The organism is Lysobacter korlensis (assembly GCF_042434515.1).
This window is the reverse complement of sequence record NZ_JBHLTG010000002.1, coordinates 1-227,045: the sequence shown is the minus strand read 5'-3', so window position 1 is coordinate 227,045 and position 227,045 is coordinate 1. Positions and strand designations below refer to the sequence as shown.

The 227,045-nt window shown below is 70.2% G+C and carries 212 protein-coding genes, 7 tRNA genes, 1 other RNA gene and 2 riboswitches (1 of these 222 running past the window's edge); of the genes, 143 read left to right on the top strand and 77 right to left on the bottom strand.

Annotation, left to right across the window (positions count from 1 at the left end; translation table 11 throughout):
- The 3 genes from ACFFGH_RS10260 to leuA form a co-directional block, all read left to right on the top strand.
- Window positions 1-596 carry the 3' portion of an ABC transporter ATP-binding protein gene (locus ACFFGH_RS10260; RefSeq protein ID WP_386667883.1) on the top strand. The gene continues 166 nt to the left of window position 1, outside the view, so the window shows 596 of its 762 coding nt (coding positions 167-762); its start codon lies off the left edge, out of view; it ends in the stop codon at window positions 594-596.
- Entirely contained in the window at window positions 593-1,990 is a 1,398-nt protein-coding gene (locus ACFFGH_RS10255) for an ABC transporter permease (protein WP_386667881.1), read from the top strand. Before ACFFGH_RS10260 ends, ACFFGH_RS10255 begins: the two co-directional genes overlap by 4 nt.
- 252 nt (window positions 1,991-2,242) lie before the next feature.
- The gene (leuA, locus tag ACFFGH_RS10250; RefSeq protein WP_386667879.1) at window positions 2,243-4,003 is read left to right on the top strand and encodes a 2-isopropylmalate synthase; all 1,761 of its coding nucleotides are present in this window, start codon (window positions 2,243-2,245) and stop codon (window positions 4,001-4,003) included.
- Between the two features lie 9 nt (window positions 4,004-4,012).
- Here leuA and ACFFGH_RS10245 read toward each other — a convergent pair whose 3' ends face one another.
- Window positions 4,013-4,669 (bottom strand): trimeric intracellular cation channel family protein, encoded by a 657-nt coding sequence (locus tag ACFFGH_RS10245; RefSeq protein WP_386667877.1) that lies wholly within the window; start codon window positions 4,667-4,669, stop codon window positions 4,013-4,015.
- Window positions 4,669-5,421 (bottom strand): SDR family oxidoreductase, encoded by a 753-nt coding sequence (locus tag ACFFGH_RS10240; RefSeq protein WP_386667875.1) that lies wholly within the window; start codon window positions 5,419-5,421, stop codon window positions 4,669-4,671. Before ACFFGH_RS10240 ends, ACFFGH_RS10245 begins: the two co-directional genes overlap by 1 nt.
- A gap of 87 nt (window positions 5,422-5,508) precedes the next feature.
- Between ACFFGH_RS10240 and recO the strand changes: the two genes are divergently transcribed.
- The 8 genes from recO (at window position 5,509) to ACFFGH_RS10200 (ending at window position 13,873) form a co-directional block, all read left to right on the top strand.
- Window positions 5,509-6,252, top strand: a complete 744-nt coding sequence (gene recO, locus ACFFGH_RS10235; protein WP_386667873.1) for a DNA repair protein RecO — start codon at window positions 5,509-5,511, stop codon at window positions 6,250-6,252.
- Complete coding sequence (locus tag ACFFGH_RS10230) at window positions 6,249-7,052, top strand: isoprenyl transferase (protein WP_386667871.1); 804 nt, start codon at window positions 6,249-6,251, stop codon at window positions 7,050-7,052. The genes recO and ACFFGH_RS10230 overlap by 4 nt, the downstream gene beginning before the upstream one ends.
- Window positions 7,053-7,241: 189 nt before the next feature.
- Window positions 7,242-7,946, top strand: coding sequence for an NUDIX hydrolase (locus ACFFGH_RS10225; protein WP_386667870.1), 705 nt, complete (start codon window positions 7,242-7,244; stop codon window positions 7,944-7,946).
- Window positions 7,947-7,956: 10 nt separating this feature from the next.
- Entirely contained in the window at window positions 7,957-9,234 is a 1,278-nt protein-coding gene (nadA, locus tag ACFFGH_RS10220; RefSeq protein ID WP_386667868.1) for a quinolinate synthase NadA, read from the top strand.
- Window positions 9,231-10,739 carry an L-aspartate oxidase gene (gene nadB / locus ACFFGH_RS10215; RefSeq protein WP_386667866.1) on the top strand — a complete coding sequence of 503 codons (1,509 nt, stop codon included), beginning with the start codon at window positions 9,231-9,233 and terminating at the stop codon, window positions 10,737-10,739. The genes nadA and nadB overlap by 4 nt, the downstream gene beginning before the upstream one ends.
- On the top strand, window positions 10,733-11,590 hold the full coding sequence (gene nadC, locus ACFFGH_RS10210; RefSeq protein WP_386667864.1) for a carboxylating nicotinate-nucleotide diphosphorylase: 858 nt from the start codon (window positions 10,733-10,735) through the stop codon (window positions 11,588-11,590). The genes nadB and nadC overlap by 7 nt, the downstream gene beginning before the upstream one ends.
- Window positions 11,587-12,714 (top strand): cysteine desulfurase family protein, encoded by a 1,128-nt coding sequence (locus ACFFGH_RS10205; protein ID WP_386667862.1) that lies wholly within the window; start codon window positions 11,587-11,589, stop codon window positions 12,712-12,714. Before nadC ends, ACFFGH_RS10205 begins: the two co-directional genes overlap by 4 nt.
- Before the next feature lie 85 nt (window positions 12,715-12,799).
- Entirely contained in the window at window positions 12,800-13,873 is a 1,074-nt protein-coding gene (locus ACFFGH_RS10200; RefSeq protein ID WP_386667860.1) for an aminotransferase class V-fold PLP-dependent enzyme, read from the top strand.
- A 21-nt stretch (window positions 13,874-13,894) separates the two neighbouring features.
- Here the strand turns inward: ACFFGH_RS10200 and ACFFGH_RS10195 are convergent, their stop codons facing one another.
- On the bottom strand, window positions 13,895-14,458 hold the full coding sequence (locus ACFFGH_RS10195; protein ID WP_386667858.1) for a hypothetical protein: 564 nt from the start codon (window positions 14,456-14,458) through the stop codon (window positions 13,895-13,897).
- Between the two features lie 116 nt (window positions 14,459-14,574).
- On the opposite strand from ACFFGH_RS10195, the gene ACFFGH_RS10190 reads away from it, so the two are divergent.
- The 3 genes from ACFFGH_RS10190 to ACFFGH_RS10180 all read left to right on the top strand — a co-directional run bounded on the left by ACFFGH_RS10190 (window position 14,575) and on the right by ACFFGH_RS10180 (window position 16,861).
- The gene (locus ACFFGH_RS10190) at window positions 14,575-15,960 is read left to right on the top strand and encodes a glycine--tRNA ligase (RefSeq protein WP_386667856.1); all 1,386 of its coding nucleotides are present in this window, start codon (window positions 14,575-14,577) and stop codon (window positions 15,958-15,960) included.
- Window positions 15,961-16,058: 98 nt separating this feature from the next.
- Entirely contained in the window at window positions 16,059-16,709 is a 651-nt protein-coding gene (locus tag ACFFGH_RS10185) for a DsbA family oxidoreductase (RefSeq protein ID WP_386667854.1), read from the top strand.
- Entirely contained in the window at window positions 16,706-16,861 is a 156-nt protein-coding gene (locus tag ACFFGH_RS10180) for a hypothetical protein (RefSeq protein WP_386667852.1), read from the top strand. Before ACFFGH_RS10185 ends, ACFFGH_RS10180 begins: the two co-directional genes overlap by 4 nt.
- A gap of 81 nt (window positions 16,862-16,942) precedes the next feature.
- Here the strand turns inward: ACFFGH_RS10180 and ACFFGH_RS10175 are convergent, their stop codons facing one another.
- Window positions 16,943-17,401, bottom strand: a complete 459-nt coding sequence (locus tag ACFFGH_RS10175; RefSeq protein ID WP_386667850.1) for an aminoacyl-tRNA deacylase — start codon at window positions 17,399-17,401, stop codon at window positions 16,943-16,945.
- Window positions 17,402-17,429: 28 nt separating this feature from the next.
- Between ACFFGH_RS10175 and dusB the strand changes: the two genes are divergently transcribed.
- The 9 genes from dusB (at window position 17,430) to ACFFGH_RS10130 (ending at window position 25,652) form a co-directional block, all read left to right on the top strand.
- Window positions 17,430-18,638: a tRNA dihydrouridine synthase DusB gene (gene dusB, locus ACFFGH_RS10170; protein WP_386667848.1), complete on the top strand. Its 1,209-nt coding sequence runs from the start codon at window positions 17,430-17,432 to the stop codon at window positions 18,636-18,638.
- Window positions 18,628-19,977, top strand: a complete 1,350-nt coding sequence (locus tag ACFFGH_RS10165; protein ID WP_386667846.1) for a deoxyguanosinetriphosphate triphosphohydrolase — start codon at window positions 18,628-18,630, stop codon at window positions 19,975-19,977. Before dusB ends, ACFFGH_RS10165 begins: the two co-directional genes overlap by 11 nt.
- 27 nt (window positions 19,978-20,004) lie before the next feature.
- Window positions 20,005-22,146 (top strand): DNA primase, encoded by a 2,142-nt coding sequence (gene dnaG / locus ACFFGH_RS10160; RefSeq protein WP_386667844.1) that lies wholly within the window; start codon window positions 20,005-20,007, stop codon window positions 22,144-22,146.
- Between the two features lie 116 nt (window positions 22,147-22,262).
- Window positions 22,263-23,132 carry an ATP-binding cassette domain-containing protein gene (locus ACFFGH_RS10155; RefSeq protein WP_386667842.1) on the top strand — a complete coding sequence of 290 codons (870 nt, stop codon included), beginning with the start codon at window positions 22,263-22,265 and terminating at the stop codon, window positions 23,130-23,132.
- 18 nt (window positions 23,133-23,150) lie between these two features.
- A tRNA-Asn gene (locus ACFFGH_RS10150) sits at window positions 23,151-23,223 on the top strand.
- Window positions 23,224-23,337: 114 nt separating this feature from the next.
- Complete coding sequence (locus tag ACFFGH_RS10145; RefSeq protein WP_386667840.1) at window positions 23,338-24,246, top strand: sensor histidine kinase; 909 nt, start codon at window positions 23,338-23,340, stop codon at window positions 24,244-24,246.
- Window positions 24,243-24,665: a response regulator gene (locus tag ACFFGH_RS10140; RefSeq protein WP_386667838.1), complete on the top strand. Its 423-nt coding sequence runs from the start codon at window positions 24,243-24,245 to the stop codon at window positions 24,663-24,665. Before ACFFGH_RS10145 ends, ACFFGH_RS10140 begins: the two co-directional genes overlap by 4 nt.
- Complete coding sequence (locus ACFFGH_RS10135; RefSeq protein ID WP_386667836.1) at window positions 24,652-25,341, top strand: AzlC family ABC transporter permease; 690 nt, start codon at window positions 24,652-24,654, stop codon at window positions 25,339-25,341. Before ACFFGH_RS10140 ends, ACFFGH_RS10135 begins: the two co-directional genes overlap by 14 nt.
- On the top strand, window positions 25,338-25,652 hold the full coding sequence (locus tag ACFFGH_RS10130) for an AzlD domain-containing protein (protein WP_386667834.1): 315 nt from the start codon (window positions 25,338-25,340) through the stop codon (window positions 25,650-25,652). Before ACFFGH_RS10135 ends, ACFFGH_RS10130 begins: the two co-directional genes overlap by 4 nt.
- Window positions 25,653-25,680: 28 nt before the next feature.
- On the opposite strand, the gene def is transcribed toward ACFFGH_RS10130, so the two are convergent.
- Window positions 25,681-26,247: a peptide deformylase gene (gene def, locus ACFFGH_RS10125; RefSeq protein ID WP_386667832.1), complete on the bottom strand. Its 567-nt coding sequence runs from the start codon at window positions 26,245-26,247 to the stop codon at window positions 25,681-25,683.
- 40 nt (window positions 26,248-26,287) lie between these two features.
- On the opposite strand from def, the gene ACFFGH_RS10120 reads away from it, so the two are divergent.
- From ACFFGH_RS10120 to ACFFGH_RS10100, 5 genes are all read left to right on the top strand, one after another.
- Window positions 26,288-27,205, top strand: a complete 918-nt coding sequence (locus ACFFGH_RS10120) for a DMT family transporter (RefSeq protein ID WP_386667829.1) — start codon at window positions 26,288-26,290, stop codon at window positions 27,203-27,205.
- A 73-nt stretch (window positions 27,206-27,278) separates the two neighbouring features.
- Window positions 27,279-28,571: a glycosyltransferase gene (locus ACFFGH_RS10115; protein WP_386667827.1), complete on the top strand. Its 1,293-nt coding sequence runs from the start codon at window positions 27,279-27,281 to the stop codon at window positions 28,569-28,571.
- Between the two features lie 19 nt (window positions 28,572-28,590).
- A complete protein-coding gene (locus ACFFGH_RS10110) occupies window positions 28,591-29,658 on the top strand; it encodes a metallophosphoesterase (protein WP_386667825.1) in 1,068 nt (355 codons plus the stop codon).
- Between the two features lie 59 nt (window positions 29,659-29,717).
- Window positions 29,718-29,791 (top strand) — tRNA-Ile (locus ACFFGH_RS10105).
- A 126-nt stretch (window positions 29,792-29,917) separates the two neighbouring features.
- Window positions 29,918-30,067 (top strand): hypothetical protein, encoded by a 150-nt coding sequence (locus ACFFGH_RS10100; protein WP_386667823.1) that lies wholly within the window; start codon window positions 29,918-29,920, stop codon window positions 30,065-30,067.
- Window positions 30,068-30,126: 59 nt separating this feature from the next.
- On the opposite strand, the gene ACFFGH_RS10095 is transcribed toward ACFFGH_RS10100, so the two are convergent.
- Window positions 30,127-30,771: a ScbR family autoregulator-binding transcription factor gene (locus tag ACFFGH_RS10095; RefSeq protein WP_386667821.1), complete on the bottom strand. Its 645-nt coding sequence runs from the start codon at window positions 30,769-30,771 to the stop codon at window positions 30,127-30,129.
- 192 nt (window positions 30,772-30,963) lie between these two features.
- On the opposite strand from ACFFGH_RS10095, the gene ACFFGH_RS10090 reads away from it, so the two are divergent.
- The 4 genes from ACFFGH_RS10090 to ACFFGH_RS10075 all read left to right on the top strand — a co-directional run bounded on the left by ACFFGH_RS10090 (window position 30,964) and on the right by ACFFGH_RS10075 (window position 34,461).
- Entirely contained in the window at window positions 30,964-31,323 is a 360-nt protein-coding gene (locus ACFFGH_RS10090; RefSeq protein WP_386667819.1) for a hypothetical protein, read from the top strand.
- Entirely contained in the window at window positions 31,308-31,484 is a 177-nt protein-coding gene (locus ACFFGH_RS10085; protein WP_386667817.1) for a hypothetical protein, read from the top strand. Before ACFFGH_RS10090 ends, ACFFGH_RS10085 begins: the two co-directional genes overlap by 16 nt.
- Window positions 31,485-31,618: 134 nt before the next feature.
- Entirely contained in the window at window positions 31,619-33,979 is a 2,361-nt protein-coding gene (locus ACFFGH_RS10080) for a glycoside hydrolase family 65 protein (RefSeq protein WP_386667815.1), read from the top strand.
- Between the two features lie 35 nt (window positions 33,980-34,014).
- Window positions 34,015-34,461 carry a GNAT family N-acetyltransferase gene (locus ACFFGH_RS10075; RefSeq protein ID WP_386667813.1) on the top strand — a complete coding sequence of 149 codons (447 nt, stop codon included), beginning with the start codon at window positions 34,015-34,017 and terminating at the stop codon, window positions 34,459-34,461.
- Between the two features lie 18 nt (window positions 34,462-34,479).
- Here the strand turns inward: ACFFGH_RS10075 and ACFFGH_RS10070 are convergent, their stop codons facing one another.
- The 5 genes from ACFFGH_RS10070 to ACFFGH_RS10050 form a co-directional block, all read right to left on the bottom strand.
- A complete protein-coding gene (locus ACFFGH_RS10070; RefSeq protein WP_386667811.1) occupies window positions 34,480-35,850 on the bottom strand; it encodes a hypothetical protein in 1,371 nt (456 codons plus the stop codon).
- A gap of 13 nt (window positions 35,851-35,863) precedes the next feature.
- A complete protein-coding gene (locus ACFFGH_RS10065; protein WP_386667809.1) occupies window positions 35,864-37,546 on the bottom strand; it encodes a S8 family peptidase in 1,683 nt (560 codons plus the stop codon).
- Window positions 37,539-38,570 (bottom strand): hypothetical protein, encoded by a 1,032-nt coding sequence (locus tag ACFFGH_RS10060; RefSeq protein WP_386667807.1) that lies wholly within the window; start codon window positions 38,568-38,570, stop codon window positions 37,539-37,541. Before ACFFGH_RS10060 ends, ACFFGH_RS10065 begins: the two co-directional genes overlap by 8 nt.
- 6 nt (window positions 38,571-38,576) lie before the next feature.
- Window positions 38,577-39,512 (bottom strand): hypothetical protein, encoded by a 936-nt coding sequence (locus ACFFGH_RS10055; protein WP_386667806.1) that lies wholly within the window; start codon window positions 39,510-39,512, stop codon window positions 38,577-38,579.
- A gap of 101 nt (window positions 39,513-39,613) precedes the next feature.
- Entirely contained in the window at window positions 39,614-40,354 is a 741-nt protein-coding gene (locus ACFFGH_RS10050; protein ID WP_386667804.1) for an alpha/beta hydrolase, read from the bottom strand.
- 339 nt (window positions 40,355-40,693) lie between these two features.
- Between ACFFGH_RS10050 and ACFFGH_RS10045 the strand changes: the two genes are divergently transcribed.
- From ACFFGH_RS10045 to ACFFGH_RS10035, 3 genes are all read left to right on the top strand, one after another.
- A complete protein-coding gene (locus ACFFGH_RS10045) occupies window positions 40,694-42,022 on the top strand; it encodes an ABC transporter substrate-binding protein (protein ID WP_386667803.1) in 1,329 nt (442 codons plus the stop codon).
- Window positions 42,023-42,168: 146 nt separating this feature from the next.
- Window positions 42,169-43,158: a carbohydrate ABC transporter permease gene (locus ACFFGH_RS10040; protein ID WP_386667801.1), complete on the top strand. Its 990-nt coding sequence runs from the start codon at window positions 42,169-42,171 to the stop codon at window positions 43,156-43,158.
- Window positions 43,155-44,030 (top strand): carbohydrate ABC transporter permease, encoded by an 876-nt coding sequence (locus tag ACFFGH_RS10035; RefSeq protein WP_386667800.1) that lies wholly within the window; start codon window positions 43,155-43,157, stop codon window positions 44,028-44,030. Before ACFFGH_RS10040 ends, ACFFGH_RS10035 begins: the two co-directional genes overlap by 4 nt.
- Window positions 44,031-44,143: 113 nt before the next feature.
- Here the strand turns inward: ACFFGH_RS10035 and ACFFGH_RS10030 are convergent, their stop codons facing one another.
- The 3 genes from ACFFGH_RS10030 to ACFFGH_RS10020 all read right to left on the bottom strand — a co-directional run bounded on the left by ACFFGH_RS10030 (window position 44,144) and on the right by ACFFGH_RS10020 (window position 46,360).
- Window positions 44,144-44,347 carry a hypothetical protein gene (locus ACFFGH_RS10030; RefSeq protein ID WP_386667798.1) on the bottom strand — a complete coding sequence of 68 codons (204 nt, stop codon included), beginning with the start codon at window positions 44,345-44,347 and terminating at the stop codon, window positions 44,144-44,146.
- A gap of 142 nt (window positions 44,348-44,489) precedes the next feature.
- Window positions 44,490-45,293: a hypothetical protein gene (locus tag ACFFGH_RS10025; protein ID WP_386667796.1), complete on the bottom strand. Its 804-nt coding sequence runs from the start codon at window positions 45,291-45,293 to the stop codon at window positions 44,490-44,492.
- A complete protein-coding gene (locus ACFFGH_RS10020) occupies window positions 45,290-46,360 on the bottom strand; it encodes a Gfo/Idh/MocA family protein (RefSeq protein ID WP_386667795.1) in 1,071 nt (356 codons plus the stop codon). Before ACFFGH_RS10020 ends, ACFFGH_RS10025 begins: the two co-directional genes overlap by 4 nt.
- A gap of 207 nt (window positions 46,361-46,567) precedes the next feature.
- Between ACFFGH_RS10020 and ACFFGH_RS10015 the strand changes: the two genes are divergently transcribed.
- The 3 genes from ACFFGH_RS10015 to ACFFGH_RS10005 are packed head-to-tail and all read left to right on the top strand — an operon-like array spanning window position 46,568 to window position 49,226.
- The gene (locus tag ACFFGH_RS10015; protein ID WP_386667793.1) at window positions 46,568-47,590 is read left to right on the top strand and encodes a zinc-dependent alcohol dehydrogenase; all 1,023 of its coding nucleotides are present in this window, start codon (window positions 46,568-46,570) and stop codon (window positions 47,588-47,590) included.
- A gap of 38 nt (window positions 47,591-47,628) precedes the next feature.
- Window positions 47,629-48,438, top strand: coding sequence for a sugar phosphate isomerase/epimerase family protein (locus tag ACFFGH_RS10010; protein ID WP_386667791.1), 810 nt, complete (start codon window positions 47,629-47,631; stop codon window positions 48,436-48,438).
- Window positions 48,439-48,440: 2 nt separating this feature from the next.
- On the top strand, window positions 48,441-49,226 hold the full coding sequence (locus ACFFGH_RS10005) for an SDR family NAD(P)-dependent oxidoreductase (RefSeq protein WP_386667789.1): 786 nt from the start codon (window positions 48,441-48,443) through the stop codon (window positions 49,224-49,226).
- Here the strand turns inward: ACFFGH_RS10005 and ACFFGH_RS10000 are convergent.
- Window positions 49,214-50,197 carry a sugar phosphate isomerase/epimerase family protein gene (locus tag ACFFGH_RS10000; RefSeq protein ID WP_386667787.1) on the bottom strand — a complete coding sequence of 328 codons (984 nt, stop codon included), beginning with the start codon at window positions 50,195-50,197 and terminating at the stop codon, window positions 49,214-49,216. The two genes, ACFFGH_RS10005 and ACFFGH_RS10000, sit on opposite strands and share 13 nt — an antisense overlap.
- 160 nt (window positions 50,198-50,357) lie before the next feature.
- Between ACFFGH_RS10000 and ACFFGH_RS09995 the strand changes: the two genes are divergently transcribed.
- From ACFFGH_RS09995 to ACFFGH_RS09970, 6 genes are all read left to right on the top strand, one after another.
- The gene (locus tag ACFFGH_RS09995; protein WP_386667785.1) at window positions 50,358-51,086 is read left to right on the top strand and encodes a ThuA domain-containing protein; all 729 of its coding nucleotides are present in this window, start codon (window positions 50,358-50,360) and stop codon (window positions 51,084-51,086) included.
- Between the two features lie 67 nt (window positions 51,087-51,153).
- On the top strand, window positions 51,154-52,323 hold the full coding sequence (locus tag ACFFGH_RS09990) for a Gfo/Idh/MocA family protein (protein ID WP_386667783.1): 1,170 nt from the start codon (window positions 51,154-51,156) through the stop codon (window positions 52,321-52,323).
- Between the two features lie 23 nt (window positions 52,324-52,346).
- Window positions 52,347-53,351, top strand: a complete 1,005-nt coding sequence (locus ACFFGH_RS09985; RefSeq protein ID WP_386667782.1) for a sugar phosphate isomerase/epimerase family protein — start codon at window positions 52,347-52,349, stop codon at window positions 53,349-53,351.
- A 101-nt stretch (window positions 53,352-53,452) separates the two neighbouring features.
- Complete coding sequence (locus ACFFGH_RS09980) at window positions 53,453-54,394, top strand: zinc-binding dehydrogenase (protein WP_386667780.1); 942 nt, start codon at window positions 53,453-53,455, stop codon at window positions 54,392-54,394.
- A gap of 26 nt (window positions 54,395-54,420) precedes the next feature.
- Window positions 54,421-55,164 (top strand): ThuA domain-containing protein, encoded by a 744-nt coding sequence (locus tag ACFFGH_RS09975; RefSeq protein WP_386667778.1) that lies wholly within the window; start codon window positions 54,421-54,423, stop codon window positions 55,162-55,164.
- A gap of 13 nt (window positions 55,165-55,177) precedes the next feature.
- Window positions 55,178-55,837, top strand: coding sequence for a hypothetical protein (locus ACFFGH_RS09970; RefSeq protein WP_386667776.1), 660 nt, complete (start codon window positions 55,178-55,180; stop codon window positions 55,835-55,837).
- Between the two features lie 149 nt (window positions 55,838-55,986).
- A riboswitch (cyclic di-GMP riboswitch) is annotated at window positions 55,987-56,064 on the bottom strand.
- Between the two features lie 13 nt (window positions 56,065-56,077).
- Here the strand turns inward: ACFFGH_RS09970 and ACFFGH_RS09965 are convergent.
- From ACFFGH_RS09965 to ACFFGH_RS09945, 5 genes are all read right to left on the bottom strand, one after another.
- Entirely contained in the window at window positions 56,078-58,897 is a 2,820-nt protein-coding gene (locus tag ACFFGH_RS09965; protein ID WP_386667774.1) for a bifunctional diguanylate cyclase/phosphodiesterase, read from the bottom strand.
- 81 nt (window positions 58,898-58,978) lie between these two features.
- Window positions 58,979-59,164, bottom strand: coding sequence for a hypothetical protein (locus ACFFGH_RS09960; protein WP_386667772.1), 186 nt, complete (start codon window positions 59,162-59,164; stop codon window positions 58,979-58,981).
- Window positions 59,165-59,299: 135 nt separating this feature from the next.
- On the bottom strand, window positions 59,300-59,653 hold the full coding sequence (locus ACFFGH_RS09955; RefSeq protein WP_386667770.1) for a hypothetical protein: 354 nt from the start codon (window positions 59,651-59,653) through the stop codon (window positions 59,300-59,302).
- Window positions 59,654-59,699: 46 nt separating this feature from the next.
- Complete coding sequence (locus tag ACFFGH_RS09950; RefSeq protein ID WP_386667769.1) at window positions 59,700-60,371, bottom strand: hypothetical protein; 672 nt, start codon at window positions 60,369-60,371, stop codon at window positions 59,700-59,702.
- A gap of 104 nt (window positions 60,372-60,475) precedes the next feature.
- Entirely contained in the window at window positions 60,476-61,492 is a 1,017-nt protein-coding gene (locus ACFFGH_RS09945) for a magnesium and cobalt transport protein CorA (RefSeq protein ID WP_386667768.1), read from the bottom strand.
- 138 nt (window positions 61,493-61,630) lie between these two features.
- Between ACFFGH_RS09945 and ACFFGH_RS09940 the strand changes: the two genes are divergently transcribed.
- Both ACFFGH_RS09940 and ACFFGH_RS09935 read left to right on the top strand, forming a co-directional pair.
- Window positions 61,631-62,473, top strand: a complete 843-nt coding sequence (locus tag ACFFGH_RS09940) for a DUF1684 domain-containing protein (RefSeq protein ID WP_386667766.1) — start codon at window positions 61,631-61,633, stop codon at window positions 62,471-62,473.
- A gap of 8 nt (window positions 62,474-62,481) precedes the next feature.
- Complete coding sequence (locus ACFFGH_RS09935; protein ID WP_386667764.1) at window positions 62,482-64,128, top strand: bifunctional 3'-5' exonuclease/DNA polymerase; 1,647 nt, start codon at window positions 62,482-62,484, stop codon at window positions 64,126-64,128.
- Between the two features lie 106 nt (window positions 64,129-64,234).
- Here ACFFGH_RS09935 and ACFFGH_RS09930 read toward each other — a convergent pair whose 3' ends face one another.
- Window positions 64,235-64,768 (bottom strand): PadR family transcriptional regulator, encoded by a 534-nt coding sequence (locus tag ACFFGH_RS09930; protein ID WP_386667762.1) that lies wholly within the window; start codon window positions 64,766-64,768, stop codon window positions 64,235-64,237.
- 152 nt (window positions 64,769-64,920) lie between these two features.
- Here ACFFGH_RS09930 and ACFFGH_RS09925 point away from each other — a divergent pair, with 152 nt between their 5' ends.
- Window positions 64,921-65,424, top strand: a complete 504-nt coding sequence (locus ACFFGH_RS09925; RefSeq protein ID WP_386667760.1) for a DUF3145 domain-containing protein — start codon at window positions 64,921-64,923, stop codon at window positions 65,422-65,424.
- Window positions 65,425-65,509: 85 nt separating this feature from the next.
- Here the strand turns inward: ACFFGH_RS09925 and ACFFGH_RS09920 are convergent, their stop codons facing one another.
- From ACFFGH_RS09920 to aceE, 6 genes are all read right to left on the bottom strand, one after another.
- Window positions 65,510-66,751: a beta-ketoacyl-[acyl-carrier-protein] synthase family protein gene (locus ACFFGH_RS09920; RefSeq protein ID WP_386667759.1), complete on the bottom strand. Its 1,242-nt coding sequence runs from the start codon at window positions 66,749-66,751 to the stop codon at window positions 65,510-65,512.
- A gap of 64 nt (window positions 66,752-66,815) precedes the next feature.
- A complete protein-coding gene (locus ACFFGH_RS09915; protein ID WP_386667757.1) occupies window positions 66,816-67,064 on the bottom strand; it encodes an acyl carrier protein in 249 nt (82 codons plus the stop codon).
- A 67-nt stretch (window positions 67,065-67,131) separates the two neighbouring features.
- The gene (locus tag ACFFGH_RS09910; RefSeq protein ID WP_386667755.1) at window positions 67,132-68,190 is read right to left on the bottom strand and encodes a beta-ketoacyl-ACP synthase III; all 1,059 of its coding nucleotides are present in this window, start codon (window positions 68,188-68,190) and stop codon (window positions 67,132-67,134) included.
- On the bottom strand, window positions 68,187-69,119 hold the full coding sequence (locus tag ACFFGH_RS09905; protein ID WP_386667753.1) for an ACP S-malonyltransferase: 933 nt from the start codon (window positions 69,117-69,119) through the stop codon (window positions 68,187-68,189). The genes ACFFGH_RS09910 and ACFFGH_RS09905 overlap by 4 nt, the downstream gene beginning before the upstream one ends.
- Before the next feature lie 82 nt (window positions 69,120-69,201).
- Window positions 69,202-70,383, bottom strand: coding sequence for a PucR family transcriptional regulator (locus ACFFGH_RS09900; protein WP_386667751.1), 1,182 nt, complete (start codon window positions 70,381-70,383; stop codon window positions 69,202-69,204).
- A gap of 8 nt (window positions 70,384-70,391) precedes the next feature.
- Window positions 70,392-73,124 carry a pyruvate dehydrogenase (acetyl-transferring), homodimeric type gene (aceE, locus tag ACFFGH_RS09895; protein WP_446686151.1) on the bottom strand — a complete coding sequence of 911 codons (2,733 nt, stop codon included), beginning with the start codon at window positions 73,122-73,124 and terminating at the stop codon, window positions 70,392-70,394.
- Between the two features lie 195 nt (window positions 73,125-73,319).
- Here aceE and ACFFGH_RS09890 point away from each other — a divergent pair, with 195 nt between their 5' ends.
- Entirely contained in the window at window positions 73,320-73,778 is a 459-nt protein-coding gene (locus ACFFGH_RS09890) for a peroxiredoxin (RefSeq protein WP_386667747.1), read from the top strand.
- A gap of 125 nt (window positions 73,779-73,903) precedes the next feature.
- Window positions 73,904-73,978, top strand: a riboswitch (cyclic di-GMP riboswitch).
- A gap of 15 nt (window positions 73,979-73,993) precedes the next feature.
- Window positions 73,994-74,701, top strand: a complete 708-nt coding sequence (locus ACFFGH_RS09885; protein ID WP_386667746.1) for a TetR/AcrR family transcriptional regulator — start codon at window positions 73,994-73,996, stop codon at window positions 74,699-74,701.
- A 26-nt stretch (window positions 74,702-74,727) separates the two neighbouring features.
- On the opposite strand, the gene ACFFGH_RS09880 is transcribed toward ACFFGH_RS09885, so the two are convergent.
- Entirely contained in the window at window positions 74,728-75,144 is a 417-nt protein-coding gene (locus ACFFGH_RS09880; RefSeq protein WP_386667744.1) for a DUF1810 domain-containing protein, read from the bottom strand.
- A 52-nt stretch (window positions 75,145-75,196) separates the two neighbouring features.
- Here ACFFGH_RS09880 and ACFFGH_RS09875 point away from each other — a divergent pair.
- A tRNA-Val gene (locus tag ACFFGH_RS09875) sits at window positions 75,197-75,270 on the top strand.
- Window positions 75,271-75,326: 56 nt separating this feature from the next.
- Here ACFFGH_RS09875 and ACFFGH_RS09870 read toward each other — a convergent pair.
- Genes ACFFGH_RS09870 through ACFFGH_RS09860 form a run of 3 tightly spaced genes read right to left on the bottom strand, consistent with a single transcriptional unit; the run spans window position 75,327 to window position 77,460 of the window.
- The gene (locus tag ACFFGH_RS09870; RefSeq protein ID WP_386667742.1) at window positions 75,327-75,551 is read right to left on the bottom strand and encodes a superinfection immunity protein; all 225 of its coding nucleotides are present in this window, start codon (window positions 75,549-75,551) and stop codon (window positions 75,327-75,329) included.
- Window positions 75,548-75,703: a hypothetical protein gene (locus ACFFGH_RS09865; protein WP_386667741.1), complete on the bottom strand. Its 156-nt coding sequence runs from the start codon at window positions 75,701-75,703 to the stop codon at window positions 75,548-75,550. Before ACFFGH_RS09865 ends, ACFFGH_RS09870 begins: the two co-directional genes overlap by 4 nt.
- Entirely contained in the window at window positions 75,700-77,460 is a 1,761-nt protein-coding gene (locus ACFFGH_RS09860) for a hypothetical protein (protein WP_386667739.1), read from the bottom strand. Before ACFFGH_RS09860 ends, ACFFGH_RS09865 begins: the two co-directional genes overlap by 4 nt.
- Window positions 77,461-77,738: 278 nt before the next feature.
- Here ACFFGH_RS09860 and ACFFGH_RS09855 point away from each other — a divergent pair, with 278 nt between their 5' ends.
- The 3 genes from ACFFGH_RS09855 (at window position 77,739) to ACFFGH_RS09845 (ending at window position 80,107) form a co-directional block, all read left to right on the top strand.
- Entirely contained in the window at window positions 77,739-79,295 is a 1,557-nt protein-coding gene (locus ACFFGH_RS09855) for a glycoside hydrolase family 16 protein (RefSeq protein WP_386667737.1), read from the top strand.
- A gap of 17 nt (window positions 79,296-79,312) precedes the next feature.
- A complete protein-coding gene (locus ACFFGH_RS09850) occupies window positions 79,313-79,702 on the top strand; it encodes a UBP-type zinc finger domain-containing protein (protein WP_386667735.1) in 390 nt (129 codons plus the stop codon).
- Window positions 79,703-79,822: 120 nt separating this feature from the next.
- Window positions 79,823-80,107 carry a hypothetical protein gene (locus tag ACFFGH_RS09845; protein WP_386667733.1) on the top strand — a complete coding sequence of 95 codons (285 nt, stop codon included), beginning with the start codon at window positions 79,823-79,825 and terminating at the stop codon, window positions 80,105-80,107.
- 24 nt (window positions 80,108-80,131) lie between these two features.
- Here the strand turns inward: ACFFGH_RS09845 and ACFFGH_RS09840 are convergent, their stop codons facing one another.
- Complete coding sequence (locus ACFFGH_RS09840) at window positions 80,132-81,022, bottom strand: CPBP family intramembrane glutamic endopeptidase (RefSeq protein WP_386667731.1); 891 nt, start codon at window positions 81,020-81,022, stop codon at window positions 80,132-80,134.
- Window positions 81,023-81,178: 156 nt separating this feature from the next.
- Here ACFFGH_RS09840 and ACFFGH_RS09835 point away from each other — a divergent pair, with 156 nt between their 5' ends.
- Together ACFFGH_RS09835 and ACFFGH_RS09830 are read left to right on the top strand one after the other, a co-directional pair.
- Entirely contained in the window at window positions 81,179-83,137 is a 1,959-nt protein-coding gene (locus tag ACFFGH_RS09835) for a sensor histidine kinase (RefSeq protein ID WP_386667729.1), read from the top strand.
- Complete coding sequence (locus ACFFGH_RS09830) at window positions 83,134-83,814, top strand: response regulator (RefSeq protein WP_386667727.1); 681 nt, start codon at window positions 83,134-83,136, stop codon at window positions 83,812-83,814. Before ACFFGH_RS09835 ends, ACFFGH_RS09830 begins: the two co-directional genes overlap by 4 nt.
- A gap of 3 nt (window positions 83,815-83,817) precedes the next feature.
- Here ACFFGH_RS09830 and ACFFGH_RS09825 read toward each other — a convergent pair whose 3' ends face one another.
- The 4 genes from ACFFGH_RS09825 to ACFFGH_RS09810 form a co-directional block, all read right to left on the bottom strand.
- Entirely contained in the window at window positions 83,818-84,720 is a 903-nt protein-coding gene (locus ACFFGH_RS09825) for a hypothetical protein (RefSeq protein ID WP_386667725.1), read from the bottom strand.
- Between the two features lie 38 nt (window positions 84,721-84,758).
- Window positions 84,759-85,043, bottom strand: coding sequence for a hypothetical protein (locus ACFFGH_RS09820; RefSeq protein ID WP_386667723.1), 285 nt, complete (start codon window positions 85,041-85,043; stop codon window positions 84,759-84,761).
- Between the two features lie 68 nt (window positions 85,044-85,111).
- Entirely contained in the window at window positions 85,112-85,330 is a 219-nt protein-coding gene (locus ACFFGH_RS09815; RefSeq protein WP_386667721.1) for a hypothetical protein, read from the bottom strand.
- 122 nt (window positions 85,331-85,452) lie between these two features.
- Window positions 85,453-85,746 (bottom strand): DUF503 domain-containing protein, encoded by a 294-nt coding sequence (locus ACFFGH_RS09810; protein WP_386667719.1) that lies wholly within the window; start codon window positions 85,744-85,746, stop codon window positions 85,453-85,455.
- 81 nt (window positions 85,747-85,827) lie between these two features.
- Here ACFFGH_RS09810 and ACFFGH_RS09805 point away from each other — a divergent pair, with 81 nt between their 5' ends.
- The 7 genes from ACFFGH_RS09805 to ACFFGH_RS09775 all read left to right on the top strand — a co-directional run bounded on the left by ACFFGH_RS09805 (window position 85,828) and on the right by ACFFGH_RS09775 (window position 92,565).
- Window positions 85,828-86,778, top strand: a complete 951-nt coding sequence (locus ACFFGH_RS09805; protein ID WP_386667717.1) for a DMT family transporter — start codon at window positions 85,828-85,830, stop codon at window positions 86,776-86,778.
- The gene (locus ACFFGH_RS09800; RefSeq protein WP_386667715.1) at window positions 86,771-89,224 is read left to right on the top strand and encodes a purine-cytosine permease family protein; all 2,454 of its coding nucleotides are present in this window, start codon (window positions 86,771-86,773) and stop codon (window positions 89,222-89,224) included. The genes ACFFGH_RS09805 and ACFFGH_RS09800 overlap by 8 nt, the downstream gene beginning before the upstream one ends.
- 12 nt (window positions 89,225-89,236) lie before the next feature.
- Window positions 89,237-90,055, top strand: coding sequence for a Nif3-like dinuclear metal center hexameric protein (locus ACFFGH_RS09795; protein ID WP_386667713.1), 819 nt, complete (start codon window positions 89,237-89,239; stop codon window positions 90,053-90,055).
- A 43-nt stretch (window positions 90,056-90,098) separates the two neighbouring features.
- Window positions 90,099-90,845, top strand: a complete 747-nt coding sequence (locus ACFFGH_RS09790) for a zinc ribbon domain-containing protein (protein WP_386667711.1) — start codon at window positions 90,099-90,101, stop codon at window positions 90,843-90,845.
- Complete coding sequence (locus ACFFGH_RS09785) at window positions 90,845-91,267, top strand: reverse transcriptase-like protein (RefSeq protein ID WP_386667709.1); 423 nt, start codon at window positions 90,845-90,847, stop codon at window positions 91,265-91,267. Before ACFFGH_RS09790 ends, ACFFGH_RS09785 begins: the two co-directional genes overlap by 1 nt.
- A gap of 52 nt (window positions 91,268-91,319) precedes the next feature.
- An RNA gene (gene rnpB / locus ACFFGH_RS09780) (RNase P RNA component class A) lies at window positions 91,320-91,690 on the top strand.
- Window positions 91,691-91,725: 35 nt separating this feature from the next.
- Window positions 91,726-92,565, top strand: coding sequence for a hypothetical protein (locus tag ACFFGH_RS09775; RefSeq protein WP_386667707.1), 840 nt, complete (start codon window positions 91,726-91,728; stop codon window positions 92,563-92,565).
- A 105-nt stretch (window positions 92,566-92,670) separates the two neighbouring features.
- Here ACFFGH_RS09775 and ppgK read toward each other — a convergent pair whose 3' ends face one another.
- Together ppgK and map are read right to left on the bottom strand one after the other, a co-directional pair.
- A complete protein-coding gene (gene ppgK, locus ACFFGH_RS09770; RefSeq protein ID WP_386667705.1) occupies window positions 92,671-93,432 on the bottom strand; it encodes a polyphosphate--glucose phosphotransferase in 762 nt (253 codons plus the stop codon).
- Between the two features lie 25 nt (window positions 93,433-93,457).
- On the bottom strand, window positions 93,458-94,327 hold the full coding sequence (map, locus tag ACFFGH_RS09765) for a type I methionyl aminopeptidase (RefSeq protein ID WP_386667704.1): 870 nt from the start codon (window positions 94,325-94,327) through the stop codon (window positions 93,458-93,460).
- A 33-nt stretch (window positions 94,328-94,360) separates the two neighbouring features.
- On the opposite strand from map, the gene ACFFGH_RS09760 reads away from it, so the two are divergent.
- Both ACFFGH_RS09760 and ACFFGH_RS09755 read left to right on the top strand, forming a co-directional pair.
- Window positions 94,361-95,353 carry a phosphotransferase enzyme family protein gene (locus tag ACFFGH_RS09760; RefSeq protein ID WP_386667702.1) on the top strand — a complete coding sequence of 331 codons (993 nt, stop codon included), beginning with the start codon at window positions 94,361-94,363 and terminating at the stop codon, window positions 95,351-95,353.
- 102 nt (window positions 95,354-95,455) lie between these two features.
- Entirely contained in the window at window positions 95,456-95,626 is a 171-nt protein-coding gene (locus tag ACFFGH_RS09755; RefSeq protein WP_386667700.1) for a hypothetical protein, read from the top strand.
- A 17-nt stretch (window positions 95,627-95,643) separates the two neighbouring features.
- Here ACFFGH_RS09755 and ACFFGH_RS09750 read toward each other — a convergent pair whose 3' ends face one another.
- Together ACFFGH_RS09750 and ACFFGH_RS09745 are read right to left on the bottom strand one after the other, a co-directional pair.
- Complete coding sequence (locus ACFFGH_RS09750) at window positions 95,644-97,431, bottom strand: DUF4012 domain-containing protein (protein ID WP_386667698.1); 1,788 nt, start codon at window positions 97,429-97,431, stop codon at window positions 95,644-95,646.
- Window positions 97,432-97,693: 262 nt separating this feature from the next.
- Window positions 97,694-98,329: an SGNH/GDSL hydrolase family protein gene (locus ACFFGH_RS09745; protein WP_386667696.1), complete on the bottom strand. Its 636-nt coding sequence runs from the start codon at window positions 98,327-98,329 to the stop codon at window positions 97,694-97,696.
- Window positions 98,330-98,444: 115 nt separating this feature from the next.
- On the opposite strand from ACFFGH_RS09745, the gene ACFFGH_RS09740 reads away from it, so the two are divergent.
- A complete protein-coding gene (locus tag ACFFGH_RS09740) occupies window positions 98,445-98,717 on the top strand; it encodes a hypothetical protein (protein ID WP_386667694.1) in 273 nt (90 codons plus the stop codon).
- 38 nt (window positions 98,718-98,755) lie between these two features.
- Window positions 98,756-99,796, top strand: a complete 1,041-nt coding sequence (locus tag ACFFGH_RS09735; protein WP_386667693.1) for a S1C family serine protease — start codon at window positions 98,756-98,758, stop codon at window positions 99,794-99,796.
- Window positions 99,797-99,807: 11 nt separating this feature from the next.
- Here ACFFGH_RS09735 and ACFFGH_RS09730 read toward each other — a convergent pair whose 3' ends face one another.
- The 3 genes from ACFFGH_RS09730 to ACFFGH_RS09720 form a co-directional block, all read right to left on the bottom strand.
- The gene (locus tag ACFFGH_RS09730) at window positions 99,808-100,083 is read right to left on the bottom strand and encodes a DUF1905 domain-containing protein (protein ID WP_386667692.1); all 276 of its coding nucleotides are present in this window, start codon (window positions 100,081-100,083) and stop codon (window positions 99,808-99,810) included.
- Window positions 100,084-100,091: 8 nt separating this feature from the next.
- A complete protein-coding gene (gene panB, locus ACFFGH_RS09725) occupies window positions 100,092-100,910 on the bottom strand; it encodes a 3-methyl-2-oxobutanoate hydroxymethyltransferase (RefSeq protein ID WP_386667690.1) in 819 nt (272 codons plus the stop codon).
- Window positions 100,911-101,030: 120 nt separating this feature from the next.
- On the bottom strand, window positions 101,031-102,773 hold the full coding sequence (locus ACFFGH_RS09720; protein ID WP_386667688.1) for an NAD+ synthase: 1,743 nt from the start codon (window positions 102,771-102,773) through the stop codon (window positions 101,031-101,033).
- 58 nt (window positions 102,774-102,831) lie between these two features.
- Here ACFFGH_RS09720 and ACFFGH_RS09715 point away from each other — a divergent pair, with 58 nt between their 5' ends.
- From ACFFGH_RS09715 to ACFFGH_RS09700, 4 genes are read left to right on the top strand one after another with little or no spacing between them, the layout of a single operon-like run.
- Window positions 102,832-104,169, top strand: coding sequence for a glutamine synthetase family protein (locus ACFFGH_RS09715; protein ID WP_386667686.1), 1,338 nt, complete (start codon window positions 102,832-102,834; stop codon window positions 104,167-104,169).
- A 31-nt stretch (window positions 104,170-104,200) separates the two neighbouring features.
- Window positions 104,201-107,128 carry a bifunctional [glutamine synthetase] adenylyltransferase/[glutamine synthetase]-adenylyl-L-tyrosine phosphorylase gene (locus ACFFGH_RS09710; RefSeq protein ID WP_386667684.1) on the top strand — a complete coding sequence of 976 codons (2,928 nt, stop codon included), beginning with the start codon at window positions 104,201-104,203 and terminating at the stop codon, window positions 107,126-107,128.
- Window positions 107,129-107,138: 10 nt separating this feature from the next.
- A complete protein-coding gene (gene betC, locus ACFFGH_RS09705) occupies window positions 107,139-108,659 on the top strand; it encodes a choline-sulfatase (RefSeq protein WP_386667683.1) in 1,521 nt (506 codons plus the stop codon).
- A gap of 5 nt (window positions 108,660-108,664) precedes the next feature.
- Window positions 108,665-109,282, top strand: a complete 618-nt coding sequence (locus ACFFGH_RS09700) for a nucleotidyltransferase domain-containing protein (protein WP_386667682.1) — start codon at window positions 108,665-108,667, stop codon at window positions 109,280-109,282.
- A 164-nt stretch (window positions 109,283-109,446) separates the two neighbouring features.
- Here the strand turns inward: ACFFGH_RS09700 and glnA are convergent, their stop codons facing one another.
- Window positions 109,447-110,871, bottom strand: a complete 1,425-nt coding sequence (gene glnA / locus ACFFGH_RS09695) for a type I glutamate--ammonia ligase (protein WP_386667680.1) — start codon at window positions 110,869-110,871, stop codon at window positions 109,447-109,449.
- Window positions 110,872-111,013: 142 nt separating this feature from the next.
- On the opposite strand from glnA, the gene ACFFGH_RS09690 reads away from it, so the two are divergent.
- The gene (locus tag ACFFGH_RS09690; RefSeq protein WP_386667678.1) at window positions 111,014-111,430 is read left to right on the top strand and encodes an RDD family protein; all 417 of its coding nucleotides are present in this window, start codon (window positions 111,014-111,016) and stop codon (window positions 111,428-111,430) included.
- Here ACFFGH_RS09690 and ACFFGH_RS09685 read toward each other — a convergent pair.
- On the bottom strand, window positions 111,427-112,149 hold the full coding sequence (locus tag ACFFGH_RS09685) for a DUF4191 domain-containing protein (protein ID WP_386667677.1): 723 nt from the start codon (window positions 112,147-112,149) through the stop codon (window positions 111,427-111,429). The two genes, ACFFGH_RS09690 and ACFFGH_RS09685, sit on opposite strands and share 4 nt — an antisense overlap.
- Before the next feature lie 131 nt (window positions 112,150-112,280).
- On the opposite strand from ACFFGH_RS09685, the gene ACFFGH_RS09680 reads away from it, so the two are divergent.
- Window positions 112,281-113,684 (top strand): protein kinase domain-containing protein, encoded by a 1,404-nt coding sequence (locus tag ACFFGH_RS09680; protein ID WP_386667675.1) that lies wholly within the window; start codon window positions 112,281-112,283, stop codon window positions 113,682-113,684.
- Here the strand turns inward: ACFFGH_RS09680 and sucB are convergent.
- The 3 genes from sucB to ACFFGH_RS09665 all read right to left on the bottom strand — a co-directional run bounded on the left by sucB (window position 113,681) and on the right by ACFFGH_RS09665 (window position 118,375).
- Complete coding sequence (sucB, locus tag ACFFGH_RS09675) at window positions 113,681-115,339, bottom strand: 2-oxoglutarate dehydrogenase, E2 component, dihydrolipoamide succinyltransferase (protein WP_386667673.1); 1,659 nt, start codon at window positions 115,337-115,339, stop codon at window positions 113,681-113,683. The two genes, ACFFGH_RS09680 and sucB, sit on opposite strands and share 4 nt — an antisense overlap.
- 57 nt (window positions 115,340-115,396) lie before the next feature.
- Window positions 115,397-116,770, bottom strand: a complete 1,374-nt coding sequence (lpdA, locus tag ACFFGH_RS09670) for a dihydrolipoyl dehydrogenase (RefSeq protein ID WP_386667671.1) — start codon at window positions 116,768-116,770, stop codon at window positions 115,397-115,399.
- Window positions 116,771-116,863: 93 nt separating this feature from the next.
- The gene (locus tag ACFFGH_RS09665; protein ID WP_386667669.1) at window positions 116,864-118,375 is read right to left on the bottom strand and encodes a leucyl aminopeptidase; all 1,512 of its coding nucleotides are present in this window, start codon (window positions 118,373-118,375) and stop codon (window positions 116,864-116,866) included.
- 108 nt (window positions 118,376-118,483) lie between these two features.
- Between ACFFGH_RS09665 and ACFFGH_RS09660 the strand changes: the two genes are divergently transcribed.
- The 5 genes from ACFFGH_RS09660 (at window position 118,484) to ACFFGH_RS09640 (ending at window position 124,251) form a co-directional block, all read left to right on the top strand.
- On the top strand, window positions 118,484-119,410 hold the full coding sequence (locus ACFFGH_RS09660; protein ID WP_386667667.1) for a proteasome assembly chaperone family protein: 927 nt from the start codon (window positions 118,484-118,486) through the stop codon (window positions 119,408-119,410).
- 38 nt (window positions 119,411-119,448) lie between these two features.
- Window positions 119,449-120,747: an MFS transporter gene (locus tag ACFFGH_RS09655; RefSeq protein WP_386667665.1), complete on the top strand. Its 1,299-nt coding sequence runs from the start codon at window positions 119,449-119,451 to the stop codon at window positions 120,745-120,747.
- A 195-nt stretch (window positions 120,748-120,942) separates the two neighbouring features.
- A complete protein-coding gene (locus ACFFGH_RS09650; protein WP_386667663.1) occupies window positions 120,943-122,292 on the top strand; it encodes an RNA polymerase sigma factor in 1,350 nt (449 codons plus the stop codon).
- Window positions 122,293-122,299: 7 nt separating this feature from the next.
- On the top strand, window positions 122,300-123,544 hold the full coding sequence (locus ACFFGH_RS09645) for a Mur ligase family protein (protein WP_386667661.1): 1,245 nt from the start codon (window positions 122,300-122,302) through the stop codon (window positions 123,542-123,544).
- Window positions 123,541-124,251 (top strand): type 1 glutamine amidotransferase, encoded by a 711-nt coding sequence (locus ACFFGH_RS09640; protein WP_386667659.1) that lies wholly within the window; start codon window positions 123,541-123,543, stop codon window positions 124,249-124,251. The genes ACFFGH_RS09645 and ACFFGH_RS09640 overlap by 4 nt, the downstream gene beginning before the upstream one ends.
- 71 nt (window positions 124,252-124,322) lie before the next feature.
- Here the strand turns inward: ACFFGH_RS09640 and ACFFGH_RS09635 are convergent, their stop codons facing one another.
- Window positions 124,323-124,556, bottom strand: a complete 234-nt coding sequence (locus ACFFGH_RS09635) for a DUF7455 domain-containing protein (RefSeq protein WP_386667658.1) — start codon at window positions 124,554-124,556, stop codon at window positions 124,323-124,325.
- Window positions 124,557-124,767: 211 nt separating this feature from the next.
- Between ACFFGH_RS09635 and ACFFGH_RS09630 the strand changes: the two genes are divergently transcribed.
- Window positions 124,768-126,846, top strand: a complete 2,079-nt coding sequence (locus ACFFGH_RS09630; protein ID WP_386667656.1) for a DNA gyrase/topoisomerase IV subunit B — start codon at window positions 124,768-124,770, stop codon at window positions 126,844-126,846.
- Between the two features lie 82 nt (window positions 126,847-126,928).
- Here ACFFGH_RS09630 and ACFFGH_RS09625 read toward each other — a convergent pair whose 3' ends face one another.
- Window positions 126,929-129,379, bottom strand: a complete 2,451-nt coding sequence (locus ACFFGH_RS09625; protein ID WP_386667655.1) for a DNA gyrase/topoisomerase IV subunit A — start codon at window positions 129,377-129,379, stop codon at window positions 126,929-126,931.
- A gap of 12 nt (window positions 129,380-129,391) precedes the next feature.
- Between ACFFGH_RS09625 and ACFFGH_RS09620 the strand changes: the two genes are divergently transcribed.
- Complete coding sequence (locus tag ACFFGH_RS09620) at window positions 129,392-130,522, top strand: alkaline phosphatase family protein (protein ID WP_386667653.1); 1,131 nt, start codon at window positions 129,392-129,394, stop codon at window positions 130,520-130,522.
- Window position 130,523: 1 nt separating this feature from the next.
- On the opposite strand, the gene sepH is transcribed toward ACFFGH_RS09620, so the two are convergent.
- Entirely contained in the window at window positions 130,524-131,588 is a 1,065-nt protein-coding gene (gene sepH / locus ACFFGH_RS09615) for a septation protein SepH (RefSeq protein WP_386667651.1), read from the bottom strand.
- Window positions 131,589-131,804: 216 nt separating this feature from the next.
- Here sepH and ACFFGH_RS09610 point away from each other — a divergent pair, with 216 nt between their 5' ends.
- The gene (locus ACFFGH_RS09610) at window positions 131,805-132,098 is read left to right on the top strand and encodes a DUF4193 domain-containing protein (protein ID WP_386667650.1); all 294 of its coding nucleotides are present in this window, start codon (window positions 131,805-131,807) and stop codon (window positions 132,096-132,098) included.
- Here the strand turns inward: ACFFGH_RS09610 and ACFFGH_RS09605 are convergent.
- On the bottom strand, window positions 132,073-132,552 hold the full coding sequence (locus tag ACFFGH_RS09605; protein WP_386667648.1) for a DUF3093 domain-containing protein: 480 nt from the start codon (window positions 132,550-132,552) through the stop codon (window positions 132,073-132,075). The two genes, ACFFGH_RS09610 and ACFFGH_RS09605, sit on opposite strands and share 26 nt — an antisense overlap.
- 32 nt (window positions 132,553-132,584) lie before the next feature.
- Between ACFFGH_RS09605 and dut the strand changes: the two genes are divergently transcribed.
- From dut to dxs, 5 genes are all read left to right on the top strand, one after another.
- Window positions 132,585-133,046, top strand: a complete 462-nt coding sequence (gene dut / locus ACFFGH_RS09600) for a dUTP diphosphatase (protein ID WP_386667646.1) — start codon at window positions 132,585-132,587, stop codon at window positions 133,044-133,046.
- Window positions 133,043-133,687, top strand: a complete 645-nt coding sequence (locus ACFFGH_RS09595; protein WP_386667644.1) for a DUF3710 domain-containing protein — start codon at window positions 133,043-133,045, stop codon at window positions 133,685-133,687. The genes dut and ACFFGH_RS09595 overlap by 4 nt, the downstream gene beginning before the upstream one ends.
- Before the next feature lie 2 nt (window positions 133,688-133,689).
- Entirely contained in the window at window positions 133,690-134,424 is a 735-nt protein-coding gene (locus ACFFGH_RS09590) for a DUF3159 domain-containing protein (protein WP_386667642.1), read from the top strand.
- Between the two features lie 205 nt (window positions 134,425-134,629).
- Window positions 134,630-137,476, top strand: coding sequence for an aconitate hydratase (locus ACFFGH_RS09585; protein ID WP_386667641.1), 2,847 nt, complete (start codon window positions 134,630-134,632; stop codon window positions 137,474-137,476).
- A gap of 74 nt (window positions 137,477-137,550) precedes the next feature.
- Complete coding sequence (dxs, locus tag ACFFGH_RS09580) at window positions 137,551-139,482, top strand: 1-deoxy-D-xylulose-5-phosphate synthase (protein WP_386667640.1); 1,932 nt, start codon at window positions 137,551-137,553, stop codon at window positions 139,480-139,482.
- Window positions 139,483-139,565: 83 nt separating this feature from the next.
- Here dxs and ACFFGH_RS09575 read toward each other — a convergent pair whose 3' ends face one another.
- From ACFFGH_RS09575 to ACFFGH_RS09560, 4 genes are all read right to left on the bottom strand, one after another.
- Window positions 139,566-141,698, bottom strand: a complete 2,133-nt coding sequence (locus ACFFGH_RS09575) for a 3-hydroxyacyl-CoA dehydrogenase NAD-binding domain-containing protein (RefSeq protein WP_386667638.1) — start codon at window positions 141,696-141,698, stop codon at window positions 139,566-139,568.
- Entirely contained in the window at window positions 141,698-142,900 is a 1,203-nt protein-coding gene (locus ACFFGH_RS09570; protein ID WP_386667636.1) for a thiolase family protein, read from the bottom strand. Before ACFFGH_RS09570 ends, ACFFGH_RS09575 begins: the two co-directional genes overlap by 1 nt.
- Window positions 142,901-142,972: 72 nt before the next feature.
- The gene (locus ACFFGH_RS09565) at window positions 142,973-144,214 is read right to left on the bottom strand and encodes a ribonuclease D (protein ID WP_386667635.1); all 1,242 of its coding nucleotides are present in this window, start codon (window positions 144,212-144,214) and stop codon (window positions 142,973-142,975) included.
- Window positions 144,207-144,803, bottom strand: coding sequence for a DUF3000 domain-containing protein (locus tag ACFFGH_RS09560; RefSeq protein ID WP_386667633.1), 597 nt, complete (start codon window positions 144,801-144,803; stop codon window positions 144,207-144,209). The genes ACFFGH_RS09565 and ACFFGH_RS09560 overlap by 8 nt, the downstream gene beginning before the upstream one ends.
- Window positions 144,804-144,885: 82 nt before the next feature.
- On the opposite strand from ACFFGH_RS09560, the gene ACFFGH_RS09555 reads away from it, so the two are divergent.
- Entirely contained in the window at window positions 144,886-146,145 is a 1,260-nt protein-coding gene (locus ACFFGH_RS09555) for an alpha/beta hydrolase (RefSeq protein ID WP_386667631.1), read from the top strand.
- Here the strand turns inward: ACFFGH_RS09555 and ACFFGH_RS09550 are convergent.
- The 3 genes from ACFFGH_RS09550 to ACFFGH_RS09540 are packed head-to-tail and all read right to left on the bottom strand — an operon-like array spanning window position 146,090 to window position 148,169.
- Window positions 146,090-146,830: a dihydrofolate reductase family protein gene (locus tag ACFFGH_RS09550; RefSeq protein ID WP_386667629.1), complete on the bottom strand. Its 741-nt coding sequence runs from the start codon at window positions 146,828-146,830 to the stop codon at window positions 146,090-146,092. The genes ACFFGH_RS09555 and ACFFGH_RS09550 overlap by 56 nt on opposite strands.
- Complete coding sequence (locus ACFFGH_RS09545; RefSeq protein WP_386667627.1) at window positions 146,827-147,261, bottom strand: SufE family protein; 435 nt, start codon at window positions 147,259-147,261, stop codon at window positions 146,827-146,829. Before ACFFGH_RS09545 ends, ACFFGH_RS09550 begins: the two co-directional genes overlap by 4 nt.
- Window positions 147,262-147,269: 8 nt before the next feature.
- Window positions 147,270-148,169 carry a sulfurtransferase gene (locus ACFFGH_RS09540; RefSeq protein ID WP_386667625.1) on the bottom strand — a complete coding sequence of 300 codons (900 nt, stop codon included), beginning with the start codon at window positions 148,167-148,169 and terminating at the stop codon, window positions 147,270-147,272.
- A 144-nt stretch (window positions 148,170-148,313) separates the two neighbouring features.
- Here ACFFGH_RS09540 and zapE point away from each other — a divergent pair, with 144 nt between their 5' ends.
- A complete protein-coding gene (gene zapE / locus ACFFGH_RS09535; RefSeq protein WP_386667623.1) occupies window positions 148,314-149,324 on the top strand; it encodes a cell division protein ZapE in 1,011 nt (336 codons plus the stop codon).
- Here the strand turns inward: zapE and nhaA are convergent.
- A complete protein-coding gene (gene nhaA, locus ACFFGH_RS09530; RefSeq protein ID WP_386667621.1) occupies window positions 149,293-150,462 on the bottom strand; it encodes a Na+/H+ antiporter NhaA in 1,170 nt (389 codons plus the stop codon). The genes zapE and nhaA overlap by 32 nt on opposite strands.
- Before the next feature lie 201 nt (window positions 150,463-150,663).
- On the opposite strand from nhaA, the gene ACFFGH_RS09525 reads away from it, so the two are divergent.
- On the top strand, window positions 150,664-152,019 hold the full coding sequence (locus ACFFGH_RS09525; RefSeq protein WP_386667619.1) for an ammonium transporter: 1,356 nt from the start codon (window positions 150,664-150,666) through the stop codon (window positions 152,017-152,019).
- 86 nt (window positions 152,020-152,105) lie between these two features.
- Window positions 152,106-153,164 carry an ammonium transporter family protein gene (locus ACFFGH_RS09520; RefSeq protein ID WP_386667617.1) on the top strand — a complete coding sequence of 353 codons (1,059 nt, stop codon included), beginning with the start codon at window positions 152,106-152,108 and terminating at the stop codon, window positions 153,162-153,164.
- Window positions 153,165-153,168: 4 nt separating this feature from the next.
- On the opposite strand, the gene ACFFGH_RS09515 is transcribed toward ACFFGH_RS09520, so the two are convergent.
- Window positions 153,169-153,444: a zinc ribbon domain-containing protein gene (locus ACFFGH_RS09515; protein WP_386667616.1), complete on the bottom strand. Its 276-nt coding sequence runs from the start codon at window positions 153,442-153,444 to the stop codon at window positions 153,169-153,171.
- Between the two features lie 398 nt (window positions 153,445-153,842).
- Between ACFFGH_RS09515 and ACFFGH_RS09510 the strand changes: the two genes are divergently transcribed.
- On the top strand, window positions 153,843-154,418 hold the full coding sequence (locus ACFFGH_RS09510; RefSeq protein ID WP_386667614.1) for a transglycosylase family protein: 576 nt from the start codon (window positions 153,843-153,845) through the stop codon (window positions 154,416-154,418).
- Window positions 154,419-154,514: 96 nt separating this feature from the next.
- Here ACFFGH_RS09510 and ACFFGH_RS09505 read toward each other — a convergent pair.
- Window positions 154,515-154,587 (bottom strand) — tRNA-Val (locus ACFFGH_RS09505).
- A 125-nt stretch (window positions 154,588-154,712) separates the two neighbouring features.
- On the opposite strand from ACFFGH_RS09505, the gene ACFFGH_RS09500 reads away from it, so the two are divergent.
- The 3 genes from ACFFGH_RS09500 to ACFFGH_RS09490 all read left to right on the top strand — a co-directional run bounded on the left by ACFFGH_RS09500 (window position 154,713) and on the right by ACFFGH_RS09490 (window position 155,015).
- Window positions 154,713-154,784 (top strand) — tRNA-Gly (locus ACFFGH_RS09500).
- Between the two features lie 42 nt (window positions 154,785-154,826).
- Window positions 154,827-154,897: transfer RNA gene (locus ACFFGH_RS09495), tRNA-Cys, on the top strand.
- 43 nt (window positions 154,898-154,940) lie between these two features.
- A tRNA-Val gene (locus tag ACFFGH_RS09490) sits at window positions 154,941-155,015 on the top strand.
- A gap of 306 nt (window positions 155,016-155,321) precedes the next feature.
- Here the strand turns inward: ACFFGH_RS09490 and ACFFGH_RS09485 are convergent.
- The gene (locus tag ACFFGH_RS09485) at window positions 155,322-156,011 is read right to left on the bottom strand and encodes a hypothetical protein (RefSeq protein ID WP_386667612.1); all 690 of its coding nucleotides are present in this window, start codon (window positions 156,009-156,011) and stop codon (window positions 155,322-155,324) included.
- Window positions 156,012-156,218: 207 nt separating this feature from the next.
- Here ACFFGH_RS09485 and ACFFGH_RS09480 point away from each other — a divergent pair, with 207 nt between their 5' ends.
- On the top strand, window positions 156,219-159,614 hold the full coding sequence (locus ACFFGH_RS09480; RefSeq protein ID WP_386667610.1) for an nSTAND1 domain-containing NTPase: 3,396 nt from the start codon (window positions 156,219-156,221) through the stop codon (window positions 159,612-159,614).
- 169 nt (window positions 159,615-159,783) lie between these two features.
- Here ACFFGH_RS09480 and ACFFGH_RS09475 read toward each other — a convergent pair whose 3' ends face one another.
- Together ACFFGH_RS09475 and ACFFGH_RS09470 are read right to left on the bottom strand one after the other, a co-directional pair.
- The gene (locus ACFFGH_RS09475) at window positions 159,784-160,368 is read right to left on the bottom strand and encodes a GNAT family N-acetyltransferase (protein WP_386667608.1); all 585 of its coding nucleotides are present in this window, start codon (window positions 160,366-160,368) and stop codon (window positions 159,784-159,786) included.
- A gap of 7 nt (window positions 160,369-160,375) precedes the next feature.
- On the bottom strand, window positions 160,376-161,038 hold the full coding sequence (locus ACFFGH_RS09470) for a VOC family protein (protein ID WP_386667607.1): 663 nt from the start codon (window positions 161,036-161,038) through the stop codon (window positions 160,376-160,378).
- Between the two features lie 141 nt (window positions 161,039-161,179).
- On the opposite strand from ACFFGH_RS09470, the gene ACFFGH_RS09465 reads away from it, so the two are divergent.
- Complete coding sequence (locus ACFFGH_RS09465) at window positions 161,180-162,850, top strand: alkaline phosphatase D family protein (protein WP_386667605.1); 1,671 nt, start codon at window positions 161,180-161,182, stop codon at window positions 162,848-162,850.
- 83 nt (window positions 162,851-162,933) lie between these two features.
- On the opposite strand, the gene ACFFGH_RS09460 is transcribed toward ACFFGH_RS09465, so the two are convergent.
- Window positions 162,934-163,929, bottom strand: coding sequence for a hypothetical protein (locus ACFFGH_RS09460; protein WP_386667603.1), 996 nt, complete (start codon window positions 163,927-163,929; stop codon window positions 162,934-162,936).
- A 433-nt stretch (window positions 163,930-164,362) separates the two neighbouring features.
- Here ACFFGH_RS09460 and ACFFGH_RS09455 point away from each other — a divergent pair, with 433 nt between their 5' ends.
- The 7 genes from ACFFGH_RS09455 to ACFFGH_RS09425 all read left to right on the top strand — a co-directional run bounded on the left by ACFFGH_RS09455 (window position 164,363) and on the right by ACFFGH_RS09425 (window position 179,785).
- Window positions 164,363-165,574, top strand: a complete 1,212-nt coding sequence (locus ACFFGH_RS09455; protein ID WP_386667601.1) for an epoxide hydrolase family protein — start codon at window positions 164,363-164,365, stop codon at window positions 165,572-165,574.
- A gap of 271 nt (window positions 165,575-165,845) precedes the next feature.
- On the top strand, window positions 165,846-167,270 hold the full coding sequence (locus tag ACFFGH_RS09450; RefSeq protein ID WP_386667599.1) for a hypothetical protein: 1,425 nt from the start codon (window positions 165,846-165,848) through the stop codon (window positions 167,268-167,270).
- Window positions 167,267-170,572: a DUF6603 domain-containing protein gene (locus ACFFGH_RS09445; RefSeq protein ID WP_386667597.1), complete on the top strand. Its 3,306-nt coding sequence runs from the start codon at window positions 167,267-167,269 to the stop codon at window positions 170,570-170,572. Before ACFFGH_RS09450 ends, ACFFGH_RS09445 begins: the two co-directional genes overlap by 4 nt.
- A 14-nt stretch (window positions 170,573-170,586) precedes the next feature.
- Window positions 170,587-173,223, top strand: coding sequence for a hypothetical protein (locus tag ACFFGH_RS09440; protein WP_386667595.1), 2,637 nt, complete (start codon window positions 170,587-170,589; stop codon window positions 173,221-173,223).
- A complete protein-coding gene (locus ACFFGH_RS09435; RefSeq protein WP_386667593.1) occupies window positions 173,220-177,161 on the top strand; it encodes a hypothetical protein in 3,942 nt (1,313 codons plus the stop codon). The genes ACFFGH_RS09440 and ACFFGH_RS09435 overlap by 4 nt, the downstream gene beginning before the upstream one ends.
- Before the next feature lie 3 nt (window positions 177,162-177,164).
- The gene (locus ACFFGH_RS09430; RefSeq protein WP_386667591.1) at window positions 177,165-178,679 is read left to right on the top strand and encodes a hypothetical protein; all 1,515 of its coding nucleotides are present in this window, start codon (window positions 177,165-177,167) and stop codon (window positions 178,677-178,679) included.
- 71 nt (window positions 178,680-178,750) lie between these two features.
- Window positions 178,751-179,785: a phosphotransferase gene (locus ACFFGH_RS09425; RefSeq protein WP_386667589.1), complete on the top strand. Its 1,035-nt coding sequence runs from the start codon at window positions 178,751-178,753 to the stop codon at window positions 179,783-179,785.
- Here the strand turns inward: ACFFGH_RS09425 and ACFFGH_RS09420 are convergent.
- Entirely contained in the window at window positions 179,767-180,519 is a 753-nt protein-coding gene (locus ACFFGH_RS09420) for a Mut7-C RNAse domain-containing protein (RefSeq protein WP_386667587.1), read from the bottom strand. The two genes, ACFFGH_RS09425 and ACFFGH_RS09420, sit on opposite strands and share 19 nt — an antisense overlap.
- Window positions 180,520-180,609: 90 nt before the next feature.
- On the opposite strand from ACFFGH_RS09420, the gene mmuM reads away from it, so the two are divergent.
- The 4 genes from mmuM to ACFFGH_RS09400 all read left to right on the top strand — a co-directional run bounded on the left by mmuM (window position 180,610) and on the right by ACFFGH_RS09400 (window position 183,676).
- Window positions 180,610-181,545 (top strand): homocysteine S-methyltransferase, encoded by a 936-nt coding sequence (gene mmuM / locus ACFFGH_RS09415; RefSeq protein WP_386667585.1) that lies wholly within the window; start codon window positions 180,610-180,612, stop codon window positions 181,543-181,545.
- On the top strand, window positions 181,542-181,724 hold the full coding sequence (locus ACFFGH_RS09410; RefSeq protein WP_386667583.1) for a hypothetical protein: 183 nt from the start codon (window positions 181,542-181,544) through the stop codon (window positions 181,722-181,724). The genes mmuM and ACFFGH_RS09410 overlap by 4 nt, the downstream gene beginning before the upstream one ends.
- A 107-nt stretch (window positions 181,725-181,831) precedes the next feature.
- Entirely contained in the window at window positions 181,832-182,878 is a 1,047-nt protein-coding gene (locus ACFFGH_RS09405) for an MSCRAMM family adhesin (RefSeq protein WP_386667581.1), read from the top strand.
- 87 nt (window positions 182,879-182,965) lie between these two features.
- Window positions 182,966-183,676, top strand: a complete 711-nt coding sequence (locus ACFFGH_RS09400) for an SGNH/GDSL hydrolase family protein (RefSeq protein WP_386667579.1) — start codon at window positions 182,966-182,968, stop codon at window positions 183,674-183,676.
- Between the two features lie 57 nt (window positions 183,677-183,733).
- Here the strand turns inward: ACFFGH_RS09400 and ACFFGH_RS09395 are convergent, their stop codons facing one another.
- From ACFFGH_RS09395 to ACFFGH_RS09375, 5 genes are all read right to left on the bottom strand, one after another.
- The gene (locus ACFFGH_RS09395) at window positions 183,734-183,883 is read right to left on the bottom strand and encodes a hypothetical protein (protein ID WP_386667577.1); all 150 of its coding nucleotides are present in this window, start codon (window positions 183,881-183,883) and stop codon (window positions 183,734-183,736) included.
- Window positions 183,884-184,029: 146 nt separating this feature from the next.
- Window positions 184,030-185,067 (bottom strand): glycosyltransferase family 2 protein, encoded by a 1,038-nt coding sequence (locus tag ACFFGH_RS09390; protein ID WP_386667575.1) that lies wholly within the window; start codon window positions 185,065-185,067, stop codon window positions 184,030-184,032.
- A 131-nt stretch (window positions 185,068-185,198) separates the two neighbouring features.
- Window positions 185,199-185,447, bottom strand: a complete 249-nt coding sequence (locus ACFFGH_RS09385; RefSeq protein WP_386667574.1) for a hypothetical protein — start codon at window positions 185,445-185,447, stop codon at window positions 185,199-185,201.
- A gap of 123 nt (window positions 185,448-185,570) precedes the next feature.
- Window positions 185,571-185,732: a hypothetical protein gene (locus tag ACFFGH_RS09380; RefSeq protein ID WP_386667572.1), complete on the bottom strand. Its 162-nt coding sequence runs from the start codon at window positions 185,730-185,732 to the stop codon at window positions 185,571-185,573.
- A gap of 75 nt (window positions 185,733-185,807) precedes the next feature.
- A complete protein-coding gene (locus ACFFGH_RS09375; RefSeq protein ID WP_386667570.1) occupies window positions 185,808-186,488 on the bottom strand; it encodes an SOS response-associated peptidase in 681 nt (226 codons plus the stop codon).
- A gap of 131 nt (window positions 186,489-186,619) precedes the next feature.
- On the opposite strand from ACFFGH_RS09375, the gene ACFFGH_RS09370 reads away from it, so the two are divergent.
- The 6 genes from ACFFGH_RS09370 (at window position 186,620) to ACFFGH_RS09345 (ending at window position 192,669) form a co-directional block, all read left to right on the top strand.
- The gene (locus ACFFGH_RS09370) at window positions 186,620-187,993 is read left to right on the top strand and encodes a protein kinase domain-containing protein (RefSeq protein ID WP_386667568.1); all 1,374 of its coding nucleotides are present in this window, start codon (window positions 186,620-186,622) and stop codon (window positions 187,991-187,993) included.
- 36 nt (window positions 187,994-188,029) lie between these two features.
- Window positions 188,030-189,991: a threonine--tRNA ligase gene (thrS, locus tag ACFFGH_RS09365; RefSeq protein WP_386667566.1), complete on the top strand. Its 1,962-nt coding sequence runs from the start codon at window positions 188,030-188,032 to the stop codon at window positions 189,989-189,991.
- The gene (locus ACFFGH_RS09360; RefSeq protein WP_386667564.1) at window positions 189,991-190,569 is read left to right on the top strand and encodes an HIT family protein; all 579 of its coding nucleotides are present in this window, start codon (window positions 189,991-189,993) and stop codon (window positions 190,567-190,569) included. The genes thrS and ACFFGH_RS09360 overlap by 1 nt, the downstream gene beginning before the upstream one ends.
- 75 nt (window positions 190,570-190,644) lie before the next feature.
- A complete protein-coding gene (pdxS, locus tag ACFFGH_RS09355) occupies window positions 190,645-191,550 on the top strand; it encodes a pyridoxal 5'-phosphate synthase lyase subunit PdxS (protein WP_386667562.1) in 906 nt (301 codons plus the stop codon).
- Window positions 191,540-192,175: a pyridoxal 5'-phosphate synthase glutaminase subunit PdxT gene (gene pdxT / locus ACFFGH_RS09350; RefSeq protein WP_386667560.1), complete on the top strand. Its 636-nt coding sequence runs from the start codon at window positions 191,540-191,542 to the stop codon at window positions 192,173-192,175. The genes pdxS and pdxT overlap by 11 nt, the downstream gene beginning before the upstream one ends.
- Before the next feature lie 14 nt (window positions 192,176-192,189).
- Window positions 192,190-192,669, top strand: coding sequence for a nucleotidyltransferase domain-containing protein (locus ACFFGH_RS09345; RefSeq protein ID WP_386667558.1), 480 nt, complete (start codon window positions 192,190-192,192; stop codon window positions 192,667-192,669).
- A 123-nt stretch (window positions 192,670-192,792) separates the two neighbouring features.
- Here ACFFGH_RS09345 and ACFFGH_RS09340 read toward each other — a convergent pair whose 3' ends face one another.
- On the bottom strand, window positions 192,793-193,749 hold the full coding sequence (locus tag ACFFGH_RS09340; protein ID WP_386667556.1) for a phosphotransferase family protein: 957 nt from the start codon (window positions 193,747-193,749) through the stop codon (window positions 192,793-192,795).
- Between the two features lie 57 nt (window positions 193,750-193,806).
- On the opposite strand from ACFFGH_RS09340, the gene ACFFGH_RS09335 reads away from it, so the two are divergent.
- From ACFFGH_RS09335 to ACFFGH_RS09295, 9 genes are all read left to right on the top strand, one after another.
- Complete coding sequence (locus tag ACFFGH_RS09335) at window positions 193,807-194,565, top strand: YebC/PmpR family DNA-binding transcriptional regulator (RefSeq protein WP_386667554.1); 759 nt, start codon at window positions 193,807-193,809, stop codon at window positions 194,563-194,565.
- Window positions 194,566-194,580: 15 nt separating this feature from the next.
- Window positions 194,581-195,165: a crossover junction endodeoxyribonuclease RuvC gene (gene ruvC / locus ACFFGH_RS09330; protein ID WP_386667552.1), complete on the top strand. Its 585-nt coding sequence runs from the start codon at window positions 194,581-194,583 to the stop codon at window positions 195,163-195,165.
- Window positions 195,162-195,791 carry a Holliday junction branch migration protein RuvA gene (gene ruvA / locus ACFFGH_RS09325; RefSeq protein ID WP_386667550.1) on the top strand — a complete coding sequence of 210 codons (630 nt, stop codon included), beginning with the start codon at window positions 195,162-195,164 and terminating at the stop codon, window positions 195,789-195,791. Before ruvC ends, ruvA begins: the two co-directional genes overlap by 4 nt.
- Window positions 195,788-196,870, top strand: coding sequence for a Holliday junction branch migration DNA helicase RuvB (gene ruvB, locus ACFFGH_RS09320; protein ID WP_386667548.1), 1,083 nt, complete (start codon window positions 195,788-195,790; stop codon window positions 196,868-196,870). Before ruvA ends, ruvB begins: the two co-directional genes overlap by 4 nt.
- A gap of 67 nt (window positions 196,871-196,937) precedes the next feature.
- Complete coding sequence (locus ACFFGH_RS09315) at window positions 196,938-197,312, top strand: preprotein translocase subunit YajC (RefSeq protein ID WP_386667546.1); 375 nt, start codon at window positions 196,938-196,940, stop codon at window positions 197,310-197,312.
- 75 nt (window positions 197,313-197,387) lie between these two features.
- Window positions 197,388-199,097: a protein translocase subunit SecD gene (secD, locus tag ACFFGH_RS09310; protein WP_386667544.1), complete on the top strand. Its 1,710-nt coding sequence runs from the start codon at window positions 197,388-197,390 to the stop codon at window positions 199,095-199,097.
- Window positions 199,097-200,101 (top strand): protein translocase subunit SecF, encoded by a 1,005-nt coding sequence (secF, locus tag ACFFGH_RS09305; protein WP_386667542.1) that lies wholly within the window; start codon window positions 199,097-199,099, stop codon window positions 200,099-200,101. Before secD ends, secF begins: the two co-directional genes overlap by 1 nt.
- Window positions 200,102-200,103: 2 nt before the next feature.
- On the top strand, window positions 200,104-200,442 hold the full coding sequence (locus ACFFGH_RS09300; protein WP_386667540.1) for a rhodanese-like domain-containing protein: 339 nt from the start codon (window positions 200,104-200,106) through the stop codon (window positions 200,440-200,442).
- Window positions 200,443-200,485: 43 nt separating this feature from the next.
- On the top strand, window positions 200,486-202,744 hold the full coding sequence (locus ACFFGH_RS09295; RefSeq protein WP_386667538.1) for a RelA/SpoT family protein: 2,259 nt from the start codon (window positions 200,486-200,488) through the stop codon (window positions 202,742-202,744).
- Window positions 202,745-202,782: 38 nt separating this feature from the next.
- On the opposite strand, the gene ACFFGH_RS09290 is transcribed toward ACFFGH_RS09295, so the two are convergent.
- The 3 genes from ACFFGH_RS09290 to ACFFGH_RS09280 form a co-directional block, all read right to left on the bottom strand.
- A complete protein-coding gene (locus ACFFGH_RS09290; RefSeq protein ID WP_386667536.1) occupies window positions 202,783-203,316 on the bottom strand; it encodes a type IV toxin-antitoxin system AbiEi family antitoxin in 534 nt (177 codons plus the stop codon).
- 77 nt (window positions 203,317-203,393) lie between these two features.
- Complete coding sequence (locus ACFFGH_RS09285) at window positions 203,394-204,626, bottom strand: DUF349 domain-containing protein (protein ID WP_386667534.1); 1,233 nt, start codon at window positions 204,624-204,626, stop codon at window positions 203,394-203,396.
- Window positions 204,627-204,701: 75 nt separating this feature from the next.
- On the bottom strand, window positions 204,702-205,499 hold the full coding sequence (locus tag ACFFGH_RS09280; protein WP_386667532.1) for a peptidylprolyl isomerase: 798 nt from the start codon (window positions 205,497-205,499) through the stop codon (window positions 204,702-204,704).
- A gap of 116 nt (window positions 205,500-205,615) precedes the next feature.
- Here ACFFGH_RS09280 and ACFFGH_RS09275 point away from each other — a divergent pair, with 116 nt between their 5' ends.
- The 21 genes from ACFFGH_RS09275 (at window position 205,616) to ACFFGH_RS09175 (ending at window position 225,447) form a co-directional block, all read left to right on the top strand.
- Window positions 205,616-207,007, top strand: a complete 1,392-nt coding sequence (locus ACFFGH_RS09275) for a replication-associated recombination protein A (RefSeq protein ID WP_386667530.1) — start codon at window positions 205,616-205,618, stop codon at window positions 207,005-207,007.
- 235 nt (window positions 207,008-207,242) lie between these two features.
- Entirely contained in the window at window positions 207,243-207,872 is a 630-nt protein-coding gene (gene rpsD / locus ACFFGH_RS09270; RefSeq protein WP_386667528.1) for a 30S ribosomal protein S4, read from the top strand.
- Between the two features lie 146 nt (window positions 207,873-208,018).
- Window positions 208,019-208,243 carry a hypothetical protein gene (locus tag ACFFGH_RS09265; RefSeq protein WP_386667526.1) on the top strand — a complete coding sequence of 75 codons (225 nt, stop codon included), beginning with the start codon at window positions 208,019-208,021 and terminating at the stop codon, window positions 208,241-208,243.
- A gap of 2 nt (window positions 208,244-208,245) precedes the next feature.
- Window positions 208,246-210,903, top strand: coding sequence for an alanine--tRNA ligase (alaS, locus tag ACFFGH_RS09260; protein ID WP_386667524.1), 2,658 nt, complete (start codon window positions 208,246-208,248; stop codon window positions 210,901-210,903).
- Window positions 210,904-210,918: 15 nt separating this feature from the next.
- Window positions 210,919-211,392: a Holliday junction resolvase RuvX gene (gene ruvX / locus ACFFGH_RS09255; RefSeq protein ID WP_386667522.1), complete on the top strand. Its 474-nt coding sequence runs from the start codon at window positions 210,919-210,921 to the stop codon at window positions 211,390-211,392.
- A complete protein-coding gene (gene mltG, locus ACFFGH_RS09250; protein ID WP_386667520.1) occupies window positions 211,385-212,644 on the top strand; it encodes an endolytic transglycosylase MltG in 1,260 nt (419 codons plus the stop codon). The genes ruvX and mltG overlap by 8 nt, the downstream gene beginning before the upstream one ends.
- A complete protein-coding gene (locus ACFFGH_RS09245) occupies window positions 212,637-213,488 on the top strand; it encodes a shikimate dehydrogenase family protein (RefSeq protein WP_386667518.1) in 852 nt (283 codons plus the stop codon). Before mltG ends, ACFFGH_RS09245 begins: the two co-directional genes overlap by 8 nt.
- Window positions 213,489-213,545: 57 nt before the next feature.
- Complete coding sequence (gene aroC, locus ACFFGH_RS09240) at window positions 213,546-214,775, top strand: chorismate synthase (RefSeq protein ID WP_386667517.1); 1,230 nt, start codon at window positions 213,546-213,548, stop codon at window positions 214,773-214,775.
- The gene (locus ACFFGH_RS09235) at window positions 214,772-215,308 is read left to right on the top strand and encodes a shikimate kinase (RefSeq protein WP_386667515.1); all 537 of its coding nucleotides are present in this window, start codon (window positions 214,772-214,774) and stop codon (window positions 215,306-215,308) included. Before aroC ends, ACFFGH_RS09235 begins: the two co-directional genes overlap by 4 nt.
- Complete coding sequence (aroB, locus tag ACFFGH_RS09230; RefSeq protein ID WP_386667513.1) at window positions 215,305-216,381, top strand: 3-dehydroquinate synthase; 1,077 nt, start codon at window positions 215,305-215,307, stop codon at window positions 216,379-216,381. Before ACFFGH_RS09235 ends, aroB begins: the two co-directional genes overlap by 4 nt.
- A 104-nt stretch (window positions 216,382-216,485) precedes the next feature.
- Window positions 216,486-216,923: a type II 3-dehydroquinate dehydratase gene (locus tag ACFFGH_RS09225; RefSeq protein ID WP_386667511.1), complete on the top strand. Its 438-nt coding sequence runs from the start codon at window positions 216,486-216,488 to the stop codon at window positions 216,921-216,923.
- Window positions 216,924-217,062: 139 nt separating this feature from the next.
- Complete coding sequence (gene efp / locus ACFFGH_RS09220; RefSeq protein ID WP_386667509.1) at window positions 217,063-217,626, top strand: elongation factor P; 564 nt, start codon at window positions 217,063-217,065, stop codon at window positions 217,624-217,626.
- Window positions 217,626-218,039, top strand: coding sequence for a transcription antitermination factor NusB (gene nusB, locus ACFFGH_RS09215; RefSeq protein WP_386667507.1), 414 nt, complete (start codon window positions 217,626-217,628; stop codon window positions 218,037-218,039). The genes efp and nusB overlap by 1 nt, the downstream gene beginning before the upstream one ends.
- Before the next feature lie 14 nt (window positions 218,040-218,053).
- Window positions 218,054-218,767: an HAD family hydrolase gene (locus tag ACFFGH_RS09210; RefSeq protein ID WP_386667505.1), complete on the top strand. Its 714-nt coding sequence runs from the start codon at window positions 218,054-218,056 to the stop codon at window positions 218,765-218,767.
- 150 nt (window positions 218,768-218,917) lie between these two features.
- Window positions 218,918-219,928, top strand: a complete 1,011-nt coding sequence (phnD, locus tag ACFFGH_RS09205; protein WP_386667503.1) for a phosphate/phosphite/phosphonate ABC transporter substrate-binding protein — start codon at window positions 218,918-218,920, stop codon at window positions 219,926-219,928.
- 73 nt (window positions 219,929-220,001) lie between these two features.
- Window positions 220,002-220,811, top strand: a complete 810-nt coding sequence (phnC, locus tag ACFFGH_RS09200) for a phosphonate ABC transporter ATP-binding protein (protein ID WP_386667501.1) — start codon at window positions 220,002-220,004, stop codon at window positions 220,809-220,811.
- Window positions 220,808-221,620: a phosphonate ABC transporter, permease protein PhnE gene (gene phnE, locus ACFFGH_RS09195; protein WP_386667499.1), complete on the top strand. Its 813-nt coding sequence runs from the start codon at window positions 220,808-220,810 to the stop codon at window positions 221,618-221,620. Before phnC ends, phnE (ACFFGH_RS09195) begins: the two co-directional genes overlap by 4 nt.
- A complete protein-coding gene (gene phnE / locus ACFFGH_RS09190; RefSeq protein ID WP_386667497.1) occupies window positions 221,617-222,498 on the top strand; it encodes a phosphonate ABC transporter, permease protein PhnE in 882 nt (293 codons plus the stop codon). Before phnE (ACFFGH_RS09195) ends, phnE (ACFFGH_RS09190) begins: the two co-directional genes overlap by 4 nt.
- A 76-nt stretch (window positions 222,499-222,574) precedes the next feature.
- Window positions 222,575-223,390: an ABC transporter ATP-binding protein gene (locus ACFFGH_RS09185; RefSeq protein ID WP_386667495.1), complete on the top strand. Its 816-nt coding sequence runs from the start codon at window positions 222,575-222,577 to the stop codon at window positions 223,388-223,390.
- A 73-nt stretch (window positions 223,391-223,463) separates the two neighbouring features.
- Window positions 223,464-224,492, top strand: a complete 1,029-nt coding sequence (locus tag ACFFGH_RS09180) for an aliphatic sulfonate ABC transporter substrate-binding protein (RefSeq protein WP_386667493.1) — start codon at window positions 223,464-223,466, stop codon at window positions 224,490-224,492.
- Between the two features lie 43 nt (window positions 224,493-224,535).
- Window positions 224,536-225,447, top strand: a complete 912-nt coding sequence (locus ACFFGH_RS09175; protein WP_386667491.1) for an ABC transporter permease — start codon at window positions 224,536-224,538, stop codon at window positions 225,445-225,447.
- A 67-nt stretch (window positions 225,448-225,514) separates the two neighbouring features.
- On the opposite strand, the gene ACFFGH_RS09170 is transcribed toward ACFFGH_RS09175, so the two are convergent.
- Entirely contained in the window at window positions 225,515-226,069 is a 555-nt protein-coding gene (locus ACFFGH_RS09170; protein WP_386667489.1) for a DoxX family protein, read from the bottom strand.
- 302 nt (window positions 226,070-226,371) lie between these two features.
- On the opposite strand from ACFFGH_RS09170, the gene ACFFGH_RS09165 reads away from it, so the two are divergent.
- A partial coding sequence (locus ACFFGH_RS09165) for a DUF222 domain-containing protein (protein ID WP_386667487.1) occupies window positions 226,372-227,045 on the top strand: 674 nt, incomplete at its 3' end.

Sequence of the window (227,045 nt, the reverse complement as noted above, 5' to 3'; positions counted from 1 at the left end):
CACTCATGCACATCATGGCGGGCCTCGACTCGGCGACCTCGGGTCGTGCCTTCCTCGGCGGCACCGAGATCACCTCCCTCGGCGACGCGGAGCTCACGGTGCTCCGCCGCCGGCGGGTCGGCTTCGTCTTCCAGTCCTTCAACCTCGTGCCGACCCTCGACATCCTCGGCAACCTGATGCTGCCGTTCGAGCTGGACGGGCGGCGTCCGACGACGCAGGAGCAGGACTGGATCGACGCTCTGGTGGCGACCCTGGGGCTTGCCGACCGGCTGCGGCACCGGCCGCACGAGCTCTCGGGAGGACAGCAGCAGCGGGTCGCCATCGCACGTGCACTCGCCACCCGGCCGGATCTCGTCTTCGCCGACGAGCCCACCGGCAACCTCGATTCGCGCACCGGGCGTGAAGTGCTCTCGCTGCTCGCCGCCGCGAGCACCCAGTACGGACAGAGCATCGCCATGGTCACCCACGACCCGATCGCCGCGAGCTACGCCGACCGGATCCTGTTCCTCGCGGACGGCCGCGTCGTCGAGGAGAAGACGCGCTCGAGCGCAGAGGAGATCTCGGCGTTCATGCTCGGGATGGAGCGTGCGGCGTGATTCCGCTCCAGAAGAGGGAGCACGCCCCGAGCGTGCTGGTCGCGGCGCTCTCCGCGGCGTTCGGAGTGAGCCTGCTGCAGCTCACCGGGGTGCTCGGCACCGCGATCGCCGCGGACGACGTCACCGGGTCGAGCCGGACCGTCGGGCTGATGCTCGGCATCGTTGCGGTCATCTTCATCGGGATCGCGGTCTATGTCGGCGCGATCGTGACCGCGAACACCTTCGCCACGATCATCGCGGGGCGCACCCGCACCATCGCGCTGCTGCGCCTGATCGGATCGAGCGCCAAGACACAGCGGCGCGCCGTCGCCCGTGAGGGGCTCGGCGTCGGCGTGGTCGGAGCGGTGCTCGGGGCGATCGTCGGCACGCTGGCGACGATCGCGATGACCTGGATCGCGATCGGGTCCGGCTGGCTTCCGGAGCTCGCTTACTCGTACCTGTCGCCGGTGCTCGCGCTGCCCGTGGTGGCGGTCGTGCTGACCACGTGGGCCGCGTCGTGGGTCGGCTCACGGCGTGTGCTCGTCGTCACGCCGATGCAGGCGATCGGCGGGTCACAGGAGCGGGCGCCGGAGGAGCTCACCGGGCGGGCCCGCACGGCGACCGCAGTCTCGCTGTCCGTCACCGGCGGGGTGCTGCTCGTGCTCGGGATCGCGCTCGGTCTCGTCAGCCCGTTCGGGGTGCTCGTGGCGTTCGCCGGAGGGATCGTCTCGTTCAGCGGTCTCATCGCCGCCGCGCCGATGATCATGCCGCCCGCCCTCCGCTTCGTCGCCCGGGCCTTCGGCGGCAGCGCCACCGGCCGGCTGGCCGGCGAGAACGCCATGCGGTATCCGGAGCGAAGCGCCCGCACCACGATCGGCCTGGTCATCGGCGTCACCCTGATCACGATGTTCGGAGTCGCCGTGGCGAGCTACTCCCGGATCATCGCGCTGGCGCAGCAGGCGCAGCCCGAGGTCTACCTGGGCATCGACGAGATGATGAACGCCACCGTCGCGGTGTTCTCCGTGCTGATCGGGTTCAGCGCGCTGATCGCCGCCGTCGGCATGGCGAACAACCTCTCGCTCAGTGTGCTGCAGCGCACCCGCGAGCTCGGGTTGCTTCGGGCGCTCGGGTTCACGGCGCGGCAGATCCGCGGGATGATCCTGGCAGAGAGCGCGCAGCTGACGCTTGCCGCGGTGCTGGTCGGCCTGATCCTCGGCGCGTTCTATGGCTGGGCGGGTGCGCAGTCGCTGCTCGGCGCGATCGACGGCAGTCCCGGGCTCGTCGTCCCCGGTGTGCCGTGGGTGCTGCTCGGCGTGATCGCGGTCGCCGCCGCGCTCCTCACCTGGGGCGCCTCGCTCGCCCCGAGCCGCCGCGCGACCAGGGTGACCCCGGTCGCGGCGCTCGCGGTGGACTGAGCCTGCGACGGGCCGCTTCGGCGGAGACGGGCCGGCGGGCGAGCCCGGATCCGCCGAAGTGGCACGTCTCCGCCGTGCATCCGTAGGACCAATGGCCCACTTCGCCGAGGATTCCCGGTGAGGAACGGTGGTACCCTCGGTTCGTGCAGTTCGGCCTCCTTCTTCTTAGCCGCCGCGACGAGTCCTAGCCCAGGCCCCCTCGTCGCGGAGTTCGCCGTCGGCCGACACCCACGAGGACCAGGAGCTGAAGAAGTGAAGAACACACAAGCCGCGTCGGCCATGCCGACCCACAAGTACCGCCCGTATTCGGAGACCTTCCACGTCGACCTGCCCGATCGCACGTGGCCGACGAAGACCATCGCGACGGCGCCGATCTGGTGCGCCGTCGATCTCCGCGACGGCAACCAGGCGCTCATCGACCCGATGAGCCCGGAGCGCAAGCGCATCATGTTCGACTTGCTGGTGAAGATGGGCTACAAGCAGATCGAGGTCGGCTTCCCATCGGCCAGCCAGACGGACTTCGACTTCGTCCGCTCGCTGATCGAAGAGAACCTGATTCCCGACGACGTCACCATCCAGGTGCTGACCCAGTCGCGGGACCACCTGATCGAACGCACCTACGAGTCGCTGCGCGGCGCCAAGCAGGCGATCGTGCATCTCTACAACTCCACCAGCGTGCTGCAGCGGGACGTGGTGTTCCGCACCGGCAAGCAGGGGATCATCGACATCGCGCTGCACGGCGCGCGCCTCTGCAAGGCGTACGAGTCGAGCGTGCCCGGCACCGACATCTACTACGAGTACTCGCCGGAGAGCTACACCGGCACGGAGCTCGAGTTCGCCCTGGACATCTGCAACCAGGTGCTCGAGGTGCTGGAGCCGACGCCGGAGCGGAAGGTCATCATCAACCTGCCCGCGACGGTCGAGATGGCGACGCCGAACGTCTACGCCGACTCGATCGAATGGATGTCGCGCAACCTCAACTCCCGCGAGAACGTCCTCCTGTCCCTGCACCCGCACAACGACCGCGGCACCGCCGTCGCGGCCGCGGAGCTCGGCTACCTGGCCGGCGCCGACCGGATCGAGGGGTGCCTGTTCGGAAACGGGGAGCGCACCGGCAACGTCGACCTGGTTGCGCTGGGCCTGAACCTCTTCACGCAGGGCATCGACCCGCAGATCGACTTCAGCGACCTGGACCAGATCCGCCGCACCGCGGAGTACTGCAACCAGCTGAAGGTGCACGAGCGGAGCCCCTGGGCAGGCGACCTGGTCTACACCGCGTTCAGCGGCTCGCACCAGGACGCCATCAAGAAGGGCTTCGAGGCGATGGCCGCGGACGCCGAGCGTCAGGGCAAGCACGTGAACGACCTCGTCTGGGCGGTGCCGTACCTGCCGATCGACCCGAAGGATGTCGGCCGCGGCTACGAGGCGGTCGTGCGGGTCAACTCGCAGTCCGGCAAGGGCGGCGTCGCGTACCTGCTCAAGACCGACCACGCGCTCGACCTGCCGCGCCGGCTGCAGATCGAGTTCAGCCAGGTCGTGCAGGCGAAGACCGACGCCGAGGGCGGCGAGGTGACGAGCGATGAGATCTGGCGGATCTTCCAGGACGAGTACCTGCCCGCACGCGACCCCGACGAGAAGTGGGGCCGGTTCGAGCTGCTCTCGACCCGCACCGCCAGCGACATGACGGGCGAGACGCAGCTGCAGGTGCAGCTGCGGGTCAACGACGAGGTGGAGCCGGCCAGCGCGAAGGGGAACGGTCCGATCGACGCCTTCCTGCGCGTCATGGCGGAGCAGGGCATCGAGGTGCGACTGTTCGACTACGTCGAACACGCGCTCAGTGCCGGCGGCGACGCGCAGGCGGCGTCGTACATCGACCTCGAGGTCAACGGCAAGCGGCTGTGGGGGGTCGGGATCGATGCCGACATCTCCACCGCATCGCTGAAGGCCATCGTGTCGGCGGTGAACCGCGCCGTGCGTGCGGAGGCGGCGGAGCCGCAGCTCGCCGCGGTGTAGGCGGCGTTCTCATCCGCGGGTGTAGCGGAGGCGGCTGAGGGCGCGCTGCTCCGGCAGGCTCCAATCGAAGAGCACCGCAAGCACCCGGATGCCGAAGGTCACCGCGACGCACACGATGGCCGCGGTCAGCACCTCGACGCCGAAACGGTCGAGCACCACCAGGGTGGCGGCCCCGCCGACGGCGGCGAGCGCGTACAGCGACCCCACGTGCATCAGCGCGATCGGCAGGTTGAGCAGCAGGTCGCGAAGGATCGAGCCGCCAACGGCCGCGAGCACGCCGACGAACACCGCTGGCACCTCCGGGAGCCCGAAGGCGAGGGCCTTCGTCGTGCCGATCGCACAGAACAGGCCGATCGTCAGCGCGTCGAGCACGGTGATCACGGCGTTCACCCGCGAGAACAGCCGCTCCAGCAGCATCCCGAGGAGCGCCGCCGCGGTGGCGACGACCAGATACCAGTTGCTGCGAAGCGCGGCGATGTCGGTGTTGAGCATGAGGTCGCGCAGGAGACCGCCGCCGAACCCCGTGGCGATCCCCACGATGGCGACGCCGAGCAGGTCCAGTCGGCGGTCGCGGAACTGCGCGGCGAACAGCGCTCCCTGCACCGCGCCGATGCCGACCGCCAGGAGGTCGGCCCACAGCGGGATGACGAAGGTCCCCGGAGGCATCAGCCGCCGCCGTTTCCCGAACCGGTCCCCAGGAACTCCTCGAACGTGATCCTGCCCACTGCGCGGTCCGGCACCGTGTGCGCCCCTGAGCGATATCCGGCGAAGATCTTCCCCGGAAGGCGCAGCGGGACGATTCGCCGGCCGCTTCCCCGGGCGGACCGCCACACGTCGGCGAGCTCCCTGAACTGGCGGACCGCTGGGCCGCCCAGATCGGGCGCGCGGCCGCCGGGCGGATCGGACGCGAGGGCGGCGAGCTGCGCCGCGACGTCGCGCACGTCGATCGGCTGCACGGCGAAGTCGGGGGCCAGCAGCACCGGCAGCCGGCGCTGAAGGGCGAAGATCCGTGCCACCAGGTCGTGGAACTGGGTGGAGCGCTGGAGAGTCCACGGGTTCGCGGAGGACCGGATGAGCTCCTCGACCTCCAGCTTCGCCCGATAGTAGGGCAGGGGGATGCGGTCGATCCCGACGATCGAGACGGCCAGCAGATGCTGATGCGGTCGCATCGCGGCGAGCAGGTTCCGCGCCTGGCGGACGTCCTCACGCCCGTTCGCGGTCGCCGCATGCACGACGAGGTCCACATCGTCGAGCGCGCGATCGAGCCCCGCTCCGCTGGAGAGATCGCCGACGATCCGGCCGGCCTCGCTCCCGGCACGCCGGCTGAGCACCCGCACGTCGTGGCCGCGCGCCCGGAGCGCCGGCACAACGGCTCGTCCCAGCGTTCCGGTTCCTCCGGTGACCAGCACCACGCTCATGGCAGTCCCATCCCTTCCGCCGTCGCAGGCACCGTCGACCGGCAGGCCGGTCCGGAATCATCCTGGCAGAGGGCGATAATCGTAAGCGTGCCGCTCTACCGGGATGAGGTCGTCGTGCTGCGCACCCACAAGCTGGGTGAGGCGGACCGCATCGTCACGATGCTGAGCCGGCAGCACGGCAAGATCCGCGCGGTCGCGAAGGGCGTGCGGCGCACCTCGTCGAAGTTCGGCGCCCGGCTCGAGCCCTTCATGGTCGCCGACGTGCAGCTCTACGAGGGCCGCAGCCTCGACATCATCCAGCAGGCGGAGTCGCTCGGCTCGTACGGCGCCGAGATCGCCGGCGACTACGGGAGCTTCACCGCCGCGAACGCGATGGTGGAGACGGCGGACAAGCTGACGGAGAACGACGGCAGCCTCCAGCAGTACCTGCTGCTCGTCGGTGCCCTGCGCTCGCTCGCCCGCCGGGAGCACGGGGCCGGGCTGACGCTCGACTCCTACCTCCTGCGCGCCCTGTCGATCGCCGGATGGGCCCCGAGCTTCGTGGACTGCGCCGTCACCGGCGTGCCGGGCCCGCACTCCGCGTTCGTCGCTCAGCTCGGCGGGGTCGTCGCCGACGCGGTCGCGCCGCCGGGTGCGCCGCGCCTGGATCAGCAGACCCTGGATCTGCTGGCCGCCCTGCTCACCGGCGACTGGCCGCACGCCGAGGCGGCTGGGGAGCGCACCCGCAGCCAGGCGAGCGGCGTCGTCGCCGCATACACCCAGTTCCATCTCGAGCGCGGACTGCGCTCTCTGCAGCACGTCGACCGCAGCACCCCGGCGGCAGCCGGATGAGTCCGGTCAGGAAGACGCACCGGGACGCCGTCGCCTTCGTGTCGCTCGACTGGACCGGCGAATTGCCGCCCGAGCTGCCCCGCGGCGCGGTGCCGGAGCACGTCGCGATCGTCATGGACGGGAACGGTCGCTGGGCGAACGCGAGGGGGCTGCCGCGGATCGAGGGCCACCGCGCCGGGGAGGCGTCGCTGCTCGACGTCGTCGCGGGCGCGATCCAGATCGGCGTCAAGCACCTGACCGTGTACGCGTTCTCGACGGAGAACTGGGCGCGCTCTCCGGAGGAGGTGCGGTTCCTGATGGGCTTCAACCGGGACGTGCTGCACCGGCGCCGCGACCAGCTCAACGAGTGGGGCGTGCGCATCCGCTGGTCCGGCCGGAGGCCCCGACTGTGGTCGTCGGTGATCAAGGAGCTCCAGTTCGCCGAGCGCCTCACCGCGCACAACGACGTGCTCACCCTCACCATGTGCGTCAACTACGGCGGGCGGAACGAGCTGACCGACGCCGTCCGCGCCATCGCGGAGGAGGTCGCCGCCGGGCGGCTGAAGCCGTCGGGCGTCAGCGAGAAGGTGATCCAGCGGCACCTGTACGCACCGGATCTGCCGGACGTGGACCTGTTCGTGCGCAGCTCAGGGGAGCAGCGCACGAGCAACTTCCAGCTGTGGCAGAGCGCGTACGCCGAGATGGTCTTCCTCGACACGCTCTGGCCGGACTTCCGCCGCGCGAACCTGTGGCACGCCGTCGAGCTCTACGCCTCGCGGAATCGGCGCTTCGGCGGCGCGGTCGACACCCCGAAGGCCTGACACCCGGCCTGGCCACATCCTCCCGGACGAGGCGGATCCGTCGAGTGCTGCCGTTCGGCGCGAATGCGCCCGTGTGTACGCACGCACTCGTGCCGAAGCACCGCATTCGAGCCATACGGTTTGGGTCATCGTGACCAAAACTGCTAGAGTGTGTTCTGGTCACAGTGACCTTTAGTCGGGGAGGCGAACATGGCGGCATCGCAACGACGCTCGTCCGGCATCGACCTCGCCGTGTCGACGGTCATCTTCGCGCTGCGGCCGGAGCCCGAACGCGACTCGAGCCGGCTGTGGCTGCCGCTCGTGCGCCGCACCCGAGACCCGTTCCAGGGCAAATGGGCGCTGCCCGGCGGGTGGGCCGCGAAGGACGAGAGCCTCGTCGCGACGGCGAGCCGCCATCTGCGCGACACCACCGGCCTCGAGCCGACCTACCTCGAGCAGCTCTACGCCTTCGGCGACGCCGACCGCTCACCCACCGGACGCGTCGTGTCCGTCGTCTACTGGGCGCTGGTGCGCCCCGAGCAGGCGGAGCGGGCGGAGGAGACCGAGAACGTCCGCTGGTTCCCGGCCGACGCCCTCCCGCAGCTCGCCTTCGACCACAATCTGATCGTCGAATACGCCCTGTGGCGGCTCCGAACGAAGATGGAGTACTCACGGATCGCGCACGCCTTCCTCGGCGAGACCTTCACCCTCACAGAGCTCCGCCACGTGCACGAGGCGGTGCTGCAGAAACCCCTCGACCCTGCGAACTTCCGGCGGCAGGTGGAGACCTCCGACGCCATCGTCCGCACCGAGGAGCGGGTCACGGGTGGCCGCCACCGCCCGCCGCGCCTGTACCGCTACAACACCGCCGTCGAGCTCAGCGACAACGGCCCGCTCTCGCACACCCAGATCTAGGAGCTCCGAAATGGCCTCGGTCGCCACCACAATCGAACGAATCCGCACATCGGCGGACGGCGCAACGTGCGCCCCGGAGCTCGCGGCACCGCCGTGGACGCTCGACCCCGTGCCCGGCTACGGCCCAGGCGCATCCATGGGCGACGTGATCCCGGTCGGGGCGCCGCGGCAGGGCGGGCTTCCCGAGGAATACCGGCAGGCGTCCTCCGACGAGCTGCACGAGCGCATCGTCGCCGCGCGCGCCGCCCTCGGGGAGCGCGTGGTGATCCTCGGTCACTTCTACCAGCGGGACGAGGTCGTGCAGCACGCGGACTTCGTCGGCGACTCGTTCCAGCTCGCCAACGCCGCGAAGACGCGCCCGGGCGCCGAAGCGATCATCTTCTGCGGCGTGCACTTCATGGCGGAGACGGCGGACATCCTCACCCGCCCGGACCAGGCCGTCATCCTGCCCAATCTCGCGGCCGGCTGCTCGATGGCCGACATGGCGGACATCGACTCGGTCACCGAGTGCTGGGAGGACCTGGCCGACCTGTACGGAACAGAGCCGGACGCGGACGGCCGTGTGCCGGTTGTCCCGGTCACCTACATGAACTCCTCCGCCGCGTTGAAGGCGTTCTGCGGCGAGCACGGCGGCATCGTCTGCACCTCCTCGAATGCCGAGTCGGTGCTGGAGTGGGCGTTCGAACGCGGCCAGCGGGTGCTGTTCTTCCCCGACCAGCACCTCGGCCGCAACACCGCGAAGGCGATGGGCGTGCCGCTGGAGCGGATGCCGATGTGGAACCCGCGCCGCCCGCTCGGCGGCAACGACGAGCAGACCCTGCTCGACGCGCAGGTGCTGCTCTGGCACGGGTTCTGCTCGGTGCACCGGCGGTTCACGGTCGACCAGATCGACCGGGCCCGTGCCGATCACCCGGGCGCGCGGGTGATCGTGCATCCGGAATGCCCGATGGCGGTGGTCGACGCGGCCGACGAGGCCGGCTCGACCGACTACATCCGGAAGGCCATCGCGGCGGCCACGGAGCCGACCACGTTCGCCATCGGCACGGAGGTCAACATGGTCAACCGGCTGGCCGCCGAGTTCCCGCAGCACACCATCTTCTGCCTCGACCCGGTGATCTGTCCCTGCTCGACCATGTACCGCATCCACCCCGGCTACCTCGCGTGGGTGCTCGAGGGACTGGTGCGCGGCGAGCTGCTCAACCGCATCACCGTGCCGGACGACGTGGCTGAGAACGCGCGAGTCGCGCTCGAGCGGATGCTCGCCATGAAGCCGAAGGGTTCGTCATGAGCGACCTCGTGATCGTCGGCTCCGGAATCGCCGGGCTCACCGCCGCGCTGCGGGCCGGCCGCCGGCATCGGGTGACCCTCGTGACGAAGGGCCCGCTGCTCGACGGTTCCACGCGCTACGCGCAGGGCGGCATCGCGGCGGCGATGTCCCCCGACGACAGCGTGGAGGCGCACATCCGGGACACCCTCCGCGCCGGCGCCGGGCTCGGCGACCCGGCCGCGGTGGCAGCGCTCTGCGCCGAGGGGCCGTCCCTGGTGGGGGAGCTGGTGGAGCTCGGCGTGCCCTTCGACCGGGAAGACGGCGAGCTCGCCCGGGGTCACGAGGCGGCGCACTCGGTGCGTCGGGTGATCCACGCCGGCGGGGATGCCACCGGTCTGGCGATCCACACCACCCTGATCACTGCGCTGCGGGCGGCGCCCGTGCGGATCCTCGAGCATGCCTTCCTCGACGACCTGGTGGCCGACGGCGGGGGCGTCCGCGGCGTGCGGCTGCTCGGTCCGAACGGAGCCGAAGTCCTGTCAGCGGACGCGGTTCTGCTTGCGACCGGCGGTGCGGGCCAGCTGTACCGGCACACCACCAATCCCCCCTGCGCGACCGGCGACGGGATGGCGGCCGCCGCCCGCGCCGGTGCCCGGCTCCGCGACCTGGAGTTCATCCAGTTCCATCCGACCGCCCTCGCCGCCCCAGGGTCCCCGCTGATCTCCGAGGCGGTCCGCGGCGACGGAGCCCGGCTGCTCGACGCCGACGGGCGCCGCTTCATGCCGGACGCGCATCCGGATGCCGAGCTGGCGCCCCGGGATGTGGTCGCACGGGCGATCGCCGCAGTCATGGCGCGCCAGGACGGCGCACCCGTCTACCTCGACGCCCGGCCCATCGGCGCGGACCGGCTCGTCCGCCGGTTCCCCAGCATCACCCGCATGCTGCTCGCGCACGGCATCGACTGGACCGCCGAGCCCGTCCCCGTCACGCCCGCCGCACACTACGTCATGGGCGGCGTCGCGACCGATGTGCGCGGCCGGACCGGCATCCGCGGCCTGTACGCCGTCGGTGAGGTGGCCTGCACCCGCGTGCACGGCGCCAACCGGCTCGCATCCAACTCGCTGCTCGAGGCTCTGGTGTTCTCCGCCCGGGCGGCGGACGACCTCGACACCGCGGTCGGCTGGCGGGCGCGGCCCGCGGGCCGGCTGCCGGAAGCGGCGGCCGACGGAGGAGAGCGAGTCGCTCGGGAGCAGATCCAGAAGGTGATGTGGAACGGAGTCGGCCTGTACCGGGACCGGGAGGGCCTCGAGCGGGCGCAGGAGCTGCTCACCGGATGGCGCGCCGGGGGAGCGAGCGTGGCGGATCGGGAGACCGCGAATCTGCTCCAGCTCGCGCGGCTCGTCACCGCGGCGGCGCTCGCCCGGAGAACCTCGCGCGGCGCCCACTTCCGGGTCGACGCTGGGAATGCCGAAGGCTTCGGCCGGGTCCTCACCGGCGCGGCGCGAACGGCGGTGCCCGCATGCTGACCCGAAGCCAGATCGATCGTGTCGTCGAGCTTGCCCTCGCCGAGGATGCGCCATGGGGCGACATCACGAGTGACGCGCTCATTCCGGAGGGGGCGACGGCGACCGCGGCGCTGGTCGCCAGGGAGCCGGGCGTCCTCAGCGGGATCGACGTGTTCACCGCGGCCATGACGGCGACCGGCGGCCAGGTCACGGTCACGCAGCACCTGGGCGATGGGGAGCGGTTCCCCGCCGGCGCCACGCTCGCGGAGGTGACCGGCAACGCCCGCGCCGTGCTCGGTGCGGAGCGGGTGGCGCTCAACCTGGTGCAGCGGATGTCCGGCATCGCGACGCAGACCTGGGCGTTCGTGGACGCGGTCGCCGGAACCGGAGCCCGCATCGTCGACACCCGCAAGACGACCCCCGGCCTCCGCGCGCTGGAGCGGCATGCGGTCCGGTGCGGCGGCGGGCACAATCACCGCTTCTCGCTGTCCGACGCGGTGATGGCCAAGGACAACCACCTCGCCGTGCTCATCGCCGGCGGCCGTGACCTCACCGAGGCGCTGCGCGACGCACGCTCGCGGCTGTCGCACATCACACATCTCGAGGTGGAAGTCGACCGGCTCGATCAGATCGCGCCGGTGCTCGCCGCCGGAGTGGACACGATCATGCTCGACAACTTCACGGTCGACCAGCTGCGGCGGGGCGTGGAGCTCATCGCCGGCCGGGCCATCGTCGAGGCCAGCGGCACCGTGTCACTCGACACCGTCCGCGCGATCGCGGAGACAGGCGTCGACGTCATCTCGATCGGTGCGCTCACCCACAGTGTGCGTGCACTCGATCTGGGGCTCGACCTGGCGGTGGCGACGGCATGATCTACCTCGACGCCGCCGCCACCACGCCGGTTCGGGCCGACGTGCTGCAGGCGATGTGGCCGTATCTGTCCGGCGAGTTCGGCAACCCGTCGAGCGCGCACGAGCTCGGCGCGCTTGCGGACCGCGCACTCCGCGGTGCCCGCTCGGACGTCGCCGCCTGGCTCGGCGCCCGTCCGTCGGAGATCGTGTTCACCGCGAGCGGCACCGAGGCCGACAATCTCGGCATCCAGGGGATCGCGCTCGCCGCCCCGCGCGGACGGCACGTCGTCACCTCGGCGATCGAGCATCCGGCGGTGGCCGAGACGTGCGAGTTCCTCGCCCGCGTGCACGGATTCGAGGTGACCGTCGTCGCGGTGGACCGGGACGGACGGGTGGACCCCGGCCGGTTCCGCGCCGCGCTCCGCCCCGACACGACGCTCGCCACCGTGATGCTCGCCAGCAACGAGATCGGCACGGTGCAGCCGGTCGCCGAGCTGGCGGCCGCCGCGCACGAGCACGGCATCCCGTTCCACACCGACGCGGTGCAGGCGGCCGGCAGCCTCGGACTGGACGTGCGGGAGCTCGGCGTCGATGCGCTGTCGCTCTCCGGCCACAAGCTGGGCGCGCCGAAGGGCGTCGGCGCGCTGTTCGTCCGCGGCCGACTGTCGCTCGAACCGGTGATTCACGGCGGCGGGCAGGAGCGGGGCAGGCGCTCCGGCACAGAGAATGTCGCGTTCGCCGTCGCCCTCGCCGCTGCGGTGCGTGGCCGCCGCGCCGCCGGACCCGAACTCTCCCGGCGGCGGGACGGGTTCGTCGACGAGGTGCTGCGGACGGTGCCCGGTGCTGTGCTCACCGGGTCGCCCGCCGACCGGCTGCCCGGGCATGCCTCGTTCTGCTTCCCCGGCACGGGCGGCGAGATCGTGCTGCTCGAGCTCGAGCGGCAGGGCATCCTCTGCTCGAGCGGATCCGCCTGCGCCGCGGGCCGGACCGAGCCGAGCCCGGTCCTCCTCGCGATCGGCCTCGAGCCGGACGTGGCGACGACCGCCGTCCGATTCACCTTCGGCGACGATGTCTCCGACGACGACCTGCGCACGACCGCGGCGGCGCTTCGATCGGTGATGGGGTCCATCACGGCGCTCGCCTGAGAACCGGCGGCCCGTCGACAGCCTCAGGACCGAGGGTGCCGGATCGGCACTGTCGCCGGACGCCGATCCGCGGCATCATGGCGGCATGACTCGGACCGATCCACAGATCTCGGCGCCGGTGTCCGAAGGCCTCACGAGGGCCCGGGCAAGCTTCGACGCCGGCCGCGGCTTCCTCGCCGTGGCCTCCATCGGAATCCCCACACGGGAGACCGTCGCCGCGTTGCGGAAGGACCTCGACCTCTGGGCGGCCGCACGCCGGGATCCGCAGCACTACGACCCCGTGATCGAGCGGACGCGCGGATCGTTCGCGCGGCTCGTGGGGGTCGCCCCCGACCGTGTCGCCATCGGCTCGCAGACGTCCGTGCAGACCAGCGTCGTGGCGGCCGCGGTGCCGTCGGGCGCGAACGTGCTCATCGCGCACGGCGACTTCAGCTCGATCGTCTACCCGTTCCTCCAGCGCGACGACATCTCGGTCCGCTCGGTGCCGATCTCCGAGCTGGCGGATGCGATCGACGACCACACCTGGATGGCGGTCTTCTCGCACGTGCAGTCGGCGACCGGCGAAGTGGCCGACGTCGACGCCATCACCGCGGCCGCCGCACGGCACGGTGCGCTCACTTTCTGCGACGTCACCCAGTCCGCCGGCGTGCACCCCGTCGATGCGGGGATGTTCGACGTCACCGTGTGCCACGCGTACAAGTGGCTCTGCTCCCCACGCGGTGTGGCGTTCCTCTGCCTGTCGGAACGCGCGGCCGTGCAGCTGCGCCCCATCCAGGCGGGCTGGTACGCCGGCGAGGACGTCTGGCACTCCTGCTACGGGCCCACCATGAAGCTCGCGTCCGACGCCCGCCGATTCGACGTCTCGCCCGCCTGGCCGGCGTGGGTCGGCGCCGATCCCGCCATCCGGATGTTCGCAGACCTCGACATGGATGAGGTGTGGGCCTACACCTCCGGGCTCGGCGACGCCCTGTGCGACGAGCTCGGCATCGAGCGCGAGGGGCAGGCGATCGTGACCTGGCCGGACCCGGAGGGCGCCGACCTGCAGAAGCTGATCGCCGCCGGCATCCGGGCGTCCGGACGCGCCGGACGCCTGCGCGCCGCCTTCCACATCTGGAACGACCTCGACGACGTCGAGCTGGTGGTCCGGGCGCTGCGCTGACTCCGGGACCCGTTCCGGAGGTCACCGCACGGCGCGGGTGAGCGGTCCCGCCAGCCAGCGGCGAACCTCCCGCCGAGAGCGCAGCCGGACCAGGACCGGCGCGTCGGGCTGCCGCTCGAGGTCGGCGATCAGCGTCCGGTACTTGTGCCGGGTGCGGATCGCCCAGCGGACGATGTGGTCACGGTCGGTGAAGAAGGTCCGCAGTGGCGGTTCCGTGTTGGTGTTCCAGAGCACCTCGCGCCGCATCCTCCGCCGCAACGTCCGCCGGACCACCTGCCGCAGGGTGGTCCGGAACGGCAGATCCAGCCACACCAGCAGATCGGCACGCTCGAGGAGCATCGGCCTGACCGAACGGTACTGCCACTCCGCCACCCAGTCCGGCCGGGCGGTGATCCGCTCCACGGTCTGCGCGAAGTCCGGCTGCGGCGTCCACCCGGGGCCGTGATAGAGCCCGTCCAACTCCGTGTACGGGATGCCGGTCGCGGCGGTGATCCGTCGGCAGAGCGTGCTCTTGCCCGCGCCGGAGACCCCGGCGACCAGGATGCGGTGCGGGCGGGAGGGCAGCTCATCGTCCGCGGAGAGCACGCCATCATCGTAGAGGGGATGCCCGCGCGTTCGGGGGTCTCCCAGGCGCTCGGTAAGCTTGTGGATCGTCCGCTCGACCGGGCACCCAGCTCGGGAAAGACAACTGGAGATCATCCGTGGCAAGCGCCTCATCGCTCGATTCCGTCATCTCACTCGCCAAGCGTCGCGGCTTCGTCTTCCAGGCGGGGGAGATCTACGGGGGCTCGCGGTCCGCGTGGGACTACGGCCCCCTCGGCGTTGAGCTGAAGGAGAACATCAAGCGCCAGTGGTGGCGCTTCATGGTGCAGAGCCGCGACGACGTCGTCGGTCTCGACTCGTCGGTCATCCTGCCGAAGCGGGTCTGGGAGGCCTCGGGACATGTCGAGGTGTTCACCGACCCGCTCGTGGAGTGCCTGAACTGCCACAAGCGCTTCCGCGCAGATCACCTGCTGGAGGAGCACGAGCACAAGAAGGGACGGGCCCCGGAGAACGGCCTCGCCGACATCGCATGCTCGAACTGCGGGACGCGGGGTCAGTGGACGGAGCCGCGCGCCTTCAGCGGTCTGCTGAAGACCTTCCTCGGCCCGGTCGACGATGAAGCCGGCCTGCACTACCTCCGGCCGGAGACCGCGCAGGGCATCTTCGTGAACTTCGCCAACGTGCTGTCCGCCTCGCGGCTGAAGCCGCCGTTCGGCATCGGCCAGATCGGCAAGAGCTTCCGCAACGAGATCACCCCCGGCAACTTCATCTTCCGCACCCGCGAGTTCGAGCAGATGGAGATGGAGTACTTCGTCGAGCCCGGCACCGACGAGGAATGGCACCAGTACTGGATCGACCAGCGGCTCGGCTGGTACACCGGCCTGGGGATCCAGCCGGAGAACCTTCGCCTCTTCGAGCACCCCAAGGAGAAGCTCAGCCACTACTCCAAGCGGACGGTCGACATCGAGTACCGCTTCGGCTTCACCGGCGGTGAATGGGGCGAGCTCGAAGGCATCGCGAACCGCACCGACTTCGACCTGTCGACGCACAGCGCGGCATCCGGGAACGACCTGTCGTACTTCGATCAGACGAAGAACGAGCGCTGGACCCCGTACGTGATCGAGCCAGCCGCCGGACTCACCCGCTCCCTGATGGCGTTCCTGGTGGACGCGTACTCGGAGGACGAGGCGCCGAACACCAAGGGCGGAGTGGACAAGCGGACCGTGCTGCGGCTCGACCGGCGCCTTGCGCCGGTCAAGGTCGCGGTGCTGCCGCTGTCGCGGAACGAGCAGCTGTCCCCGATCGCCAAGGATCTGGCGGCCCGCCTCCGCGGCAGCTGGAACGTCGACTTCGACGACGCCGGCGCCATCGGCCGCCGCTACCGCAGGCAGGACGAGATCGGCACCCCGTTCTGCGTGACCGTCGACTTCGACTCGCTCGAGGACCAGGCCGTCACCGTGCGGGAGCGCGACTCGATGAGCCAGGAGCGCATCCCGCTCGAGAAGCTCCAGGGGTTCCTCGCGGAGCAGCTCGCCGGCGCGTGAGCGCCTGACTGCTCCCATTCCGGCTCGATGTGCCCGCCGCGGCGGCAACATCGAGCCGGAACGGGAACAATCCCGGAACTCGGGAGTTGAACCCCAGAGTGAGCGAACCCATCAAGGTCGACATCTGGTCCGACATCGCCTGTCCATGGTGCTACATCGGCAAACGCAAGTTCGAGCGCGGCGCGGAGCTGTTCGAGGGCGACGTGGAGGTCGAGTACCACTCGTTCGAGCTGTCACCGGACACGCCCGTCGACTTCGAGGGCTCCGAGGTGGAGTTCCTCGCCGGGCACAAGCGGATCCCCGAGCATGTGGCCCGGCAGATGATCGACCGGGTCACCGGCATCGCGGAGCAGGTGGGGCTGCACTACGACTACGAAGCGCTCCAGCACACCAACACGGTGAAGGCGCACGAGCTGCTGCAGTTCGCGAAGGCGAGGGGGCTGCAGCTCGAGCTGAAGGAGCGGCTGCTGAGGGCCTACTTCGTCGAGGGCAGGCACGTGGGCAGGGATGAGGACCTCGCGGACCTCGCCGCCGACGTGGGGCTCGACCGCGACGAGGCGCTCGCGGCGCTCCGGCAGAACAGCTACCTGCGCGCCGTGCAGGCCGATCAGGACCTGGCGCGCGAGTACGGGATCCAGGGCGTTCCGTTCTTCGTGTTCGACGGCAAGTACGGAGTGTCCGGGGCGCAGGAGGCGGAGACCTTCGCTAACGTGCTCCAACAGGCCCGAATCGAGAAGGACGCGTCATGACGGATGCAGCACGGGTGCCGGCACAGACTGTTCCGCTGCTGAAGATCGTCGACACGCCGGTCGCGCCGTCGTGCGACGGGGACTTCTGCGCCGTCCCGGAGCACCACACGCAGGCGGCCGTGAACCGCCGCGTCGACTCCGACGACATCTGATCCCTGATTGTTCCCGTTCCGGCTCGATGTTCCTGCCGCGGCGGACACATCGAGCCGAAATGGGAACAGTAGCGAGGCCGACTACTGGGAGATGTCGGCGACCGTCGCGCCGAAGGCGCGGATGAGGTCTCCGGAGTCGACCAGCAGGCTGTAGCCGTGCTCGCCCGCCCCCATCGCGATCCGCCCGGCGATGGACTCGTCCGCGTACACCGGCCACTCCGTCGTGCTGCCGAGCGGGGTGATCGTGCCCCGCTCGTACCCTGTGGCCTCCAGCGCGACGGCCGGATCCGGCAGTTGCAGCTTGTTCACCCCGACGAGCGCCCGCAGCTTCGGCCAGGAGATCTGCTTGTCACCCGGGATGAGCGCGAACAGGAACGTGCCGTCCGAGCGCTTGACGACGAGCGTCTTCACGATCTCGCGCGGCTCCACGCCGATCAGGGCAGCCGCCTCCTCGAGCGACTTCGCTGCCGGCCGCGACACGAACTCGATCGCGACCCCGCGGGCCGCCGCATCCGCAGAAACCCGCTCACGTCCGGACATCTGGCGCCTTTCTGGGAGAATCGAAGGGATGTCCACACTAATCGCCGCCCCAGCGCAGCGGACCACTGACCAGGGAACTGGCCAGCGGCTCGCCGGCCCCGCCCCCGCACTGCGGATCGGGCCGCTGGCGCTCGATGTGCCGGTGGTGCTGGCACCGATGGCGGGCATCACCAACACCGCGTTCCGGCGGCTGTGCCGCGAGTACGGTGCCGGCCTCTACGTCAGCGAGATGATCACCAGCCGGGCGCTCGTCGAGCGCACACCCGAGAGCATGCGACTGATCCGGCACCACGAGTCCGAGACGCCGCGAAGCATCCAGCTCTACGGCGTCGACCCGGGAACCGTCGCCGAGGCGGTCACGATGCTCGTCGCCGAGGATCGCGCCGACCACATCGACCTCAATTTCGGCTGCCCGGTGCCCAAGGTGACCCGCAAGGGCGGGGGAGCGGCGCTGCCCTGGAAGCTGGGCCTGTTCCGCGACATCGTCGAGCGTGCGGTGAAGGCAGCCGGCGACATCCCCCTCACCGTGAAGATGCGTAAGGGCATCGACGCTGACCACCTCACCTACCTGGAGGCCGGACGTGCGGCGGAGGGCGCGGGCGTCGCCAGCATCGCGCTGCACGCCCGCACCGCGGCCGAGTTCTACTCCGGCACCGCCGACTGGTCCGCGATCGAGCGGCTCAAGAGCGCGATCACCGGCACCCCGGTGCTCGGCAACGGCGACATCTGGAGCGCCGACGACGCCATCCGGATGGTGGAGCAGACCGGGTGCGACGGAGTCGTCGTCGGGCGCGGGTGCCTCGGCCGGCCGTGGCTGTTCGGTGACCTCGCGGCGGCCTTCCGTGGCGCTGACTCCAAGGTGGAGCCGAGTCTCGGCGAGGTGGCCACGGCGTTCAAGCGGCACGCGGAGCTGCTGGTCGAGTTCTTCCTCGGCGACGAGAGTCGCGCGTGCCGCGACATCCGCAAGCACGTCGCCTGGTACTTCAAGGGCTACGCCGTCGGCGGCGAGCTCCGGGCCCGGCTCGCGACGGTGGAGAGCCTCGGCCGGCTCGACGACCTGCTGGCCGAGCTCGACTGGTCGCAGCCGTATCCGGGCGAGGCGGCCGAGGGGCAGCGCGGCCGGGCCGGCACCCCCAAGAACCCGGCACTGCCCGACCGCTGGCTCTCCAGCCGTGAGCTCGGGGACGTCCATCGCGCTGAGCTCACCGAGGCGGAGCTGAACACCAGTGGCGGCTGACGGGGCGCCGGAGACCGCCGAGGCCGAGGGGATCGCGGATCCGACCGCCGACTCGACGCTCGGAGCACCCCCGACCGCGCCTGAGTTCGGAAACTCCGTGCCACCCGGCTACACCGACGTCGACGTCGAACGCTGGCACCCCGAGGACCACTCCAGCCGCCGCAGCGACTTCGCCCGGGACCGCGCCCGGCTGCTGCACTCGAGCGCCCTGCGGCGTCTCGCGGCGAAGACGCAGGTGCTGAGCCCGACAAGCGGCCTCGACTTCGCGCGCAACCGGCTGACCCATTCGCTCGAGGTGGCGCAGGTCGGCCGGGAGCTCGCGTCCAGCCTCGGCCTCGACCCGGACGTCGTCGACACCGCCTGCCTCGCCCACGACCTCGGGCATCCGCCGTTCGGTCACAACGGGGAGAAGGCGCTCAACGAGTGGGCCGCCGACATCGGCGGGTTCGAGGGCAATGCGCAGACGCTGCGCCTGCTGACCCGGATCGAGCCGAAGGTGTTCGGTGCCGACGGCCGTCCGTACGGGCTGAACCTCACCCGGGCGAGCCTCGACGCCAGCTGCAAGTACCCCTGGCCATCGAGCCGCGGCGTGCCGGATCCCAGCGGGCGCAGCAAGTTCGGCTACTACGACGACGACAAGCCGGTGTTCGACTGGATGCGGCAGGGCGCCCCGGAGCGTCGCCGCTGCATCGAGGCGGAGGTGATGGACCTCAGCGACGACATCGCCTACTCCGTGCACGACTTCGAGGATGCGATCGTCAACGGGTTCGTCGACGTGCGGCGGCTGAGCGCCGCCTCCCATCCGGACGACCTGGTCGACGCGATGTTCGTCTGGATCGGCGGTGAGATCGACCACGATGAGCTGCTGGCGGCGTTCGCCCGGCTGAAGGCGCTCGACGCCTGGCTGACCGAGTGGAATGGCAGCAGGCCGGCGCAGGGACGGCTGAAGAACCTCACCAGCCAGCTGATCGGCCGGTTCGTGATCGCGGCGACGCGCGCGACCCGTGCGGCGTACCCCGGCGTTTCCTTGGCCCGGTTCGCCGGCAGCGTGGTCGTGCCTCGCGAGATCCAGGCCGAGATCGCCGTGCTGAAGGGCATCGTCGCCGCGTTCGTGATGAGCACGAACGCCCGCCAGCCGATCTACCGCCGGCAGCGCACCATCCTCACCGACCTCGCGTCGGCGCTGCAGAACAACGCCCCGAAGCACCTCGACCCCGGCTTCGCGGCCGACTGGCACGCGGCCGACAGCGACGCGGCACGCAAGCGGGTCATCGTCGACCAGGTCGCATCGCTCACAGATCAGTCGGCGATGAGCTGGCACAGTCGCGTCCGGTCGTAGCGGCCCCGGCTCCGTACAATCGGAGGCGTGCCAGGCCTCATTCGCAGAAGCGACATCGATGAGGTCCGGGCGCGCACCAACATCGCCGACGTCGTGGGCGAGTACGTGACCCTGAAGCGCGCCGGCGTCGACTCCATGAAGGGCCTGTGCCCCTTCCACGACGAACGCAGCCCCAGCTTCCACGTGCGCCCGCAGGCTGGCCGGTACCACTGCTTCGGCTGCGGCGAGGGCGGTGACGTGTTCAGCTTCCTGGAGAAGATGGACTCGGTCAGCTTCACGGAGGCGGTCGAGCGACTCGCAGGCCGGATCGGCTTCGAGCTCCGCTACGAGGACGGCGGGACGGCGAACCGGGACTCGGGCAGTCGTGCCCGCATCCTCGCCGCGAACCGCGCCGCGGAGGAGTACTTCCAACAGCAGCTCCTCGCGCCGGAGGCCGAGCCGGGGCGGAAGTTCCTCGGCGATCGGGGCTTCGACCAGGCTGCGGCGCAGCGATTCGGCGTCGGTTTCGCGCCGAAGTCGTACGACGCGCTCGGCAAGCACCTGAAGTCCAAGGGCTTCACGGAGCAGGAGCTGGTCGCGGCGGGGCTGCTGGGCATGGGCGACCGCGGCGCCTACGACCGCTTCCGCGGCCGGCTGGTGTGGCCGATCCGCGACACCACCGGGCAGACGCTCGGCTTCGGAGCCCGCAGGCTGCTCGACGACGACTCCGGCCCCAAGTACCTGAACACGCCCGAGACGGCGGTCTACCACAAGAGCCAGGTGCTCTACGGGCTCGACCTCGCGAAGCGCGATATCGCCCGCGGCAAGCAGGTGGTGGTGGTCGAGGGCTACACCGACGTGATGGCCTGCCACCTCGCCGGCGTGACCACCGCGATCGCCACCTGCGGCACGTCCTTCGGGGTCGACCACATCAAGGTGGTGCGGCGGGTGCTCGGCGACGTCGAGAACGCGGATGCGCGGGGCCTCGGCGAGGTGATCTTCACCTTCGACCCGGACGAGGCCGGTCAGAAGGCCGCGAGCCGCGCCTTCGCCGAGGAGCAGCGGTTCGCCGCGCAGACCTTCGTCGCGGTGGCGCCGGAGGGGCTCGACCCGTGCGACCTGCGGCTCGCCCGCGGCGACGATGCGGTGCGGCTGCTCATCGCCCAGCGCCGGCCGATGTTCGAGTTCATGGTGCGGCGGGTGCTCGCGGCCCACGACCTCGACACCGTCGAGGGCCGGGTCGGAGCGCTGCGCGCCAGCGCGCCCATCGTCGCCGGCATTCGCGATCAGTCGCTGAGCAGCGGCTACGTGCGGAACCTCGCGGGCTGGCTCGGCATGGACCTCGGCGAGGTCGGCCGTGCGGTGAACGCCGCACGACCGAAAGGTGCCCCGGCGCCGTTCCAGCCGCCGCCCGCGCGGCAAGGCGAGTTCACCCGGGGCGGTGGCACCTCCGGACGGCCCGGGCAGCCCTCCGGCTCAGGACGGACGGGCGGCTCCGGACAGTGGAACCGCGAGGGGAGCGGGCGCGGGTCCTGGAACCGCGACGCGCAGGGCAACCGTCAAGGGCAGCGATCCTGGGACTCCGAGCGGAGCCGGCAACCCGATGAACGGCGGCGGGTCCAGGGCGGCCATGACGCTCCGCCTCCGGATTACTATGACGCCCCACCGCCAGAGCCCGACGAGTTCGCACCACCCGCCGCGCCCAGCCAGGAGCGGCCGCCGTCGATCTTCGATCTTCCGGCGGACCCGGTGACCCGGCAGGAGCGGGATGCCCTCATGGCGCTGCTCCAGCACCCGGCCGCCGTCGGCCACGACCTCGCGCAGCGTGCCGCGCACGTCGGATTCCGCAACCGCGCGCTCGCGGTCGTCCGCGATGCGATCGCCGCCTGCATGCCGCACTTCGAGGCGCCGGACTGGGTTGCCCGGGTGCTGGAGGAGACCCCGAAGCAGTTCACCCGGATGGTGGAGGAGCTCACGGTCGCTCCGATCCCGCAGCGGCCGGAGCAGATCGCTCCCTACTGCCGTGACATCGTCACGGGGCTCATCGACCGTGACATGCTGCGCCGGAAGGCAGACCTGCTGGGTGCCCTCCAGCGCACCGACGCCAGGGCGGAGCCGGACCGCTACCGCACGCTGCAGCTCGATCTCGTCACCCTCGAGGCCGACCGGCGTGCGCTCCGGGCGGAGTGAGCAGGTCCGCACCGGAACAGATCGCGTGTCTGGCGGAGCCGCGTGCGCTCAGGGCCGCGGCGCTCGGACTCGGCTAGCCTGGAAACGGCGTTTGCGGCGGAGTGTGGGGTGACTGGATGACGGACCAGGAGTTGGCCATCCTCGCCGACGACCTCTGCGCCCACTATCCCGGTGAGCGCCGAGGCGCGCGCGGCCTCGCCCTCAACGGTGTGAGCTTCCGCCTGCGGCCGGGCGAGATCCTCGGGGTGGTCGGTGAGGCCGGCTCCGGCAAGAGCACCCTGGCCCGCACCATCGCGGGGCTCAGCGGACTTCCCATCCACGGCTCACCGCGGATCTCCGGCGGCAGTCTGCAAGTGCTCGGCCTCGAGGTGCGCGGCATGCGATCGAAGGCGCGTGACCGGCTGGCCCTCCGGGTCGGGTACCTGCCGCAGGACGCCGGCGCGCTGCTCGACCCGCACCTCACGGTGGGTGAGAACGTGTCAGCGCCGATCTTCGCTCGGGACAAGCACTTCAGCTCTCGCGACGCCGGCGAACTCGTCGCCACGCTGATCGACGCGGTCCACCTGCCGCTCGGGATCCTCACCAAGTACCCGCACGAGCTGAGCCGCGGCCAGCGGCAGCGTGTCGCGCTCGCTCGTGCGCTCATCCTGGAGCCCGCGCTCCTGATCGCCGACGACCCCACCATGGGCGTGGACCTGCTGGTGCGCGGCGCGATCCTCGACGTGATCGGAGAGCTGCGCTCGACCCGTGAGTTCAGCGCGTTGATCATCGCGCACGAGGTGGGGGAGCTGCGCCGCATCACGGACCGGGTGATGGTGATGCACCAGGGGATGACGGTGGCGCTCGGAACGATCGACGGGGTGCTCGCCGACCCGCGGCACCCGTACGTCCAGCGGCTCGCGGTCGAGTACCGCATCGAGCATCCGCAGCAGCGACTCGCGGGACGCGCGCGCGATTTGGCGCTCCGGGCGCGGCTGGTAGAGTAGCTCCGCTGATCCCAGCGATCCTCGATAGCTCAATTGGCAGAGCAGCCGGCTGTTAACCGGCAGGTTGATGGTTCGAGTCCATCTCGGGGAGCAGTGAAGGCCTCCGCTTCGGCGGGGGCCTTCTGTGTTGTGCCCTTCGGGGTGACGGGAGCGCCGTGTGCAACGCGGATAGTCTCTTCTCGGACGTCTGGAGGGGATGGGGCGAGTGATCGAGCAGCTGTCTGAGCGACTCGGCGACCCGGCGATCGCGATCGCCGCCGGTGCTCTCGTGCTGCTGGCGCTCGTGCTGCTGGTGCTCTGGCTCCTCGCCCTTCGCGGCCGGCGCCGCGAGGCGGCCAAGCGGGTCGCGCTCGAGCGGGAGCGCATCGACCTGCAGCTGTCGCTGGCGGAGCAGACCGGCCGGCTCCGCATCATCCGGGAGCTGCACGAGGTGGCGGTGCACTCGATGTCGGTGATGATCGGACAGGCGGACGGGATCCGGTTCGCCGCACAGTCGGATCCCGAGGTCGCGGTGCGGGGCGCCACCGTGCTCGCGGACACCGCCCGGGTGACGATCGCGGATCTCCGCCGCGTGATGCGCGTGGTGCGGGAGGGGGAGGCAAGCGCGCGCACGCAGCCGCGGCTCAAGTCCCTCCGTGAGCTCTTCACGGTGATGCGCGACGCGGGGCTCGTCGTCGTGTTCGAGGAGACCGGCGACCGATTCGACCTGGTTCCCGGGGCGGAGCTCGCGATCTACCGGATCCTGCAGGAGGCGCTCGCGAACTCGCTCCGTCACGGCGGCGAGGGCACCGAGGCGAAGGTGAGCCTCACCTGGACCACCGACGGGCTGCAGGTGCGGGTTGACGACGACGGCGAGCGGACGCGGGTGCGACGGTCGGGGCTCGACCCGAACGAGGCGTCGCAGCAGCGCGGCTACTCGATCGACGACGACCTGCACGCGCTCACCGACGTGGTGTCGGGACGCGGGATGACCGAGATGCGGCAGCGCGCCGAGCTGTTCGGCGGCGTCTTCCAGGCGAACGCCCTGCCTGGTGTCGGCTTCTCCGTCGGAGCGGTGTTCCCGGCCCTGAAGTACCACAACGGCGTGCACGGCGTGAACCTGGAGCGCGCGTGATCAGGGTCGCGATCGCGGACGACAGCCCGCTCCAGCGCGCCGGATACCGAATGGTTCTGGAATCGCAGCCGGACATCGAGGTGGTCGGCGACGCGTCGGATGGAATCTCGTTCATGCGCCTGGCGCACCGGAAGCGGATCGACGTCGCCCTGCTGGACGTGCAGATGCCCCGGATGAACGGCATCCGCACGGCCGAGCGGGTGCTCGAGGACAAGCGCATCCTCGACCTGGGTCCGCGTCCTCGCGTGATCCTGCTCGCCTCCGTCGACATCGAGGACCACATGGCCGCCGCCGCGGCGGCGAACGCCGCCGCACTGCTGTACAAGGACGTGCGCCCCGAGGTGCTGCTCGAGGCGATCCGGCTCGCGGCATCCTCCGCCGAGTCCGCCCCGACGCCGCGAAGCCGTGGCCAGGAGTAGCGAGGAGCGCGCCGCGATCCGTTCCAGCTTCGCGGTGGGGCTGGCCGTCGCGGCGTACGGCGTCTCCTTCGGCGCACTGTCGGTCGCTGCCGGACTCGATGTCTGGCAGACGTGCGTGCTCAGCCTGTTCATGTTCTCGGGAGGGTCGCAGTTCGCGGTGATCGGCCTGATCGCCTCAGGAGGCACCTCCGCCGGGGTGGCGGCCGTCACCAGCGCGGCGCTGCTCGGTGTGCGGAACGGCCTCTACGCCATCCGGCTGAGCCCGATCATCCGTGGGCCATGGTGGCGGCGCCTGCTCGCCGGCCAGTTCACCATCGACGAGACGACCGCCGTTGCGACCGCCCAGCCGACTCCCGAGGCACAGCGCGCCGGCTTCTGGTGGACAGGACTGATCATCTACATCGGCTGGAACCTCACCACCCTCGCGGGCGCACTGCTCGGCGATCTGCTGGGCGACGTTCGCGCATTCGGACTCGACGCGGCGGCGGCCGCCGCGTTCCTCGGACTGCTCTGGCCGCGCCTCACCCGGCTGCAGCCGATCGTCGTCGCGGTCGCGGCGGCCGTCTTGGCGGCGGCGCTGACCCCCGCGCTGCCGCCCGGCGTGCCGGTGCTCATCGCGGCGGCCGTCGCGGTGGTCGTCGGCGTCTTCAACTGGTTCGAGCGGCGGCCGGCATGACGGTGTGGAACGTGGTGCTCCTGGCGTCGGTGGTGGTGCTGGCGTTGAAGCTCTCCGGATACCTGGTGCCCCGCGAGTTCGTCGAGCGGCCGGGCCCGTCGCGGGTGGTCAACCTGCTGACCGTCGCCCTCCTGGCCGCACTGGTCGCGGTGCAGACGCTCGGCAGCGGCGCCGGGATCGCGGTGGATGCGAGGGTGCCGGCGCTCGGCGTCGCCGGGGTGCTGTTCGCCTTGCGTGTGCCGTTCATCCTGGTGATCGTCGCCGCCGCGGCGACCGCGGCACTGCTTCGGCTGGCCTTCGGCGCAGCCTGACCGCTCGGTCGCTGAGCCTGTCGAAGCGTCAGTCGTCCAGGTGGTCGCGCCCCGGCAGCCAGCTCTGCCCCGGCACACCCCAGCTGCGCTTGCGGATGGCTTTCCCCACCGCTTTGCTGTGCGGATGCGCGAGCCGGTCCGCGTACAGGATGCCGTCGAGGTGGTCGTACTCGTGCTGGAAGATGCGCGCGAGCCAGCCCTCAGCCTCGGTCTCGAACGGCCTGCCATCGGCGTCGAGCGCGCGCAGCAGCGCCTTGTCGGCGCGGCGCAGCGGGAACCGCTCACCGGGGATCGACAGACATCCCTCCGACTCGCTCTCCTCGTCCGCTTCACCGATCCGGGGCGGGCTGAGCCACAGCTCGGGGTTCACCGCGACGCCGCTGTGTTCCACGCCATCCGAGCCGGTCCACGCATACACGAACACCCGCAGCGGCACGCCGACTTGCGGGGCGGCGAGACCCACCCCTGGTGCGGCGTGCATCGTCTCCATCATGTCCGCGACGAGGCCCCGCAGGTCGGCGCCGAAATCGGTCACCGCCGCGGCGGGCTCATGGAGCACCGGATCGCCGGTGATTCGTATGGGGAGCGCGGCCATTCGCCAAGGATATCGGCCGGTGACCCGGTAGATTCGTCGCGTGCCGCCCGAGTTGACCGACCTCGCCGAGCGCATCAGCCTGACGCCGTATCAGGCCGCGGGGATCCCGATCGCGCTCCTCGGTGCGGTTTTCCTGTCGCTCGGTGCACAGTTCCAGCACAGCGGCGTGTCGAGCGTCGAGCGCACCCACGGCAGTGGGAACAAAGCCGGGTTGAGCATCCGGCAGCTGATGCGTCTGCTCGGGCGACCAGCCTGGGTGGTGGGGACCGTGATGCTCGGGCTCGCCATCCTGCTGCAGCTGATCAGCCTCGGTCTCGCCCCCCTGATCGTCGTGCAGCCGCTCGGCGCCATCGCCCTCGTGATCACCGCGATCCTGAACTCACGCAAGTATCAGGTGAAGCTCGATCACAAGTCCATCCGCGCCATCGTGATGTGCGTCGGGGGAGTGGGGCTCTTCGTCACCATCGCGGCGTTCACCGCGACGGAGCGTCCGATCACCGAGCGGCAGCTGGTGATCATCCTCGTGACGCTCGCCGTGATCGTGGTGCTGCTCGCCGTGGCGTTCGCGCTGCTCCGCAAGCGGTTCGGCGCGATCTTCTACATCCTGGCCGCCGGTGTGCTCTACGGATTCGTCGCGACGCTCGCGAAGGTGGTGCTCAACCGCATCCAGACCGGCAACTTCGAGGCGCTCACGATGGTCTGCATCGCCGCGCTGCTCGCCGCCACGGTGCTGGGCGCGTACTTCGTGCAGACGGCGTACTCGGTGGGCTCGCCCGACCTCGTGATCGCGGGACTGACGGTGGTGGACCCGCTCGTCGCGGTGGCTGTCGGGATCCTGGTACTCGGCGAGGCGTCCCAGGCGCCGCTGTGGGCTGTGATTGCGTTCGTGCTCAGCGGGATCATCGCGGTCGTCGGCGTGTTCCAGCTGGCGAAACACCATCCGCAGACTCACCGCTAGGGTACGGTGGAAAACGACCCGGCAGCCGGCCGTGACAAAGCGGCATGCTCCCGAAACAAGGAAGAAGACAGCTGTGGCTGATTCCTCGGACACACCGGCGAAGGCCCCGTTGCGGGTCTTGATCGGCTGTGACACCTTCGCCCCCGACGTCAACGGCGCCGCCAAGTTCGCCGAGCGCCTCGCCGCCGGCCTCGTCGCTCGAGGGCACGACGTGCATGTCGTCGCGCCCGCAGCCAGCCGCAAGCACGGCTCCTGGATGGAGGTCCACGAGGGCCAGCCGATGATGCTGCACCGGCTGAAGAGCTGGCGCTGGTACCCGCATCCGTGGCTGCGGTTCGCCCTGCCGTGGCGGATCGAGGCGAACGGCCGCAAGCTGGTCGAGCAGATCAAGCCGGATGTGGTGCACTTCCAGTCGCACATCGTCGTGGGCCGGGGACTGTCGAAGGCCGCGATCGAGCACGGCATCCGGCTCATCGGCACCAACCACTTCATGCCGGACAACGCGGTGCAGTTCACGCTCATCCCGAAGTGGTTCGTCCCGACCGCGATCAAGATGCTGTGGGCCGCCGCCGACCGGTCGTTCCGCCGTGCCGAGGCGGTCACCACGCCTACCCGCCGCGCCGCCGCGTTCCTCGAGGCGCACACCTCGCTGAACCAGGTGCACGCCATCTCGTGCGGCATCGACATGCACAACTACACGCCCAACTTCGCTCCGCGCACCGAGAACCGTGTGGTCTTCGTCGGTCGCGTCGAGGAGGAGAAGAAGCTCGACGTGCTGCTGCGCGCGGTCGCGCTGATGGACCCGAAGCTCGACGTGAAGGTCGAGATCGTCGGCGACGGCGAGCATCGCCGGACGCTCGAGAACCTGACCGTCGAGCTCGGCATCCGCAGCAACGTGCACTTCGCGGGTCGCGTCAGCGACGAGGACCTGCGCGCCGCCCTCACCCGTGCCAGCGTCTTCGCGATCGCCTCGATCGCGGAGCTGCAGAGCATCGCCACGATGGAGGCGATGGCCTCCGGGTTGCCGGTCGTCGCCGCCGACGCGATGGCGTTGCCGCACCTCGTGCATCACGGTGAGAACGGCTTCCTGTTCTCGCCGGGGAACGCGGCGGAGCTCGCCGCCCGGCTCACCGAGGTGCTCACCCTCCCCGAAGACGAGTACCTGGCCATGAAGAACGAGAGCCTGCGGATCGTCGAGGCGCACGACATCGAGCGCACCCTCGCCACCTTCGAGGCCCTCTACCGCGGCGAGATCGTCACCGACCCGGTGACCGAGGTGCCACGGCGGAGCGCCGCCGCGCGGCTGAAGGCGATTCGCGGACAGGCGACGGACCTCTCCCGCCGGATCCGGGCCGGCCGCTCCTAGGAAGCCGGTCGAGGGGCGGATGTTCTTCGCTCAGATCGGCAGCGCCGCGGTCGTCGTCATGACTTCAGCGCTGCTGGCCGGGTGCACCGCCCCGGAACCGGATGCCGGCAACCGCTCCGGGACGACGGGACCTCGTGCGACGTGCTCACCCGCCCCTCCCTCGGCGGCACTTCGGTTCACTGCGGCCGGCGACTACTCGTTCAGCCCCGAGGCGGAGGCGGTTCTCGGGTGTATCGGCCAGTCGCAGCCGGATCTGCATCTCGCCGTCGGAGACCTCTCCTATGGCGAAGCGGGGGAGGAGCACCTCTGGTGCGACTTTGTGACGCAGCACGTCGGTGAGGACCTCCCCTTCGAGCTGCTCGCCGGCAATCATGAGGGTGACGGGCGCAACGGGTTGATCGACGAGTTCGCCGACTGCCTGCCGAACCGGCTGCCGGGGCTCCAGGGCGAGTATGGCGGGCAGTACTTCGTCGACGTGCCGGAGAACGATCCGCTGGTGCGGTTCGTGCTGATCTCGCCGGCGATCGCCTTCGCCGACGGAGTGTGGGACTACGGTGCGGACACCGAGCGCTTCGAGTGGACCCAGGCGGCGATCACCGGCGCCCGGGACGTCGGCATCCCCTGGGTGGTCGCGGGGATGCACAAGCCCTGCCACTCGATCGGAGACCACCCCTGCGAGCCTGGTGCGGCGATCACGAACCTCCTCGTGGACTCCGGCGTCGACCTCGTGCTGAGCGCCCACGAGCACATCTATCAGCGCACTCACCAGCTGCAGACGGGGGAGCGATGCCCGCACCTCCCGGCCGACGCGTTCGAGCCCGGGTGCCTCGCCGATGACGACGCGGAGATGCTGGCGGGCAAGGGGACGGTGTTCGTGACCGTCGGCACGGGCGGCGCGCCGTTGCACGATGTGAACCCCTCCGACCCGGACGCCGGGTACTTCGCGGTTGCGTCCGGCGCCAACCGGGATCCGGCGTGGGGCTTCGTCGAGGTGGACGCGGACGAGACCGGACTGTCGGTCTCGTTCCGCCCGGTGATCGGCTCCTTCGAGGACGCCTTCGCCATCACGTCCGGGGGCGGAAGGTAGGCGGTATCGTTGGGACGCGGCCGAACGGCCGCGGTCGCGCGTGCTCCGGCACCGCGCCCGGGGCGGTAGCTCAGCCGGTTAGAGCAGCGGACTCATAATCCGTCGGTCACGGGTTCAAGTCCCGTCCGCCCTACTCAGAGAGTCCCCGGGGGCGCCCGACTCGCCACGCAAGCCGCCACACCGATCCGTTCACATACCTTCTCCTCGTGTTCACCCGCATGGTGCAAGCTCTCCTGCACGGAGAAGTGAGGAGAACTCGATGAGCTCGCAGCATGCCGCCCGGGTTGGAGCACCCAGGCTCGTCCGCTCGGCGCACGAGCCGTGGTTGATGCGCGTAGCGTTCGCCACCGCCGGTGCCGCGGTCACCGCCGGTCTCACCGGGGTGTTCGCGCTCGTCAGCTGGCACTGACGGAGGCCACCGGTCCCCGATCGATCAGGTGCGGACCGGCGGCGATATCGTGATCGCGATCAGCGCGCCTCCGGTGCATCGATGAGCGTCGGGAGGGCGCGCAACTGGCCCCACCGGCTCTCGTTCGCGACCGAGGGCAGCAGGATCTCCCACATCTCCCGGATGCGGGTGAGCAGGTCCTGCCTGGCGGTGAAGACCGCGGCCACCAGCTGCACCCCGGTGAAGGCCGGGATGACGAACCTCGCCAGCGCGTCGGGCGCGATGTCCACCCGGATATCGCCTTCGTCGATGGCGCGGTGGATCAGATCCTCGAAGACCAGCAGCCAGTCGCGGTAGGGCTCGAGCACGGTCGGCGGGAACGACGCCGCCTCGGTGGTGAGCCGGATCCCCGCCTGAACCACCGGGTCGTGCATCAGCTGCCTGCCAAGATCTGCACACAGCAGGATCATGGTCTCGAGCGCCGGCCTGCCGAGCGCGACGATCGCCTTCCCGGAGAGCTGAGAGATGCGATTCTGCTCGGCGATCACCGCGTAAGCGAGCTCTTCCTTGCTGCCGAAGTGAAAGTACAGGGCGCCCTTCGTGACGTCGGCTTCCCTGACCACGTCGGCGAGCGACGCGTTCCCGTAGCCGAGACGCTCGAAGACGACCGCAGCACCTCGGACGATCGCATCCCGGGTCGCCATGGCTCGCGCTTGGGGTGACATCGTGTCTCCTCACGGGAGCGACGGAGCGGGCGTGCGCCCGGGATTCGGGGGAAGCCTATTCGGACGCGATGCCGCCCACCCTGAAGCGGGGCACCGACACGCCGTTGAAACAAAACCAACCGGCCGGTATGGTCGGAACTCGGCGCATGCTGTCGATCGGACAAAACCCCGAGGCCGGTAGGGAGAAACTGGATGAAGGTGATCGTCCGGGGCGTCGTGCTCGGGTCGCTGGCACTCGTGATGACGGGGTGCAGCCCATTCCCGCAGGGGCTCGCCGGCGATCCGCTGCCGCCCGCAGTGGACCTGCCGTCACTTCCCGAGGGAGCGCGGGTCGACTACGTCACCGAGCTCGACGGCGTCGACTACTACGTCGTGGAGGGAAGCGAGTCGAGCAGGTGCATCGTCCACTACGCCTCCGAGACCGACTGGAGTGCGGGATGCGGCCCGTCGATCCGCATGACGAACCGCGGAACGACCGTCGCCTGGTTCGAGGACGGCGCCCCCACCGACGATTGGTCGGAGCTGGGCGGCGGCCTGTGGATCACGACCTGAAGCCGGGTCGCGCGGCGCGCATCGCCCTCGGCTGCGGCATCGCCGCGATCGTCGTGGGTCTCGGGCTCGTGCTCGCCACCGTGCACCCGGCGATCCCGCTCATCGCCGGAGGGACGATTCTGTTCGGGGTCGGCGTGTTCACCTGGCGGCGCCGGTCCTGACCCCTGCGGCTCGGGGGTCCGCCCGGTCCCAGGCTTCCATCCCGCACCGTCTGCTATGCCTGGAGGATGCAGGTGTCCCTCCGCCTCGGCGGCCGTCCGAACCTCCGGTCGCTCGTTCCGGCGAAGGCCACCGCATGACGGACGGACTCCGCTTCGATCTCGACCCGTGGAGCGTCGGGCTGCATGACGTCGACCTCGACCACCTGGGGCACGTCGAGTCGGTGTTCGCGCTCTCGAACGGGAATGTCGGGTGGCGGGGGAACCTCGACGAGGGCGAGCCCCGCGGGGTCCCCGGCAGCTACCTCAACGGTGTGTTCGAGCGCCATCCGATGCCATACGCGGAGGGCGGCTATGGGTACCCGAGCTCAGGCCAGAGCGCGATCGACGTTCCCGACGGCAAGATCCTCCGCCTGCTGGTCGATGACGAGCCGCTGGACCTGCGGACGGGGCGTCTCGGCTCCCACGAGCGGCGTCTGGACTTCCGCAGCGGCACGCTCCGGCGGGAGCTCGAATGGACGTCGCCCGCCGGCCGCACGGTGCGGGTCACCTCCGAGCGGCTCGTCTCGCTCACCCACCGTTCCGTCGCCGCGCTCCGCTACCAGGTCGAGCCGGTCGACGGACCCGCGCTGGTCACCCTGCAGTCGGAGCTGATCGCGGGGGAGCAGCCACCCACCGACTATCCCGATCCCCGCGTGCAGGAGGCGCTGTCCGCCCCGTTGCGGCCGGTCGCCCAGCACGCGGTCGACGGTCGTGTGACCCTTCTCCACCGCACCCGGCGAAGTGACATCGGCGTCGCGGTGGCGATGGAGCATCTGATCACGGCGCCGCGCACCGCGGTGACGGAGTCCGAGGCGTCGCCCGATCTGGGGCGCACCACGATCGCCGTGGGGCTTGAGCCGGGCGAGCGGCTGCTCGTCGTGAAGATCGTGGCGCACGAATGGTCGGCGGAGCTGTCGCCGTCTGCGCTTCGTGATCGCGCTGAGGCCGGGCTGCGGGAGGGGCTCCGTGCGGGCTGGGAAGGGCTCGCCACGCTCCAGCGGGAACGGCTCGACGACTACTGGGCGTGCGCCGCCGTGGAGATCGACGGCGACCCACGACTCCAGCAGGCGGTGCGGTTCGGCCTGTTCCACGTGTTCCAGTCGGCTGCGCGGGCGGATCTGCGTCCCGTGCCCGGGAAGGGGCTGACCGGGCCGGGGTACGACGGGCACACCTTCTGGGACTCGGAGGGGTTCGTCCTGCCCGTGCTCACCTACACGGCGCCCGAGGTCGCGGCGAACGCCCTGCGATGGCGGCACGCCACACTCGGGCACGCCCGAGACCGGGCCAGGCAGCTCCATTTCGACGGCGCCGCATTCCCCTGGCGCACCATCGACGGCCAGGAGGCGTCCGGATACTGGCCGGCCGGCACGATCGCGTTCCACATCAACGCCGACATCGCCGCAGCCGTGCTGCGGCACGTCCAGGCCACCGGTGATGCAGAGTTCGAGCGGGAGGTGGGGGTGGAGCTGGTTGTCGAGACGGCGCGACTGTGGATGTCCATCGGCCGGTGGGACGACTCCGGCCGCTTCCACATCGACGGGGTCACCGGTCCGGACGAGTACACGGCCATGGTCGACGACAACGTCTTCACCAACCTGATGGCGCAGCAGAACCTCAGCGCCGCTGCCGATCTCATCCGCCGGTACCCGGAGAACGCTCTGGCGCTGAAGGTCGACGACGCCGAGGTCGCCCGGTGGACGGGCGCCTCAGCCGCGATGACGGTGCTCTACGACGAGCGCCGCGGCGTCCATCCTCAGTCCGCGGGCTTCACCGACCATGAACGGTGGGACTTCGATTCGACCCCGCCAGGGCGGTATCCGCTCCAGGACCACTACCCCTACTTCGATCTCTATCGCAAGCAGGTGGTCAAGCAGGCGGACCTGGTGCTGGCGATGCACTTCCGGCACGACGCCTTCACGCCGGAGCAGAAGGCCAGGAACTTCGCCTACTACGAGGCCCTCACGGTGCGCGACTCGTCGCTCTCCGCGGCGTCCCAGGCCGTGATCGCCGCCGAGGTGGGACACCTCGAGCTCGCCGCCGACTATCTCGCCGAGGCGGCCCTGCTCGACCTCGATGACATCCACCGCAACACCGACGACGGTCTGCACATCGCTTCCCTCGCGGGCATGTGGGTCGCGCTGACCGCGGGGTTCGGTGGCATGCGGCACGGGTCCGACGGCCTCCGGTTCGAGCCTCGGCTGCCTCCGTCTCTCGCCCGCATCGCGTTCGGGCTCCGCATCGGGAGCGGCACGCTGCGCGTCGAGGTGCGGCCGGATTCGAGCGCCTATTCCCTCGTCGGCGGCACCCGGTGCGCGCTGCGGCACTTCGGCGAGCCGGTGACGCTCGACCCGGGCGAGAGCGTCACCCTTCCCACCCCGCCCCTCGGCGATGTCGGTCCGGCCCCGGAGCAGCCGCCGGGACGGTCGCCCCGGGAGATGCTCGCCTCCCGGGACTGAGCGGCAACGCCGGACCGGTGTGCGAGGCTGATCCGGTGCCTGCCCCGAATCTCCACATCCGCGTCGCTCCCGTCGCCGACATCCCGTCCGTGCTGCTCTACGAGATCCTCCGACTGCGCGTCGAGGTCTTCGTGGTCGAGCAGCGCGCGGCGTATCCGGAGATCGACGGCCGCGACATCGAGCCCGGCGCGCTGCTGCTGTGGGCGAGCGACGACGACGGTGTGCTGGGCACCGCGCGGCTGCTTCACGACCAGGATGGTGTCGCCCGCATCGGCAGGGTGGCCACCGCCCCGCGGGGTCGTGGTGCCGGCATCGGCGCGGCGCTCATGCGGCGAGCACTGGAGCTGCGCGGCGAGGGCCCGACCGTGCTCGATGCGCAGGAACACCTCGCCGGCTGGTACGGACGATTCGGCTTCACCGTCAGCGGCCCGGCATTCGTGGAGGACGACATCCCGCACGTGCCCATGCGCCGGGAGCGCTGAGCCGGCACGCCCGGTGGATCATGAGGCGGCCATGGCGGCGAGCACCACGTGGGCGACCTCGGGCTTCACGATGTCGCTGTGGCTGGAGATGACCGAATCGGCGCGGAGGTTGTAGACGCGGCCACGCTGGAAGTCGTAGCTCTCCGACACGGGGGCGAGTCTGCCCTTCACGGCCTCCGGGGTGAACTGCGCCCCGTTGCTCCCGAGCCCGCCGAAACGGTCCCGCGCGTCGCCCAGCCCGGCGGAGTCGCTGCCGGAGATCTTGGATGCCAGCGGGTAGGCGAGTCCGACGGCCTTGTCGTTCCGGGTGTGGCTGACCACGATCGGACCGGAGATCAGCCGGCGCGCGACGATGCGGCGGAAGTCGCCGTTGCCGCCCTTGCCGTCGAAGTTCTCCGCGAATCCGTTGTGCGAGAACGCCGCCTGCAGCAGGACCAGCGAGCTGGGGGAGAAGCCCGCTCGTTCGTCCGGGCCCGCCGTGGCCGCCGTGACCAGCCTCGCCCCGAAGCTGTGGCCGAGCAGGTGGACGCGGAGGTCGGGATGCTGCCCTGCGATCTCGCGGAGGAGCGTGTTGACGCCGCGCTGGCCGACCGTCCCGGCGCGCTGCTTCATCGAGAAGAAGGTGGCGTAGTTGAGCAGGTTGCCCGCGGCCGCCTTCATCCCGCTGAGGAACTCGCCGAGGCCCGCGGCGCCCCCCGCGTCGTCCACGCCGACCCTGGCGGCTCCGCCCAGGTCGTCGAACGGCTCGTCCCCGGACTCGTCCGCCGGGAACTCAGCCTCGAGGTCGATCGGCTTGGCGAGCCGCTCCATCAAGTCGGAGCCGGGCAGGGCGAAGAACGTGTCCGACGCGTCCTCGTCCGCAGCCTCCCTCGCGTCGTCGGGAAGCGGCTCGTGGGAGACGGCGGAGCGGACCAGGTCGGCGAACTCGCGCTGCGCCCGAGGGCTGTCCTCCAGCTTGGGAAGCAGCGCCTTCGCCGACTCCAGGGCCGCGACCTGTTCCGGCTCGTCGAAGACCTCCTGCAGCTGGTCGATCTGCCGCAGGATCGCATCGTCCGTCACGGCGCTCCCGAGGCCCGCGGCGCCGCTCGCGGTGATCTCCATGTCGGCGAACTTCTTCGACGGCCAGAGCACCCCGAGCACGGTGATGCGCCGTGGTGCGCCCGCGATCCGTCTGGCGCTCACCGCGGCCCTGAGCTCGCGGAGCAGGCCGTCGTAGAGCCCGCGCGCGTCGCGCATGTCGTTGTTCCAGCCGTGGGCCAGGACCAGGAGGTCCTCGCCGTCGGACGTCGCCAGATGCCGCTGCAGCGCCTCGGCCTCCTCGCGGTCGTGGACGTCGCCGGTCTTCGTGAACTGCACTTCGAAATACGGGAACCCCGACTTCTCGGCCATCGCTCTTCTCCTCTCAGACGGATTGGATCGCACGCATCAGGTCCACGAGCCCATAGCCCTGGAAGTTCCGGTCCCGTTTCAGGTCGGTCGCCGTGGACAGGAAGATGTGCTTCACCTCGTCGGTCTTGCCCACGAACTCGTGCCGGACAGAGAGGAACGCGGCGATGACGCCGGAGACGTGCGGCGCCGCCATGCTCGTGCCGCTGTCCTCGACGTACTCGCACTCCTCGACGTGGGCGGAGGTCATCGCCGCCGCCTTCGGCGCGCCGGCGGCGCAGGACATGATCTTCTCGCCCGGCGCGACGAGGTCGGGCTTCATGCGCCCGTCGCCCGTCGGTCCCTTCGACGAGAAGTAGGAGACGCCGTAGACATGGGGCATCTCCCGGTGCGTCGAACCGACCGTGATCGCCCGGTCGGCGTTCCCCGGGTCGTTGATGGTGAGATCCAGTCCGGCGGCGACCGCACCCTTCGACTGGTCCCGGTTGTAGCCATAGCCAGTGTTGCCCGCCGCGACCACGACGATCACCCCCGACCGGACGAGCAGATCGACCTCCACGCACAGCGGACTCTGCCCGCAGGCGAACCATTCCGGCTGGAACTCGTATCCGACACTGAGGTTCACTCCGTGGATCTGGATGTTGCGGCCGTACGCGTTCACGCGCTGCACCTCCTGCAGCGCCGCGACGATGCGGCTGACCCGCCCGACCCCCTTCTCGTCGAGCACCTTCAGACTGACCAGCTTGCACTTCGGAGCCATCCCCGTGATGGAGGTGAGCTCCAGCGGGACGTACGTGGTCTCGCCATCTTCGTCCCGGCGCTTCGCCATCGCGTGGATGTGCTCCACGGTCGGGATCGACGAGCCCGTGGACGCGCCCCCGCTCCCCGCGGCCGGTGCCGAGCCCTCGGTGTAGGTGGCGCCCGCGATGATGCCGGCGACGTGGGTGCCGTGCCCGAAATCGTCGGTCAGCGCCGTTCCCTCGTCGCCGGTTTCCCCTGTGTCCGCCCGCCCCGTGAAGTCGTGGTGACGAAGGGGCTGCTTGAGCTTCAGATTCTCATAGGTCGCGAAGTGCGGGTGCGTCGCATCGATCCCGGAATCGACGACCGCCCAGACGATGCCCTCCCCGAACGCGGAGAAGGAGACCCGTGCGGCGTCCGCCTTGACCGTGCTGACCGACTTGTCGGTGAGCTTCCGCACCTCGAAGTCCGGCCAGATCCGGAAGATCGCGCCCCGCTTGACGCGCCTCGGCCCCTCCCGGTGATGCTCCCGATCGAACCGCGCCAGGGTGCTGATCACGTGCGGCTCGAGCTGCGCCACCACGTACTGGTTGCCGACCGGACTGACCCGGTCGATGCCTTGCGCTTCCTTGTCGACGCCGTCCTTCGCGATCGCCTCCTCGATCAGCCGGACGACCTGCTCACGGGCCTCCTCACGCCCATCCGGATACTCCAGGTTCAGGTCGATCATCACGTCGAGGATCGGCGGGGTGTAGTCCTCCTGGGTGCGCGCGGCCTCCGCTTCGTGCTTGATCACCTGGAGCAGGGGGATGGCGATCGTCGTGCTGTCCAGCACTTCTGGGGTGAACCGATCACCCCTCGTCGCGTCGGAGTCGGGCAGCGGGCTCACGGACTCGCGATCCGGCGCCGTGCCGGCAGGATCCGGATCCCGCGATGGGCCGGCCGGGGGCAGCTCAGTCATGTGTCGCTCCGCGCATGAGAGAACGACCGGCGGCGGGCGATACCGAGCGCCGGTCGCGGATGAAGTCGTAGCGGACGCCCGACTCGTCGTCGTTCAGGACGAGGACCACGCCGAATCGACGCGTCCAATCTTCGGTGATCAGGAAGTACCGGCCTCCGGACCGCTCCAGCAGGCGCAGGCCGCTGTACCGGAACCGGTAGCCCGTCTCGCCTTCGGCCTCCGCCGTCTCGACCCCGGGGGCGTCGAGGTTCAGCGGCTCCACGCTGTGGATCACGACCCCGGGCAGCGTCCGCACCCTGGACTCAAGGCCACGCGCGAGCTGCGTCCCTTCCACCATCGCGTAGTTCGTGGCTGCGGTGAACAGCGCCACGGCGATGAGCGCGGCCGTGGAGACCCGGAGGATGGACTCCGTTCCGGCCGCCAGCGGAATGGCGCCGGGGAGCGCACCACGCAGATGGAACGCGTAGAGCATGAGCAGGAGGCCGGCCGCCGCGAGCAGCGGGAAGCCGATGTAGGCGGCGGTCGGCCACCACCAGCGCGCCAGCCATCCGAGCACCGGGAGCAGAACGACGCTGAGGGGGAGCAGCCGGGTGAACCAGCGATAGACCGGGTCCTTCACCCCGCGCCGTCGGAGCCGCACTGAGAGCCAGCGATCGAGCGCCACCCAGAGCACCCCGAACACCGCCATGACGATCAGGAGCACCAGCACCGCCCGGACACTCCGCAGCACGTACTCCTGCGTCGTCATGCCGAGGAGGCTTTCATCGATGCCCAGCTCTCGCGCCTGCACCTCACTGCGCACCCAGCCGAAGTAGACCAGCAGGGCGGTCAGGACACCGACGTTCCCGACCGCGACCACGATGCTCCGGAGCAGGTCGCCGCGATCCTTCTCGCCGGACTCCGGCGTTCGCGCGCTCCCGGGGAGCTCGGTGCCCGGGGCGTGGGCGACGGTGTCCTTGGCAGGCGGCTCCGGCGGCTCGACGGGCCGTCGCCGTGCGTCGGGAGCCTTTCGCCGCCAGAACATGGGTGGTCAGGACACCGATTGTGTCTCGGTGTCGGGAACGATGTCGCCGCCGCCGCCGCCGTCGGTGTCGGCGCCATCGTTCTCTCCGTCCTCGCCCTCGGTGCCCTGCTCGCCCTCGGTGTCTTGCTCGCCTTCGGTGCCCTCCTCGCCTTCGGTGCCCTGGTCGCCCTCCGGACTGCCGTCCGGATCCGGGTCGGTCTCACCGTCGGGCCCGGGCACCGGCTCCGGCGGGACACTCTCGTCCACGTGCAGGGTGAGGGGATCGTCGATGAAGGTCTCGCCTGTCTCGCTCTCACCCTCGCGGAACGGTGGAGCGGTGCCCTCGCCGCACTGGAAGTCCTCCGGCGGGCGCTGCTCGAGAACGCTTTGCACCACTTTGTGAAGCACGCAGAACGCCCAGTCGTCTGGCGTGAGGCCCGCCGTCCCGAGCGCCTCCGCGTGTCCGGATAACTCTCTGGCGGAATCGATGTCGCCTTCGCAGAGCCGGACGCCAGCGGCGAACAGCAGCACGTTCCGGGGGCTCTCGAAGTTGTACGTCGGTGCGTAGTCGGGGGAGACGAACTCTGCGCCTTCCGCACAGCTGCTGGACAGGGCGATGTAGGCGGACCCCTCCGCGCCCTGGTGCTGCTCACCCACGCTGGTATCGCTCGCCGGAAGGCCCCACTCGTACTCGACCTGCCCGTTCCCGCCGGACCCGTCGTCGTCCGGGCCGTCGGAGCCGCCGGAGTCGTCGGTTCCGCCGGAGTCGTCGTCCGGACCGTTCTCGCCGTCGGATCCGCCGCCGGTCTGGGATCCGTCGGTCTGGGATCCGTCGGTCTGGGCGTCGTCCTCGCCGAACGGGCTTCCGGGATTCCCGCAGCCGGTCAGGATCAGGGCGAGCGCGAGTGCCGTCCCGGGCAGCCACCCGGCGACGTGTCGGAACGCCGTCTCGGAAGTACGCATTCTTGCCCCCTGGTGGATCTCGGTTCCACCTGGTATTGCAAACGATCCTCCCCGGGAACCCGGGTGTCAACCTCCGGTTGAACCCGCCGCGGAGGCACGACTCAGCCGGTCCCTGGGAACCGGGCGACCCACCCGATCGCCGCCTTGGCGAGCTCCGGCGGCACGACGTGCCCGCCGTCGAACTCCCGGTAGTCGACCGTATGGCCCTCCTGGCGGAGCGCCGGCACGATGAGCCGGCTGCAGCGCTCGATCGGCAGCACCGGGTCGGCGATGCCGTGCGACACGAAGAACCGCGGTGCGCCGTTCGGTGGCCCGGGCACCACGAACCCGGGGGAGAACGCGAGGACCGAGCCGAAGAGGTCGCCGTTCACGCGGCCGATCGAGAGCGCGTACGAGGCCCCGTCGGAGAAGCCCCCGACGGCCATCCGCCGACGATCCACCGGAACGAGTTCGAAGACGCTGCGGAGGAGCCGGTCGAGCTCTGCCACGTCGGGCCCGAAGCCCCCGAGCACGGCGTCCCACGTGTACCCCGATGACTTCGGCAGCAGCACGGCGGCTCCGGCCTCGTCCGCCTGGTCCTCGACGATCCGCAGCGTGCGAACCGGGTCGGATCCGGAGCCGTGGAGCATCACGATCAGCGGCAGGTCTCGCTCCGCCGGCACACTCTGCGCGGTCGCCTCGACGCTGTTTCCGGCCGCCGGCGGAGTGGACGGGAGAACCAGCAGATGCCGCCGTCCTGTGGACCCCTCGAGAGCGTGGACGCCGGCCGCCCATCGGTGGGCCGGGCGGCGGCTCGCCGGTGACGTCAGGCGCCCGAGGCGGTGGTCCGGCCGGTGCTGCATCTCCTGCTCCTTCCGGCGATCCGGACGCCTCGCCCGACGCCGATGGAGCCGGCGCGCATACCGGCTCCTGGCACGCGTCGGACTCGCCGCAAGCATGTCCTAGCCGTTTGCTCGACGCCGTGTCGCCGTTTCGCAGCAGTTCACCCAGTTCCGCCTGAACAAAGGGCACCACGGCAAACAAGTGAACGACGGGTCACTTTTCAGGTAAACATTCGATTACATTTCAACCCTCGTTGTCAATGGGTTTGATTCGTTCGTTCGCGAAACCTACACTGACCCGTGGCAGCGCTAGCAGCACTGCTTCCTCCAATCAACGAAGAATGGGTTCACAACGTGGTTATGACACTCTCACCCCGGCGGAAGCGGCTGCTTTCGCTCACAGCAACGGCCTCGGGAGCCGCCCTCCTGCTCAGTGGGTGCGGCGCCCTCAACCAGGGTGGCAACAGCAGCAACAAGCTCTCGGTGTGGCACCAGTTCACGGAGTCGACCGATGGCGACATCGACGGCATGAGCTGGACCATCAAGGAGTTCAACGAGGCGCACCCGGACATGAAGTTCGAGAACCGCACCATCGCGAACGACGAGGCCAACACCGTCATCCGCACCGGGCTGTCCGGCGACAACCCGCCCACGGTTCTGCAGTACGAGGGGTACAAGCAGACCGAGGACTACGCCGAGTCGGGCGCCCTGCTCGACATCACCGACTGGTGGGAAGAGAACAAGCAGCACTTCGCCGCCGGGGAGAGTCAGGCCGCGAAGGACGCCTGCGAGTGGGACGGCAAGATGTGGTGCATCCCGTGGAATGTGGACACCAGCCAGCAGCTGTACGTGAACCCCGCGCTCGTCGAGGAGCACGACCTCGTGATGCCGGAGACCATCGACCAGCTGAAGGAGAACGCCGCGAAGCTGGAGGGCACCGGCGTCGCCCCGGTGTCGCTCTACGCGGGCGACGGCTGGCCCGCTGCTCACTGGTGGTTCCTGCTGACGATCCAGCGCTGTGGCATCGACACCATCCTCGCCGCCGCCGCGCAGGATGGCGCCGCTTGGGATGACGAGTGCTTCCTGCAGTCGGCGACCGACCTCTACGAGCTCGGCGAGGCCGGCGTCTTCCCTGAAGGCGTCGCGGGATCCGACTACAACTCCATGATGCAGCTGTACCTGTCCGGCGACGCCGCCTTCATGAACACCGGCTCCTGGTTCAACTCGACGCTCACGGACACCCCTCCCGGGGACTTCGAGCCGGAGGCCATGCCGTTCCCGCAGGTCGACCCGGAGAACCCCTCCAACCAGATCCTCGGCGGATTCACCAACGTCTTCGCGGTTCCCGCCAACAGCGGAAACACCGAGGCCGGTCTCGAGTTCCTGACCTGGATGAGCAACCCCGAGAACGGCGCCGGCAAGGCGTTCGCCCGCGGCGGCCTCATCAACATGCTGAACGGATCCGACGAGGAGATGGAGCAGCCCGTCAAGGCCGCGTACGAGACCGTCGCGGCCGCCGTCGGCGAGGCCGGCAACAACGTGATCGCGTACTTCGAGAACCTCGTTCCGCCGGCAGTCGGCGAGGACCAGATGTACAACGGATCCGCATCGCTCGCCGCCAACACGATGCAGCCGGAGGAGTTCGTCAAGAACCTTCAGACCGCGGCCGCTGCGGCGGTCGGCCAGTAGTACCAGCGTCGGCCCACCGGGCCGGCCAGTAACACCGCACGTTCACGGTGGGCGCGAGTCGCAGTCCGGCTCGCGCCCACCCTCGGCCGCTATCCGCGCCGCCTTCCATTTCCGATTCGTCACCCTCAGAGCAGAGAGCGTGAGGCATGTCCACCACTGTTACGTCCACCGAAACGCGAGAGGATACGTCGCCACTGTCCGGGCACGTTCCGACCGCCCGGGAGGTGAAGAAGGCGAAGAAGCTCCAGGCCGGTGGGTCACGGCTCGGCGCGACCGCCTTCATCCTTCCCGCCTACTTCTTCTACGCAGGCTTCCTCCTGGTGCCGCTGCTGCTCACCTTCCTGCTCAGCTTCACCAGCTGGAACGGCGTCGGCTACAACAACATCCCGCTCGCCGGATGGGCCAACTACATGCGTTTGGCCATCGACCCGGTCTTCATGACCTCGCTGTGGAACAACGGGGTGTTCCTTGCCACCTCGATGGTCCTCAAGATCGGGCTCGCGTTCGCGCTTGCGCTGATGCTCCGGCGTGAATTCCCTCTTGCCGGCTTCTTCCGTGCCACCTTCATCATCCCGTCGATCCTCTCGATGATCGTCGTCGGCGTCATCCTCAAGTTCCTGTTCCACCCCAGCAACGGCATCATCAACCCGCTGCTGCAGTCGGTCGGACTTGGTCAGTTCGTCGGTGCGTGGCTCGGGGACCCGAGCCGGGCGCTGCCCATCCTGATCGGCCTCGAGCTCTGGCTCGGCTTCGGGCTGTCGCTCTTCGTCTTCCTCGCCGCGATGTCCTCCCTTCCGCAGGACGTGTTCGAGGCTGCGAGGGTCGACGGCGCGAAGCCGTGGCAGGAGACCTGGTACGTGACGATCCCGCTGCTCGCACCCACCTTCCGGCTGGTTGCGCTGCTGGTCGCCATCGACAGCCTGAAGGTGTTCGGCACGGTCTACGTCGCCACATCGGGCGGGCCGAACCATGCCACCGAGGTGGTCGCGACATGGGCGTTCTTCCAGGCGTTCACCGCCAACCAGGTCGGCTACGGAAGCGCCATCATGTCGGTGTTGATCGTCGCCACACTCATTCTCGCCGTGTTCTACGCGCGATCCATTCACAAGCACCAGAAGGAGGCTGAGCGGCGATGACCGCAGAAGCCGTGCAACCGAAGGTCCACGCCGTGGACCGCAGGAACCTGATCGGCGTCGTGCTCCGCAGGACGGTGCTCTACCTGTTCCTCGGGTTCCTGACCCTCACGATCATCCTGCCGGTGAGCTGGATGATCATCACGTCGCTGCGGGACAACACGTCGGCGCTCGTCGACCCGTTCGGGTTCGGCGGCACCTACGGCATCCAGAACTACATCGCCCTGTTCGAGCGCGGCGACGTGTTCAACTGGCTCCGCAGCAGCGTGGTCGTGAACATCCTCAGTGTCGCGCTCATCGGCGTGCTGTCGGCGCTCGGCGGGTACGGGTTCTCCGCGTACAACTTCCGCGGCAAGAGCTTCCTGTTCGGCCTCCTCATCATCGGCCTCACCATCCCGGCACAGGCTCTCGTCGTCGCGGGGTACCGCTGGGTGTCGCTCCTCGACATCGACAACACCTACCTGGCGCTGGTGTGCACCTACGGCGGGTGGGTGTCGTTCGGGATCCTGATCATGCGCAACTTCTTCGACTCCATACCGAAGGAGCTGCGTGAGGCGGCGATCATGGACGGCGCATCCCAGTGGCGCATCTTCCGTCAGATCTACCTGCCGCTCGGGCAGGCGCCGATGGCGACGGTGCTCATCTTCAGCGCGGTGTGGGTCTGGAACGACTTCATCTACCCGCTGGTGTACCTGCAGGACCAGGAGAACTACACGCTGCCGATCGGTGTGCTGCAGTTCACCGGTCGCACGGTCAACGAGATCGCGACGCAGATGGGCGTGCTCACCTTCGCCACCGCGCTGCCGCTGATCCTCTACCTGGCCTTCCGCAAGCAGTTCATGCGGGGCCTCATGGACGGCGCCGTCAAGGGCTGATCCGAGGGGCGAACGCAGGGCGCCACCGAGCCACGCGAAGTCGCGGCCGGTGGGCGCTTCGTCGCGCTGCGACCGTGCCAGGGAGCGCGGGAGCCGGCCGGGTGGACGCGGCGTTATGAACGCGGCCCGACGGCGAGCGCGGCGCTGCCGTCGCCGGGGTTCCGGCCGTCGTCGTCGCCGCGGTCGCTCGCGCTCTTCAGGTCGCTGTCGGCGGTGCCGTCGGAGTCGCCTTCGAGCCCGACCACCAGGCCGTTGGTCTGGTCGAACGGTTCGGCGATCGCGTCGTCGCCGGAGTCGCGGGAATCGTCGTTGATCATGCTTCCAAGCTAGCGTCGCCGAAGCCGGACGACGCCGGTCATCAGCGAACTCGCGGTCCGCATCCAGCCGGCTGCGCCAGGCCGCAACCAAGAAGAACCCGACCGGGAACAAATCCCGGCCGGGTTCTTCCGCGGGGTCCGCTCAGCCGGCGAGGAGGGCGACGTCGTCGCTGAAATCAGCCAGGTCCGACGATGTCAGTCCGGAGGTTGCGAGGCCGTGGAGGTGCCGCCAGGCGGCTCTGTGAGCGGTCTCCCACTTGGTCTCCAGCAGGTTCGACCCGTCGGGGCCGGAAACGTGCACACGGCCCGGGATCGCGGTCTCGGGTGCCGGCACACCCAGCTCGACCACGTGCTGCGCCTTCACGCAGCGCAGGCTCGCCGACTCCGGCACGGAGTCGGTCCGCACGGCAGTGAGGCTGGCGCGGGCGCCGTTCCCGAACTCCGCGAGCGCGGCGTACCCGTGCTCGCTCGTGCGGACGAACCGGAAGCGCCGCACCGGTGCGACGGCCGCCCGGATCAGCGACAGCTGATCGAGCAGCACTCGGTCCCAGTCCGAGCCGGTGGCCGCGTAGGTTCGCGCCTCCAGGAGCATGCGGTCATCGAAGACCGCGGCGAACGCGCTTGCGCTGTTCTGCACGGCCGGGTTGTACGTCCACATCGCGTCGATCACGACCGGGACGTTCCGGGCGCTGGAGATCTCGAGGAGTGACTGCACGTCGGCGGGGACGGGGCGCACGACGAGCACACCCCGGGCGCCGCCGTCGATCGCCTGCGCTGCCTCAGTCGGCCAGCCGGCGGCCCCGTCGATCGCGACGAGGTCGGCGGTGTCGCGCTCACCGGAATCCGCGGCGGGGTGCAGGGAGACGGGCAGCGCGGCGATCACCTGGGCGACGCGGCCCGAACGATTCGCGGCGTCGGACGCCGTGACACTGAGCTGGGTGGTCATGCGATGACCTCTGCTTCCTTCTCCTTGATGGCGGTCTGGCGCGCTGCCTCGGCGGCCTTGTCGGCGATCTCCAGGGCGAACGTGAGGTCGTGGATCAGTTCCGTCACATCGAGCGGCTCCACCCTTCCGGCGGCGAGGTCGGCGAGGAAGCGCCACTCGCCCTCGTAGCCGTTTCTCGGCGTCGGCCCGAACACCCGGGTCTCGCCGTTGCGGCGGATCGTCGCCGTGCCCGAGCCGGCTTGCACGTACGACGGCATGAAGTCGATCCGCACCGACACGTCGTCGGCGATGGCCTCGACGTACCACTCGGGGATCCAGCTCTGGTTCGAGGTGGCGACGACCTCCACGTTGCGGTCGCCGATCCGGAGGTTCACGAAGTAGCCGGACGGGTCGGGCACGATCGAGGAGAGCAGCTCGACGTCCCGGAAATCCGGGCAGAACGTCCGCACCAGGGGCAGGTCATGGATGGCGAGCCCCATGATGCTGCCGAAGACCATGCCATGCGCGGTGTCCGGATCGCGGCGGTCAGCCGACCCGCGAGCCGGACGATTGACGACCTCGGTGGCGAAGTCCTCGAAGCGGGGGTTCGGCGGCAGGATGATCGAGTAGCGGACGGTGTGCACCTTCTCGAGCAGGTCGCCCCAGTTCTCCCTGGCGGCGATCCAGGCCGGGTCGAACGTGTGCATGGCGCCGACGATGATCGGCACCCCGGTCTCCTGTGAGACGGCCGCGATCTGCTCAGCCTCCTCCTGGCTCATGGCGAACGGCTTCTCGCAGAGGATGGCCTTCTTGCCGGCGCGGCAGGCGGCGATGACCTGCTCGGCGTGGAAGTGGTGCGGGCTGCAGATGGCGACGATCTGCACCTCCTCGTCTGCGAGGAGCTCCTCGACGCTCGTCGTCCACGCCGCGCCGACGCGGCCGGCGACGGAGCTGGCGACGTCGGCGTCGACGTCCATCACCCGGGCAACGGAGAATACGTCCTCCAGGCGGGCGAGCGTCGGGAGGTGGATGGCTTGGGTCACCGGCCCAGCGCCGAGAATTCCCACCCCCAGGGTCTTGGTGCTCATTCGTACTCCTTCATTGGAAACGCGCCGGAACGTGCCGAGGCCGTGGCGAAAACCTACCCGATCTTGGCCGGAATTGGAAACGGGTATGTACTATTGGAGCATCCACTCCGGGAAGTCTGCAATCATGGCTGGCCGGATCCCGGGAAGGGCGGCGCCGCCTGGCGCTTCGCCCCGAGAATGCCCATTCGAAGAAGAAAGAGCAAAGCGTTGAGAGCAGCCGCAATCACAGCTCCCGGGAGGATCGAAGTCCTCGATCAGCCTCGACCCGTCGCCAGCGGCGACCTGGTCGTCGTGGAGGTTCTGATCGCCCCAATGTGCACCGAGTTCAAGAACCGCAAGGCCGGTCAGGTGTCCGACGTCGTCGGGCATGAGGCAACCGGCATCGTGGTCGACGCGGGCAGCTCGCGCCTGGTCTCGGAAGGCGACCGGGTGGTGGTCATGCCGCACCACGGGTGCGGGAAGTGCGTGTACTGCACCTCCGGAGATCACATGCACTGCATGGATCAGCGCGACGTCCTGGCCGAGACGGGCCAGGAGTATGGCACCGCCACCTATGCGCAGTACCTGCTGAAGCCGGACTGGCTGCTGGCGAAGATCCCGGACGACATCTCCCTGGAGCACGCCGCCATGGCGACCTGCGGCTTCGGGCCGACCTTCGCCTCGCTGCAGCGGATGAACGTCGATGCCCTCGACACCCTGATCGTGTCGGGTCTCGGACCCGTCGGCCAGGGCGCAGTGATCCAGGGCGCCGTCCGCGGAGCGCGGGTGTTCGGCATCGAGACCCACCCGTACCGCACCGAGCTCGCCTACAAGCTCGGCGCGGAGCGCGTCTTCAACCCGATGACGGAGGACGTCGTCGAGGAGATCCGGGCGCTCACCGGGGGGATGGGGGCCGACGCCACCATCGAGACGAGCGGAGCGCCGGGTGCGCCCCGCGCAGCGGCGCTCGCGACCCGCCGCCGGGGCCAGGTGTGCTTCATCACCTGGAACGACATCGAACTGCCGAACCTGGTGCCGCTCGGCCTCACCATCCACGGCATCTGGCACTGGAACCACCTCACCATGGCGGCGAAGATGTGGGAATCGATCCGCAAGGCCGGCGACCGAATCGACACCCTCATCACCCATTCCATGCCGCTCGAGGACGTTTCTGACGCCATGGACATCCAGGACACCGGTGCCTGCGGCAAGATCTACCTCCTCCCGCACACCGGCCAGACCGCCGAGTAGCCCTCGCGCAATACGACAGAGATCGGAAACAGACACGTATGACCTTCAAACTCTCCTTCATGGGCGCGAATCTCGTGGCCCAGCAGCTCGACTGGAACATGACCGAGGGCTGGAATCAGGGCGACACCGCCGCCAATGAGCACTACCGCCCGATCGAGACGTTCGAGGAGCGCTTCGACGCCTTCGTCGCGTCCGCGGTCGAACTCGGCTTCGACACCGTCGACGTGTGGCACCCGCAGCTGAACTACGCATGGGCGACCGACGAGCACATCGAGGCGGCGCAGCGCGTCCTCGCGAAGCACGGCGTGACCGTCGCGAGCTACGGCAGCTACTACGGCGACACCCCGGACGAGGTCCGCTCCGCCGCCCGGGTGGCGAAAGCGCTCGGCACCCGGATCCTCGGCGGCCAGACCAAGGTGCTCTCCACCGACCGTGCGGCCCTGCTCGACGTGCTCGAGGAGACCGACACCGTGCTGGCGTTCGAGAACCACCCGCAGAAGAGCGCCCAGGAGCTGCTCGACCAGATCGGCGCCGACTCCGGTGGGCGGATCGGTGCTGCGGTCGACACCGGCTGGTTCGGCACGCAGGGCTTCGACGCCGCGCAAGCCATCCGCGAGCTCGGGTCGCGCGTCCTCTACGTGCACCTGAAGGACATCCGCGCGGCCGGCGCGCACGATACCTGCGCCCTCGGCGACGGCATCGTGCCGGTGCGCGAGTGCCTCACGGCGCTGGAGGAGATCGGCTACACCGGCACCATCAGCATCGAGCACGAGCCGGAGCACTACAACCCCTACCCGGAGGTCGAGCTCAGCCGCCGCCGCGTGCTCGAGTGGATGGGTCAGGCGTAGCCATGGCGGAGCCATCGCCGGCCGCGGAGTTCCCGGCCCAGCCGACCGCCATCGTCACCGGTGCGGCGTCTCCGCGCGGCATCGGCCGGGCCACCGCCCACCGCCTCGCCCGCGACGGGTGGGCGGTGGCCGTGGTCGACCTCGGCCAGGACGCATCCGAGGCCGTCGCCCGCGAGGTCGCCGAGCAGCACGGCGTGCCGACCCTCGGGCTCGGCGTCGACATCACCGACCGTGATGCGGCGTTCGCCGCGGTCGAGCGGGTCGACCGCGAGCTCCCGCAGCTCGTCGGCCTGGTCAACAACGCCGGCGTCAGCTCGCCGGTGCCGTTCCTCGAGGTGACGCCGGAGGAGTGGCGGCGGGTGTTCGAGGTGAATGTGCACGGCACCTTCCACATGACGCAGGCCGCTGCCGCCGTCATGGCGAGTCACCACCTGGGCCGGATCGTCAACGTCTCCTCCGTCTCGGCGGAGCGCGGCGGTGGCGTCTACGGACGCGCGGCGTACTCCGGCGCGAAGGCGGCCCTGCTCGGCATCGCGCGGACGCTCGCCCGCGAGCTGGGTCCGCACGGCATCACGGCCAACTCGGTGGCGCCGGGCTCGATCGACACCGACATCATGGGCGGCACGCTGAGCGAGGCGCGCAAAGCGGAGCTGGTGAGCGACCTCCTGGTCGGACGGATCGGAACGGTCGACGACGTCGCCGCGGTGATCAACTTCCTCCTCAGCCGGGAGGGCGGGTACGTGACGGGAGCCACCTACGACGTCAACGGCGGCCTTCACATCGCATGATGCTGCAGCTGGTCGACGCGACTCCGGCCGAGCGCGTAGCCGTCGCGCTTCGGCAGTGCGTGGCGCCGCAGGTAGTCGCGGTTCGTCGCGCAGACGCTGAGCCCATCGCCGCCGTAGTGCTCCGTCGAGAGAAGGCCCTGGAAGCCGACGGACACCGCGAATCGGACCGCGGCGCGGTAGTCGATGACGCCGAGCTCGAGCGGGGCCGGCACGGCGGTGTAGAAACCGGTGGCGACGTCCTCGTCCCGGAAGTAGTTCTTCACATGCCAGAAGTTGGCATAGGGGAGCGTCTTCTCGACGAGCTCGCGCCACGGCTCGACAGGACGGTGCAGGCGCACCAGATTGCCGATGTCCGGATTCAGTCCGACGTTCGGCAGGCCGATCTGCTCGACCAGCCGCACCGACGAGTCGGCGGTGCCGAGATAGGTGTCCTCGTACATCTCCAGCGACAGCAGCAGGCCGAGCTCCGCCGCATGCCTGCCGAGCTCGCGGAGCCTCGTCGCCGCCAGGTCCCACGACTCGGCGTCCTCGGGAAGATCGCGGTGACCCTCGACGGTCCAGAACCACAGCTGCCGCTGCTGCGCCTCGGTGAGCGGCTGGTGCAGCCCGACGGAGACGAGCGAGCAGCCGAGCTCCGCGGCGGCCTCGAGGGTACGGTGGCTGTACGCGAGATTCGCCTCGCCGCGCTCACGGTCGATGACGCTGTGACGGACCGCGGAGATCGCCGAAATACGCACACCGGCATCGCCGGCCGCGACGGCGAGCTCCCTCAGGCGGGACGGTCCGAGGTCCCCCGGCTGAAGCCAGGTGTCCGTCAAATCGATCCCGTCGAATCCGGCGTCCGCGACCTCGAGCAGCGATGCCGCCCACGTCTCCGCCGGCGCGTCCTGGGCGCGGACGCCCCTCGCGTCGGCGCCCGGCAGCGGCAGGGTCGCCGCCACGATCGGCCAGGTCTCGGCGGTCAAGGCCATCGTCGTCTCCTCGCGGTGCCGGTAGCGATACCATCTGCGCTGCCCAGCGACTGTAGCGCACCCTCCGAACTCCGCCGTCCGGGTTGCCCGGGCCGATCGGCGGCAATAGCCTCGGCCATTGGGCCGATTCCACCTCGCAGAGAACCCTCGAAAGGCCAGCATGAGCTCTCCCGATAGTCCCTCCAGCCGCCGCGCCCTCGTCGTCCGGGGAGGCTGGGAGGGACACCAGCCGGTCGAGACGACAGAGGCGTTTCTTCCGTTCCTCGAGTCCAACGGGTTCGAGGTCCGGGTGGAGGACGTGCCCCCGGGGGAGACGCCGGCCGTCTACGCCGACGCCGACTATCTGCCGAGCGTCGACCTCATCGTCCAGACGAACACGATGAACGCCATCGAGCCGGATCAGCTGAAGGGGCTGGTGGGTGCGGTCGAGGCCGGCGCCGGCCTCGCCGGCTGGCACGGCGGCATCGCGGACTCGTATCGCAACAGCTCGGACTACCTGCACTTCATCGGAGGGCAATTCGCCTCGCATCCGGGCAAGGCGCCGGAGGAGCGGACGGGCGAGCAGGCGGACAACTACATGCCGCACACGATCAACATCACCGAGGCGGGCCGGAAGCACCCGATCACCTCCGGGCTCGACGACTTCGAGCTGGTCACCGAGCAGTACTGGGTGCTGCACGACGACTACCTCGACGTGCTGGCCACCACCACGCAGGCGGTTCGTCCCTGGGACCCGTGGAAGCGTCCGGTCACCTCGCCCGCCATCTGGACGCGCCAGTGGGGCAAGGGGCGTATCTTCGTGTCGACGCCCGGCCACCGGGTCGAGATCGTCGAGGACCCGAACGTGCGGACGGTCATCGAACGCGGCCTGCTCTGGGCCGCCCGCTGAGCGGTCCGCCTGGAACACCACCACCCGGCGGCCGACGCCAGGCCGCATCTGAACGAAGGAGTATGAGATGCCCAATCGGGAGCTGAACGTCGCCATGGTCGGCTACGGGTTCATGGGCGCGGCCCACTCACAGGGCTGGCGCACCGCCCCGCGGTTCTTCGAGCTGCCGATCACCCCGCGGATGAAGACGATCGTCGGCCGCGACGCGGCCAAGGTCGAGGCCGCCCGGCAGCAGTTCGGCTGGGAGGAGTCCGAGACGGACTGGACCAAGCTGATCGAGCGCGACGACATCCACCTCATCGACGTCTGCACCCCCGGAGACACCCACGCGGACATCGCCATCGCCGCGCTGCAGGCGGGGAAGCACGTGATCTGCGAGAAGCCGCTGGCGAACACCGTCGAGGAGGCGGAGCGCATGGCGACCGCGGCCGAGGAGGCCGCCCGGAACGGCGTGTACGCGATGGTCGGCTTCAGCTACCGCCGGGTCCCGGCGCTGATCTTCGCCCGGCAGCTGGTGCGCGAGGGCCGGATCGGCGATCTCCGGCAGGTGCGCGCGGCGTACCTCCAGGACTGGCTGTCCGACGCAGAAGGCCCGATGACCTGGCGCCTCGACAAGTCGAAGGCGGGCTCCGGTTCGCTCGGCGACATCGGCGCCCACGCGGTCGACGCCGTGCAGTTCATCACCGGACAGACGGTGGAGTCCGTGAGCGGTGTGCTCGAGACCCTGGTCAAGCAGCGCCCGCTGCTCGGCGAGCAGGTGGGTCTCGGCGGCACGGCGTCGGACGAGCGCGGCGAGGTGACCGTCGACGACGTCGCGCTCTTCCTCGGGCGGCTGAGCGGCGGAGCACTGGGCACGTTCGAGGCCACTCGCTACGCGTTGGGCCGCAAGAACGCGCTGCGCCTCGAGTTCAACGGGTCCAAGGGGTCGATCGCCTTCGACCTGGAGCGCATGAACGAGCTCGAGTTCTACGACGGCACCGACGCCGCGGGGGAGCAGGGCTTCCGCCGCATCCTGGTCACCGAGCCGGAGCACCCCTTCGTGGCGAAGTGGTGGCCCACCGGGCACGGACTCGGCTGGGAGCACTCGTTCACTCATCAGGTCGTCGACTTCATGAACGGCGTCGACTCGGGCACCCAGCCGGAGCCGTCGTTCGCCGAAGGTGCGCAGGTGCAGCGGGTGCTCGGTGCGGTGGAGCGCAGCTCCGAGTCCGGCAGCACCTGGGTTTCGACGAAGTAGCAGAAAGGTAAGGGATAAGGAACATGGCACGACCCATCACACTGTTCACCGGCCAGTGGGCCGACCTGCCGTTCGAGGAGGTGGCCCGCCTCGCAGGCGAGTGGGGCTACGACGGCCTGGAGATCGCCAGCTGGGGCGACCACCTCGACCCGAACCGGGCCGCCACCGACGACGACTACGTCGCCGACCGGCTCGCGATCCTCGAGAAGAACAACCTCAAGGTGTTCGCCATCTCGAATCACCTCAAGGGCCAGGCGGTCTGCGATGACCCGATCGACCAGCGCCACCGCGACATCCTGCCGGACAGCGTGTGGGGTGACGGCGACCCTGAGGGCGTGCGTCAGCGCGCGGCCGAGGAGATGAAGAACACGGCCCGCGCGGCCGCGCGGCTCGGGGCCAAGACGGTGACCGGATTCACGGGGTCGTCGATCTGGAAGTACGTCGCCATGTTCCCGCCGGTCTCCGCCGAGCTGGTCGACGCCGGATATCAGGACTTCGCGGACCGGTGGAACCCGATCCTCGACGTCTTCGAGGAGGTCGGCGTGCGCTTCGCGCTGGAACCGCACCCAAGCGAGATCGCCTACGACTACTGGACCACCAAGCGCACCCTCGAGGCGATCGGGCACCGCGCGTCGTTCGGCATCAACTGGGACCCGAGCCACATGGTCTGGCAGGACCTCGACCCGGTCGGGTTCCTCTGGGACTTCCAGGACCACATCTTCCACGTGCACTGCAAGGACACGAAGAAGCGTCTCAACGGCAGGAACGGCCGGCTGTCCTCGCACCTGGCCTGGGCCGACCCGCGGCGGGGCTGGGACTTCATCAGCACCGGTCACGGCGACGTGCCATGGGAGGACGCGTTCCGGATGCTGAACGCCATCGGCTACGACGGCCCGCTGTCGGTCGAGTGGGAGGACGCGGGAATGGACCGCCTCGTCGGCGCGCCCGAGGCGCTCGGATTCGTGCGGAAGTTCGCCTTCGACGCACCGACCGCAGCCTTCGACGCGGCCTTCGCCGTCGACCGCTAGCCGTCGAGTCCACTCGCCGGGGCTGGTCCGCCGGACCGCCCCGGCCGATGACCCACGCCGGTCGCACCGGCAGACCCCTGAACCAGAAGGAACGACACAGCATGAGATACCTCGCCGAAGTGGCCCCGCAGACCGTCAGGGTGGCGCAGTCGGCGGCGCCCGCGCTCCCCGATGGGCACGTTCGCGTGCAGGTCGCCTTCGCCGGCGTCTGCCACTCCGACACCGCCAGGGTGAAGCAGGGGCGCGGGCCCTTCCCGGCGCGCATCGGCCATGAGGTGTCCGGGACGGTGACGGAGAGCACGGATCCGGCCGTGCCGGCGGGCGCACGCGTGGTCGCATACGTCGAGGACGGGTACGCGACCGAGCTGATCGTGCCGGCTTGGCGGACGGTTCCCCTGCACCCGGACTGCTCGTTCGAGGACGCCGCGCTGGCGGAGCCGCTGGCCTGTGTCATCGGCGGCATCGAGATGCTCGACCTGGCGCACGAGCCGGAGGTCGTGATCGTCGGCGCAGGCTTCATGGGGCTGATGGCGCTGCGCCTGCTCGTGGCGGGCGGTCACCGCGTCGTGGTGATCGAACCACGGGAGGTCGCGCGGGAGCTGGCGGTCAAATGGGGCGCGGAGCGGGTGCTCGCCCCCGACGACGTGACGCCGGACATGATGCAGGCGTCGTCGGTCGTGGTCGAGGCCACCGGGGCGGCAGGCGGTCTGCAGCTCGCAAGCGACCTCACCAAGATCGCCGGCACCCTCGGCGTCATGGGCTACCACCAGTCGAACGGCGGCAAGCGCACCATCGACATGGAGAGCTGGAACTACCGCGCGCTCAAAGTGCTGAGCCTGCATCACCGCGACCCGCACGACGTGCTGCGCTGGATCGACCGTGCGCAGCGGCTGAGCGCCCACGGGTTCCTGCGCCCGTCGGAGCTCGTCGACACCACCGTGACGCTGGACGAGCTGCCGGCCGTCTTCGCCGGTGAGACCAGCTACAGCGCCATCAAGACGCTGCTGGATGTGACCGGCGAACCCGCAGAGCGCGGCGCGTAGGCTCGAAGCTTCAGGAAGGATCCACAATGCCGACAACCCCGCTGAGCCTGCTGGTCTGGAACGAGAACGTGCACGAGTCGCGCGGCGACGAGACCGTCACCCGCATCTATCCGGACGGCATCCACGGCGCGATCGCAGCCGGCCTGCGCGAGCACTTCCCGCAGGCGGACGTGAGCACGGCGACCCTCGCAGAGGAGGAGCACGGGCTGAGCGAGGAGGTGCTCGCCGGAACCGACGTGCTGCTGTGGTGGGGTCACGTCGCCCACGCCGACGTGAGCGACGAGGTCGTGGAGCGGGTGAAGCGACACGTGCTCGGCGGGATGGGGCTCCTGGTGCTGCACTCCGGTCACTTCTCGAAGATCTTCAAGAGCCTTCTCGGCACGACGTGCTCGCTGCTCTGGAGGAACGAGGGGGAGCGGGAGCTCGTGTGGAACGTGAACCCCGGCCACCCGATCGCGGAGGGGATCCCGCATCCGATCGTCATCCCGGAGCAGGAGATGTATGGCGAACTGTTCGACATCCCCGCCCCGGACGATCTCGTCTTCATCAGCTCCTTCACCGGCGGCGAGGTGTTCCGCTCCGGCGTCACGTTCACCCGTGGTCGTGGCCGGATCTTCTACTTCAGCCCGGGCGACCAGGAGTACCCCGTCTACCACCAGGCCGAGATCCGGAAGGTGCTGGCCAACGGTGTGAAGTGGGCGGCGCCGGCGACCCGTGACCGGGCCGTCCCCGGCGTCGGCAATCCCGCACGGGAGTGGTTCGCGAGCTGATCCGGAGGTCGCCGTGGAGCGGGTGCCTAGCCGCCGACGCCGCCTGCTGTCCTGGCTGCCGAGCATTCTCCTCGTCACCCTGATGGCCGTGGCGGGATTCGTGACCGTCGCGATCAACAACTCGTGGTGGGTGGACCCGAATCCCGTCGCCGGCGCGGACCAGACCGCGCCCGGCGGCTCGAGCATCTTCACCGGCGCCGGGGTGGACTACCTCAGCCGGACGGGTCTCGTGGTGATCCGTATGGACTCGGGCGCCGCGCTGCCCGCAGAGCAATTGGGACTCGAGCCTGACGGCGAGCGATCGATCGCCAGCGAACGGCCGTTGCGCGTGCAGGTGTTCGGGCCCGACGGCGCGCTCGTGGTGCAGGATGCGAGACAGGTGACGCTCTCCACCGAGGCAGGCGAGCTGATCCGGGTCGATGTGGTCGTCCCGGTGGGCGGGAACTTCACCTCCGCCCATGCCCAGCTCACCCAGGTCGCCGACCTGTACGGGTGGAGCGCCGAGGAGCTCGAGACGATGCTCGATGAGATCGGCGCGGCGAAGCGCGACGATCCGGACAGTCCCGCGACGGCCAGCGTCGGCCCGGGCGGCGAGGTGGGGCTCGCGGTCACCGCGACCCTGCTCGCCGACCGCGGTGCGGAGATCACCTACACGGCCGAGCGTCTGCCCTGAGGATCACGCGGTGAGGGTGAGCACCGCGTGGGCGCCGAGGACGACCGCGGTGGCCGTCGCGCCGAGGGCGAAGAGCGAAATGATGGTGTCGATGCGACGGGCCATTGGGAACTCCTGAAAACGTCGAGAGATGAGTGATCTTCTCTGAGTCCGGTAGCCCGGCTGACCCGCGCGTGGGTCCCGTGGCTTTGCGTCCCCGGCTCACGCCGGGTTTGCCGTTTTCGGTGAGCGGTCCCCAGACTACGGCATCCGTTCGCCTGGTCGGAATGTGGTCCCGAGGTCGGTATACTGCGCTCCTGCAGCGGGACGCCCCATCAGGAAGCCCTGCGCGAAGTCGCACCCGAGGATCCGCAGGCGCTCCAGGACCGCCTGCTCCTCGACGCCCTCGGCCACACACGTCATGCCGAACCGGTGCGCCAGATTCACCGTCGCCGCCACGAGCGCCTCGTCGCGGGAGGACTGCAGCATGCCCGCGACGAACTGCGGAACGATCTTCAGCTGCGAGGCGGGCAGGTACCGCAGGTACGACAGCGAGGAATAGCCGGTGCCGAAGTCGTCGATGCAGATTCCCACACCGATCTCGTGGAGCAGGCGCACCGTCTCGGCGAGCGCCGTCGACTCGGCGATCATGCTGGATTCCGTCATCTCGAGCAGCAGCCGCCTCGGCTCCAGGCGATGCTTGGCGAGGAGGCCGGAGACCGAGTCGGGCAGGAGCGAGCTCTGCAGCTGGACGGGGGAGACGTTCACCGAGACGGTGAAGTCCTCGCGGACCCGGCCTTCGGCGATCCACACAGCCGCCTGACGGAGGGCGTCGTCGAGCACCCGAAGGCCGAGGGGCTCGATCAGCCCGTTCGCCTCGGCCGCCGGGATGAACCGGTTCGGCGGGATCCTGCCGTGCCCCGGCCGGTCCCAGCGCACCAGCGCCTCCACCCCGGCGAGCGATGCATCCGCCACCCGATGGATCGGTTGATAGTGCACGACGAACTCGCCGCGCTCGAGGCCGAGCCGCATCGGCTGCTCGAGGTCGATCCTCGGCTCCGGCAGCAGGGCAGAGGCGGGACCGCTGCCGTCCCTGGCGCGCTGCTTCGCCGCGTACATGGCAGCGTCGGCCTCGCGGAGCAGGTCGTGCGCACCCCCGCCGGCGCGGGGTGTCGCGATCCCGATCGACGCGCCGACGTCGACAGTCCGGCCGTCAAGCTGGATCTCCGTCCCGATGGACGCCGCGATGCGATCGGCGATCAGCTCGGCCTCCGCAGAACCGGCGTTCTCGCAGAGCACCACGAACTCGTCGCCGCCGATGCGGGCGACCGTGTCCTGAGCTCGGGTCTGGCCGAGGATCCGCTCCGCCGTGGTGACGAGGAGGGTGTCGCCGGCGTCATGGCCGAGCGTGTCGTTCACCTGCTTGAAGCCGTCGAGGTCGATGAACAGCAGCGCGAGCGGCTGCCCGCGGTGATGCCGCTTGATCGCCTGGTCCAGCCGGTCCATCAGCAACCGGCGGTTCGGCAGCCCGGTGAGCGCGTCGCGCAGTGCGAGCTCGGCCAGCTTCGTCTCCGCCCGGCGCAGGAGCGATCCCTCCAGGTCTCTGGCCAGCTCCTCGGCGTCGCGCTCCCGGCCGTCCCACGGCAGCGACTGGCCCGTGACGCTCTGTGTCCACTGCGAAAAAGAGTTGCGGGGAGAGAACGGCGTGAGCCGGTTCGCCGGCGTCTGGTCCCCGAGCCAGTTGACCGTGCGGACCACCTCCGGGCGGTACCAGGCGAGGAAATCGCCGCCGGAGCTGAGGGGTGTGACGACGAGTCCGGCGACTCCCGGCAGCAGGTCGGCGACCTCCGGGAGATCGGTGACGAGCTGCGCCGTGACGATGGGTCGGCCGGCAGTGAGGGCGCGGAGCCGGCGGGCGAAGTTCGACCGGGTCACGGCGACCGGCACGTCCCCCACGGACACGCACCGGCCATCGACGCACACCGTGGCGCCGTCGGCCGGGAGCACGTCGAGCACGGTGGCGGGCCCGTCCGTGAGCGCCTGCGCCAGATCGTCACGCCGGCCGGCGTGCTCGAGCAGCCGTGCACGAACCGACCTGGCGGCATCGCGGCGGCCGAGCCGGCCGATCTCGGCCATGGCGCCGAGCTGCAGCGACACCTGGCCGGCGAGGATCTCGTAGCCCTGCCGCGCTGCGTAGCCGATCCGCTTCGGAGTGCGGTGCGCGCAGGTGACCATGCCGACGAGTTCACCGGCGACGATCAGGGAGAGCGAGAACGTCGCTCCCTGGCCCATGTTGCGCATGAACTGCAGGTGGTGGCGGGAGACGCTCCGGAGCTCGGCAAGGCCCAGGTCGAGCGGCTGCCCGGTCCGCGGGTTCACCTCCGGCACGAGCTCCGCTGTTCCGGAGTCCGTCGACACGATCACCCGGGAGAGCTTGCCCAGGTACAGCTGCCGTGCCTGCGCCGGGATGTCGCTGGCCGGGAAGTGCAGGCCGAGATAGGGCTCCATCTCCTCGGCGCGCTCCTCGGCGACCACCTCGCCGTGGCCGTCCGGGTGGAAGGCGTACACCATCACCCGGTCGAAGCCGGTCAGCATGCGGAGCTCGCGCGCGGTCTCCTCCCGAAGCCGGTCGATGCTGTCCGCGGCGGAGAGCCGCTGGATGGCGCCGTAGATCGCTGCCGTCGACGGGTCGGCGCCCAGCGGCAGCACCGGCTCGAACTCGACCGCCACGGTTCCGTCGACGGGGTGCACGATCACGTCGAACGGCCGGCCGTGCATCTGCACGGTCAGCGGATTCGCGATGGCCCGGTCGCCGTCACGCAGCGACTCGAATCGCTGGTGCGCCTCCGGCTCGAGGAGGTCCGCCAGCGGACGGCCGATCAACGCTGCCGCCTCGACGCCCAGCACCTCTGCGGAGCTGCTGCTCGCCTGGAGGATCTCCGCGCCGTCAGGGTCGACGGTCAGCAGGACCCCGTGCGGCTGGATGCTGCCGGGCGTCCGAATCGGCTCGCGCGAGCACTCCTCGAGACGTTCCCGCTCCCCGGCGGGCAGGTCGGACTGAGGCGGGGTAGTCGGGCGCACCCGTTCACCTTGCCACGATCCCGCTGACCGTGCGCCGGGCGTGCGCCGGGCAGCCGCCCCTGGTTCCGCCAGGCGCGCGGCCTACCGCAGCGAGCGCTGCTGAAGCTTCTTGCCGGCCAGGACGAGGATCACGCCGCCGAAGGTGAGCAAGGCATACAGGACGAACAGGCCGATCGACGACGTGCCGACCGCCAGGAGGATCGCACCGGCGGCGAACAGGGCGAGCCCAGCCACCTGCATCACCCTGGTTCCCGGAATCGCCGTCATCGTTCGCCCCTCCGGCCGCTCGTCGGGTGAGCGTCGAGGCGAGTCTGGGGCATCCTGCGGCGCATCCGGGCGCACGAAACGCCGCGGATTCCGCGACCTGCGGAATCCGCGGCGTGACCGCTCGGCGTCGGCGGTCTAGTCCCGCGCGTCCCAGTCGGTGAGCGCGAACACCGCGACGAGCGCAACGAGCGTCCCGATCCAGAGTGCGCGGGCCTTCGGCTCCCGCGCCACGCCGGTGGCGAGCGGCACGGCGAGCTGCGCCGGCACCGCCGCCGCGTCGATGGTGCGGTGCACATGCCAGGGGATGAGCTGCTTGGCCGCGAGCGGCTGATTGCTGAGCGCGGTGACGCCGGCCTGCGCCGCGGCGAACCCGTTGAACGTGATCGCCGACTTCCGGCTCAGCTTGAGCGCCCATGGCGCGGCGAGCAGAAGGGCCGACATGCCGTAGTCGATCGCCCCGTGCATCGCGGGCGTGATGGGCTTTCTCACTGCGGTTCCTCTCAGGTCGTCAAGGGCGGGGTCGTGAACAGCCGGCTCAGGCGCCGAGGCCGGCCTTGTCCACCTTGCGGTGGTAGCGGACCCCCACGATTCCGCCGAGAATCGCTCCGCCGAGACTCGCGAGCGCGATCACCACCGCGGTGATGATGCCGGCGACCCCCAGGTCACCCTCGTTCACCGGAATCCGCGGGAAGGCGTTGAGCTGCTGGAGCACGTTGAACTGAGCGCCGAGCACCCCGCCGATCACGGCCACCACGATGGCGATGATCAGCGCCCAGAGCCACACGGCGAGGCCCTGCTTCGCGCCGCTGAATCGCGCCATCCGGCCGGCGACGTAGCCTCCGCAGTAGTACGCCACCACCACGATGAGGAGGGCCAGGATGATCCCCGCGATGCCGATCGCGCCGGCCGCCTGCGGGTCCACGTCGTCCGGCTCGGTGACGCCGGTTCCGAGGCCGACGGCTGCACCGGTGCCGGCCACGAATGCCGTGAGCAGCACGGCCATGCCGACCGCCGTGAGCCAGCCGAAGAAGGCTGCCCCGATCTTCACGCCTCCGTAGGCTTCCTTCTCGCGGGCCACCACCTCACGCCGCACGTTCGGATCCGCGTCGTGCACGCCGTCGACCGGAGCCGCATGGCGGCCCTCGTCGATGCGCTCTGTGGGTGCCGCGTCGCGCGCGTCGTTCCTGTCGCCGCTTGCTGTCGACATGACTTCCTCCTTCGCTGAGCAGCCCCGTTGCTGGGAGCCCTCATCCGAGATTCCTCGCGTCAGCCGAACGTTTGCTGAAAGCGGGGCGTATTCTCAGAGGCAGTTCACAGCCAGCCGCGGCGTTTGAACGCGACGAAGAGGCCGACCCCCATCGCGACCATCAGCCCGAGCGCGAACGGGTAGCCCAGCGGCCAGTCGAGTTCCGGCATGACCTCGAAGTTCATGCCGTACACCGTGCCGACGAGCGTCGGTGCGAACAGGATCGCTGCCCACGCGGAGATCTTCTTCACCTCGTCGTTCTGCTTCAGGCTCGACTCGGAGAGGCGGCGCATCTCGTCGTTCTGAGCCTGCGCCACCACGGTGGCGTGCAGGCTCAGCGCGTTCTGAAGCAGGATCCGGAAGGCGTCTGCCCGCTCCACCACCCGCTGCACGTGGTCGGCCACGTCGCGGAGGTTCCGCTGGAGCTCGACGTCGACCGCGTACTTCTGGAAGCCGGCCTCCAGCCCCGCGACCACGTCGACGAGCGGCCGCGTGGCGCGCTGGAACTCGATCACCTCGCGCAGCAGCTCGTAGATCCGCCGGGAGACGGCCGGATCCCCGCCGAAGAGCTGATCCTCGATCTCGTCGATGTCGTTCTGCAGGCCGTTCACCACCGGCACGTACTCGTCCACCACCTGGTCGATCACCGCATAGAGGATCGACTCCGTGCCGAGGGCGAGCAGCGCCGGGTGCTGCTCCAGGCGCTTGCGCACCCGGCCGAGGTCGGGCGACTCGGCGTGCCGGATCGTCACGGCGAAGTTCCGGCCGACGAAGAGGTGCACCTCGCCGAACTCCACCTCCTCCGGCGCGTCGAGGTAGCGGGCTGGACGCAGCACCACGAACAGGGTGTCGCCGTACCGCTCGAGCTTCGGCCGCTGATGGCCGTGCAGCGCGTCCTCCACCGCGAGATGGTGCAGCTCGAACTCCTCTGCGACGGCGCGGATCTCGTCGGGTGTGGGCCGGTACAGCCCGATCCACGCCAGGCCGCCGCGTTCGTGCAGCGCCTCGAACGTCTCCTCGAGACTGTGCTGCGTCGCGCCGCGCACGCCCGCGACGTAGATGGCGTTGTCGACGATCGGCATCGCGGTCCTCCTTCTGCGCACGGCCTGGACCGGCCTTGCCACGATAGCGGCGGGAAACCTTCGGGCGACGTGCCGACGGACCGAAATAAACCCGTGTCCGGTGCGGTTGGGGTTCGCGAGTCGACAAGGATGGAACGCATGACCGACACCGCCACCGCCAAGGCCCAGCCCACGACGCCCGAGGCGCAGCTCGCGCTCTTCCGGTCCCGACGCGAGGAGGCGGTGGTGCAGCCGAGTGGCAGCCTCGCGCTCGTCAACACCCAGTGGATCGACTCCGAGCAGCCCGTCTGGGGCGTCCCCGGCCTGTGGGCGCCGCTGCCCGACGGCGAATCCGGCCTGCAGGTGACCGCGACCGCCGACGATGGCATCGTCGTGGATGGGCAGTTGGTCGACGGGACCGCCGTGGTGCGCGGCAAGGACGCCGAGTCGCCCAGCACGATCGTGTTCAGCGAAACCGTCAGCGGCTTCGTCATCGCGGGGGAGGAGGGCGGCTACGCGCTGCGGGTCTGGGATGCGAACTCCGAGGCCATCCAGAATTTCGGGGGCATCGACGCCTTCGACTACAACCCGGACTGGGTGATCACCGGCAGCTTCGTCGAGAACCCAGCGGGCACGACCGTCGGCTTCGAGCATCTCAAGGACAACGGCGCGACCCGCGAGAAGGTCGTCCCCGGCCTCATCGACTTCGAGAAGGACGGCCAGTCGTATTCGCTCGCCGCGTTCAAGGCCGGCCGGGCGCTGCAGCTGGTCTTCGCCGACGCGACCAACGGCGACTCGACTTACAGCGTCGGCCGGTTCCTGTTCGTGGCTCCGAACCCGGACGGCAGCATCACCCTCGACTTCAACCGCGCGATCCTGCCGCCCTGCGCGTTCAGCTACAGCTTCAACTGCCCGCTCCCTCCGAAGCAGAACCGCTTCCCGGTGCCCATCGAGGCGGGCGAGAAGAACGTGCTGGCGAAGGACGGCTCGCTGCTGCACTGAGCGCACCCGTGCACATCGTGCTCGAGGCCGCCGGGGACGGCGGCGTGCGGGCGACCGGGCTCGACGAGTCCGACGAGCCGCGCTTCACCGAGGAATTCCCCCGCGGCCGGCTTCCGGAGTGGGTCGCCGCGCACGCGGACGGGCCACGCTGGGTGTGGGACGACACCGCCCGCTGGTATCCCCGGCTGCTGGATGCCGGCGTCCGGGTCGAGCGCTGCACCGACCTGCGCCTGTGCCATGCCGTGCTGCGGCGTGCACTGGCGACGGCGCGCTCGCGTCTGGCGACCGCCGAGCCGAACGGGTGGGACCGGCTGGAGACGCAGGGCCCGGACGACGGCGGCCTGTTCCGCATCGGCGACGAGACCGCGCAGCTCGACGCGGTCGCCGAATTCCGGCTGCAGCGCGAGGCCGTCGCGCAGGCGGACGGGGGCAGGCTCGGGCTCCTGCTCGCCGCGGAGTCCGCTGGGGCGCTGATCGCGGCCGAGCTGACCTTCGCCGGCGTGCCGTGGCGGGCGGACGTGCACGATCGCATCCTCACCGGAATGCTGGGGCCGCGCCCTGCTCCGGGCATGCGCCCTGCACGCCTCGCCGAGCTGCTCGGGGAGCTGCGCGAGCGTTTCGGCTCGCCGGACCTGAACCCGGACTCGCCTCCGGAGCTTCTCCGCGGCCTCCGTCGCGCCGGGATCTCCGTCTCGTCGACCCGGTCATGGGAGCTGAAGCGGGTGGAGCACCCGGGCATTCCGGCGCTGCTGGAGTACAAGAAGCTCTCGCGGCTCGCCAGCGCCAACGGCTGGCAGTGGCTGGACTCCTGGGTGCGCGACGGCCGGTTCACGCCGGTCTACGTGCCCGGCGGTGTGGTGACCGGCCGCTGGGCGTCGAACGGCGGCGGTGCGCTGCAGCTGCCCGCGCAGGTGCGTGACGCGGTGCGCGCCGACGACGGCTGGAAGCTGATCGTCGCCGACGCGGCGCAGCTCGAGCCGCGCGTGCTTGCCGGGCTCTCCGGCGACCTCGCCATGGCGCGCGCCGCCCAGGGGGCCGACCTCTACTCGGGCATGGTGGAGTCCGGCGCCGTGCAGACCCGCGAACAGGCGAAGTACGGGATGCTCGGCGCGATGTACGGCGGAACCCGCGGCGAGAGCGGCCGGATGGTGCCGAGGCTCGGGAAGGCGTATCCCCGCGCGCTCGGGCTGGTCGAGGCGGCGGCGCGGGCGGGGGAGCGTGGCGAGTCCGTCTCGTCGCTGCTCGGGCGAAGCTCCCCGCGGCCGGGCACGACCTGGCCGGCGCTGGGCGACGTCGACGACCAGGCGGAGGCAGACGAGCGCGAGCGCCGGGCGCGGAGCGACAACCGCGCCTGGGGACGGTTCACCCGCAACTTCGTGGTGCAGTCCACTGCAGCGGAGTGGGCGCTGTGCTGGATGGCGGCGCTGCGGAACCGGCTCTGGACGCTCGGGTCCGGGACGCTCCGCGAGCGGCCGCACCTGGCCTTCTTCCTGCACGATGAGGTGCTGGTGCACTCCCCGGCCGGGCTGGCGGACGAGGTGGCCGAGCACGTGCGCCAGACCGCCGCGGAGGCCGGCAGGCTGCTCTTCGGCGCCTTCCCGATCGAGTTCCCGGTGACGGTGAGCGTGGTGGACAGCTACGCGGACGCCAAGTAGCCGCTGCCGCAGGGCCGCTCCCCTTCGCCAGGCTCGGGACGAGCGACACGCTCAGGGACGAGCGACACGCTCAGGGACGAGCGAAACGCTCAGCGACCCAGCGGGGTCAGCGCGGCTCCTCAGCCTGTCGAAGGCCGCGGCCGCGGCGCGGGCGGTCGGCGCGCGGCGCCCATGGCTGCACTCGGGGCAGCGCATCGAGCCACCGGTGCGCCGCCTTGGCGAGCTCGTCCTGCGCCCGCCGTGCCGCCAGCCGGTGCGGCTCCGTCGGCGCAGCACCTGCGGGCTTCCGCCAGACGGTGCGGTACGCGGCGATCAGCCCGGCGACGTCCGCGCCCGGGACCGACTGCGCCAGCAGCACGTGATCGACCATCGCCGCGAAGTCCGGCCCGCGCGGTGTCGCGAGCGCGTTCGCGGCCGCCCCGTGTCCCGCATCGGTGAGCGCATAAAGCGGAAGTCCGTCGTGGGTCGTGCCCGCCGGGCGCAGCAGCTCGTCCCGTGCCAGGCGGTCCAGTGTCGAGTACACCTGCCCCGGGTTCAGCGCCGCGCTGCGCCGGGTGCGCTCCACCACCTCCGCGTGGAGCTGGTAGCCGTAGGCCGGTCCGAGGGTGAGCACGACGAGCAGGGAATCGCGAAGCGACATGTCCCGAATGTATACGGCGTATGCACCCGGATCCGGGAGGCGAATCACAGCCTTGTGATTTCCCGCCGTTGCCGGAATAATGCTCCTGAGCACCGCAGTATCCGTTCACCAGGTCGATGGGGAAGTCGCACCTAACCGAACGGAGAACAGCAGTGGTCAACACGATTGCGCGCGGAGTGCTCTATGTGCACTCCGCACCCCGCGCGTTGTGCCCCCACGTGGAGTGGGCGGCAGGACGCGCCCTCAACCGTGCCGTGAACTTCCAGTGGGCGCCTCAGCCCGTGCTGAAGGGCGCACAGCGCACGGAGTTCTATTGGGAGGGCGAGCGGGGAACCGGAGCGCGCCTGGCGTCCGCCCTGCGCGGCTGGGAGCATCTGCGCTTCGAAGTGACCGAGGATGCCGGCCTCGGCACCGACGGGGGCCGCTGGCTGCACACTCCGGATCTCGGCATCTTCTACGCCCAGACCGACACCGCCGGCAACCTCGTCATCCCCGAGGACCGAGTGCGCTACGCGATGGAGATCGCCGGCTCGAACGCGCTGGAGCTCCATCGCGAGCTGCGACTCGCCCTCGGGCAGGCCTGGGACGACGAGCTCGAGGTCTTCCGTCACGCGAGCGACGAGAACCCGGTCGTCTGGCTCCACAAGGTCGGTTGACGCCCACCCCCAACTTCGAGTCGCGGTCTTCGGACGCGACTCGGCGGCGTTTCGCGTCCGAAGACCGCGACTCGCGGGTGTGCTTCTACTCGTAGGAGCGGAAGGCCGCCACGGCGTTGTGGCCGCCGAATCCGAACGAGTTGCTGATCGCCAGCAGCGGGCCGTCGCCGAGGGGCCGGGGGCTCGTCACCACGTCGAGCGGGATCTCCGGGTCCTGGTTGTCGAGGTTGATCGTCGGCGGCGCGGTGCGCTCGGCGAGGGCCAGCACCGTGAACACCGCTTCCAAGGCGCCCGTGCCGCCCAGCAGGTGGCCGGTTGCCGCCTTCGTCGCCGAAACCGCGATGCCGTCCAGCGCGTCGCCGAAGATCCGCAGCATCGCCTTGTACTCGGCGATGTCGCCCACCGGTGTGCTCGTCGCGTGGGCGTTGACGTGCGTGACGTCTTCCGGCTTCGCACCCGCCTGCTCCAGGGCCGCGCGCATGGCGCGGGCGGCCGCGGAGCCCTCGGGGTCCGGGGCGGTGATGTGGTACGAGTCGCTGGTGACCGCGCCACCGGCGAGCTCCGCATAGATCCGGGCGCCCCGGGCGAGGGCATGCTCCTCCGTCTCGAGGACCAGCGCCGCCGCACCCTCGCTCAGCACGAATCCGTCGCGGTCGACGTCGTACGGACGGGACGCGCGGGCCGGGTCGTCGTTCCGGCGGGAGAGCGCCTGCATCGACGCGAACGCGGCGATCGGCAGCGCATGCGTGACGGCCTCCGTCCCGCCGGCGATCACGACGTCGGCCAGCCCCGCCTGGAGGTGGTCATAGGCGTTCGCGACCGACTCGGTGCTGGAGGCGCAGGCGGAGACCACGGTGCGGGCGCCGCCGCGGGCGGAGAGCGCCATGCTGACGGCGGCCGCCGCGGCGTTCGGCATGATCATGGGGATCGTCATGGGGAGGACCCGGCGTGGGCCCTTCTCGCGGAGGGTGTCCCAGGCGTCGAGCAGGGTCCACAGCCCGCCGATTCCGGTCGCGAAGTCGACGAGGATTCGAACCGGGTCGGTCTCCGGCGATCCGGCGTCCGCCCACGCCTCGCGGGCGGCGATGAGCGCGAACTGGCTGGACGGGTCGAGGCGCTTCACCTCGACGCGCTCGAGCACGTCGGCTGCCGGGACGCGGGCCTGGCCGGCGAAGGTGACGGGAAGCTCATGCTGGGCGACCCAGTCGTGCTCCAGCGTGGAGATGCCGGACTCCCCGGCGAGCAGGGCCTTCCAGCTGTCCGGTGCGGTGCCGCCGAGCGGACTCGTTGCGCCGATTCCGGTGACGACGATCTTCTTGCGTTCCATGGTTCCCTGCCCTCTGCTGCTGCTCCGCGGCTCGGCTTTCTCGGGCCGAGCCGCGGGGCCGGGACTAGCCCTGTGCGTTGACGATGAAGTGAACGGCGTCGCCGACGGTCTTCAGGTTCTTCACCTCGTCGTCGGGGATCTTGACGTCGAACTTCTCCTCGGCGTTCACCACGATGGTCATCATCGAGATGGAGTCGATGTCCAGGTCGTCGGTGAAGGACTTGTCCATCTCGACCGTGTCGGTCGCGATGCCCGTCTCATCGTTGATGAGTTCGGCGAGACCTGCCAGTACTTCCTCGGTGGACAGTGCCATTCTTCTTCTTCTCCTCGGTGGGGGTGGGGTCGTGAACAAAGGGGTGGGTTGGGAACCGCGTTCCAGCTTAGGGGAGGCGGACTACCTGGGCCCCGAAGACGAGCCCCGCTCCGAAGCCGATCTGCAGGGCGAGACCACCGCTGAGCTCGGGCTGCTCCTCCAGCAGGCGGTGGGTGGCGAGGGGGATCGACGCGGCCGAGGTGTTGCCTGTGGTGGCGATGTCCCGCGCGATCGCCACGGCGGGAGGCAGGCCCAGCTGCTTCGCGAACTCGTCGATGATGCGCATGTTCGCCTGGTGCGGGATGAACGCCGCGAGCTGGTCGGCCGTCACGCCGGCCTGCTCGAGTGCGAGCTTCGCCGCCTTCGCCATCTCCCACACGGCCCAGCGGAAGACGGTCTGCCCCTCCTGGCGGAGGGTGGGCCACTCGACGCTGCCGGCGCCGTCGCGGTAGGCCTCGAGCGTGGAGTCCATGCCCACGGCATCCCACTTGCTGCCGTCGGAACCCCACACCGTCTTCGAGATGCCCGGGGTGTCGCTCGGGCCGACGACGGCGGCGCCCGCCCCGTCGCCGAGCAGGAAGGAGATGGTGCGATCAGTGGATTTCGCGAAGTTGCTGAGCTTCTCAGCGCCGACGACCAGCACGTAGTCGGCGAGTCCGGCCCGGATGAAGGCGTCCGCCTGCGCGATGCCGTAGGTGTAGCCGGCGCAGGCGGCGGAGATGTCGTACGCGGGGGCGGGCGTCGCGCCGATGCGGTCGGTGAGGAGCGCCGCCATCGACGGCGTCTGCACCGTGTTGCTCACCGTGGCCACGAGCACGGCGCCGAGCTGCTCCGGGCGGATCCCCGCCCGCTCCAGCGCCTCCCGCGACGCCGTCTCCGCAAGATCGACCGCCTGGACGTCTTTGCCGGCGCGGGTGCGGGTGATCACGCCGGTGCGCTGCCGGATCCACTCGTCGGAGGAGTCGATCGGCCCGACGATGTCCTCGTTCGGTACGACGAGCTCACCGCGCGCGGCGCCGACCGCCAGGATTCGGCTGTGCTGGCTGCCGACCGGCTGCGTGAGGCCCGGAGCCTTGGCGATGGCGGTCTGGTCGACCTCGGTCTCGGCCGCTGGAGTGGATGTCACGCGTTGTCCTCGATCAGCTTCAGGGCGGCGGGGAGGTCGTCGGGCGTCTTCACCGCAACGGCCGGCACGCCCTTGAGCGCACGCTTCGCGAGCCCCACCAGGGCGCCGGCGGGCGCCAGCTCGATGATGCCGGTGACACCCTCGCTCGCGAACGACTCCATGCAGCGATCCCAGCGCACCGGCGATGACACCTGGCCGACGAGCAGCTCGAGGAACTGCGCGCCGTCGGCCACCGCGGATCCGTCCCGGTTCGTCCAAAGCTCGATCCTCGGGTTCGCGACGGTGAGACCCGACGCGACCTCGCGCAGCCGCTCGACTGCGGGTTCCATGTACCGGGTGTGGAATGCGCCGGCCACCTGCAGCGGGATCACCCGGGCCCCCGCGGGCGGCGCCGCCTTCAGTCTGTCGAGCGCCTCGAGCTCCCCGGCGACGACGATCTGCCCGCCGCCGTTGAAGTTGGCGGGGGACAGGCCGAGCGCGTCGAGGGTCGGGAGCAGCTCCTCCTCGTCTGCGCCGAGGACCGCGCTCATGCCGGTGCGGACGGCCGAGGCGGCCGCAGCCATCGCCTTGCCCCGCTCCCGCACCAGCACCATCGCGTCGTGCTCGGTGAGCACCCTGGCGCCGACGGCCGCGGTGATCTCGCCGACGGAATGCCCGGCTATTCCGGCGACGTCGACATGCCCGTCGTGCTCCCGGTCGCCCTCGAGGATGGCTCCGAGGGTGAGCAGTCCCGCGGCCACGATGAGCGGTTGGGCGACGCTGGTGTCGCGGATGGTGTCCGCGTCGGACTCGGTGCCATGCGCGACGAGGTCGAGCTGAGCGGCGTCCGACAGCCGTTCGAGGTGCGAGCGGAAGCGTGGCTCGGCCACCCAGGGCCCGAGGAAGCCGGGGGTCTGCGACCCCTGCCCCGGGGCGACGATCACAATCACGTTCCTAGTCTCCCTGTCCGTACGTGGCGGGCTGTGTGCATCCCGCCAAAGATATCTCCCGCATCGTTGTGGATCGCCACAGTCAGCGGCGGATCCGCGGAGTATCGGGCTCCGCGATAGAACCGAGGATGAGCGCCGTCTGCAGGATCAGCGCCTCCCGGGAGCCGGTGGCGTCCCAGCCGATCACCTCGCTGATCCGCTTCAGGCGGTACCGGACGGTGTTCGGGTGCACGAACATCTCCCGTGCGGTCGCCTCGAGCGAGCGGCCGTTGTCGAGGTAGCACCAGAGGGTCGAGAGCAGCTCCGTCGAGTGAGCCTGAAGCGGCCGGTAGATGCGGCTCACCAGGGTGGACCGGGCAAGCGGATCGCCGGCCAGCGCCCGCTCGGGGAGGAGGTCGTCGGCGAGGGCCGGCCGCGGGGCGTTCCGCCAAGAGCGCGCCACGGCGAACCCGGCCAGGGCCGCCTTCGCGCTCTTCGCCGCATCCACGAGGCTCGGAACCTCATGCCCGAGCACCAGGTGGCCGGGGCCGAAGCTCGGCTCCAGGCGGGTCGCGATCTCGAGGAAGGGCAGCACCGGCTCCTCCCGCTCCTCGCCGGGCGGTGTCGACCGGCCGAGGACGAGCACCAGGCGGTTGCCCTGCACGCCGATGAGCACGTCGGCGTCCAGGTGCCGGGCGGTGCGGCGGATCTGGTCGACGTCGAGCATCCGGGGCGACGTGCCGACCAGGACGCTGACCTCGCCGTGCCCGTTCCAGCCGAGCGCCGCGATGCGGCTCGGCAGCTCGTTGTCGTACTCGCCGGAGAGGATCGAGTCGACCACGAGGGCCTCTAGCCGGGCATCCCAGAGGCCGCGCTGCTCGGCGGCGCGCGCGTACACGTCCGCCGCGGCGAATGCGATCTCACGCGAGTACAGCAGGATCGCCTCGCGCAGGTCGTCGTCGCTGTCCTTGACCCGCTCTTCGACGACTTCGACGGTCACCCGGATGAGCTGCAGCGTCTGCTGCAGGGTCACCGAGCGGAGCAGCTCCCGCGGGGCGGCGCCGAAGACGTCTGCGGCGATCCAGGGCGTCGATTTCGGGTCGTCGAACCAGGAGATGAACGAGCTGATGCCGGCTTGGGCGACGAGCCCGACGGCGCTGCGCCGGCCCGGCGGCATGTCGCCGTACCAGGGCAGCGTCTCGTCGAGTCGCCGGATCGTCGCGGTGGCGAGCTCACCGGCGATGGCACGGAGCCATGCGAGGGTCTGCTCCTTCGTCTTCCTCACCCGTGCGGTCAGCTTTCGCCGCCCGCCGAGCCCGTGGTACCCGCCGTCACGTCGTGCAGGCGGTAGCGCTCGATCGCCTGGGCCGGCACGCTCGGGTCCATCTGCCCGCGCTGCACCAGCTGCTCCAGCGCACGCACGGCGATCGACGGCCCGTCGATCTTGAAGTAGCGGCGCGCGGCGGGGCGGGTGTCGGAGAACCCGAAGCCGTCCGCGCCGAGCGTCGCGAAGTCGCCGGGCACGAAGGGACGGATCTGGTCCGGGACGGCGTGCATGAAGTCCGTGACCCCGAGGAACGGCCCCTCCGTCTCCGACAATTTGCGAGTGACGTACGGCACCGCGCGCTCGTCGTTCGGGTTCAGGAAGTTCCGCTGCTCGACGGCGAGGCCGTCGCGCCGCAGCTCGTTCCAGCTGGTGACGCTCCAGACGTCCGCCCGGACGTTCCAGTCGTTCGCCAGCAGCTCCTGCGCCTCGAGCGCCCACGGCACGGCGACGCCGGAGGCGAGCAGCTGCACGCGGGAGCGGTTGTCCCCCTCGCCGGTCGGAGCATCCTTCAGCTTGTAGATGCCCCGCAGCAGCCCGTCGACGTCGAGCTGCTCCGGCTCCGCGGGCTGCACCATCGGCTCGTTGTAGACGGTCAGGTAGTACATGACGTTCGGGTCGGGGTGCGAGCCGCCGTACATGCGCTCGATGCCGTCCCGCATGATGTGGCCGAGCTCGTAGCCGTAGGCCGGGTCGTAGGTCACGACCGCGGGGTTCGTCTGCGCCAGGATCGGGGAGTGGCCGTCCCCGTGCTGGAGGCCCTCGCCGGTGAGCGTGGTGCGCCCTGCGGTGGCGCCGATGATGAACCCGCGGGTCATCTGGTCGCCCGCCGCCCAGAACGCGTCACCGGTGCGCTGGAATCCGAACATCGAGTAGAAGACGTACACGGGCAGCAGCGGCTCGCCGTGCGTCGAGTAGGACGTTCCTGCCGCGGTGAACGCGGCGGTCGCGCCGGCCTCGTTGATGCCGACGTGCAGGATCTGGCCCTGCACGCTCTCCTTGTAGGCCAGCAGCAGCTCGCGGTCGACGCTCGTGTAGTGCTGCCCATGGGGGTTGTAGATCTTCGCACTCGGGAAGTACGCGTCCATGCCGAAGGTGCGCGCCTCATCCGGGATGATCGGCACGATGCGGTGGCCGAAGCCCTTTGCGCGGAGCAGATCCTTCAGCAGGCGCGCGAACGCCATGGTGGTGGCGACCTCCTGCTTGCCGGAGCCCTTCTTCACGATGTCGTAGGTGGTCGGCTCGGGCAGGTCGATCTGCGTGTACTTGGAGCGGCGCTCCGGCACGAAGCCGCCGAGCTCCCGCCGGCGCTCCCGCAGGTACTGGATCGCCTCGTCATCCTCGCCCGGGTGGTAGTAGGGGGGCAGGTAGGGGTTCTCCTCGAGCTGCGCGTCGGAGATGGGGATTCGCATCTCGTCGCGGAACTGCTTCAGGTTGTCGAGGGTGAGCTTCTTCATCTGGTGGGTCGCGTTGCGGCCCTCGAAGGACGGTCCCAAGCCGTAGCCCTTGACCGTCTTCGCCAGGATCACCGTCGGCTGGCCCGTGTGCTCGGTGGCCGCCTTGAACGCCGCGTACACCTTGCGGTAGTCGTGGCCGCCGCGCTTGAGGTTCCAGATCTGCTCGTCGGAGTAGTCCTTCACGAGCTCGAGCGCACGCGGGTCCCTGGCGAAGAAGTTGTCCCGCACGAAGGCTCCGGATTCGGCCTTGTAGGTCTGGTAGTCGCCATCCGGGGTGGCGTTCATCAGGTTCACGAGGGCGCCCTCGGTGTCGCGGGCGAGCAGGTCGTCCCATTCCCGGCCCCAGACGACCTTGATGACGTTCCAGCCCGCGCCGCGGAAGAAGCTCTCCAGCTCCTGGATGATCTTCCCGTTGCCGCGGACGGGGCCGTCGAGGCGCTGCAGGTTGCAGTTGATGACGAAGTTGAGGTTGTCGAGACCGTCGTTCGCGGCCAGCTGCAGCGCGCCGCGGCTCTCGACCTCATCCATCTCGCCGTCGCCGAGGAACGCCCAGACCTGCGATTCGGAGACATCCTTGATGCCCCGGTTGGTGAGGTACTTGTTGGACTGCGCCTGGTAGATGGCATTGATGGGACCGAGCCCCATCGACACCGTCGGGAACTGCCAGAAGTCCGGCATGAGCCGCGGGTGCGGGTAGGAGCTGAGGCCTCCGCCGTCGTGCGAGTGCTCCTGCCGGAAGCCGTCGAGCTTGTCGGTGCCGATGCGCCCCTCGAGGAACGCGCGGGCGTACATGCCGGGGGAGGCGTGGCCCTGGTAGAAGATCTGGTCGCCGCCGGTGGGGGAGTCCTGGCCGCGGAAGAACCAGTTGTGGCCCACCTCATAGAGTGCGGCGGACGAGGCGTAGGTGGAGATGTGACCGCCCACCGCGATGCCGGGGCGCTGCGCCCGGTGCACCGTGATGGCGGCGTTCCAGCGGATCCAGGCGCGGTAGCGGCGCTCGATCTCCTCGTTGCCCGGGAACTGCGGCTCGTTCTCCGGCGCGATGGTGTTGATGTAGTCCGTCGTGGGCACCATCGGCACGCCGAGCTGGAGCTCCTTCGAGCGCTTCAGCAGGCTCAGCATGATCTCGCGAGCGCGACCCCTGCCCTGAGCCTCCACCAGCGCATCGAGCGATTCCTGCCACTCGGCAGTCTCTTCAGGGTCCGGGTCGGCCTTGGTCACCGAGTAGGGGTCCTGATCGTTCACCGTCACCGTCGACCTCTTCCTGGTTGGTTCGATCTCGAGGAATCTCGGGGTGGTCGGGTCGCGATGCACCGCCGATCTTTCGCGCATCCGAGTCTAGTCATCGGCGCAGGACGTCCCTTGAGCACCCGGACGGGCGCCTGCATAGGATGGCGCTTCGCCCCGCCAGGACCGGCGGGGATGCAGGAGGAGCTCAGCATGCACCCGCCGATCGGCACCCGGGCGCCCGACTTCGACTTGTCCAGCCAGTACGGCGAGACGATCCAGCTTTCCGGGTATCGCGGCCGGGCCGTGGCGCTCGTCTTCTTCCCGCTCGCCTTCTCCGGGGCCTGCACCACCGAGCTCCGCGAGCTGCGAGACAACCTCGGCCTCTTCGCGGTGGCCGGAGTGGAGCTCGTCGGGATATCCGTCGACTCGAAGGCCTCGCTTCGCGCCTGGGGCGAGCAGGAGCGCTTCGGGGTCCGCTTGCTCGCGGACTTCTGGCCGCACGGCGCTGTCGCGCGCCGGTACGGCGTGTTCCTCGAGGACCGCGGGTACGCGGCCCGCGGAACCTTCCTGATCGACGGCTCCGGGATCGTCCGCGACAGCTTCGTATTCCCGCCCGGCGAAGGCCGGCCGCTGAGCCGCTACCGGGCCGCGCTGGACGGTCTTCGGTAACCGCCTGGGTGCCGGCTGGGGGACACGCCGGTGCGGTTGCCGTGTTCGCTGACCCGGCGTAGCGTGTGCCTTCTGCTCCCGGAGCCCTGCGGTTCGGACCCGCTGACCGGCCGCTGGAGCCGACCAACCGACAACGGCAAACCCGGTGCGAGCCGGGGACGCAACGCCACGGGACCCACGCGGTTCGCCGGGCTACCGAAGTGAGAGCAAGTTCCTTGACCGACGTACGCGAACGAATCGTCTCCTCTGCGTACCCGCTGTTCGTCAACCGCGGCATCCGGGATGTGAGCGTCGGCGAGATCGAGCGCGTGGCACGTGTCTCGCATGCCGACTTCGAGCGCGAGTTCCCCACCCGCGATGACCTCGCGGCCGAGTGCCTCGAGCGCCGGGAGCGCGAGTGGACATTCGGTGTCGTCGAGGCCGGAGCCCGCGCGCGCGGCACGACGCCGGAGGAGCGCCTGCTCGCGATCTTCGATGTGTTCGACGAATGGTTCCGGCGCGACGACTACGAGGCGTGCACATTCATCAACGTGCTGCTCGAGATGGGCCGCGAGCACCCGCTCGGCCGGGCGAGCGCCGAGTACCTCGTGCACATCCGCCGTATCGTCGGCACGCTGGCGACGGAGGCGGGGCTCCGCGACCCGGACGAGCTGGCACTCTCGTGGCACATCCTGATGAAGGGCTCGATCATCAACGCCGTGGAGGGTGACGCCAAGGCGGCCCTCCGGGCGAAGGAGATGGCCCGGGACCTCATCGCCCGCCACCGGCTCGTGACGGCCCCTCAGCCGGCGTCGCCCCAGCTCGGCGCGATCCGCCGCTGGTGGGACGACCTCACCGCGTCGACACGGGTGCTGGTCGTCGTGAACGGTGTCGTGATCACCGGCATCGGCGCGCTCGGGCTCGTGCTCCCCATGGTGCCCTAGGCGCGGTCGTCACAGCCGTTCCAGGGTCACCGGTCGCCCGAACCGTCGAAGAACCGGTCGAGCACCCGCTGGAAGGTCTCCGCGTCGGTGCCCGCCTCCGCGAACAGCGTCATCGACGACCGGAGCTTCACCGCGTCGACGGGTCCGAAGATCGCGTCGGCGCTCCCGCCATCCGAGCTCGCCACGATCTCGGCGCACTCGAGCAACCGCGGCCCGAGCACTGGATGCGCCAGATATGCGCGCGCCTCGTCGAGCGACGCGATTCCGTACCGCACAGCCATCGAGCTGGATCCGAGGCCGCGCAGCTGCGGGAACACGAACCACATCCAGTGACTCTGCTTGCGACCGCGACGAAGCTCCTGAACCGCGTTCTCGTACACGCCGCCCTGGTCTTGCGCCTCGACGAAGCGGCGCAAGTCGTGCGGATCCGGGATGTCTGCCATGTCGCCTCCAGCGGCACGATAGCGCGCGGAGCCGTCGGTACGATGAAGGTCCGGGCTCTTAGCTCAGTTGGTTAGAGCGCCACGCTTACACCGTGGATGTCGGGGGTTCGAGTCCCTCAGGGCCCACCGGAGGATGCCCGGCCCGGAGTTTGTCGCGAGGAGTGCCGGCGGCGACCCACCGGCTACAAGCGGCTCTTGTGCGCGCTGAACGCCATGACGAGGGCGACGATCCACAGGATCACCGTCCAGCCGCCCAGCAGGTTGATCCAGAAGATCGTCCAGTGGTTCGACTTCCCGCGCAGTGCGGCGACCGCCCAAGGCAGCATGTAGCCCGCGGTGAGAAGCGCCACGACGACGGCAACGAACGCGCTCACGGGGCGATCGCGCTGATCGGTCAGGTAGGTCACGCTTCTAGCGTACGGGGGTGCCCTGGCGACGCTCGCGCAGCGGCGACGAGATCCGCTTCATGCTCGCCGGCCCACTCACTCTCGGCGAGGAACTGGAGTGTTTCGAAGCCGACGATGCGCCGCTCCCGGTCGTCGGACAGCGTCAGGTTCAACGCCCACTCGGCACGCTTCCAGGACGGCGCGCCGAACCCGGTTCCGCGATCACCGCCGTTCCAGCGCCGCCCCCTCCCTCCGCGTCGCGCGACGGCGCGCGGCGAGAAAGGCAGAGCGCGGCCGCGAGGGGGACCACGAGCCAGAGGATGGCGACCGGATCGGTCTGCGACACGAATTCGGGATCCGCCAGGGAGAACGCGAACACCGTCAGCGTGAACACCGCCGCGGTGGTCGCGCCAAGCACGTTCCCGCTCTGCGCCCACCGGTCGGCGGCGACCGGACGGCGGAAGACCAGGAGCGCGAGAACCGCCCCGACCGCCGCGACGACCGGCGCCAGCTCGAGCTCCAACGCTGCCGGAAGCAGGACCAGCGCGTGCACCGCGACGAAGGGCAGCACGAGCAGCCGGATCAGCGCCGGTATCGGAATGGCGGATCCCGGCCTCAGCGTCTTGATCACGAGCAGCGCGGCCACGATCAGGACGCTCGCCGCCAGCACCATCGTCGCCGGAGCGAACCAGCGCTCGAGAAGCGGTGACGAGAGGGAGGGGTCCCACGGTTCCGAGATCGCGAGCGGCAGGAGGTGGACGACCGCCACGAGCGAGACCATGCGCCCCATCGAATGGCGGCAGGCCGGCAGCACGACGAAGACGAGCGCCCCGGCGACGGCAGGGAGCACCACCGGTGTGCCGAGCACCGCGAGAACGCCGTCGATGGTGCCGAAGCCGCCGGGGAAGACGAGGTCGACGAGCACCACGAGTCCTCCCCACACGGATGCGACGCTCACCCCGAGGGAGACGGCGGTGATCAAAACGAGGAAGACGCTGATCCGGCCTCGCGGCCGGACCGGCGCCGCCTCCGAGCGGACGACCACCGCCACCAGGACGCCGGCCACGAGGAGCGCGTGCGGCCACGTCTCCGGCCCCGCCCAGCGCCAGATCATGGCGTCCCCCGCGAAGAATCCGGACAGCCACACGAACCGGACGGCATAGAGCAGTGCAACCACGCCGAGCACGACCCAGGCGACCCGGAGGGAGCCGTCGCGCCGCCCGCGCAGCGTCGTCACGCGATCGGACCGGGACTCCGCCGCCCGGACCAGCCCGTACAGGGCAAGTGCGAGCGTGAGTCCGCTGCCCATCAGGGTGAGGCTCAGCCACAGCAGGTCCCGATCGGTGCTCCCGACGGCCACCGCGTGCGCGGCGGCCAGTATCCACGGCAGCCCCGCGCAGACGCCGGCCGCCATCACCCATGCGGCCTGCCGGGTCTGCTGCCGAGGGGGCAGCACCGCAGCGATGGCGGAGGTGGCGGAGGCCCCGGCCGACACGAGGCAGATCGCGGCGAGGAGGAGGCCGTTACGGTTGCCGGCCATCCAGAGCGCGGGCATCGCGACGGCCAGGACGGGGATCGCCGCGAGGACCAGCCGCGACCCCCGGACCCGGTGCGGTCCTGGGGTCGCGCGAACGAGGGCTGCCGCGAGGGCCAGCGCTGAGAGCGCGCCACAGGCAGAGAATGCGACGATCCGCACCCACTGCGGCGCAACCGAGCCCAGCCCGGCTGCCGAGACGGCGGCCCGCCAGGCTGGGACGATCACGACCAGGGCCAGAGCGAGCGACACCGCGAGCCCGACGATCACGATCACCCGGAGCGGCGGTGCCACGCCGCGCAGTCGGAGCCTCCCCGTGTCCCGCGGACGCACGGGTGCCGTGGGCTCGTCGGCCTCCGGCGACGACGCCGTCGTGCCCTGCTCCGTCGTGCTCACACCGCCGCAACCGTCCCGTGCAGCACCGGCCGATCCGGGCCGAGCGGGCGCGAGCTCGGCGTGGAACCGGGCGTCCCAGCCCAGGTCGGCGCCGACCGCCGCGTGATGGGGTGCTCTTGCATCGTCGCTCCACTCAGGCTGCGAGGAATCGCGTTCCCCTGTCTAGTCGGCGTGGCGTCGACGGGCAAGGGAAGGGCCCGCCCCGCACACAGGGGGTCCACGTTCTGGGGGAGGCGGAACTCTCGACGGCGGCCGACCTCGTGCCGACAGTCCTCGTCATGGACAGGCCATTGCCGCGCCCCTCGCGCACCTTCCGGATGCTGGCCGGCGCGCTGCTCACCGGGGTCCTCGTCACCGGGTTCGCGGTCCCCGCCGCTCCCGCCGCTGCCGCGCCCACCACCATCGTCGCCTTCGGCAGCACCGGCTGGTCCTACTACCGGGGCTCGGCTGAGCCGCCGAAGAGCTGGCGTACCGCGACCGTCCCCTGGAAGCGTGGGAAGGCGCCGCTCGGGTTCGGCACCGGCACCGGTGCCCTCGGCACGAAGCTGCCCAACTCGTTCAAGACGAAGCCGCTGGCGACCTTCTTCCAGCGCACCTTCACCCTGAAGAGCGTGCCGGCCGGCGGCGTCACGCTCACCACGTGGGCCGACGACGGCGTCATCGTCTATGTCAACGGCACCGAGGTGCTTCGGCGCAACCTCCCCGGCGGCCCCATCACCACCAAGAGCTATGCGGTCACGGCGCCGCAGACGGCGAAGGCGAAGGCGTCGCCCGGGAAGGCGACCATCCCCGCGTCCGTCCTCCGCGCCGGCAGGAATGTGATCGCTGCGCAGGTGCAGTCCAACTGGCGGGCCACGCACAACGTCACCTTCGACGCGCGGCTCGTCGCGGCTCCGCTCCCGCCGAAGCCCCCGGTGGTGGAGCAGCCGACCGCACCGCCCGCCGCGCCCGACCCGGCTCCCGTGCCGGCTCCGGATGCTCCGCAGCAGCTCCCGCCCTCCGCCGCAGCGTGGGGTGAGCCGACGTGGCGCGACGAGTTCGACTACGTCGACCCCGGCACCGGCCGGCCCGCGATCGACCCCGCCAAGTGGAACGTGCGCGGCCGCAGCGACCTCGGGCTCCTGTTCGACGCGGCGGTGCCGGACCGGGGCCAGGTCTCCGTCGACGCCGCGGGCATCGCGCACATCCGGGGAGACTGGCTCGACACTCCGACCATCCGGACGGCCGGCGCAGGCCCGACCGAGCTGTGGCACACGACCGGCTATCTGGATCAGCGCTCCCTGAAGTCAGGCGACGTCTCCCGCGGTCAGCGCTGGGGGCGCTGGGAGATCCGGGCGAAGGTGCCGACGGGACCGAAGACGTATGGTGCGCTGGCGGCCTTCTGGCTGCGGAACTCGCAGCTCGGCGAGATCGACATCCTGGAGGCGTGGGGCTACAACGAGCACGCCGCCCCGGGCGGTCAGCGCATCGACACGTCCACGACCACTGTGCACACCAACACGCTGAACGTGAACAACGAGAAGTACATCTGGCACCACGCCGACTCCGGCGCGCCGACGCCGGTCTGGGACGACTTCCACACGTATGCGTTCGAACTTCTGCCCGACTACGCGGCGATCTACGTCGATGACGTGCGGGTGGCGCGCGTGACGCCGCTGACCCACCCGAACCTCTGGAATGAGGCCTACTTCGGCTCTCCGCTGCATATGCGCCTCAACCTGCACGTCGGACCCTCGTCGAAGTACTGGGGTCTGCCGGATCCGGCACACCGCGACTGGACTCAGCCGCTGGACTTCCAGGTGGATCACGTGCGCACCTGGGAGCGCCACGGCTAGCGACGTACGCTGTCTTCGTGGATGTCGGGAAGCCGGATCCTGATGCCGGCGCCGCGATCGATGTGACCGTCCCGCCGAGCGGAACCGGCTGCGTCGAGTGCGAGGCAGCGGGCGGCTGGTGGCTGCACCTTCGCCGCTGCGCCGCCTGCGGGCACATCGGCTGCTGCGAGACGTCGCCGTCCCAGCACGCCCGCGCGCATGCCGCCCAGACGGGACACCCGATCGTCCGCTCCTACGAGCCGGGAGAGAGCTGGTTCTGGGACTACCGGGAGGGCCGGTACGTCTTCGGGCGTGAGCTCGCGCCGCCGCTCAGTCGTCCCCGAAGTCAGCCGTCGCCGGGCCCAGCTGGGCGCGTCCCGCCGGACTGGCGCGACCACCTGCATCCGTTACCGAACGCCGAACGCTAGCCGAACGTTGTCTGAACCGGCTGGCCGCGCGGGTGCATTGTCTGACAGACATAAGGTGTGTCAATCCCCCCTCAGCTGACGTACGGTGGTTCTACTCTCAAAGCAGAGAGAAGGCCGATGATGACCAGCACCGTGCACCCACCTGCGAACCCGCGGCTCGAGGTGGTGGCCCTCAGTGACCACGAGTGGCGCGTGTGCGACCGGGTGCTCGACAAGGCGGATCCCCGCCGCGTGCTCGGCTACATCGAGCGCAGCGGCGAGGGATTCGAAGTGCTGGCGCTGCTCCCGGCGCCGACTCCCTGCGGCAGGTTCGCGGGCTGGAATGCCGCACTCTCCGTCATCAGCGCGCTGGCGCTGCGCGACGGGCTCGTCGCGCCTGGTTTCGCAGGCGGTGCCGCCGGCTGAGCGGGGGACCGCCGCCGGCGCCCGTCAGGAGCGGCGCCAGAGCCGTGCGGTTGCGACCACCGCGACGAGCAGCCCCGCCGCCGTGAGCACGCCTCCCTCGCCGACGAACCACCCCGCGGTACCGGCCGGATCGGTCGCGGGTTCCGCGATCCAGTAGAGGACCGCGTTGAGGGTCGCGTGCATCACGAGCACGGGCCAGATGCTCCGCGTGCGCAACCGGAGCCAGACCATCGGGAAGGCGAGCACGACACACTGCAGCACGAACATCGCGACAGCCCACGGGACCGGGAGGCCGGCCGGGACCGCTCCGTTCACGAACAGCATCATCGGCACGTGGAAGGCGGCCCAGGACAGTCCGACCAGCACCGCCGTGGAGTCGGCACCGCGGCTCTCGCCCAGCCGGGCGGTGAGCAGGGAGCTCCAGCCGAGCTGTTCCGTTAGCGCCAGCAGAAGGTACGGGACGAGGCCGGGGATGAGCCCGAGCAGCAGCACCACCAGGAACGGCATGCCGCTCGAATCCGCGAGCGCCGCCGGCCGGAACCCCGCGAGGCCGGTGAGCCAGGCCGTGCCGTAGGCGAGGCCGAGCCCGAGCACCGGAAGCAGCCACGCGGTGCCGATCGCGCCCCAGCCGACACGGCGGAACCCCCAGTCGGGAGCGCGCCTGCCGACGGCCCAGGCGGCCAGGGTGGCGAGCGCAGGCGCGAGCGCCTGGCCGTAGAGGGCGAGCTGGGCGGGCAGCGGCGCCTTGTCGAGGTGCTCGAGATGCACGCCGTGCGCGACCGCGACCGCGACCGAAGGCAGCACCAGTCCGGCAAGCACCGCCCAGAAGGCGACGAGCTGCCGGCGCGTCGCCGGATGCCGGCCTCCGGGGGTTGGGGGCGTGGAATGGACGGGGGATGAGGTGGTGGTTGTCATGCACCGATGTCACCGCAGCGGCGGGTCCGGAAGCATGAGTCCAGGGTCCTGACCCGCTCCCGGTTTCCGGCATGGGACCCGACGCGGATCGGGTCCCACGACATCGGGACCGGGGTCCTATTCCGCAGCGGGAAGCGCGACCGGCAGGATGGCGGGATGCAGAACACCGTCTCCCGCTGGCCGTGGGCGATCCCGGCAGCCTCACTGGCCGCGGTGCTGGCGGGGGTGATCCTCACGGTGCGGGCGGACCCCGCCGACATCGGATACCTCCTCGTCGATGTGGTGGTGGGCACGACCTACCCCGTCGTCGGCGCCCTCATCGTCACACGGCGGCGCCGGCACCCCGTGGGCTGGCTCTTCCTCGCCGGGGGCAGCGGGCTGGCGCTGCAGGCGCTGACCGGGGGCTACGCGGCATCCGGCCTCGTCGACGGGTGGCCGCTGGCGGGTGTCGCCGCGTGGGTCACCAACTGGATCTTCTTCGCCGGGTTCGCGCCGCTGCTGTTCCTGCCGTTGTTCGTGCCGGACGGCCGCCTCCCGTCGCACCGCTGGCGCCCGGTGTTCGCCGCGCTGGTCACGGCCGCTGCGGGGCTTCTCGTACTGCTGATGTTCCGCGACTCGATCTGGCTCTGGGGGGTGGACCGTCCGAACCCGGTCGGGTTCGTCCCGACCGACACGGTGCTCGCGCCCGCGTTCGGGGTGCTGATGGTCGCGCTTGCCGCATCCGGTGTGACCGCCCTCGCCGTGCGGATGCGGCGGAGGGACGAGGTGCTGCGCCGGCAGCTGACACCGGTGCTCGCCGCCGCAGCGCTGCTGGCGGCCGCCCTCATCACCGACTCGCTGCTGGAGCAGAACTCGCCGCTCGGCATCTTCCTGCTGGCCGTCACCCTGCCGCTCGTCCCGATCGCGACGGCGGTCTCGATCTTCCGTTCGCGCCTGTTCGAGGTGGAGGTGTATCTGCGCCGCACGGTCGTCTACGGCGCGGTCACGGTGCTTCTGCTCGGCCTGTACCTGGCCGTCGTCGGCACGTTCTCCACGCTGCTCGGCACGGACGACGGCGTGCTGGTGCCGCTGCTCGGCACCGCGGCGGTCGCCATCGCCTTCGCGCCGGTACGTGACCTGCTGCAGCGGACCGCCGGGCGACTGCTGTTCGGTGACCGCGGCGACCCGTCCGCGGCACTGCTGCGGCTAGGGTCGCGTCTCGAGGCATCCGCCGACGCCGGGCGTCTGCTCGACGGGGCAGCGGAGACGCTCTCCGCGACCCTCCGGCTCCCGGCGGTGCGCATCCTCGACCGGGACGGCAGGGTGGTCTCGTCGGTCGGTGAGCCGGGCGAGGATGCCCTGCGGCTGCCGCTCCGGGCCGGTGGAGAGCAGGAGGGCGAGCTGATCGTGGCGCAGCGCTCACGGGGTGAGCGGCTGTCCAGCGCCGACACGACGGTGCTCGTGGAGCTGGGCAGGCAGGTGGCCGTGGCGCTCGCCGCATCCCGGCTGTTCCGGGAGGTGCAGGCCTCGCGTGCCCGGCTCGTGGTGGCGCGGGAGGAAGAGCGGAAGTACCTCCGCCGGGAGCTGCACGACGGGCTCGGTCCCGGACTCGCCGCGATCGGGCTGCGGCTCGACGTGCTTCGCGCGAAGGCACCCGCAGAGCTCACCCCGGCGATCGCCGCCGTGCGGTCGCTCACCGACTCCCTTGTCGCGGATGTCCGGCGCATGGTGCATGACCTCCGTCCCGCCGCGCTCGACGAGCTGGGCCTCGTCCGAGCGCTGGAGGATCTGGCGCTTCGCGGCGATGGGGGACCCGAGGTGACGGTGACCACGCCGGGGAAGGAGCTGCCGCCGCTGTCGGCAGCGGTGGAGGTGGCGGCATACCGGATCGTGCAGGAGGCGCTCACCAACGCGCTCAAGCACTCCGGCGCCGAGCAGGTGTCGATCCGCGCCACGGCCGAGCCGAATCGGCTGGTGCTGCAGGTGGCTGACGACGGCCGTGGGCTTCCCGATCAGGTCGTCGAGGGCGTCGGCAGCGGCAGCATGCGGGACCGGGCCGCGGAGCTCGGCGGCGTGCTGCGCCGGGTTCCGCGCCCTGGAGGCGGCACGATGGTCGAAGCGGAGCTCCCGCTGTGACGTCGACGGAGGATTCGATGGGTGAGGCGCCGCTGCGTGTGCTGCTGGTCGATGACCACCCGCTGCTGCGCCACGGGCTGCGGGCCCTGCTCGAGGACGTCGGCGAGGCGGAGGTCGTCGGCGAGGCGAGCGACGGGGCAGAGGCGATCGAGCTGGCGCTCGCCCTGGACCCCGATGTCGTCGTGATGGACCTCGCCATGCCCGGCGTGTCGGGGCTCGACGCGACCCGGCAGCTGATCGACGAGCGACCAGAGCTCGGGGTCCTTGTGCTCACCATGAGCGACGACGACGCGTCGGTGTTCGCCGCCCTCCGCGCGGGTGCCCGCGGTTACGTGCTGAAGGGCAGCGGCGGCGGCGAGTTCCTCTCCGCGGTCCGGGCGGTCGCGCGAGGGGAGGCGGTCTACGGCGCGGCCGTCGCCGGGAGGATCCGGCGCTTCCTGACGGGCGGGCAGCCTCAGTCTGGAAGCAGCACGCCACCCTTCCCGGAGCTGACGCCGCGGGAGCGGGAGATCCTGGACCTCCTCGCCGACGGCCGCACCAACGCCGAGATCGCCGGCTCCCTCTTCCTCAGCCTGAAGACCGTCAAGAACCACCTGACGAGCATCTTCGCGAAGCTGCAGGTCGCCGATCGTGCGCAGGCCGCAGTGCGGGCCAGGCAGGCGGGGCTGGGGGAGTAGCCCTCAGCTCTTCTCGGCTTCCGTGAGCCGGCGCTCCGCCCGTTCCGCGTCACGCTCCGCCGCCTCACGGGCGTCTTCGGCCTCATCCCGAGCTCGGGACAGCTCTCGGAGGCGCTTCGTGGCGCCGGCGATGTCGCTCCCGAGCTGCTCCAGCCGCTCCTCGAGCTCCTCGCGCTCGCGCACCAGCCGGTCCCGCTCCGCTGTGGCATCGTCGAGACGCTCACCGGCGGCTGTGACCGCACTCTCAGACTTCTCGACACTCCGGCGGGCGTCGTCGAGCTCCCGCTGCGCCTCCGCGATGCGGCGCTTCCGTCGCGCGTCATCGAGGCGAGCCGGGGGCCGCGTGCCCGTCGGCGGAGCCTCCGCGCCTGCCCGCTCGCCGGGGATGGCGACGGCGTCGGAGAGGTCGACGGGTTCGAATCCGACCGTGGTCAGCGGGCGCACCAGCCGGCCGCTGCGGACCGCTTCGGCCGCTCGCGCGTCAGCCATGGCCGCCTGCAGCGTCTGCTCGATCTCCTCGACCGCAGGTTCCCCGAGGCTCTGGCCCAGCTCCCGAGCGAGGCCCCTGGCCTGCTTCGCGACCGCGCCGATGACCGCGCGCCGCTGGGTGCCGAGCGAGCGGAGCGTGTCGCTGTCGAGCTCATCCTGCGCAGCGCGCATCGTGCGGCCGAGCTCGAGCAGCTGGTCGATCTCCGTCGTCCGGTGGCGCACCAGCATATTGACGCCCCACGCGGCGGCGGACGGCTTCGGCAGCCGGGCGAGGTCCGCTCCCAACGCCTTGTCGCCGGCGGCCTTTGCCGCCTTGGACCGGGCGTTGCGGGCCGCGGTGAACTCGCCCGGCACCAGTCCGTACAGCTCATCGGCCGCAGCCGTCAGAGCGTCGACGGGATCCGCTGCCGCTGCCACGGGCTCATCCTCTCGCGGAGGGCGCCTGCTCCGCGAGCTCAGCCTCGTCCGAGTCCGGGATAGCCCGTGTGCGGCCTCGTGTGGGAATCCTGCCGAGGCTGCCGCCAGATCGCCTCGGCGGCGGCCTCCGCGGTGCGGGCGTAGCCGATCACCTCCGGGCCGCCGTCCCCGGTCACGGTCGCGCGGAACCAGACCTCACGGAACAGCCCGAACTCGATGCGGTGCACCCTGCCGAGGCTGGTGTCCATCGAGCGGGTGCTGCGCATCGTCCACTCGTTCGGGCCGGTCTGCTGCAGCAGCGAAACGGGGTGCCACTCGGGCACGCATGCTCCCTTCCTGGAAGCAGCCGGCCCTGCGCAACATCGATCCTAGACGCGCCGCCCGAGGGGCGTCACGCGGCGCCGGCGAGCTCCCGGAAGGCGAGCGCGGCGACCTGCGACTCCGAGCGGACGATGGCCGTGCCGCTCCCGTCTTCGATCACCCAGGCGCCACAGGGGCAGGTGACCTCGACGGCTCCCGACCCGAAATCGGCGGAGACGTCGGTCACGTGCAGAGTCCCGAAACGGTCGTCGGTCAGGGAACAGGGATCGTTGCGGTGCGGGTGTGCCACGGGGTGCCTCCTCGGGTGGTTCGTGTCGAGTATCAGCCGGGCCTCCGACATCGCCCGGCAGGCACCCCGCGATCCGGGGAAATTCCAGGAACGCGCAACCGCCGCTCGTGCGCGCCCGGCGTTCAGTCGTCCGAGGTCCGCAGCGCGCGGCGGGCTGAGAGCACCTGCACCTCCGGCCGTTCGTCGACGAGTCGCTCCACCTCGTCGAGCATGCGGGTGGCGTGCGCCGCGTCAGGTGCGACCACGGCGACCCCGATCCCCGCCCTGCGGTGCAGTTCGAGGGAGCCGACCTCGGCGGCGCTCAGCTGGAACCGGCGGCGCAGCTCCGCCACGATCGGGCGCACGAGGGAGCGCTTCTCCTTCAGCGAATGCACGTCGCCGAGCAGGAGGTCGAACTCGATCCAGCCGATCCACATGGAAACAGGATCGTACGCCGTGGGCGGACCGACGCGGCCGGCGTTCGATAATCTTGCGACGAGCAGGCGGGAGGAGCCGGAATGCCAGCTGCCGTCTGGGCGATCGTCGCCGCCTGCGTGCTGTGGGGCACCACCGGCACGGCAGCCTCGATCGCTCCGGAGACGGTGAGCCCCCTCGCCATCGGCGCCGCCACGATGGGGATCGGCGGCCTGCTGCTGTTCGCGGTCAACGGGCCGGTCGCGCTGCGAGCGCTGCGAGACCCTGCCGCTCGGCGCTGGCTGGCGGCCGGATCGCTCGGGGTGTTCGTCTACCCCCTGGCGTTCTACAGCTCCATGGATGCCGCGGGCGTCGCGATCGGCAACGTCGTCTCGCTCGGCACCGGGCCGCTCTTCGCGGCGCTCTGGGAATGGCTGTTCGAGCGTCGTGGCCTGTCACGGCGGTGGGCGATCAGCACCGGGATCGCGCTGGCGGGTGTGCTGCTGCTCGGCCTCGGCGGAGTGGAGCGCCCGGGGACGAGCCCGGGCGCGGGCCCAGACACGAGCTCAGGCGCGGGTGCCTCCGACCCCCTCGCCGGCATCCTGCTCGGCCTCCTCGCCGGCGCCGCATACGCGTGGTACACCTACGCCTCGACCCGCGCCATCGCCGCCGGACACCCTGGCCGTGCCGCGATGGGCGGGATGTTCGGCACGGGTGCGGTGCTGCTGCTGCCGGTGCTGCTGCTGACCGGTGCTCCGATCCTGACGAGCGGCACCGCAATCGGCGTGGTGACGTATCTCGCGGTCGGCCCCATGTTCGTGGCGTACCTGCTGTTCGGGTACGGGCTGCGCGCGATCCGCTCCAGCAGCGCCACCACGCTGACCCTGCTCGAGCCGGTCGTCGCCACCCTGCTCGCCGTCGCGGTGGTGGGGGAGCGTCCCGGCCCGGTCGCGTGGGCGGGCCTCGCCTTGATCCTGATCGGGATCACCGTGCTCGTTGCGGCCCGTCGCCGCCCGGCAGGCGCCCTGTCGCAATATCATTTCGATCATGGCTGAGGACGCCGGGAACGTGGACTCGCCGGGGAGTGACTGGGTGCCGACGGGGCGACGACGGTCGACCTACTCGCCGCCGCCTGCGGGTGTGCAGTATGAGCCCGCGCCTGAGTCGGCCCTCGGCGGGCAGTCGGCGGCCCCACCGGCGTTCTCGCCGCAGCTGCACGAGGGTGATCTGCTGGACTCGGACGAGACCGAGGAGGGCGACACCGAAGCCATCGGCTTCTCGCCGCCACCGCGGCGCTCGCTCGATGACACCGAGCTGGCCGAGCAGATCGGGCGGGCCGACACCGGCACCATCGATCAGATCTCGCTGCTGCAGCAGGAGCTGCAGCTGCGTGAGGCGGATGCGCGCGACTTCGAGTCGTGGGAGCGCGCGATGCTGGAGTTGGGCACGCCCGAGGCGCTGCACGCCGTCGAGCAGGCGCGTCCGGCTTTCACCGGGGTGGTGCCGATCATCCCGCCCCCACCGCAGAACGGCGCCGCGACGACAGCGTCGCCGCCGGATCCGGCACCTGCTGCCGAACAGCGCGCGGACACGGGACCCGGCATCGACCTGCCCCTCGCCGAGGATGCGACGGTCGACGCGGTGCTGCTGGACGACCGGGAGGCGGTCGCCGAGCCGGATGTCAGGTTCGCGGAGGACTTCGTGGTGATCGACCAGGAGGAGAAGACCCCCTCGGCGTGGCCGCCACCGCTCGTGCTGCCACCCGAGCCGCGCGCCGAGAGCGACCTCGACCGGGTGCTCCGGGCCCGGTGGCTGGCCCTCGACGCACCCGAGGAGCCGCCGGGCTCGCGGGTGAGCACCGACACCGGCGGGGGGCCCGTGTCGACGCCGGGCGGGAATCTCCTCCTCGCCGACGTGCACGGCTTGAGCGACATGCGCCTGCAGAGCGTCGACACCGGCGGAATCGCGAAGCTGCCGCCTCCAGGCCAGTTCCCTCCGTCCGGCGCGGTGCCGGTGGTCACGGGTCCGGTGGGCAGGCGCGAGCTTCCGGCCGACGAGCGCGTGGCGCACCGCCCGCGGCTGTTCAGCCTCGAGCGCGGCGGTGTCGAACCGACCCCGATCGAGCAGCGGAACGGTCGTGCTGCGCGGCTGTTCTGGCTGTGGTTCGGGGCCAACGGAACCGCACTCAGCGTGGCGATCGGCGCGGTGCTCATGGCGAGCGGGATGAGCCTCCGCCAGGGCATCGTGGCCGCGCTCGTCGGAATCGGACTGTCGTTCCTTCCGCTCGGTCTCGGCACTCTGGCGGGCAAGCGCAGCGGGCTGCCGACGATGATCGTGTCCCGCGCGACGTTCGGGCTGCTCGGCAACGTGATCCCGGCAGTGCTGGCGGTCGTCACGCGAGTCTTCTGGGGTGCGGTCTTCCTGTGGCTGCTGGCCACCACGGTGGTCGGTATCCTCTCCGACGTGCTGGCGGAACCGGACCGTCCGCTCGCGTTCCTGCTGACGCTCGGCGTCGGACTGCTTGCGGCGGCGGCCAACGCGGTGTTCGGATTCCGGCTGCTGGAGCGGGTCCAGCTGGTGCTGAGCATCGTCTCGGCCGTCGTGCTCGCGGCGTTCGTGGCGCTCACGGCGGGTTCTGTCGACCTGGGCGGCGCGCTCACGGTGCAGGACGGCCCGTGGGTCCGCGTCGTCGGCGGCGCGGTGCTGGTGTTCAGCGTCGTCGGACTGCTGTGGGCGCAGAGCACATCGGATCTCGCCCGGTATCAACGCGTGCAGAGCTCGAGTGCGCGCAGCATGCTGTGGAGCTCCTTCGGAGCGGGCCTTCCCACCTTCCTGCTCATCGTGTGGGGGTGTCTCCTGGCGGCGTCCAGCCCGACGGTGGCCGACGGCCTCGTCGAGGCGCCGTTCGCAACGCTCGCATCCCTCCTCCCCGACTGGTTCCCTGTGCCGCTGCTGCTCGCCACCGCGCTGCCGCTGCTGTCGGCGCTGACCGTCACGCTCTACTCCGGAGGGCTTGCGCTGCAGTCGAGCGGTGTGCGGATCGCCCGCGACGTCGGCGTCGTCGGGACGGCCATCCTGGTCCTCGCGCTCGCGCTGCTGCTGACCTACACCGTCGACGACATGAGGACCCTGCTTCTGGACGTCGCCACGACGATCGCCGTGCCGGTGGCGGCGTGGACGGGGATCTTCTGCGCCGAGATGATGATCCGGCACCGGCAGTTCGACGCCCGCTCCCTGCTGCAGCGCGGCGGCAGGTACGTGGACTTCCGCTGGGTGAACCTCGGGGCGCTCATCCTCGCCACCGCGATCGGGTTCGGCCTCACCAGCGCGTCGCTGTCCTTCCTCGACTGGCAGGGATACCTGCTGCCGCTGCTTGGAATGCAGCCCGACGGCGCGCTCGGGCAGACCGACCCCGGCGTCCTCGTCGCGCTCGGACTGGGTCTGCTGACACCGCTCCTGCTCGGGGTGAACGCCGTCCGGGGGCAGGAGGGCGGGCGCTAATAGACTGGGCCCGTGCCGCATACCGTCGACGAAGTCCACGCTGCGGTCCGGCGGCTCTGGCCACCGGAGGGTGCGGAGGCATGGGATGCGCCGGGACTGCTCTCGGGGGATCCCAGGGCCGAGGTGCGCCGGATCCGTCTCGCGGTGGATGCCGTACCTGACACGGTCGACGACGCGCTCCAGGCGCGGGCACAGGTGCTGCTCGTCCATCACCCGCTGCTGCTGCGCGGGGTGACGAGCGTCGCCGAGGACCGCTACAAGGGCGCGGTCGTGGCGCGGCTGATCCGCGGCGGTTGCGCGCTGATCGCGGCGCACACGAACGCGGATGTCGTGGAGACCGGCACATCGGCCGTGCTGGCAGACCGGATCGGGCTCCTCGACGCGCGTCCGCTGGTGCCGGCCGCGGACCCCGCCCGCGGTCTCGGCAGGATCGGAACGCTCGCGGAGCCCACGACGCTCGGCCGGCTCGCGCGCATGCTCGCGGAGGCGCTGCCGCCCACCGCAGGCGGCATCCGCGTCGCGGGGGACTACGACCGTCCGGTGAGCACCGTCTCGGTCTGCGGCGGCGCCGGCGACTCCCTGCTGCAGAACCCGCTCGTCGTGTCGTCGGACGTGTACATCACCTCAGACCTCCGCCACCACCCGGCGTCGGAGGCGCGTGAGAACGCCAGGATCGCCGGCGGACCGGGGCTCATCGATGTGTCGCACTGGGCGAGTGAGTGGCTCTGGCTGGAGACCGCGGCGGCGCAGCTCCGCGAGGCGTTGCCGTCGGTACAGGTGACGGTCAGTGACGTGCGCACCGACCCGTGGGATTTCGCCGTCGTCCAGTGACGCGGCGAGGTGGATTTCGAATCGTCAGCAAGAACCGAGAGAGGTGACCGTGGCGCTCAAGGCAAGCCCGGACGACCAGGCGCTGCTGCTCGAGGTGCAGCAGCTCGACACGCGACTCCAGCAGCTCGATCACCGGAGCAAGAGCCTGCCGGCGCTTGCGCAGCTCGCGGAGCTCGCCCGCGAGGAGGAGCAGCTGCGGAAGACCCTCGCCCAGCAGCGCGGTGGCGCGGAAGATGCCCGCGCGGAGCTGAAGCGGGTGGAGTCCGACGTCGCGGTGGTCGAAGCGCGGATAGCGCGCGATTCGGACCGGCTGCAGCATTCCTCGTCGACGAAGGACGTCCACGCCCTGGAGCAGGAGCTCGCCTCGCTGCGGAAGCGGCTCAGCGACCTGGAGGACATCGAGCTCACGGTGATGGAGCGAGTCGAGCAGGAGCAGGATGCCCTCAGCGCGGCGGAGGGACGACTCGCCGAGCTGCGCGAGCGCGTGGTCGCGCTGGAGGCCGAGCGGGACGAACAGCTGAAGGGGCTCGAGAGCGAGCGAGTCCACGCGCGGGCGAACCGCGCCACGGTGGCGGGCAAGATCCCGCCGGAGCTGATGGCGCTCTATGAGCGGCAGCGGTCCCGGTACGGCGTCGGCGCGTCGCACCTGCGCGGGGGAGTGTCGGGCGCCAGCGGTGTGCGGCTCACGGAGTCGGACATGGCGCGCATCCGCTCCGCAGCACCCGATGAAGTGATCCTCTGCCCCGATTCCGACGCGATCCTGGTCCGCACGGCGGAGTCGGGACTCTGATGGCGCGGGAGCTCATCGTCGAGGCCGACGGCGGATCCCGGGGAAACCCGGGCCAGGCAGGCAGCGGCGCCGTGGTGATCGATGCGGAATCCGGCGAGCTGCTGGCAGAGCTCGGCCTCTATGTCGGAGTCGCATCCAACAACGTGGCCGAGTACAAGGGCATGATCGCCGGCATCCAGCGGGCCATGGCAATCGACCCGGACGCAGTGCTCACCGTCCGCCTGGACTCCAAGCTCGTGGTGGAGCAGATGAGCGGCCGGTGGAAGATCAAGCATCCCGCGATGGCGGAGCTCGCCGCCGAGGCGCGAGAGCTGCTCACCGGCACGCCGGTGCGCTTCCAATGGATCCCGCGCGAGCAGAACTCGCGCGCCGACAAGCTCGCGAACAAGGCGATGGACCTGCGGGCGAGCTTCGAGGCCTGAATCGGCTCGGCCTGCGGCTCCGCGTGCCGAGACGGTAGCCTGGGACCCGCAAACGGGCCGACAGGCGGCCGCGTCGCCCGGAAGGGTGCCGAGGAACGTCCGGGCTCCACAGAGCAGGGCGGTGGGTAACACCCACCCGGAGTGATCCGCGAGACAGTGCAACAGAAAGCAGACCGCCCGGTCCGCGTCCTCGGACGCGGTGCCGGGTAAGGGTGAAACGGCGGTGTAAGAGACCACCAGCGGCCCGGGTGACCGGGTCGGCTATGTAAACCTCGCCCGGAGCAAGGTCAGACAGGGAACATCGAGGCTGCTCGCTGAGTTCCCGGGTAGACCGCTGGAGGGCTGCGGCAACGCAGTCCCGAGATAGATGGCCGTCACCTGCGCGAGCAGGGACAGAACCCGGCGTATCGTCGGCCCGTTTGCCCACCCCTGTAGGAGCAGCCGATCCGAGGAGCGCGATGGCGGTGTTCACCCCGGTGGACGGGCGGCCGGAGCGCGCCTGGATCGAAGAGCGGCTGGGCGAGTGGAGCACGATGCACTCCGTCGTGCCGCGCGGGTATGACGCGTATGTGCGGGTGTTCCACCCCATCGAGGCGCAACTGCTCGACTGGACCGGATCCGGCTACGTGACGCTCGAGCAGAGGGTGCTCACTTGGCACGCGGTCGCGCGATCGACCCGGACCACCGTGCACCCGCTGATGCAATGGACCGCCATCGGTCGCGGCCTGCCTCAGTACCGCGCGGAGACCCGCGGGTGGCAGTACGGCGAGCCGGCACAGGGTCGTATGCCGGTGGAGTGGCTTTCCCGTGCGGTCAGCGTCTTGCACCGTGGCGGGGAACCGTGTGGTCGTGCGGCGGTCTGGGAGGGGTACGGCTGGCTCCGCCCGAGTGGGACCGGCACCGCGCAGCTCAGTGCGCATGACGAACCGGCTGACGCGACCGCGTCGCCGATCGACGAGTCGCTGCCGTTCGAACCCGCCGAGCAAGCAGGGCGCATGCTCGACCTGCCGAGCCGCTCCTACTTCGTGTTCGACGCCGACCTCGGAATGCTCGCGGACGAGGCGTGGGCACGGGAGAGTGGGTGGGGCTGGGGCACCTCGTTCTGGGGCGACACACCGAACCTGCTGTGGCCGCTCGATCGATCGTGGTTCCTGGTCTCGGAGATCGACTTCGATTCGACCGTGATCGGCTGCTCAGCGGACCTGGCCGCCGAACTGCTGTCTGACGACGTGCTCGAGACTGCGCTGATCCCCGAGGGTGCGTCGCTGTCGTTCGACGCAGATCACATCAACCGCTGAGGATCCCGGCGCCCAGCTCGGCCTGGTTGGACGGTCATCCACACCCGACCGCCGGTATGCCCAGCGGACTCACAACGTCAGGAGAAGTCGCCTCCCCGGGGCCGCTCAGCTGCTCGGTCTGGGACCGAACCCGGCCGCAAGGGCGGCCGCGCCGAGGATCCCCGCGTTGTTCCGCAGCTCGGCCGGCACGATCGGGGTCCGCAGCTTGAGCAGCGGCAGGAACTCGTGGTGATGCTTCGAGACCCCGCCGCCGACGATGAAGAGGTCGGGGGAGAAGAGGAACTCCACGTGGGAGTAGAAGCGCTGCAGCCGCGCCGCCCACCGCTTCCAGCTGAGCCGGGACCGTTCCCGCACCGCGTTCGAGGCGCGCCGCTCGGCGTCGCGGCCGTCGACCTCTAGATGGCCGAGCTCCGAATTGGGGATCAGCACGCCGTTGTAGATGAACGCGCTGCCGATCCCGGTTCCGAGGGTGGTGAGGATGATGAGCCCCGGCTTGCCCTTCGCGGCTCCGTACTTGGCCTCCGCGAAGCCGGCGGCATCCGCGTCGTTCACGAAATGGATCTCGCGGCCGAGCGCCTTCTCGAACAGCTCCTCCGCCTGCAGGCCGATCCACTGCGTGGAGACGTTGGCGGCCGACATGGTGCGCCCGCGCAGCACGATCGCGGGGAAGCAGACGCCGACCGGCGCGCCGGGCTCCGGCCCCAGCTGCTCGAGCAGCGAGACGACCTCGCGGACGATGGCCTCAGGCGCTCCGCCCGGCGGGGTGGCCACCTTCATCCGCTCGCTGACCAGCTCACCGGTCACGACGTCGACGATCGCCGCCTTGATGCCGGTGCCGCCGATGTCGATTCCTACGGCCGTGCTCATGGCGCTGCTCCTTCGTGTCGGAAGATCAGGGGAGGGTGAGGATGTCCGCGCCGCGCTCGGTCACCACGATCGTGTGCTCGAACTGTGCCGAGAAGCTCTTGTCACGGGTGGTGACCGTCCAGTCGTCGGGCCAGAGATCCCAGTCGTGGCCGCCGCCGAGCGTCAGCATCGGCTCGATGGTGAACACCATGCCGGGCTTCAGCTCGGCGGCGTACTCCGGGGCAGTGTCGTAGTGCGGAATGACGAGGCCGGTGTGGAACGCCTCGCCGACCCCGTGCCCGGTGTAGTCGCGCACCACCCCGTAGCCGAACCGGTTCGCGTACGACTCGATCGCACGCCCGATGACGTTGATCTGGCGGCCGGGCGCCACCGCTTTGATTCCACGCTCCATCGCGATCCGGGTGCGCTCGACGAGGTCGGTCACCTCGGGCGCAGCCGCACCGACCACGAAGGTCTTGTTCAGGTCGCCGTGCACCCCGTCCTTGAACGCCGTGATGTCGACGTTCACGATGTCCCCCTCCTGCAGGACGGTGTCGTCGGGGATGCCGTGGCAGATCACCTCGTTCACCGAGGTGCAGGTCGATTTCGGGAACCCGCGGTAGCCGAGCGTCGACGGGTAGGCCCCCGCCTCGATCAGGAACTCGTGCCCGACCCGGTCGAGCTCATCGGTCGTCACACCGGGCCGCACCGCCGCGCCGACGGCATCGATTGCCTGCGCCGCGATCCTGCCCGCCGCGCGGATCCGGTCGACCGTCTCAGAGCCGTACACGTCGCTGCCCGCGAACGGGCGGGGACCGGAGCGACCGACATACTCCGGGCGAGCGATCGACGGCGGGACGGGCCGCGAGGGCGAGAGCCTGCCGGGAACGAGGTGTCCGTCCGCGTCCTTCGGCATAGGACCAACCCTATCCGCGGCATAGTTGAGGGGATGCTTCCGCTTTCCGAGATCCAGCGCATCAGCGGCACGGTGGACGAGCAGTGGCGCAGTCCCGTCGCCGACGTCGTCGCCGAGTGCTGGGGGCTGCCGGCCGGCACCGCACGTTGGCTCCGCTCCAGCGCCACCCACGTCTTCGTGGTGCCGGGGACGTCTGACGGGTCGCGGCAGCACACGTTCCTCCGGTTCGCTCCGGAGGGGGCGCCGGCCGCGTCGCGGCTCGCCGCCTCGGCCGAGCTGATGGCCGGATGGGCCAGGCGGGGCATCCGCGTCGTCGAGCCGGTCCCGAGCGTCACCGGGGCGCGAGCGGAGCGGGTCACCACCCCGATCGGCCGGATGGTCGCGATGCTCGTGCCTGCCGCGGAGGGCGATGAGCTGGCGGTCGACGGCCTGACCGAAGCCCTCGCGTCGGAGTGGGGCGCCGCCCTTGCAGTGCTGCACCGCGACGGCGGTACGCCCGCCCAGCTGTTCGCCGTTCGGGACCAGCCGAATCCGCGCGAGCTCTCGCAGGGCGATCCGGAGTTCGCGCGCGCCTGCGCCGCGATCGTCGCGGCCGTGGAGCGGCTCGACCCACGGGTGCATTCGCGCGGGACCTGCCACGGCGACTTCGAGCTCGACAACCTCCGATTCGGTGCGGCGGGGCTGACATTCTTCGATGCCGACGAGGCGCACGTCGGCTGGCACGCGGGTGATGTCGCGCTGGCGGTGCGGGACCTCACCGGCGTGACGCTCGGCGCAGTGCCCCGCCCGGTGCTGCTCGACGCGTTCCTCGCCGGCTACCGGTCGGTGCGCGCGTTTTCGGGCCACGATGAACGGAGCCTCCCGCTGCACTCGGCGGCGGTCTCGGCGCACCTGGTGATCGACCTCCGACGCGCGCTGGCCGCCGAGCCGGACGACGACGGGACGGACTCCCTGCCGGAGCTTCGAGCGCACCTGCTGGAACACCTGGAATGGCACCACCGGCGGGTGCTGGAATGGCGGGCATGACCCGGCCCTCGGAACGGGAATCGGCACTCGACCCGTTTCCGGAGCAGGTGGGTAGAGTGCAGCACGACGCACGAGCGTCGCCGACCAGCCTGGAGGTGTGCGATGACCGAGTGGTGGTACAACAACAAGACCGGCGAGGTGGAGGAGGGGCCGAAGTCCCTCGGGCCGGATCGTGACGGACCTTACGCGTCTCGGGGAGAGGCGGAGCGAGCTCCCGAGATCGCCCGCGAGCGGGCCCGCCGCTGGGCCGAGGAAGAGGCCCGCGGCGACTGACCGTCAGGCTCCGAGCGTCAGCCGCAATCCCGCTCCGACACGGTCACCGGGACGTCCCGCACCTTCGGTGTGTGGCTGACGGACACCTCGTCGGCCAGGTCGTCGCCACCCGCGAACACGGCGTCGACGGTCCGCGACTCCAGCGGGCCGAGGTTGATGCTGACGATCGCCACGGGCCTGCCGTCCATCACCCCCGAGACGGCGGGACGCTTGTCATCGAGTCCAGTCGCATCGGGGACGGAGTTGAACCGGGGATAGAGTCCGTCGCCGAAGACGACCGGCCGTCCATCGACGTTGGCTCCGGACAGCTCCGCCCCGACCGGCCCGTAAAGGAGCACCCACTGGCGGTCGCCTCCGAAGGGGATGCGCGGCTGACCGGCGAGGATGAACGCGGGCAGGTCCTTCGCCGTCTCGGGGTCGAGCGTGTTCGTGACCGTGGTACTCACGCGGATGGTCGGTCTCTCCGGCCGGCAGCGGTCAGCGGTCACCGCGATCGTCGAGTCCATGTAGTAGCTCATCTTCGAGGTGGCGTCGTCGTTGTTGTACACGCCGACGACGGTCCTCGAGGAATTGTCCGGCGGCAGCATGTTCCCGACCGGCGAGGACTGCAGCACGGCCTGCTCCTTCGGATGCGAGCTCCACACCTTGAGCCGCTGCTCGGCGATCATCGGCTGCAGCTGCTCGAGAAGCGGCTTCGGCTCCGCGGCCCCTGATACGACCGCATCGAAAATCTCGGCGGCTGCGGATGCGAACACCACATCCTGCACACGAGGATCGAGGTACTTCGAATAGACCTCGTTGAGAAGGAATCGCACCGCGTTCTCCGCGGTCAGCGTCTCACCGGTGGCCAGAGCGAGGGGACCGGTCGCACGGAGGAGGTGCGACAGGGCGACGGGATCGAAGGAGACGACGCCGTCGACGGTGCGGCCGAACTCCAGCTCCCACATGCGCTGCGCCAGCTTCGCGGTGGTCGGGAAGTCGGGCGTGAAGGTGATGTTGGTGACGTAGGTGCTGGTGTGCGCACCGAAGAGCTTCGGCCAGTCGCCGGCGAAGGTGAGCGGCTCCGACCGGTACGGCCGGTCGAAGTCCCGCGAGGACGCCTGCTGCACGAGCTTCACGGATCCGCGGTCGACCTCGAGCAGTGCCATGGACGCCGGGTTGCCGCCGCTGGCGCGCTCCTCGGCGTTGTTCTGGAACATCAGAAGGTAATGCCGCGGTTCGTCTTCCCCGAGCATCGCGCCGACATGCGGGAGCACCTCCGCTGCGCCGCTGATGCCTGGTGAGTAGGCGGCCAGCAGGTCCTTGACCTGCTGCACGGCGTCGGCCAGCGGCGGCACCAACCCCGAGGGCCGGATGTCGGCTGCACTCAGGGTTGCCTGGTGCATCGCGGACGCCAGCTTCGCCAGCGGCGAGACGAGCCGTGTGAACGGTTCGATCGCGATCCGTCCGCCGACCGGTCGGAGCACATCGAAGGTCAGCCCATCGACGGCCACCGCGACCGGGCCGACTCCGTCCTCCACGAGCTCGTCCAGCAGCTGTGCCAGCTGGCGGATGGACCTGAGGTCGCTGCCGAGCACTGGGGTGAGCTCCGCGAACATCCAGACCGGGTCGCCGACTGCCTCCGACGCCGCGGATGTGTCGGCACGCAGCCGCTCGTACATGCCGGCCGTGCTCTGCTCCGACGTGCCGAGGGCGCTCCGGAACGCCGACAGGTTCGCCTCCGCGCTCTCGAGTGCGTCCTTGGCGACGAGCGCGCGGATGCCGACCCACACGCCGATGAACAGCACCAGAACGATGGCGGCCACGCCGGCGCCCAGAACGACCCGCCGACGGCGCCGTCCAGGCCTCGGCGCCCCGCCCGGCTCGCCCGGCGCAGCGGCATCCGCCGTCGTCGCTGCTCCGGCGGTCGCCCGCTCGGCGCGCCGAAGGCGCAACCGCGATGGCCTCCAGTCCACGATTCCCCCACACGGCGTCCACGCGCCGGGCCCAGGCTAGGGCGTCAGCGGATCTCCGCCGCGTTGCCGCACCGGCGTTCCGCGGGTCCGCGACGCGCTGGGGGCGGCGGGATCAGCGTGCGACCACCTCGGACCGCCTCGATCCGCCGCCGGTCAGCCACCCGCCGATCGCTGTCGCGATCTTCCGTCCGCCCTGCACCGACGGCTCGATCGGGTTGGCGTAGTCGCCCGGCTCCGTGCAGATCAGCCGCAGGTCGATGAGCGGCACGCCCCTCGAGAACGCGGCTCGGGTGATGCAGTCGTTGAACAGGGCGATGCCGGTGCGGATCATCGGATGGCCCGGCTCCGACGGGCGGGTGTCGTAGATCGTGCAGACCGCGGTCGGCAGTCCCGCGGTGAGCACGGCATCCAGCATCGCCTCGTAGTCCGCGGCGAACTGCTGCTGCGCGCCGGCCAGCAGCAGCAGACCCTCCCCGACGCTGCCCGCCGGCTGCTGCAGCACGTCGGCGTAGCCGAGGGCGTCGTTGCCGCCCACGCTCACCACCAGGTGAGTGGCGTTCACGGGCGCGGACCGGAGCTGGCGCGGCACGCCGGTTGTGACGTCACCGTCGACCGCGAGCAGGGTCGCATCCCAGCCGGATGGAAGCTCGACCTGCAGCTGCTGCACGACATCCGGGCCTCCGGGAACGTACACGCCGTTGTCGAAGATCGAGTCGCCCAGCAGCACGACGTGTCCGGAAGCAGCCATCCTCCAAGGATTCACGTCCGACGCGAGACCCAGCCGGAGCCGGCCGACGGTCACAGCCGTTTCCCGGATGCCGTGACGCAACTATCCTGAGCGCAAAGGAGTCCAGGGGGTCGAAGTGGCTGATCGCACGCCGCACAGGGAGCCGGATGTCGACGCGGTGCTGGACATTCTCTGGAAATGGGACTTCGCCGGGCTCGCCTCACGGGCGCAAGCCCCGGACGAGTACGACCGGCTCTGCGACCAGCTCATCGCACGTGTCCGTCAGTCACCGGAGTCCACGCGCGCCTGGCTCACCCGGGAGCTGTCGGAGAACTGGGCGCTCAACATCCCGGCCCGGGCGATCGACCACTTCGTCGCCGAGGTCGAGAGCGTCGTCCGCACGCGTTGACGGGAGCCCGCACCATGCCTGAACACAGCAGAGTCTCGATGCCCGGACCGCTTCGAATCGCCACGCTGACGGCGGTGCTGCTGACCGGTGCCGTGAGCGGATGCACGTCGATCTTCGCGCCGCAACCGGGCGCGACATCGAGTCGGGACGCGACGCCCGCACCCGGGCCGTCTGCACCCGGCGAGGCGATGAGCATCCCGGATCTCGTCGACGCGGTGGAGCCGTCGGTCGTGACGATCTTCACCGGCGGCGGGCTCGGCAGCGGCGTCGTCTACACCGCCGGCGGCGCCATCATCACCAATGAGCACGTCGTCCGTGGTGCCACCGAGGTGGACGTCGCCTTCGCCGACGGTCAGCGGGTCGCCGGCACCGTGGTGGCGACCGACCCCATCGTCGACATCGCCGTCGTCCAGGCCGACCGCACGGGCCTGCCGCCTGCCGAGTTCACCACCGAGCTTCCGGAGGTCGGCGAAGCCGCCGTCGTGATCGGTTCGCCGCTCGGGTTCACGAACACCGTCACCTCCGGGATCATCTCGGCGCTTCACCGGGAGATCCCCGGCTCAGCATCCTCCGGTCAGTCCCTCGTGGACCTGATCCAGACGGATGCGGCGATCAGCCCAGGCAACTCCGGCGGCGCGGTCGTCAACCTGCGCGGGCAGATCATCGGCATCAGTGAGGCCTACATCCCGCCGTCGGCCGGGGCGGTCGCGCTGGGCTTCGCGATTCCCGCAGCCACCGCCACCGAGGTCGCCGACCAGTTGCTCGAGGACGGGACCGCCGAGCACGCGTTCCTGGGACTGCGCCCCGGGGCGATCACACCGCAGATCGCGGAGCAGCTCGGGGTCCCGCAGGACGACGGCGTGGTGGTGCTCTCCGTGGTCGACGGCGGCCCGGCCGACGAGGCGGGGCTGCGACCCGGCGATGTGCTCGTCCGGCTGGACGATGAGGAGCTGCGGTCGCCGGAGGATCTCCTCGGCTCCCTCCGGCGGCGCGACCCGGGGGATGCGGTGACGATCGAATACCTGCGCGGCAGCGAGCCGCAGACCACGGAGGCGACGCTCGACGCCCGGCCCCGGTAGCGCGATCCGGGTCAATCGCCGGATTCGCCGGGCTTGTCGCGCGGCTCGATCCGCACGCGCACATCGTCCCCGGCCCGTAGGCCGATCCGCTCTCGAGCCGCCTTGTTGATCGGGAAGAACCAGACGCCGCCGCGTGTGCCGAGGGAGCCCTCGTACGGCTGGTCGTTCAGCGTGCCGGCGATGTAGTGCCGAACCCGCTTGCCCCAGACCTCACGTGGGTCGAATGGGACGACGGCGTAGACGACTCCGTTGTCCCGCTCCAGCAGCGTCGTGGTGAATTCCTGCACGGACGGCCCTACTCGTCGGGGTAGGAGTGCTCCGGACCGGGGTAGACGCCGCTCTCGACCTCGTGCCGGTACGCGGTCGCCGCGCCGGTGAGCGTGGCGCGCAGGTCCGCGTACTGCTTCACGAACTTGGGGATCCGGCCGCCGGTGAATCCGGCGAAGTCCGTCCACACCAGCAGCTGGCCATCGACGTGCGGGCCTGCGCCGACGCCGATCGTCGGGATCTTCAGCTCCTTGGTGACCTGCGCCGCCGCGCTCGCGGGCACCATCTCGAGCACCACAGCGAAGGCACCGGCGTCCTCCACGGCGTGGGCGTCCTTGAGCAGCTGCTCCAGCTGCGCGCCGCGACCCTGGATGATGTGACCGCCGAGCCCGTGCTCGCTCTGCGGTGTGAAGCCGATATGCCCCATCACCGGGATGCCGGCGGAGACCACGCGGCGGATCTGCTCCGCACTGCGCACCCCGCCTTCCAGCTTCACGGCGTGCGCGTGCGTCTCCTTCATGAACCGGAAGGCGGTGTGGAGCGCCTCATCCGGGCTCGTCTCGTAGGAGCCGAAGGGCAGGTCCGCCACCACGAACGCGCGGCTGACGGCGTTCGACACGGCGCGGGTGAGCGGGATGAGCTCGTCGACCGTCACCGGGAGCGTCGTGTCGTAGCCGAGCACGTTCTGCCCCGCGGAGTCGCCGACCAGCAGGAAATCGATGCCTGCCTCGTCGAAGATCCCGGCGGTCAGGTGGTCGTAGCTGGTGAGCCCGGTGAACTTGATGCCGTTCTCTTTCGCCCGCTGGAAATGGCGGGTCCGAACCCGCTTCCTCGACTGCTCCGCCATGAGCCCGAGTGTAGTCCGGCCCGATCGGCCGTTCTGCCACCCCGAACACGGGCCACTTCGGCGCAAATGGCCCGCCGCGGCGGCCCGGATACGCCGATCCCGGCCGCATTCCGCGCGCGGTCAGAGGTTCGGGCGGTACGTGATCGGGAGGCGCCGGTCGCGACCGAAGGCCATGCCGCTGATCTTCGGTCCGATCGCCCCCTGGCGGCGTTTCCACTCCGCGCGGTCGACGAGCCTCGTGACGAAGTTGACCGTCTCCTCGTCGAAGCCGAGCGCCACGATGTCGCTGCGGCCGAGGGCCTGTGTGATGCAGGCGTCGAGGACGCCGTCCAGCACCTCGTACGGCGGCAGTGTGTCCTGATCGGTCTGGTCCGGCCGGAGCTCCGCGGACGGTGGCTTCGAGATCGAGTTCTCCGGGATGGGCGGCTTCTCACCCCGCGCAGCCGCGAACGCGTTCCGCCAGCGGGCGAGCTCCCACACCAGCAGCTTCGGCACGTCCTTGATCGGTGCGAAGCCGCCGGCGGAGTCCCCGTAGATCGTCGAGTAGCCGACCGCAAGCTCCGTCTTGTTGCCCGTGGTCAGCACAAGGTGCCCGTCCATGTTGGACTTCGCCATCAGGAGGATCGCCCGCATGCGCGCCTGGACGTTCTCGGCCGCGATCCCGGACAGGCGCAGCTGCTCCTCGACCGGGTGCACCAGGTCCATGATCGGCTCGACGGAGTAGTTGCACCCGAGGCGCTCCGCCAGCTCGTCTGCGTCGGTGCGCGAGTGCTCGGAGCTGTACCGGCTCGGCATCGAGACGCCGAAGACGCGCGCCTCGCCGAGCGCATCCGTGGCGATCGCCGCGCACACCGCGGAATCGATGCCGCCGGAGAGGCCGAGGATGACGCTCGCGAACCCGTTCTTCCCGGCATAGTCGCGAAGCCCGAGCACGAGTGCGTTCCAGAGCTGCTCCCGGTCGTCCGGCAGCTCGGCGATGTCCGGCGCGAGCTCGGGCCGCTCCGCCACCTCGCGGGCGTCGAGCTCCACCCGCGTCACCCGATCCGGAATCCGGTCGTCGTGCTCGTTCCCGGCGGGGTCGAGCTCCAGGTCCACCACGAGCAGGTGCTCACGGAACTGGGGCGCCCGGGCCACCAGCCGGCCCGTCCCGTCGACCACCACGCTGTCGCCGTCGAACACCAGGTCGTCCTGACCGCCGACGAGGTTGACGTACGCCACCGGCACGCGGTTCTCCCGGGCGCGGCGCTCGACGAGCGGCAGCCGCACCTCGTCCTTGTCCCGCTCGAACGGCGAGCCGTTGATCACGAGCAGCAGCTCCGCGCCCGCCTCCAGCACCCGGGCGGCGGGGCCGCCGTCCCGCCACAGGTCCTCGCAGATCACGATCGCCACGTCGACGCCGGCGAGCCGCACCACCAGCAGGTCGTCGCCGGGGATGAAGATGCGGTACTCGTCGAAGACGGAGTAGTTCGGCAGGTGGTGCTTGGCGTAGCGGGCACGAACGGCGCCGTGCTGCAGCACGCTGGCGGCATTCTGGGCGATCGCGGTCGGCGCGTTGCTGGTGCCGAGGGTCCGCGGCTCGAACGGCCCGTCGGGGTGGCCGACCACCACCGGCAGGTCGCCGAGGCCGGCAGCCTCGAGGTCGGTCGCCAGCCGGCGCACCGCATCCGCGCAGGAGGCGAGGAAGCTGGGCCTGGATGCGAGGTCCTCGATGGGGTAGCCGCTGAGCGCGCACTCGCCGACGGCGAGCAGATCGGCGCCCCGCTGCCTCGCCCGTCGGGCGGCCTCCACGATCTGCGCCGCATTCCCCGCAAGATCCCCGACGATCGGGTTGGTCTGACCGAGTGCCAAACGAAGTCGGGGCATAGTTCGGTAGCCTAATGACCGGCTTTCGCCGATCCGTTCGCATTCTCCAGAGGAGCCCATGGACAAGCAGCGCGACTTCGTTCTCCGCACGATCGAGGAGCGCGGCATCAAGTTCGTCCGGCTGTGGTTCACCGACGTGGTGGGCACCCTCAAATCGGTGGCCATCGCCCCGGCCGAGGTGGAGGGAGCGTTCGCGGAGGGCCTCGGCTTCGACGGGTCCGCGATCGAGGGCCTGACCCGTCAGTCCGAGGCGGATGTCCTCGCCCATCCGGACCCGACCACCTTCCAGGTGCTGCCCTGGCGGGGCGAGATCGACCCGACCGCGCGGATGTTCTGCGACATCACCACGCCGGACGGGCAGCCCTCCGTCGCCGACCCGCGGAACGTGCTGAAGCGCGCACTCGCGAAGGCGGCGGACGCCGGCTTCACCTTCTACACGCATCCGGAGATCGAGTTCTACCTGCTGAAGTCGAGCAAGTACGGCCCGGAGGGCCCGGTGCCGGTCGACTCCGCCGGCTACTTCGACAACGTGCCCGGTGGCACTGCGCACGACTTCCGCCGCCGGAGCGTGCGGATGCTCGAGGACCTCGGCATCTCCGTGGAGTTCAGCCACCACGAGGCCGGCCCCGGCCAGAACGAGATCGACCTCCGCTACGCCGACGCGCTCACCACGGCGGACAACATCATGACCTTCCGCACGGTCGTCAAGGAGGTGGCGATCGAGCAGGGCGTCTACGCAACCTTCATGCCGAAGCCGCTCTCCGGCCATCCGGGCTCCGGCATGCACACGCACCTCTCGCTCTTCGAGGGCGACACCAACGCGTTCTACGACGCCGGCGGCGAGTACCAGCTGTCGAAGATCGGCCGGCAGTTCGTGGCCGGCCTGCTGAAGCACGCGCCGGAGATCTCCGCCATCACGAACCAATTCGTGAACTCGTACAAGCGGCTGTGGGGCGGGGATGAGGCGCCGAGCTTCGTCACCTGGGGGCACAACAACCGGTCGGCGCTCGTCCGGGTGCCGCTGTACAAGCCCGGCAAAGGTCAGAGCTCCCGCGTCGAGTACCGCGCCATGGACTCCGCCGCGAACCCCTACCTGGCCTTCTCCCTGCTGCTCGCGGCCGGTCTCAAGGGCATCGAGGAGGGCTACGAGCTTCCGGCGGAGGCGGTCGACGACGTCTGGAACCTCACCGACGCCGAGCGGCGTGCGCTCGGCTACAGCGCGCTGCCGGCGAGCCTCGACCACGCCCTGTCGTACATGGAGGACTCCGAGCTCGTCGCCGAGACCCTCGGTGAGCACGTCTTCAACTACGTGCTGCTCAACAAGCGGCGGGAGTGGCGCGAGTATCGCGCCCAGGTGACCCCGTTCGAGCTCGAGAGCAACCTGGAGATCCTCTAGGCCGCCGCGTCCATCGATCCGATCCGCCGCCATGACGCGTCAGCAGTCGACCAGGACGGAGCTCGCGCGCCTCGGGTTCGCCGACCTGACGCGCTCGCGTGAGCTGCTCGACGAGTTCGACCCCGAGATCCTGCCGGCGTTCGCCGGAGCCGCCGACCCGGATCAGGCGCTCGCGCTGCTGTCCCGGCTCGGGGCGTCGGCGAGCCCGCTGCTCGCCGACCCGGACGCCGCCGCGCGGTTGATCCGGGTGCTCGGCGCCTCGAGCGGGCTGGCGGAGTTCTTCGCCCGGCATCCGGAGCACCTCGACGCCCTCGCCGAGCGCCTCGACCGGATGCCCGGCCCCGAGGAGCTTCGGGAGGACCTGCTGGCCTCCGTCACCGACGTGGCGGGGGAGGCGGCGTGGGGCGCACTCCGGGTGCGGTACCGGCGGCACCTGGCACGGATCGCCGCCTGGGATCTGGAGCAGCCCGACCCGCTCGCGGCGGTGGACTCGGTGGCCGCGACCCTCGCCGATCTCGCCGGGGCGGCGCTCGACGCGTCCCTCGCCGTCGCCAGGCGCAGCCTGACCTTCCCGGCGGAGCAGATCGCCGCCACCAGACTCGCGATCATCGGCATGGGGAAGGCCGGGGCCCGGGAGCTCAACTACGTCAGCGACGTGGACGTGATCTTCGTCGTCGAGGCGACCGGCTCCCTCGGCACCGACGTTGCCCTGACCATCGGCACCCGCCTCGCCATGCAGACGTCCCGCGGCATCCAGGATCTGGCGCTCGAGCCGGCGCTCTGGGAGGTCGACGCGAACCTCCGGCCGGAGGGGCGGGATGGGGCGCTCGTCCGCACCCTGGAGTCGCACCTGGCCTATTACGACCGCTGGGCGAAGAGCTGGGAGTTCCAGGCGCTGCTGAAGGCCCGCCCGCTCGCCGGTGACCTGGAGCTCGGCGAGCGTTACGTCGCGGGGGTCGCCCCGAAGATCTGGTCGAGCGCGTCGCGGGAGAACTTCGTCGAGTCGGTGCAGCGGATGCGCGAGCGGGTCACCGAGCACATCCCGGCCCAGGACGTCGACACCCAGCTCAAGCTCGGACCGGGAGGCTTGCGCGACGTCGAGTTCACCATCCAGCTGCTGCAGCTGGTGCACGGGCAGCACGACGTCTCGATCCGGCAGCGCGGCACCCTGCCGGCCCTGCAGTCGCTCGCCGACGGCGGGTACATCGGCCGGGCGGAGTCGGCCGAGTTCTCCCGCGACTACCGGTTCCTCCGCCTGCTCGAGCACCGGCTCCAGCTGGCGAGGCTGCAGCGCACCCATCTGATGCCGACGGACCCGGACTCGCTCCGCATCCTCGCCCGCGCGACCGGTGTGCAGGCGAGCGCCGACTCGCTGGTGGCGGCGTGGCAGCGCACCAAGCACGAGGTCCGGTCCCTTCACGAGCGGCTGTTCTACCGGCCGCTGCTCTCCGCCGTCGCCGCACTGCCCGAGGAGGGGCTGGCGCTGACCAGCGAGCAGGCGAAGGCGCGGCTGGCGGCGATCGGCTTCACCGACCCCGGCGGCGCGCTCCGGCACATCGCGGCGCTCACGAGCGGCGTCTCGCGCCGCGCCACCATTCAGCGCACCCTGCTCCCGGTGCTGCTGCAGTGGTTCGCGGAGGGTGCCGACCCGGACCACGGCCTGCTGGCGTTCCGGCGGCTCAGCGACGACCTGGGGGAGGCCTACTGGTTCCTGCGGATGCTGCGCGACTCCTCCGGCGCGGCCCGGCAGCTGACCCACGTGCTGTCCGCCTCCCGCTTCGTCGTGTCGCTGTTCGAGCGGATCCCGGAGGCGGCCGCGTGGCTGGAGCACGAGGAGGAGCTTCGCCCGCGCCCGCTCGAGCAGCTGCTGGAGGAGACCCGGGTCACCGTCGCCCGCCACGCCGGCGACACGGATGCCGCTGCGCTCGCACTGCGCACCGCGCGCCGGCGGGAGGTGCTGCGGCTCGCCCTCGCCGGCATCCTCGGCTTCGTCTCGATCGAGGAGCTGGGCGAAGGGCTGAGCGACGTCACGACGGCGATCCTCACGGGCGTTCTCGAGCTGGCGCATCCTCACGACGACGAGTTCGAGTTCGCGATCATCGCGATGGGACGGTACGGCGGGGCCGAGCTGGGGTTCGGCTCCGACGCCGACGTCGTCTACGTCACCCGCCCCACGGGAGCGTCGCCCGAGGGGGCCGCCAAGGGCGCCGAGCGGGTGGTCCGTGAGCTCGCCCGGCTCACCGAGGACCTGCGCCTGCCGCTGGAGCTCGACCTGGGTCTGCGTCCGGAGGGCAAGAACGGCGCGATCGTGCGCTCCCTCGACTCCTACCGCGCGTACTACGCCCGCTGGTCGCTCACTTGGGAGGCGCAGGCGCTGCTGCGGGCACGCGGCGTCGCCGGCAGCGCCGCGCTGCGGCGGGACTTCGAGGCCATGGCGGACGAGGTGCGCTACCCGGCGAAGATCACCGAGGCGGATGTGCGCGAGGTCAAGCGGATCAAGGCCCGCGTCGAAGCGGAGCGGCTGCCGCAGGGGGCGGACCCGTCGCGCCACCTGAAGCTCGGCCGCGGGTCGCTGAGCGACGTGGAGTGGCTGGTGCAGCTGCTGCAGCTCGAGCACGCCGGGAGCGTGCCTGCGCTGCGGACCACGTCGACGCTCGGGGCGCTCGCGGCCGCCGAGGCGGCGGGGCTCGTCGCGCGGAAGGATGCCGTGCGTCTGAAGGAGGCCTGGATCCTCGCATCGCGGGCCCGGTCGGCGCTGACGCTGTGGACCGCGAAGACGGCGGACGTGCTGCCGCGTGACTCCCGGCAGCTCGAAGGTGTCGCGCGCCTCCTCGACTACCCGCCGGGCTCCGCCAGCCGGCTGGAGGAGGACTACCTGCGCACCACCCGGCTCGCGCGGCAGGTGTTCGAGCGACTGTTCTACGGCGCGCCGCTGCGCGGGCCGTCCACGAGAGGCTGATGAGGAGCGAATGACCGACGGCAGTGCTGATGACGATCGTGCCCGTCCGAACTTCCTGTTCGTGCTCGCCGACCAGGTCGTGCCGTTCCTCACGTCGCCGTACGGCGATCCGGTGGCGCAGACGCCGGCGATGGCCCGGCTCGCTGCGGAGGGCGTCACGTTCGACGCGGCGTACACGCCCGCGCCGCTCTGCTCACCCGCCCGCGCATCCTTCTTCACCGGCCGCGACGCGTCGGGGATCGGCTGCTTCGACAACGCGTCCGTCATGCCGCCCGACGTGCCGACCCTCGGCCACTACCTGAGCGCCGACGGGTACGACACCGTGCTCAGCGGAAAGATGCACTTCGTCGGCCCGGACCAGCTGCACGGTTTCGCGCACCGCCTCACCACCGACATCTTCCCGGCCGGCGTCGACTGGGTCCCGGTGGTCGACGAGCACGGGCGCTTCCCCGCGGGCGGCCACGCGCGGCACTACGCAGGTGACGACCCGGGCGTGCGAGCGTGGACCCAGTTCCTCACCTTCGACGAGGAGACGCAGTTCGGAGCCGTCGCCTACCTGCGGGAGCGGATGCGGCAGGCAGCGAAGCCCGATGGGCCGCGGCCGGATCCCTTCTGCATGGTGGTGAGCTACCACCACCCGCACGATCCGTTCCATGTGCGGCAGGAGTACTGGGACCGCTATGAGGGCGTCGACATCCCGGTCCCCGAGTATCCGGAGCACCTCGGCGACACATACTCCGAGATGGACCGCTGGGCGAACGAGGCGCATGAGACCGACCGGCACCGGATCGAGGACCCGGACAGCCTGCGGAACCTCCGCCGGGCCTACTACGCCGCTCTCAGCTACGTCGACGACAAGCTGGGTGAGCTCCTCGAGGTGCTGCGGGAATCCGGGGAGCTGGAGAACACGGTGATCGTGTTCACCAGCGACCACGGCGACATGCTGGCCGAGAAGCGGATGGTGCAGAAGCGCACCTTCTACGAATGGTCGGCGCGCATCCCGCTGATGCTGCGGCTGCCCGGGGGGGAACACGCCGGAACCCGGGTGGGTGCGCCGGTCTCCCTGATCGACCTGCTGCCCACCACGTTGGACCTCGCCCGCTACGAGGCCCTGCGAGCCGACGTCGATGGCCAGACCCTTCTGCCGCTGCTGGAGGGCGACGACTCCGTCGACCACGAGGGCAACCGGGTGGTCTTCTCCGAGTACCACCTCGAGAAGGTCTGGGCGCCCTGCTTCATGGTGCGACGCGGGCCATACAAGTACGTGTACGTGCACGGCCACGACCAGCAGCTGTTCGACCTCGACGACGACCCGGGGGAGTGGCGCGACCTGAGCGGCTCGCCCGACCATCAGGTCGTCCGCGACGAGCTCCGGGACCTGCTCTTCGCCCGCTTCGATCCCGAGGCGCTGGCGCGGGAGGGCGCCGCGACCATCCCGCGTCGCCAGATCGTCGCCGCCGCGATGAAGGCGAACGACCAGCACTGGGACTTCTCACCGCACGTCGACGGCGCCAAGCGCTACATCCGCTGACCGCGGTGAACCGAAGAGGCCGGCCGGAAGCGGCACCGTGGAAGCCGCTCTCTCCGCTGCAGGTGCAGGAGCTCATGACGGATGCCGGCGCGCGGCCCTGGTGGATCGCCGGCGGGCACGCGCTCGACCTCTTCCTGCAGCGGCCGACCCGGCACCACGCCGACATCGACGTGTCGATCCTGCGGTCGGACCAGGCACTCGTGCACGACGTCCTGCCGGGCTGGGACATCCGGGCCGCCGATCCGCCGGGCACGCTGCGGATCTGGTCTGCGGGTGAGGTCCTTCCCGGGACCGTGCACGACATCTGGTGCCGGGAGCGCTCCGATGGACCGTGGCGGCTGCAGTTCATGCTGGAGGAAGCCGCCGGGGATGTCTGGGTCTCCCACCGGCATCCGCGCATCAGCCGTCCGATCTCCAGCCTCGGGCTGCAGGGCCCCGAAGGCATCCCCGTTCTCGCGCCGGAGATCCAGCTCCACTACAAGGCGGCCCGGCCGCGGCCGAAGGACGAGCAGGACTTCAGGAACACGGTGCCGCGGATGTCCGAGGCGCAGCGCGAGTGGCTGCGGCACGCCATCGTCATCGCCTACGGCGAGCATCCGTGGGCCGCGGCGCTGACCTCCTGACCCGCCTCCCGCTCACCGGTCCGGGTCCGCGGATATCCGCCCCGACTCGCCGCGGGGCACCGCATGCGCCCGGCGGGTCGGCTCGGAATTCCGCCGACTGGGACCGGCCGAAACGACGAAGGGCCGCACCCGCGCGGGATGCGGCCCTCGTCTGGACGACCGGTTCAGACCGAGAAGTACAGCTCGTACTCGAACGGGTGCGGACGCTGCGCCATCGGCAGGATCTCCTTCTCGCGCTTGTACGCGATCCACGTCTCGATCAGGTCGGGCGTGAACACGTTGCCGGCGGTGAGGAACTCGTGGTCCGCCTCGAGCGCGTTCAGCGCCTCGTCGAGCGACGCGGGGACCTGCGGGATGTTCCGGGCCTCCTCGGGCGGCAGCTCGTAGAGGTCCTTGTCGACGGGCTCGTGCGGCTCGATCTTGTTCTTGATGCCGTCGAGGCCCGCCATCAGCTGCGCCGCGAAGGCGAGGTAGGGGTTGCCCGACGCATCCGGCGCGCGGAATTCGATGCGCTTGGCCTTCGGGTTGGTTCCGGTGATCGGGATGCGGATCGACGCTGACCGGTTGCCCGCCGAGTAGACCAGGTTGACCGGCGCCTCGAAGCCCGGGATCAGGCGGTGGTACGAGTTGATCGACGGGTTCGTGAAGGCCAGCACCGCGGGAGCATGCTTCAGGATGCCGCCGATGTACCAGCGGGCGATGTCGGACAGGCCGCCGTAGCCCTGCTCGTCGTAGAACAGCGGCTTGCCGTCGTTCCACAGCGACTGGTGCGTGTGCATCCCCGAGCCGTTGTCGCCCATGAGCGGCTTCGGCATGAACGTCGCGACCTTGCCCCACTCGAGCGCCGTGTTCTTGACGATGTACTTGAACTTCAGGATGTCGTCCGCGGCGTGCACCATCGTGTCGAAGCGGTAGTTGATCTCGCCCTGGCCGGCGGTGCCGACCTCGTGGTGGCTGCGCTCGAGGATGAGCCCGGCGTCGATGAGCCTGAGGCAGATGTCGTCGCGGAGGTCCGCGTGCTGGTCGACCGGGCTCACCGGGAAGTAACCGCCCTTGAACGGCGTCTTGTTGGCGAGGTTGCCGCCCTCCTCGACGCGGGCGGTGTTCCAGGCGGCCTCGCTCGAGTCGACGGAGTAGAAGCTGGTGTTCTGCTTCACCTCGTAGCGCACATCGTCGAAGATGTAGAACTCCGCCTCAGGAGCGAAGAACGCAGTGTCGGCGATGCCGGTGGAAGCCAGGTATTTCTCCGCCTTCTTGGCGACCTGGCGCGGGTCGCGCGAGTAGATCTCGCCGTTGCGGGGGTTGTAGATGTCGAAGACCATGATGAGCGTGCGCTCGGTGCGGAACGGGTCGATGTAGGCCGTGGTGACGTCCGGGATGAGCTGCATGTCCGACTCGTGGATCGACGCGAATCCCCGGATGGAGGAGCCGTCGAACAGCTGCCCGACCGTGAAGAAGTCCTCATCGACGGTCGAGGCTGGGATGTTGAAGTGCTGCTGGACCCCGGGAAGGTCCGTGAAGCGGATGTCGAGGAACTTGACATCCGTGTCCTTGATGAACTTGAGCACCTCGGAAGAGTCACTGAACATGTGAAGAGGCTCCTGAGTTTGGTTCTTGAGCGGCTGCAGTCACAGCCACGGTCGAGGCTATGGGCGAGGGGTTTCGACCCAGTGTCGCGTTTGTTTCGGACGTGTTACGCGGCGCCGATCGGGTGCTCAATAGACTTGTGCGGTGCCGTCTCCCGCCTCTGCGACCAGCTCAGCCGCGGGGGACTGGCCGGGCAAGCGGCTCGGGCTCCCGGAGACCGGTCCGCGCTCGATCGCACGCCCAGGGCGGCGGTTCGCCGGGCTCTGCCTCGACTGGGCGCTCGCGGTGGTGATCTCCGTCGCGTTCTTCGCCTACGACCCGTTCGCGACGCTGACCATCTTCGCTGCGGCGCAGATCGTCTTCCTGATCACCGCATCCGGCAGCGTCGGTCACCTGGCGTTCGGCATGCGGGTCGTGCCCGTGGCTGGTGGCTACCTGGGACCGTGGCGGCCGATCGTCCGCACACTGCTGCTCTGCCTGCTGATCCCTGCCGTCATCTGGGACCGTGACCAGCGCGGCATGCACGATCGCCTGGCCGGCACGGTATTGGTCCGCCGCTAGCGCGGGCGGGGCGCCCGCATCTTCGTCGGGTCGATGCCCTTCGGGATCGGCAGCGAGCTCGACTTGCTGATCGCGGCGAGCCGGTTCGACACGGCCAACACCTCCGCTTTGGTGAGCGTGCGCTTGTACTTCTTCAGCGCCGACGGCACCTTGTGCAGCGGCACCGAGTCGGCGTCCGGCCCCACCGTGACCAGGTGCACCGGCACGTTCGGCACGATCCGCCGGACATTCCGCTGCTCGTCCTCGAGCATCCGCTTGGTCCGCGACTTGGGACCCTCGCCGATGAGCACGACGCCCGGGCGGCCGACGGCGCGGTACACGGCGTCCTGCGTGCGGGGGCTCACGGTGACGGGCATCTCGCTGGCACGCCAGCCGCGTCGCAGCGAATTCTTCAGCACCGCGCCGACGGCGCCCGGCTGCCCGGCGATCTGGCTGTAGGCGGCACGCTCCGCGCGTCTGCCCAGCACGATCAGGGCGAACAGGAGCCCCGCCATGAAGCCGGTGAGGATGTACAGGACCAGCCCGACGGGGTTGCCGCCGGTGAGCAGCACGGCGGCCAGGATGCCGAGGGCGATGGGGATCAGGAACGCCGCGAGCAGCAGCCACACGACGGACTTGTCGTTCCGCCGGGTCATCTGGAAGACCTGCCACATCTGTTTGAGGCGGCCTGGCTCCTTCGAGCGGGGGGAGTCCTTCCCGGGGGCTTTGGTGCGTGCCATGCCTCCTACAATACGGCGTGAGGGGCCCGATTCCGGCCCTGCTTCTCGTCCCCAGCGGCGACACCATCGGTGCATCCGACCGACTCCATTCCGGGCCGAGTCCCAGCGCTCCGCGCCCGCAGTCTGACGGCGTGACGATTCCCTCGACGCCGTCCGCTCCGGCGTCCCTCGGCGGCTACCGGCTGGTGCGCACCCTCGGTGCCGGACCGCGCGCGACCGTGTACCTGGGCCATGCCGACGGGCATCCGCAGGTTGCCGTGAAGGTCTTCGCCGCGGCGGTGCCAGCCGAGTCGATCGAGCTCGAGGCCGAGGCGCTGATGCGCGCCGCGGGAGAGCACGTCGTGCGGCTGCTGGACCTGGCGCTCGACCCGCGAGACCGCCCGGCGTTCCTGCTCGACCGCGTTCCCGGACCATCGCTCGCCGCCCTGCTCGACCGGCGGCGCACGATCCGCGCCGGGGAGGCGGTCACGATCCTCGCGCCCCTCGCGACGACGATCGCGCGGCTGCACCGCGACGGCGTCGTCCACGGAGGACTCGATCCGGCTTCGGTGCTCTTCACCGACGCGGGAGCCCCGACGCTTGTGGGCTTCGGCGACGCCCGGCTGCTCGACCAGGAGGCGACCGGCCGGGCACGGGTCGCCGAGCGCACCGACCTCCTGGCGCGCGACGAGGCGGCGCTGCGCCGGCTGGTGCGCACGGTGCTCGACGCCACGGGGCCCGCGCCGACTGCGACGGTGGGTCCGCTGCTTCGAGAGCTCGGCGCGCTGGAGGGTCCGGCGTACGCGGAGCGGCTGGAGACGATCGTCTTCGACCTCGCCGTGCCCGAGCCCGTCGATCTCGATGCGCCGCCTCGATCCGCCGCCGGGCTGCCGGGACGAGTGACCGGCGGCGAAGACGGTGTTGCGTCGGCGGAACCGCGAGGGCTGGTGCTCGACGGGCTGCAGGTGCCGGAGTGGCTGCGCGGGATGCTCGGCCCCGGAGCCGGCTCCACTCTCACCCGGCTGCGGTCCGCGGCGGGCTCGGTCCGTCGGCCGTTCTGGGTGGCCGGGGGAGTGGCGGGGACCGCGCTCACCGCCGCGCTGCTGCTCGTGCCGTCGGAACGGCAGGGACCAAACGGGCCGAATCCGGCCGGCGACACCGTCCCGAGCCCCGTCCCGTCCGCGCCGTCCTCCCCGGTGGAGCGAGTGCTCCTCGGCGACGATCCGGCGGACGCGGCGACCGCACTCCTGGCGCTCCGTGCGGAGTGCTACCGCGAGCTGTCAGTGCTTTGCCTCGACTCGGTGGACCAGCCCGACTCGTCCGCCGCGATGGCGGATGCGGCGGCGATCCTGGCGGCGCAGGAGAGCGGGGGCATTGGGGCGGACGGTGTGGTCGTCGAGGGTGATGCGGAGACGGTCGAGCGGCTGGGCGACACCGCGCTGGTGCGCATCACGCCGCCCGATGCGGAACCGGCCTCCGTCCTGGTGATCCGGACGGAGGCCGGTTGGCGGATCCGGGGTTTCCCGGGCGTCCCGCGAAGCGGGGCTGAGGGCTAGATACCGAGGTCCGCGCTGAACTCGCCCTCTTCGAGGCGGTTCTTCACCGCGACCAGGAAGCGGGCGGCGTCCGCGCCGTCGACGATCCGGTGGTCGTAGCTGAGGGCCAGGTACACCGTCGACCGGATCGCGATCGCCTCGCTGCCGTCCGCCTTCACCACGACCGGCTTCTTGGCGACGATGCCGGTGCCGAGGATGGCGACCTGCGGCAGGAAGACGAGCGGCGTGTCGAACAGCGCGCCGCGCGATCCGGTGTTCGTCAGCGTGAACGTGCCGCCGGCCAGCTCGTCCGGCTTCAGCTTGTTGTCACGGGTGCGCGCCGCGAGGTCGGCGATCTGCCCGGCGAGTTCGGCGATGCTGAGGTCACCGGCGTTCCGGACGACGGGGGTGAGCAGGCCGCGCTCCGTGTCGACGGCGATGCTGAGGTTCTCGTGATCGGGGTAGACGATGTCGGTGCCGTCGACCGTCGCGTTGATGATCGGGTACGCGCGCAGCGCCTCCACGGCGGCCTTGGCGAAGAACGGCAGGAACGACAGCTTCTGCCCGGTCTTCTGCTGGAAGTCGCCCTTGACCGCGTCGCGGAACGCGGCGATCTTGGTGACGTCCGCCTCGACCACGGTCGTGAGTTGCGCGGTGCCCTGCATCGAGGCGACGGCGCGCTCGGCGACGACCTTGCGCAGCCGCGACATGGGCACCGTGGTGCCGCGCAGCGGCGAGGTCTCGAGCTTGGTGGGCGCCTTCGCCGGCGCCGCCTCGGCCGCCGGAGCGGCGGGAGCAGCGGCGGTGGCGGCCTCCAGCACGTCCTGCTTGCGGATGCGCCCGCCGACGCCGGTGCCGCTCAGCGACGACAGGTCGACGCCCTTCTCGTTCGCGAGCTTGCGGACGAGCGGCGTGACGTAACCGGCGTTGGAGGTGTCGACGTCGGCCGGCTGCTGCTGCTGCGCTGCCTGGGGCTGCTCGGCCTCCTGCTGCGCCGCCTGCGGCTGGGCCGCGGGGGTCTCGGGCTGCTGCTCCTGCGCCGCCGGCGGCTGATCGACCTGCGCCGCGGGCGCGGGAGCCTCCTGCGGTGCCTCCTGGCCTGGGGCCGGGGCGCCGGACGATGGCACCTCGGTCGATTCCGGCTCGGGAGCCGGAGCGGGCTCCGCGGCGGGAGCGGGCGCGGGCGCCGCGGCCGGCGCGGACTGCTCCGTGGGGGTCGCCTGCGCGGGGGCGGTCTCGGCCGGGGCCGCCTGAACCGGCGCGGCCTGCTCGGCCGACGGAGCCTGCTCTTGGGCGGGTGCCTCCTCCGCGGGTGCCTCTTGGGCGGGTGCCTCCTGCGCGGGCGCTGCGGTCTCCTGCACGGGCGCCGCCTCGGCCTGCGCACCCTCCGGGGCGGGCGCCTCGGCGGCCGGAGCGACCTCGGGAGCCCCGCCGCCGGAGCCGTCACCGATGCGCACGAGCGCGGTGCCGACCTCGACGGTCTCGTCCTCCGCGACGAGGATCTCCTCGACGACGCCCGCGACGGGGGACGGGATCTCCGTGTCGACCTTGTCCGTCGAGACCTCGAGCAGGGGCTCGTCCACCTCGACCCGGTCGCCGACCTGCTTCAGCCATCGGGTGACCGTGCCCTCGGTGACACTCTCGCCGAGTGCCGGGAGGCTGACGGATTCGCTCATCCTTGATGCTCCTTATGCAACTGGATTTCCAGCTTAGCTGTGGGGTCTTGGGTCTTCTCAGACGGCGTGCAGCGGCTTGCCCGCAAGGGCCAGGAACGCCTCGCCGAGCGCCTCGTGCTGTGTCGGGTGCGCGTGCACCAGCGGGGCGATGTCCTCCGGGTACGCCTCCCAGTTCACCGCGAGCTGTGCCTCGCCGATCAGCTCGCCCACCCGGCCGCCGATCATGTGCACGCCGACGACGGGGCCGTCGTTCACCCGGATCACCTTGATCGACCCGGAGGTGCCCAGGATGTGGCTGCGGCCGTTGCCGGCGAGGTTGTAGTCGTAGGCGGTGATGTTCTCGGCGCCGTACTTCTCGGTCGCCTTCGCCTGCGTCAGGCCGATCGACGCGACCTCGGGGTCGGAGTAGGTGACCTTCGGGATGTTGACGTCCTCGATCACAACGGGCTTCAGGCCCGCGATCTCCTCCGCGACGAAGATGCCCTGCTGGAACCCGCGGTGGGCAAGCTGCAGGCCCGGCACGATGTCGCCGACGGCGTAGACGCCGGGAACGCTGGTGGCCAGGCGCTCATTGGTGAGCACGAAGCCGCGGTCCATCTTCACGCCCACCTCGTCGAAGCCGAGCCCGTCGGTGACCGGGCCACGGCCTACGGCGACGAGCAGCAGGTCCGCCTCGACGGTCTCGCCGCTCTCGAGGCTCACGACGACGCCGTTCTCGTGCTGCGTGACGCCGGCGAAGCGCACCCCGAGCTTGAAGTCGATGCCGCGCTTGCGGAACGCACGCTCGAACTGCTTGCTGATCGACTCGTCCTCGTTCGGCACCAGGTGCGGCAGCGCCTCGATGATCGTCACGTCCACGCCCCACGACTTCCAGACGCTCGAGAACTCGACACCGATGACCCCGCCGCCGAGCACGACGACCTTCTTCGGCACGAAGTCGAGCGCGAGCGCCTGCTCGGACGCGATCACCCGTCCCCCGATCTCGAGACCGGGCAGGGTCCGCGAGTAGGAGCCGGTGGCGAGGATGACGTTCTTGCCGGTGATCCGGTCGCCGTTCACCTCGAGGGTGTTCGGCGCGACGAGGCGTCCTGCGCCCTCGATCACCGTCACCCCGCGGGTGCGGAGGAGGCCCTGGAGGCCCTTCCACTTGCTGGCGACCACGCCCTCGCGGTACGCGGTGACGGCGGCGATGTCGATGCCTTCGAGCGTCGCGGAGACGCCGAACTTCGCGGCGTCGCGGGCGTTGTCCGCCACCTCGGCGGCGTGCAGGAGTGCCTTGGTGGGGATGCAGCCGACGTGGAGGCAGGTGCCGCCGAGCTTTCCCTTCTCGACGAGCCCGACGCTCATCCCGAGCTCGCTTGCGCGGAGCGCCGCGGCGTAGCCGCCGCTTCCTCCGCCGAGGACGACTAGATCGAAGGCCTGCTCTGGCACTCGGCAACTCCTAATGCGTTGGATCTCGTGCGGAGAGGGCCGGACGGCTCTCGCCGCGGCCCGGGAAGGCGGTCGCAACCGCCGGAATCGACCTTACACCGCGGCCGAAAAGTCCTCTGCCAGACGCAGCAGCGCGCGCACCGCCACCCCGGTCGGCCCCTTGCCGGTGAATCCGTAGCCGCCTGCGGAGTTGTTCGCGGCCCCTGCGATGTCGAGATGCGCCCACGGGATCTTCGGCGCATCCGGCTCGTCGCCGGACCTGCCCACGAACTCACTGAGAAAGACGCCCGCGAGCAGCATGCCTGCGGCCGTGTTGCCCGGCTTCGCGTTCGCGATGTCGGCGACATCGGAGTTCAGGAGGCTGCGCAGCTCGCCCGGAAGCGGCATCGGCCAGAGTGTCTCGCCGGCGCGCTTGGCCGCATCGAGCACCCGTCCCACCAGCTGCTCGTCGCCCATCGCGCCGACGTAGCGCGTGCCGAGCGCGACCGTCGCGGCGCCGGTCAGGGTGGCGACGTCGAGGATGGCGTCGGGCCGCTGCTCGCTGGCGGCGACGATGCCGTCCGCCATCACCAGGCGCCCCTCGGCATCGGTGTTGAGGATCTCGACCGTGGTGCCCCCGCGGATGGTGATCACGTCGTTCGGTCGCGCCGCGGTGCCGGAGGGCATGTTCTCCGCGATGCAGAGGTAGGTCGTGAGCGCGACCGGCAGTTCCAGCCGCGCGGCAGCCAGCGTGACGGCGAGCACGGTCGCCGCGCCCGTCATGTCGTACTTCATGCCGACCATCGAGGCGGCGGGCTTCAGCGACAGGCCGCCGCTGTCGAAGGTGATCCCCTTGCCGACGAGCGCCACGTGCTTCGCGGCGCCCTTCGGCGCGTAGCGGAGGGTGACGAGTCGCGGGCCGCGGCTGGAGCCCTTGCCGACCCCGAGGATGCCGCCGAAGCCACCCGCCTCGAGCCCGTCCTCCGCGAGCACCGTGACCTCGACCGGCAGCCCCTCGGCGGCGGCGATCGCGCGCTCCGCGAACGACTGGGGGTAGAGGTCCGACGGCGGGGTGTTCACCAGGTCCCGCACCAGGAACACCGCGTCGCGGACGATGCCGGCGCGCTCGAGCACCGCCGGCGCCTCGGCGGGGGCCCACACGGCGACGGATGCCGCCGCCTCCTTGTCCTCGCCGAGGGAGGACGAGCGGTAGTCGGTGAAGGAGTAGGCGCCGAGCGCGGCCCCCTCGAGCACCGCAGCCGTCGCGGCGTCGTCCGCCACCGGCAACGCGATCACGACGTTCGAGATGCCGCGCAGCTGGCGGGTGGCGGATCCCGCGGCGTAGCGGAGCGTGTCCGGGTCGATGTCTGCGCCGCCGAGCCCGACCAGCGCGACACTCTTCGCCGCGGCCGGGGAGAACGCGATCCGGCGCAGCTCGTCCGTGCCGCCGGTGATGCCGAGGGGTGCCAGGAGCTCCTGGAGCTCCCGTGCCGGGGTCTCCGGCAGGTCCAGGCCGTCGGTCGCGAGAGCGGGTCCGTTCCCGGTCTTCCGCACGCCGAGGACGAGCACGTCGGTCTCGGCGGTCAGGGGAGCGGCGGAGGTCAGCGAGAGGGTCGGCGTCGGCATCCGGCCATGCTATCCGTGGGCACCCGCTGAGTAGTCCGCACGGGCGCGAAACGCTCGGGCGGCGGCTCAGTAGGGGACTGACACAGGCGCTCGGCTTACCATTGACTCATGCGAGACCCAGCCGGCCTGTACGACCTCACGGAGGGCGTCGAGGACGTGCCGCGTGGCCTGCACCTGGTCGCCGGGCTCACCGGGTTCGCCGACGCCGGGTCGGCCGTCAGCCAGTTCAGCGAATACCTGCTCCAGACCCTCGACCACCGGGTCGTCGCCAGCTTCGACAGCGACGCGCTGCTCGACTATCGCGCGCGCCGGCCGACGATCTACTTCGACCAGGATCACCTCACCGATTACCGGCCTGCGGAGCTCAACCTGTACCTGGTGCACGACGAGATCGGGCACCCGTTCCTTCTGCTGACCGGCTACGAGCCGGACTTCCAGTGGGAGCGGTTCACTGCAGCGGTGCTGCAGCTCATCGACCGCTACCGCGTGAAGACGACGACGTGGGTCCATGCGATCCCCATGCCCGTGCCGCACACCCGGCCGATCGGGGTCACCGTGAGCGGGAACCGCACCGAGCTGATCGAAACGTTCTCGATCTGGCGACCGCACACCCAGGTGCCCGCGAACGCCCTGCACCTCGTGGAGTACCGACTCCAGGAGATGGGACACCCGACTGCCGGATTCGTGCTGCTCATCCCGCACTACCTGAGCGACACCACCTATCCGGCCGCCGCGGTCACCGCGCTTGAGAGCATCAGTGCCGCGACGAGCCTCATCTTCCCGACCGACCGCCTCCGCGAAGAGGGCCGCGAGTTCGTCGCGAGGATCGACGACCAGGTCGAGGGCAACAGCGAGCTGCAGCGCCTGGTCGGCACGCTCGAGGAGCGGCACGACAGCTACATGGAGGACAACCCGCTGCGGTCCCCGCTCACCGACGAGGACGGCCTCCTGCCGACGGCGGACGACATCGCCGCGGAGCTCGAGAAGTTCCTGGCGACACGCCGGCGCGGCGACGAGAACGAGCCGGGAGCCTGACCGGGCGGTTCGGGGAGGTCGCCTCTCCGCGGTCGTGGGTGGTCTTCGGCTTCGCAGTCTTCTCCTACATCTCCGCGGTCCTCCAGCGGACGACGCTCGGGGTCGCCGGCGTCGACGCGACCGAGCGGTTCGACGTCTCGGCCACGACCCTGTCCGCCCTCACCGTGGTGCAGCTCGTGGTCTATGCCGCCCTCCAGGTGCCGATCGGCGTCCTGCTCGACCGTGTCGGGCCGAAGGCGGTGCTGATCACGGGCGCCGCGCTCATGGCGCTCGGTCAGGCCACCCTCGCGCTCGCACCGGACATCGGGATCGCGGTGATCGGCAGGGTGCTCGTCGGCGCCGGTGACGCCCTGACCTTCATCTCCGTGATGCGCCTGCTGCCAGCGTGGTTCGGCGGGCGCGCGCTGCCACAGGTCTCGCAATGGCTCGGCACGCTCGGCCAGACCGGCCAGCTGCTCTCCGCCGTCCCGTTCTCCGCCGTGCTGCACTCGGCCGGCTGGGAGCCGGCGTTTCTCGGGGCATCGGCGGTGAGCGTGCTCAGTCTCGTGTGCCTGCTCGTCTTCGTGGCGAACGGGGCGCCGGACGCCGGCCGGGCCGATCCGCCGGGCTGGCGGCTCGCGATGCATCGGCTCCGCGAGAGCCTTGCCCGGCCCGGCACGCAGCTGGGGTTCTGGGCCCATTATGTGACCCAGTCGTCCCAGACCACCCTGATGCTGCTCTGGGGGTTCCCATTCCTCGCCGTCGGTCTCGGCTACGGCAGCAGCGGCGCCTCCGCCCTCCTCGTGCTCGTGGTGATCGGCGGCATCGTGGTCGGGCCGATCCTCGGGCTGCTGAGCGCCCGGTATCCGTTCCGGCGCAGCAATCTCGTCCTCGGCATCGTCGTCGCGATGGGCGTCGCCTGGACCGCCGTGCTGACCTGGCCCGGCATCCCGCCGACCTGGCTGATCGTCGTGCTGCTCCTCGTCGTCGCGGCCGGTGGACCCGGCTCCCTGATCGGGTTCGACTTCGCGCGCACCTTCAACCCGGCTCGAAGCCTCGGGTCGGCGAGCGGCATCGTCAATGTCGGCGGTTTCCTCGCGAGCTTCGTGATCATGTTCCTCATCGGCCTGGTGCTCGACCTGCTCGACCGGGCCGCCGGCGGCACCGGGCAGCCGGCGGAGCTCTACAGCTTCGACCGGTTCCGGATCGCGTTCCTGGCGCAGTTCCTGGTCGTCGGCGTCGGGGTGGTCTTCGTCGTGCGCTCGCGACGCCGCACCCGCCGCCTCCTGCAGCGCGAGGAGGGAATAACGGTGGGCCCCCTGTGGGTTGCACTGATGAGAAGTTGGCGCAGACGGTGACACCTCCCGGCACGCGGAAAACCGGGCCGGGGAGGGTTTCGCATTAAATCCGTGTCATACTAGATGTCAAGACCCTGCTGGTCCCTTTTTTCCCTTCGCGAGGTTCGCTCGCGAAGGAAGGGGACTTGACAAGGGTCTTAGTAATGCCCGCAGAGCATGCCCGCAACATGCCCGCACAACCCGAAAGGGGCAATGATGGCGACTCGCACAGCCTCATCGAAGGCTTCCCCCGCGGCTTCGGCCGCTCCCAAGAAGGCGACCAAGGCGGCAGGCAAGGCCGACGCCAAGGCGAAGGACACGAAGGCACCCTCCCGCACCAAGGCTTCGAAGGCATCCGCCCCCGTCGATGAGGACGAAGACGCCGTCGACGACGACGAGGTGCTTGAGCCGACCGAGGTGATCGAGGACGACGACGTCGCGGTCGACGTCGTGGACCCAGACGCAGTCGTGGCCGACGACAAGGACACCCCCGACGACGAACCTGAGGTCGTCGCGCCGGAGGCCGACGCCGAGGAGACGGACGAGGAGGAGCCCGCCGCCAAGGATGAGGAGCTCCCCACCGGCGCGCTCCGGCTCTCCTTGGTGGACGAGGACGACGACATCCCCGTCTACTCGCAGACGATCACCGGCGCCACCGCCGACCCGGTCAAGGACTACCTGAAGCAGATCGGCAAGGTGCCGCTGCTGAACGCCGCCGAAGAGGTGGAACTCGCCATGCGCATCGAGGCGGGCCTCTTCGCCGAGGAGAAGCTGTCGCACATGAGCGACGTCGAGCGGAAATCGCAGCTCGGCCGTGAGCTGCAGTGGGTCGCGAAGGACGGGCAGCGGGCGAAGAGCCACCTGCTCGGCGCCAACCTCCGCCTCGTCGTCTCCCTCGCGAAGCGCTACACCGGTCGCGGCATGCAGTTCCTGGACCTGATCCAGGAGGGCAACCTCGGTCTCATCCGCGCTGTGGAGAAGTTCGACTACACCAAGGGCTTCAAGTTCTCCACCTACGCCACCTGGTGGATCCGGCAGGCCATCACCCGCGCCATGGCGGACCAGGCACGCACCATCCGCATCCCGGTGCACATGGTCGAGGTCATCAACAAGCTCGCCCGCGTGCAGCGGCAGATGCTGCAGGACCTGGGCCGCGAGCCCACGCCTGAGGAGCTGTCGCGCGAGCTCGACATGACGCCAGAGAAGGTCGTCGAGGTGCAGAAGTACGGCCGCGAGCCGATCTCGCTGCACACGCCGCTCGGCGAGGACGGCGACAGCGAGTTCGGTGACCTGATCGAGGACACCGAGGCCGTGGTGCCGGCCGACGCGGTGGGCTTCACGATGCTGCAGAAGCAGCTCGAGAGCCTGCTCGACTCCCTCTCGGAGCGTGAGGCCGGCGTGATCCGCATGCGCTTCGGGCTCGGCGACGGCATGCCGAAGACGCTCGACCAGATCGGCGACACCTTCGGGGTGACCCGAGAGCGGATCCGGCAGATCGAGTCGAAGACGATGGCGAAGCTGCGCCACCCGTCCCGCTCGCAGTCGCTGCGCGACTACCTCGAGTAGGCCACGGGTGCGCTATGCACCGGCGATTCTCGCCGGCAGGCTCGTCCGCGCCCTCGCCCGGCTGAGAAGCCGCGGCGGCGGCTCCGCCGTGCCCGGACTCGTCGTCAACCGGATCGCGCCGGGCCTGCTCCCGCACGTGCTGGCCTCGTTCCCGGACGGCCTGGTGATCGTCAGCGGCTCCAGCGGCAAGTCGACGACCACGAAGATGCTCGTCGCGGTGCTGGAGGCGCACGGTCGCCGGGTGTTCACCAACCCGTCCACCGCCAACATCGCGCAGGGGCTCACCTCGGCGCTGCTCGAGCGGACGAAGCTGAACGGGCGGGTCGACGCGGACCTTGCCGTGCTCGAGATGGATGAGGGTCACGGCGCCCGCATCGCCCCGCGGCTCACCGCCCGCACCGTGCTGCTCACCAACGTGATGACCGACCAGATCGACCGGTTCACCGATCCCGAGAAGGTTGCCGCGTACCTCGCGACGATCGCGGGCCGCGCGACCGAGTCGGTGGTGGTGAACGCCGACGACGCGCTGCTCGAGGAGCTCGCGGCCGGCCTCGCCCCTGGCGTCCGGGTGGCCCGCTATGGCGTGACGGCCGACGTGCTGGCGCGCCTCCTGCGCGGGCTCGGGTACAGCCGGACCTCCGCACGCCGCGCCGCCGGCGGCGTGCTCGTCACCGACGTCGACGGCGCCCGCGCGCGGGTCGATGCCGCGGGACGCACCATCGACGTGCGGCTCCCGTCCCGGGGCACCCACTACGCCGTCGACGCGGCCGCCGCGCTGGCCACGGCCGCCGACCTGCTCGGGGACGCGTTCGACCCGGAACTCGCCGCGTCGACCGTCAGCGCGCTGCCGCCGGTGTTCGGCCGGGGGGAGATCGTCACGGTGCGCGGCAAGGAGGTCGAGTTCGTGCTGGTGCAGAACCCGGCGAGCTTCCAGCTCAACGTCGACTCGCTCCCCGAGAACCTCGAGCAGGTCCTCGTCGCCATGGGGTCCGATGTGCGCGACCCAGGCTACTTCTGGCCGGTCGACGCGTCCCGGCTCGGGCGGGTGCGGATCGCTTCGGGCTCGAAGGCGGCCGACGTGGCGCTCCAGCTGGTCTACCAGGGGGTCGAGGTGGAGCGGGTCGAACCGGACCTCGGCCGTGCCCTCGACGACTTCCTCGCGCTGCCGAATCCCGCTTCGGGGAGGAAGACGATCGTCTTCACCGCCGACTCCATGCGCCGCACCCGCGCGCACCTCGGGCTCGCATCGTGATCCGGGTCCTGCGGGTCCTGCCCGACGAGCTGAACGTGCACGGGGACGCGGAGAACGCACTGGTCCTCGCCCGCCGCGCCGAATGGTCCGGCGTCGAGGCGTCCGTCGTCGACGCCCGGGACGGCGAGCCGCTGCCCGGGTTCCGCCCTGACGCCGTCGTGGTGGGCTCCGGCACCGATCCCGCCCTGGTCCGGCATGCGGCGCTGCTGGCGCCGCTGGCCGACTCCCTCCGCGGCTGGGCGGCGGACGGCGTGCCGCTGCTCGCGGTCGGCACGGGGTTCGAGCTGCTCACCGACGAGATCCGCACCGGAGCGGAGGTGCTTGCCGGAATCGGGATCTTCCCTGCGACGGTGGCGCCGCTGCCGGCACGGGCGACCGGCGACCTCGTCGTCCGGGCGCGATCGCTCGTCGTGGGCTTCGAGAACCACGCCAGGGGAGTGCAGCTGGCGGACGGGGCGGTTCCCTACGGCGACGTCGCCTCCGGGGTCGGGAACTCCGGCGGGATCGAGGGCTGCCTCGCCGACGGAGCGCTCGGCACGCATCTGCACGGGCCGCTGCTCGCCCGCAACCCCGACCTGGCCGACGACCTGCTGTCGCGGATGCTGGGGGCTGCCTACGACCCCGGCAACCCGTCCGCCCGCGCCGCGGACCAGCTGGCCGCCACGAGCCGCGCTCGCACGCTCACCGCGCTCGGCATCCGCTCCTGAGTCCATCCCGGTCGGAGACGACGAAGGCCGCGACCCGTTCGGTCGCGGCCTTCGTGTTCGAAGTCTGAGGGTTACGCCCGCTGCTCGTCGTGCAGGCGGCTCGTCTCGTCGTGCCAGTTCAGCGCGCTGGCCGACAGCTTCTCCTTGAACTTCGCACCGTGGTGGGCGCAGAAGTACAGCTCGCCGCTCGCCATCGTCACGCGGATGTAGGCCTGTGCGCCGCAGCTGTCACAGCGGTCCAGGGCGGAGAGCTGGTGTCCGGCGAGAGAGTCGACGGCGGCGTTCTCGGTGATCATCTGAGTCATCTTCTGCTCCTTAGCTCGCTCGTCGGGGGATCGACTTGCTCAATCAAAGCACGCGCTCCCCGTTCGACATCGACAATTGCCTGTATTTCGCTCGCCGCGTACGGGTTCGTGTCGGACGAGTGTCGGTGCCGGGGTGGAGTCTGTGCGGTCACTAGTCTTAACGACGGCCCTCTCGCGGCCATTCCCGACCGGCGACCTCGAGGAGAGTTTCGTGGCAAGTTCCGATTATTCGGCACGTCACCTCTCCGTGCTGGAGGGGCTGGAAGCGGTCCGCAAGCGGCCCGGGATGTACATCGGCTCCACCGACTCCCGCGGCCTCATGCACTGTCTCTGGGAGATCATCGACAATTCGGTGGATGAGGCGCTCGGCGGGCACGGGTCGAAGATCGACGTCGTGCTCCACGGCGACGGCAGCGTCGAGGTCAGGGACCGCGCCCGTGGCATCCCCGTGGACGTCGAGCCGAAGACGGGGCTGTCCGGCGTCGAGGTCGTCTTCACCAAGCTCCACGCCGGCGGCAAGTTCGGCTCCGGCTCCTACGCCGCGTCCGGCGGACTGCATGGCGTCGGCGCGTCGGTGGTGAACGCCCTCTCGGAGCGTCTCGACGTCGAGGTCGATCGCGACGGCAAGACCTGGGCCATGTCGTTCCACCGCGGCGAGCCCGGTGTGTTCAAGGACGCAGGCCCGGTGAGCCCCGACGCGCCGTTCACGCCGTTCGAGACGAAGAGTGAGCTCCGCATCGTCGGGAAGGTGGCGAAGGGCGTCACCGGCACGCGCATCCGGTACTGGGCCGATCGGCAGATCTTCACTCGCGGCGCCGAGTTCCAGACCGACGAGCTGATCGGCCGCGCCCGGCAGACCGCCTTCCTGGTGCCGGGCCTCGAGCTCGCCATCGAGGACCGTCGCGCGGCCTCTCCGACGCACGAGTCGTTCAAATTCGACGGCGGCATCAGCGAGTTCGCCGAGCACCTCGCCATCGATCCGCCGCTCACCGACACGTGGCGCATCCAGGGCTCCGGCACCTTCACCGAGGTCGTCCCGGTGCTGCAGGAGAACGGCCACATGGTGCCGACCGAGCTGACCCGCGAATGCACCGTCGACCTCGCCCTGCGCTGGGGGACGGGCTACGAGACGGTGTTCCGCAGCTTCGTGAACATCATCGCGACGCCGAAGGGCGGAACGCACCAGGCCGGGTTCGAGACGGGGCTGCTCAAGTTCCTGCGCGGACAGGTGGAGCAGAACGCCCGTCGGCTGAAGGTGGGCAACGACAAGCTGGAGAAGGAGGACGCGCTGGCGGGGCTCACCGCGGTGCTCACCGTCCGGCTCCCTGAGCCGCAGTTCGAGGGGCAGACGAAGGAGATCCTCGGCACCCCCGCGGTGCGGAACATCGTCGCCAACGTGGTCACGAAGGCCCTGGGTGAGCGGTTCTCGAGCCCGAAGCGCGACGACAAGGCGCAGTCGGCGCTGCTGCTCGACAAGATCGTCGCTGAGATGAAGTCCCGCATCTCTGCGCGGGCGCACAAGGAGACCCAGCGGCGCAAGAACGCGCTCGAGAACTCGACGCTTCCCGCCAAGCTCGTCGACTGCCGGTCGAACGACGTGGCGAGCACGGAGCTCTTCATCGTCGAGGGCGACTCGGCCCTCGGCACGGCGAAGCTGGCCCGCGACAGCGAGTACCAGGCGTTGCTGCCGATCCGCGGCAAGATCCTCAACGTGCAGAAGGCGTCGGTGTCCGACATGCTCGGCAACGCCGAGTGCGCGTCGATCATCCAGGTGATCGGCGCTGGATCCGGGCGCAGCTTCGACCTGGAGCAGGCGCGGTACGGCAAGGTCATCATCATGAGCGACGCCGACGTCGACGGCGCCCACATCCGCACCCTGCTGCTCACGCTGTTCTTCCGGTACATGCGGCCGATGATCGAGGAGGGCCGCGTCTTCGCGGCCGTGCCGCCGCTGCACCGCGTCGTGGTGATGAACCCCGGCACGAAGCCGAACGACACGATCTACACCTACAGCGAGGCGGAGCTCCAAGGGGTGCTCGCCCAGCTGAAGAAGTCCGGCCGCCGCTACCAGGACCCGATCCAGCGCTACAAGGGCCTCGGCGAGATGGACGCGGAGCAGCTCTCCACCACCACGATGGAACGCGCGCACCGCACGCTCCGCCGCGTGCGGCTCACCGACGCCGAGGAGGCCGCCGGCGTCTTCGAGCTGCTGATGGGCAACGAGGTCGCGCCGCGTCGCGAGTTCATCATCGCCGGCCAGGGCCTCGACCGCGACCGCATCGACACGTAGCCGCCACGAAACCGGCCCACTGCGGCGCGAATGGCCCGCCGCGGCGGGCCGGATTCGCCGAAGCGGGCCGCTTTCGCGGGAATCAGATTCGGGCGGTGCCGATCGAGCCGATGCTCGCCTCGAGCGGGATGCCGGCCGCGTCGCGGCGAGCACCAACCTCGGGCAGCTTCCGGGCGGAGCCGTCAGGCCCGACCGCCAGGGCGGGGGAGGAGCCGACCCAGGCGAGGCTCAGCTCGTCCTCGCCCTTCAGGAACGAGTGCGCCCGCACTCCGCCGGTGGCGCGCCCCTTGCCCGGGAACTCGCTCAACGCCGTGAGCTTGCCGCGACCGGGATCCGCGATGGGAATCGTCAGGCTTGAGGCGGAGATCGTCGCCACCACCGCGGTGGCAGGGTCCACCGCGCCGAAGAAGATGGCACGCGCGTCGGGCGCGAGCTTGATGCCCGCCATGCCCCCTGCCGGCACACCCTGCGGCCGGACCGCGGAAGCCGGGTAGCGCAACAGTTGAGCGTCGGAGGTGAGGAACACGAACTCGGCCTCGTCATCGGACTGCGCGGCGCCGACGACCTCCTCGCCGTTCTTCAGCGGGATCAGGTCGAAGGCCGGCTTCGCGGGATAGTTGCCGGGCGACACCCGTTTCACCGTCCCGGCGCTCGTGCCGAGGGCGATCGGCGCGTCCGCGGTGAGGGACACGAGCGCGAGCACCTTCTCCTTCTTGTCCTCGAGACCGAGGTACTCGGCGATCCGCGCCCCGGCCGCCAGCTGCACCGAGTTCTGCGGCAGGACCGGCAGGTCGACGGGGGTGAACCGGACGAGCCGGCCGCGGCTCGTGACCGCGCCGATCTCGGACCGGCTCGTCGTCGACAGGCTGGACTGGATGGCGTCGTGCTTGCTCCGCCGGGCGGGGCGATCCGCCAGCGCGCCGCCCTCCGGCAGGTCGATGCGCACCGCGCGGCCGGTGGTCGAGAGCACGACGACGCAGGGTGTGTCCTGGATCTCGAGCGGCTGCACGGTCTTCGACCGGGTCGGTGCGGCGGAGTCGGGCGCCTCGGTGAGCAGGGTGCGGCGCGGCGTGCCGAAGCGCTCGGCGACCTCCTCGAGCTCGCCGGACACGAGCTCGCGGAGGAGAGCGGGGCTCGCCAGGATCGCCTCGAGCTCCTCGATCTCGCGCTGCAGCTGATCGCGCTCCGCCTCCAGCTCGATCCGGCTGAACCGAGTGAGCCGCCGGAGCCGGAGCTCCAGGATGTACTCGGCCTGCACCTGGCTGAGGTCGAACACGCTCCGCAGGCGTGTGCGGGCCTGGTCGGCGTCATCACTCGTGCGGATGACCTGGATGACCTCGTCGATGTCGAGGATCGCGATCAGCAGTCCCTCGACGAGGTGCAGCCGCTCCTTCCGCCGGTTCAGCCGGTAGCGGCTGCGGCGGGTGACCACGTCGAGCCGGTGGTCGACGTAGACCTGCAGCAGCTCCTTCAGGCCGAGGGTCTGCGGCCCGCCGTTCACGAGCGCGACGTTGTTGATGCTGAAGCCGTCCTCGAGCGGCGTATAGCGGTACAGCTGCTCGAGCACCGCCTGGGCGCTGAACCCCGCCTTGATGCCGATGACCAGCCGCAGGCCGTGCTTGCGGTCGGTGAGGTCCGTCACGTCCGAGATGCCGTTGAGTTTCTTGGAGTTGACGCCGTCCTTGATCTTCTCGATCACACGCTCTGGCCCGACACCGTACGGCAGCTCGGTCACGACGAGCCCGGTCTTCCGGGCGGTGATCGGCTCGACCGTCACCTTCGCGCGCGTCTTGAACGCGCCGCGGCCGGTGGCGTACGCGTCCCGGATGCCGGCGAGGCCGACGATCGTGCCGCCGGTCGGCAGGTCCGGACCCGGCACGAACGCCATCAGGTCGTCGAGGGAGGCATCCGGGTTCTCGATCAGGTAGCGGGCCGCCGCGACCACCTCGATGAGGTTGTGCGGGGCCATGTTGGTGGCCATGCCGACCGCGATGCCGCTGGCGCCGTTCACCAGCAGATTCGGGAAGGCTGCGGGCAGCACCTCCGGCTGAGTCAGCTGGTTGTCGTAGTTCGGGATGAAGTCGACGACGTCCTCGTCGAGTCCCTCCGTCATCGCGAGGGCGGCCTCGGTGAGCCGCGCCTCGGTGTAACGGGCCGCAGCGGGGCCGTCGTCGGGAGAGCCGAAGTTGCCGTGCCCGTCCACCAGCGGGACGCGCATCGTGAAGTCCTGCGCCATCCGCACCAGCGCGTCATAGATGGCGCTGTCGCCGTGCGGATGCAGCTTGCCCATGACCTCGCCGACGACGCGGGCCGACTTCACGTGCCCGCGATCGGGGCGCAGGCCCATCTCGGTCATCTGGAAGAGGATGCGGCGCTGGACCGGCTTGAGCCCGTCCCGGGCGTCGGGCAGGGCCCGGGAGTAGATGACCGAATACGCGTACTCGAGGAACGATCCCTGCATCTCGGTCGAGACATCGATGTCTTCGATGCGTTCGCCTGCAGGGTCTGCGGTGAGGTTCTGGGGGACAGTCATAAGATCGAGCCCATGCTACCGGCGGCCTCCCGAGCACGAGCGAGCCTTGCCGATGTGCTGCCGAGTTGCCTCGCCGCGGTCACGGGGGACGAATCGCCGCTGGGACTGCCGCGGGTGCGCGCGGCGGTCGTGGTGCTCGTCGACGGGCTGGGCGCCGCGGCGCTCCGGGCCCGCTCCGGCCACGCCCGGACCCTGGCCGGCGCGCTGACGAAGGGCGCCACCGCCACCGCCGTCTTTCCCTCGACCACCGCGGCCGCTCTCACCACGCTCGCCACCGGCGCGCTGCCCGGCGAGCACGGGCTGGTCGGCTACAGCGTGCTCGACCGCGACCAGGGACGCGTGGTGAACCAGCTGAGCGGGTGGGACGACGGCATGGATCCCGCAACCTGGCAGCCGCTGCCCACCGTGTTCGAGCGCGCCGCCGCGATCGGCGTGCCGTCCTTCGCGATCGGTGAGCCCCGGTTCGCGGATTCCGGCTTCACCGCGGCGGTGCTCCGTGGAGCGGAGTACGTGCCGCACAAGCCGGTCCCCGACCGGTTCGATGCTGCCCGCGCGATCCTCGACCGGCTGGAGCGCGGCATCCTGTACGTCTACGTCGCGGAGCTCGACAAGGTCGCGCACAAGTCCGGGTGGGAGTCGCCGGAGTGGACCGAGCGGCTCGAGGTGCTCGATGCGGCAGTGGCGAAGCTCGCGGCGAGCCTGCGGCCGGACGAGGGGATGCTGGTCACCGCCGATCACGGCATTCTCGACGTGCCGCAGGAGGCTCACCTGAAGATCGACACCGCCCCGGAGCTGCTGGTCGGCGTCCGGCTGGTGGCGGGGGAGCCGCGCTGCCTGCAGTTGCATCTGGAGGCAGGCGTCGACCCCGCGGCGATGCTGGAACGCTGGCGGGAGGCGGAGGGCGCACGCGCGTGGGTGGCGAGCCGGGATGAAGTGATCGAGTCCGGCTGGTTCGGGCCGGTCGTCACCGACGCGGCACGCAGCCGGATGGGCGACATCTTCGTGGCGGCGCGGAAGCGGGTGGTCTACGACGATCCGCGCACCGCGTCGGCGCAGAGCCAGGCGATGATCGGACAGCACGGGTCGCTCTCCGAGGAGGAGCTCACCGTGCCGCTCCTGCGGTTCGGACGATTCGCCCGGTGAACTATGCCAGGTCGTCTGGCCGTGCGCCGAAGACGATCTCGTCCCAGCTCGGCATCGTCACCCGGCCGCTGCGCTTGCCGGTCTTCTGCAGGCGGGGCTGCGGCTGCGTGTCCTGCGGCTCCGGAGCGGGGAAGTCGTCGAGCGGCACGTCGACGAGCCGGATGCCGCCTCCGGAGGTCTGCGGGGACTTCACGTCCTCGAACTCCTCATACGTCGCAGCCTCACGCTCACCGCGGCGACGGCGGAGCGCCTCCAGCAGGTCGGCGGTGTGGCCGGTCTTCACGATGCCGGGATCCGTCGTCATGCCGAGCAGCGACTGCGTCGGCACCGGTGCGGTATGCGGCAGAGGCTCGGTGTGGTGCACCGGCGGCTGCTGCGCCGGCGTGGGAACGGCGGGGGTGACGGTGCGGGACTCGTCCTCGCTGACGGTGAACGCGGCGCTGTCGAACCGCGACGACTCGTCGGTGTGCGACACGGCGCGCAGTCGCGGGATCAGCGTGCGGCCGACGTCCTCCTGCTGCGACAGCGACGTCGCCTCGGTGTTGAGCGGGGAGAGCAGGTGCTTCTTCGGGTCGAACGACCAGCGGGCGTCGTGGTCCACGTGGTCGATGCTGAAGGCGAGCTTCACGATCCAGCCGCCGCCCTCCTCCTTCCAGCTCGCCCAGCGCTCACCGACCGCGTTGAGGTCGGCCAGGCGCTCCCGGATCACTGATCCGAAGGTGGTGGGCGCCGTGAGGGGGTCGATCTCGGCGGCGGCCGTGTGGACGGCGACACCGAGTGCCGACTCCACGACGTACGCGCGCTCCGCCAGCACCGGCCCCTCGAAGCGCTGGATGTAGTCGAGCGGGGCACCCGTCACCGCGGCAACGTCATCCGCCGACATCCCGGCGCGGATATGCGCCTGGATCTCCTTCGGGGAGAGCCTGCGGTCGATCGAGTGGTCGTGCGTCGCCCGCCGCACCTGCGAATGGAAGACTTCGTCGACCCGCAGGCGGAAGGTCTCGCCGCTGTCGGAAGCGACGAGGAGCGCTCCCTCTTCAACCCCGACGACTCTCAGTTCGTGCATGCTGAAACTCCCAGCGTTCATAGACAGGCACAGGATGACACGCGTTCGGGGGTATTGCGGGGAATACGCCGGGCGTGCCGGATGTTGACGGGGGAACAGGTGGCGCTCAGTGACTTCCCGAGCGGTTTGCTATTGCCATTCGATTAGTGCAAACTGTCGCCGCCCGAGATGGCAGCGATCCGTTCCGAGGGTCGCAAATCACAGAGATGGATGGGAATGGCAACCGACTACGACGCACCCCGTAAGACCGACGAGGACACCGAGTCGATCCAGGCGTTGCAGGAGCGTGTGCCCGACAAGCTGTCGGGTGTGGTCGACGTTGACGATGCCGACAACCCCGGCAGCTTTGAGCTCGCCGGGCAGGACCTGGCGGACCTCGACCTCGACGTGGTGGTGCTCCCGCCGCAGGCCGACGAGTTCACCTGTGTCAGCTGCTTCCTGGTGAAGCATCGCTCGCAGATCGACCACGAGGAGAAGCTCGGGGCTATCTGCCAGGAGTGCGCGGCCTGACGCGGTCCAGCGCCGACACCAGCTCGTCCGGCCTTCTGGTCGAGACGAGCCAGTAGGGGACGGGGTCGCGGTCGTCCGCGACCTCGACCCGCACGACACCATCCACCCAGCCCCGGATCAGCAGCCACGCCCTCGCGTCGAGGTTCGGTCCCCGCTCGCGCGTCGCGTCCGCACGCGAGAATCCCTCGGCCCGGCCGATGTGCCGCGCCGGCAGGGTCGCACGACCGGCGGTGAACCCGCGTTCGGTCACCTCAAGTGTCGGCGAGCCGATCACCAGCAGCACCACGAGCCCGCCGTAGAGCACCACCCCGGTCCCGACTCCGACGAGCGGGTTGATCGGCAGGAACACCAAGAGGCTCGCCGGAAGCACCAGTGCCAGTGAGAGCAGCACCCACGGGGCCGGCCACACTCGCTCCCGGTAGACAGGTGCAGGGCGCTCCGGGAGAACCGTCATGTTCCCATTCGACCATGCACTAGCCTTCTTGCGTGATCGATCGGGTGGAGGTGCTGCTCGCCGGGGATCGCCCGCCGCAGTACGCGCATCCGGGTGACGCCGGCGCCGATCTGGTCTCGGTGGAACGTCTCGAGCTCGCGCCGGGCCAGCGGGCGACGGTGGGCACCGGCGTCGCGATCGCACTGCCGGACGGGTACGTCGGACTCGTGGTTCCGCGCAGCGGCCTCGCCGCGCGCCATGGCATCACGATCGTGAACAGCCCGGGCACCATCGACGCCGGCTACCGGGGCGAGATCCGGGTGACGCTGCTCAACACGGATAGCGAACAGTCGTATACGGTTGCCGTCGGCGACCGCATCGCCCAGCTCCTCGTTCTGCCGGTCTCGCGGGCACGGTTCGTACCGGTGGAACGGCTGCCCGGGACTGCTCGCGGCGAGGGCGGATTCGGATCGACCGGCTACGGAACACAAGAAGGCACAGGACCAACGCAATGAGCGACACGTCAGCGAGCGACCCGCAGGCCGGCCAGGCGCCGGACCGGAGCGCCAAGTCTGCGCCGGGCGACCGTGCGACCGCCGGCCCCTTCGACGAGAGCGAGGCGAACGCCGTCCGGCCCTACGTGGATCTCGGCGGCGTGAAGATCGTCCCGCGCCCCGACCTGCATCTCCGGCTGGAGGTCGAGGAGGGCTCGAAGCGCGTCGTCGCCGTCGGCCTGGACTACGCCGGCTCCACCCTGCAGGTGCAGCCGTTCGCCGCGCCGCGCTCGAGCGGCCTGTGGCACGAGATCCGCGAGCAGATCATCGAGCAGATCCACAAGCAGGGCGGCAACACCAAGCTCATCGAGGGAACGTTCGGGCCCGAGGTGCTCGCCGAGATCCCGGTCGCCGCGGGGACGCAGCCCGCCGGCACCCGCCTCGCACGCTTCATCGGAGTCGACGGGCCGCGCTGGTTCCTCCGCGGCGTCATCGCGGGGGAGGGCGTGCTGAACCCGGATGCGGCCGCGAAGATCGAGGCGCTGTTCCGGAGCATCGTCGTGGTGCGCGGCAACTCGCCGATGCCCCCACGCGACCTCATCCCGCTGCACATGCCGAGCGCCGGCACCGACACCTCCAAGACGCCTCCCGGCCGCGCCTGACCGTGACGCACGAGACTCCGAGGGAGCCGGCGCCGGACGCTTCATCGGCGAAGCCCGATCCGACGGATCTGCGGGGCGCCTTCTCAGCGGCGGCCCGCCGCGCAGGCATCGGGCAGGTCCCGCCGGGTGAGGCCCCGAGTGCACGCGCCCTGCTGAAGGCCGTCGGCGGTGTCCGCGGACTCATCGAGTCGATCCTGCCCGGGCTCACCTTCCTCGTCGTCTACACGATCACCCGGGACCTGCTGCCGTCGGTGCTCATCCCGCTGGTGGTCGCGGTGGCCTTCGTCGTGGTGCGTGCGGTCACGAGGTCGCCCGTCATGACGGCCGTGGCCGGCGTGCTGGGGATCGCGGTCTCCGCAGCCCTGGCCCTCCTCACGGGGCGTGCGGAGGACAACTTCGTGCCCGGCTTCTTCATCAACGCCATCTCGCTGACGGTGATCCTGATCAGCCTGGCGGTCCGCTGGCCGCTCATCGGCGTGATCGTCGGCGTGCTCACCGGGGAGGGTGCAGCCTGGCGCGAGGACCGGGCGAAACGGCGCGTGATGACGGTCGCCACCGTGCTGTGGGCGGCGATGTTCGCGCTGCGCCTCGCCGTGCAGGTGCCCCTCTACTTCGCCGGCGCCACCGAGTGGCTCGCGGGCACGAAGCTGCTGATGGGCGTACCGCTCTACGCCGTCTTCCTCTGGGTCACCTGGCTGCTCGTCCGCGCCGCGTACGGGCGGAGCGCCCGGAGCTGAAGGACGCACCCGCGCGGGCCCGCCGCGGCTGCGCGGCCCCCTGAAAAGGGGCTGAGCGCAGGCGGCCTGTCGGCCGCATTTATCTCGACGTCAAGATAGTATCGGGGAATACAGGCCTAGGCTTCGAGAGTGCCCGCTTGCCGTTCCAAGGTGCGGCACATCCGGCCACGCGACGATGGACCTGCGTTCAGCGAGGGAGACGGCAATGTCGACAGTCAACAGCTTCGGGTCAGAAGACGTCCTGCGCGTCGGGGAGACCGACTATCAGGTGTACCGGGTGGACAAGGTCCCCGGCGCCGAGAAACTGCCGTTCAGCCTGAAGGTGCTGCTCGAGAACCTGCTCCGCACGGAGGACGGCGCCAACGTCACCCGGTCGCAGATCGAGGCCCTCGGCTCCTGGGACCCCGGCGCTGAGCCGGACACGGAGATCCAGTTCACCCCGGCGCGCGTCGTCATGCAGGACTTCACCGGCGTGCCCTGCATCGTCGACCTCGCCACCATGCGGGAGGCGGTCGTCGAGCTCGGCGGCGACCCGACCAAGATCAACCCGCTCGCCCCGGCGGAGCTCGTCATCGACCACTCCGTCATCGCCGACCTGTTCGGGCAGCCCGACGCCTTCGAGCGGAACGTGGAGATCGAATACCAGCGCAACGGCGAGCGGTACCAGTTCCTCCGCTGGGGACAGACGGCGTTCCAGGACTTCAAGGTCGTGCCGCCCGGCACCGGCATCGTGCACCAGGTGAACATCGAGTACCTCGCCCGCGTCACCTACACCCGGGAGGTCAGGGGCAGCCTGCAGGCCTACCCGGACACGCTGGTGGGCACCGACTCGCACACCACCATGGTGAACGGTCTCGGCGTGCTCGGCTGGGGCGTCGGCGGCATCGAGGCTGAGGCCGCCATGCTCGGCCAGCCCGTGTCGATGCTCATCCCCAAGGTCGTGGGCTTCAAGCTCTCCGGCTCCATCCCGGCCGGCGTCACCGCCACCGACGTCGTGCTCACCATCACGGAGATGCTGCGTCACCACGGCGTGGTCGGCAAGTTCGTCGAGTTCTACGGCGCGGGCGTCGCCGAGGTGCCGCTCGCGAACCGCGCCACCATCGGCAACATGAGCCCCGAGTTCGGCTCGACCGCAGCGATCTTCCCGATCGACGAGGTGACCCTGGACTACCTGCGCTTCACCGGGCGCAGCGAGGAGCAGGTGAAGCTCGTCGAGGAGTACTCCAAGCTCCAGACCCTCTGGCACGACCCGTCCGTCGAGCCGGTCTTCAGCGAATACATCGAACTCGACCTCAGCACGGTCGTCCCGTCCATCGCCGGTCCGCGCCGCCCGCAGGACCGGATCGAGCTCAGCGAGGCGAAGGAGCAGTTCGAGCAGGACCTCAATGACTTCGCGTCCGAGGGCCACACCCTGGTCGACGCCGCGGTGGAGGGCACGTTCCCGGCCTCCGACCCGATCGGGCTCACCGAGCAGGACTCGAACGTCGCCGACACGCCCGCACCTCGCGAGGTCAGCCACCACCACCAGTTCCAGGCCGCCGCGACGAGCCCCGCACCGACCAGCCGCTCGAAGCCCACCCGCGTCACCACCGACGACGGCACGTTCACGCTCGACCACGGCGCCGTCGCGATCGCGGCGATCACCTCGTGCACCAACACGTCCAACCCCTCCGTGATGCTCGCGGCGGGACTCCTCGCGAAGAAGGCGAGTGAGAAGGGCCTGAAGTCGAAGCCCTGGGTGAAGACGACGCTGGCCCCCGGATCCAAGGTGGTGACCGACTACTACCGCGAGGCCGGCCTCATGGAGCCGCTCGAGGACCTCGGCTTCTACCTCGTCGGCTACGGCTGCACCACCTGCATCGGCAACAGCGGCCCCCTCGACGAGGAGATCTCCCAGGCCGTCCAGGACAACGACCTGGCCGTGACGGCGGTGCTCTCCGGGAACCGGAACTTCGAGGGCCGGATCAATCCGGACGTGAAGATGAACTACCTGGCGAGCCCCCCGCTCGTGGTGGCCTACGCGCTCGCGGGCTCGATGCACTTCGACTTCGAGAACGAGCCGCTCGGGCAGGACAGCACCGGCAGCGACGTGTTCCTCCGTGACATCTGGCCCGACGCCGCCGAGGTGCAGGAGACGATCGACCGCGCGATCTCCACATCGATGTTCGACACCCAGTACGCAAGCGTCTTCGAGGGCGACGAGCGGTGGCGGTCGCTGCCGACGCCGACCGGCGCGACGTTCGAGTGGGATGACGCGTCGACGTACGTGCGGAAGCCCCCGTACTTCGACGGCATGACCATGGAGACGACGCCGGTCAGCGACATCACCGGCGCCCGCGTGCTGGCGAAGCTCGGCGACTCGGTCACCACCGATCACATCAGCCCCGCCGGCTCGATCAAGGCGGACAGCCCGGCCGGTCGGTACCTGCAGGAGCACGGCGTCGACCGCAAGGACTTCAACTCCTACGGGTCGCGCCGTGGCAATCACGAGGTGATGATCCGAGGCACGTTCGCCAACATCCGGCTGAAGAACCAGCTGCTGGACGGGGTGGAGGGCGGCTTCACCCGCGACTTCACGCAGGCAGACGCGCCGCAGAGCTCCATCTACGACGCCGCCCAGAACTACGCCGCGAACGGCACGCCGCTGGTCATCCTGGCCGGCACCGAGTACGGCTCCGGCTCGAGCCGCGACTGGGCTGCGAAGGGCACCAGCCTCCTCGGCGTGAAGGCCGTGATCACCCAGAGCTTCGAGCGGATCCACCGCTCGAACCTCATCGGCATGGGTGTGCTGCCGCTGCAGTTCCCTGCAGGAGAGTCGATCGCCTCGCTCGGTCTCGACGGCACCGAGGTGTTCGACATCTCCGGCATCAAGGAACTGAACTCCGGCACCACGCCCCGCACCGTGCACGTCACCGCACGGCCGACCGAGCACTCGTCCGAGGGCAAGCAGCCGGTCGAGTTCGACGCGGTGGTGCGGATCGACACCCCCGGTGAGGCGGAGTACTACCGCAACGGCGGCATCCTGCAGTATGTGCTCCGGTCGCTGGTCTGATCACCGCCGACACGGACAGTCCGGGCGCGGGCCTGGGGAACTTCCTCCCAGGTCCGCGTCCTAGGCTGAGGCTCATGGGTCTGCTCGAGAACATCACCGGCCCCCGCGACCTCGACCGGCTGTCCCCGGAGGAGCTCCGGCAGCTGGCGCAGGAGATCCGAGAGTTCCTCGTGTCACGGGTCTCGAGGACCGGCGGCCATCTGGGGCCGAACCTGGGGGTCGTCGAGCTGACCATCGCGATGCACCGGGTCTTCGACTCCCCGAAGGACGCTCTCGTCTTCGACACCGGCCATCAGTCCTATGTGCACAAGCTGCTCACCGGCCGGCAGGACTTCAGCCGTCTCCGGCAGCAGGGCGGACTCGCCGGCTATCCGCAGCGTTCCGAGTCGCCCCACGACATCGTGGAGAGCTCGCACGCCTCCAGCTCGCTCAGCTGGGCAGACGGGATCTCCCGTGCCTTCGAGATGACGGGCCAGCGCGACCGGCACGTGGTCGCGGTGGTCGGCGACGGTGCACTCACCGGGGGGATGACCTGGGAGGCGCTGAACAACATCAGCGACGACAACAGCCGCAACCTCGTCCTCATCGTCAACGACAACGGCCGCTCGTATGCGCCGACGATCGGTGGCATGGCCCGCTTCCTCAACTCGGTGCGCACGCGCCGCTCCTACCGCAACCTGTACCTGTCGTCGAAGGCGATGTTCGACCGGATGGGCAAGCCCGGGCGGGCGATCTACCGCGGTGTACGGGGCGGTATGCACGGCTTCCTGAACCGGGTCTGGAACAACGAGGGCCTGTACTCGAACCTCGACATCAAGTACCTCGGACCGATCCACGGGCACGACATCGAGGCGCTCGAGGAGGCCTTCGAGCAGGCGAAGCACTACGGCGCCCCGGTGCTCGTGCACGTCATCACCCAGAAGGGCCGCGGCTACGAGCCGGCCCTCGCCGACGCCGCCGACCAGTTCCACGCCGTCGGCCAGATCGACCCGGAGACCGGTGAGTCGATGGATGCGGCGAGCGCCCCGTCATGGACCAGCGTGTTCGCCGACGAGATCCTGAAGCTTGCGGAGCGGAACGAGCGGATCGTCGGCATCACGGCCGCCATGCTGCGCCCCACCGGTTTGCACAAGTTCGCCGAGCGGTTCCCGAACCGGGTGCTCGACGTCGGGATCGCCGAGCAGCACGCGGTCACCTCAGCCGCCGGACTCGCCTTCGGCGGGCTGCATCCGGTGGTGGCGGTGTACGCGACGTTCCTCAACCGCGCGTTCGACCAGGTGCTGATGGACGTGGCGCTCCACAAGGCCGGCGCGACGTTCGTGCTCGACCGCGCCGGCGTCACGGGGCCCGACGGGCCGAGCCATCACGGCATGTGGGATCTCGCGATCCTGCAGGTCGTGCCGGGCATCCGGATCGCGGCGCCCCGCGACGCCTCGCGACTGCGCGAGGAGCTCGGCGAGGCCGTCGCGGTGTCGGACGCCCCGACCGTGGTGCGGTTCTCGAAGGGCAACGTCGGCACCGAGCTGGAGGCCGTGCGCCGCACCGATGACGGCGTCGACGTCCTGCGGGAGTCCGCGCGCCGCGACGTGCTGATCGTCGCGGTCGGCGCGATGGCGTCGCTTGGACTCGACGTCGCCGAGCGTCTCGAGGCCCAGGGCATCGGCGCCACCGTGATCGACCCGCGCTGGGTCGTGCCCGTGGCGACCAGCGTGCTGGAGTTCGCGCGCGACGCCCGGATCGTGGTCTCGATCGAGGACGGCGTCCGCGTCGGCGGTGTCGGCACCCGCATCCGGCAGGACCTCCGGGCCGCGGGCATCGACACCGCGGTGGACGAGCTGGGCCTACCGGCCCAGTTCCTGGACCACGGCAGCCGCGACCAGATCCTCGAGCGCGTGGGCCTCACCGCACAGCACATCGCACGCGACCTCGTCTCCCAGGTGCTCGGGACCAAGGTCCCGGTGGCCCGGCCGCTCCCGGCCGAGCTGGCCGAGCGCGACGTCAACTAGCCCCCGCGAAAACCGGGCCGCTTCGGCGGACACGGGCCGCCGCGGCGGCCCCGATGCGCCGAAGCGGCCCGGATTCGGTGGAGCTACGCCACTCCGCGGATCGGCGGGTTGTGGAAGGTGCGTCCGAAGACGCGCTCGGACGCGCCGACCCGGTCGAGGTACGGCGTCGCACCGCCCATGTGGAAGGGCCAGCCCGCGCCGAGGATGAGGCAGAGGTCGATGTCCTCCGGGGCGCCGACGACGCCTTCCTCGAGCATCCGGTGGATCTCGTCGGCCAGGCCGTCTTCGACACGGCGGAGGATCTGCTCGGCCGTCATCGGGCTGGTGCCACCGGAGACGATCTCGACGGCCTTCTTGTCGAAGCCCTTGATCTTGCCCTTCGCGTCGCGGTCGAAGATCCGGCCGTGCTCGGCGAGCCGGTGCAGGTTCTCGCTCTGGAAGAAGCGGTCGGGGAACGCGGCGTGGTGGGTGTCGAGCACGTGGGCGCCGACCTTCAGGCCGACGAGCTCCAGCAGCTCGAACGGCGTCATCGGCTGCCCCAGCGGCGTGAGCGCGCGGTTCATGACCTCGAACGGGGTGCCGGTGTCCACCGCGTGCATCGCCTCGCCGAGCAGCTTCGCGAGGATCCGGTTGACGACGAAGCCGGGGGAGTCCTTCGTGATCACGGCGTTCTTCTTCAGGTTCGCCGCCGTGACCATGGCGGTGCTCAGCGTCTCGTCGTTCGTCGCCGGGGTTCTCACCACCTCGATCAGCGGCATGACCGCCACCGGGTTGAAGAAGTGGAACCCGACGACGCGCTCCGGATGCTGGAGCTTCGCGCCGATCTGCTCCACCGACAGCGACGAGGTGTTCGTCGCGAGGATCGTCTCGGGGGAGACGATCCCCTCGATCTCGGCGAAGACATCCTGCTTCACGCCGAGCTCCTCGAACACCGCCTCGATGACCCAGTCGCAGTCGGCGAAGTCCGCCTTGTCCGTGGTGCCCGTCACGAGCGCGCGGAGCCGGTTCGCCTCGTCCTGACTGATGCGGCCCTTGCCGAGCAGTGTGTCGATCTCGCCGTGGATGGCCGCGACACCCTTGTCTACGCGCGCCTGGTCGAGGTCCGTGATCACCACGGGCACCTGCAGGCGGCGGACGAAGAGGAGCGCGAACTGGGTGGCCATCAGACCCGCGCCCAGCACGCCCACCTTGGTGACCGGCCGCGCCAGCTTCTTGTCCGGTGCGCCGACGGGCTTCTTGGCCCGCTTCTGCACGAGGTTGAACGCGTAGATGCTGGCACGGAACTGGTCGCCGGCGACGAGGTCCGCGAGCGCCTCGTCCTCCGCCGCGAACCCGGTGCGCTTGTCGGTGTTCTTCGCCGCCTTGAGCAGGTCCAGTGCGACGTACGGCGACTTCGGGACCGTGCCGATCTTGCTCTCGAGGGTCTTCCGGGCGATCCCGAGGGCGACGTCCCACTTCACTGCGCGCTCGAGCTTGCCCGGCTGATTCGGCCGCTTCACTTTTGTGGTCCCGGCGATCACACCGTCGGCGAACCGGATGGAGTCCTCGAGGAAGTTCGCCGGATCGAAGATCGCGTCGGCGATGCCGAGGTCGAACGCCTCCTGCCCCTTCAGCATCCGGTTCTGCTTGAGCGGGTTCTCCACGATGACCTTGAGCGCATTCTCGATGCCGATGAGATTCGGCAGGAGCCACGCGCCGCCCCAGCCGGGGATCATGCCGAGGAACACCTCCGGCAGCGCGAGCGCCGGCACCGACCGGTCGAGCGTGCGGTAGTCCGCGTTCAGGGCGATCTCGACGCCGCCACCGAGGGCAAGGCCGTTGATGAAGACGAACGACGGCACGCCGAGCGAGCCGAGCTTCCCGAGCGCATAATGGCCGAGCTGCGCCATCTGCCTGCCCACCTCGCGGCTCGGGATCTCGTCGACTCTCGAGAGGTCGGCTCCGGCGGCGAGGATGAACGGCTTGCCGGTGACTGCGACACCCGCGATCTCCCCGCGGGTGCCGCGCTCGGTGAGCCGGTCGAGGGTCTCGGCGAATTCCAGCAACGACGCCGGCCCGAGCGTGTTCGGCCGGGTGTGGTCACGGCCGTTGTCGAGTGTGACCAGGGCGAGGACACGCCCGCCGGAGAGCGGGACGTCGCGGACGTAGGAGTGGGTGACGACCTCGTCGATCGCCAGTGTCTTGAGCTCGTCGAACGAGGTCGCCGTCAGCGTCATCACTTCCCCTTCTTGCCGTCGTAGTGCGGGTTCTCCCAGATCACGGAGCCACCCTGCCCGAGCCCGATGCACATGGCGGTGAGCCCGTATCGGACCTCCGGGTGCTCCTCGAACTGGCGGGCGAGCTGCAGCATGAGCCGGACGCCGGAGGAGGCGAGGGGATGGCCGTAGGCGATGGCGCCGCCGTACGAATTCACCCGGGGGTCCTCGTCGTCGATCCCGAAGTGGTCGAGCAGGGCCAGCACCTGCACGGCGAACGCCTCATTGAGATCGAACAGGCCGATGTCGTCGATCGTGAGGCCGGCCTTCTTCAGCGCCTTCTCGGTCGAGGGCACCGGGCCGATTCCCATGATCTCCGGTTCGACACCGGCGAAGGCGAAGGAGACGAGCCGCATCTTCGCCGGCAGCCCCAGCTCACTGGCGGCATCGGCGCTCGCGATGAGCGCTGCGGTGGCCCCGTCGTTCAGGCCGGACGAGTTGCCCGCGGTGACGCGGCCGTGCGGCCGGAACGGGGTCTTCAGCGCTGCGAGGGCGTCCATGCTCGTCTCGGGGCGAAGCGCCTCATCCTTGGTGGCGAGCCCCCAGCCCTGCTCGCTCCGCACGGCGACCGAGACGAGGTCTGGCTGGATCTTGCCCGCCTCGTAGGCGGCGGCCGCCTTGTGCTGGCTGTGCATGGCGAAGCGGTCGGAGCGCTCCTTCGTCAGGTGCGGGAAGCGGTCGTGGATCCGCTCCGCGGTCCTGCCCATGTTGAGCGCGTCCTCGCTGACGAGGCGCTCGGCGAGGAAGCGCGGATTCGGGTCGGCGTTGAATCCCATCGGGTGGCGGCCCATGTGCTCCACACCGCCGGCGATGGCGACGTCGTAGGCGCCGAACGCGATGGCGCCCGCGACCGTGGTGACGCTCGTCATCGCGCCGGCGCACATCCGGTCGATGGCGTAGCCCGGCACGGTCTTCGGCAGACCGGCGAGGATCGCCGACGTGCGTCCGAGGGTCAGGCCCTGGTCACCCTGCTGCGTGGTTGCGGCGATCGCGACGTCGTCGACCCGCTCCTTCGGCAGCTGCGGGTTCCGCTCCAGCAGCCCGATCATCGCCTTGACGATCAGATCATCGGCACGGGTCTGCCAGTACATCCCCTTCTCGCCGGCCCGCCCGAATGGGGTGCGGACCCCATCGACGAACACAACATCAGTACGCTCGGCCACATCGCCTCCAGGTCGCTCGGTCGAGTCGATCCTAGGCAGGCGTCCGGAGCCCTCAGAATCCGTTGATCCTTCCTACGAACCGGCTTCGTGAGCCGCTTCCGGCGTTTGGGCCGCTTCTACAAACGCATCGGCGATCACCTGTGCGGTTGCGTCAATCTGCCAGGCTCGGGCGCCGAGGTCCTCGAGGAAGGAGGCGATGCCGTCCGCCGTGAGCGGCTCCGGCGGCTGCCAGGCGACGCGGCGCAGGAACTCGGGGGTGAGCAGATTCTCGACCGGCAGGTTGAGGTCCTCGGCGACCTCCGCGATCGCGGGCCGCGCGGTCTTCAGCCGCTTGTCCGCCTCGGGGTTCCGCTCCGGCCACGAGCGCGGCGGAGGGATGGACTCGCCGGTGCCGCGGAGGTTCGGCAGGTCCTCGCTCGCCAGGCCGGCCTCGATGGCGTTCCACCAGCGGTCGATCTGGCTGCGGCTGGCGCGACCGGTGAACTCCCGCATCCCGGCCAGGTCCTTCTTCGTCGCGGGGAGGTTCCGCGCCACGGCGACGAGCGAGGAGTCGGGGATGAGCCGGCCCGGCGAGGTGTCGACCTCGCGCGCGTACTCGTCGCGCGCCTCCCAGAGCGCGCGCGCCACGGCGAGATTCCGGCCGCCGCGCACCGCGTGCACCCCGCTGAGCCGGCGCCACGGCTCCGCCCGCACCGCCTTCACCTCGCGGTTCAGGACCGCGTCGAACTCCTGCGCGGCGATCGCCGTCTTGCCCTGCTCGGTGAGCAGCTGCGTCATGACATCCCGCAGGTCGACGAGCAGCTCGACGTCGAGCGCCGCGTAGACGAGCCACGCCTGAGGGAGCGGGCGGGTGGACCAATCCGCCGCAGAGTGCTCCTTCGCGAGGTGGATTCCGAGCAGCTCCTGCACGACGCTGCCGAGCCCGACCTTCGCGAGCCCGAGCAGCCGTGCGGCGAGCTCGGTGTCGAAGATCCGCGCGGGGTCGAGCCCGACCTCACGCAGGCACGCGAGATCCTGGCTCGCGGCGTGAAGCACCCATTCCTCATTCCGGAGCACATCGTCGAGCTCGTCGAACGATCCGATGGGCGGGGGATCGAAGAGGAAGGTGCCCGCGTCCCGGCGGTAGACCTGTATGAGATAGGCCCGCTGCGAGTACCGGAATCCGGAGGCGCGTTCGGCGTCGACGGCGACGGGACCGGTGCCTTCGGCGATCCTGCGGACCGCATCGAGGTATGCCTCGCGGGTGTCCAGCACGGTCACCGGGCCGTGGGGCACCGCGGGCGCGCCGGGGACGGCGACGTCGGGACTACTCACGTCCCGTCCGGCGGACTGACAACAGACTCACTCCTTCTGCGACCGGCGGAAGACCGGCCAGCATGCACAACAGCTCACCCCACCCTTCCACATGTGCGCGGATGTCGCCTTCCAGCGGCGTCCACGACGCCCGGATCTCGAGCTGTGCGCCGTCGCCCTGCGCCGCGAGCTCCCCGTAGCCGGTGGAGATGATCTTGGTGGCGGTGCCGGAGGCGGCGATGTAGCGGGCACCGCGGTCGTCGAGTGCGTCGACGAGCCAGGACCAGGCGACGTCCGCCACGAACGGGTCGAGTCCGATGTCCGTCTCGAGGGGCGCCTGCGCGAAACAGACCACGCGGAAGACGCCGCCCCAGGCGTCCGGCATCGACGGGTCGTACAGGAGCACGAAGCGGCCGGTGCCGAGCTCCGAGTCCGCGGCGTGGCGGGGGGAGGCGAGGTCCGCGGCGAGGGCGAAGGCGTGGGGCGCGAGTTTGCCCGGCGCTGGGATCTCCGTGACCACGAGCTCAGGCCTCGTCAACGCGGCGCGGATCGACGCCACGGCCTGCTCGAAGATCGCGGGAGCCGGGGACTCGGCGCGTGTATCGCTCACGAGTGAAGATTAGGCTCATTTTCCATGCTCCGGGAGCGGCTCGCCGTCGCATCCGGGCCCACACCGACGGGAAGGACCGTGCATGGCAGGCGCCCCGACTGATCCGGCGGGCCCCCGTGCCGGGGGTGTGCTCGGGGCTGCGGCCGTGGTCGGGATCGGCGTCGCGGGACTCGCCGCGGTCGCGGCGGGAACGCTCGCCCTCACAACGGTGCTGGTCGCGCGCACCCTGATCACGCCACCGCGACGCCGGGTGGAGGACACCCGGGTGCTCGCCTTCGATGGCAGCGCGGTGGTGCTGCAGCGGACTCCGGACGCGACGCTCGCGGGGGAGTACAGCCTCTGGTTCGATGGCGGACGCGGTCACGCTCGGCTCGGCGAGGTGCTGTCCCACACCGACGACACCGTGACCCGCCGCGTGCTCGGGGTGGACTTCGGGGAGCTGTCCCGGGCGCGCCGGGGGCGGCTCGGGGGCTGGTTCTACCTCGGCCCGCGGGAGTTGGGCTTCCCGTACTCCCACGTGGAGATCCCGACCACGGTGGGAAACGCCCCCGCATGGCAGATCCCGGCGGCCGAGGACACCGGGCGCTGGGTGATCCAAGTGCACGGCCGGGCGGTGCAGCGCTCCGAGGGCCTCCGGGCGGTGCCGGTCTTCCGCGAGCACGGATACACCAGCCTGCTGATCTCCTACCGCAACGACGGCGACGCCCCGCCGAGCGAGGACGGCCGATACGCGCTCGGGGACGCGGAGTGGCTCGACGTGGAGGCCGCGATCCGGTTCGCGCTGGACTCCGGGGCGCGGGACATCGTGCTCATGGGCTGGTCGATGGGCGGCGCGATCGTGCTGCAGACGATCACCCGCTCGAAGCTGGCGCACGCCGTGCGCGGGGTGGTGCTCGAGTCGCCGGTGGTCGAGTGGCGGACGGCGCTGGCCTTTCAGGCGGCGACGATGCGGCTGCCTCGGGTCGTCCAAGACGGGGTGCTGGCACTCATCGCGAGTCCCTTCGCCCGACGGCTCACCGGCCAGCACCGCCCGATCGACCTTGCGCGGCTGGACCTCGTGCGCCGCGCCTCGATCCTGACGCTCCCGATCCTGCTGCTGCACAGCGCGGACGACGGGTTCGTGCCGGTCGACGCCTCCCGCCGGCTGGCCGCGGCGCGGCCGGATCTCGTGCGCTTCGAGGAGTTCCGACAGGCGAGGCACACCAAGCTGTGGAATCACGACCCCGACCGCTGGAATGCCGTGATCCGGGACTGGCTCGGCTCGCTGAGCGTTCGATCTCCCGAAGTCAGCGCTCGTTCACTACCTGCCAGCGGGAGTACGTCACCGACTCGTCATCGATGAGCAGCTGCGTCAGACGAAGCTTCCTGAGCACGTTGCCGCCCGGCTCGAACGCCGGGATGTCGGCCCCGCCGAGGTAGGGCGCCTGGGAGAGGCACATCTCATCGAGGAGGTTCGCGGCGATGAGCTGCGCTGCGAGCTTCGGACCGCCCTCCGAGACGATGGAACGGAGCCCGCGGTCGCGGAGGCGATCGACGATCTCGCGGGCATCGAGTCCGTCGTCGTCCGCCGGCAGCTCCACGAAGGTGGCAGCGGCGTCGCCGAGCGACTCGCGGGCACGGCCGACAGCCGAGGAGGGGCAGACCACGAAGAGCTGATCGGCACGGGTGTCGGCCGGGAGCTGATGACCGCCGAGGTCCCCGGACGCCGTGACGATGGCGAGGGCCGAGCGCTTGGGCAGCTGGTACCCCTCGACCCTGACCGTTCCGGCGCCGACGAGCACCACGTCCGCCAGCTGGCGGATGACCCCGAGGATGCGCCGGTCAGCGGATGTGGTGATGCTCTCGGAGGTGCGGTCGGGCCCGGCGGCGCTGCCGCTGACCGTGCTGATGAGGTTCAGGCGCACCCAGTCCGCTGACCCGGGGCGGTACCAGTCGAGCAGGCGCTCACGGGAGCCGTCGTCGTCCAGGTCGACGACTTCGGCCGGTCCGTTCGGACCCGTTGCAGGGAAGACGCGAAGCACTCTCACGCGGCGGCCTTCTGCCGGATCTGCCGTTTCGCCCGGCCGAGCAGGGCGCTCATCCCGCGGATCCGCAGCGGGCTGATCGCCTGGGTGAGGCCGAGGGTGAGCGGGTAGTCGTCGGGTACGGCGAGGGCCTCTTCGACGCCGAGGCCGGTCAGCCCCTGGGCCAGGATCGACGCGAACCCGCGGGTCGTCGGCGCCTCGGGCGGTGCGGTGGCGTGCATCCGCACCGTTCCGCCGTCCACCTCCACGAAGATGAACACCGGTGCCTGACACTCCTCGACGCGCTCCAGCAGCTCCGGCGCGTCGGCGTACCGCTCGGGCAGCTCCGGCAGCTCATTGGAGAACTCCAGCAGCAGCTGCAGCCGCTGCTGCTGCCCGAGCGCGAGGAACTCCTCGCGGATCTCGGCGAGGGTCTCTGGAACCGGTTCGGTCATCGGTCGGCTCACCGGGACGGAGCGTCACCCGGCTCGGTGCCGAGCGCGATCGGCACGCGCACCGTGCTGCCCCACTCGGTCCACGATCCGTCGTAGTTGCGCACCCGGTCGTGTCCGAGCAGGTGCTTGAGCACGAACCAGGTGTGGCTCGACCGCTCACCGATCCGGCAGTAGGCGATGATGTCGTCGTCCGCCTTCAGGCCCAGCCCATCGTCGTAGATGGCGCTCAGCTCTGAGACCGGCTTGAACGTTCCGTCCTCGGCGGCGGCCCTGCCCCACGGCACGTTCTTCGCCGTGGGGATGTGGCCGGCGCGAAGGGCGCTCTCCTCCGGGTAGGCGGGCGCGGTCGTCCGCTCGCCACTGAACTCCTCCGGCGACCGGACGTCGATGAGCGGGTTGCCGAAGTGGGCGAGCACATCGTCCTTGAAGGCACGGACCTCGTCGTCGCGACGCTCGACCACCGGATACTCGGCGGGCTCCGGCGTCGCGGCGTCGGTGGTGATGGGCCGTCCGTCGGCGAGCCACTTGTCGCGGCCGCCGTCGAGCAGCCGCACGTCCTGGTGTCCGAAGAGGGTGAACACCCAGAGGGCGTAGGCCGCCCACCAGTTGCTCTTGTCGCCGTAGATCACGACGGTGCTGTCGGGGGAGATGCCCTTCGAGGACGCGAGCTCGGCGAACTTCGCACCGTCGATGAAGTCCCGCTGCACGGGGTCGTTGAGATCGGTGTGCCAGTCGATCTTCACCGCACCGGGGATGTGCCCGGTCTCGTAGAGCAGCACGTCCTCATCCGACTCGACCACCACGAGACCCGGCCGCCCGAGGTTCGCTTCCAGCCATTCCCCGCTGACCAGACGCTCGGGGTGGGCGTACTCTGCGAACTTCGGTGATGCGTCGTGCTCGATGGTCACGCTACCTCCAGGCGGCGGATCGGGGCGGGGTGCGGGAAACCGCTTAGGCTCGAGTCCGTACTCTCCGGCGGCGAACATCTCTGCCCAAGCCGGATCCAGTCGAACCTTCCCATCGTACGACCCTGACTTCTTCCGAGGCTTTTTGTGACGCAAGAGCACGCGCCCACCGCCCTCCGTCTCGTCGATCGCGCCCCGTCGATCACGGGGGAGGAGATCGCCGCTGAGCTCGTGCCGCCGCGGCAGTTCGCCGACGCGACCCTCGAGTCGTACCGCCCTGACCCCGAGTACCCATCGCAGGCAGAGGCCGTCGCGGCGGTGCGGGAGGCGGCCGAGCCGCCCCGCGGCGGGCTGTTCCGCCGCAAGCCCAAGCCGGACAAGCCGGGCCTGTACCTCGACGGCGGCTTCGGCGTCGGCAAGACGCACCTGCTGGCGGCGCTCTGGCACCGTGCCGACGGCCGCAAGTATTTCGGCACCTTCATCGAGTACACCGCGCTCGTCGGCGCGCTCGGCTACCGCGGCGCCGCGGACCTGCTGACCGGCGCGAGCCTCATCGCGATCGACGAGTTCGAGCTCGACGATCCGGGTGACACGATGATGATGACGAGGCTGCTCGGCGAGCTGGTGGAATCCGGGTCCCGCATCGCCGCGACCTCGAACACGCCGCCGAACGCCCTCGGAGAGGGGCGGTTCGCCGCCTCTGACTTCCTGCGGGAGATCCATGCCCTCTCCGAGCGATTCCGCACCGTGCGGATCGACGGGCTCGACTACCGCCGGCGGCACTTCGAGGGGCACGCCGGAACGTCGTCCGACCAGGAGGTCGAGGCGGCGGTCGCCGGCAGCCCTGGGGCGACCCTCGACGACTTCGGGGCACTTCTCCGTCACCTGGGCGAGGTGCATCCGTCCCGGTACCTCAAGATGCTGACCGGCGTGCCGCTGGTCGGCCTGCGCCGCGTGGAGCAGCTCACCGATCAGGCGGACGCCCTCCGCTTCGTCGCGTTCGTCGACCGCCTCTACGACGCTCAGATCCCGGTCGTCGCGAGCGGCCTTCCGCTCGACGAGGTGTTCGCCGAGGACATGCTGGCCGGCGGTTACCGCAAGAAGTACCTTCGCGCGATGTCCCGGCTCATCTCGCTGACGTCGGGCGCGACGGAGTGAACGCCCTGCGCGCGTAGCGGCGCGCCTGCACCAGAGTCAGGGCGATGCCCAGCACCGCGGCGATCAGCGAGCCGAGCATCACGGCGAGCGTGCCCTCCACGGCGACCTCATCGTTGCCGGCGTAGGCCAGCTCGTTCATCAGCAGCGACACGGTGAAGCCGATGCCCCCGAGCCCGGCGATGACCAGCGCATCGCCGAACGGGACCGGCTGGCGCGACGCCCGGGCGGCAAGCCGGCCGGCGAGCACCATCCCTCCGGTTATGCCGAGCAGCTTGCCGACGGGGAGCGAGACGACGATCGCCCAGAACACCGGCGACAGCTGCCCGACCGACACGGCCGGGAAGACCACGAGCGCGGCGAAGAACGCGAACACCGGCAGGATCAGGCCGTTGGACCAGGGTTCCAAGGCGTGCCTGGTCGGGGTGGCGCGGCTGCCCGCCATCACGAGGCCCAGCGCAACGCCGGCGATCGTCGCGTGGACCCCAGACAGGAACACGAGCACCCATGCCAGCACACCGAGCGGAAGCAGCACGGCGAGAAGCATGCCCCGTCCGCCGCGCAGCCGCTTGCTGAGCAGGCCGAAGGCGACGACGACGGGTGCCGCAAGGATCAGCGGCAGGGGCTGCAGGTCGCTCGTGAAAAAGGCGGCGATGATGAGGATCGCGATCAGGTCGTCGATCACCGCCAGCGCGAGCAGCAGTGCGCGCACCCGACCGGGCAGCGACTTGCCCACGAGAGCCAGGACGCCGAGGGCGAACGCGATGTCGGTCGCCGTGGGGATCGGCCAGCCGTCCTGGAGGGCGGGATCGCGGACCATCAGCAGGAAGATGCCGGCCGGCACGACGACGCCGCCGATCGCGGCCACGGTAGGCACGAGCGCCTTCTGCGGGGTGTTCAGCTCACCGTGGGTCAGTTCGTGCTTGAGCTCGATCGCGGCGAGGAAGAAGAAGATGGCCAAGAGGCCGTCGGTCACCCAGTGCGCTATCGACAGGTCGAACGGCGATCCGGGCACACCCAGATGCGCGTCGGCGAAGTCTCGTGCTGCGGGTCCCGCGGGCCCGTTCGCGATGAGCAGCGCGACGGCGGCTGCTCCGAGCAGCAGGAATGCGGCAACGCGTTCTGAGCGCAGAAAGGCCATGGTGGTGCTCCAGGGGTCGCAGAATGGGCCGCCGACCAGACTTCCCGGCACACCGGCGTCCACTCTACCGGCCGCATCCGAACGCTCTCCGGCCCGCCGCATTCCCGAACGGGGGCACGCGAAACACAGTGTTTACACAACCGTGCGTCGTGTAACGGTCGCGAAACATCCCCGCACCCGCCCCCGAAACGTCCGGCCTCCATGATGGCGAAGTGCCGAGCGATCGAACTCGGCGCTCGACGTTTTTCAGAGAGGTATGAAATGGATCAGGGCAACACAGCCTTCATTCTCATCGCCGCGGCTCTCGTCCTGCTCATGACCCCAGGACTGGCGTTCTTCTACGGAGGACTCGTCAAGGCCAAGAGCGTGATCAGCATGATGATGCTGAGCTTCGGCGCGATCGGTCTCATCGGTGTCCTGTGGGTGCTCTACGGCTACGCGATCACGTTCGCGAACGCCGGCACCGACGGCTTCGTCGGAATCGACGGGCTGCTCGGCATCGACACCGCCAACCTTGGTCTGACCGGGCTGCTCGAGGCACCCGAAGGCTCCGCGTTCCCGCCGCTGGCCTTCGCCGCCTTCCAGGCGACGTTCGCCATTATCACAGTGGCGCTCATCTCAGGGGCGATCGCGGACCGCGCGAAGTTCGGCGCCTGGCTGGTGTTCGCCGGCATCTGGGCGACCGTCGTGTACTTCCCGGTCGCAAGCTGGGTCTTCAACTTCACCCTCGCTGAGGACGGCTCCTTCTCCGACGGCGGCTGGATCACCTTCGGGATGCAGCAGGTCTTCGGTGTCGGCGCGATCGACTTCGCCGGTGGCACCGCGGTGCACATCAACGCCGGGGCAGCGGCGCTCGCCCTCGCACTGGTGCTGGGAAAGCGTGTCGGCTTCGCCAAGGGCGCCCACGTTCCGCACAACCCGCCGTTCGTGCTGCTCGGCGCGGGGCTGCTGTGGTTCGGCTGGTTCGGCTTCAACGCCGGCTCTGAGCTCGCCGCCGACAACGTCGCCGCCCTGGCCTTCGTCAACACGATCGCCGCTCCGGCCGCCGCGCTGCTCGCGTGGCTCGTGGTCGAGAAGATCAAGGACGGCAAGGCCACCTCGGTCGGCGCGGCCTCCGGGGCCGTCGCCGGTCTCGTCGCGATCACCCCGGCCTGTGCGTCGCTGCACCCCTTCTGGGCCATCGTGCTCGGCATCATCGCCGGCGCCGTCTGCGCCCTCGCAGTCGACCTGAAGTACCGGCTCGGGTTCGACGACTCCCTCGATGTGGTGGGCATCCACCTCGTCGGCGGTCTCATCGGAACGCTGTACCTCGGCTTCTTCGCCAACGGCTCAGGCCTGATCTACAGCGGCTCGCTCACGCAGCTGCTGGTGCAGGCCATCGCGGCGATCACCGTGATGATCTACTCCTTCGTGCTGGCGTACGTCATCGGCCTGATCGTCGAGAAGACGATGGGCTTCCGCGTGAAGAACGAGGACGAGCTCGCCGGCATCGACACCATCGTGCACGGCGAGTCCGGCTACGTGCTCGACACCCCGGACGCGATTCCGGCCCGGTAGCCGCGGCATCCGTTCGAACGGGGCGTCACTCGATAGAGTGGCGCCCCGTTCAGGGTATCCGGACGACGACCCTCGGGAGGAGCACGGTGGCAGGGGAGTGGCCGGTGTGGTTCGCCTCCGGCGTCGTGCTGTCGTGCATGATCGCCTGCCTGTTCGCGTATCCGCTCGGCAACCGCCGGACGGTCGCGGGGCTCGTCGCGTCCGGGCTGGTGTGGGTGGCGCTGCTCGGCGCGGCACTCACCACCGGTGAGGTGCGGTCCGTCGCGGCGGCGATCCTGTTCACCGTCGCCGGCACCGCCGCGTCGCTCCCGGCTGCCGCGGTGTTCGCGGCGCTCGGACGGCCCCTCCTCCACACCGCGGCTGCGGCGGCGGCCTGGACCGGGTTCGCGCTGGTGCCGCCCGCGGTGCTGCTGTTCGGGAACGGGTCGGTCTGGATTCTCGAGACGGTCGGAGTGCTCGACTACGCCGGCGCCCTGGTCATCGCGGTGCCGGCGTTCGGCGTCATCCTGGCGCTGCGGCTGGTTCGCATCCGCCGGTCGACGCCACCACGACCGTTCTCGCGCCATCCGCTGGTCGCGACCGTGCTGGTCTGGACGAGCGTGCTCGCCTGGCTCGCCGGCTCCGAGCTGACGCTGAGCGAGGCGACCGTCGGAATCCTCCTGGCGGGCGTGGTGACACCGGTGGTGTCCGCGGTGGGCTGGGCGGTCGTCGAGCGGATCCGGCTCGCCACGAACACGGTGTCCGCGGCCGGATCCGGCGCGATCTCCGGGCTCATCGCGGTCCTGGCGGCGGCGCCCTATGTCGACCTGCTCTGGTCGGCGGCGCTCGGCGCGGTCGTGGGACCGGTGACCGCGCTGATCGCCTTCGGCGGCTCGGCAGGTTCAGCCTGGCGCGGCTCACTCCGTCACCTCGTCGCCATCCTCCCGGCCGCCGGGGCGACCGGGATCGTCTTCCTCGGACTGTTCGCGGCCGAGCGCGGGCTCGTCTACACCGGCAAGGCGGACGTCTTCCTCACCCAGGTGGCGGCGCTGCTGCTCGTCACCGGCTGGGCGGCGATCGTCGGAGCGCTCGTCGCGGTGCCGCTGCGCAGCCGAAGGCCGCTGGCACGCCACCGCGGCACGGTCGCCGCGCGGAACGGCTCCTGACCGGTCAGAACCCTGGCTGCCGCTGCTGGACCGAGGGGTTCGACCGCGCCCACTGGACGGAGTTGTCGACCTGCTGACGCGTGAGCCCCGTGGTGCCGCCGCAGTTGGTGCAGGTGACGAAGTAGCGGGTCGACACCCGGAACAGCGGGATGAAGAACAGCGTGAACCGGTTGACCCGCTCGTAGACCTCCTGTTGCGCGTGCTGCCCGCAGAAATTGCAGACGAACGACACCATCACGAGCAGCGACTCGGTGGCGCGGGTTCCGAACAGGAGGATCACACGGTCCAAGCTAGGCGGCCAACGCTGTGAGTACGGCCGGTGATCGGAAAGCGCGGAACATTCTCCGAGGTGGCGCCCAGCGGACGCGAAGGAAGAGGCCCGCGAGCACAGTTCTGGGTCGCCGTCGCATCCATCAAGCACATCCACACGTGACACGCCGGGGGTTCACACCGACTTGGAGAGCGGTGGCGTGCCGACCTACCCTGCGTGAGCCAGCTCGGCATCGACGCCAAGAGCACATCGGAACCCTGACCGGACTGGGCGTAGGACCGGTGCTGCCACGCTTCTTCAGCTGTCCACATGCGTCACCGCCATCCAATCTCAAAATTGCCAGGGTGGGCAGCGGCGCCGAGAGACCCGGGGACGGGACGAGCGTGAGAAGCCCGCTGGAGCACCTCATGAACATCCTCAAGAAGACACGTGCTGCCGTCTGCGGCCTCGCCGTCGCGGGCCTCACTGTGGCGGGAGTCGGCCTCACCGCGGTGCCGGCCAATGCCGCCTCCGCCGCCACGTGGGACGCGATCGCCCAATGCGAGAGCAGCGGGAACTGGCACATCGACACCGGCAACGGCTACTACGGCGGCCTGCAGTTCCTTCCCGCCACCTGGAAGGCATTCGGCGGCAAGGGCAACCCCGCGAAGGCCAGCAAGGCGCAGCAGATCGCCGTCGCCGAGCGGGTGCTCAAGGTCCAGGGCTGGAACGCGTGGCCGACCTGCTCCGCCAGGCTCGGGCTCTCGGGCAAGAGCGGCTCGATCGCCTCGCCCTCAGCCAAGAAGGCCCCGAAGGCCGCCCCCAAGGCATCAGCCCAGCGCCCCAGCGCAACCTACACGGTGCGCTCCGGTGACACGATGTCGAAGATCGCCGCGAAGCTCGGCGTGCGCGGCGGATGGAAGAAGCTCGCGGCCGCGAACTCCGCCACCGTGCGCAACCCGAACCTCATCTTCCCGGGGCAGAAGCTGCGCATCCCGGGCTGACCGGTCCTTCGGACTCCGAGACGGTGACGCGGATCGGGACGCACCCGTGCGTCCCGATCCGCGTCTTCCCAGACGCAGCGAAACGGCGGCTTTCGGTGGGCGATACCAGACTCGAACTGATGACCTCTTCCGTGTGAAGGAAGCGCGCTACCAACTGCGCCAATCGCCCGCGACGACCATCTTGCCATAGGTTTCGGCCGACCTCCTCGTGGTGCGTCGAGCGTGCGTCACACGGTTTGGCCTCGCCGGAACAATCGGATAGAGTCGACCCCGCACACGGAAACGTGAGCAGTTGCGGATGTGGCGCAGTGGTAGCGCATCACCTTGCCAAGGTGAGGGTCGCGAGTTCGAATCTCGTCATCCGCTCGGAGTGGGGCGTCGTCGGTGTACCGGCGTCGGCTCGCGCACGGTGGAGTGGCCGAGAGGCGAGGCAGCGGCCTGCAAAGCCGTATACGCGGGTTCGAATCCCGTCTCCACCTCTCGGAAGCTCCTCCTCCGCAGAAGTTTGCGGAACAGAGCCCCGGGCGATTGGCGCAGCGGTAGCGCGCTTCCCTGACACGGAAGAGGTCACTGGTTCGATCCCAGTATCGCCCACCACGAAATCCCCGTTCAGCGCCGGGTTCCATGCTCCAGACAGTTTCGCCGATATCCCGCCGGAGTCCGCAGCCACTGGATAGCCGGACATCGAGTCTCAACGGGCCGTTTCGGCTGCGAGCGCGTCTGCTGGGAGAGCACCCTGCGCCCGATGAGGTAGGACTCGTCCAACAGCAAGAGCTCCCGGTTGTCCGGCGCAAGCCAGCCGGCCGACTCGCGTGATCGCCGCCGGGACTCGTTCCGGCGTTGTCGGCGGAGCCAGTCGTAGAGCCGCCGTCGTTCTCACCGCTGAGGGGACGCGGCCGAGCGTCATTCTTCGGGTCTGAGGAACTCGATCGAGTCGAAGACGGCGCGTGCCTCTTCGAGCAGCGTCGGATTGATCGATTCGTCGGGCTGAACCAGCGCGATCACGGCGCGCTCGCCATTCAGGTCGACCACCGTGTAGGTCTCGCGCTCGACCAAGGTTTCGTACGACTTTCCGTCGCAGCCCTCCGCGGACCCCGCGTATATGCACAACTGGCGAAGGTCACAGTCGGTGACGTCAACGTCGCTCTCGGCGGCGTGGTCGAACTCGAAGCCGGAGTAATCGCCCACCATGACCTCGACGGCGGGGGTGCTCACCGTTGACTCCTGCGCCGCCATCGCATCGACGAAGGCCTCAGCCGTCGGTTCGATCTTGACAATGGAGCCCTTCCAGGCGCAGGCGTCCGTAGGGACATAGGTGACGGGGTAGAAGAACAGGGCGACATTCCAGGAATTCGGGAGATCCGGGTCGTCCTTGCCCAGGCTCGCGCCGTCGAAGGTCTCCCAGCCGTCTGGGACGGTGATCTCGAAGGGCACCGGGTAGCCGGTCACGAGGTAGGTGCCGGCCTCGATGTCGCCGCTCTGCGGGAACGGAGCGACCGTGTCAGCCTCCGCGGTTGATCCGGGAGACGGCGCTTCGGCCGCGGTGCACGCAGCGAGGCCCACGCCCGCCAGAAGAGCGACGGCAACACTCACCTGCCGCGAGCGTCGCGCGTGAGCGGCGCGGGAGCGCCGGATTGATGTCCACATATCAGGTCCTTCCGTTTCGATCCCTGCAGCGCGGGGGCTGATCGATCAGTGAAGGACACGCCTGTATCAGCAGGGTAACGGCGCCCATTGCGTCTGTATCGGCGCGGTATCAGCCGTCTTGACGGACATCGGCGTCGGGCGCACAGTGTTCTGGTGGAGGTGCGCGTTCTTGGAGCGCTGACACTCGACGGCGGCCGGGTTCCGCTTGCGTCGCGCGATCGTGCGGTGATGGGTGCGCTCACGGTCCGCCTGGGTGCATCCCTGTCGGCCGAATCCCTGGCGGCGGCGCTGTGGGGCGACGATCCGCCTGCCTCGTGGTCGGATGTAATTCGGGGGTGCATCATGCGGCTGCGCCGGCTGATCGCGCCGGCGCGGATCGAAACCACCCCGCTGGGGTATCGCCTCACGACGGACCACGTCGAGGTCGACGCAGTGCAATTCGAGCTCCTCGTCACGCGGGGCACCGAGCAGCTGGAACTCGGTGAGCCGGAACGTGCCGCGCACACGTTCTCGGAGGCGCTCGTGCTGTGGCGGGGAGAGGCCTTCGTCGAGCTCCTCGACTGGGAGCCCGCTCAGATCGCGTCCGGTCGCCTGGAGGAGATGCGTCTCGGCGCCGAGGAGCTGCTCCTCGACGCCCGGCTGCAGGCGGGCGAGGCTCACGAGGTCGCCGCGTTGGCCCGCGCACGAGTCGCCGAGGCACCGCTGCGCGAGCGGCGCTGGGTGATCCTTGGCGTGGCGCAGTACCGTCAGGGTCGGCAAGCTGATGCGCTCGCCACCGTCCGCAGGGCGCGGGGGCTGCTGGCGGCCGACCTTGGACTGGACCCGTGCACGGAGCTCGTCGAGCTGGAGCACGCGATCCTCCGGCAGGAACCATCGCTGCTGTCCGACCAGATGTTCCGGGCCGCGAGTTCGGAGTGTCCGTACTTCGGCCTGCCGCCCGCGAGCGTGGCGGACGCCGAGCGGTACTTCGGTCGCGAGCAGGAACTGGCCGGCGCAAGGCGGGCGCTCGAGGAGCACGGCGTGCTGCTCGTCGCCGGCTCATCGGGCGTCGGCAAGTCCTCTTTCGTCAGGGCCGGGATCGGTGCCGAATTCCTTGGCCGCGGATTCCAGGTCGCCATCGTGACGCCCGCTGAGCATCCGATCGACGCCCTGCCCGACACCGGTCTTCCGGCCGGAGAGACGCTCCTCATCGTCGATCAGTGCGAGCAGGCGTTCGCGGCGGGCGACCCAGCCGAGATCCGGGAGTTCTTCGACGCCCTCTCGCACATGGTGTACCGCGGCATGCTCGTCGTCGCGATCCGCGCCGACCGGCTCGGAGACCTCGCCGAGCACCAAGGATTCGCCCAGATCATCCAGTCCCACATGCTGATGCTCACTGCGCTCAGCCCCGACGGACTGCGGACCGTGATCGAAAAGCCTGCAGAGGAGGCCGGGCTCATCCTCGAGCCCGGCCTCGTCGAAATCCTGATCCGCGACGCAGACGGGCGAACCCTTCCGCTGCTCTCTCATGCCCTGCGCCAGGTGTGGTCACGCCGTGAGGGCCGCGTTCTGACCGTCGACGGGTACCAGGCATCCGGTGAGATCGACGGTGCCGTCGCGAAGACAGCGGAAGACGTCTACGCGACGCTCTCGCCTGACGGGGAGCGGCTGCTGCGCGACATCCTCCTTCGTCTGGTCGAGGTCTCCGCGGACGGCGCGGTGATAGCTCGTCGGGTGGCGCGGACGGGGATCGCGATCGACGACGCCCATGCGCAGATCGTCGGTCGGCTCGTCGATGCGCGGCTATTGACGACCGATGAGGAATCGGTGCAGGTCTCGCACGAAGCGCTCGCACGGGAGTGGCCACGGCTCAAGGAATGGCTCGCTGATGACGTCGAGGGCCAGCGGATCATGCGACACCTCGGATCCGCAGCGGTCGCCTGGGATGCGATGGCACGACCCGAGAGCGAGCTCTACCGCGGCGGTCGACTCACGACGGCCCAGCACTGGCGGGATGCGGTCGGTCCAGCACTCACGGCCCTTGAGCGAGACTTCCTCGATGCGTCCTCAGCGAATGAGACTGCAGGGCTCGCGGCCGCTCAGAGGCAGCTGCGCAAGGAGCGCCGTATGGTGCGCCGTCTGTCCTGGGTGTCGGTCGGCGCCGCCGGTCTCGCGATCGCCACGGTCACGGTGGGCCTCGTCGCAGGGTTCCAGGCGAACCTCGCAGGCGAACGCGCCACGGTCGCAGAGGCACGGCGCGTGGCCGCGCTCGCGCTCGAGGAAGCGGAGTTCGATCGCGCGCTGCTGCTCGCCGTGGAGGCCATCGAGCTCTGGGACGATTCCGATACACGTCTGAACCTCGTGCGCGTCTTCTCGCGCGCACCCCGGCTGACAAGCATCACCCGCATCCAAGAAGACGGAGTCACCCCCGTGAGCATGTCGCTCGCGGAAGACGGGGCTCGAGCATCCGTCGTCGACAGCGATCACGATGTCCGCCTATTCGATCTCGACAACCGATCGCAGCTCGGCGAGTACTCTCCCTTCGACGGGATGGTGGTGACGTCGGCGGTCGACCCTGTCACTGGGGCAGTGGCCTTCAGCGAGACATCAGGCCCCTGCACCACGGTCAGCTGCGACTTCCGGCGGATGGGAACGCTCGATCTCGCGCACGCCGGACGCTCGGGCGTGACGAGCTACGAGGGGATGGAGAGGCCCGCGGCGGACCTGGAGTACTCGGCGGACGGTTCGCTGCTCGCAGCGCTCGCCCAGACAGCAGGAATCGGCTCGTCCGGGAACGTCGCCCTCTGGCGAGTCGGTGCGGGCGACCCGTCCCGTCCGATGCTGCTGGATCTGGATGTCAGGGGGTTCGATCCGGACGCCCGATTGCAGTCCGGCGGGGAATCCGGTGCGGTGAAGTTCTCGCCGGACGGCTCGCGACTCTACGTCAGCGGGTTCGGCCCGACCGTCGTGATCGACACGGCATCAGGTAAGGAGCTGCTCAGGATCCCCGGAAACGGAATTCTGGCGGTCAGTCCGGATGGCCGTCGAATCGCGGTCCGAGATGGCTTGCTCGCGGTGCGCATCGTCGATCCCTCCGGGGTCGAAGCACCCACCACCGTCCGGCTCTCGTTCTTGCCCTCGGTCGCCGACTTCGGCCCCGACGGCCGTCAGCTGGCCATCGCCGCCGGCAACGGCATCGTGGTCGCGAGCACCAGCTCCGGCAGCATCGTCGAGACGCTCCGCCACCATGACGGAACGGTGATCGCGGTCGAGTTCCGGCCGAACGGCGAACTGGTGACCGCCGGCGCGGATGGGGCGATCATCACGTGGGACCTCGGCGACTGGCCGGCGGGTTTCCGCACCGACACCTTCGCTCGGCAAACTGCGTCCGTCGAACTCGATGAGCGCACCGTCGCGCAAGAACTGTCCGACGGGGTGACGCGGGTGATCATCGCTGAACCGGCGGTGTGGGAGGAACGCGCGTGTCGGGTCGCGGGACGAGCGCTGACCGAGCAGGAGTGGGGGGAGCTCCTCGGTGCTCGACCGTACGCCCCGGCATGCCGGGGGTGACCACGGCTGCAGCTTCAGGACGCCCCTGAGGCTCGCGGGCTCAGTGCCGCGTTTCATGCCTCTCACCGTAAACGTGTCCAGGGCTGGACGCTGGCGGATTCCAGCACCGGTTCGATCTCAGTATCGCCCACCATGAAGCCCCTCGCGACAGACCCCTGCGACCCCTCGGTCAGCGGGCGGGAGGAACCGTCTTCCGCATCACCGTCTTGCTCTTGCCGATGTGACGCTCGAACGTGAATCCCGCCTTCTCGAACATGGCCCGTGTGCCGTTGTGGAGGAAGGAGGACGACGTCCTCTTGCCTGGGGCGAGCTCGTTGGGGAATGACACCACCTCGCCGCCGCCGGCCTGCGCGATCAGCTCGAGCGCTCCATCGAGCGCTTCCCGCGCCACGCCCGACCGTCGGTGGTCGCGGTCGACGAAGAAGCAGGTGATGCGCCACGGTGCAGGCTTGGTCTCGCCCGCGTCGTACTCCTTTCGGTGGTAGATGCGCGGCAGTTCGACCGGGCTGCCGTACTGGCACCACGCGATCGCGTCGTCGCCCTCGAAGACGAGCGCCGCGTGTGCCACGCCCTCCGCCACCAGTCGCTGCTTGAACGTCGGCCCGTCGTACTCGCTTTTGACGGTGTGCTCCGTGTCGTCGTGGAAATACGAGCAGTAGCACCCACCCCAGACCCCATTGTGTTTCTGCGCCAGCGCAAGCCAGGCCGGGAAGGTATCGGGAGTGAGCGGCTTGATCACGTGGGAAGTGGCCACCGAACCCTCACCCGCTCCACGTGTCGGTCCACGCGGCGATGTCGATGCCGTGGTTGTCAGGTGAGGCGATCGTCCACCACATGGGCGCACGAGTGTCGTCGACCAGTCGCCCGCCGGCCGAAAGCGCGGCGTCGACGCGCTCCATGGCGCGATCGGCGGGAACCGAGACGTCGATGTGCGTGCGGCCCCGTCCGCTCCGATTCAACTCCATGAACGAGAGCGATGGACCACGCCGGAGCGGGTCGACCGCATCCGTGTCGCCCAGCACGTCGTAGCCGAGCGCCGCCGTCCAGAACGGCCGGGTGTCGACGCCGGACTGCGCGACCATGATGTCGACGGTCTGGATGAGCTCAGGCGCGGCCACGAGCCCGAGTCCGGCCGCAGCCTCAGATACGCGCCGTGCGAATTCCGCGGCGCCGCCCGGAATCCTGCTCGCACCGCGATAGGGGATCCGCACGACGACGGCTTCGCTCCGCAGATCGACGTCGGGGTCGATCGAGTGCGCGGTGGCCGCCTCAAGGATCCCGGCAAGAAGCCGTGACGCGTCCTGCAGCGACGATGCGGTGTACACCGCTTGCGGACCCCACGACGTCACCCGCCAATCCGGGACTCCCGGTTGCTCGTGGAAGGTCGAGGGGGTGTATCCAGTCGAGAGGTCCTCATCGGCCACGGCAGACTCCTCGCGTCGGTCTCCCAAGTGTGCCAACCGGCTTCGGCTCTCGACAAGACATCGCCGGGTGTACCCCACGTCATCCAGTGCGGTCACTGGGCACCTCTGGCGGCTGCGGCGTGCAGGCGCTAGAACGGGTTCATGGCGAACCCGCTGCTGTTGGGCCCGATGCTGCGGTTCGTCGATGAGACGTCGGCCAGCATCTGGGTGGAGACGCGGGCCGACTGCCTGGTCACCGTCCACGCCGACGGGCGATCGTGGCAGGCGCGCAGCTTCGCCGTCCACGGGCACCACTACGCACTCGTCGAAGTCGACCGGCTCGAGCCCGGGAGCGTGTCGCCGTATTCGGTCGAGATCGACGGGGTTTCCGTCTGGCCCGACCCGGACTCCGCGTACCCGGCGTCCGTGATCGCCACGCGGACGCCGGGGCGGCGGCCGCGGATCGCCTACGGATCGTGCCGCACCAGTGTTCCCCATGACCGCTCCGGCAACCGCACCCACGGCGTGGACTCGTTGCGCGCCTTCGCACTCGCGGTGGCCGACGGCAACGAGCTCCGGCCCGACCTTCTGCTCTTCCTCGGCGACCAGGTGTACGCCGACTCGACGACGGAGGAGATGCGGGAGTTCATCCGCAGCCGGCGCGACATCCACGAGGAACCGGGCACCGAGCTTAAAGACTTCGACGAGTACGCCCACCTCTACCAGCTGGCATGGTCCGACGAAGCGAATCGGTGGCTGCTCTCGTGCGTGCCGACCGCCATGATCTTCGATGACCACGACATCCGCGACGACTGGAACGCCTCCCTCGACTGGAAGAAGAAGATGGAGGCCACCTCCTGGTGGCGGGAGCGCATCGTCGCAGGCCTGGCGTCGTACTGGGTGTACCAGCACCTCGGCAACCTGTCGCCCCAGGAACGCGCCGCTGACGAACTGTGGCAGCGGATCACCGCGCGCGACGAGGCCGCGTCCCCCGACTTCAGTGCCGAGCTGGACGAGTTCGCCGACGGTTGCGACATGGGCACGAACAGCTACCGCTGGAGCTCCTGCCGAGACTTCGGCGGAACCCGCTTGATCATCCTGGACTCACGCGTCGCGAGAGATCTCACGCCGTCGGCTCGTGGACTGCTGAACGACCAGGAGCTCGCGTGGTTCGACGGTCTGTTGCATGGGGGATTCCGCCATGTCCTGATCGCCACCTCGCTCCCATTCCTCCTGCCGGTGGGTCTGCACCACCTCGAGGCATGGGATGAGGCGATCGCGCAGGGCGCCTGGGGGCGACCTGCGGCGTGGGTCGGAGAACGGCTGCGGCAGGCTCTTGACCTGGAACACTGGGCGGCATTCCAGAACAGCTTCCGCACTGTTGCCCGGATGGTGACGGAGCTGGCAGACGGCGAGCGCGGCCCCGCGCCGCAGACAGTCACGTTCCTCTCCGGTGACGTGCATTTCTCCTACCTGGCTGAAGTGGAGCGCCGCGACGGCAGCCGCGTCGTGCAGGCGGTCTGCTCCCCGATGCGAAACCCGCTGCCTCGCTTCATGCGCTGGTTCTCCGTGGTGATGTCGTATGGCGCAGCGACGCCGTTGGGTGCGGCGGCCGCGCACTCTGCGAAGGTCCCGGACCCGCCCTTCCGCTGGAAGACGGTGAAGGGCCCATGGTTCGACAACAACCTCGCGCTGCTCCAGGACGGAGCGGATGGGCTCACCATGACATGGCACACCGGTGTGGTCGAGGACGGAGACGAGCTCCACCCCCGTCTCGAAGAGGTGGCGTCCATCACGGTGTCGGTGAAGAGCGACTCCGAACTGCCGCTCTGAGCGGCGACGGGGGCAATGCACTGCCGCTCAGCGAAAGCGGGCCGCCGGCTGCCCGGCGACCCGCTTGACCCGTTGGCCGCTGCTCAGCTGTTCCCGCGCGTGGCGGAGGCGAAGAAGCTCACGCACTGGCCCTGATTCGCGAAGACCGGGGCGTCGCTGGTCGCCCAGCCGCCCTCCTTGCACTCATCCTTGCCGGTGAGCACCACGGCCTCACGCAGCTGCACGCTGAACTCTGCACGGTCGAAGTAGAGCGGCAGTTCGGTGGTGTCGACGTAGTACGTCCCATCCCGCTCGAGCACCGTCAGCTCCTGAGCCGGCCAGCTGACCGAGTTGTGGGCGACCACCGAGTCCACCACGAAGCCGTCGGCGGGAGTCACCGTGATGCCGAGACCGTTCGGGACGAGGCTCGCGCGCGTCGGGTAGTAGGTGACGCCGTCCCATACGAGCTTCGATTCGATCTGCTCGCCGTTGGCGACGAAGCCGACGTCCGCCAGGCTCGCGTCCGGCGTCCCGGTTCCTGGGGCCAGCACCTTCACGGACGCCGTCACCGCGGTCATGCCGATCCGCGCGGTGGACTCAGCACCGACCGTGACGGTGCCCTCGCCGACGTGGTCCCGGCTGGCCGACCAGTTGGTCAGGCGCCCGTCGCCGCCGGCGTAGAGGTAGGTCCCTCCGGCGAAGGAGAAGGCGGTGTGCGGCATGGTGGTCGCCTGCTCACCGTCCGTCAGGAAGAAGGCGACGCTCTCGTAGGAGTTGGGGTCGGCGGTGTAGACCTTCGCCTCGCCGAGGGCGATGCCATCGAAGACGTACTCCCCGGTGCTCTCCGCGTCGGTGCCGAACCAGTTGCCCGCCGAGTCCTGCACGAACACCGAACCGCTCGAGCGGAGCGTGTCTGACTGTCCGGCCGTGGTGGTGAGGCTGGGGTCGAAGCGGGCGTCGGCGTAGCGGTCCTCGAAGACCGTGACGGTCAGTGTGCCGGTCTCCGCAGCGGCGGCTGGGGTGGCGATCAGGGCGGCGGGGGCGATGCAGGCGATGGCGGCTGCCGTCGCTGCCCACCGCGTCTGAACAGTGCGGTTCACATGTGCTCCTTGATAGTCATCTGAGTGCGGAACGTCGTTCCGCTGCCAGCATGACCGAGGCGTCGCGCCGAACCGGCCGGGTTCACCAACGCTTCACCGGATCTTCGCCTGCCGTCCCAGAACGACGGCGAATCGTCAAAAGCAGGTCCGGGAGGACCCCGGCCTCGGCCTCTGGCGGGTCTGGTTCGGCCATCGGCCGGCTGGGCCTTAAGACCCTGCACTGCGGCGGAGGCTCCGGCATATCGTCGTCGAGTCAGGTGGTGCACTTCCGAACTGGGCGCCACCCACCGGAGCCTGGCCAGCACCGCGAACGGGGCCGCAGAAGTGTTGCGGCGCCCGTCGGTGGCGCTGCGCTCTCCGGATACCAACGAAGACGTCTCTTCATCGCGCGTCCGCGCGCGCAGAACGCCGGAAGCCACAAGGACGGAACACCATGACCACCACGCTCGAGACCGCAATGGACCTGCGGCCCTTTCACATCGACATCCCGGATTCCGCGCTGGAGGATCTGCGACGGCGGATCGCCGCCACCAACTGGCCGGAGAAGGAGACCGTCCCGGACCACTCCCAGGGCGTTCCCCTCGCGATGATGCAGAAGCTGGCGGAGCACTGGAGCACCAACTACGACTGGCGCCCGTGCGAAGCGAAGCTGAACGCCCTGCCGCAGTTCATGACCGAGATCGACGGGCTCGACATCCACTTCCTCCACGTGCGCTCCCCGCACGCGGATGCGCTCCCGCTCGTGATCAACCACGGCTGGCCCGGCTCGATCATCGAGCAGCTGAAGCTGGTTGAGCGGCTCGTGGACCCGTCGGCGCACGGCGGTACCCCCGCCGACGCATTCCATGTGGTCGTCCCGTCGATGCCCGGCTACGGGTTCTCCGCGAAGCCGACGAGCACGGGGTGGGGCCCTGAGCGGATGGGGCAAGCCTGGACGCAGCTCATGCGGCGGCTCGGGTACACGGACTTCGTGGCACAGGGCGGCGACTGGGGGGCGTTCGTCGTCGACCAGATGGGGCTGCAGGCTCCAGAGGGGCTGCGCGCGATCCACACCAACATGCCCGCCACGGTGCCCGCCGACGTCGACGCGGCCCTCCTCGCGGGAGGCCCGGCCCCGGACGGCCTCTCCGCGGACGAGCGACGCGCCTATGAGCAGCTGGTGCGGACGTTCGGGCAGGTGGAGTACGCGAAGTACATGGCGGCTCGCCCACAGACCCTGTACGGCATCGCGGACTCGCCGGTCGGCCTCGCCGCCTGGCTGCTCGACCACAATGACGCCGACGACCAGCCGGCCGCCGCTGTCGTCGAGGCGCTGGACCGCACCTCGAGCCCGACGGGGGAGCTCACGCGCGACGAGATCCTCGACAACATCACGCTCTACTGGCTGACGAACACGGGTGTCTCCGCGTCGCGGCTCTACTGGGAGTACAAGGGCGGATTCTTCAACGCGAAGGGTGTCTCCATCCCGGTCGCTGTGACGGTCTTCCCCGGCGAGCAGTACGAGGCGCCGCGAAGCTGGGCGGAGCGGGCATACCCCGATCTCATCCACTTCAACCGGGTCGATCGTGGCGGCCACTTCGCCGCCTGGGAGCAGCCGCAGCTGCTCGCGGAGGAGCTGCGAGCGGCGTTCCGCTCGCTGCGCTGACGCGTTCGGCGCTGATGGCGACAGCCCGGGCGATGGAGATCTCCCAAGGGCGGGGCATTCCGCCCGCGTCTCATCCACGAAACACCCTTCGCTCACCCCTGCGCTCGGAGGATAGTGGCACGTGGACGGGGGAGAAGCGGCTCGCGGGGCAAGGGGGTGCGATGTGCGGACCTGAGGACCGCGCGCGTTGCGGCTCGGCACGGTGTCGCCACGGGCGGCTGACCCGTCGGGACGGCCGGAAACGGCACCGGGCGTTGATGAGGCCGCTGCCATGAACGGGGACGACGCACTGCCGCTCAGCGAATCGGCAGCCACCCGGCTGCAACAGTATCCGGGCGTGCAGGCGATCGGGCTCGGCATGAAAGAGACCGGCGGGCAGCTGACGGGCGAGCTGGCAGTGCTCGTGCTCGTCGACCGGAAACGTCCTCTCTCCGAGCTGGCCGTGGATGAGGTGATTCCCGCAGAGGTCGATGGCCTGCCGACTGACGTCGTGGAGTTCGGTGCGGCGTATGCACTCGCGGCGGCGGACACCAAGAAGTACCGCATCGAGGACGAGTCGAAGGTCCGCCCCCTGATCGGCGGCATCCAGGTCCAGGCGCGGCACTGGGGAGTGAACATCGACACCGGAACCCTCGGCTGCTTCGCCCGCACGAGAGAGGCCCCGCAGCGGATCGTGATGCTCTCGAACGCGCACGTGATCGGCGACAGCGACTCGGACGTCACCGACGCGGTGGGGCAGCCGTCGATGTGCTCCATCTGCTCGACGTGCTGCTCCGACACCGTGGGAGAGGTCCTGCGATTCAGGATGACCGAGCACGTCGATGGAGCCATCGCGACCGTCGACGCATCGGCCGGAACGCCGGCGGCGCAGATCAAGGAGATCGGGGCGGTCGCGGGGACGCGTCCGCTGTCGGCGCAGGACGCCTTCAGCGGCACCATCGAGATCCAGAAGCGCGGGCGCACGACCGGACTGACGTTCGGCACCGTGCGGGGGTGGATCGTCGGACCGCAGAACATCCTCAACCACAACGGCTCCGTGAATCGTGTCTCCCGCGACCACCTGCTCCTGCAGGTGCGGCAGCCATCCGAGTGCTTCGTGCTCGACGGCGACTCGGGATCCGCGGTGCTCGACATGGATCGCAAGGTGGTCGGGCTGCTCTTCGGCGGGAACGAGAAGGGCACCATCGGCCTCGCCTGCCCCATCCAGTTCGTCACGGACGAGCTGCAGATCGACATCCTTGAAGCGACCGCGGTCGTGCCGGTGGTCGAGCGGGCGTTCGCGATCGCGCCGCTGGCCGGCATCGCGGACGGCCCCGCCGGCGAGCTGCTGGAAACCCCCGCAGGCCGCTTCGCCGCGGAGCTGTACGACACCCACGCGGAGGAAGTCCGTCGGCTGGTCCGGACCAACCCGCGCGTCTCCGCCGTATGGCGCCGCCACGGCGGCCCCGCACTGATCCACGGGCTCGCCCGCGCCGCCGAGCAGCCTGACGAGCTTCCCCTGCCGGTCGAGCTGAACGGCAGACCGGTCGCGGAGGAGATCCGGGCGATCTGCGACGTCCTCGCCCGCTACGCGTCGGACGCGCTCCGCTCCGCCCTCGTCCTGCACGGTCCCCGGCTCGCCGCATGCGGCGGCCGCACGCTGGCGGAGTGCGCGACGATGCTCGCGCCGCGCCCCGCGGAAGCGGTGGCGCCATGACCGCCGGCGCGGGGACGCTCGAGCGCATCGCGCTGACGGTCGGCAAGGGGCTCGAGCCCCTCGCCTTCCGGCTCAACGACGACGTGGTGCTCGAGACGCTCGCCCGGCTCGGCGTCGCGTTCCCCGCGGCGCTCGTCACCCACCCTGCGATCACGCCGGCGCGCGCCGCGACGCGGCAGGCGGCAGAGGGTCTCCGCAGCAAGATCGACGACCTCATCCAGGCCCTCGAGAGCGAGGACGGGGTGGTGATCGCCGCCGCCGCCGGGGCACTGCTTGCCCAGATCGCCACGACGATCAGCGCCATCCGGACACTTGCGGACGCGCTCCGCACCCACGGACCGAGCCTTCCAGGGGTTTCCGCCGCACGCGTGGATGCGCTGATCGCCGGGCTGCCCCGAAAGCTGCTGGATCTCGTCGCGGTCGATGCGCTCGACGAGCGCCTACCCATGCTGAGCGCCCTCCTGACCTTCGCCGGTGTCGTCGAGCGCACACCGCACCCGGGCGATCCGGCAGACCCGACCGATCCCGAGTACGAGGCCGTGGCGGTGCACCTGGAGGCGATCTCGCGAATCGTCGCAGACCCGGCGGGTCACCTCCGATCCCTCCTCGGCTGGGGCTCCCCGGGGTTCGATGGATCCGCCCTGACCTCCGCGCTCGACGAGGCGTTCGGGCTGCTCGACTTCCCGTCCGTCCTGACACCGGCCGGCGGCGGCGCCATGGCGCGGCTCGAGTCGCTCGCGTTCGCCGTGCAGACCGTGCCCCAGGGACTGGACGTCACCATCACGCAGCCCGTGGCGGCCGATGAGACGACGACGGCGCCGTTCAACGAGCGCTGGTCGCTGACCGCCTCGGCTTCGGCCACGCTGGTGCCGCAGCTCGTCCTCCGGCTCCGGCCCCCGTCCTCGGTCGAGGTGTCGCCGCCCGCCGGCACCTTCACCGGGCGGGTGGAAGCGACGCTGACCGGCACCTCCCCGGACCCGATACTCCTGTTCGGGGCGCTCGGTGCGACCCGCCTGGAGGCGAAGACGATCGACGCCGGGGGCAAGCTGGAATTCGCGGGCGGGCCGGCCTCCGTGCAGCCCTCCGTCGTCGGGCATGTTCGCGGCGGACGGCTCGTGATCTCGTTCGTCGGCGGCGACGGGTTCCTCGCCTCGGTGCTGCCGGGGCAGCTGCAGTCGGATTTCGACCTCGGCGCGAGCTGGTCGGTCAAGACCGGGCTGGTGCTCGAGGGCGGCGCCGCGTTGCGCCTGATCCTGCCGCTGTCCGCGGATGTCGGGCCGGCCCGCCTCGAACAGCTCGACCTGGCGCTCGGTCTCGATCCGGCCCGCATCTTCCTGGAGCTGCGCCTCTCCGGGAGCGTCGGTCTCGGTCCGTTCGCGGCCTCGGTGGAGGGCGTGGGCGCCGCCGTCGACCTCGCGTTCCGGGACGGCAACCTGGGGCCGCTCGACGTCTCGCTGAGGTTCCTGCCACCGACGGGCCTCGGTCTCACGGTGGATGCGGGGCCGGTCGGCGGCGGCGGGTTCGTCCGCTACGACCCGGTGAACGCGCGCTACGGCGGGGTGCTGGAGCTCCGGCTCGGCGTCGTCGCGATCCAGGCCGTTGCGCTGCTCGACACCCGACTGCCCGGCGGCAGGTCCGGATACGCGCTGCTGGTGCTGATGCGGGCCAGCTTCCCGCCGATCCAGCTCGGCTTCGGGTTCGCACTGTCCTCGGTGGGCGGGCTGCTCGCCCTCAACCGCCGTGTGGACGTCGACGCCCTGCGCGACCGGATGGCGACCGGCGCCGCCGGGCGGATTCTGGCACCCGAGGACCCGATCCGGAACGCCCCGGTCCTGCTCGCCGATCTGAGCGCCGTGTTTCCGCCGGCGGAGGGCATCGTCGTCGTCGGGCCGACGCTGCAGCTGTCCTGGGTCGAGATCGTGCGGTTCGACATCGGCATCTTCCTCGAGCTTCCCGGGCCGCGGAAGGTCGTGATCCTCGGCTCCGCCCGCGCCGCCATCGAGAACCCGTCGGGCGGAAAGCCGTACGTGCAGATCCGGCTGGACATCCTCGGAGTGATCGACTTCCCGGCGAAGACGCTCGCGTTCGACGCCGTCCTCATCGACAGCCATCTGATCGAGATCCTGCAGCTGTCCGGTGGGGCGGCGTTCCGGCTGTCGTGGGGAGCCGAGCCGTACGTCGTGCTCACCGTCGGCGGGTTCCACCCGGGGTACAACCCCGCGCCGCTGGTGTTCCCGTCGAGCCTGACGCGCATCGCGATGGTCCGCGGCAGGCCGGACGACTTCCTGTACCTGCGCTTCGAGGGCTACTTCGCCATCACGACCAACACGCTGCAGTTCGGCGCTGCCGTCGAGGTGCGGATCAACCTGGGCCCGTTCAACATCCGCGGCTTCCTCGGCTTCGACGCGCTCATCCAGTTCGAGCCCCTGCGCTTCCAGTTCGCGATCGCCGCGTCCGTCAAGGTGCGCTGGAAGAGCCACAACCTCGGCGGGCTGAGCCTGCGCGGTGAGCTCTCCGGGCCGGGACCGGTGATCTTCCGCGGGAAGGTCTGCTTCGAGATCCTCTGGTTCGACATCTGCTTCGAGGAGACGTTCCGGCTCGGCTCATCCTCGCCGCCCGCCGTCACGCCGGTCGCCTCCGCGGTCGCTGAGCTGACAAGCGAGCTGGACGACGTCCGCAACATCCGTGCCGTCGAGGGGGTGGACCGCTCGGTGGCGACCGAACCGGCGAAGAACAGCTCGCTGCCGGTGGTCTCGCCGCTCGGTCAGGCCATCTGGTCCCAGCAGCGTGCGCCGCTGGGGCTGCTGCTGCAGCGGTTCGAGGGCGCGCCGCTGTCGCGTCCGGAAACCGTGACGATCTCGGGTCCCCAGGTGACCGCCCCGGAGGAGGACTGGTTCGCCCCCGGGAGCTTCAGCGTGCTGGCCGACGCGGACGCGCTCAACCGGCCGGCGTTCAGCCGGCTCGTCGCCGGGGCGCGGCTCGGCCTCTCCGGCACCGACGACGGGCCGTCGAAGGACAAGCTGGTCACCGTGCGCCAGATCCGGCTGCCGATGCCGTCGATCCTGCTCACCGCCGTCGCGTTCCCCGGCTGGATGCTGCGGGCCGTAGCGGGCCGGCTCGGAGCGCAGGAACGCGACCCGGTGTCGCCCACGTTCGCGGTGCGGAACGAGGAATGGGCACTTCACAGCGGCGGCGCCGTCACCACGGGCCTGTCGCAGCCGCAGGCGCACCAGCTGGCGAAGGTCGGGACGGCCGGGACCGCCGTGGCCGCGGTCGACGTCGTCCCGGCCATCGGGTTCTAGGCAGGAGCGTGGAGATGGCCGACCAGAAGCTGATCTTCCACCGCTGGGTGCGGGAGCGGATGGCGGGCCTCGCGACGGCGGTCCAGGACGGCCGCCCGCTCGTGCAGGCGCAGCTCACCCTGGCCGGCACGGACGCCGCCGGTTCCGCCACCGCCAGCGTCACCCGCACCGCGCGATTCCTGCTCAGCGGTCCCGGTGATGTCGTCGGGCTGGCGCCCCGAGCGGTGATCAAGCGCTATCCCTCACCGGGCGCGGTCGACCATGAATCCGACCGATGCGCCCACGTGGAGTTCGCCGACCCCGCCTTGCCCTGGCGCTACACCCCCGCGCCGAAGCCAGCGGCCGGCTCGGGCGCGCTCCACCCGTGGCTGGTCCTGGTCGTCGGCACCGAGGGCACCGAGCTCACCCTGGCGGCCGACAAGGTGACGCTGAGCCCGGAAGTGCAGGCGGCACACCCGCTGGGAGCGGCGGGCGGTGCCTATCCGTGGGCGCACGTCCAGGTCGACGCGGAAGGCCGACGCGTGGCCCGGATCCTCTCCGGGCGTCCACTCAACCCGGGCGCCGACTACGTCGCCGTGCTGGTTCCGGCGTTCGACGAGGCGGGCAACCGTCGCTGGACCGGCGGCGCGCCGGTGCTGGTCCCGCTCTACGACCACTGGCGCTTCCGGACCGCGACCCCGGCCGGCAGTTTCGAGGATCTGGCCGCACGTCTGAAGCCAGGGGCCGCGGACTCGGAGACCGGCCGGGCGCCGCTCGACTACCCACGCGTGCCCGCCGCGGGCGATCTGCTGGTTCGCGGCGCGCTCGCCCCGATCGGCGCGACCGACGCGCCGCTGGCAGCCGAGATTCGAGCCGACCTCGAGAACCTGCGCACACCCGCTCGCGACGAGCGGGGCCGCCCCATTGTCGGACTGCCCCGGTATGGCGAGGCGTGGCGATCCGACGCGCCGGAGCAGACCGTCTGGGGAGGCACACTCAACACCGATCCACGGGACCGCGGGGTCGCTGGGCTCGGACTCGACCTCGGCATCCGCCTCCAAGAGGAGCTCGCCGAGGAAGCGGCCGCGAACCTCGGCGCCCTGTCCGAGGCCCGGCAGCGCATCGCGCAGCTGAGCGCCGGACTTCGGGCCTCCGGCGCGCTGTGGCGGCGACGTCTGCCGGCTGATCCGCTGGCGGCGCTCTGGCTGCTCGGACCCGCGCTCGCCCGGGTGGTGACCGAGTCCGGCACCGTCGAGGCGCTCGCCACCGCGCCGGACCGGGCCCTGCCGCCCGGGGTATTCTCCTCGGCCGCCCGGCGGATTCTGCGACCGGGCCCGGCGCGCACCGCGCTGGCGGCGGGTCCGGTCACCGCACGCGACCTTCTTCTCGCGAGCAACCGCTGCCCGCCTGCCGCCGAGCGGCGCGACGATGGACTTGCCCTGGAGCAGCTCGATCTCCGGCTCAAGCGCCTGATCGGGCGCTTGCGCGAAGTGCTCGACACCGGCGACGCGGACCTCCGCGCCGTCGCCGAGGCGGCCCAGTCGATCGCCGAGCAGTCGATCGAGCCGCTGCGGGACTTCGCCATGGCCATCGCCGCTCGACTGGCGGAGTCAGCCGACGCCGGAACGCCCGCGCCGTGGGCCGAGGGGCTCTCCCTGCTGATTCGCGCACGAGACGTCGCGCCGGAGGATGAGGCGGAGCTCGGACGACTTTTCATCGAGATGCGCACCTTCCTGGCCCGGTACCCCGAGCCGGCGGGCCGGGAGGATGTGGCGGAGGTCCTCACCGGGCTGGTCGAGGAGCCACCGGAGGAGCCACGCTGCACGCCGGTGGATCTGGACGCGCTCGCCGAGGGAGTGCTCGCGGCGTTCGACCCCACCCGCCCCGACGCGTCCGCGGTGGTGCGGGTGATCGCGACGCTGAACGGGCTCGACCCCGCACAGCCGCTCGCGCCGCCCGAGGCGTGCATCGGGCTCGACCGGCCGATCTGGGCCGACGTCCGCACCGCGTTCCCGGAGTGGCTGCTTCCGGGGGTCGGCGCCCTGCCGGAGGACTCCGTGATCGCGGTCGAGACCAATGCCCGGTTCGTGGACTCACTGCTCACCGGGCTCAACACACAGCTGCTGGAGGAGCTGCGGTGGCGCAACATCCCCGTCGCGACCGGCTGCACCCCGCTGCGCGTGTTCTGGGACCGGGCTGACACGGCGAGCGGCGCACGAGTGGATGACATCACCGGCATCCTGAACTGGGGCGACGGCAGTGACGTCGGCGAGCCGCAGCACCGTCCTCCCGGGGTGTCCGGCAGGGACCTCGTCGTCGTGGTGCGCGGCCACCTGTTCCTGCGGTATCCGTCCACCGTGGTCTATCTGGTGACCGCGCGGCACGGCGGTGCGCCGGACTTCGCGCGCGATCCGGATCCCGCCGCGATCCGCATCCTTCCGACCTTCCAGGGCAGGATCGGCGCGGACGTGACGTTCTTCGGATTCCAGGGATTCGTTCCGGACGACATCACGTCGCACTGGCTGGTGTTCGAGGAGCCGCCGGCCGGGTACCGCTTCGACAACTCGCTCTCCAGCGCACCGGAGGCCGATGTCTGGGCGGCCGCATCACTCGCGCTGCCGGTCCGGGTCCTCATCCGCGGCGACCGGCTCGACCCGGAGGGACCGGTATGACGACGGGCGAGAACGCCGCGCTCGATGACGGGCATGCCGAGATCGTGGCGGAGGCCGAGCTGGGCGTCCTGCTCCCGGTCCGGATCGAGACGAGATTCCGGCCCGGCCGGCTGCTGGTGCGTGTCGTCCCGGATGAGCCATGGTTCACGAGGCACGACCCGCTGGTCTCCGAGGGGGAGCTGGACGCGCTCGCGCGCTACCTCGATGCCGCCCGGGATGCCGACGAGCCCGTCCGGGAGCTCGCGTGGCGGGAGCTGGTCGGTCAGCTGAGCGGGCCGCGCGCCGTGTTCCTGATGCGGACCTTCACACGGCTGCGGGCGGACGGCGCCGTCGTCCTGCGTCCGGCGGACCCCGCGGAACTCCGCACGGAGCCGACCTTCCCGGGTGTGGGAGGCTTCCCTCCTGAGCTCACGGTGTGGCTCGCCAGAGGCGGCGGCGCCCCCATCGTGGCGCTGACGCTGACGGTCGACCGCGCTCGCCTGCTCGCCGATTTCCCCGACCCGGACACGCCCGGCGATCATCGCTGGTGGGAGGACTGGGATGAGGCCGTTGCAGCCGGGCTGGCCGGGGAGATCCCACTGGACGGGGACCCGGCCGATATCGACGCGCTCTACGTGACCGGGCTCAGCGATACGGACCCAGCCGGGTTGTTCCGCAATCATGCGGACGCCGGGCGGCTGGGGCTCGTGCCGCCCGGTTCGGCGACCAACACGGTGGCCGGCGCGCCGGCCGCGCCACTGGGCGCGGACCCCGCGACGTGGTGGACCGTGCTGCAGGAGCCGGCCGGGGAATCGGAGCGGGAGATCTCCGCGGCGCTCACCGGTGACCCGGACCTGCTCGGGAATCTGCCGGGCACGCCCGGTGCGCACCGGCGCTGGAACAGCGCCTTCGTCGCCGGCCTCTGGCCGGCGCTCTGGGGCTTCGCCGCCCAGGACATCTGGAACCTCCCTGCCGGCAAGTTCGAAGCGCCCGAGTGGGCCGCGCACGCTCTGCTGCCGGAGGGCCCGTTCCCGGCGGTCCGTGTCGGGGACCAGCCGTACGGGCTGCTACCCGCGTCGGTGCTCGGGCGCTGGGTTCCGGGCAGGAACGACCCGCCGCTGGAGACCGGGATGCTGCCTGCCCTCCTGACGCTCCGCGACATCTACCGAACGGCGGCGGAGACGCGAGGAACCGCTGAGGGCGCCACGACCGAAGAGCTCCTCGACCTGATCGGCCAGGTGCCCACGTCGCCGGTGCTCCGTCATACCCGGGCGTGGCCGTTGGAGCTGTGGTGGCTCGCGTTCTCGCTCGGCGGGTTCGGTATCTCCTGGGAGGACTTCGACCGGGCCTGGCACAAGCAGCACCGACTCGCGGGCGAGTTGGGTGTGCGTCCGGCACGGCGCTACGGCTCGGCCGGCTTCGCGCGCCGGCTCGAGCTGCCCCTGATCATCCCGGCTGAGCTGCCCGAAGGGCAGACCGTCGGCGACACGCTGCGGGAGCTCGTGAGCATCGCGGGCGACGGTCCGTCCCTGTTCGCCCGCACGGATCTCGTCGAGCTCGAGTTCCTCAGGTTCCCGCCGGACAGCCTGCTGCTGCGGCTCGCGATCCGCTCACTTCAGGTGGCGATCGGCGACGTGGGGCGTGCGACGCTCGGTGAGGAGCCGCCGGGACCGGAGCGCGTGGTGCGTCCCGAAACGGAGACGGGCCGGCTGGAGCGCTGGATCGGAGTCACCGATCCGAATGCAGTGCATGACGACACACCCGAGGGGCGCCGCTTCCGGCAAGTGGTCGACGGTCTGAGCGAGCTGGCGGAGCTCGTTGACACCGACCAGGCCCGCGCCGAGGCGCTGCTGCTCGCGACGGTCGACACGGCGGCCGTGCGGATCGATCCGTGGCTGACCGGACTTCCCGCGCGTCGCCTGCGGTCCATGCAGGACGGCGGCGCCGCGGCGCGTCTGGGGGCCTACGGCTGGGTGGACGGTCCCAGACCGGGGACTCCGGGACCCACCGCTGCGGGCCTCATCCACACTCCGTCCGCCGGCCAGTCGCTGACCGCCTCGGTGCTGCGCGACCGAGCGGTGAACGACGCCGCGGACGGTCGATGGGATCTTGACCTGACATCCCGCTCCGTTCGCGACGCGGACACCGTCGCCGAGCAGGTGCGGATCGGTGCGCATCTCGGTGAGGCGCTCGGCCGGGAGGTCGAGCGGGTCGTCGCGGCCCCGGCCGAGGTCAGGAGGCTGCGCCGCGACTTCCCGCTCCGGACGGAGCATGCCGGGCGTCGGGTCTGCGACGGCATCGCCGTCCTGGCTGCGGACCTCGACACACTCGGGCTGCCGCCGGAGGCGGTGGACGGGCTCACGCGCCTGCGGGTGGCGATGGACACCTACGGCGACCTGCTCGTCGCCGAAGCCGTGAACCACGTCACCGAGGGGCGACCCGACGTGGCGGGCGGCGCGATGGATGCGGCCGCGGGTCTCGCCCGTCCGCCGCAGCTCGGACTCCTCCGCACCCCGCGAGAGGGACGCGCCGTGATCACCAGCGTGGTGCTGCTGCTGCCGGCTGCCGACGATCCGCCCGACCCGGCCGATGACCTGGAGCGGGCCCTGCTCAGTCCGGCGCTCCTCAGCGATCCGGCCGCGGCCGCGTGGCTGCGGGATCAGACCGCCGACCCCGCCGGGTGGTCTTTCACATTCGACGCCGTCGACCCGGCCGGGTCGACCGCAGTCACGCTCGCCGACCTCGGCCTCGAGCCGGCCGACGTGCTGGCGCTGCCGTGGACCGACGTGCAGCGGCTGGCTGCCGAGGCCGCCGCCGGGGTGCTCGGGGCGCTGCCCGACGACCTCGTGCCGACGGGCGGCACCGCTGCAGGACACTACGAGTCGGCCGCCCGTCTGACCGTGCTCGTCGGGCGTCGCCCGGCCGGCCACGACGCCGTGATCGAGCAGGCAGCCGAGGACTCCGGGCCGGTGGGCCAGCAGGTGCTGAGCCGGTACACCCGGGTTCTGGCCACGGGCCGGTCGCTCGCCGGCCTGCTCGCCGCCGAGCTCGCGCAGACCGAGGATGGCGGCCACGGAACCGCTGATGCGGCGACGCTCGCGCGGTTGGTGCGGGGCGCTCGCGCCTGGGGTCTCGCACCCGATCCGGCCCGCGACGACGGAACCGGCCCCGTGCCGGAGCCTCCGTCCGGCCGCCGACTCGTCGCCTTGGCGGCGCGGGCGCTCGAGCTGTTGAACGCACGCCTGAAGGCAGCGCCCGCGACGGAGCCGGCGGCCCCAGGCGACCCCGCACCGGCCGCCGCCCTGTCGGTCGACGACCTGCTCGACGCGCTCAGCACGCTGGTGTCGCCCACGGGGCAGCTCGCCGTGACGAGCAGCCTGACGTGGCCCGCGCTCGCGGAACTCATCCCCGACCCGGCTCTCGGGTCCGCGTGGCTGCCCGTGGTCGCTGCCGTGCGGGACTCGATCGCACGGGTCGAGGCCCATCAGCTGGTCGCCTCCGCACGCCCGCGCTCCGGGGTCCCCTTCCAGGCGTGGAGCAACAAGGCCGGGGATCCCTGGCAGCAGGACCCGGACGACCGCCGACGGCTGACGGTGGTGTTCGCGGACTCGCGCCTCGACCTCGCCGGGGCAGCCGGCGGGACGTCGTTCGCGGCCGCCGCCGTGGACCGCTTCGCCGAGGTCGTTCCGGCATCCGAGCAGACCACCGGGGCCGTCTTCGGATTCGACGCGCCCGCGGCTCGCGCTCCGCAAGCCATCCTGCTGGCCGTTCCGCCAGACCCGGCCACGGGCCTTCGACCCGACGATCTGGTGGAGATCGCGGCCGACGTCCGGATGCTGGCACGGGCTCGCATGGCGCGGCTCGCGGACCTCGGTCCCGACATCCGGGGGCTTCTGCCCGCGTCGCTGCTTCCCGCAACGGGGCCGACCCAGGTGCCCCTTCAACCGACCAGGAGGTGAGCGGTGGGCCAGATCTACGACTCCGTCCACCGACTGCAGGCCGACCCGCTGCAGACGGACCTCGCCCGAGGGTTCACGGCCGAGATCGCCGACCCGGCATGGCTGCTCGGCCGGCAATGGCAGCTCGGCGAGCACAAGGGCGAGGACGCCTCGTCGCCGGTGCGCGTGTCGTACAGCTCCAGGCGCGTCCCGATCGACCCGCTGGCCGGCCAGCCTGCTCTCGACCCGCAGACGGCACCCGCCGAGGCGATCGTCGAATCGGAGCCGGGGGACTGGTGGACGCCCGGCCGCCGGATCCTCGCCGGCCGCGCCGTCGAAGCAGCCGCTCAGGCGGCCGGCGCGCCGCTCCCCGACGAGGAGGTGCTGCGCCTGCGCGCCCTGCCCGTCCCGTACGGGGTGCTTGACGGCAGCGGCTACGACGGGCAGGCGCTCTGGGGGGAACGGCAGCGGCTGCAGCTGGATCTGTCGTGGTTCGGCTCGTCCCGACCGCCCGCGAGTGAGCCGGCCGACCTGTGGGACCCGGCGGAGCTCAGCTACTCGGCGGTGTTCACCGCCGACGGGGTCTCGCTCACGCTGAACCGGCACGACGGCGGCGACCTCGACTGGTACTCCGTGGACGCGGACGGTGGACTCGATCCCGGTCTCGCCGGCACCGAGCAGTCGCTCTATCCCGGACGAGTGCGATACCCCGGGGCGCCGCTGCCGCGCTGGTGGCAGATCGAGGATGCGAAGGTGGACATCGGCGGGTACCCGCCCGACCGGGCGCACTTCTCGACGCTGCTGCTGATCGACCTCATCGTCAATCAATCGGACGACTGGTTCTCCTTCCCGGTGGACGCGCTCGCCGGCCACATCGTCACGCTCGACACGGTGGTGGTGCACGACTCCTTCGGAGAGGACTGGACGCTGGCACCACCGGCGGACTGGAGCATGTTCGCGACGGACGGTCTGGAGCGCAACGCACTCGTCGTCTGGGCCGTGGCGTCGACGCCGCTCGTCGGGCCGATCATCGACGAGGTCGTGATCGGCATCGACGAAGACGCGAACCTCGTCTGGGCGGTCGAGCAGCGACTGCGCGGCAGGTCCGTCGTCGACGACGACGACCCGCCCGCGGAACCGCCCGCCGTGCTCGACGCGAGCGGCCGGCCCGGCTTCGCGTACCGGCCGATGAGCCGCGTTCCCACCCACTGGCATCCGTACACGCTCGAGGAGGTCGACCATCGTCGTCGGTTCGTCCAGGGACGCGCGGCGGATCTCTCCGGCCCGACCGCCGTGCTCATGCCCGAGGCCGAGAGCGATCTGCTCATCGACCCGGCCTCCGGGGGGATGCATCCGACCCATCAGCTGGAGCCTGCGGCGATCCCGCAGGACGGCGTGCGGGTGGAGCGCCGTCGCATCCTGGCACGGGCAACGGACGGGTCCCCGGTCCTCTGGACGCAGCGACGCCGGCAGCCGATGCTCACGCCACCGGCGCTGCGGCTGGTGTTCGATGCGATGGAGCCGGTCCAGCCGTCCTGACGCCCTCGAATGCGCGTCTCACACGGCCACGGCGCTCGCTCGCGGCCACCGTGATGGGGCACGATGACGGGATGGCCTTCGAGCGCAGCGGCCGCGCTGGACCGACCGGATCCCGCGGGGTCGGCAGCTGGTCGACCGAAGGCTGGCGCGCATCGGCGGTGGCGTGGATCGACGAGGCGCTGGCGGAACGTGGCGAGCGCCGGACCAGCGAAGTGGGCGAGCCGCGCATCCGGGCCTGGGCCACGGTCTTCAAGGTCCCGACGTCGACCGGACCGGCGTGGTTCAAGGCGGCGTCGCACGAGACGGCCGCGGAGGTCGCGCTGTACGGACTGCTGGCGGGGGTGGTCCCTCGGCAGGTGCTGCAGCCGATCGCCGTGGACGTCGCACGCGGCTGGCTGCTGCTGCCGGACGGCGGCACGTCCCTCGCGGCGTCACTTCGCACGGTGGATGTGGGGGAGGTCCTGGAGCGGCTCCTGCCCGAGTACGGGGCGCTGCAGCTCGCGCTGGCCCCGCACGTGCCGCAGATGCTGGTGCTCGGCATGGCCGACATGCGACCCGCTCGGATGCCGGCCCGTTTCCACGAGGCTGCGGCGGCCGTCCGTTCACGGCTCCATGAGGGCGACCGAGCCGCCTTCGAGCGAGCCCTGGAGTCCGGTCCGTCGTTCGAGGCCTGGGCGCGGGAGCTTGCGGAGTCGCCGGTGCCCGACAGTATCGATCACAACGACCTGCACGCCGCCAACATCCTCGTCCCGTCCGGGGATCCGGCCGCACCTGCCCGCTTCTACGATTGGGGCGACGCCGTCGTGTCCCATCCGTTCGCGACGATGCTGCACGGCCTCGGTTGGGTGCCCCCGCATCTCGGCGTCGCGGCGGACGATCCGCAGATGCTGCGACTGCGGGATGCCTACCTCGGCGCGTTCACCGACTTCGGCACGCACGCCGATCTGGTCCGGACGCTCGAGCTGGCGTGCCGGGTCGCGAAGGTGGCCCGCTGTCTGTCGTGGTCGCGGGCCATCGGGATGGGCGACGAGGCGCGCGGCTTCGAACGTGCGCCGATCGAGCTGTTCACCGGGATCCCGGACGCGTCCTACCTGTCGCCGGTGTGACGATTCTCGGTGATCCGCCGCCCGTCGGGCTTGCGAGCACCTTCGACGATCGCGTCCAGCCGTCGACTGTGCGCGCCGCGCCAATACACCTGACTGCACCCGGTGCACCGTGAGAACGAGCAGTATGTGCGGCGCGTGCCGTGCTCGAGTTCGGCCGCGACCTCCGCCGCAGACACTCGGGTCAGGACCGCCCCGCAGCGCAGACATCTGCCCCACGGGGTCAGCTCGAGTGCGAAGCGGTCGAGCATGTCGCGGAGCTGCTCATCCACATCGTCGGAGCGCAGGAGCGCACCGTCGGGCACAGCGCTCCGGAACAGCAGGCCGCGATCACGCGTCAGCAGGACCCGGCCATCCGCCGCGGACCGTTCAGCGAGCTCAGGATCGTCGGCGCCCGGATCGTATGCGACGTCGACCCCGAGCAGCCGCATCCGGCGAGCGAGCGCGCCGAGGTGCACGTCCAGGAGGAAGCGGCCGGAATGCCGCTGCGGACGGCGCCGCGCCCGGACCACCGCCGTCGCAGCGTCGAGCAGGTGCGTCGTTCGGAGCGCATCCCGCTCGACCCGGCGCCCATCGATCAGGACCTCGCCCACCTCGGTGCGCGGCACGCCGACGCTCTGCAGCAGGTGTGCGACGGTCTCCGTTGTCGCGACCTCCCGCCCGAGGCGACCGCTCCGCTCGCGCCTGGGCAGCAGCGCCCGCAGCGACGGGTCCACCTCGACGAGAACGCGGGGCATCGCCCCATGGTGCTCGCCGCTGGTGAAGACTCGCTCAGCGTCGGTCGCCGGGGCTGTGCCTCCGGTGCCGAGGGCGTCCAGAATGGGGGAATGCCGTTCCGGGTCCCCTCCGTCCCCATCGTCCTCGACGGCGGACTCGGCACGCTGCTCGAGTCGCGCGGCCACGACCTTTCGAGCGACATGTGGAGCGCACGACTGCTGCTGCAGCAGCCGGATGAGGTGCGCGCCGCACACGACGAGTTCTTCGCGGCCGGCGCGCAGCTGGCGATCTCGGGCTCGTATCAGGCATCGTTCGAGGGCTTCGCCCGGGAGGGCCTTGATCGCGACCAGGCTGAACGGGTGATGCGACTGAGCATTCGCATCGCGACCGAAGCGCGGGATGCGGCGGCCGCCGATGGCGCAGGGCCCGACGGCCGCTGGGTGGCAGCCTCCGTCGGCCCATACGGGGCGATGCTCGCCGACGGGTCGGAGTACCGGGGCGATTACCGGGTGGGGGAGCGGGAGCTGCGGGAGTGGCACGCCCCACGGATGGCGGTGCTCGCCGACGCGCAGCCGGACCTCCTCGCCGTTGAGACCATCCCGAGCCTGAGCGAGGTGCGGGCAGTGCTCGATGTGCTGAGCGGTTCCGGCGTGCCGGCCTGGGTGTCGGTGACGCCGCACCTCGGCGCGCTGCGCACCGCGGAGCCGCTGGAGTCGGCGTTCGCCGCCGCAGACGGGATCGATGAGATCATCGCGGTCGGCGTGAACTGCTGCTCTCCCAGCGAGGTGCTCGGCGCGATCGCCGCCGCCCGGCGTGCGACCGACAAGCCGATCGTCGTCTACCCGAACAGCGGCGAGCTGTGGGACGCGAAGAACCGCACCTGGGTGGGGGAGCCGGGCTTCCCCCGCGACCTGGTCGAGCGCTGGCTCGATGCCGGGGCCTGGATCATCGGCGGCTGCTGCCGAGTGGGCCCCGCCCAGATCTCCCGGATCGCCTCCGTGCTGCATCGGCACCCGGTGCAACCTTCGCTAGGCTCGACCACGTGAAGCTGTTCACTGGACTCGCCGGACTCGCCCTCCTCGGCCTGGGCGTCATCGCCGCCGTCGCCGGGCTGCTGGTGACCGACCGTGCGCTGCAGGCAAACCTCTATCCCATCGGGTTCGTGTTCATCGGGCTCGGGGTCATCGTGCTCACCTACTGGGTGGTGCCGCGCCGCAGCGAATGACCTCGCTCGGGTGACTTGACGTCTCTCTTCGGGAAACTTGAGGAAACTCCAAGTTCCGCGAGTACCGTGGAGCCGATCACGGGGGATGCGCTCGAGGAGTTGGCCCAATGCGTATTCCGCGCACGGCAATGGTCGCCGGAATCGCCGTGCTGGTGCTCACGCCTGCGACCATCGTCGTCTCGGTGTTCGCCGACACGACTGCGATCGCCGAGCAAGAGACGCAGACCCCGCCGCCGACGGAGCCGTCCGCGTCCTCGACGGCGCAACCCGACGACGCGGTGGGGACGCATCCGCCCGAACCGGCCGAGACCGGCGAGCCGACGCCCGACACCGAGCCTGTCCCTGAGCCGACTCGGAGTGAGCAGCCGGATGATGGCGAAGGCGATCATGACGGCGACGACGGCGACGGCGACGGGCATTGGGCCGAGGACAGGGAGAAGTGGACCGACCGCCACTGGGACCGCGACCCGGACGCGGACCACAGCAAGGACGGGGCGGACGGCGACGGCGGAAGCCCGGATCAGCCGGGCCATCCGGTGGCCGGGCCTGACGGCCCGGAGACGGAGCCCGAGCCCGAACCGGGGCCCACACCGCAGGAACCGGCGGAAGGCGGTGGAGGGGAACAGCCGGTCGCCGGCCCGCGACCGGGCACCGACTCGCCGCCCAAGAACGGCGCCTCCGGCGACGACGGCGGAGACGAACCGGAGAAGCCCGATGCCGTCCTCCCACCGGTCGTGTCGGGCTCTGGCGACGACGGTCAGAACGTGCCCGCACCGGAGCCGCCGACGGCGTCTGCGCCCGACCGCGATGCCGCGGAGAAGGGCGCCGCGAACCCGAGCGACAGCGGAACGGAAGGGACGCACCGGAACGACACGAACGAGCACGACGACGAAAAGAAGGACGGCACCGCGCAGCCGCCCAGCCAGAGCGCAGCACCACCTGCGCCAACGGGCGGCGGGATCCCGCCCGACAGTGCAGGCCCGGCACCGGGGGAGAACCGGCCGGACGGCACCGCGGCATCCGCACCGTCGTCGCTTCGGACGACCACCTGGCTGCTCGCCGCCGCGGCGATCGCCAGTGCGGTGCTGTTCGTGGTGGCGTCGGGGCTTCAGTTCCTGCACAACCGGCCGCACGGGCGGCACCGCGCCGGATAGCGGACGCGCAGCGAGCGCTCTCGCGATCCGCACGCGCCGCGCCCCGACTTCGCGAAACGTCGATGCTCCACGTACCCTCGTTAGACCATGACATACCGGGTGAGGCGGCGCCGTGCGCCCGAGGCGGCCCTCGTCGCCATCGCCCTCACCCTCGCCGGTGCACTGGCGGGATGCGCCGAGCTGTCGGCGCGAGGGTCCGAGCCTGGCCCGCCGCCCACGGTGGCGCCGACCCCATCTCCGACGCCTGCCGAGGCAGCTCCGACGTCCGTCGTCGTCGTGGGCGATTCACTTGCCGACGGCGAAGGCTTCGACGCCACGCCGGAGGATCCGGGGTCGTGGAAGATGTATCTCGACGAGAGCATCGAGGTCACCGGAGGCTGGTGGCGCAACGGCGCCACGACCGTCAACATGGCCGACAACCTCGAGCTGTCAGAGGGTGAGGTGCTCGTCGTCATGGGCGGCACGAACGACGCGGCGCGGAACGTCCCGGTCAGCGACACCGTGAGCAGCGTGAAGCGCATCGTCGAGAAGGTGCAGACCGATGCGGTGATCCTCTGCGCCATTCCGCCGCTGGCGAAGCACCAGGCTGCCGTCCGGCGCATCAACACGGCCCTCGAGACGCTCGCGAACGATTCCGGCTGGCGGTGGATCGACCCGTGGGAGCTCTACCGGGACGGCGACGACTGGACGAACGGCGGGTCGCTCGACGGGATGCATGCCTCGCTTCCGGCATATCGGTCGGCCGGCATCGTCATCTCACAGGCCATCGAGCAGGCCAGTATCGCGCGCGTCCGCTGACCAGTCTCCGGTCGTCGGACGCCGTCGGCCTCGCCGCCGGCCGACCCGGTCAACGGGTCAGAAGAGCGCGGTCGATGCGACCAGTGCTGCCGTCACCAGGCCGATGAAGCCGGCGACCACGACGGCAGCGCTGAAGCTGCCGTCCTCGTCCCAGCGTTCGGCGGTGTCGATCTTGCTTGTGGTTGGTGCGAGTTCTGGCGGATGCATGTGGAGCCTCTCTCATGGTGCGCTCCCACCGTAGGCGTCGCAAAGCCGCTCGAAGGCCGAGTCCCGGCGTTCGCCCGCCGGACTTTCAGGAAGCTCCAACCGTAGACATCGCAGACCCGATCCGGCACGGGATCCGCGTGCGACCGTCACGGCTCGACGGTGACCCTGTCGCCGATGAACGCCCGTTCGGGAACGAACTCGGTCGGATCGCTTCGCTCAGCCCGCCGACGGACGAGTGTCGAGCGCAGCTTGTGCATCGGCCAGCCCACGACCGCCAGCATGTAGTCGGTCAGCGGGATCCGCCGCCCCTCCTTCGCGACGCCGGTCTTGATCTCATCGGCGATGGGGCGCCCGGTCGCCTTCGCGAACAGGTGATGCCGGGCGATCTTCAGGCGGTAATCGAGGTCGATCCGTGCGAACTCTTCGTCGTTGACGAACTTCCGGCCGTACTTCAGGAAGATCCGGAAGCCGGGTACGAGGTAGGAGGTCCAGCCGCCGAGTCTCGCGGTGACGCTTCGCTCATCGAAGCGAGTGAAGATCAGCGGCTCGAACACGAACGCCATCTTCCGATCGAGCAGCCGCCTGAAGATGAACTCCATGTCCATCAGCGGGAAGATCTCCTTCGAGAACGTCTCGTGCAGGATGTCGGGGTGAGCCCGGAAGAACATGTGGGAGCCGCTCAGCCAGGTCACTTCACCGATCATCCAGCGGCGGCCGTACTCGCGGCCCTCGTACACGGAGATCGACGGGTCCAGGCCGTGTGGCTTCGTCCGGTCGTTGAACACGTCGATCGCGTGGACGAAGTCGATCTCGTCATCGGTCTCCGCGACCGACACCATCTGCTCGATGCAGTCTCTGCGCATGAGATCGTCGGCCATCAGGAGTTTCACGTACTTTGCTTCCGCCGGAACCATCGCCATGGCGGCGTTCCAGTTGTCGATCTGCGGGAGGAGGCGCTCGTTCCGGCGAGTCAGGATCGGCACCGGCCCGCCGGCGTAGCGGGCGATCGCAGCGGGGGTCTCGTCCGTGCTCGCGTTGTCGAGGACGACGTGAACCACGTTCGCGTAGGTCTGGTTCTGGACGCACGCCAGCGTTTTCGCCACGTGAGCGCCGCCGTTGTAGACAGGGGTCACCACGGCGACCAGCGGTAGGTTCCCGGGCGCGGTCTCCGCCGGCTGTGTCATCGATTCATCGATTCATCGTTCATCAGGGCCATCCTCCTCTCCGAGGGTGGCATATGGTAGCGGGTTGCGACGCGATGAATCGCAATGGGCCACCCGAGTGCCGGTCAGGGCCGGCAGGCCTGCAAGGCCGATCAGACGGGAACGATCCGCCAGCACTCCCGGCCGTAGCGCATGCAGTGCACGCAGGTCACCGCGTTCGCCATCCGCTCGAGGATCGAGATCGCCGCAGTGGTGCACACGAATCGACCGCGCTTGCAATCGATCGCCATGTGCGTCACCTCGACGGTGCACTCCGTGTCGGAGTGGTTCATCTCGCAGTCGAGGTCGTGCGAGCCCACCAGCTCTTCGAGGTCTACGTCTTCTTGAAGGTCGATCATCATGACTGGTTCCCCCTTTGCAACAGTGATAGTTGCTGAGAGATCACCTTCAATCACGACACGCTGGGCGCGCCTCAACTGAAACACGGCCGTAATCCGCCATGCAGCGGACGAGCGCGTGCCGGATCAGTCGGGGTCGGTCAGCGAGACCGGCCCGTGCACCGGGCAGATGTACACCATGGTGAGGTGCGCGGACCCCTCGACGGCTTCGGCCGCGATCGGCTCCACCTCGAGCTCCCGCCCGCATTCCGCGCAGCGTGCCCCGCTCCACGCCTGCTCGTTGTCCACTCCTGCAGGTTAGGTCGACACAGGCACGCAGAAGCGGGATTGTCCCGATGCTCCCAGTTAGGGGCGTGCAAGCGCTCAGGCGAGCGGCTCGATGAGCTGCGGCCCGTTGTTGCGGACGCTGTTCACGTCGCGGGAGACCTCCCAGTGGGTCAGCTCGTGCGCCACCTCGGCCGAGCTGCGGTCGAGCAGCGAGAGGAGCTGGTCCGCGCTGAGGTGGTCGCCCAGCCAGTCGTCGTAGGCGTCTGGGGTGAGACATGCAGGCATCCGGTCATGCACCTCGCCGGGAGCGACGTGCGCGTCGCGCGTGATGATCGCAACGGAGAGCCGCCACCGATCCGGGTCGTCGTCCGCCTTCGCCGGGTCGCGCCAGGCGGTCATCACCCCCGCCATGGCGAGCGCGGATTCCGGGGCCGAGATGAAGTACGGCTGCTTGCCGTCCTGGCGGACCTGCCATTCGAAGTAGCCGCGCGCCGGCACGATGCAGCGTGAGTTCGCGAAACCCTTCCGGAACATCCCGCTCGTCGCCACCGTCTCGACCCTCGCGTTGATCGGCTGCGGCCGCTGGTCGAAGCTCTTGTAGAACGAGGGCACGAACCCCCATCGCGGGGTCTCCATATGCCGCTCGCCCTTCCACTCCCGCACTGCGGCGATCGGCGTCGTCGGCGCGACGTTGAAGTTGTCGGAGAGGGAGCCCAGACCTTCGAGCACCCCGATCAGGTCCGGAGTCTCCCGGGTCACAGCGAATCGGCCGCACATCCCCCCATCCTGGCACCGCCCATAGCACACATCGACCGCGAACTCGAACGAGAACGGCTGAGAGACACCCGCCGGTAGACTCGGTCCATAAGAAAGGGGACTCCATCCGGATTTCCAGAAATGCCGTCGGAATGCTGCTCCAGGGTCGCTATCAGGTTCAAGAGCTCCTCGGACGAGGCGGCGCCGCCGCCGTCTACCGCGCGACCGACGAGGTGCTCGACCGGGATGTCGCCGTCAAGATCTTCGACGCCAACGCGCTCGATGAGACCGACACCGCCCGCCAGCTCTACGAGGTGAAGGTGCTCGCGCGCCTCAGTCACCACGGTCTCGTGACGCTGCTCGACGCCGGCCTCGGCTCGTCGGACAATGACCCGCCCCACGTGTTCCTCGTGATGGAGCTCGTGGAGGGCGCCGACCTCACCAAGCGACTCGCGGGTGGCGCCCTGCCACCCGTCGAGACCGCGAACATCGGCTATGACATCGCAGAGGCTCTGGGGTACATCCACTCTCGCGGCGTCGTGCACCGCGACGTGAAGCCCGCGAACATCCTGATGGTCCGCTACGGCGACGACGACACCCGCCCGCGGGCGAAGCTCACGGACTTCGGCATCGCGCAGCTCAGCGACCTCGGCGCGGGCGTCGACATCGGTGACCTGCCGAGAAGCACAGCGGGTACGGCGGCCTACATCAGCCCGGAGCAGGGCAACGGCGACCCGGTCAGTCCGTCGAGCGACGTCTACTCGCTCGGGCTTGTACTTCTGGAGTGCCTCACCGGCGAGGTCGCCTTCCCGGGCGACCCGGTACAAACCCTCGTCGCCCGCTTCGTCTCCGACCCTGCGATCCCCCCGATGGTCGGTGCGCAGTGGCGGGAGCTGATCTGCGCCATGACGGCACGCAACCCGGAGAACCGCCCGCCGCTGCGCGATGTCATCCTCAAACTCCGCCGCATCGCGTTCGAGCAGCTCGAGCGCACCGGCTCGGCGGAGCCCCAGATCATCTCCGACGACGACGAGGCCGGCCGGATGGAGGCGGTGCGCCGTTTCGAGATCCTGGACACGCCCGCCGACGGAGCCTTCGATCGCATCACGTCGCTGGCCGCGCGGCTGCTCAAGGCCCCGATCGCGATCGTCAGCATCGTCGACCACGACCGGATCTGGTTCAAGTCCCACCACGGCCTGGACCTCGAGCAGATCGACCGGGATCCTGGCCTCTGCGCATCGGCGATCCTGCACGATGAGCCCTGGGTGGTAGGGGACGCGAGGGTGGACCCGCGGACTCTCGCGAACCCGCTCGTGGCCGGGGAGTTCGGGCTGCAGTTCTACGCCGGCGTGCCGCTGACGACCTCGGACGGCTTCGCCCTCGGCACCTTGTGCGTGCTGGACTTCGAGCCGCGAACCGTCTCCACCGACGACATCGCCAACCTTGAAGACCTCGCCGCCATGGTGATGGGCCAGCTGGAGCTCCGGCTCGAAAGTCGACGGGCGCAGCAGGCCGTCACGGCCTGAATTCCGGCGTTCCCGCTCGCCGGTACAGTGGGGGGAATGAGCGACCCGCAGACCGGCTTCGACCTCTTCTCCGACCGATCCGTCGTCGCCATGCGGGTGAACGGTGAGCTGCGGGATCTGGCGGCGACGATCTCGGCCGGCGAGAACGTCGAGCCGGTCGCCATCGGCTCACCCGATGGGCTTGCAATCCTCCGCCACTCCGCCGCGCACGTCACCGCCCAGGCGGTGCAGTCGATCAACCCGGAGGCGAAGCTCGGCATCGGCCCGCCCATTCCCGACGGGTTCTATTACGACTTCGACGTCGAGCATCCGTTCACCCCCGAAGATCTGAAGGCCATCGAAAAGGCCATGGACCGGATCATCCGGTCCGGTCAGCGGTTCATCCGCCGCGTCGTCACCGAGGAGGAGGCGCGCGCGGAGCTCGCCGACGAGCCGTACAAGCTCGAGCTGATCGGCCTCAAGGGCGGCGCCACCGGGAGCGATGACGAGAGCGTCGAGGTCGGCGGCGCGGAGCTTACCATCTACGACAACGTCGACCCGAGATCGGGGGAGACGGTGTGGAAGGACCTCTGCCGGGGTCCGCATCTGCCGAACACACGGATGATCGGTAACGGCGCCGCTCTCATGCGGGTCGCAGCGGCATACTGGCGTGGCAGCGAGAAGAACAAGCAGCTGCAGCGCATCTACGGCACCGCCTGGCCGAGCAAGGACGAGCTGCGCGCATACCGGGAGCGGCTCGAAGAGGCCGCGAAGCGCGACCACAGGAAGCTCGGAGCCGAGCTCGACCTGTTCTCGTTCCCGTCCGAGATCGGGTCCGGCATGTCCGTGTGGCACCCGCGTGGCGGCATCGTGCGGCAGGAGATGGAGCAGCACGCGCTGCGCCGCAACCGGGAGGCCGGCTACTCCTACGTCTACACCCCGCACATCACCAAGAGCGAGCTCTTCGAGCGGAGCGGGCACCTCACGAACTATGCCGACAGCATGTTCCCGCCGATGCGGCTCGACGAGGAGCGGGACGAGAACGGCACCGTCGTGAAACCCGGCCACGACTACTACCTGAAGCCGATGAACTGCCCGTTCCACATCCTGATCTATAAGGAGCGGCCGCGCAGCTACCGCGAGCTTCCGATGCGGCTCAGCGAGTTCGGCGCGGTGTACCGCAACGAGCTCTCCGGGGCCCTGCACGGTCTGACCCGCGTGCGCGGATTGACGATGGATGACGCGCACCTGTTCGTGCGGCCGGATCAGCTCGAGGAGGAGGTCTCGAAGACCCTCGAGCTCGTGATCTCCATGCTGCGCGACTTCGGGCTCACCGACTTCTACCTCGAGCTCTCGACCCGCGACGACGTCAAGGACAAGTGGCTGGGCGACGACGCGATGTGGGTGGAGACCACCGAGGCACTCCGCCGGGTGGCCATCGCCTCCGGGCTCGAGCTCGTCGACGACCCGGGCGGAGCGGCGTTCTACGGGCCGAAGATCTCGGTGCAGGCGCGCGATGCCATCGGCCGGACCTGGCAGCTGTCCACCGTGCAGATCGACCCGAACCTCCCGGAGCGGTTCGACCTGGAGTTCACCGCGGCGGACGGCTCCAAACAGCGGCCGATCATGATCCACCGGGCGCTGCTCGGGTCGATGGAGCGGTTCTTCGGCATCCTGCTGGAACACTATGCCGGCGCCTTCCCGGCATGGCTTGCGCCCGTGCAGGTCGTCGGCATCCCGGTCGCCGAGGAGTACGGCGACTACCTCGAGGACATCGCGGCGCGGCTGCGCGCCGAGGGCGTCCGCGTCGAGGTCGATCACTCCGACGAGCGGATGCAGAAGAAGATCCGCACGCACACGCTGCAGAAGGTGCCCTACCAGCTCATCGCCGGCGAGACCGACCGGGCTGCCGGCACGGTGAGCTTCCGCTTCCGCGACGGCACCCAGGACAACGGCGTCGCCGTCGATGAGGCGATCGAGCGGATCACCTCCGCCATCGCCGCGAAGGCGCACGTCTGATGACGCGCGACTACGACGGCGTCGAGTACGACACCGAACGCTCGTCAGACTTCGCCGCCGCACCGGATTCGTTCCAGCGGCTGTGGACGCCGCACCGGCTCGTCTACATCGAGAACGGACAACTGCCCGGTGAGGACGAGTGCCCGTTCTGCATCGCTCCGAACAAGACCGACGAGGAAGCGCTCATCGTGGCGCGCGGCGAGCACGCCTTCGCGTTGCTGAACCTCTTCCCGTACAACAGTGGCCATCTGCTGGTGTGCCCGTACCGCCACGTCTCCACCTACGACCTTGCGACGGCCGAGGAGGTCGCCGAGATCGGTTCGATGACGCAGACCGCGATGCGGGTGCTCACCAACATCTCCCATGCACACGGCTTCAACCTCGGCATGAACCAGGGCCGCGTCGCCGGCGCCGGTATCGCGGAGCACCTGCACCAGCATGTCGTTCCGCGATGGGCGCTCGACGCGAACTTCTTCCCGATCATCGCCGAGACGAAGGCCGTGCCACGGCTGCTGGGCGAGGTGCGCGCGGAGATCGCCGGCGCATGGTCTCAGTACGCGGTGCGCGACAGCGCCTAGCCCGCAGGAGTTCACGGGCGGTCATCGACCGCCATACAACGAAGCGCCGAGGCGCGCAAGAGTAGGATTTTCCTCATGTCAGACAGCACAGCAACTTCCGGAACCGTCGGCTCGAGCCGGGTCAAGCGCGGCCTCGCCGAAATGCTCAAGGGCGGCGTCATCATGGACGTCGTCACCGCCGACCAGGCGAGGATCGCCGAAGACGCGGGTGCGGTCGCCGTCATGGCACTGGAGCGCGTGCCCGCCGACATCCGGGCCCAGGGCGGCGTCGCGCGCATGAGCGACCCACGCCTCATCGACGAGATCATCGCGGCCGTCTCCATCCCCGTCATGGCGAAGGCGCGCATCGGACACTTCGTCGAGGCGCAGATCCTCGAGCACATCGGTGTCGACTACATCGACGAGTCCGAGGTGCTGAGCCCCGCCGACTACGTGCACCACATCGACAAGTGGCGCTTCACCGTGCCGTTCGTGTGCGGCGCGACGAACCTGGGTGAGGCGTTGCGGCGCATCACCGAGGGCGCCGCGATGATCCGATCGAAGGGCGAGGCCGGCACCGGCGACGTCTCGGAGGCGACCAAGCACATCCGCACCATCACGGCGGAGATCAACCGGCTCCGCTCGCTGACGAAGGATGAGCTGTACGTCGCCGCCAAGGAGCTGCAGGCGCCGTACGAGCTGGTCGCTGAGATCGCCGAGACCGGCAAGCTGCCGGTGGTGCTCTTCACGGCCGGCGGCGTGGCGACGCCCGCTGACGCCGCACTGATGATGCAGCTGGGAGCGGACGGCGTATTCGTCGGCAGCGGCATCTTCAAGTCGGGCGACCCCGCGAAGCGCGCCGCGGCGATCGTGAAGGCGACCACCTTCTACGACGACGCCTCGGTGATCACCGACGCGTCCCGCGGGCTCGGCGAGGCAATGGTCGGCATCAACGTCGCGGACCTCGCGGCGCCGCACCGGCTCGCGTCGCGTGGCTGGTAGTCCGGGAGGAGAGGGCACCGAGGCGGCGAGCCCCGCACCCCGGATCGGGGTGCTGGCGCTGCAGGGCGACTTCCGCGAGCACCTCGCCGTGCTCCGCGGGCTCGGCGCGGAGGCGGTGCCCGTGCGCCGCCCGGCTGAGCTCGAAACGGTGGACGGCCTGGTGATCCCGGGCGGTGAGTCGACCGTCATCGACAAGCTGAGCCGGTCATTCGGCATGGCGGATCCGCTCAGGCGGTCGATCGCGGACGGCATGCCCGTCTATGGAACGTGCGCCGGGTTGATCATGCTCGCCGACACGATCCTCGACGGCATCGAGGGCCAGGAGAGCTTCGGGGGCCTGAACGTCGCCGTGCGGCGCAATGCGTTCGGCACGCAGGTGGACTCGTTCGAGGCGGACCTCGACGTGCCCGCCCTCGGGGAGCAGCCGGTGCACGCGGTGTTCATCCGCGCACCGGTGGTGGAGAACGTCGGCGACGGTGCGTCCGCGCTCGCGGCGCTCGACGACGGACGGGTGGTCGCCGTGGAACAGGGCAACCTGATGGGCACCTCGTTCCACCCGGAGGTCACCGGGGAGACTCGGTTCCACCAGTACTTCCTCGACAAGGTGCGCGCGGCGCGCTCCTGAGCTCTGGAGGCGGTATGCAGGCGTCGCACGTTCTCGAGCTGCTCGACCTGATCAGCGGCGCGGGGCTCCGCGCCTGGGTCGGCGGCGGCTGGGCGGTCGACGCCGTGGTCGGCAGACAGACGCGAGAGCATGGCGACCTGGACCTTGCCGCGGACGCTTCGCAGCTGAATGCGCTGCTTGCGCTGCTGGCGAAGGAGGGCTTCCGCATCACCGTGGACTGGCTGCCGTCCCGCGCGGAGCTCACGGCGCCGGACGGTCGTCGCGTCGACATCCACCCGGTCGAGTTCGCCGCTGACGGCAGCGGCGTCCAGGCGGGACACGGTGGCCCGCCGTTCGAGTACCCGGTCGACGCGTTCACCACCGGGTCGATCGCCGGTCGCACGGTGAACTGCCTGTCGGTCGAGCAGCAGCTCCGCTTCCGCGAGGGATACGCGCCACGCGACGTCGACCGGCACGACGTCGCGCTGCTCCGGCGCGGCAGCACCGGGGAGTGACGGACCGCATCGGGTCCGAGTCGGCGGAGATCATGGCCGACCCGCCGGGCGGACGAGCTGCACACCGGCGTGTCGGCATGGATTTCCGCGGAGTCGGTGCCCGACCGGCTGAAGCGTGACGGATCACCCCTCCAGCAATCGCCGCAGCCAGCGCAGCGTCGGCGCCGCCTGCGCCTGCTGGAACGCGCGGAGGTGCGGGATCCCGGGCGGCGCAGGCAGCCCGGACATCCACTGCAGCCATCCCGCCCATCCGGCGACGATCGTCAGGACGGCGTCCGGATCGGCAACGGCGGTGGCCGGATGAGCGGCGAACATCTCAGCTGCAGCGGATCCGTAGCCGTGCATTTCGACCGTGGGGAGAAAGAACACCAGGTCGAGCCATCCCTGTCCCACCCGTGCGTGCGGCCAATCCAGCAGGGTGACCCGGCCGTCGGGTCCGATCAGCAGATTGTCGGTCCGGATGTCCAGGTGCACGATCGACCCACCCTCGCAGGCGGACCGGACAGCTTCGCCTTCGCGCTGGCGGAGCGTTCCGAGGTGCGGGCGGGCCCAGGCGGGCACGTCGTGCGCGCGCAGCGGGTCGCTCGCGATGGCGCTCCACCCTGTGAACATCGCAGCGAGGTCCGGTCCGCACGGCTCGAGGATGGGCGGTGCGGCAACCCGGCTCATCCGGTCGAGCGCGTCGAGGACGAGCGCGACGTCGTCTGCCGTCCACGGGGAACCCGGGTGACGGCCGTGAACGGGGTCGAGGGCCAGCGCCACCCACTTCCCGTCGTCGAACCACCACTGGAGGCGCGGGCCGAGGCCGGGCGGCAGGGCGGCGGTGACCTCTGCCTCACGCCGGTGAAGCCCGGGCGAATCGGGGTTCGCGGCGTACGACACCGCCTTGATGAACACCCGGTCGCCACCCTCGGTCGTGACCACGCTTGCAAGGCCGGGGCTGAACCCCGTCTCGGCGCTCACGGCCTTCGTCACGCGGGAGCCGATCCGCCCTTCGATGCCGGCTCGTACCTCTGCAGGCAGGGCGTCCCAGGTGATCCTGCCGCCGCCGATCGCCGATGCCCCGCTGTGCCCGTCCATCCGGACAGTCTGGTGGAGACCCCGGGCGCGTCTGAGCCGCCCGGTAGAATCTTCCCCATGTCAGGTCACTCCAAGTGGGCGACGACGAAGCACAAGAAGGCCGTCATCGACGCGCGACGTGCCAAATCGTTCGCCAAGCTCATCAAGAACATCGAGGTCGCCGCGAAGATCGGCGGCGCAGACCTCTCCGGTAACCCGACGCTCGTCGACGCCGTGCAGAAGGCCAAGAAGACCTCGGTGCCGAACGACAACATCGACCGCGCGATCAAGCGCGGCGCCGGGCTCACCGGTGAGTCCGTCGACTACCAGACGATCATGTACGAGGGCTACGGTCCGAACGGCGTCGCCCTGCTCATCGAGTGCCTGACGGACAATCGGAACCGCGCGGCAGCGGACGTCCGCACAGCGATGACCCGCAACGGCGGAACCATGGCCGATCCCGGCAGCGTCGCCTACAACTTCAGCCGCAAGGGCGTCATCTCGATCACGAAGACGGAGGGGCTCGACGAGGACGACATCCTCGCAGCCGTCCTCGACGCCGGCGCCGAGGAGGTGACCGACCGCGGCGGGGGATTCGAGGTGATCACCGAGCCGTCACAGCTCGTCGCCGCCCGCACCGCGCTGCAGGAGGCCGGCATCGACTACGACGCGGCCGACGCGGAGTTCGTGCCGAACCTCTCCATCGAGGTCAACGCCGAGACGGCCCGGAAGGTGTTCAGGCTGATCGACGCGCTCGAGGACAGCGACGATGTGCAGAACGTCTACGCCAACCTCGACATCCCGGCCGAGGTCCAGGCCGAGCTCGACGAGGAGTAGCCGGTGGCGCTCCGGGTGCCAGCGACAACCCTCAGGGTGCTCGGCATCGACCCGGGGCTGACCCGCTGCGGCGTCGGCATCGTCGATGTGACGGCCGACCGGCGCGCGCGGCTGGTCGCGGTCACCGTTCTCCGCACCCCGCCGGAGCTGGCGCTCGAGCAGCGGCTGCTCGCGGTGGGATCCGGGATCGCGGAGCTCCTCGACGAATACCGCCCGGGCGCGGTTGCGCTGGAGCGGGTGTTCGCGCAGCACAACGTCCGCACCGTCATGGGCACCGCCCAGGCGAGCGGAGTGGCGCTGCACGCGGCTGCGGCGCGCGGACTGGCGGTCGGTCTGCACACGCCGAGCGAGGTCAAGGCTGCGATCACCGGTTACGGATCCGCGGACAAGCAGCAGGTGGGAGCGATGGTTGCCCGGGTGCTCGGCCTCGACGAGGTGCCGAAGCCGGCGGATGCCAGCGACGCGCTCGCACTCGCCATCTGCCACGCGTGGAAGGGTCCGCAGGTGGGTGCTCCCGCGGCGGCCGGCGGGCTCACGCCTGCCCAGCAGGCGTGGCGGAACGCAGAGAAGTCTGCGGTCAAACGTAGGCTGACGACATGATCAGCTCCCTGCGCGGCACCGTGCTCGCCGCCGCAGGGTCGTCCGTGGTGATCGAGGTCGGTGGAGTGGGCCTGGCGGTGCAGGTGACGCCGCAGCACGCGCTCTCTCTCCGGATCGGCGCGGAGGCGACCCTGCGCACCGCCCTCATCGTGCGCGAGGACGAGTTGAGCCTCTTCGGCTTCGCCGACTCCGAGCAGCTCGAGATCTTCGACCTCCTGCGCGGTGTCACGGGCGTGGGTCCCAAGTCGGCGCTCGGCGTGCTCGCCACACTGTCGCCCGACGACGTGGCGCGCGCCGTCGCGAACGAGGACGACGCCGCATTCCGCAAGGTGTCCGGCATCGGCCCGAAGACGGCGAAGCTCATCGTCGTCTCCCTCGCCGGCAAGCTCGCAGCACCGGCTCCAGCGCGCGCCGCCTCCGCGAGGGACACGTCGGTCACCGACCGCGTCGTCGTCGCCCTCGCCGGGCTCGGGTGGCCGGAGCGCGTCGCGGCGCAGGCCGCCAGTGACGCACTCGAAGCGGCATCCGAGGCGGACCGTACGAACGTGCAGGTGCTGCTGCGCGCCGCGCTCGCCCAGCTCGGGCCCCACCAGTCCGGTTCCCCGACACTGAGCGGCGCGCGATGACCGCACCCGACCTCGCTCGGCTCACCCCCGAATCGGAGGCGGAGCTCGCCTTCGAGGGCGCACTCCGACCCAAGACGCTCGCGGAGTTCGTCGGCCAGGCGCGTGTGCGTGGCCAGCTGCAGCTGCTGCTCCGGGCGGCCGCGATGCAGAACCGGACGCCAGACCACATCCTGCTGGCCGGCCCTCCCGGACTCGGCAAGACGACGCTGGCGATGATCGTGGCGCAGGAGAGCGGGCGGAGCCTGCGCATGTCGAGCGGCCCGGCGATCCAGCACGCGGGCGACCTCGCGGCGCTGCTGTCGTCACTGGTTCCCGGCGAGGTGCTCTTCATCGACGAGATCCACCGGATGGCCCGCAGCGCGGAGGAGATGCTCTACCTCGCGATGGAGGACTTCCGCATCGACATCATGGTCGGCAAGGGCGCCGGCGCCACCTCCATCCCGCTCGACCTGGCGCCGTTCACCCTCGTCGGCGCCACGACCAGGTCGGGCCTGCTGCCGAACCCGCTTCGTGACCGTTTCGGCTTCACCGCCCACCTGGAGTTCTACGGCACGGACGAGCTGGAAGAGGTGCTCGCCCGGGCGGCCGCGCTGCTGGAGCTCGACATCGACCGGCGGGCCCTCGCCGAGATCGCCGGCCGGTGCCGTGGCACCCCGCGGATCGCGAACCGGCTGCTGCGCCGGGTGCGGGACTACGCGCTCGTCCACCCTTCGACAGGCTCAGGGGAGGCCACCCCTTCGACCGGCTCAGGGACCGGGCCCGCCGGCCTCGATGCGGTGCACGCCGCGCTCGAGCTCTACGACGTGGACGCGCTCGGACTCGACCGTCTGGACCGCTCCGTCCTCGAGGCGATCCTCGTCCGCTTCGACGGCGGTCCCGTCGGCCTCAACACCCTCGCGGTGTCGGTGGGGGAGGAGGCCGAGACGATCGAGTCGGTCGTCGAGCCGTTCCTCGTGCGCATCGGCATGCTGACCCGCACGCCGCGCGGCCGCGTCGCCACGCGCAGCGCCTGGCAGCACTTCGGAATCGACCGACAGGCGCAGGCGGGCCAGTCGGTGCTCTTCGCCGATGGCTTATGATTTCCTGAAGGCACTTGCGGTCGGCGTCGCCGGCTCTGCCTGATTTCCACCTCTGGAAGGCTCTCTCATGGATGTGTACACGATCGTCTTGCTCGCCCTTCTGGCGGTGATGATCTTCTTCATGTTCCGCAACTCGAAGAAGCGGAAGGCGGAGATGGAGGCCGTGCGCGAGAAGATGGTGCCCGGCGTCGAGGTGATGACGAACTTCGGTCTCTTCGGCACCCTCATCGCCGTCGATGACGAGACGAACATCGCCGAGGTCGAGACCAGTCCCGGCACGATCGTGCGGGTGCACCGCCAGACCCTGAGCCGCGTCGTCGAGGACACTCCCGCCGAGACCGTCGTGGATGCCGATGAGCTTCCCGCCGAGCCTGTGCTGGGCGACGAGACGCCGACGGCGGACCCCACGCGTCGCCCCGGCAAGTCCGACGGAACCGAGTAGGCCCGAACCCGTACCCCGTCCCGCCCGCCCGGGACGCGGCGGCGTTGCGCCGAAATCAGAAAGCAGAGTTCCTCAGTGGCACGACCCACCCCCGTCAAGAAGGCTTCGCGCGCGCTGATCTGGCTCGGGATCCTGTTCCTGGCCCTGATCGGAGCGAACGTCGCGCAGGTCACGTTCAACGACGGCGACTGGACGCCGCGGCTCGGACTGGACCTCGAGGGCGGCACCCAGCTGATCCTCGCCGCCCAGGTGGCGGAAGGCGAACAGGTCACCGGCGACCAGCTGAACCAGGCGGTTTCGATCATCCGGCAGCGCGTGGACGCCGCGGGCGTCGCGGAGGCCGAGGTCACCACGCAGGGTGAGCGGAACGTCGTCGTGTCGATCCCCGGCGAGCCTGATGAAGCGACCCTCCAGCGCATCCAGTCATCGGCACGCCTGGACTTCCGTCCCGTGCTGCTGGCCGATGTGGCCTCCGACGACGCCATCGGCGACGGGACCACCGACGGCGAGACCGCCACCCCGAGTCCCTCCGCCGAGCCGGAGGCGACGCCGACGGCCGAGCCCACCGGCCCGAGCGACCTCGCGTGGGTCACGCCGGAGCTGCAGGAGCAGTTCGACACCTTCAGCTGCGACTCCCTCGACGAGGGAAGCCCGGAGGTCGCTCCCGCCGACCAGCCCCTGGTCACCTGCGAGGACGACACCATCAAGTATCTGCTCGGCCCGGTCGAGGTCACCGGTGAGACGATCACCGACGCCACCAGCGGCCAGGTGCTGAGCCCGCAGGGCGTCGCCACCGGTGTCTGGGGCGTGTACCCGGAGTTCAACGAGGCGGGCACCGCGCAGTTCCGTGAGACCACCGAGCGTCTGATCAATCTCGAGTCCCCGCGCAACCAGTTCGCGATCGTGCTCGACGGCCGGGTCATCTCCGCCCCGATCTCGCAGGCCGTCATCACGGACGGCAAGCCGGTCATCTCGGGCTCCTTCACCCAGGAGAGCGCGAAGGTGCTGGCCGACCAGCTGAAGTTCGGCGCCCTCCCGATCGGGTTCGAGCTCCAGAGCCAGGAGGCGATTTCCGCGACGCTCGGTGAGTCGCAGCTGGCGAGCGGGCTGCTCGCGGGCCTCATCGGCCTCATCCTCGTGGTCGTCTACTCGCTGATCCAGTACCGCACCCTGGGCCTCGTCACCGTCTTCTCCCTGGTGGTCGCAGCCGGACTCACGTATCTGGTGGTCACCTACCTGTCGAACGCGCAGGGCTACCGGCTGTCGCTCGCCGGTGTCGCGGGTCTCATCGTGGCGATCGGCATCACGGCGGACTCGTTCATCGTCTACTTCGAGCGGGTGCGCGACGAGCTGCGCGACGGCCGGAGCCTGGAATCGTCGGTCGAGGGCGGCTGGCGGCGTGCGTTCCGCACGATCGTCGCGTCCGACAGCGTGAACTTCATGGCTGCCGTGGTGCTGTTCCTGCTCGCCGCGGCGAACGTGCGCGGCTTCGCCTTCACCCTCGGCCTCACCACGCTCGTCGATCTCGCCGTCGTGGCGCTGTTCACCCACCCGATGCTGCAGCTCGCCGCGCAGACGCGATTCTTCCGGCAAGGTCACCGGCTCAGCGGCCTCGATCCGAATGCGCTCGGAGCCGTCTATCGCGGCCGCGCGCAGTTCCGCACACCCGTCGCGGTCGCGCCGCGGAACACGAAGAGCTCGAGGGAGGCCGAACGCCGGCAGACGATCGCCGAGCGCAAGGCCGCGGAGCTCGAGAACGCGAGCGCGAAGGGCAAGGACTCCTGATGGCGAACTTCACCGCATTCGGCAACGACCTCTACACGGGTGCCCGCTCGATCGACTTCGTCGGCCGGCGCAAGCTCTGGTACCTGATCTCGGCCGTGCTGCTGCTGCTCGCGATCGCCGGGCCGTTCCTCCGTGGCGGCTACTCCTTCGGTATCGAGTTCGAGGGCGGCTCGGAGTTCCAGGTGGCGAACGTCGCCGGGACCGCCGACCGCGGCATCGCCTCCGACGTCGTCGCGTCGGTCGCCCCGGATGTGGCCGCCGAGGTGACGACGATCGGCGCCGGCACCATCCGCGTGCAGACGGAGCCGCTGCCGCAGGAGGACACCCGCGAGATCCGCGAGGAGCTCGCCACCGCCTACGGGGTGACGCTCGACGATGTCTCGGCGAGCCTCGTCGGGCCGAGCTGGGGCGCCGACATCACCGCCCAGGCGCTGCGAGCGCTGGTGATCTTCCTCGTGCTCGTCGGCATCGTGATGGCGCTCTACTTCCGCACCTGGAAGATGTCACTCGCCGCGCTGGTCGCGCTTGTGCACGACCTCGTCCTCACCGCAGGGATCTACGGCATCCTCGGCTTCGAGGTCACACCCGCGGCGGTGATCGGCCTGCTGACGATCCTCGCCTACTCGCTGTACGACACCGTCGTGGTGTTCGACAAGATCCGGGAGAACACCTCGCAGGACGGGGAGCAGTCGCGCCGGACGTTCTCGGAATCGGTGAACCTCGCCGTGAACCAGACGCTCGTCCGCTCCATCAACACCTCCATCGTCGCGGCTCTGCCGGTGGCCTCGATCCTCTTCATCGGCGCGTTCGTGCTCGGCGCGGGCACGCTACGGGACATCGCGCTGGCCCTGTTCATCGGGATCCTGGTCGGCACATACTCGACGATCTTCATCGCGGCGCCCCTCTATGCGCAGCTGCGGGAGGGCGAGCCGGAGACCCAGCGGCGCGGCGTGCGTCCTGAGTCGGTGAACCGGGCGGCGAACCCTTCCGGCGCGGTCCGCTGACCATGGCCGGCGAAGTGCCCGCCGTGCTGGCGCAGGAGGCGATCGACGCCGCGGCGGCGGGCGGTTACCTGCTCGACGTTCGCGAGCCGCGGGAATGGGATGAAGTGCACGCGCCCTCCGCGACGCTCATCCCCATGCGTGCCCTCAGCGAACGAGCGGGCGCGCTGCCCGAGGACGGACATATCCTCGTGATCTGCCACAGCGGCGCACGCTCCGCCGCGGTCACGGAGGCGCTCGTGGCGGCGGGCTACCCGGCGGTCAACGTGACCGGCGGCATGGTCGCGTGGGAGGCGGTGGGCGGCCCCGTCGTGCGGACGGGCCGCGCCGGGCCGCGCCCGTAGAATTGCAGCACCCGCTGCCAGGGCCCGAACGGAAGGGGTGGCGATGAGCGAGACCTCGGCTCAGAACACCGCTCCACTGCGCGCCCTGCTGCCGCGCCTCTTCTCCCGCGCAGTCCAGCCCGCCGGCGCGGTCGACCGGCTCATCCGCACGGTCCGGATGCATCACCCGAAGGCCGACATCGGGGTGATCGAGCGCGCGTACGCCGCGGCGGAGAAGGCGCACGAGGGCCAGCAGCGCAAGAGCGGCGAGCCGTACATCACCCACCCGGTGGCCGTGGCGCAGATCCTCGCGGATCTCGGAATCGGGTCGAAGGCGATCGCCGCCGCGCTGCTGCACGACACCGTCGAGGACACCGCGTACATGCTCGACATGGTCCGCGCCGACTTCGGCGACGAGATCGCGATGCTGGTCGACGGGGTCACCAAGCTCGACAAGCTGAAGTATGGCGACAGCGCCCAGGCCGAGACGGTCCGCAAGATGGTTGTGGCGATGTCGAAGGACATCCGGGTGCTCGTCATCAAGCTGGCCGATCGGCTCCACAACGCACGGACCTGGGGGTTCGTGCCCGCGGAGTCGGCGGAGCGCAAGGCGAAGGAGACCCTCGAGATCTATGCGCCACTCGCGCACCGGCTCGGGATCCAGACGATCAAGTGGGAGCTCGAGGACCTCTCGTTCGCCGTGCTGTATCCGAAGCTCTACGTCGAGATCGAGGGGCTCGTCAAGAAGCGCACGCCGAAGCGCGAGGAGTTCGTGCAGGAGGTCATCGACAAGGTCAACGAAGACCTGAAGGAGTCGAGGATCAAGGGGCAGGTGGTCGGCCGGCCGAAGCAGTACTACTCGATCTACCAGAAGATGATCCTGCGCGGCCGCGATTTCGATGAGATCTACGACCTTGTCGGCATCCGGGTGCTGGTGAACTCGCTGCGCGACTGCTATGCGGTGCTCGGCGCGATCCACGCGCGCTGGACCCCGATCCCGGGCCGCTTCAAGGACTACATCGCGACCCCGAAGTTCAACCTGTACCAGTCGCTCCACACCACGGTGATCGGCCCGAAGGGCCGCGCGGTCGAGATCCAGATCCGCACCCACGACATGCACCAGCGTGCCGAGTACGGCGTCGCGGCGCACTGGAAGTACAAGGAGCGGGTGGCCGCGCAGCGCGGCAGCGCGCCCGACAACGGCCCCGACTCCGACATGGCGTGGCTGGCGCACATCTCGGACTGGCAGGCGGAGACCGCGGATCCCGGCGAGTTCCTCGACTCGCTGCGATTCGAGATCGGTGCCAAGGAGGTCTACGTCTTCACGCCGCAGGGCAAGGTCATCGGCCTTCCCGCGGGCGCCACGCCGGTCGACTTCGCGTACGCGGTGCACACCGAAGTCGGGCACCGCACGATGGGCGCCAAGGTGAACGGCCGGCTGGTTCCACTCGAGAGCGAGCTCACGAGCGGCGACGTGGTCGAGGTGTTCACGTCGAAGAACCCGGACGCGGGACCCAGCCAGGACTGGCTGCATTTCGTCAAGAGCACGCGCGCCCGCAACAAGATCCGCCAGTGGTTCACCAAGGAGCGACGCGACGAGGCGATCGAGCACGGCAAGGACGCCATCGCCCGTGCGATGCGCAAGCAGAACCTGCCGCTGCAGAAGTTGATGAGCCAGGATTCCTTCGCCGACGTGGCCGCGCAGCTGCGGTACGACGGTGTGGAGGCGCTGTACGCCGCGGTCGGCGAGGGTCACGTCTCCACCCAGTCGGTGCTGGAGAAGGTCGTCGCCCTGGTGCAGAGCGAGGAGGAGACCGAGGACGAGGAGCTCACCTTCCGTCCCCGCGGTCGCTCCGCCACGCTGAAGTCCACCGACTCCGGCGTGCTCGTGCGCGGCGCTCCGGACATCCTGGTCAAGCTCGCGAAGTGCTGCACGCCCGTGCCCGGCGACGAGATCATCGGGTTCGTGACCCGCGGCGCGGGCGTCTCCGTGCACCGCAGCGACTGCCACAACATCAAATCGCTCCTGGCCGAGCCGGAGCGGATGATCGAGGTGGAGTGGGCCCCGACGTCGAAGAGCCTGTTCCTGGTGCACATCCAGGTGGAGGCCCTCGACCGCGCCGGCCTGCTGTCCGACGTCACGCGGGTGCTGTCCGAGCACCATGTGAACATCCTGTCCGCGACGGTCAACACCTCGAGCGACCGGCTGGCGCTCAGCCGGTTCGTGTTCGAGATGGGCGACACGACACACCTCGACCGGGTGCTCAACGCTGTGCGGCGGATCGACGCCGTCTACGACGTGTACCGCGTCCAGGGCGGCTGACGCCCGGTTCAGCAGACGCCGGTTCAGCGGACGCCGGTTCAGAAGATTTCGGCGAGCCGGACCAGAGCACGGCGCCGGAACGGCAGGTTCCGCCGGGACCCGAGCGCCTCGGCGCACCCCGCCCGGTCCGCGCCCGCGAGCTCGGCGAGCCTGGCCGCCACCACGGGGTCGAAGACGGTGGCGAACCGGAGGAGGTCCAGCAGCGTGCGCTCCGGGTCGGTGACCCGGAGGCCGGACAGCTCGCGGATCTCGGCGCCATCGATCACCACCTCCCGCACGGTCATGGCGAGCGGACCGCCAGGGCGCCCGCGCGTGCCCATGCCGCTGCAGAACTCGTGCACCCGTGGGGGAGTGGTCCGGGCGCCCCAGACCCACGCCGCCGTGTCCCGCTCCGCGGTCAGGTTCGCCGGCGTGTGGGGCCGGAGCGAGGCAGCCCGCAGCGCCGGGGTCTCGAACTCGTCGATCGCGAAGAAGCTGAGGTTGAGGGTGAACACATCGCCGTCGAGCCGCGCGGCAAGCAGCTCCGCGAGGGGAAGGTCATCCGCGGTGATCGCGAGCGGTCGGTCCTGCACCCGACCATTGTGCGGATGGCGTCACCGGCACGACGGCACCCACCCGGCGGTGTGGACGGGCCGGACGCTGTGGAGGGCTAGCTTCCGAGCGCGTCGAGCCAGGCCTTGCGGGCGTCGAGCGCCTCCTGTGCCTCCTGGGCGCGCTTGATGTCCCCGCTCTGCTTCGCCTCCGCGAGCTCAGCCTCGAGCTTCGAGATGAGGTCCTGCAGCTGGCTGGTCATGCCCTCGGCGCGGGCCTTCCGCTCCGGGTTCTCCCGGCGCCAGTGGTCCTCATCGAGCTTCTTCACCGCCGCCTCGACCTTGCGCAGCCGGTCCTCGAGGACCTTCACCTGATCCCGTGGCACCTTGCCGATGGCGTCCCAGCGGCGCTGGATCGAGAGCAGCTTCTCCTTCGCCGCGACGCGGTCGGTCGCCGTGAGCAGCGGGTCGGCCTCCTCGAGGAGTGCCAGCTTCTGCTCCAGGTTCGCGGCGAACTCGACGCTCTCCTTCGCGTCGACCTCGGCTTTGGCCGAGTAGAGCGCGTCGCCCGCCGCCTTGAAGCGGTTCCAGAGGGCGTCGTCCACCTTCTTGCCGGCACGGCCGGCGCTCTTCCACTCGTCGAGCAGCGCGCGATACGCGGGGATCCCCTCGACCCCGCGCGGGATAAGCGCCTCAGCGCGCTCGGCGAGGCGCTCCTTACGCGCCTTCGCGTCCTTGTGGGCGCTGTCGAGCTCGGCGAAGAACGCGCGCCGGTGCTGCTCCACGGTGGTGCGGGCGGCGCGGAACCGCTTCCACAGCTCGTTGCTCTCGTTCTTCGGCAGGCGCGGTCCCTCCTGCTGGTGCTTCTGCCAGCGGGCGAAGATGTCGTCGAGGGTCGCGGTCACCTGCTTCCACTGCGCCTTCGCCGGATCCTGCGCGGCCAGCTTCTCCGCTTCCTCGACGAGCGCGGTGCGCTCGGCGATCGCCTGGTCGAGGGCCGCCTTCGTTTCGGCGGTCTGCTTCTCGGTGAGTTCACTGACGGTGCCGCCCAGCGCCTCCAGGCGGCGCTCGAGGCTCGCCAGGTCGCCGACGGCGTGGGCGTTCCGCACCGCCTCGGTCAGCGTGCCGACGGTCTTCGCGATGTCGGCGGCTGGGGCGCCGCGCCGTGCCCGCTGCTCGAGGAGCCCGACCTGACCGGCGAGTTCCGCGTACTTCCGCTCGTAGTAGGCGAGCGCCTCCTCGGCGGAGCCGTCGGGGTATTGACCGACGACGCGCTCACCGTCGCCCTCGCGCACGTACACCGTGCCGGTCTCATCGACACGGCCCCACGCGATCTGCTCGCTCTCCGCCATGCTACCCACCTGCCGTCTGCCTCCCGTCGGCGACCATCAGCCTATTGCACCGGCTCCCGGGCCGTTCCTCCCCGGTCAGGAGATCGTGATCCGGGTGATCGTGGTTGCCACGGCCGGGGGACCATCCTCCCCGCCCGCAGCCGGATCGACACCTTCCGCGGCGATCTCGCTGACGAGCGCCTCGAGGCCGCTCGTCACCGAACCGATCACCGTGTATCCGCCCGCCGCGTCGGCGGGGAGCTGGGTGTCCTCGAACACGACGAAGAACTGCTTGCCCTGGCTGAAGGCCTCAGGACCCCGCGCCATCGCGATCGTGCCCGCCGGATAGACGCCGTCCTCGGGCGCGTTCTCGATCGGTCCGAAGGCGAACTCGGGATCGCTCGCGCCGTCGCCGCTCGACGAGCCGCACTGCAGCAGACCCGCGGTCTCACCCTGCACGAGCCGGTGGCAGGTCTTGCCGTCGTAGTAGCCCGCCTGGGCCTCCTGCAGGAACACGGACACGGCCTGGGGCGCGCTCTCGCCGTTGAGCTCGATGCCCAGCTCCACGTTCTCGTTGAGCACCAGCTCACCGGTCCAGGCGCGACCCTCGGCGAGATCCGGCGACGGAACGTCGCCGACGTTCTGTCCCTCCGCCTGCGGGTCGGCGCTCGCACTGGCCGTCGGAGTCGGGGTCGGGGCGCCGGGTCCGTCGGCGAAGTAGAAGAGCTGCGCGACCGTCGCGAGGGTCGCCACCACGACGAGCGCGCCGACTGCGACCAGGTTGTCGCGCTTGCGCCTCGCGGTCTTGTGCTGGTGCACCTGCTGGCGGGCGGCGTACCGCTTCTGCCGCTCCCTCGCCTCACGCGCCTCGCGGTCTCTTCTGCTGCTGGGCACGAAGGTCCTCTCCTCATGGTGTGGATCGCCTCCGGTACTTTATCCGGGCCGGTTCGCGCATCGAGCCCCGCGACGCCGCGAGAGGCGTGGCAGAGGTGACGATTACGCTTGCAGCCATGAGTTCGCAGCCCGGCCTGGTGACCGGGTCCACGCCGCTCGCCGTGCGGATGCGACCGCGCTCCCTGGACGAGGTCGCCGGGCAGCGGCACCTGCTGAAGCCCGGCTCGCCGCTGGTCGCGCTCGCATCCGACACCGCCGGCCGGCAGGGGTCCGTCTCCGTCATCCTCTGGGGGCCGCCCGGCACCGGCAAGACGACCCTCGCCCAGGCGATCGCGCACAGCTCCGGCCGCCGGTTCGTCGAGCTCTCGGCCGTGACGGCCGGAGTGCGCGATGTGCGGCAGGTGATGGAGGAGGCGATGTCGACCCGCGACCTCTACGGCACCTCCACGGTGCTCTTCCTCGACGAGATCCACCGCTTCACGAAGGCCCAGCAGGACGCCCTGCTGCCCGGGGTCGAGAACGGCTGGGTGATCCTCATCGCCGCGACCACCGAGAACCCGTCGTTCTCCGTCATCGCACCCCTGCTCTCGCGCTCGCTGCTGCTCACGCTGGAGCTGCTGAGCGACGAGGACCTCGGCCTGCTGATCGATCGCGCGGTGGAGTCGCCGAAGGGGCTCGCCGCGAAGGTGGAGCTCGACGAGTGCGCTCGTGCGGCACTCATCCGGCTGGCGTCGGGCGATGCGCGCCGGGCGCTCACCGCCCTCGAGGCCGCGGCGATGACGGCGACGGCTTCGAGCGCCGCCGCGGACGGCGGGAATCCGCAGGAGGAGGCGAACGAGCAGCCGGAGGACGGCGAGGAGCCTCCGAAGCCGGTCGTCACCGCGGAGACCGTCGCGACCGCGGTCGATCGCGCGCTGCTGCGCTACGACCGGAACGGCGACGAGCACTACGACGTCATCAGCGCGTTCATCAAATCGGTCCGCGGCTCCGACGTGGACGCGGCGCTGCACTACCTGGCGCGGATGATCGAGGCGGGGGAGGACCCGCGGTTCATCGCGCGCCGGATCATCGTCTCCGCCGCCGAGGACATCGGGCTCGCCGACCCGCAGGGACTCGTGATCGCAGTGGCCGCCGCGGATGCCGTGCAGCTGATCGGCATGCCGGAAGGGCGGATCCCGCTCGCCGAGGCGGTCGTCTACCTCGCCACAGCCCCCAAATCCAACGCCTCCTACCTGGCGCTCGATGCCGCGATCGCCGATGTCCGGGCGGGGAAGATCGGGCGGGTGCCGAAGCACCTGCGGGACGCGCACTACCCGGGCGCGAAGCGACTCGGCCACGGCAAGGGCTACAAGTACTCGCACGACTCGGACATCGGCGTGGTGCAGCAGGAGTACCTGCCGGACGTGCTCAAGGGGACCACCTACTACCGGCCGACGACCCACGGCAACGAGCGCGACGTCTCGGCGCGGCTCGAGAAGATCCGCGCGATCCTCCGCGGCACGAGCTGACCCACGGAGGGGCCGCCTCCCGGCGTGATAGCATTGTCGACGCCTGAAATCGGCGGAAGCGTGCGGCTGCGCTCCGGCGGTGACGGGATTCCAGCCTGTAGCCGGCCGGATCCCACGGCGCCATCCCTCTGCTTACACAGGCTCTGCTTGTGCAGCCCGGCCTGGTGCGCGATCGAGCGTCGCGCGCGGCGGCCTGTGCATCCGAAACGTTCAGAACACTTCAGAAAAGGATTCCGTGTCCACCAAATCACGCACCCGCAGCAAGACCCGTCTGTCGCGCGCCCTCGGCGTCGCGCTGACCCCGAAGGCCGCCCGCTACCTCGAGAAGCGACCCTACGCTCCCGGTGAGCATGGCCGCACCAAGCGCAAGGCCGACAGCGACTACGCCGTCCGGCTGCGGGAGAAGCAGCGTCTCCGCGCCCAGTACGGCATCCGCGAGAAGCAGCTCCGCATCGCCTTCAACGAGGCGCGTCGCACCCAGGGCCTGACCGGTGAGAACCTGGTCGAGCTCCTCGAGATGCGCCTCGACGCGCTCGTGCTCCGTGCCGGCTTCGCCCGCACCACGGCCCAGGCCCGTCAGCTGGTGGTGCACCGCCACATCCTCGTCGACGGCAAGATCGTCGACCGTCCGTCCTTCCGTGTCAAGGAGGGTCAGCTCATCCACGTGAAGCCGAAGAGCGAGGCGCTCGAGCCGCTGCAGGTCGCCGCCGCCGGCGGTCACGCCGAGGTGCTGCCGAAGGTCCCGGCCTACCTGGATGTCGAGCTCGACAAGCTGCAGGCCCGCCTCGTACGCCGCCCGAAGCGCGCCGAGGTCCCGGTGACCTGTGAGGTCCAGCTCGTCGTCGAGTACTACGCCGCGCGCTAGTCCTACTCCGACAGGCTGAGCACAAGCGCCGGGAGGCCGGGGGGAGCGCGCGACGCTCGCCCCGGCCTCTCGGGCTTAAGCGACTTCCGCCCTTAACTAAGCTGAAACCCGCAGGCCGTCGCCTGCTTCATCCAAGGAGAGCGAGCATGAAGAGCGCCCTGGTGCTTCTCGTCGGTGTCGTCCTCGGTTTCGCGGTCGCCCACGCGGTGAACCGCACCCCGGAGGGCAAGCGGTTCCTCGAGGGCGTCGACGCCCGGATCGAGGACTTCCGCGCCGCCGCCGTCGAGGGCTTCCGCACCCGGAACGCCGAGGTGCGCGCTCTGGCTGCAGAAGCGGACGCCGCCTCCGACCGCCAGTCCCGTCCGGAGTAGCCGTGCAGACAGCAGACATCCAGCGGCGCTGGCTGGAGTTCTTCGGTTCCCGCGGCCACACCGTCGTCCCGTCCGCGTCGCTCGTGAGCGACGACCCGACGCTGCTGTTCACCGTGGCCGGCATGGTGCCCTTCATCCCGTACCTGACCGGGCTGGTCCCCGCGCCGTACCCGCGTGCGACCAGCGTGCAGAAGTGCATCCGGACGAACGACATCGAAGAGGTGGGCAAGACCACCCGCCACGGCACGTTCTTCCAGATGAACGGCAACTTCTCGTTCGGGGACTACTTCAAGGAGCAGGCGGTCGCCTACGCCTGGGAGCTCCTGACGACGCCGGAGTCCGACGGTGGCCTCGGCTTCGCCGAGAAGGACCTCTGGGTCACCGTCTACGACGACGACGACGAGGCCGCGGCATTCTGGAAGAAGACCGCCGGGCTTCCCGACGAGCGCATCCAGCGGCTCGGCAAGGAGGACAACTACTGGCACACCGGCCAGCCCGGTCCCGCCGGCCCGTGCTCCGAGATCTACTTCGACCGCGGCCCCGCCTACGGCCCGGACGGCGGTCCTGCCGTGGACGACACGCGCTACATCGAGATCTGGAATCTCGTGTTCATGCAGTATCTGATCACTGATGTCCGCAGCAAGGTGGACTTCGACATCGTGAGCGAGCTGCCCCGGAAGAACATCGACACCGGCATGGGCATGGAGCGCGTCGCGTTCCTGAAGCAGGGCGTCGAGAACATGTACGAGATCGACCAGGTGCGTCCGGTGCTCGACATGGCGAGCCGGCTCTCCGGGCGCCGCTACGGCGCCGACCACGACGACGACGTGCGGATGCGCGTCATCGCCGACCACGTGCGGTCCTCGCTCATGCTGATGGGCGACGGTGTCAGCCCCAGCAACGAGGGCCGCGGGTACATCCTGCGCCGGCTGCTGCGCCGCTCCATCCGCGCCATGCGACTGCTGGGCGTCGACGCGCCGTCCTTCGCCGAGCTGTTCGGCGCCTCCCGGGACGCGATGAGCGGTGCCTACCCGGAGGTCCTGCACGATTACGACCGGATCTCCCGCCTCGCGCTCGGCGAGGAGGAGGCGTTCCTGCGCACGCTCGCGAGCGGCACCAGCATCCTCGACCTCGCGGTCGACCGCACCAAGGGCGAGGGCAAGCAGGCGATCCCGGGGGACACCGTCTTCCAGCTGCACGACACCTTCGGCTTCCCGATCGACCTCACGCTGGAGATGGCCGAGGAGGCCGGGCTCACCGTCGACCGGGACGCGTTCGACCGGCTGATGGCAGACCAGCGCGCCCGTGCGAAGGCGGATGCCAAGTCGAAGAAGCGCGCCCTCGCCGACCTGTCGGTGTACAGCGAGTTCCGCAAGCACGGCGAGACGGTGTTCACCGGCTACGAGCTGCTCGAGACGGAGAGCACCGTGCTCGGCCTCCTGCGCGACGGGGTATCGGTCGATTCGGCGGCGACCGGTGACATCGTCGAGGTGATCCTCGCCGAGACGGCGCTCTACCCGGAGTCCGGCGGCCAGGAGTCCGACCAGGGCCGCATCGTCGGCAACGGGTTCGAGCTCGAGGTGCTCGACGTGCAACGCCCCGTGAAGGGCCTTGTCAGCCACACCGTGCAGGTGTCCAGCGGCGAGGTCGGCGTCGGGGCTCCGGCGACGACGCTCGTCAACCCGGTGTGGCGGCACTCCGCCGCGCAGGCTCACTCGGCCACCCATGTCATCCACGCGGCGCTCCGCCAGGTGCTCGGCCCCCAGGCGCACCAGTCCGGGTCGTACAACAAGGCCGGCTACATGCGCCTGGACTTCAGCTGGAACGCCGCGCTGTCTCCGGCCACTCGCAGTGAGATCGAGGAGATCTCGAACAACGCGGTGCGTGACAATCTCGAAGTCACCACGCGGATCATGACGCTCGACGAGGCGAAGAAGCTCGGCGCGATGGCGCTCTTCGGCGAGAAGTACGGCGACGCGGTGCGGGTCGTCGACATCGGCGGCCCGTGGTCACGCGAGCTGTGCGCCGGCACGCACGTGCGCCGCTCCGCCGAGATCGGCCTCATCAACGTCGTGAGCGAGTCCTCCGTGGGCTCGGCCAACCGCCGGATCGAGTCGCTCGTCGGCCTCGAGGCGTTCCAGGACCTCGCGACGGAGCGCGCCATCGTCTCGCAGCTCACCTCCTCGCTGAAGACTCCGCGCGAGCAGCTTCCCGACCGGATCGCGGAGCTCGTGGCGAGCCTCAAGGCTGCCGAGCGGAAGATCGCGCAGTACGAGGCCAGCCAGCTTGCCGGCCGCATCCCGGCCCTGGTGGCGAACGCCCGCCGCGTCGGCGGGTTCACCACCGTTCTCGAGCACGTCGGCAAGGTCGGCAGCAGCGATGACCTCCGCGGCCTCGTCACGTCGGTCCGCGAGCGGCTGGGCGGTGACCCGGCGGTGGTCGCACTGGCCGCGGACGTGTCCGGAAAGCCGGCCGTGATCGTCGCAACCAACGACGCCGCCCGGAAGAGCTCCGTGAAGGCGGGGGCGCTCGCCAAGCGGGCGGCCTCCGTGCTCGGCGGCGGCGGCGGTGGCCGCGACGACCTCGCCCAGGGCGGCGGGTCGGATCTGACGGCCATCCAGAGCGCGCTCGACGCGGTGAGCGCAGAGCTGAGCGCGTAGCGGATGCGGTCCGGAGTGAGGCTGGGCGTCGACGTGGGCAAGGTCCGCGTCGGGATCGCGCGCAGCGACCCCGCCGGGATGCTCGCCACCCCGGTGGCGACCCTCGCCCGGGCTGGGGAGCTCGACTCCGGCTTCCGCGCCCTCGTCGACGAGCACCAGCCGGTCGAGGTGGTGGTCGGCCTGCCGCTGTCGATGTCGGGCGGCGAGACCGCGTCGACCGCGGATGCCCGCGAGGTGGCTGCCCGGCTGGCGCGCGTGGCCGGCGTGCCGGTGCGGCTCGTCGACGAGCGGCTCTCGACCGTCGGTGCGCAGCGGTCGTTGCAGGCGGCCGGGCGCAACAGCAAGCAGTCACGATCCGTGATCGACCAGGCCGCCGCCGTGATCATCCTGCAGCACGCATTGGATTTCGAGCGGACGGCCGATCGGCCGCCCGGCGTCGTCGTCGGCAGTGTTCCCGACGACGCAGAGGAAGGGCACCCCCATGGCTGAGCAGACCCCGTGGGACGACATCTTCAGCCCGCAGCCGTCCGGCAACGAGTCCTCGGAGGAGCATCCGAAGACCGCCGTCCTGCCCGTCACCCGCAGAGAGGTGCGGGCGCAGGACCGCCGCCCGCCGCTCGGTGAGCAGCTCGGCAAGACGCCGAAGCCCAAGCGCAAGCGCAAGTGGGGCGTCCTCATCGCGTTCCTCGTGTTTCTGGCGCTCCTGGTCGGGGCAGGAACGACGGTGTGGTTCACGTTCGAGGACCGGATCCGCGACGTGCTCGGCTGGGCCGAGCCGAACGACTACGAGGGCACCGGCAACGGCGAGCCGGTGGACATCGTCATCGCGACCGGACACATCGGCGCGGACGTCGCGGCGACGCTCGAGGACGCCGGTGTCACGAAATCCTTCGACGCCTTCTACGACCTGCTGCTCACCCTGCCGGAGCAGCCGAACTTCCTGCCAGGCACCTACACGCTGGAGCAGCAGATGAGCGCCGAGTCCGCGCTCGACGCCCTGCTCGATCCGGCGAACCGCAGCACCTGGCAGGTGTCCTTCCCGGAGGGCGTGACGACCGCAACCATCCTCCAGCGGATCAGCGAGGGCACCGGCCTGCCGATCGAAGAGCTGCAGGCAATCGCCGAGGATCACGAGTCGCTCGGCGTCCCCGCGGACGCCCCGAGCATCGAGGGGTACCTGTTCCCCGCCACCTACGAGTTCGACCCCGAAACGCCCGCGCGCGACATCCTGCAGCGGATGGTGGACCGCATGTTCGAGTCGCTCGACGCGGCCGGCGTGGCTCCGGAGGACCGGCACCGCGTGCTCACCGTCGCGTCGCTGGTGCAGCGCGAGGCGGGGACCGCCGAGGACTTCGGCAAGGTGGCCCGCGTGGTCTACAACCGCCTCGACACCGGCATGATGCTCCAATTCGACTCGACTTCGCACTACGGGTGGCAGGTGACCCGCGGTGAGGCGCCGACCGGGTCGGTGTTCACCACGGATGAGGAGCGCGCCGACGAGAACCCGTACAACACCTATGCGAAGACCGGGCTGCCGGCGGGCCCGATCGCCGCACCGGGCGACGCCGCCATCCAGGCGGCGCTGAACCCGGCGGACGGCGACTGGCTGTTCTTCGTCGCCGTGAACTTGAAGACGGGCGAATCGGTGTTCAGCTCCACGCTGGCCGAGCACAACCGGGCCGTGGACCAGCTCGCCGCCTGGTGCGCGGAGAGCGACGAGAACGCGGAGTACTGTGGCTGAGCCCGACCCGCTGGATCGCCCCCCGGGCGACTTCCGGCGACTCGCGGTGCTCGGGTCGCCGATCGCGCACTCGAAGTCGCCCGCGCTCCATGCGGCGGCCTACCGGGTGCTCGGTCTCGACTGGGAGTACGCCGCCGTCGAGGTGACGACGACGACGCTCCCCGGCTTCCTCGGCGGGCTCGACTCCTCCTGGCGCGGGCTGTCGCTCACGATGCCTCTGAAGCGCGACGTGGTCCCGCTCCTCACCACCACGGATGAGCTGGTGGAGCTCACCGGGGCGGCGAACACCGTGCGGATCGAGCCGGGCGTGCTCGCCGGCTTCAACACCGACGTGTACGGGATCGAGGAGTCCTTCCGCCGGGCGGGCGTCGCGGCGCTGCACTCCGTCGCCATCCTCGGCGGCGGAGCGACCGCGGCATCCGCCCTGGTCGCGGCGTCGCAGATGGGCGCCACCGCAGCCACCATCGCCCTGCGCGACCCGGCGAAGGGGGGCGCGCTGCGGACCCTCGCCGACCGGCTCGGCGTGCATCTTCAAGTCCAGGCGATCGGCTCGCCGCTCCCGCCGTGCGACGCGGTGGTGAGCACCCTGCCGAACGGTGCCGAGGCCCGGCCGATGGTGCCCGAGCATGTCCGCCGCAGCGCCGTGCTGCTGGACGTGGCGTACGAGCCGTGGCCGACTCCGCTCGCGGCCTCATGGACGGGCCCGGTCATCCCGGGGATTGAGATGCTGGTGCACCAGGCGGTCGCCCAGGTGCGCGTGTTCCTCCAAGGCTCGCCCGACCGGTCGCTCCCCGGCGACGACCGCGTACTCACCGCGATGCGGTCGGCCGTCGGCCTGACCTGACGCGGTCCCGGGACGTCTCCGGCGTTCCACCTTCCCTCGGTGTGAAAGGATTTCGACATGCTTCGTTGGTTGACCGCCGGTGAGTCCCATGGGCCTGAGCTGGTCGCCATCCTCGAGGGGCTCCCCGCGGGCGTGCCGGTGAGCGCCGCGGCGATCCAGGCAGATCTGCAGCGCCGGAAGCTCGGCTACGGCCGCGGCGCCCGCATGAAGTTCGAGCAGGATGAGCTGACGATCAGCGGCGGCGTGCGCCACGGAGCGACGCTCGGCAGCCCGGTCGCCCTCCGCGTCGGCAACACCGAATGGCCGAAGTGGGTCGACGTGATGAGCGCCGAGCCCGTCGACTCGGAGAAGCTCGCGGGTGGCCGCGGCGCACCGCTCACCCGGCCCCGCCCCGGGCACGCCGACCTCGTCGGCATGCAGAAGTACGACTTCGACGAGGCGCGCCCGGTGCTGGAGCGAGCCAGCGCCAGGGAGACCGCCGCACGCGTCGCGCTGGGCGCGGTGGCACGGTCGTTCCTCGGTGAGCTCGGCGTGCGGCTGGTCAGCCACACACTGTCGATCGGCCCCGTGCGCGTACCGGAGGCGTATGCGCTGCCGTCCCCGGACGACGTCGTCACGCTCGACGCCGACCCGCTGCGCTGCTTCGACGAGCCGACCTCGGCACGCATGGTGGCCGAGGTCGACGCGGCCCACAAGGACGGGGACACCCTCGGCGGGGTCGTCGAGGTGCTCGCCTACGGCCTGCCGCCGGGGCTGGGCTCCTACGTGCACTGGGACCGCCGCATCGATGCGCAGCTGTCGGCCGCCCTCATGGGCATCCAGGCCATCAAGGGCGTCGAGGTCGGTGACGGCTTCGTCACCACCACCCGGCGCGGATCCGCCGCGCACGACGAGCTGCTGCGGACCGGCGACGTGATCTCCCGGCCCACCGACCGCGCGGGCGGCACCGAAGGCGGCATGACGACCGGGGGAGTGCTGCGCGTGCGTGCCGGCATGAAGCCGATCGCCACGGTGCCGCGGGCCCTGCGGACGATCGACGTCGCGACCGGCGAGGCGGCGCCCGCGCATCACCAGCGCTCCGACGTCTGTGCGGTGCCGGCCGCCGGCGTCGTCGCCGAGGCGATGGTGGCCCTCGTGCTGGCGAACGCCATGCTGGAGAAGTTCGGCGGCGACTCGGTCGGTGAGACGCGTCGGAACCTCGACGCCTACCTGGCCGCCATCCCGGCCGCGCTGCGTACGGGATTCGCCCCGGACGCCGCGAGCACCGCCGCGGGCACCGAGGCGTGACGGCGCCCACCGCGGTGCTGATCGGCCCGCCGGCCGCCGGCAAGTCGCGGATCGGCAAGCGCGTCGCGCGGATCCTCGGTGTGCCCTTCACCGACACCGACTCGCAGATCGTCGCCGCCCACGGCAAAATCGCCGACATCTTCGCCGAGCACGGCGAGCCGCACTTCCGCGCACTCGAGCGTGAGGCGGTGCGTGCCGCGCTGGCCGGCCCCGGCGTCGTGTCGCTCGGCGGTGGAGCCGTGCTGGACCTCGACACCCAGGCGGACCTCCGGAAGCTCCCGGTCGTGCTCCTCACCGCCTCCGCCGATGCGGTCCGGAAACGGATCCGCGGCGGCAAGCGACCGCTGCTGGCATCCGGCGGCATCGACGCGTGGGAGCGCCTCGTCGCCGAGCGCACCCCGATCTACGAGGCACTGGCCACCCGGGTCTGGGACACCTCCAGCCGCCCGGTCGATCAGCTGGCGGCGGAGATTGCCGACTGGCTCGCGTCGCGAGCCGGTTCCGATGGCAGCGGGCGGGGAGCGAGCGAATGAGCGACATCACGACCATCCGGGTGCCCGGCACCTCGCCGTACGACGTGCTCGTCGGCACCAGGCTCGACGACTCGCTGTCCGAGCTGCTCGGCCCGAAGGTGGCGAAGGTGCTGGTGGTGCACGCGCCGCCGCTCGCCGAGCGCGCCGCCGCCCTGCGCGAGCGGCTCTCCGGCCGCTACGAGGTGCTGCTGGCCGAAGTTCCGGATGCCGAGAGCGCCAAGCGGGTCGAGGTCGCCGCGTTCTGCTGGCAGATTCTGGGGCAGACCGACTTCACCCGCACCGACGCGGTGGTCGGGTTCGGCGGTGGTGCCACCACCGATCTCGCCGGCTTCGTCGCGGCCACCTGGCTTCGCGGCGTGAAACTCGTGCAGGTTCCCACCACGGTGGCCGGCATGGTGGACGCCGCGATCGGCGGCAAGACCGGGATCAACACCGCCGAGGGGAAGAACCTGGTCGGGTCCTTCTACGCCCCCGCCGGCGTCGTCGTCGATCTCGGCTTCCTCGACACCCTGCCGCGGAACGAGGTCGTCGCCGGCTTCGCCGAGATCGTGAAGGCCGGGTTCATCGCCGAGCCGGAGATCCTCGAGATCATCGAAGCCGATCCGGACGCTGCAACCGACCCGAGTACCCCGCAGTTCCGCCGGGTGGTCGAGCTCTCCATCGGGCTGAAGGCGCGCGTGGTGGGGGAGGACTTCACCGAGAGCGGCCTCCGCGAGATCCTCAACTACGGCCACACCCTCGGCCACGCCATCGAGCACGCCGAGCGGTACCGCTGGCGTCACGGGGCGGCCGTCTCGGTGGGCATGGTGTTCGCCGCCGAGCTGGCCCGTCTCACCCGGGGTCTCGGCGACGAGGTGGTCGACCGGCACCGGAGCATCCTCACGTCGCTCGGGCTTCCGATCACCTACCCGGCCGCACGATGGAAGACGCTGCTCGCCACGATGCAGCGCGACAAGAAGGCCCGGGCCGGCATGCTCCGCTTCATCGTGCTGGACGATCTCGCGCGTCCCACCGTGCTCGCCGGGCCCGAGGACTCGCTCCTCTACGCCGCATACCAGGAACTCGCGGACTGAGCTCCCGCCGCTGTTCCCGTTCCGGCCTGTTGCGCCCGTTCTGCCGGGAACAATAGGCCGGAATGGGAACCATCGCCTTGTCAGTGGGTCGGTAGGGTGAAGGCATGACACGGGTGCTCGTACTCAACGGACCGAATCTCGGGCGCTTGGGCAGCCGCGAGCCGGACGTGTACGGCAACCAAGACCTCGACGCCCTGCGACGGCTTCTCGACGGCAGCGCCGACGGTCACGAGATCGACCTTCGCCAGACGGACGATGAGGCGGAGCTCATCGGATGGCTGCACGAGGCCGTCGACTCGTCCAGCCCGGTCATCCTGAACCCGGCCGCGTTCACCCATTACAGCTACGCCCTGCGCGACGCGGCGGCACAAGTGACCAAGGCTGGCGGCACGCTGCTCGAGGTGCACATCTCGAACCCTCATGCGCGTGAGGAGTTCCGGCACACCAGCGTCATTTCGGGTGTGGCGACCGGGGTGATCGCGGGACTCGGCTTCGACGGGTACGTGCTCGCGCTTGAATACGTCAAGCGCAAGCTCGCCTGACCTCCGTGCCGGGCTGAGGGTTTCGAGAGGGCCCTGGCGGGCCTCCTCGACCACCGAGGCGTCCTCGACCGCCGAGTCACGACTACACTCGATCGGGCGCTTTCGCGCACTTTCCCTGACGAAACGGATTCTCCTTCGCATGGCCACGACGAACGACATCAAGAACGGCAGCGTCCTCAACATCGACGGACAGCTCTGGAACGTCATCGAGTTCCAGCACGTCAAGCCCGGCAAGGGCGGCGCGTTCGTGCGCACCAAGGTGAAGAACGTGCGCAGCGGCAAGGTCGTCGACCGCACCTTCAACGCCGGCACGAAGATCGACTTCGCGAGCGTGGACCGCCGGGACTTCCAGTACCTGTACAAGGACGGCGGCGACTTCGTGTTCATGGACACGACCGACTACGACCAGATCACCGTCCCGGGCGACGTCGTCGGCGATGCCGCGAACTTCCTGCTCGAGCAGCAGACCGTGACCGTGGCCACCCACGACGGCGAGCCGCTCTACGTCGACCTGCCGGCCTCCGTCGTGCTCGAGGTGACGTACACCGAGCCGGGCCTGCAGGGGGACCGCTCGACCGGCGGCACGAAGCCCGCCACCGTGGAGACGGGCTATGAGATCCAGGTGCCGCTGTTCCTCGAGACGGGCACCAAGGTCAAGGTCGACACGCGCACGGGTGAGTACCTCGGCCGCGTGAACGACTAGTGAGCGCCCGCACCAAAGCCCGCAAGCGCGCCCTCGACATCCTCTACGGCGCGGATGTCCGCCAGGAGAGCGTCGCCGACGCGCTCGACCGGGAGTCGCGCCGAGCCCTCGACGAGCCGCAGCGCCGGTCATCGTGGGAGTACGCCCGCGAGATCGTCGAAGGCGTCATCGAGCACCGAACTTCGATCGATGAGCTGATCGAGACGTACGCGCAGGGCTGGACGATCGAGCGGATGCCCGCCGTCGACCGCGCGATCCTCCGGATCGGCATCTGGGAGCTCGCACACAACTCCGAGATCCCACCCGGCGTCGCGATCGCAGAGGCGGTCGAGGCGGCCTCCGTGCTGAGCACCGAAGACTCCGCCGGGTTCGTGAACGGGCTGCTCGGACGGATCGCGGCAGCGGTCCGCTGACGCTGAGATATCCGATGCCCTCCGGCGTGCTCGTTCTCGACTTCGACGGCACCGTCTGCCTCGGGGACGCCCCGGTCTACGAATACGCGGCCGCTGTGGTCCGCAGGCTGCCGGAGGCCGAGCGGCCGGCGGGCGAGGAGCGCCTGCACAGCGCACTGGCCGGCTTCTTCACCGGCGTCCGGAACCCGGACCTCGCCGAGGCACCCGACGGCTATTACGCGGTCGCCGCGCTGGCAGCGGAGCTCGGCGTCTCGGACGCCGACCGGAACGCCGCGTACCTGGAGAGCCGCACCGCCGTGCACGCCGGCGAGGTGCCGATCTTCGCGCCGCCCGGCCTCCGGGATGTGCTGGACGAGGCGCGCAGGCATGCGCGCGTGGTGCTCGTGACGAACGCGCCGGAGCGAGGCGTCGAGTCGCTGCTCGGCATCCTCGGCCTCGGCGAGGTGTTCGACACGGTGCGCGGCGACGCGGGGAAACCGGCAGGGATGGGGCCGATCCTCGACGCCCTGCTGGAGGACGCCGCGCTCAGGGCGACACCGGATCGGCTGCTCAGCGTCGGGGACATCTGGGCGAACGACCTGGCGCCAGCCGCCGAACGCGGCTGCTCGACCGCACTGATCGACCGGTACGGCCTCGGTGACGGCGAACCGACGCACGTCGCGGCCGCGATCGTGGAGCTGTACCCGGCGATCCTGAACTGGGCCCGTCGCGGCGGCGCGGCGGATTAAGTTTCGGTAAAGACGGATGATCGCGCGCTGAATTCCAGAGCGCCGGCGCGGAGTCGCGACTAGCGTCGAGACGATCCCTTCCACTGTCCTCGGGCGCTCCGGCCATAGCACCGCTCGACCGCCCGTCGGTCCGAACTCCAGGAGTACCGAATGTCCAGAAGGATTCCGCGGATGGCCTCGGTCGCCGCAGCTGCAGCGCTCACGCTGGGTCTCGCCGCCTGCGCCGGTGGCGGTAGCGGCGGCGGCGGGGGCGGGGGCGGCGAGAACGGCGGCACGGAGGGCGGCGACGCACCGGAGGAGCTGGTGCTCGGGCTCGTGCCGTCCCAGGACGTCGACCAGCTCGTCCTCGATGCGGACGAGCTCGGCGAGATGCTCTCCGACGAGCTCGGCATCCCGGTGACCGCGACCGTCACCGACAGCTACAACGCGCTCGTCGTCGCGATGCAGGCCGGACAGGCCCACATCGGGATGTTCGGTCCCATCGCGCTCGTCCAGGCCATCGACCAGGCGGGCGCCGAGGCGGTGCTCCAGTCCGTGCGTTTCGGATCGAGCACCTACGTCACCCAGTGGTACACGAACGACCCCGACCGGTTCTGCCTGGACGAGGTCGTGACCGATGACGAAGGATTCACCTTCTGCAACGGCACCCTCGACGCGGAGGGCGGCCCGGTGGGCGAGGAGGCACTCGCCGAGATCGCGCAGGACGAGGTGATCGCATTCGTCGACGAAGGGTCGGCGTCGGGCTACTACTACCCGGCGACGCAGCTGGCCGAGGCCGGACTCGACCCGTTCGACCTGAGCGGCGCGTTCTTCGCCGGCGGCCACCCGAACGCCGTGACGGCGGTCGCGGACGGCGACGCAACGGTGGGCGTGAGCTTCAACGACGCCCGCGGCGAGCTCGTGGAGGAGCGCCCCGAGATCGGTGAAGAGGTCACCGTCTTCGCGTACTCCGAGAACATCCCGAACGACGGCATCGCCCTCGCCGGATCGCTGTCGGACGAGCTGAAGGAGCAGATCACCGACGCGTTCCTCGCCATCGCGGAGGACGAAGAGGGGCTCGAGCTGCTGCAGGCGATCTACAACATCGACGGCCTCGTGCCGGCGGACCTGGACGCCCTCGACGCGGCCCGCCAGGTCGAGGCGAACTTCGGCGACCAGTAGCAGGCCGGACTGATCGGGCCGGCGTGCGAAGATACGCTGGCCCGATCAGCCCGTGATCCCAGGAGAAGCGCCCGTGATCCGCTACACCGACGTCAGCGTCCGGTACCCGAACGGCACGGTCGGGCTCGACGCCGTCGACCTCGAGATCCCCGATGGGCAGTTCGTCGTCGTGGTGGGTCTCTCCGGTGCCGGCAAGTCAACGCTGATCCGCACGATCAACGGCCTCGTGCCGGTCACGAGCGGGCAGCTCGAGGTCGCCGGGCGGCGGGTCGACGGGGCGAGCAAACGGCAGCTCCGCGAGCTGCGCTCCCGAGTCGGGATGATCTTCCAGTCCTTCAACCTGGTGAGCCGCACGACCGTTCTGAAGAACGTCCTGGTCGGCAGGCTCCACGCCACGCCGACGGTGCCGTCGCTCTTCGGGGTCTACCGGAAGGACGACGTCGAGGTGGCCTTCTCCGCGCTGGAGCGTGTCGGCATCGTCGAGAAGGCGTACACCCGCGCCTCCCAGCTGTCCGGCGGGCAGCAGCAGCGGGTCGCGATCGCGCGGGTGCTGGCGCAGCAGCCCGAGGTGATCCTCGCCGATGAGCCGGTCGCGTCACTCGACCCGCCGACCGCGAACCTGGTGATGCGGGATCTGCAGCGGATCAACCGGGAGCTCGGCATCACCACGGTGGTGAACCTCCACTTCCTGGACCTCGCGAGGACCTACGCGCAGCGCATCATCGGCATGCGCGCAGGCAAGATCGTGTTCGACGGCACTCCGTCGGAAGCCGACGACGCCGTCTTCGCCCGCATCTACGGCCGGTCGCTCACCGCCGAGGATGTGCTCGCCCCTGGCGCGCAGGTGGGGGCGGACACCGAAGCGCCGGCACCGCACGAATGAGCGGCGCGACCGCACCGGCCATCCCGTCCGCCGGACGTCCGGCGAAGCCCCGGCGCATGTGGGGCACCTGGGTGCTCGTCGCGCTCGCGATCGCCGTGACCATCGCCGCCGCCGACTTCATCGGATTCGACCTGGCGCCGCTGTTCACGGACACCGGCCGCGGATGGTTCATCATCCAGCAGTTCCTGCAGCCGAACTGGGCGTTCCTCGCCCGCACCGTGGACCCCTGGCTGGACACGCTCGCAATCGCGATCCTGGCGAGCCTCGCCGGGTGCCTGCTGGCGCTGATCGCGTCGATGCTGGCATCGCCGGTGACGGCGCGCTCCCCGTGGGTGTACCGCACCGCGAAGGCGGTCTTGGCCGCTCTCCGCTCGCTGCCGGATGTCGCATGGGCACTGCTCTTCGTCGCCTTCGTCGGCATCGGCACGCTCGCCGGCATCCTGGCGCTCATCATGTTCAATCTCGGCATCGTCGCGAAGCTCACCGCCGAGACCATCGACGCGGTCGAGCCCGGCCCGCTCGAGGCCGCCGACGCGGCGGGCGCCGACACCGTTCAGCGGGCCAGGGTCGCGGTGATCCCGCAGATTCTGCCGAACTACTTCTCCTACGCCATGTACGCCTTCGAGCTGAACGTCCGCGCGTCGGTCGTGATCGGTCTCGTCGGCGCCGGCGGGATCGGGAGCGTGATCTTCGTCGAGCTCGCCCGATTCAACTACGCGAACCTCTCCGCGCTCGTCGTCGCCCTCTTCGTCGTCGTGTTCGTCATCGACTCGGCATCGCGGTTCGTCCGGAAGCGGCTCATCGGATGACCGCCGCGACCGCCACCGGCGCCCGCACCGAACGACCGAAGCGGCCGAGCAAGGCGCGCTACGTCGCCCTCGAGATCGCGGCGCTCGTTCTCGTCGTCGTATGCCTGATCGGCGTCGACGCCAAGTGGGCGCGCCTGCTCGAGGCTCCGGGCGAGATCTGGAACTACCTCGGGCTCATGGCCCGCGGTGTCTTCCAGAACCCCTTCGCCGACCCGTACGCCGAATACTGGACGACCTCGTTCGAGTTCATGTTCGAGTCGCTCGCGATGGCATGGGTCGGCACCGTGATCGGTGCGCTCCTGTCCGTCCCGTTCGGCTTCCTCGCCGCCTCGAACGTCGCTCCGGCGCCGGTGGTCTTCGTCGTCCGGCAGTTCCTGAACGCGATCCGCGCGATCCCGGACGTCATCCTCGCCATCGTGATCATGGTGCCGATCTTCGGGCTCGGCCCGCTCCCCGGTGCGCTCGCCATCGGCGTCGGCTCGATCGGCACGCTCGGCAAGCTCACCAGCGAGGTGATCGAGGGCATCGCCACGGGCCCGGTGGAGGCGCTGCGCTCGTCCGGCGCTCGGCCGCTCCAGGTGCTGCGCTGGAGCGTCCTGCCACAGGTGCTGCCCGAGATCGTCGCCTTCTGGCTCTACCGGTTCGAGGTCAACATCCGCGCCAGCGCCATCCTCGGAGTCGTCGGCGCCGGCGGCATCGGCTCGCTGCTCTCGCGGGTGTTCGACGGCCGCGACTGGGACCGGGTGGGCATCGCCCTGGTCGTCATCATCGGGGTCACCATGATCGTCGACCAGATCTCCGCGTCGCTGCGACACCGGATCATCACCGGGGGAGAGCGGATAGAGTCCACACCGAGGACCCTCGCCGACTTCAGCTGAGGGCCGGACGAGCCGAACGTTTCGCTGTGTGACGCGCCAGGATGCGGCCCGGCGCCCAGGTGCTTAGGTTCGGACGGTGACGATCCCCGTGAACCCATCGGCGACCGCGTCCGCACTGCGTGTGGAGCTCGCGGGAGTGGGCAGGCGCTTCCCCGACCGGGACGGCGCGCGCACCGTGCTCCGCGACATCGATCTCACCCTCGCGCCGGGCGAGATCGTCGCTATCCTCGGCCCGTCCGGCTGCGGCAAGTCGACCCTGCTGCGGCAGATCGCGGGACTCGACGACCCGGACCTCGGCAACGTGCGGCTCGACGGCACGCCGGTGGGGGAGATCGACCAGCGCTGCGCCGTCGCCTTCCAAGAACCCCGGCTGCTGCCGTGGCGGACGATCGAGCGGAACGTCGCCGTCGGCGTGCCCCGCGGCACCGACCGCGCCCGCGGCGCCGAGCGGGTCGCCGAACTGCTGCGCCTGGTGCACCTGGAGCATGCGAGGGGCCTCCGCCCGCGCCAGGTCTCCGGCGGGATGGCCCAGCGTGCGTCGCTCGCCCGCGCGCTCGCCCGTGGTCCTGGCGTGCTGGTGCTCGACGAGCCGTTCGGTGCGCTGGACGCCCTGACGCGGCTCCAGATGCAGGACCTGCTGCTCGAGATCCACGCCGCCGAGCCCGCCACGATCGTGCTCGTCACCCACGACGTCGATGAGGCCCTCTACCTGGCCGACCGCGTCGTGCTGCTCGGCGAGGAACCTGAGCGTCCCGGGGAGGGCGCCACCATCCGCAGCGTCGTTCCGGTGTACGCACCACGCCCGCGCGACCGCGCCGACGCCGCCCTCGCGCTGCTCCGCGCCGAACTGCTCGACGGACTCGGCGTGCCGAGCCATCACACCGCCGCCTGACTTCAGAACCACCTCCGCTCGCATCCGCACCTCGAGACCACAGCACCTCGACCACACCGAAGGAAATCGATCCATGAACCGCAGAACCGCCGCTCCGATCGCCGCACTCGCGGCCACCGCCGCGCTGACCCTCGCCGGCTGCGCAGCGGGTGAAGGGTCATCCGTTGCGCCGAACGCCGCCTCGTCGGCCGAGGGCTGGAGCTCCGACGAGCTCAGCATCGACTTCGCCACCTACAACCCGCTCAGCCTGATCATCAAGGAGCAGGGCTGGCTCGAGGAGGCGACCGACGGCGAGGTCACCGTCAACTGGCTGCAGTCGGCCGGCTCGAACAAGGCGAACGAGGCACTTCGGGCCGGGGCGGTCGACGTCGGCTCCACCGCCGGTTCCGCCGCGCTGCTCGCCCGCTCGAACGGCTCACCGATCCAGGTCATCGACATCTACACGCAGCCGAACTGGTCGGCGCTGCTCGTCCCCGCCGGCTCCGACATCGGATCCGTCGAGGATCTCGAGGGCAGGAGCGTCGCCGCCACGAAGGGCACCGACCCGTATTTCTTCCTGCTGCAGTCGCTGGCCGAGCACGGACTCTCGCTCGACGACATCGAGCTGCAGAACCTGCAGCACGCCGATGGCAAGGCTGCGCTCGAGTCCGGCGCCGTCGAGGCCTGGTCGGGTCTCGACCCGATGCTGTCCACGGCCGTGGCCAACGAGACCGCGACGATCATCTACGACAACGTGGACTTCAACACCTACGGGTTCCTCAATGCGACCGAGTCGTTCCTCGAGGAGTCTCCGGACTTGGCGCAGCTGGTCGTCGACACCTACGAGCGGGCTCGCGCGTGGGCGCTGGAGAACCCGGATGAGACGGCTGCGATCCTCGCCGAGGTCGCGGGCATCGAGGTGCCGATCGCCGAGGCGACCCTCGAGCGCACCTACATCGACATCGACCCGGTGCCGGGCGAGGAGCAGCGCGCCGTGCTCGAGGTGGTCGGCCCGATCTTCGTCGAATCCGGGGACGTCGCCGACCAGGGCCTGATCGACGACGCCCTGGAGGGCCTCTTCAACCCGACCTTCGCCGAGCAGGCAGACCCGTCGGGGGAGTAGCGACGGAGGACCGATGGCCGAGCGAACGAGATCAGGAGGAACCGTGAGCACAACCACGCCCACGCGCCCCGGCGCCCGCACGTCACCCGAGGACGGCGCCCCGGAGTCGAACGCCACCCTGACGCAGTTCGCCTCGAGCTTCGGCTTCTCGGCCGCGGGGACCGCGCTGGGCTCTCGGCGGCGCGGGTCGCGCGCCCTGCCTCGGACCATCCGAGTCTTCGGAGGAGCGGTCCTGCCGGTGGTGCTGCTCGTCACCTGGCACCTCATCGCGACCTCAGGGCTCGTGCCGTCGTACCGGCTGCCGTCGCCCGGCGCTGTCTGGCAGGCGGGGGTCGACATGTGGACGGGCGAACAGAACCTGCTCGGCGGCTACATCGCGATCTCGACCCAGCGGGTGCTGCTCGGCTTCGCGGCCGGGGCACTGGCCGGCATCATCCTCGGCTCCGTCGTTGGACTCTCGAAGTGGGCGAGCGTGCTGCTCGCTCCGACGATCGGCGGCTTCCGCGCGGTTCCATCGCTCGCCTGGGTGCCGCTGCTCATCCTCTACCTCGGCATCAACGAGGACTCCAAGGTGACCCTCATCGCCATCGGCGCGCTGTTCCCGATCTACACCACGGTCGCCGGCTCCCTGCGCCACGTCGACCCGCACCTCGTGGAGGTCGGCCGGGCGTACGGAATGAACCGCGTCACGCTGCTCGGCCGGGTGCAGCTGCCCGCCGTGATCCCCTCGGTCGTGTCCGGTCTTCGACTGGCCCTCGCGCAGTCGTGGCTGTTCCTCGTGGCCGCGGAGCTCATCGCCTCGTCGACCGGCCTCGGGTTCCTCCTCGTCGACTCGCAGAACAACGGCAGAATCGACCGGCTGTTCCTCGCCATCGTGCTGCTCGGCGTGCTCGGCAAGACCACCGACGCCCTGCTCGGTCTGCTGGAGCGCTTCCTGCTGCGCCGCTGGACCTGACGCGAACCCAGAAGGACCCGGTCCCCTCTGGGGCCGGGTCCTTCTGCGTGGGTGTGCGGTCGTGCGGTCAGCGGTTCGCGATCGCGGCGGCCTTGGCGCGCTTCGCCTTGGCGGTGTGGGTTGCGACCACAATGAGCGCGGTGACGAGCACCAGGTTCTTGGCGATGAACTCACCCTCCAGCGTGACGACGAACGGGTTGCCGTCGAAGGCGACATCCGGGTGGACGACGAACACCAGGAAGGTGCCGAACAGGTGCGCCACCTGGATGGCGGCGATCCACGGCACGAAGAGGCCGACGGCGAGGGCGAGCCCAAGCACGACCTCAGCGATGCCCATGCCCATCACCGCGGTCTCGGCCGGCACGAATGGCACCATGCTGGCGACGAGATCGGCGACCGGGCTGAGGCCGAGGATCTTGAGGGCGCCGAACCAGATGTAGACGATCGCGAGGGCGATCCGGAGCATCGGCACGGCGAACGGCTTGAATACGGCGATCACCACATCGGCGAGGTCGCCGAGGAGGCTGAACGGAGTGCGGCGTGCGACTCCTGCCTCGATCGGCTGGGTCGCGGCGGGAGCGGTGGCGGACTTGGGAGCGGGGCGCTCGATGAGGGTGGTCATTGTTCCTTCGGTTCCTTTCGGGGTGGTGAACCCAGATTGGAAGGCGGGGCGTCCCGGGCTGTAGAGACCGCGGTCTCGTTGTCCCGGGACTCGCTGTCCGGGACGCTCCCGGGTCATTGCGGGCCTTTTGTCGGGCGCCCTTCCTGGGCCGCGCCAACGCGACATGATCGGCCAGAGAACCTTGCCGCTCGGCGGACCTCTCCTCCACAGACGAAGCGAATGGTCTTCTCACCAGCAAATCTGTGGATACTACTTCTCCACATTGCCTAGGACAAACGTTCGATACGTGGGAGAATGAAGGCATGCCAGCAGTCCTCGAGATCCTCGCCGAAGTAAAAGCGGCGACATCTCGACTGCGGCTCGAGGGGGCGGCGTTCGCGCCACTCGATGATGAGGACCTGATGCAGGCGCAGCGGCTGTATGCCGATATCGCCGGCGACATCGCGGCCGGTGCTGCGGCCAACGCGGGTGAGATCGCGTGGCGGTCCCGGCCGGATCTCGGCTATGCCGGTCTGGCGCAGCGCACCGGTGCGCGGACGGCGGAGTCGTTGGTGCAGCAGCTGACCGGCTCGACCGGGCGGGAGGCGGCCACCCTGGTGCGGGTGGGCAAGGTGATGCATGAAGCGGAGCTGGTGCCGCCGACTCCCGAGGGTGACACCGCGACGGCTGAAGCGGCGGCGCCGCCGTGGGATGGGACCGGCACGGCGTGGCTGGCACCGGTGGGGCGTGCGGTCGCGGCTGGGAGGCTTCCGGTGGTGGCGGCGGATGCGATTCGAACCGGGCTGGGCACTCCGAGCGAGACGGTCACGATCGCGATGCTCACCGCGGCGGCGGAGCGGCTGGTGGCCGAGGCGGCCGGGTTGAACGCGGATCAGCTGCTGAAGCGGGCGCGGGCGGTGCGGGACGAGATCGACGCGGAGGGCATCGCGGTGCGGGAGGCGCAGCGGCATTCGCAACGGTATTTCAGAGTGTTCCG

Coding starts and splice junctions, on each gene's coding strand:
- ACFFGH_RS09180 (WP_386667493.1), top strand. CDS start 223,464: ATGAACCGCAGAACCGCCGCTCCGATCGCCGCACTCGCGGCCACCGCC.
- ACFFGH_RS09805 (WP_386667717.1), top strand. CDS start 85,828: ATGCCAGCTGCCGTCTGGGCGATCGTCGCCGCCTGCGTGCTGTGGGGC.
- ACFFGH_RS09300 (WP_386667540.1), top strand. CDS start 200,104: ATGGCCGGCGAAGTGCCCGCCGTGCTGGCGCAGGAGGCGATCGACGCC.
- ACFFGH_RS10180 (WP_386667852.1), top strand. CDS start 16,706: ATGACGGATGCAGCACGGGTGCCGGCACAGACTGTTCCGCTGCTGAAG.
- ACFFGH_RS09610 (WP_386667650.1), top strand. CDS start 131,805: ATGGCAACCGACTACGACGCACCCCGTAAGACCGACGAGGACACCGAG.
- ACFFGH_RS09455 (WP_386667601.1), top strand. CDS start 164,363: ATGACCACCACGCTCGAGACCGCAATGGACCTGCGGCCCTTTCACATC.
- secF (WP_386667542.1), top strand. CDS start 199,097: ATGGCGAACTTCACCGCATTCGGCAACGACCTCTACACGGGTGCCCGC.
- ACFFGH_RS10055 (WP_386667806.1), bottom strand. CDS start 39,512: ATGCGTACTTCCGAGACGGCGTTCCGACACGTCGCCGGGTGGCTGCCC.
- ACFFGH_RS09340 (WP_386667556.1), bottom strand. CDS start 193,749: ATGGACGGGCACAGCGGGGCATCGGCGATCGGCGGCGGCAGGATCACC.
- thrS (WP_386667566.1), top strand. CDS start 188,030: ATGAGCGACCCGCAGACCGGCTTCGACCTCTTCTCCGACCGATCCGTC.
- ACFFGH_RS10225 (WP_386667870.1), top strand. CDS start 7,242: ATGGCGGCATCGCAACGACGCTCGTCCGGCATCGACCTCGCCGTGTCG.
- ACFFGH_RS09835 (WP_386667729.1), top strand. CDS start 81,179: ATGCAGAACACCGTCTCCCGCTGGCCGTGGGCGATCCCGGCAGCCTCA.
- ACFFGH_RS10100 (WP_386667823.1), top strand. CDS start 29,918: ATGAGCTCGCAGCATGCCGCCCGGGTTGGAGCACCCAGGCTCGTCCGC.
- ACFFGH_RS09635 (WP_386667658.1), bottom strand. CDS start 124,556: ATGACTCAGATGATCACCGAGAACGCCGCCGTCGACTCTCTCGCCGGA.
- ACFFGH_RS09435 (WP_386667593.1), top strand. CDS start 173,220: ATGACGACGGGCGAGAACGCCGCGCTCGATGACGGGCATGCCGAGATC.
- ACFFGH_RS09210 (WP_386667505.1), top strand. CDS start 218,054: ATGCCCTCCGGCGTGCTCGTTCTCGACTTCGACGGCACCGTCTGCCTC.
- ACFFGH_RS09915 (WP_386667757.1), bottom strand. CDS start 67,064: ATGGCACTGTCCACCGAGGAAGTACTGGCAGGTCTCGCCGAACTCATC.
- nadB (WP_386667866.1), top strand. CDS start 9,231: ATGAGCGACCTCGTGATCGTCGGCTCCGGAATCGCCGGGCTCACCGCC.
- ACFFGH_RS09555 (WP_386667631.1), top strand. CDS start 144,886: ATGGCAGGCGCCCCGACTGATCCGGCGGGCCCCCGTGCCGGGGGTGTG.
- ACFFGH_RS10245 (WP_386667877.1), bottom strand. CDS start 4,669: ATGCCTCCGGGGACCTTCGTCATCCCGCTGTGGGCCGACCTCCTGGCG.
- ACFFGH_RS09595 (WP_386667644.1), top strand. CDS start 133,043: ATGAGCGACACGTCAGCGAGCGACCCGCAGGCCGGCCAGGCGCCGGAC.
- ACFFGH_RS09745 (WP_386667696.1), bottom strand. CDS start 98,329: ATGGCTGCTTCCGGACACGTCGTGCTGCTGGGCGACTCGATCTTCGAC.
- phnE (WP_386667497.1), top strand. CDS start 221,617: ATGACCGCCGCGACCGCCACCGGCGCCCGCACCGAACGACCGAAGCGG.
- ACFFGH_RS09335 (WP_386667554.1), top strand. CDS start 193,807: ATGTCAGGTCACTCCAAGTGGGCGACGACGAAGCACAAGAAGGCCGTC.
- ACFFGH_RS09940 (WP_386667766.1), top strand. CDS start 61,631: ATGACCGACACCGCCACCGCCAAGGCCCAGCCCACGACGCCCGAGGCG.
- ACFFGH_RS09390 (WP_386667575.1), bottom strand. CDS start 185,067: ATGACACAGCCGGCGGAGACCGCGCCCGGGAACCTACCGCTGGTCGCC.
- ACFFGH_RS09620 (WP_386667653.1), top strand. CDS start 129,392: ATGCTACCGGCGGCCTCCCGAGCACGAGCGAGCCTTGCCGATGTGCTG.
- ACFFGH_RS09585 (WP_386667641.1), top strand. CDS start 134,630: ATGTCGACAGTCAACAGCTTCGGGTCAGAAGACGTCCTGCGCGTCGGG.
- ACFFGH_RS09760 (WP_386667702.1), top strand. CDS start 94,361: ATGCTTCCGCTTTCCGAGATCCAGCGCATCAGCGGCACGGTGGACGAG.
- ACFFGH_RS09420 (WP_386667587.1), bottom strand. CDS start 180,519: ATGCCCCGCGTTCTCGTCGAGGTGGACCCGTCGCTGCGGGCGCTGCTG.
- ACFFGH_RS10155 (WP_386667842.1), top strand. CDS start 22,263: ATGACGGACCAGGAGTTGGCCATCCTCGCCGACGACCTCTGCGCCCAC.
- ACFFGH_RS10110 (WP_386667825.1), top strand. CDS start 28,591: ATGTTCTTCGCTCAGATCGGCAGCGCCGCGGTCGTCGTCATGACTTCA.
- ACFFGH_RS09440 (WP_386667595.1), top strand. CDS start 170,587: ATGGCCGACCAGAAGCTGATCTTCCACCGCTGGGTGCGGGAGCGGATG.
- ACFFGH_RS09735 (WP_386667693.1), top strand. CDS start 98,756: ATGCCCGGACCGCTTCGAATCGCCACGCTGACGGCGGTGCTGCTGACC.
- betC (WP_386667683.1), top strand. CDS start 107,139: ATGACCGACGGCAGTGCTGATGACGATCGTGCCCGTCCGAACTTCCTG.
- ACFFGH_RS09755 (WP_386667700.1), top strand. CDS start 95,456: ATGACCGAGTGGTGGTACAACAACAAGACCGGCGAGGTGGAGGAGGGG.
- ACFFGH_RS09715 (WP_386667686.1), top strand. CDS start 102,832: ATGGACAAGCAGCGCGACTTCGTTCTCCGCACGATCGAGGAGCGCGGC.
- phnE (WP_386667499.1), top strand. CDS start 220,808: ATGAGCGGCGCGACCGCACCGGCCATCCCGTCCGCCGGACGTCCGGCG.
- ACFFGH_RS09405 (WP_386667581.1), top strand. CDS start 181,832: ATGCGTATTCCGCGCACGGCAATGGTCGCCGGAATCGCCGTGCTGGTG.
- ACFFGH_RS10130 (WP_386667834.1), top strand. CDS start 25,338: ATGACGGTGTGGAACGTGGTGCTCCTGGCGTCGGTGGTGGTGCTGGCG.
- ACFFGH_RS10010 (WP_386667791.1), top strand. CDS start 47,629: ATGACCTTCAAACTCTCCTTCATGGGCGCGAATCTCGTGGCCCAGCAG.
- glnA (WP_386667680.1), bottom strand. CDS start 110,871: ATGTTCAGTGACTCTTCCGAGGTGCTCAAGTTCATCAAGGACACGGAT.
- ACFFGH_RS09810 (WP_386667719.1), bottom strand. CDS start 85,746: ATGTGGATCGGCTGGATCGAGTTCGACCTCCTGCTCGGCGACGTGCAT.
- ACFFGH_RS10035 (WP_386667800.1), top strand. CDS start 43,155: ATGACCGCAGAAGCCGTGCAACCGAAGGTCCACGCCGTGGACCGCAGG.
- ACFFGH_RS10205 (WP_386667862.1), top strand. CDS start 11,587: ATGATCTACCTCGACGCCGCCGCCACCACGCCGGTTCGGGCCGACGTG.
- ppgK (WP_386667705.1), bottom strand. CDS start 93,432: ATGAGCACGGCCGTAGGAATCGACATCGGCGGCACCGGCATCAAGGCG.
- ACFFGH_RS09605 (WP_386667648.1), bottom strand. CDS start 132,552: ATGACGGTTCTCCCGGAGCGCCCTGCACCTGTCTACCGGGAGCGAGTG.
- aroC (WP_386667517.1), top strand. CDS start 213,546: ATGCTTCGTTGGTTGACCGCCGGTGAGTCCCATGGGCCTGAGCTGGTC.
- ACFFGH_RS10000 (WP_386667787.1), bottom strand. CDS start 50,197: ATGGCCTTGACCGCCGAGACCTGGCCGATCGTGGCGGCGACCCTGCCG.
- ACFFGH_RS09385 (WP_386667574.1), bottom strand. CDS start 185,447: ATGATGATCGACCTTCAAGAAGACGTAGACCTCGAAGAGCTGGTGGGC.
- ACFFGH_RS09710 (WP_386667684.1), top strand. CDS start 104,201: ATGACGCGTCAGCAGTCGACCAGGACGGAGCTCGCGCGCCTCGGGTTC.
- ACFFGH_RS09945 (WP_386667768.1), bottom strand. CDS start 61,492: ATGCCGATCGTCGACAACGCCATCTACGTCGCGGGCGTGCGCGGCGCG.
- ACFFGH_RS10050 (WP_386667804.1), bottom strand. CDS start 40,354: ATGCAGCACCGGCCGGACCACCGCCTCGGGCGCCTGACGTCACCGGCG.
- ACFFGH_RS09345 (WP_386667558.1), top strand. CDS start 192,190: ATGCAGGCGTCGCACGTTCTCGAGCTGCTCGACCTGATCAGCGGCGCG.
- ACFFGH_RS10045 (WP_386667803.1), top strand. CDS start 40,694: ATGACACTCTCACCCCGGCGGAAGCGGCTGCTTTCGCTCACAGCAACG.
- ACFFGH_RS09980 (WP_386667780.1), top strand. CDS start 53,453: ATGAGATACCTCGCCGAAGTGGCCCCGCAGACCGTCAGGGTGGCGCAG.
- ACFFGH_RS10040 (WP_386667801.1), top strand. CDS start 42,169: ATGTCCACCACTGTTACGTCCACCGAAACGCGAGAGGATACGTCGCCA.
- ACFFGH_RS10065 (WP_386667809.1), bottom strand. CDS start 37,546: ATGACTGAGCTGCCCCCGGCCGGCCCATCGCGGGATCCGGATCCTGCC.
- ACFFGH_RS09545 (WP_386667627.1), bottom strand. CDS start 147,261: ATGACCGAACCGGTTCCAGAGACCCTCGCCGAGATCCGCGAGGAGTTC.
- ACFFGH_RS10060 (WP_386667807.1), bottom strand. CDS start 38,570: ATGTTCTGGCGGCGAAAGGCTCCCGACGCACGGCGACGGCCCGTCGAG.
- ACFFGH_RS10200 (WP_386667860.1), top strand. CDS start 12,800: ATGACTCGGACCGATCCACAGATCTCGGCGCCGGTGTCCGAAGGCCTC.
- ACFFGH_RS09170 (WP_386667489.1), bottom strand. CDS start 226,069: ATGACCACCCTCATCGAGCGCCCCGCTCCCAAGTCCGCCACCGCTCCC.
- ACFFGH_RS09785 (WP_386667709.1), top strand. CDS start 90,845: ATGGCGCGGGAGCTCATCGTCGAGGCCGACGGCGGATCCCGGGGAAAC.
- dxs (WP_386667640.1), top strand. CDS start 137,551: ATGGGTCTGCTCGAGAACATCACCGGCCCCCGCGACCTCGACCGGCTG.
- ACFFGH_RS09445 (WP_386667597.1), top strand. CDS start 167,267: ATGACCGCCGGCGCGGGGACGCTCGAGCGCATCGCGCTGACGGTCGGC.
- ACFFGH_RS09400 (WP_386667579.1), top strand. CDS start 182,966: ATGACATACCGGGTGAGGCGGCGCCGTGCGCCCGAGGCGGCCCTCGTC.
- ACFFGH_RS09265 (WP_386667526.1), top strand. CDS start 208,019: ATGAAGAGCGCCCTGGTGCTTCTCGTCGGTGTCGTCCTCGGTTTCGCG.
- ACFFGH_RS09950 (WP_386667769.1), bottom strand. CDS start 60,371: ATGTCGACAGCAAGCGGCGACAGGAACGACGCGCGCGACGCGGCACCC.
- ACFFGH_RS09285 (WP_386667534.1), bottom strand. CDS start 204,626: ATGGCGGAGAGCGAGCAGATCGCGTGGGGCCGTGTCGATGAGACCGGC.
- ACFFGH_RS09880 (WP_386667744.1), bottom strand. CDS start 75,144: ATGGCAGACATCCCGGATCCGCACGACTTGCGCCGCTTCGTCGAGGCG.
- efp (WP_386667509.1), top strand. CDS start 217,063: ATGGCCACGACGAACGACATCAAGAACGGCAGCGTCCTCAACATCGAC.
- sepH (WP_386667651.1), bottom strand. CDS start 131,588: ATGCACGAACTGAGAGTCGTCGGGGTTGAAGAGGGAGCGCTCCTCGTC.
- ACFFGH_RS09845 (WP_386667733.1), top strand. CDS start 79,823: ATGACCAGCACCGTGCACCCACCTGCGAACCCGCGGCTCGAGGTGGTG.
- ACFFGH_RS09960 (WP_386667772.1), bottom strand. CDS start 59,164: ATGACGGCGATTCCGGGAACCAGGGTGATGCAGGTGGCTGGGCTCGCC.
- ACFFGH_RS09370 (WP_386667568.1), top strand. CDS start 186,620: ATGCTGCTCCAGGGTCGCTATCAGGTTCAAGAGCTCCTCGGACGAGGC.
- ACFFGH_RS09660 (WP_386667667.1), top strand. CDS start 118,484: ATGCGAGACCCAGCCGGCCTGTACGACCTCACGGAGGGCGTCGAGGAC.
- ACFFGH_RS10230 (WP_386667871.1), top strand. CDS start 6,249: ATGAGTCCGGTCAGGAAGACGCACCGGGACGCCGTCGCCTTCGTGTCG.
- ACFFGH_RS09225 (WP_386667511.1), top strand. CDS start 216,486: ATGACACGGGTGCTCGTACTCAACGGACCGAATCTCGGGCGCTTGGGC.
- ruvA (WP_386667550.1), top strand. CDS start 195,162: ATGATCAGCTCCCTGCGCGGCACCGTGCTCGCCGCCGCAGGGTCGTCC.
- nhaA (WP_386667621.1), bottom strand. CDS start 150,462: ATGGCCTTTCTGCGCTCAGAACGCGTTGCCGCATTCCTGCTGCTCGGA.
- ACFFGH_RS09465 (WP_386667605.1), top strand. CDS start 161,180: ATGGCGAACCCGCTGCTGTTGGGCCCGATGCTGCGGTTCGTCGATGAG.
- ACFFGH_RS09650 (WP_386667663.1), top strand. CDS start 120,943: ATGGCGACTCGCACAGCCTCATCGAAGGCTTCCCCCGCGGCTTCGGCC.
- ACFFGH_RS09840 (WP_386667731.1), bottom strand. CDS start 81,022: ATGACAACCACCACCTCATCCCCCGTCCATTCCACGCCCCCAACCCCC.
- ACFFGH_RS10095 (WP_386667821.1), bottom strand. CDS start 30,771: ATGTCACCCCAAGCGCGAGCCATGGCGACCCGGGATGCGATCGTCCGA.
- mltG (WP_386667520.1), top strand. CDS start 211,385: ATGGCTGAGCAGACCCCGTGGGACGACATCTTCAGCCCGCAGCCGTCC.
- def (WP_386667832.1), bottom strand. CDS start 26,247: ATGGCCGCGCTCCCCATACGAATCACCGGCGATCCGGTGCTCCATGAG.
- ACFFGH_RS09525 (WP_386667619.1), top strand. CDS start 150,664: ATGATGGCGAAGTGCCGAGCGATCGAACTCGGCGCTCGACGTTTTTCA.
- ACFFGH_RS09685 (WP_386667677.1), bottom strand. CDS start 112,149: ATGGCACGCACCAAAGCCCCCGGGAAGGACTCCCCCCGCTCGAAGGAG.
- mmuM (WP_386667585.1), top strand. CDS start 180,610: ATGCCGTTCCGGGTCCCCTCCGTCCCCATCGTCCTCGACGGCGGACTC.
- panB (WP_386667690.1), bottom strand. CDS start 100,910: ATGGCGGAGCAGTCGAGGAAGCGGGTTCGGACCCGCCATTTCCAGCGG.
- ACFFGH_RS10030 (WP_386667798.1), bottom strand. CDS start 44,347: ATGATCAACGACGATTCCCGCGACTCCGGCGACGACGCGATCGCCGAA.
- nadC (WP_386667864.1), top strand. CDS start 10,733: ATGCTGACCCGAAGCCAGATCGATCGTGTCGTCGAGCTTGCCCTCGCC.
- ACFFGH_RS10080 (WP_386667815.1), top strand. CDS start 31,619: ATGACGGACGGACTCCGCTTCGATCTCGACCCGTGGAGCGTCGGGCTG.
- ACFFGH_RS09995 (WP_386667785.1), top strand. CDS start 50,358: ATGAGCTCTCCCGATAGTCCCTCCAGCCGCCGCGCCCTCGTCGTCCGG.
- ACFFGH_RS10025 (WP_386667796.1), bottom strand. CDS start 45,293: ATGACCACCCAGCTCAGTGTCACGGCGTCCGACGCCGCGAATCGTTCG.
- dusB (WP_386667848.1), top strand. CDS start 17,430: ATGTCCACACTAATCGCCGCCCCAGCGCAGCGGACCACTGACCAGGGA.
- ACFFGH_RS10240 (WP_386667875.1), bottom strand. CDS start 5,421: ATGAGCGTGGTGCTGGTCACCGGAGGAACCGGAACGCTGGGACGAGCC.
- ACFFGH_RS09890 (WP_386667747.1), top strand. CDS start 73,320: ATGCACCCGCCGATCGGCACCCGGGCGCCCGACTTCGACTTGTCCAGC.
- ACFFGH_RS09575 (WP_386667638.1), bottom strand. CDS start 141,698: ATGACGCTGACGGCGACCTCGTTCGACGAGCTCAAGACACTGGCGATC.
- aroB (WP_386667513.1), top strand. CDS start 215,305: ATGAGCGACATCACGACCATCCGGGTGCCCGGCACCTCGCCGTACGAC.
- ACFFGH_RS09975 (WP_386667778.1), top strand. CDS start 54,421: ATGCCGACAACCCCGCTGAGCCTGCTGGTCTGGAACGAGAACGTGCAC.
- ACFFGH_RS09450 (WP_386667599.1), top strand. CDS start 165,846: ATGAACGGGGACGACGCACTGCCGCTCAGCGAATCGGCAGCCACCCGG.
- pdxS (WP_386667562.1), top strand. CDS start 190,645: ATGTCAGACAGCACAGCAACTTCCGGAACCGTCGGCTCGAGCCGGGTC.
- ACFFGH_RS09930 (WP_386667762.1), bottom strand. CDS start 64,768: ATGTCGCTTCGCGATTCCCTGCTCGTCGTGCTCACCCTCGGACCGGCC.
- ACFFGH_RS09775 (WP_386667707.1), top strand. CDS start 91,726: ATGGCGGTGTTCACCCCGGTGGACGGGCGGCCGGAGCGCGCCTGGATC.
- nadA (WP_386667868.1), top strand. CDS start 7,957: ATGGCCTCGGTCGCCACCACAATCGAACGAATCCGCACATCGGCGGAC.
- ACFFGH_RS09625 (WP_386667655.1), bottom strand. CDS start 129,379: ATGACTGTCCCCCAGAACCTCACCGCAGACCCTGCAGGCGAACGCATC.
- ACFFGH_RS09315 (WP_386667546.1), top strand. CDS start 196,938: ATGGATGTGTACACGATCGTCTTGCTCGCCCTTCTGGCGGTGATGATC.
- ACFFGH_RS09985 (WP_386667782.1), top strand. CDS start 52,347: ATGGCACGACCCATCACACTGTTCACCGGCCAGTGGGCCGACCTGCCG.
- ACFFGH_RS10020 (WP_386667795.1), bottom strand. CDS start 46,360: ATGAGCACCAAGACCCTGGGGGTGGGAATTCTCGGCGCTGGGCCGGTG.
- ACFFGH_RS09510 (WP_386667614.1), top strand. CDS start 153,843: ATGAACATCCTCAAGAAGACACGTGCTGCCGTCTGCGGCCTCGCCGTC.
- ACFFGH_RS09395 (WP_386667577.1), bottom strand. CDS start 183,883: ATGCATCCGCCAGAACTCGCACCAACCACAAGCAAGATCGACACCGCC.
- ACFFGH_RS09425 (WP_386667589.1), top strand. CDS start 178,751: ATGGCCTTCGAGCGCAGCGGCCGCGCTGGACCGACCGGATCCCGCGGG.
- ACFFGH_RS09720 (WP_386667688.1), bottom strand. CDS start 102,773: ATGCCCCGACTTCGTTTGGCACTCGGTCAGACCAACCCGATCGTCGGG.
- ACFFGH_RS09990 (WP_386667783.1), top strand. CDS start 51,154: ATGCCCAATCGGGAGCTGAACGTCGCCATGGTCGGCTACGGGTTCATG.
- phnD (WP_386667503.1), top strand. CDS start 218,918: ATGTCCAGAAGGATTCCGCGGATGGCCTCGGTCGCCGCAGCTGCAGCG.
- ACFFGH_RS10070 (WP_386667811.1), bottom strand. CDS start 35,850: ATGGCCGAGAAGTCGGGGTTCCCGTATTTCGAAGTGCAGTTCACGAAG.
- ACFFGH_RS09275 (WP_386667530.1), top strand. CDS start 205,616: ATGAGTTCGCAGCCCGGCCTGGTGACCGGGTCCACGCCGCTCGCCGTG.
- ACFFGH_RS09665 (WP_386667669.1), bottom strand. CDS start 118,375: ATGCCGACGCCGACCCTCTCGCTGACCTCCGCCGCTCCCCTGACCGCC.
- ACFFGH_RS09920 (WP_386667759.1), bottom strand. CDS start 66,751: ATGGAACGCAAGAAGATCGTCGTCACCGGAATCGGCGCAACGAGTCCG.
- ACFFGH_RS10175 (WP_386667850.1), bottom strand. CDS start 17,401: ATGTCCGGACGTGAGCGGGTTTCTGCGGATGCGGCGGCCCGCGGGGTC.
- ACFFGH_RS10005 (WP_386667789.1), top strand. CDS start 48,441: ATGGCGGAGCCATCGCCGGCCGCGGAGTTCCCGGCCCAGCCGACCGCC.
- ACFFGH_RS10090 (WP_386667819.1), top strand. CDS start 30,964: ATGAAGGTGATCGTCCGGGGCGTCGTGCTCGGGTCGCTGGCACTCGTG.
- ACFFGH_RS09360 (WP_386667564.1), top strand. CDS start 189,991: ATGACGCGCGACTACGACGGCGTCGAGTACGACACCGAACGCTCGTCA.
- ACFFGH_RS09855 (WP_386667737.1), top strand. CDS start 77,739: ATGGACAGGCCATTGCCGCGCCCCTCGCGCACCTTCCGGATGCTGGCC.
- sucB (WP_386667673.1), bottom strand. CDS start 115,339: ATGAGCGAATCCGTCAGCCTCCCGGCACTCGGCGAGAGTGTCACCGAG.
- ACFFGH_RS09800 (WP_386667715.1), top strand. CDS start 86,771: ATGGCTGAGGACGCCGGGAACGTGGACTCGCCGGGGAGTGACTGGGTG.
- map (WP_386667704.1), bottom strand. CDS start 94,327: ATGCCGAAGGACGCGGACGGACACCTCGTTCCCGGCAGGCTCTCGCCC.
- ACFFGH_RS09375 (WP_386667570.1), bottom strand. CDS start 186,488: ATGTGCGGCCGATTCGCTGTGACCCGGGAGACTCCGGACCTGATCGGG.
- ACFFGH_RS09295 (WP_386667538.1), top strand. CDS start 200,486: ATGAGCGAGACCTCGGCTCAGAACACCGCTCCACTGCGCGCCCTGCTG.
- ruvB (WP_386667548.1), top strand. CDS start 195,788: ATGACCGCACCCGACCTCGCTCGGCTCACCCCCGAATCGGAGGCGGAG.